Origin of the sequence: Acinetobacter sp. TUM15071 (genome assembly GCF_008980925.1) — a bacterium.
Lineage (GTDB): Bacteria > Pseudomonadota > Gammaproteobacteria > Pseudomonadales > Moraxellaceae > Acinetobacter > Acinetobacter dispersus.
Window position 1 is genome coordinate 114,273 of record NZ_BKGB01000003.1, and the last position, 163,689, is coordinate 277,961.

Sequence of the window (163,689 nt, forward strand, 5' to 3'; positions counted from 1 at the left end):
CTCGCCTATCATTATTGATGCTTTAGGACAACCATGCCCTATGCCACTATTGATGTTGAAACGTGCTTTAAAGAAAGCCAACGGCATACAACAATATCTATTGAAATCTTCTGATCCACATAGTGAAATTGATGTAACACGATATTGCCAAATCCAGCAACTTCAATGTTTAACTCAAAAAATTTCAGACACTGAATTTCACTATTTAATTGAATCTATGTGATTCTTTGCTAAACTCTAGCTAAAGATAAACTAGACAACTTTACATTTTTATACTCAAATTTCCTTAGTGATGAAGAACATTCGCATTAAGATGAAATTGTTGACTTAAATGCCATCCTATAAGGAGACTCCATGACTACTGACAGCAGCAATCAATTGATGCCCCTGTCATTGTCTGCGCCAGGCGTAAACCTTGGTGCATATATCAGTACTGTCAATCAAATTCCAATTTTAACGGCCGAGCAGGAAAAAGAACTTGCTGAACGTTATTATTATGATCAAGATCTCGATGCTGCCAAACTATTGGTAATGTCGCATCTGCGCTTTGTTGTCCATATTGCACGTAGTTATGCAGGTTACGGATTGCCACAAGGTGATCTCATTCAAGAAGGTAACCTTGGATTAATGAAAGCAGTTAAACGCTTCGATCCCAATATGGGTGTTCGTTTAGTTTCTTTTGCTGTGCATTGGATCAAAGCTGAAATTCATGAATACGTAATTCGTAACTGGCGTATTGTCAAAATTGCGACCACCAAAGCACAACGTAAATTATTCTTCAATTTGCGCAGCCTTAAAAAATCAAGCAAGCGACTCACTTTGGAAGAAGCAAAATCAATTGCCAATGATTTGAATGTAACACCAGAGCAAGTGTTAGAAATGGAAGGTCGCTTAACCGCTTATGATGCTGCTTTTGAAGCACAAGGTGACGATGATGATGACACGCCTCACACTGCACCTTCGCTTTATTTAGAAGATAATCGTTACGATCCCGCGCGTTTAGTTGAAGAAGAAGATTACGAACAGCAAAGTACCTCTGCTTTGCATGAGGCAATGGATCAGCTTGATGATCGCTCACGTAATATTTTACAACGTCGTTGGTTAGATGATGACAAATCAACGTTGCATGAACTTGCTGCAGAATATAACGTTTCAGCAGAACGTATTCGCCAGCTTGAAAAGAATGCGATGGAAAAAATAAAAACCGCAATGTCTGCGAGTTAAAATCAAACATAAACATAAGGGCTGCAATGCCCTTTTGTTTTATCTAGCTTTGTTTAAGCACCCGAATATGTTAACTTTGTTCATCAAATCTCTAGTTCCATTCTCATTATGTGGATAGCAATTTCTGCGCTTAATCTTGCGCTTGCAGTCATGTTAGGTGCTTTCGGCGCACATGGCCTCAAATCGTTTGCAACACCCGAGCAACTGGCTTGGTGGGGTACAGCAACTCAATACTTTTTCTACCATGCGCTTGGCTTACTGATTTTAGGTGTACTCCATAAAACCACACCAACTTTCCCAATAAAAATTCCTTTTATTTTGATGCAAATTGGTATCATCTTTTTCTGCGGTTCGTTGTACATTATGGCGCTTGGTTTACCTCGAATCTTAGGTGCAATCACGCCAATTGGTGGTGCATTTATGATTGCAGGTTGGGTGCTACTCGCATGGCAAGCAATTAAACATGCGAAATAAGGATTGATCATGCACATCTATTTAAACGGCAAGTCACTCGACACGCCTTGTGAAAACCTACAGCAATTGATTCAAAGCTTAGCGCTTGAAGGCAAACGCTTCGCTGTAGAGAAGAACCAACAGATTATTCCGAAAAGTAGACTTGAGCAAACTGCTATTGCTCCTGAAGATCGTATTGAAATTATTCAAGCTGTTGGTGGCGGCTAATCGGCTAAAAATGGAGTAAGCCCATGCAAGATTCCCCTTTAATTATTGGTTCACGTACATTCCAATCTCGCTTATTGGTCGGAACTGGTAAATATAAAGATCTCAATGAAACTGATTTAGCTATTCAAGCCAGTGGTGCCGAAATTGTTACCGTGGCAATTCGTCGCGTAAATATCGGACAGCATGCCGATCAGCCGAATTTGCTTTCAGTGATTCCACCTGAGAAATACACGATTCTGCCGAATACCGCAGGTTGCTTCGATGCAGATAGCGCGATTCGTACCTGTATGCTGGCACGTGAACTGCTTGATGGTCACAATCTGGTGAAATTGGAAGTGCTCGGTGATGAAAAAACTTTATACCCAAATGTCACCGCAACGCTTAAAGCAGCCCAAACCTTGATTGATGATGGTTTTGAAATCATGGTTTACACCTCAGATGACCCGATTGTTGCGCAAGAACTTGAAAGCATGGGCTGTGTTGCGATCATGCCTTTAGGTAGCTTGATTGGTTCTGGTCTTGGTATTTTGAATCCACATACCATTTCCATCATCAAAGAAAATGCCAAAGTCCCTGTTTTAGTGGATGCAGGTGTTGGTACAGCCAGTGATGCGGCGATTGCAATGGAACTCGGTTGTGACGGCGTGCTAATGAATACAGCAATTGCTGCTGCTCAAAATCCAATTTTGATGGCTTCTGCCATGAAAAAAGCGGTTGAAGCAGGTCGTGAAGCATTCTTAGCGGGTCGTATGCCGCGTAAGCGCATGGCCAACGCGAGTTCACCTGAGACTGGGTATTTCTTTAAGTAAGAAAACAAAGATTAGAGGGAGCTTTTTAGCTCCCTTTTTTAATACAATTACAATTTATCTTGATTCTAGATTAACAAGATGAACAACGTGTTCAGACGATCGTAAAGCAAGATCATGTAAAACATCTGGCTTTAGTTGTTTGATCTCATGCTTTGGCATCCATGAAATCACTTGAGCCTCAGTCACACCATGAAGATAACAAGTTTTCGTTTGAATACTACCTTTATAAATATAAAGAAATTCGTGAAAATGTCGCTCGATAATAGGATCATAGAAAAAATTCTCAACAATCGCAAAAAGTACAGGTGAATTAAAATACTCTCCCGTTTCTTCTAGCACTTCTCGTTGAATCCCCTCTAGGGTTGTTTCCGAAAACTTTAGTCGCCCTCCAACTAAAGAGATACTTCCATCTGGAAATGTAGAAACTAAAATTTGATCTTCGTGTTCTATCCAAGCGGCCACACGGATATTAAGCTTCCCCTCTGCAATGTCTAATGTTAAATCTTTCACTTATAACTCAACGAATGAATTTCAATCATTTATTCTATTATATTCTTTAAATTGCTTTTGGCAGGTTGCTCAAAATTCTGTTGAAAATATTCCGTTTGATATAACGGTTCAGTCAGATAAAAATGCGCTAGGACTTCTTTTCTTTTAATAGAATAGATATCTAGATCAACCCACGAATACTCTTTTTGAATCTGTTGTTCATATTCCGAAAACCGCGCTGGTGAAGCAGCTAGAATCGCCAAATCAATATCCAGTAAAAATTGCAAATCTAGCTCATCCGTTGCTTCATGCTTTTGCGTCGCAACAATCCATAGCTTTATCTTGTGAACAATATCAATTGATAAATCTTGAGCCAAATACTGTACGAACAGCTCCGCACTTTTCAGCTCATTATCTTTTGCTTGCGGATCATAGACCGCATCATGAAACCACAGTGCTAACTCAACTGCATTCGCATCATTTAAATCAGATCGAATCGATTCAAGCAAAACCAAACATTCATACAAATGTTGCAGCGTATGATAAGCCCGCTGCTTTTCACTGTAGGCAGCAATCAACTTATTAAAAACTTTCTGTGGCTCAGAAAAGTGATAATGCTGATGCAGCTCAAACCATGATTTTTCTAATAAGCTCAAATACTGCTGCATTACTCACCCTTATTGGATTTCTTTATTCAGCCATTTCGCTAAGGATTCTGCATCTTTCCGCTCTAAAAAAAGCTGGTACAAAGTACAGGAACCAAACTCATGTTTTAGTTCCTGTTGGCGCATAGGATGATTACCAAATCGAAATCGTCGAGTGCCATCTCTGTCTAAAGGCAATGCATAAACCCCATAACTACGAGGCTCAGTCAGATGCCCTTTAACACAAACTTGATCAGACGATATTGCGTGTTTTAATAAATATTCTTTGGTTAACATCCCACCCTGCCTAAGGCAAACTAAGCTGCGTGTTGCTCATCTCGCTTAAAGACCAATTCTTTATTCGATGAACTTTCAGCATCAAAGTAATACCCTTCACTATCAAATGCTTTTAATTGTTCTACTTGGCTTAATTTATTTTCAATCAAGTATCTCGCCATTAGACCACGCGCTTTTTTCGCATAGAAACTAATGACTTTATATTTTCCGTTCTTCTGATCCAAGAATACAGGCTTGATAATTTCTGCCTGAATTTTCTTTTCATTCACAGATTTATAATATTCGTCAGAGGCCAAATTTACCAACACTTTTGCATCAATTTCAGCTAAATCTTGGTTAATTTGATCTGTGATAATACTGCCCCAGAATTCATATAGATTATGGCCGCGGCTATTTTTTAGTTTAGTGCCCATTTCCAAACGGTACGGCATCATTAAATCTAATGGACGTAATAAACCATAAAGACCAGACAGCATACGTAAATGCTGTTGGGCAAAATCAATATCTTGGTCTTTTAGGTGATAAGCATCTAAACCTGTGTACACATCGCCTTTAAATGCAAATAAAGCCTGACGTGCATTGGAAAAATCAAAATCTGCATTCCAGTCACGGAAACGCTCTACATTTAAATTGGCAATTTTCTCGCTCACGGTCATCAACGATGCAATTTCTGTCGCAGAAAGCTTGCGACAAACATCAATCAATTGTTGTGATTGCGCCAACAAACGAGGTTGAGTATGTGTATCTGTAGGAAGTGCTGTGGTGTAATCGAGTGTTTTAGCAGGAGAAATTAAAGCAAGCATAATCAATCAAAATAAATTTATCTTGGTGAAACTATAACAGTTGATAATTTTTAATGCCAATTCGTGTTCTCGTTCAGTTTTATCGGTAAAATAGTGGATTCTTCCATTATTCATTGCATATCTTATGTCTGAGCAATTATTCATCCAAGGTCCTGTTGGTCAAATCGAAATGTTTGTTGATCAGCCCCAAGGTGAAATCACAGGTTTTGCTGTCGTCTGCCACCCACATCCTTTGCAAGGTGGTACACCGCATCATAAAGTCCCTGTACTACTGGCTCAGATTTTTAATGAAATGGGGTGTGTGGTGTACCGTCCTAGCTTCCGTGGTTTAGCTGGCAGTGAAGGTACTCACGACCAAGGGCATGGCGAAACTGATGATATTATGGCCGTGATTGAATATGCCCGTGCAAAACATGCAGGACTTACCTTCTATGCAGGCGGTTTCAGTTTTGGTTCTCATGTTCTCGCAAAATGCCAAGCACAACTCAGCGATGAATTACGTCCAAAGCAATTGGTATTATGTGGCTTACCTACAGGTTCGGTGGTTGATTTACGCCACTACACAACTCCTGCAATTGATGGCGATATCTTATTTGTACATGGTGAGCAGGATGATATTACCCTGCTCTCAGATATGATCGCGTGGGCAAAGCCACAAAAACATCCAATTACGATTTTGCCAGGCGCCAATCATTTCTTTACTGGCTATCTAAAACAGTTACGCCAAGTGATTGCTCGTTTTTTAAAACTGTAGACTTAACAACAAATTACTAAGAAAAATATACGTGTTTTGAATCCAATGTCTGTTATATCAATATAGATATACAGACATCGGGTTCTTTAATAATGAAATTAAATAAAAAACAGGGACTTTTTTTAAAGCAAACCATTGAACATTGGCAACAACACGGCACGATTACGCCTGATGTAGCCAATGAGCTAAATCAGAGCTTTTCGATACGCCCCTTCGATTGGGAGCGACTGGCAAAATATTCATTCTGGATTTCCATGATTTGTGCCGTGATTGCGGTTGCTGCAATTACTGCCGACAAATTCTTGATAGAGCTGATTGAAAAAATCTTTATTGATTCAAAAATTATTCCTTGTCTGATTTTTGCTGCAGTTGCAGCGGCCTTTTATGGCTTTGCCTATCGTCGACGCAAGACCAAACCCTTACATCAATTTAGCAATGAAGCGATTATTTTTGCAGGCGTGTTGTCTACAGCAGCGTCTGTCGCCTATTTCGGGCAAGCGATTGATACCGGCAGTGGGCATTTCTCTTTGTTATTCCTGCTCTCCACCATTATTTATGCCGCACTTGCCTTTTGGTTTCCTTCTAAACTGATTTGGGTATTTTCCTTGCTTTCGCTCGGTTCATGGTTTGGGACAGAAACAGGCTATATGTCAGGTTGAGGTGCCTATTACTTAGGGATGAATTTCCCTTTACGTTTTGTCTTGTTTGGTGGCGTATTGATTGGCTTAAGCCTACTCTTTAAACGCTATGCGCATTTTAGAGATTTTGCACACTCAACCTATGTCATGGGCCTGTTATATCTATTTATTGCCTTATGGATTCTTTCGATATTTGGCAATTATGGTGACTTAGGGAGTTGGTATAGCGTCAAGCAATATGAGCTGTTACATTGGGGCGTGCTATTCGCGTTTATTGCCATCATCGCGATTGTCTATGGTTTAAAACATGACGATGCCACCTCACGCGGTTTTGGTATCACCTTCTTATTTATTAACCTCTACACCAAGTATTTTGAGTTCTTTTGGAATGGCATGCACAAAGCCATTTTCTTTATCTTGCTCGCTGCATCTTTCTGGTGGATTGGCCGACATGCCGAAAAACTTTGGAACTTAGAGTTTCTACCCAGCCAATCCCAAATAAAGAAAAATCATCCAGCTGAATGATTACTGAAAGTCACTCCAACTCAAGCCAAACCGAGCCAAATACTTTTTGACTCGGTCGCTGTCATTGGTGGTGTTACGTTGCTGGCGTGAAGCAGCAAATAGTTGGCGTCCAGCATCCGCCATTGACTTGGCATTTTCGCAGACTTGAAGTACACCACGCAGTTGAATCTGATCAAACTCATCGATCTCACCCAACTGGGTTTGATCTAAATATTTGAGTAAAATATCTGCTTCTTTAAATTGGTCCTGTGTGGTTTGAATCGACCACAGTTGCTTTAAACGCTGAATCTCCTTTTCCACCGTTTCTGAACGGATCAACTCACCACTGGATAATGTCGCCAACCGCGTCACACTGGCGGTTAAATCACGAAAATTCCCTTGCCATGATGCTTCTTTCGACTTGGCAAATTTCAAATACACATCAAGTGCATCACGTTGAAAACGTAATTGTCGCTGGTGATTTGCCGAAAAGCGTTGCAATTCGAACTCAATATTCGGTGCAATATCTTCGATACGATCTTTAAGATTGGGCAAAAAGAAAGTCCATGTATTGAGTCGCGCCCATAGATCTTCACGAAAGCGCCCTGCTTGCACTTCGGTTCTTAAATCTTTATTTGTCCCCGCAATCAGCTGAAAATCCGCCTGAACCTCTTTATCACTTCCGACTGGAAAAAAGGATTTATCTTCAAGTGCTTTAAGCAACATCGCTTGCTCATCTAGCCCAAGCTCACCAATTTCATCTAGAAATAAAATGCCCTGATCAGCACTTTTTAATAAACCTGTTCGTGAAGCCGCAGCTCCTGTAAATGCCCCCTTGATATGACCAAACAAGCTCGACATGGCACTATCACCACGTAGCGTCGCACAGTTCACATCAATAAAACGCCCACTTAAATGAAACTTATCTTTCTTTAATTGAAAGATTTGTTTGGCTAGATGTGATTTACCTACACCTGTTGCGCCCATAATCAAAATCGGGGCACTTGAACGTGTCGCTACCAGTTCAACCTCGGTAATCAGTTGATTAAATTCATGGTTATGAGTTGAAATATTGGCTTTAAGTTGTTGCCAGTTTTGTTGTTGCTCGTCTTCAAAACGCTGCTTTAAAACATCATAGCGAGATAAATCCAAATCAATGATGCGATATTCACCTTCTGGCGTTTTCTGTTGATTTGGCGCACTTTGAATCAGCTTGGCAGGCAAATAATTAGCATCAACCAAGAGATACCAGCAGATTTGAGCAACGTGTGTGCCTGTGGTGATATGCAAAAGATAGTTGTTTTTTTCGGTATCAAAAGCATAACTTTTCACAAAGTCATATAGAGCACCATAGACCTCAGCAAAATCCCAAGGATCACGAATACTCACTCGCTGCCCCGACACGGTAGTCGATGGCGACACATCCTGCGCATCTTCAGCAATAAATTTGACTAAATTATGATGTTGCCGATCATGCAATAACACCAGTTCATCCACAATCAGATCTTCATGCATCAGAAGACTTAGCGTTGGACGCCAACGCTGCCAACGTTCAGGACGCTTCCCTTGATCTAAAGTAGAACCCACAAAGCCAATTACAACAGTTTTTTTTGCATTCGCCATAATTTCTATAATATTTTATATATATCTATCATATACAATACGCAATTCAATGAAAAATACCAACAATATGCTTCATTTTACTTTTTTAGGCACATCTTCTGGTGTACCCACACTCACACGCAACGTTTCAGCTTTAGCGATTCGTAATAGTAAGAATAAAGACTGGATATTGGTTGATGCAGGCGAAGGTACACAGCATCGCATTCAACAGGCCAAACTTTCATTACAAAGCTTAGTTGCCATCTGTATTACCCATGTACATGGTGATCATTGTTATGGATTGGTCGGCTTATTAGCCAGTGCAGGTATGAATGCCCGCACAACACCTTTAACCATTATTGCTCCCAAAGAAATTCAACAATGGATTGAAGCCACAGCTCAGTTAACCGATCTGCATTTACCCTACCCGCTTAATTTTATTGATGTGAATGAAGCCACTCAAATACTACAAATAACAGATGAACTTTCGATTCAAGCCCACCCACTCAGTCATCGGGTACCCAGTTTTGCATTTAGTATTATTGCGCAATACATCCAAAAGAAATTAGATACACAGGCCTTAATTCAACTCGGCGTAGCAAAAGGCAAAGTTTGGGGCGATTTACAGCAAGGCTTAGACGTCCAGTTTAATGAGCAAACCTTAAAAGCGGTTGATTTTATTCAAATCCAAACGCAACGTGCACATGTAATTGTCGGTGGAGATAATGATCGTCCTGAGTTATTGGCACAAGCTTGCCAAGATGCCCAGCTCTTGATTCATGAAAGCACCTACACCCAAGCCATTTTAGATAAAGTGGGGTCAGGCCCAATGCATAGTTCAGCAAAGATGGTTGCAGAATTTGCTCAACAACAAGATCTAAGCAATCTAGTCCTGACGCACTTTAGCCCACGCCATCAAGACAGCTCTGGACAACAAGCCATCACTGAAGAAGTCCGACAGTTCTATCAAGGCAGCTTTTACTTGGCTCATGATTTTGATCAATTTAGCTTAGATGAGACAGGTCAACTTATAAAAATCGTTTCACCATCATGAATTCCCCCATGTGATCTATTACTAAAACGAACACATAGATCACATATCTTTCTTAATACTTTTATATCTATTTAGATATATTTTACATATTAAAATCCACTAACTTTTTCTAATAAAAAATATCAATTATTTTATTTTAAATAATTATCAATATCTTATAAAAATTTAAAATAAAAACAAGAATATTGGCACACTCTCTGCAATAACACATCCAAGAGACAACAACTTGAATTTTATAGAGGATGAGTCATGGTAAACCAGACAATTTTTGCCTCTCAGGCAACTAAAAAACAATTGATCAGTAATGAAGCTGGCGGTCGTGCATTTCAATTAAATCACCGTCAAGCCTTAGCTCAGCTTGCTGCTACAGGCACGTTGAATCATACGTTTTATCAAACCGCACAAATGCAATTGGATCAGGTATTGGCACTAGCACAAGATATTGATGCAGAATTTATTGCTAAAACGGCAGTTTACACTCGCCAAAATAACCACATGAAAGACATGCCTGTTTTATTATTAGCAATTTTATCACAACGTGATCAAAGCTTATTTAAAACAGTATTTCCATTGGTGATTGATAATGGCAAACAGTTGCGTAATTTTGTACAAATCATGCGTTCAGGGGTAATACAACGCAAATCTTTGGGCAGCTTGCCAAAGAAAATGATCAATCAATGGTTGATCAATGCCAATGAAAATCAATTGTTGGCAGCCAATATTGGCAATCAGCCTTCTTTAGCAGATGTATTAAAAATGACTCATCCAAAACCTAAAGATGCAACTCAGGAGGCGTTCTTTGCTTATGTGCTCGATAAAAAATACGAGCTTGAGCAGTTGCCAGCCAAAGTTCAAGCCTTAGAAAAATTCCGTCAAGGTTTAAGCCATGATGTTCCCGACTTGCCAATGCAACTTCTCACCAATTTACAGCTTTCAGCACAGCAATGGGCTGAGATTGCTAAAAATGGAGGTTGGCAGATGTTAAGAATGAACTTGAATACTTTCGCTCGTCATGGTGTATTTCAAATCGAAGGCATGGATGAAATCATTGCAAATAAATTACAAGATCAGGATATGATTCGCAAAAGCCGAGTTTTGCCCTATCAATTAATGACAACTTGGTCTGCATTGGATGATGCTGTCCCTCAAGTTCTACGGCAATCTTTGGAACAAGTGATGCAAGCCGCTTTGCAAAATGTGCCTCGCCTCACTGGTCGCGTGGTTGTTGCGATTGATGTCTCAGGTTCAATGGCAAGCCCCGTGACAGGCTATCGTAAAGGCGCAACATCAACTTTACGTTGTGTCGATGTGGCATCGTTATTTGCTTGTGCGTTAAAGCAAGTAAATCCTGACATTCAAATTATGCCGTTTGATACACAACTTCATTCATTGAATATTGCGGAAAATGAATCTGATCAAACAAGCTTATTTGGTCGATTAAAACAGGTTTTTACAGGTGGTAAAACACGCTCTATTTTTGAAGTCGCCAAACAATTTGCTGCGCTTGGTGGCGGTGGAACGGATTGTAGCATTCCATTAAATCGACTCAATCGAGATCAGACACCTGTCGATTTGATGATTTATTTTTCAGACAATGAGTCTTGGGCTGACCAGTTACGCACACGCCATAAAACAGGCATGTTGTATGAATGGGATATTTTAAAACAACGCTGTCCAGAAGCAAAATTGGTCTGCGTAGATTTACAGCCATATACGCACACTCAAGTACCTGAACGTACTGATGTGATGAATATTGGTGGTTTTAGTGACCATGTATTTACGCTGATTGATTTATTTTCGCAGGGTAAAATGCACGCTGATCACTGGATCAATGAAATTGAACAAAGCAAATTACCGACTTGATTCGTCAGGTCTGTAAATAGGGTAAATGCTTTAGGAACTACATCTTTCCAATGTTTTTGTTTCTAAATTCAATTTGTTACCCTATAATAAAAATTGCACAAATGCAGATGGAACTACATCCTGTAGATAAAACGTTTCATTACACCTTGTTATTACAACCAACCAGTAAAATGCAAATAGGACTACATTTGTTGAGGGTTCAAGTCCCTTCAAATTGATGAAAATCAGTTTGTAGCTCAATTGGATAGAGCCATGTATAAAAGGTCTTATCATTTTTGTTTACTGGTCTATGCAAAATGCAGTCAGTACTACAATAAGGGGTTCACCGTTAGCAATAACTTGATGGTTCGAGTCCATCTTGATCGACCTCGATCAATGGCGGAAAGGGAAACGCAGTGGAAGAGTTGTCTTGGCGATTAATTGTTTGCATATTTTTTTGTGGTACGGCATAAAATGCTTTTAGGACTACATCCTACCCCATAAATGTGAGTAACCACTCTCACCTGCATCTACAGTGTATGCAGTCGTCTAAATTAAGGCATATGATTTAAGTCTTAGATAATTTTGTTTATGTCGCTTCATCACAAATGCCAATGGGACTACATGGTGAATGCGAAAGCATAGAGTTCAAATCTCTAATCCTTTTTAAGGAAAGTCTCATTATTTTTGTTGTGATGATCATCTTTAATCTCAATCAAATGCGATAAGCACTACATAGCAAAATCGTGCGTAGTTGTATATCTATTTTCATAGATAAGGCAGCTAAGGAAAAAGTGTTTATCCTCCTTGTTGATTGAGATTCACCCTCTTTATGGAATATCAGGCGAAAAGAAATCAAATATTCTTCGTAATAGGCGAAATGGTAAAGTAATAATTCGATACACCACTTCAATAGAAGTATCAATCAAATCGAACCAATCCCAAACATCATTTCGACGCTGATGCCCCTCTCGTTTCGGTTTCACCCAATAACCAAATAAAAAACAAACTAAACTTAGTGCGAGAAGCATAAGAGTAAAATCTTGCAACAAGAACTGCACAAGACAAAATACCCCTGCAACAAATAAAATAATCGTAAGTAGATAACGAAAAAGATCTATAAGATTTAGCAATTTATTTATGTTTTGTTATGTTTATAGCATGACCTTAAACAAACAAAGACATACTTACATGCAGATTAAACAACAGATTTTCATCTGAAAAATATCAAACAGCGCCCCATCTATTTGCTAGAGTAGCGATATGAAACACCCATGAGAAAAGACAAAGCTGGCTATCAAATAGAAATCAGGATTTCTTTCTTCGACCCTGCACTCAACAATACCTGATAATTAAAAATTGCAAGCGAGCTAAAATTTGCTTGGAAAAGCAAATATGTGAAAATTAAAAAAATATCTTTTAAGATATTTCTATATCTAATTAAATACAAATTCCATGCAGAAAGAAAACCAACACATCTCAACCCAATACAATTAAAATCTTATTTTTATTAATTATCAATATATTAACATTACATAGGTCGATTTTTAAAAAGTTGGCACACTCACTGCAATAGTATAAGCACACAATATCATTGGGATCTTGTGAATATCACCTGCCTGCAAACGCTTGGCAGGCAGGCTTTGAAAGGAAAATGAAAATGTCTGTCGTTGAACAAATCAACCAACAAGCTAAATTTGAACAAGAACAGCAACAACGTGCTTATCTAGTTCTAAAAGATGAAACGAGTATGCCAGTAAAAATGTGGACCAATGGTGTACTTGTTGACGACAACTCAAAGCAACAATTACTACAAACAGCACAAATGCCCTTTATTTATAAATGGATGGCAGTGATGCCAGATGTTCACTTTGGTTTAGGTGCAACCATCGGAAGCGTGATTCCAACCAGAGGTGCAATTATCCCTGCTGCGGTCGGTGTCGATATTGGGTGCGGAATGATGGCGACTCGTACCAGCTTAACCGCTTCTGATTTACCTGATAACCTATATGCTTTACGTACTGAACTGGAGCGCTTGATTCCACACGGAATGACCAAACGTGGACGAGATAAAGGTTCTTGGGAAACACCACCTGAAATGGTAGATCAAGCTTGGGCTGATTTAGTTGCAGATTTTGAGTTAATCTGTGCGAAGCACCCTCGCCTAAAAAACACCAATAACCGAAAACAGCTAGGTACACTAGGTACAGGAAATCACTTCGTAGAAGTTTGTTTGGATGAACATGATCATGTTTGGATCATGTTGCACTCAGGTTCTCGCGGTGTGGGTAATGCCATCGGTAATCATTTTATCGAACTGGCGCGTAAAGATATGCAGAAGCATTTTATTAATTTACCCAATAAAGATTTGGCTTATTTAGTCGAAGGAACAGAACATTTTGATGATTACTGGTTTGCTGTGGGTTGGGCACAACGTTTCGCGATGAAAAATCGTGAAATCATGATGCAATCTGCCATTAAAGCCTTAGCAACGATTATTCCCAAGCCGTTCCAAGCACGATTAGAAGCCGTAAATTGCCACCATAATTACGTAGAAAAGGAAGAACATTACGGCGAAGAAGTGATGGTGACCCGCAAAGGCGCTGTTCGTGCACGTTTGGGGGAATATGGAATTATCCCAGGGTCAATGGGTGCCAAGTCCTTTATTGTTCGCGGGCTTGGAAATCAGGAATCGTTCTGTTCATGTTCGCATGGTGCAGGACGCGTAATGAGCCGCGCTGAAGCAAAACGACGTTTTACCGTGGAAGATCAGATTGCGCAGACTGAAGGTGTGGAATGCCGTAAAGATGCTGCTGTGATTGATGAGATTCCATCAGCTTATAAACCGATTGAAGATGTGATGAAAGCACAACAGGATTTGGTTGAAGTGGTGTATACATTAAGACAAGTGGTTTGTGTTAAGGGTTAATATACGGAAATTTCTATGTGTCATGTTTTATTAATCAGCACGAATAGATGGATTGATCTAGGTTATTTCAAGTGTGAAGATATTTCCTTCACACAACAGTTACCTGACTATGTTCCTGAAATCAATGAAATGAAATTTAATAATCGTTGGTATATTGCTGGTTTTCCAAATGAAAAATCATGTAGCTGTCATTTTCGAATTTTACCACTTGCTCTAGGATTTATTTCACCTATCACGTGGCTTAATGAAAATAAACAAGCCATTAGGGCAACTCATATTGCTTATGAAATTTTCAATCAGCTTGTAAAGCAAAAAATTAGTTTTGAAATTATAGTTTCTTGGACTCAAGGCAGTATTAATGAAGATATCGATACCATTCATGATATCAACTTGAATTTCAAGGACATTACTCAAGATCAATTTGTATTTATAGAAAACTCAAGAATGGTATATACATATCAAGGATAAATATGAAACTCGCAGAAGCACTTTTACTTCGAAGCGATCAACAAAAAAAGCTCGCTTCATTAAAACAACGGATCAACGCCAATGTATTGGTGCAAGATGGTGATGAACCGAGTGAAGATCCAAATGAACTAATCAAACAGGTATTTGCTTTAACCCAAGAAAGTAATCAGTTGATTTGTCGTATTCATTTGACCAATGCGCAAGCCAAGTTGGAAGATGGAAAAATTCTGCTGTCCCTACTAAGCTTGCGTGATAGTTATGCTGAACAGCATAAGATTCTGGTTGATGCGATTGCCAATACCCATCGTGAGTCTGATCGTTATAGTTCACGAGAGATTAAATGGAAGAAGGTTATCCCTGTTTCTAGCTTGCAAAAACAAGCCGATGATATCAGCGCGAAACTACGTGATTTAAATATCAAGATTCAGGCTGCCAATTGGCAGATTGATTTAGTCGAATAGACAACAGATTTTGTGAATTTAATTCACAATCACAGTTTGGACATACTGGGCGAGTACAAGATCCTGCATCCGCTTGAGGGATTGAAAATAATTCAGGCGGCTACGGCAGCATGTGAGCCGTGCATGAATCTTCACAGATTAGGCTCAGCACCATGTACCTCGTAAACCTTTGTTAAAAGCAAAGTCACGTGTTACTTCGCATTACCATGTACTGACAGTATGTTCATTAAATTAGAAAACAAGGAAAATAGACGTGAATAAAGCTTTGGCAAATATGCCAGCAACCATCCAGATTGATGGCTCACAAGGTGAAGGTGGTGGACAAATTTTAAGAACTGCCCTTGCCCTTTCGATGATTACAGGTCAGGCATTTGAATTAATCAACATTCGTGCTGGGCGAAAAAAACCAGGCTTAATGCGTCAACATTTGGTCTGTGTACAAGCATCTCAACAGATTAGCCAAGCCTATGTGGAAGGTGCTGAGCTCCATAGCCAGCGTTTGTACTTCGCACCACAGCATGTACAAAGTGGAAAATACCAGTTCCAAATTGGTTCGGCAGGAAGCACAACACTGGTTTTACAAACCCTATTACCTGCTTTGTTATTGCAAGATGAAGCCAGTGAACTCACAATTTCTGGTGGTACCCATAACCCACTTGCCCCAACAGCAGATTTTATCGAGCATTGCTTTTTGCCCGCATTAGAAAAACTTGGAATAGAGGTCGAATTTAAGTTAAATAAAGCAGGCTTCTTTCCGATTGGTGCTGGTGAAATTCAAATCATGATTCAGCCATGGCAACATCGAAATAAGCTAAGCTTATTAGATCGTGGCACTTTGCAAAGCACTGAGGCTTATGCTGCAGTATTAAACCTTTCCGAAGAAGCACAAATTGCACAGAGGGAATTAGCGACTTTAAATAAAAGACTGAATTTAGATACTCAACAGCAATTCCATTTAAATGGGATTAGTCAGGGTAATACGATGTATGTCAAAGTTGCATACATGCATCACATTCAACTATTTACCGCTTTAGGTGAAATGCGAAAAAGCGCAGAACAAATTGCCAATCATTTGGCTGAACAAGTGAAGCAATATATAAAATCTAATGCTGCAATAGATGAATATTTAGCAGATCAGTTGTTATTGCCTTTAGCATTAGGTCAAGGCGGTGAGTTTACCGCACTATGTATTAGCGAACATACCCGTACTCAGGCAGCGATGATTGAAAAATTTATTGATTGTGAGATTGAATTTATCGAGTTGGATAAAACGCTATTTCAGGTCACTGTTAAAGTAAAAGAAGCCCATTCATGAGCTTCTTTTTATAAAAATTTACTTTATAGACTCTAGTGCTGTTACCAATAATTTCCAACATTTCTCTACAGTATCGACTTTAACCCGTTCACCCGGTGCATGTGCACCCTGAATATCAGGGCCAAACGATACCATCTGTAAATCAGGATAATGCTCCGCAATAATGCCGCATTCCAAGCCCGCATGAATCACTTTCAAGTTCGGTTCAATTTCAAATGCACTCTGATAAGCCTGTTGTAGGCATTTCAATGCAGCTGAATCTGGATTCGGTGTCCAACCTGATACCAACGGCGTTAATTCAGATTGAATCTGGAAATTGGCAAAGTGCTGTTGAATGTTATGTGCAAATGTCACTGCTTCTTGGTTCACCATCGAACGAACCATAATCAGAGTTTTGGCTTCATCTTTAGTCAATTTGACCACACCAATATTATTCGAAGTCTCAACCACATCAGCTAAAGCACGGCTCCACTGTGCAATGCCGTATGGACACGTTGCCAATGCTAGCAACCAAGCGTGTTGCTGCTGCAATGTCATAACTTCATTTATCTGATTAGCATTTTGCTGTACGGTTATTTGCAACTGATCATCAACGCCCTGTAGCTTTTGTTGCCATTCAACCTGTGTTGCTGCGACGGCTTTTTCTAGACCAGTCAATTGATCTATTTTAATTGCAATGGTTGCCACAGCTTCACGTGGGATGGCATTTCGTGCTGTTCCACCGACAAATTCAACCAATCGACCATTGGATTGTGTCAAATAATCATTGAGGAAATTGGCTAAAATTACATTGGCATTACCGCGACCTAAATGAATATCAACCCCTGAATGGCCGCCTTTTAAACCTGATACCAGCACATCTACATAAATCAAATTTGCAGGTGCTGTTTCATATTCAGGTGATTGTCGTACTTCCAGATCAATACTACCTGCACAGCCAAGATACAACTCGCCCCATTCTTCGGTATCGATATTAAAAAGCCACTGACCAGTTAACACACCCGACTCAAGCAAACGAGCACCACTCATTCCTGCTTCTTCATCAATGGTGAGAAGAACTTCAATCGGTCCGTGGGCGATATCGCTAGATTCTAATACAGCAAGCGCGAGTGCAACTCCAATGCCATTGTCTGCACCTAGTGTGGTATTTTCAGCAATCAGCCAGCCGTCTTTTAATAGAGGTTGAATTGGATCTTTAAAGAAATCATGTTGCGTGCCACGGTTTGCCTGAGTCACCATGTCTAAGTGTCCCTGCAAAATCACTCCTGCAACGTGTTCCTTACCTGCTGTAGCAGCTTTTCGAATAATTAAATTACCAATGTCATCAACATAGGTTTCTAGGTTGCGCTGTTCCGCCCAATCTTTTAAATGTTGTCTGAGTTGTTGTTCATGTTTGGATGGTCGAGGAATCGTACATAAGGTCTCAAAATGTTGCCAAACCACTTGGGGTGATAATTTAGAAAAATCGACCTGTATCATGCACCTATACTCTCAAATAAAGTGTTTAAACCAATATACACCATACACCCAAACGGCAATGATGTTAAATCACTTCAATTAAGATTTAATGCTCAAAATTGACTTAGCTTTTCCATACAAATTGGGAAAAACTATGTTCCGCTTTTAAGCTATTTTCGACAGCCTGAGCTAATTGGCGGATAATACTTTGTGTCTCAATACGTTCAAACCAAGCTTGTTCTTGCTGTGGGTTGGCTGAGATTTCACAGAGAATATGTCCTTCTGTATCTTGCTGCGAGCATAAGATTGAAAGTGGTAACTGGTGATTGTCGATACGCACTTCAATTTTTTCATGCTCATGACGAATATGCTGTGCATCAAAGCCATATTGTTCTAATTGTTTATATAGCAATGCAGCCACGTACTCTTGCGTGATATAGCATTCATTCGGTGGATGATCAACCACCCCATGTTTTGGGCAATCTGCTATAAATTGCAACGTTTTCATGCTATTCCCTCTATTTTTATGTTTTAACTCTGGATCACAGAGTAAATCCGACGCGAACGGTAAGAATTATTATATATACAATTGTCTTTAATAGATTAGCTGATTGTCTTAGTTCTATTGCTAAATTGATAAATTTAGACCCGATTAGATATGTACATCTACAAACTCAGCATTTTTATTATTTAAGCGTTTTCGCCTTATGTTTAGCCAATTGTTTTTATGAATATGCTTATAAAAAAAGCAGCATTTAACTTAATTAATCAAGCTAAACACTGCCTTTTCAGATCAGCTTATGGATTCACAACCTGTAAATCCAAACCTGCTGTATTTGCAAGTTCTGTGAAGGTTGGGAAACTGGTTGCCACAGTTTCTGTACCATGAATGGTGATGTTACCCGAAGTACGTAAACCAGCCATACTGAAACTCATGGCAATACGGTGGTCATGATGTGACTCAATTTCACCACCAGTGAAAATGGCTGACCAATCACCAGACTTGCCCTTACCTTCAATGATGATGCCATCGTCAGTTGGGGTACAATCAATACCCATGGTTTTTAAACCATCTGCCATTACTTGAATGCGGTCAGACTCTTTAACACGTAGCTCAGCCGCACCTGTTAGAACCGTTTGGCCTTCTGCACATGCAGCAGCAATGAACAATGCTGGGAATTCATCAATTGCTAATGGTACTTGGTCTTCTGGCATATGAATGCCTTTGAGTGTTCTAGAACCTTTGATATGAATATCTGCAATAGGTTCACCGCCTGCAATACGTTCATTTTCTACGGTTAAGTCAGCACCCATTTGCTTCAAGATTTCGATCACGCCTGTACGCGTTGGATTGATCCCAACCGCTTCAAGGACCACATCTGCACCTTCAGTAATCGCAGCACCGACCATAAAGAATGCAGCAGATGAAATATCAGATGGTACTTGGATATCCGTACCAACTAATTTACCACCACCCACAAGCGAAATTTTATTGCCTTCAGTTTTCACATCATAACCAAAAGCACGCAACATACGTTCAGTATGGTCGCGTGTTGGTTCTGGCTCAGTCACTGAAGTTTCACCCGCAGCCCATAAACCCGCCAATAAAATGCCTGATTTCACTTGAGCTGATGCCATTGGTAAATCGTATTGAATCCCTTTAAGGGCTTGGCTACCTGTAATGCTGACTGGAGGTGTGCCTTTCTCACCAGTGGTTTGGATTTGAGCACCCATTTCACGAAGTGGCTTGGCAATACGTTCCATTGGACGCTTAGACAATGACGCATCGCCAGTCATTACAGAGTCAAATTTTTGCGCAGACAACATGCCAGATAGCAAACGCATACTGGTGCCTGAGTTACCCATATACAACGCGCTTGCTGGCGCTTTTAAACCTTGCATGCCCACGCCATGAATAGTGACTTCACCATTCTTCGGTCCTTCGATGCTCACACCCATATCACGGAAAGCCTGTAAAGTTGCGAGTGCATCTTCACCTTCCAAGAAGCCTGTTACATGTGTTGTGCCTTCTGCAATCGCACCAAACATGATTGAGCGATGTGACACAGATTTGTCACCCGGTACGGTGAATTTACCTGTAAATGTTTTCTTTCCCGGTAAAATGGTAAATTGCTGTGTCACCTTGTTTTTCTCCATCAAAGGTTTTTTGGCCAACATATGGTTAAAGTGCTGACGTGCTGCTTGAGCATGCCCGAGCAGCCCCATCAACGCGTGTGAATCTTCCTGTTCAATCAATTTCTTTAAAACGGACAATTGCTGTTCAAAGCCATCAACAGCATTTAAAATTGCGGTTTTATTGGCAAAGAAAATATCATGCCACATCTGTGGGTCACTGGCGGCAATACGCGAGAAGTCACGAAAACCTCCTGCAGCATAGCGAAAAATATCTAAATTATCTTCACGATTTGCCAGTTGCTCGACCAGATTGAATGCCATCAAATGCGGTAAATGGCTGGTATGTGCCAATACTTCATCGTGTTTGGTGACATCCATACAAATCACTTCTGCTTTTGCAGCAGACCAAAGTTGAATCAGTTTTTCAACCGCCCAATCTGCACTGGTCGGAAGTGGTGTCAAAATCACTTTATGATTGACGAATAAATCAACTTTACCAGCATGCACCCCAGTATGCTCTGCACCTGCAATCGGATGGCCTGGTACAAAACCGAAAGGTAAATCTTCACCAAATACAGCTTTAGCGGCTTCAACCACATTACCTTTGGTACTACCTACATCGGTAATAATCACATTGTCTGCAAGATAAGGCTTGATCTGTTCCAGCACTTTTTGTGTCGCACGCACAGGTAATGCTAAAACAATTAAATCTGCATCCTGAACGGCTTCTTCTGGTGTTGCATAACCGTGTTGAATAAGACCGAGTGCCTTAGCATCTTCTAATGTTTTTTTTGAGCGTGTTGAAGCTACAATTTGAGCTGCAAGTTGTTCTGCCACAATCACACGAGCAAGACTCGACCCAATCAGTCCAAGCCCAATAAATGCAACTTTCTTAAATAATGGTTGAGACATAAAACATATTTGCCTAATGAGACGACATTGATATGGATAGATACCGAAGTCATCTATCCATTCGATAAAACGGGATTATAAAACAGCGATTGGATACGAACCGAGTACACGTAACTCTTTCACCATTGGACGGATTTCTTCCAATGCCGCTGCAACATTTTCCTGACCGATATGTCCTTCCAAATCGATAAAGAACACATAAGCCCATTTCTCAGGCAATGCTGGACGTGTTTCAATACTGGTCAAGCTGATTTGATGCTTGGCAAACGGCGCAAGAATTTCCAATAAAGCACCGGCACGATCATGTGCAGAGATCAATAAAGAGGTTTTATCATTACCGCTTTGAGGAATTTTCTCACGACCAATCACAAGGAAACGTGTGGTATTTTCAGGATTATCTTCAATATTGCTATGTAAAATCTCAAGGTTGTACATGCTTGCCGCAATATCAGATGCAATCGCAGCTGAATGCCATTCGTTACGGATACGGCGTGCCGCTTCCGCATTTGAGTTCAACGCTACACGCTCTACCCCAGGATAATGTGCATCTAACCACTTACGGCATTGTGCCAAAGTTTGCTGATGCGCATAAATCTGTTTAATACTATCTTTACGGGTATTTTCAGATACAAGGAATTGGTGATGAATACGTAACTCAACTTCACCAATTACATTAACAGTCGATGATTTAAAGCAATCCAGCGTATGGTTGACGATACCTTCAGATGAGTTCTCGACTGGAACAACACCGTAATGTGCACTGCTCGCTTCAACTTCACGGAATACTTCATCAATGGTTGGCAGTGGACGCACAACGGCGTCTTTACCAAAATGCTTTAATACAGCCGAATGGGTATAAGTTCCTTCTGGTCCGAGAAATGCAATGCTTTGTGGTGCTTCAAGTGCCAAACATGCTGACATGATTTCACGGAACAAACGTGCCATGGTTGCATCAGACAAAGGTCCCTGATTACGCTCCATGACTTTACGCAGCACTTGAGCTTCACGTTCTGGGCGATAAAACAGCGGATTCTCTTCGGATGCAAATTTCGCTTTGGCTACAGCTTCTGCAAGCGTCGCACGGCGGTTGAGTAACTCTTGGATTTGTTGATCAACACTATCAATATCGTTACGAATTTGTTCTAAATTAAGTGAATTCGATGTGTTTTGTCCATCGTTTACCATTGAATGCAGCCTCAGCAAAATCATCTATAAGAATGGATTACAATTCATCTGTGAATTGATTATCCGAGCTAGTATAACAACACTTTAAGCTATTAAACACGCTGAGTTTTAACTCTTTTTATTACCGAACTTTATTGATAATGATTTTCATTATATATTGCTAGCAAAATTTCAATGCTTGCGAATAAATTATGTTTAAACCACTTGGTATTTTGACTTTTTCTCTGCTGATGGCAACACCATTGGCTTTTGCTCAACCGACGACCTCGAGTTCAAATAAAGCGCCTCTTAAATCACAAACCAATATTCAACAAAGCTTTGTAATCGCATCCAAATATACAAAACATGATTATCTGATTCAGATCTCTGTTCCTGCTGGTGAAGTCCCAAGTGAAGGTTTTCCTGTGCTGTATATATTGGATGGCAATGCCGCATTTGATAGTGCTGCCAATATCGCTAAATCAGTGGGTGGTGGTGCCAATCGTTTGGGCTTGAGTCCAGTCGCTATTGTTGCAATCGGCTACCCACAGCAAAACAGTTTTGATGTAGAAAAGCGTGCTTTAGACTACACACCAAAAGCATCCGCTGAATTTCAAAAACAAGCCAAGCACACTTATGGTGGTGCAGACCAATTTATTCAATTTATAGAAAAAGAGCTAAAACCTGCGATTCAAACCAAAATTAAAGTTAATCCACAGCAACAGAGTTTATTTGGACATTCCTTTGGTGGACTATTTGTTTTACACACTTTCTTTAGCCAACCACAAATGTTCCAACGTTATATTGCTGCCAGCCCTTCACTCTGGTTTGATAATTATGCATTGCTCAATCGGCAGGCAGATTGGTTAAAGAATCAAAATAAAACTCAAGATATCATGCTGATGACCACAGTGGGTACACATGAACATGGTCGAAGTCCAACACCAGACGCTGAATCCTTGCAGAAGCAGAATAACTTCTATCAAAACTTTAATCAGCAACGTTCAAAGCATTTCTTGTTCTGGAATTATCGACATCCTGCTGAACAGCATTTGACTAATATGTATGTCAGCTTACCGAAAGCGATTATGTTGGCAGGTTGTCAGCCGCAAAGTTGCTCAAATCTATTTGATGAACCAACACCATAAAATCCTGAATAAACACAGCTGAATTTAAGCGGACGATTCGCTCCGCTTAAATTTGAACATTTCAATAGAATAGATTGGTTATACTGCGAGAAGATGTCATAACAACAGTAAAATACAATGAATAAAATTTTCGGCTTAGGTCTACTGAGCTTGATCAGTATGGGTTTAACCGCATGCAGCGGTTGTCCATTGATTGCAGGTTGCAATGGCACAGATCGCTCGCCTTATTTTATCACCCCGATGAGCAGTCAAGTTCGGGGAATAGCTGTACCGCCTCAAAGCAAACTCACTTATCAATCACAGCACTTTAAACAAGAATTTCAGCAAACTCATGCCTTAAAAGAACAAAACTTAACTGGCATCGCCCTTCCCGAAAACACCGCAATCCTGTGGGGAGGCATGCCAGTTGAGCGGTTTATTCAATTTTCTAATCCCAAAATGACAGGCTTTACCGTCTACCCTGCAACAGGATTTAAGTCAGAACAATCGAATGCTTTCTTAAATTTATGGAAAAGTTGTGAAAGTGATTTAGACATCAACTTAAAGAACCCTAATGACTGGTCATTTAATCCATCTAACATGCAAATACGAGGCTGTGGGGTTAATATTCAACAACGCAGTGAATATACCGATGATGAACTGCGTCAAAATCAAGCCGATGAGTTTCTACGCAAGATCAATCAAGCCTTACAGCAATTGCCTAAACAACAAAACTATCCTGTTCTTCAATCGAGCAAATAGTGAAAACAAAACAGCCTGCTCGAAAGCAGGCTGTTTGACTAGATAAATGCAGATTAAGCTTTACCAATAATGCCACGCGCCACGATTTCTTTCATGATTTCATTGGTACCACCGTAAATACGCTGAATACGTGCATCAACAAAGAAACGTGAAATTGGATATTCAGTCATATAACCGTAGCCACCGAATAATTGCAGTAAGTTATCAGCCACTTTCATTTGCATATCACTACTGAAGCTCTTCAATGCCGCAGCAGTCTCTACATCCAATTTGCCTTCATTATATAAAGCCACGTTTTGATTATAGAAAGCTGCTGTTGCCAACTCGTCAATCTTCGCTTGTGCCAATACAAAACGTGTATTTTGGAATTGCGAAATTGCCTGACCAAAGGCTTGGCGTTCTTTTACATATTGCGTGGTAATATCAATCGCACCACGAATTGCACCCAATGCAGTCGCAGCAATCGCAGTACGTTCACGCGGAAGCTCTTGCATCAAGTAAGCAAAACCTTGTCCTGCTTGACCCAACAATTGATCTTTCGGTACTTTGACATTATCAAAGAACAGCTCTGAAGTATCTTGTGAATGCAAACCGATTTTGTCGAGGTTAGTGCCCTTTTTAAAACCGTCTAAATGCGTATCCACTAACATTAGTGACACGCCTTTCGCACGTGCTTGTGGATCGGTCTTCACCGCAAGAACTACAAGATCCGCATGCTGACCATTTGAAATAAAGGTTTTTGAACCATTTAACACATAGTGGTCATCTTGCAGGATGGCACTGGTACGCATTGCCTGTAAATCTGAGCCAGCACCCGGTTCAGTCATACCAATGGCACCGACCACTTCACCTGATACCATTTTTGGCAACCAATACTGTTTTTGTTCTTCTGTTGCAATGTGTTGGATATACGGCGCTGCAATTTCAGAGTGACATGAAATCGCGGTTGATAATGCACAGTAACCTGCACGTGCAGACTCTTCAACCAACATCAATGAATAATGCGTTGGTACACCATAACCACCGTATTCTTCTGGGACATCGACACACAAGAATCCATTGTCGCCCAAAGCGTTCCATACAGAACGTGGCATGATCCCTTCACGTTCCCATTGCTCATAATGAGGTGCAATCTGCTCGCTCATAAAGCGTTTAAAGTTATCGCGGAAGAGTTCCAAATCTGAATCGTAAGCTAACATCATTATTTCCTTTCGCTTTCATTGTTTTTAAAAATTTGTTCGCAGCCATGCTAATAACTTTTAGATGGGATGTCATGTCCCGTTTACATCAAATCACTAGACTGATTCGGTCAATAATTTTGTTTGCATCGTCTATCTTTAGACAACAGTTGCTTATTGATTAAACAGCTTGTTGGTTTTTTTATGCTACACCGCCCAGTTTTATGTCATATTTGTTTTATTCTTTGTGACAACCTTCAATACGACCATGAACACAAAACGTAATATCTATAAAACTGTAGAACATCCATTTGCTCAATATGTTCGTATTTTAGGTAAGGGCAAAACTGGTTCCCGTTCGCTCACTTATGAAGAAGCCTATCAAGCCTTTAGCATGATCTTAAAAGATGAAGTCTTGGATGTGCAGTTGGGTGCATTCTTGATGCTCTTGCGTGTTAAAGAAGAATCTGTCGATGAACTGGCAGGTTTTGTCCAAGCCACGCGTGATCAACTTAACTTTCAACCGCTTGATGTGGATCTAGACTGGTCCTCTTATGCAGGCAAGCGTAAGCACTATCCGTGGTTCCTATTAGCAGCACTGACTTTAGCGCATCATGGTTACAAGATTGTGATGCATGGCGCATCTGGTCATACCATTAACCGTGTCTATACCGAGCAAGTTTTACAGTATTTAGGCTATTCAATTTGTCAAAATCAACAGGATGTCCGTGAGCAACTGGAACAGCACAATTTTGCCTATCTACCACTTGAAGTGATTTCACCAATTCTAAGTAAATTGATCTCGCTAAGAAATGTGATGGGGTTACGCTCTCCAATCCATACTTTGGCACGCCTGATTAATCCATTTAATGCCAAAGCGACCTTACAAGCGATCTTCCACCCTGCTTATCGAACCTCACATCAACAGACTGCGTTCCGTTTGGGTTATCAAAACAGTGCTGTGATTAAAGGTGAAGGTGGTGAGTTTGAACGTAATCCTGATGCCAAAACGTTAATTTGTGGCATTAAAAATGGTGAGTTGTACGAACACGAACTACCAAAGTTAACCCCTGACCGTAGTCCGATTGAAGAAGAGCTTGATTTAGCTGTGTTTAAAGCAGTTTGGTTGGGTGAACAGTCTCATGAATATGGCGAATTGGCAGTCATTGAAACAATGGGAATCGCGTTGTATACCATGGGTATGGTTAGCAATTACGAGGATGCGATGAAGAAAGCACAAGAATTATGGGATAGTCGTTTCTAATTATACGAATGACCAAGGTTATATTGGATAGCCTTGGTTTTAAGGTTCAATATAATAAAAATCTGGCCAAAACGGATATTTCTGACCTGAAGAATGAATATTTCTTAGCTTCAGGTGATCACCTATTTTGATTGTAATCTTGTTAGGATCGTGGGACCCCGAAAGATAGGCATCTCGTTGTTGACCTATAAGTGTCTTACAATATGTCTGATGGGCTTTGATCTTTTGGGAGTTTCGCATTGTTTGTGACTCCAGCACCTGAATCCCAATCAATAACATAGGATAACCATCGTTCTTTATACTTGTATATTCGGTTTGGGGGGAAGTGTATTTCTGATTGGCAACGACCTTCACCTTGAGTAAACATTCAATGGGTTGTTTAGCCAATACAGCGCCACTAAACAATATAAGAAATAATAGTGCGTAAACAGATTTTAAATGTTTCATAAGATTCTTTATTATATTTTGATAAACAAAAAAAAGCCCAGTAATCACTGAGCTTCTTAAATTAAACAAACCGAATCGGCTTAAATTCAGGCTCATGTTTGTGATGATCATCATCACATTCCTCACCCTCATCTTTAGTACCGCGATCAATATAACCGCTACGCTGCTCTTTTGGTAAATGTTCCATTTCCCATGCGTACACCGCTTGCATACAGATTTCACGCTGTTCTTTGGTTAATGCAATACCGTTTGGCCATTTACCAATTTCAACAGCAGTACGAAGACGCTCAACAATTTCAGGATTTAAAATAGCGAGCATTTGTTCAATATTCATGAGTCATCCTGTTGAAAAGATTCAAAATCTTGATTCCACCCCAATTTGGTACGACATGCCATATAGAAGTCATAACCGGGTGGATGTAATAAGCTTAGTTTAAACGGATGTTTGCGAATATGCACCGTGTCACCGACATTTAATGCAACACTATGTTGACCATCGGCACTGACCATCGGCAAAACACGGTTTTCACGAATGGTAATTTTAACTTCACTGTGACCACCCACCACGATCGGTCGTGACGACAACGTATGTGGATGCATCGGCACTAAGGCGATCGCATCCATACTCGGATGCAAGATTGGCCCACCACCTGACAATGAATATGCAGTTGAACCTGTTGGGGTTGAAACAATTAAACCATCACTGTGCTGACGATAGACATATTGCCCATCAATATTCAGCTCGAAATCGATCATATGAACCGATTTACCTGAGTGTAAAACCACATCATTCAATGCAATCGCATCGTAAATCGTTTCGCCATTGGTACGAACTTCCATTTCCAATAAGAAACGGCGATCAAGTTGAAATTGACCTTGTAGCACCTGATCAAGTTTAAAAATAGCTTCAGCAGGCTTAATGTCAGTTAAAAAACCCAATCGACCACGGTTAATACCGATCACTGGCGTGTTATGTCGTACTAAGGCACGTGCGGCATGCAGCAATGAACCATCACCACCAACCACAATCACTAAATCAACGACTTCACCCAATAAATTTCGGCTTACCGTCTGCCCATGACCATAAGGCACTAATTTCGCTGTTTCCTGATCAAAAACGGGGTTTAAACCTAAAGTGATCAAATGATCATGAATTAAACATAACGTTTCTACTACAGAATACTTGTCTGGTCGTCCAATTAGACCAATATTTCGAAAGGATTTATGTGAAATTTGCACGAATAATTCAGCTCCGTCGCGATTACTGACTATCATATCATTAACAACCAATGTTGCGTTGATGATTGATTAAAAAGTATAAAAATGTCTATTCGTTGTTTTTTTATACGTTTAATGTCAACACATTCTTAAAGTTTTTTTTGCATGTTGCTATTTATTCACAGTTTTATGATTGCAAAATGACAATAAGCTATCGCATCATTACCGACATTGTTTTGGTTTTAACGCAAATCTATGAAGTTTGAACGTGGTATTGGTTTTCTAGCACTCATTTTCTCAATGTTAGTGATAGGTGTCTTTGTTGCTTTTAGTATCTATCTGATCCGCTTGGATAATATTATTCGTGACAAATTTGAAGGTCAGCGTTGGGACATCCCTGCCAAGGTGTTTGCTCGCCCATTAGAAATCTATTCTAGTGCACCGATTACTCAAGAGAATTTTACCCAAGAGTTAAAATTACTGGGTTATAAAAACACAGCGAATTATGACAAGTCTGGTAGCTATGTAGTACAAGGCAACCAGATGTATGTCCATACCCGTGGTTTTGACTATGGCGATAGTAATGAACCTGAGCAGGTACTAGAACTTGCTTTTGCCGATGGTCAGGTGAGTGAAATCCGTTCAACCAAACCTTCGAATACAGGCGTTGCTCGTTTAGAACCTTTATTGATTGGTGGTATCTATCCACAACACAATGAAGACCGCGTTCTGATCAAATTAAATAAAGTACCAAAAACCCTGATTGAAGCATTAATTTCAACAGAAGATCGTAATTTCTATCATCATCATGGTATTTCAATCCGTGGTACAGCACGTGCCTTGGTCAGTAATGCCACTGGTGGCCGTCGTCAAGGTGGTTCGACTTTAACGCAGCAGTTGGTCAAGAATTTCTATCTATCACCAGAGAAAACGCTGAAACGTAAAGTTAATGAAGCGCTAATGGCCATATTAATTGAATTACATTACAGCAAAGATGAGATTCTGGAAGCCTATTTAAATGAAGTGAATTTAGGTCAAAATGGTAGCTATTCGATTAATGGTTATGGTCTAGCATCACAGTTTTATTTTGGTTTGCCTCTGCGTGAGTTGAATATCTCACAGCAAGCATTCCTTGTTGGTTTAGTTCAAGGGCCTTCTTTATATAACCCTTGGCGCAATCCAGAATCTGCAAAAAAACGTCGTGATGTTGTGTTAAACAACATGAAAGTGATGGGTTATTTAACTGAAGCGGAATACCAAGATGAAATTGCTCGTCCATTAAATGTGGTGAGTAAACCAACTTTAGGCCCTGCAAAATTCCCAGATTTCTTGGATATTGTACGTCGTCAGCTCCGTACAGAATATCAAGAAAGTGATATTACCAATCAAGGCTTAAGAATTTTCACCACACTTGATCCAATTGCGCAAACACAAGTGCAAAATGCATTTAAGAGCACCGTCGATCGTTTAGCCAAAGCCAACCCTGCCCGTTTGAAAAACCTGCAAGGTGCGGTTCTAGTTGCTCATCCTGAAAATGGTGAATTGGTTGCAGCTGTGGGTTCAACTCAAGATTTTACTGGCTTTAACCGTGCCTTAGATGCTAAGCGCCAAGTGGGTTCATTACTGAAACCAATTATTTATTTAAATGCAATCGAGTCTGGGCGTTATACTTGGGCAAGCCCAATTGAAGACAGTGCAGTCAATATCCCAATTGATGGCGACAAGAGCTGGACACCGAAAAACTACAGTGGTGGTGAACATGGTGTTGTGCCAATGCAACAGGCATTGGCGAATTCATACAACCTGTCTACTGTACGCTTAGCCAATGAATTTGGTTTATCTGCATTCAGTAATAAGCTCAAACAGTTCGGGGTAAGTTCTGATATCCCTGCCTACCCTTCGATTTACCTTGGTGCTGTAAATATGTCACCAATGGAAGTATTGAGCATTTACGGTAATTTTGCGACGGGCGGCTTTAAATATCCACCACGCTCGATTCGTACCGTTGTCGATGCCAAAGGACATTTACTTGAGCGTTATGGCCTGAATGTTCAACAAACGATTGACCCTGCTGCTGCATATATTATTAATTATGGTTTACAGCAAGTGATGCGTTCTGGTACGGGTCGTTCTGCATATAACAGCCTACCAGAATCACTGAATTTAGCAGGTAAATCAGGAACCACAAATGACACGAGAGATTCATGGTTTGCAGGTTATTCAGGTAACCATGTTGCAGTGGTTTGGTTGGGTCTGGATGATAACAAAGTCACTGGCTTAACAGGCTCTTCAGGCGCTTTGCCTGTGTGGACCAATGTGATGAAACAACTCCGTCAAGAACCTGTCAATCTGCGTCAAACTGATAATGTTCAATGGCAATGGATTGATAGTGCCAGTGGTGACTTATCTGCTCAAGGCTGTGATGGTGCGATGTATATTCCATTATTGCGTCAAACCGTACCACGTCGTGCAACCTTGTGTGGTCAATCTCACTATGAAGTTGAACCGACTTATATTCCACAGTCAGATGAAACACCTGCTGATGATCATAACGATGGTATCAGCAACTATATTCGCGAAAGTGAAAACCAAATGGATACAGATTTATCCAATCACACCCCAACCCGCGTTATCTCTAGTGGCAGCTATAACGGTGAGAATTAAGTTTAATAAGGATGATTGGACATGATGAAAAAAATCACGGTTATTGTTGGTGTATTGCTGATCGCAGGTTGTACTGCAGCACCTGAAAAAGTGGTCAATAAACCGACCAGCAATCCTCCGCCAAAAAAGAAGGTGACTCAGCCTTCTTCTGGCGTGAAAATCACGCCATATGAGCAAAAAGAAATTAAACGTCAAAGTGTTCCTGTTGTTGTTCCGCAACAAAAGGTTCAGCAAAAGTTTAATGATGGCAGCCAGTTACCTGCATTTAAAACTTTAATGCAGAAAACTCAAGTGGCTTATAAGCAGCAGCAACTTGCAGAAGCTGAGCGTTATGCCCTACAAGCACAACGTATTGCACCACAAGCCACAGAAACTTATTTGTATTTGGCGATGATTGCTGATCAGCGTAAAGAATATGCCAATGCCGAAGCATTGGCACGCCGTGGCTTAAGTTATGCGCAAAGCAACGCAATGAAAAAGCAACTCTGGACGATTATCCTTAAAGCGAGCGAAGCACGCGGTCACACCATTAAGGCCCAAGAAGCACGCAGAACGATTCAGACACTTTAAGTTTAATCAATTGAACTAAACTGACGAATCCCAGCAAGTCCATAAGCATAATGTTTTTGGGCTTGTTCTAAATCTGCAGGTGCAACCCCACCTAATGCGAATATAGGGATATCAATGTTCTGTGCCAATTCCTGAAAACGATCCCACCCCAATACTTTCGTTTCTGGATGCGTCTCAGTGGCATGTACAGGACTCAAAAGCACGGCATCACACCCAATCTGCTGAGCGTGTTTTAAAGACACGGCATCGTGACAGGCAGCGATAAAGCGCTTCCCTACAATCAAACCACCTTTGCTTAAACTCATCAGCTGCGATTGCTTTAAATGAATGGTCTGTATCTTGTTTTGCAGTTCAACATTCAATTTTTGCCACAGATCAACATTGATAATGAGTTTTTTCAATTGATCATCCTTCAAAGCGTCAAGCTGTTGCTCAATTTGCTGAATATCATCCGTTTGTATACGCCAATACAATAGCGCCTGTTGTTGAGGCAAAACATCGATCTGATCACTAATCTTAACCAGATGTGGCCAACTCAAACGTTGCAGAATTGCGGCATTTGCTTTCGGAAAATTTAGATCAATCAATTGATCACGACTATACCAAGCCCATGGTTGATGAATAAGATTGAGTAACTCATCCGGAACGAAAGCATGGAATAAGTGTAAATTGACAATGATGTCTTCATATTCATGTCGAATCACATCAAAGGCATGCCACTCTTTTAAACCAATCCCAACTTCCTCATAAATTTCTCGACGACAAGCTTGTTCAGGTGTTTCACCCGCCTCAACTTTGCCACCTGGGAATTCATGTTTGTTGCCCTGATGCTGGTTTGCCTGTCTCCAACCAACCAAAACTTTTGCTTTATGTAATAAAATTGCGATTGCAACATCAACTGTAGCTTTTGCCATAACAGTTTAAAATCCCTCATTTTTCTATAGCCATTTTAAGGAAAATGTCACCCTATTCCCATGTCAAAAAACAAAATTAATGAATGATTTTGTAAATTCTTAAAATTTCCGTTGACAGGTCTATTCGATAATGATTATCATTTAAAACATTAAAAAACACACCACGGAGCATAACAAATGAACGCACCATTCAGCCTATTCACTCGTAGTACAGATGCAGCTCAATCATTGCCAATGTTGCATTCAAACAACCTTTTTGCCTTAGGACGCGAGATCCGCATCATGCATGCTGGTGAGGAATATCGCTTACGTTTAACCCGTAATAATCGCCTGATTTTAACGAAGTAATATAATAATAATCGGACAACAATAAAAAACGTGGGAATAGCAGTATGTCAGCGCATACTGCTTTTTTAATGTGCTTGCAGAATAAAAAAATCAAATCAAATTTTGAAGCTTATCGTGACTTTAAGACCACCATACTCAGATTGCTCAAACGCCATTCTTCCATGATGCAGTTCAATAATTTTTTTACAAATCGAAAGCCCTAAACCAGAGCCTTGTGTTTTCGTCCCCAAAGCACGATAGAAACGTTCACCCAGCCGTTCTAAAATTTCAGTACTAATACCATTCCCATCATTTTCAATACACAGCTCTAGCCCATCAGAACGCTGATTTAACGCAATATAAACTGTTCCATTTTCTGGTGTATATCGAATCGCATTGTCTAAAATATTGCGTACACAGGTAAAGATCAGCTGTTGATTCGCTAAAACCATAGTGTCTTTTAGAATCGAAGTTTGCTGGAGTTGAATTACCTTCTCATGTGCAAATAAGCTTAATGCTTGGGTTGCCTCATCTATCACTAATTGCAATGCAAAATGAGTTTTGGGAAGATTGTCTGAATGCTCAGGGTCCAATCTTGCCAGTAACAACAGATTTTCTAAAGTTTGGATTCCACGGCTCACGTCTTGCTGCATTTGCGAAAAATCTGCTGCACGTTCTGGATATTTGCGCTGCAACAATTGTAAGCGCATCTGGATTGCGGACAATGGTGAACGTAACTCATGTGAAGCATCTGCCGTAAAGCGTTGCTCTGCCTGCAAAGCATAATCTAGTCGCTGTAACAGTCGGTTTAACTGACCCAATATCGGTTGTAATTCTTTTAGTTCAACTTCACCTGCTTGAATCGGTGACAAATCATCTGCACTCTTGGCAGAGATTTCCGTAGATAATTGATGGATAACTTTGAATTGGCGTTTAATCAAAAAATGCAACATGATCCATTGCATCAACCACACCAAGATTAAAATCAGTGCATAGCCCGCAAAACTATTTAGCAAGTCTTTAAAACGTTCGCCTAACGGCTGTAAAATCAACACCTGCATAGGTGCATGCTCACCTTCACCTGCATAGCTCCGCCATAGCTGACCTTTCTGCCAAATCAGCCCAAAGTCACCCTGTGTTGCATTAATCAAAGTGTAATACTGCGGATCAAGATGAAAATTTTCTGATTGAGTTAAGGTTTGCTGTGCATTGCTCAAGCGGTATTGAATATCAAATTGCTCACTCAACTCATCTATCTGCTGCCCTGAGGTTGTGGTCAAATCGGTAATTAGCAGCATATCTGAAATCTCGTCCATGATCTCATCTTGCACTTGCATGGTTTGATACACTGAAATGACAGCGAATAAAAGTAATGCCACGCAACCAGCCAGAATTGAACTAATCAAAGAGGTTTTTACTAACTTAGTTTGCAAAGACACCACTTTCATTGTGCTATTCCTGATGCATGCGGTAGCCTAAACCACGAATGGTTTTAATATATTGGCCACCAATTTTTTTACGAATTTGATAAATAAACACTTCAATTGCATTACTTTCGATTTCATCCCCCCAAGCATATAAAGACTCTTCCAGTTGCTCACGTGTCAGAATATGATTGGGCTTTTGCATCAACTTATGTAAAATTTGGAACTCTTTTGCAGTCAGGTTAATGGTCTGTCCTGCTTTGGTAAGTGTTTTCGCCTGCGGGTCCAGTTGTAAATCCAAGAAACTGAGATACTGCCCGGCTTGAGCTTGATGCTGACGTAACTGTGAACGAACCCGGGCTGATAATTCTTCCAGATTAAATGGCTTAACCAGATAATCATTGGCACCAAGATCCAAGCCTTCAACTCGGTCGTGAATATGGTCTTTGGCGGTAATAAAAATGACAGGCGTTTTCGAGTTTTGACGACGAATACATTTCAAAATGTCATCCCCAGAAGCTTGCGGCAAGCCACGATCGAGTAAAATGCAATCGTATTCATGCTGTTCGACCGCCAAAATTGCATGATCGCCTCGTTCGACCCAATCGACGCTATAACCATCCATTTCTAGCCAGTCTTTAATACTTTCTGCCTGCGAAGCATCATCCTCAGCCAATAAAATTCGCATAGAACCCTACATCCATCAAACGACTACGATTAATCATGCCTTTAAACAGCACAACAAGCAAAAAAACCACATGATCAATCATGTGGCTTTTTGCTATAAATTACGGCTTAGAACTTCACTTCATTGACATCAACTTCAACACGTTTGGCTGGTTTATAGTCGATGTCAATTTCACCAATAAGGGTCACAGGTGTTTTTGCTGAGATTGGTTTACCCATCCATAAGTCATCATCAATATCTACCGTAATGCTGCCTGTTTGATCGCTAAACTGATATTTCTCATCACCTGTTGCTTTCACCACATAGCCTTTTAATTGCACTGGCGTATCATCTTTCAATGTTAACGCTTGTTTAACTGTGGTGGTTTGTGTTGGTGCTAAAGCTTGTTGATTGACAGCACCTGTATTTGCCAGTGCAAATGTGGTTACACCAACCAAACCAGCAATCACTGCAACTTTAGAAAAAACGTTCATCTTCATACCCTCATTGTGGTTCATCATTTCGATGTAGTCATTAAAACAAATGAAGATGAGGTGAATCTGAAGATTAAATTTTTCTCATTAGCTGAGTGGCACCACACGCAAGACTTCCTCTAATGTGGTCACACCTTCAATCACTTTACGTGCACCAGCAATACGCAAAGGTTCAATCCCTTCCTTCTTGGCTTGCGCCCTTAAATCGTTGAGTGTGCCATGAGCACTGATCAGTGATTTTGCCTCTAAGCTGACAGGCATAAACTCATAAATTCCAACACGACCTTTATAGCCAGTATGGCGGCAAGCTTCACAACCGACAGCCTTATACATGCTGGTTGGCATATCCATCATATAATCAAAGGTCAAATGCTCCCATTCATGCTCATTCATTTGTGTTTCTTGTTTGCAATGTGGGCAAAGTCTACGCACTAAGCGTTGCGCCAAGACACCGAGAATGGTTGCAGCGGTCAAGAAAGGCTGTATTCCTAGGTCATGTAAGCGGGTTAGGCTTGATGGCGCATCATTGGTATGAAGCGTAGAAAGTACCAAATGCCCCGTTAATGCTGCTTGAATCGCCATATTTGCAGTATCGTGATCACGAATCTCACCGACCATAATAATATCGGGGTCTTGACGCATTAAAGCACGCACACCATCCGCAAAGCCTAATTCAATATTCGGATTGACCTGCATTTGGTTAAAGCTTGGCTCTAGCATTTCAATCGGATCTTCAATAGTACAGACATTGACCTGCTCGGTTGCCAATTGCTTTAAAGATGAATACAGCGTGGTGGTTTTACCTGAACCTGTTGGGCCTGTTACCAAAATGATGCCATGGCTATGCTGGGTCAGCTGCTGCCAGCTCTGTAATAAATGCCCTTCAAAACCGAGTTGCTGGAAACTACGCACCAACACTTCTGGGTCAAAGATACGCATCACTAACTTTTCGCCAAAGGCTGTCGGCAAAGTCGAAAGACGTAACTCAGTCTCCTGTCCTTTCGGTGTACGCGTTTTTAAGCGACCATCTTGCGGTTTACGCTTTTCTGCCACATTCATACGACCAAGAATCTTAATACGCGAAATCACGGCTGTAAGAGTATTAGCAGGCATGTTATAGATGGTATGTAACACACCATCTATACGGAAACGCACCTTCCCTTTGTCTTTGCGTGGCTCCAAGTGAATATCACTAGCGCCTTGTTCAAAAGCAAATTGCAGTACCCAATCTACCAGTTTCACAATATGCTGATCGTTGGCATCAGGATTTTGCGCATCGCCCAATTGCAATAATGCTTCAACACCCTTGTTTTCACGGTCATAGACACTTGCATTTTGCGATGAACTAACCGCACGGCTGACTTGATAATATTCAACAAGATAACGTTGCAATTGTTCTGGATTTAACAGAACTTTCTCGATCTTCTTCGGCGCTAAGCTACGCTCCAGATTATTGAGCCATTCCGTGGTAAAGGGTTGATCTGTACCAATCAAAATTCGATCAGGTTGAACATCTACCGCTAAAATGTGATTACGCACCGCAAATTCTTGTGACATGACACTCGTAAGAGCAGCCACATCCGCTTTGAGTGGGTCAATCACAAACAATGAAATCTCTGCTTTTTCTGCAAGCCACAGACACAACCGATTCAGCGTCAAGGTTGAGCCAGCATTGAGCTGATCTTTTAAATTAAAATTGGCAATCCACTGCAATGGGTGCCATTTCAACTGTTCTTTTTGACGATGCGTGGTTTGGACGAGTAATTTATCCCGTTCAGTGATACGACCATCTTTCAGTAGCTGTTCTAAACACCACGTCACATCAATGGTAAAAGAAAAATTTGCAAATTTTGCCTGCGCTTGCATTACCGTCAGTTCCCCAAATTTATAACTCAATTATATTTTTTAAAGTTTTTTAACTTTGCTCTACAGCAAGCACTGTGACATTCCTATCATCGACTGTAAAACGAATATTCAATTCTGAAAAACACATGCCATAAACCCGCTCAGCGTCATTTTGATACGCAGGTCTTGGATCTAAAGATAACACTTGTTCGAGTTCATCGAATATCTTTTTATCTAAAATCCTCTGCTTTAATAGCTGTTGCTGTTGTGACTGTGCAGTTTCCGTCCAAAGCACTGTTTTACGGATCGGCTCTTCTTGCGCATAACCACTCTGTGAATCTGCAATCGCATCCGAATATTGAATATACGGTTTGATGTCTAAAATCGGTGTGCCATGTAGCAAATCGCTGCCCATAACATAGAGTCGAACTGACTTAGCCTGCTTTTCAATACGTAAAAAACGTACCACAGACAAGCCTATGGGTGATGGACGATACATACTCCGCGTTGCAAAAACACCGATTTTTTGATTGCCGCCTAGTCGCGGCGGACGTACTTGTGGACGAAATTTAGACATTTGATTCAAAGAGTTATCTTGATTTTTGTTTTCATGAAACTGCCAAAGCAACCATAAATGACTAAAATCTTCAATACCGTCAAAAGCCAGAATATCGTTATAAGGCTCCGCCATCTCTATATAGGACTCGACTTGAACCAGATTTGGCTGTCTCGGAATACCAAACTTCTCACGATAAGGTGAATGCATATGGCCGATGATCGGCATGACTACTGAGTTGCTCATCACTTTTTCTTATAAACACAATTAAATATATTCAGTTTATCGAGAATGATTTTAGATTAGAATAGCCATCTGTTTCTTTTAACTGTGATCGAGACCTTTAATGGCTGCTTTTAACGTTGAACGCATTACTCATGTTCACCACTGGAATGACACGCTTTTCAGTTTTAAAACTACACGCGATACCAGCTTACGTTTTAAAAATGGTCAGTTTGTGATGATCGGCCTTGAAGTGAATGGTAAGCCTTTAATGCGTGCTTATTCGATCGCGAGTGCGAATTATGAAGAAGAACTCGAATTCTTCTCTATTAAAGTACAAGACGGTCCATTAACTTCTATTCTACAAAAAGTACAAGTGGGCGACGAAATCCTGATTTCTAAAAAGCCTACAGGCACATTGGTCCATGACGACTTATTACCTGGTAAAAACTTATACCTTTTATCTTCTGGTACAGGCCTTGCACCATTCCTTTCACTCCTTCGTGATCCAGAAACTTACGAAAAGTTTGAAAAAGTGATTATGGTTCATGGTACACGTTATGTATCAGAACTTGCTTATCAAGATTTGATCTTAAATGAGCTTCCAAGCCATGAATTCTTTGAAGAGCTAGGCATCAAAGATAAACTGGTTTACTACCCGACTGTGACACGCGAACCGTTCCACACTCAAGGTCGTGTAACAACTGCAATTGAAACTGGCGAACTGTTTGAAAAAATTGGTTTACCTCGTTTTAACCGTGAAACTGACCGTGCGATGCTATGTGGTAGCCCTGCATTCCTTAAAGATGTTGCAGCGCTTCTTGACCAACATGGTTTAGTAGAATCTCCACGTATGGGCGTGATGGGTGATTATGTCATCGAACGTGCATTCGTAGAAAAATAATGCTGATTAAATAAGCAGAAGAAACCGAGGTTTTATCCTCGGTTTTTTTATTTTAATAATTTTAAAATTAGGTTTAAGATTTTATTTATATTAATTTTAATAAAGCCATTATTTAACAAAACTAAATATATTATTTTAAGCTGCCTCCAAATGAATTAATCGCTCAATATAATACCAGCACTCTTCTATTTGGGCATGATCCTTATTTACTTTTGCATAAGCAGTCATACCATCCAGTATATTGATATACATGGCTGTAAGTACGTGCGGTTGAAATACCTTGGCTTTTTCGAATAATTCCTCAACCAACCCCATTAACCATTCTCGATATTCTACAATCGGTCTAATAATAGATGGATACTGTTGTAGGATTTCCAATGAAGCCTTTTGAAACATACACCCATGAAAATCATCTGAGTTGAACCAGCCTAAGTGCCAAAAATAGACGGCTTTAATTTTCCCCAAATAATCATCTTCCTGCTTCAGGTTAACTTCGTGTTCAATCGCCTCCTGAATACTTTTATTCCTTCGAGATAGACATTCTTCAATCAGGTTCTCTTTGGAAGGAAAGTACTTATAGAAAGTCATCTTCGCAACACCTGACTCACTAATAATTCGATCCACACCCACAGAGCTGTAGTTATGACGGTTAAAAAGGTCTAGAGCCGTTGCAATAATATCTTCTTTTTTTGACATTTTATTATCCTTTTAGAATTCTATCAAAAAACTTAATGCATTATTTAGACATAGTTTACATGCTGGAAAGTTCTGGCCACTATGTATGTTTATGTTATTTTAAGAGCATTATCGAAAAGTCGTATTTTCTTTATTGTCCCTCCTATAGGGTATGTAAAAATCTGTCTATACACAAGATCATTTGTAAAAAAATCTTTCTATTTTTAAAATAAAAAAATTTATCGTGAATCAATTCACCTTTTGTTTACAGTTAAGTTAATTGATAAACTTTCTTATTATTTTTTAGCCGACTTAATAAATTGATTTCACAAAAAAATCATTTTATATTTAAATCATCCAATAAAAAGATGTTTGGTTGAACCAATAGTTATATTCATAAGCAACCAAAAAAAATCTAACTAAATAATTGGAAAAGCAATAATATTATTAATCCATCGAGTATAAGACTATGCCAAAAAAATTTGAAAACTTTAACAACCCAAGACAGAAAGCTATTGAAGGAATGAAGAATAGTATTTCTGCAGAACAATGGAACAAGAACCTGAACTTTCTAAAACAATTACGTGAGGAAATTTCAAATCATCCTGTTTCACGTCACCCAGCCATTCAACTTTTAAATGACGGTGTAATTGATAAAGAAACCCTAAAACACATTCATTTAGAATATCGCCACGCTATCGTACAAGTATTTACTGATGCGTTATTGATGGCGCAATTCCAAACCAAACAACTTGAGCCACGCTTACTCTCTGGTTCAAAAATGTTCCCGCGTTTTTTACTTAATCTTAATATTCTAGATGAGTTTGGATTCCGCCCAGGCCTTGATGAAGAAGGATACTATTCTGGCAACCCAGAATATGCACACTACCCGCTGTTTGAAGAGGTGTTAAATGACTTTGAACTCAGTCAAGCGGAACGAAATGACTATCAACCCTCTCTCATTTCACAACGTGTTCGCAATTATCTAGAAAACTCATTCCACAGCTATCAAGCCGTTTCTGCCCTGTTAGCCGTGGCAGAAGAAGAAGTCATTCTGTTTAGCCCTGCATTACGTCAAGCAACCAAAGCTGTCGGTTTTGATGTTGATAGCGGTTATTACTATGTTCATGGTGTTTCACATGATGCATCAGCTGAAGCGGCTGATGATGATCATGAAGATGATTTATGGTTCGTATTGGCACAAGCGTGTGTCGAATCTGAATATGCATCGATTCGCCAAATTTGCCTTGAATATTGTGATTTGTGGGAACAATTCTGGGATGAACAAATTGCATATTATGGAACATTTAAAAAATTGGCTTAATTTCCCTACAACAAGGAGCCATCTTCAACATTTCTGTTGAATGATGGCTTTTTACAAATTCAGAAAAACAGAATATCGATGAGCTAAAAAGTTCAAATGCTAATTTAGCCAAAGTCAGCTGGCAATTTACGATATAATTCAACTTTCTTTCCCGCAAATATTTCGCGCATGTTTTCACAATTTGATGTCAACTTATTGGTGCTGCTTGTTTTATTAGGCTGCGGTATCTTTAGTCAAAACACAGCAGTAACGATAGCCGCAGCTTGCCTGATCTTCGTTAAGCTCACACCTTTAAATCAGTTTTTCCCTTATATTCAAAATCATGGTTTGAATATTGGCATTATCATCCTAACCATTGGTGTGCTGGCACCGATCGCAAGTGGCAAAATCAGCGGTGAAAGCATCCTGAAATCATTTATAAGTATTAAATCATTAGCTGCAATTGCGGTTGGCTTACTAGTCGCATGGTTAGGCGGACGCGGTGTGAAATTGATGAGTAGCCAACCTGATGTCGTTGCAGGTTTATTGATTGGCACAGTTGCTGGTGTGGCATTGCTAAGAGGTGTGCCAGTTGGACCACTGATTGCGGCAGGAATATTATCCCTTCTCATTGGCAAGTCTTAACTATTGGATGCTTGCAATGCATTATCTTATTGCTGAAAGGTAGAAGACTATTTCCCTCTACCTTTTATACATTGCAATCAAAACTCAATTATTGCTCGTAATAAACCGTTCGCATCTTAGAAAACTTTTCAAGTTGCTTAATAAAGCCCTCGAAATAGTTCTTTTCCTTATCTTCTGTTCGATAACCCGCATATAAGGTACGTCTCAATCCTTGTGGTGATACACAGGTTAAACGGCGGCTCACGACCCAGCCTTTTTGCTCATATTCGTTCACGACCCAATCAGGCAAAGCAGCTATACCGCGTCCGCTTGCCACCAATTGAATCAACATCTGAGTCAAATCAGTGGTACGAATATGCTTAGGTTGAATATTTTCAGGGATAAATAAATGCGCCATGATATCCAAGCGATGCTTATCAACTGGATAGGTAATCAAGGTTTCTTCAGCTAAATCTTGTACTGAAACCTGCTCGGCACGTACCAAAGGATGAGTATTGGATAGTACCAAACGTGATTCATATTCAAAAATCGGGAAGTATTCAATCCCTTTTAATGCAATTGGATCAGCCGTAATCAATAAATCAAACTCAGCATTTTGCAAGAGTTCATGCGGGTTGGATTCAAAGCCCGCTGCGAAATCTAGATCTACATCAGGATATTGCAGACGATATTGATTGAGTAATGGCATCAACCAATCAAAGCAGCTATGACATTCGGATGAGAAAATAATTCGTCCAGTTTGCCCATGCACAATACGGGTAATATCGGTTTGTGCAATTTGTACCTGTGGCAATACATCATCTGCCAGTTTCAGTAAGCGCTCGCCCACATTGGAAAAACTCACAGGACGACTACGGCGATTTACAACTTCTACCCCATACCAATGATCAAGTTCTTTTAATTGATGTGAAATTGCAGATGGCGTTAGACATAAATCTGTTGCAGCAGATACCAATGAACCGTGCTCTCTTAAAGCAATTAAAGTTTTTAAATGACGAAGTTCTAACATAGTAATGGCCTAGCAGTTAAATCCTCCAAATTTCTCTTTTTAAGGGAAACTTAGCACCACACATCATCAGATTTTGAATACTGGGTTATCCATCCATTTAAAATGGTCGGAAAGGATTTTATTGAATATAATTCATCTTAGCATTAAATTAATGAGCTTGTCTCAACATTGATTTTAATTCCTTATTTTTATATTAAATGCGATCTATCGATCTTAGTTGATGCCAACATTCCCGTATGGATAGAAAATTGGAACCCAAACAAGAAAAATGGTGTAAAGATTGAAGCAATCTTTATTAAAAAATTTTCAGCATGACCTGAGAACATTTCATTTAATTCAACCGCCACAGGCTTTTAAAACTTTTACAATATACAATTACCTGCTGCAGACCATGCCTACGATGACCCAACAAAGTCAAAAGACGCTTGAACGCCAAATACTCAGCCTACCTAAAGGACACGATAAGCTATTGCTACATTCATGCTGTGCACCGTGTTCAGGTGAAGTCATGGAAACATTGATTGAGTCAGGCATCGACTTTTCGATCTTTTTTTACAATCCTAATATTCATCCAGTCAAAGAATATCTAATTCGTAAAGAGGAAAATATTCGCTTTGCGGAAAAGCATAATATTCCTTTTATCGATTGTGACTATGACACGGATAACTGGTTTGCACGTGCCAAAGGCATGGAAAATGAGCCTGAAAAAGGCATTCGTTGCACCATGTGTTTTGATATGCGCTTTGAACGCACCGCGTTGTATGCCTATGAAAATGGCTTCAGCTTAATTAGTAGTTCACTGGGCATTTCACGTTGGAAGAATATGCAGCAAATCAATGACTGTGGTCTGCGTGCAGCGGCGCATTATCCAGATATCCAATATTGGGATTATAACTGGCGTAAACATGGCGGCGCAGTCCGTATGTTGGAGATCAGCAAACGTGAAGAGTTCTATCAACAGGAATACTGTGGCTGTGTTTATTCGCTCAGAGATAGTAATCGCTGGCGTATGAGCAATGGTCGAGATCGAATTAAATTGGGTGTTAAATTTTATAGTAATGCGATGGATGATGAGTCAAATCAATCAAACTAACTCTTCGATGTTAATATTATAAATGTATGATCATCTAAATGATTTATATACCATATAAAAGGCAGCTCATATATTTAGATACGCGGCAACGTCATTCGCAACTGTTTGAGACAGGATTACTTTTGCTAGATAATGTTTTTGCGATGTAAAGTGTTAAATGTTGGTAGCGAACGAGTTTTGCGAATGGCAATGGTTTTGCCTACTTTTCCCGAAAGAAAAGTAGGTCGAACCGAAGGTTAATCCTTATACTCGTCTTTTCATTTAAAGACTCTGAAATAGCATAATTTCTCTAGATTAACCTCAATTAAAAGGTCAGTTTACAGCAACACTGATAATGCTATAGAACTGACTACTTGGTTTTTGCTTCACATCCACAGCTTCACTGACTTCAATCAGATACTCGCCTGCTTTAGCAAAAACTAAATCAGCACTGCCATCTGCGGCTGTGTTTAAGCTAATGCCTTGCTTATCAGTTGCACCTTTAGCACGAATGACTACATTGGCATTAGCCAAAGCTTGATTGGCTTTCGATACTTTAATTTTCACCGTTTGATTGGCCTTTAGCTCACTTGGATGGGTTAAAAATTCAACTTGAATCGGTGCTGTGCTTGCTTGCACTGGCGTATTCTTCTCTTTAGACACATAAGTCAAAAATGTCCATTCACGGGTAATTTCAACAGGTGTAAATTTTTTCGCTTTTAAATCTGAAGGAATGACAAAATCACGCTCAGCTTTTGCAGGTGCTTTATCTGCTGGCATATCAAAGAACATTTTCCATTCTTTTTGATCTTGCACATATTTCAAAGGATAACTGGCACTGGTTTTGACCGTATAAGTCCCTGCTTCAGGCAGTTTCAAGTCAAATACAGTTGCAGAACTGAGCTTAGAATCTGGCTCAATTGTGGTTTTGGTATTATTCGGTGCGGTAATTTCAAACTTCGCATTTTTTAATGCATATTCACTTTGTAAAGCTTCTTCTGCATAGCCTGATATAACAGTCACTTGCGTTTGTTCCGTTGTATATGCAAGCGGTGCAACATAAGGTTCATGAGCAAAGCTATAACCTGACACCACAACCAATGAACTGATTAATAATTTTTTCACTTTCTTCCCACCCTTTATAAAAGCTCAGCTAAAAATGTCTGCTTTGCATTATACATAAATGAAAACAATTATCATTCAATTAATCAATTTTTATGCTGCATCTCCAAATCAATTGATATAAAAATCGTGTTCTATTTCACCTTTTCCAAAGCGAGTCGAATATAATACGGTGGTACTTTTATACCCGAGATATTATGTCCTCGCCAAGCTCTCCCTTGCACTCATCTCCCTCACACAACTATTCTTTATTTCTGGTTATTTTCTCCCTTGCGGTTGGTAGTTTTTGTATTGGTACTACTGAATTTGTGGCAATGGGATTGATTCAGGAAATCGCCACCGATTTAAACGTTAGTGTTCCACATGCAGGTTATTTCATCAGTGCCTATGCACTGGGTGTCATGGTAGGTGCACCGATTATTGCGATCTTAGGGGCAAAAGTACCACGGAAGACGCTATTGCTCAGCTTGATGCTTTTTTATGGCTTGGCCAATGCAGCAACCGCGTTTGCAACCACACCTGAAGCCATGCTGCTATCTCGCTTTATCGCTGGTTTTCCGCACGGTGCTTACTTTGGTGTAGCAGCATTGGTTGCGGCTGAACTGGCAGGCAATCAACGCCGTGCCACAGCGATTGCACAAGTGATGATGGGTTTAACAATTGCCAATGTCATTGGTGTGCCTATTGCCACATGGCTGGGTCAACAATTTGGCTGGAAAGCAGGCTTTGAGTTTTCTGCGGTAATTGCGTTTATTACCCTAATCGGTGTCAGCCTATTTGTTCCAAATATCCCATTGCAGAAAACCGCCAGTATCAAAGCGGAATTGGCAGGTTTAAAAAATATCAATATGTGGCTAACCCTTGCCGTTGGTGCAATTGGCTTTGGTGGTATGTTCTCGGTTTATAGCTATGTCTCACCAATTCTAACCGAATATACCCATGCCGATATTCGAGTGGTGCCTGCGGCCCTCGCAATTTGGGGGGTGGGTATGGTGATTGGTGGCTTGGTTGCTGGCTGGTTGGCAGATAAAAATCTATTTAAAACCATTATTGGCATTCTGATCAGTTCTGCACTCGCCTTTGTTGCAGCTAGTTTTATGATGTCCAATCTTTATACAGCAATTGCTGCCCTATTCTTGATTGGTTTTACCGTGATCGGTCTGGGCGGTGCTTTACAGACACATCTGATGGATATTGCAGGTGATGCGCAAACTTTGGCTGCATCATTAAATCACTCGGCTTTCAACTTGGCCAATGCGCTCGGTGCATTCTTAGGAGGCTGGGTCCTCAGTCATAATATGGGCTGGTTAGCACCGATTTGGGTGGGTTTCGTATTAAGTTTAGGCGGTCTAGCGATTCTATTAATTGCACTGGCTTATGCCAAATATTCACAAAAAAATGAATCTGCCGCGCCTTAACGGTAGATTCGTTGCTTTAAAAATTAAGCCATTAACTTTGCAATTTGTCGATCATGCCATCGAGAGAATAACAATAAGGCTATGATCGATCCAATCAGGGCAAAAAACATATCTGATTGGGTATCCCACTCATCCCCTTGTGTACCCAAAAACTCTTCTGCTCCTTGCCCCAAAGACAATGCTGCCGCCCATTCAATCAATTCATAGCTGGCACTAATTGCCAACACAATACAGATCACAATGAAACTGAGCATTTTGCCTTTGCTTAAAATATGATTACGAATCAGGATTTCACGCGCAGCTATGGCAGGTACAAAGCCCTGCATAAAATGTCCAATTTTGTCATAAGGATTACGTTCTAAACCAAACCATTGTGCCATCTCAAAACCCAACGGCACGCGTGCATAGCTATATGCCCCACCTACAATCAGCACAATGGCATGTAAGAAAATAAGTCCATATAACAGAGGGCTGAGCGGAAAAGCTTTATAAGTGGCAAATAATAATGGGACCACGATCAATACAGGTATTACTTCAAGCCACCACGTGGTCCAATCGAAAGGTTGAATCCCAGAAATTAGCAGCAAAATGGCTAAAATCGCCGTGCCCAAATACAATAAAGAAATACGCATGATGTTATAAAAGTAGTGATTTATTTCATTACATCATATAAAAAACCCAAAGGAACTCCTTCGGGTTTTTGTTATAAAATTAGCAGATTAAATTTTTATTTCACGGCATCTGCCACTTCTTTCAGCATTGCCTTCATGCCATCCAGACCATTGTTCATCAAATACCAGTTACTTGAATCTAGATAAACAATATTGCCATTTTGCGCTGCTTTGGTCTGATTGATAATCTTATTATTCAAGACCTGTTTTGCACCTTGCTGATTTTCAGTAATCGCTGCTCCGCGGTCGATCACAAACAGATAGTCTGGATTTTTCTGAGCGATAAATTCATGCGACACCGCCATGCCGTGCAAGCCCACTTTGATTGAAGGATCTGCAGGGGTAAAACCATATAAGTCATGAATATTACCGAAACGTGAGCCTGGGCCATACGCTGCAATTTTGCTGTTATTCACCAAGATCACTAATGCTGTTTTACCTTTGGTTTTGGCTTTTAATGCGTTAATGTCTTTTTCTAGGGTTTGCAACTGCTGCTCAGCATCCTGTTTTTTACCAACCATCTCGGCAATATTCAGGGTTTGCTGTTTAAAAGAATTAAACTGATCGTTATAGTCCACATCGACAAAATAAGTTGGCGCAATCTGTTTGATTGGATCAAGCAAATTTTCCATGCGTCCACTCATGAGAATCAGCTCAGGCTGACTAGCCGCAATTTTTTCCAGATTCGGCTCTTTAACTGTACCTACATCTAGATATTTACCCTCATTAAAATCTTGCAAAACTTTCGGTAATGGTGTGCCTTTTGGCAAAGCAACCACTTTATCACTCGCACCCAAAGCATGAATGGTATTCAGGGCATTGGTATCCAGTACTGCAATACGAGACAAGTTTGCAGGAACCGTGATCTGACCAGCCTTGCTGTTAAAGCTCAAACTATCCTGTGTCGTAGCAGCATTTGCATCCTGTTTTGCCGAAGGTGCTTCGGAATTACTACATGCAGCCAAGACCACACTCAGCATCATGACTGGCAATGTTTTTTTGAAAAGCATAACGAACTCCTAACTAATAAAATACAAACCTAATTTGTGCTGTTGAACCTGTTGAATCGGGATATGAAAATCAAAAATATCGTTGAGAATGCGTTCATCCATCATCTGCTGTGGATGACCTTGGTAGACCAATTGCCCTTCTTTCATGGCAATGATGTGATCGGCATAGACCGAGGCAAAATTGATGTCATGAATCACTACAATGATTGACTTACCGTGATTCTCAGCTAAGTCTTTTAACACCTTCATAATCTGCGAAGAATGTTTCATGTCCAGATTATTCAACGGCTCATCCAGCAAGATATAATCGGTGTCTTGTGCCAAAATCATGGCGATATAAGCACGTTGACGCTGGCCACCCGATAATTCACTAATTTGACGATGGCGTAATGCCTCTAAATCCATATAGGCAATCGAGCGATCAATCACATCATGGTCTTGCTGCGTTAGGCGACCTTGAGAATAAGGAAAACGACCAAATGCCACCAAATCTTCAATACTGAGCCGCAACTCGGTATGGTTAGACTGTTTTAAAATCGCCAGCTTTTTCGCAATATCAGCACTCTTCATTTGGCGTAAATCCTGCCCATCCAGCAAAACCTGCCCTTGATCTGCGTCAATTAAACGACTCATGATCGAAAGCACAGTACTTTTCCCCGCGCCATTCGGGCCAATAAAAGCCGTAAACTGACCTTTGGCAATGCTCAGTGAAAGCCCATGCACCACCTGTTGCTGCTGATAGCTTTTGCTTAAATTCTTTAGCTCTATTGCCATTTTTTATTTTCCTTCAGTAATATCCAGAAGAAATAAATTCCACCGACAAAATTAATGATCACACTCAATGTGGTTTTTAAATTCAATACATGCAGCACCACGAATTGCCCAACCATCAAACACAGGATACTGACCAGAATAATGCCGATTAATAAGATGTGATGTTGATGGGTCTTGAACAACTCAAGGGTAATGTTGAGAACCAACAGGCCAAGGAACATCATTGGACCCGCTAGGGCTGTAGCAGAAGCAAGTGCCAGCACCACAAGGATGAGAAGCAAACGACTGGTCTTGTCATAATTCAGACCTAAGTTCAAAGCATGATCTCGTCCCAAGGCCATCACATCGAGCTTGTGGTAGTGTTTAAGGCTGTATAGCAGAATCGGTACAATGGTCAGTAAAGATAGTCCCACCGTTTCCATTTTCACCACATTGAAACTGGCAAAACCTGCATAGGCTGCGATCTGGAATTCGTCAGGATCAAGTAAGACCTGAAAGAAGGTGGTCATGTTGTCGAATAAAGTCGAACAGATCAGCCCTACCAACAGCAGGAAGTAAATATTTTGCTGCGCAACTTTTTGGAAAATAAACCGATACAGTAGTAAGGCAAAAGTCACCATGAGCAGCAGACTGATCAGATAGTCTGTCACAAAGTTAAGTGACAATAAGGTCGTGGCACCAAAGAAGTAAATAATTGCCGTCTTAGACAATTCATATAATTTATCTAGCCCTAAAGCTTGTGGTGTCACGACTCGATTATTGACAATGGTATGAAACACCAAGGTCGACACACCTACAGCAACACCTGCGACGATGATCGCAGCAACAGTTTTCATGCGTAGACCGAGTGCATATTGCCAAGCTACACCCAAATTCCAACCCAAATACAAAGCAATGCTGAGGATGACTAAAAAGGCTAAAACAATGAGCTTGGTTTTATGTGGCATAACGATATCTCCTGAGTAATAACCACAGGAAAATTACACTTCCCACCACACCCATAATCAGACTCACCGACACCTCATAGGGGTAGATCACCACTCTGCCAAATACATCACAGAGCAATACCAGCAAAGCACCGAGGAGTGCAGTATGTGATAAGGTTCGACGGATATTGTCGCCTAGATATAAGCTGACCAAATTCGGTACGATCAGCCCAAGAAAAGGAATCGCGCCAACGGTCACAATCACCACACCTGTAATCACCGAGACCAATAACAAGCCAAGAAATAAGGTCTGTTTATAATTCAGTCCAAGATTGGTGGCAAAATCCTGTCCCAAGCCTGCCAAAACAAAACGATTGGCAAAGATATAGATCAGAATCAAGACAGGAACACTGAGATAGATCAGTTCATATTGGCCATTTAAAATGGTGGAAAAGTCACCTTGTAACCACCCTGCCAAGTTCTGCAATAGATCCATTTGCAAGGCAATGAAAGTGGTAAAGGCTGAGATAATACTGCCAAAAATCATTCCCACCAGTGGAACAAAGACGGTATCTCGATGTTTAAGGGTCGCCAAAATGCTCATAAAGGCCATTGCCCCGATCAGGGTCACAGTTATGGCAAAACCAGTTTTCACAAAAATTGAAGCACTCGGCAGCAAGATAATCGAAACCAGTACGCCTAAACGTGCACAGTCATACAAACCTGCTGTGGTTGGAGAAACAAAACGATTGCGGCTAAGTGATTGCATAATCAAGCCACAGACACTCAGGCCCGCACCTGCCACAATAATTGCCATGAGACGTGGTAAACGGCTGGTCCAGAACAATTGCCAGTCGTGTGGATTGCCTGCCCACAAACCATCAAGGCTCATGTCTCCTACACCGACAAATAAAGAAATAAATGCCAGTGGAAGCAATAATAAAATTAGATAACGCCGCTTAATCATGTCGGGAGAACTTCATCAGTTGCGTAAACTTAAAATAAGCTTAAAAATTACAAAACATTAAACAAGAAACTATCACAAATGATAAAGATTATTGTTAACTTTTTTAAATGAAAGACTGCTTATGTGAAGCACAACTTAATGAAGTGGACTTTTAATTTTCAATAGAAAAGCTCTAAGTCTCAGTGTTACCGAGCTTTAGAGCCAAATTGAGTGTCGTCTAATGAGGATAAATTACTAAGCAAGGCGAAATTATACTTAAGCCTTAGGCTACATTTTTATAATAAATTTCAAATTATTCTGAAAGCTTTTCACCGCAATGCGGACAAAAACGGTACTGCTTCTTTTCCTGCTCCTGATCTTCAAGCAGCTTTTCCCTGACCAGTTGCATAATAATTTCATGGGTCTGCTCTTTGGGCAAACCGACCTTTTTACGAATTCGTTCAATTTCCACTTGATCATGCAGTAGGTCCAAACCTTTGGCCTGTAATACTTCTCTAAATTCCTGTTCCAATCGCTGATTACGCATATTTAATTCATTGGCAAGGCCAGAAGCCAAAATACCCGCAGGTAAAGCGGCAATACCGACCCCAAGAATAGTAATAAATGCACCAAGTATCCGCCCCAAGTTAGTTACTGGTGTTACATCGCCATAACCAACCGTGGTTAAGGTGACCACTGCCCACCACATCGATTGTGGTATTGAACTAAACGCCTCAGGCTGAGCTTTATTCTCAACCACATAAATCGCTGATGCCGTCATTACAATCATAATGACCAAGATAAAAATAACCGCTTGGAATGAGCCCTTTTCGCGTTGAATAACGCGCAATAAAATTTGCAGGGAAACAAAATATCGGGTTAGCTTGAGTAGACGAACCAAACGTAAGACCCGTAAGAAACGCAAATCGATCGGAACAATGAAATTGAGATAAGCTGGCAAAATCGCCAATAAGTCGATAATTGCCCCGCCACTTTTCATCCAGCGAATCCGTTGTTTCCACGCAGCCTCTTGTGGCTCCTCCTCAACAATACTCCAGAGCCTAAGCAGATATTCACCACTAAAAATCATGATCGAGAGATTTTCAAAGATATCGAAATAAGGCTTGTACAGTTGATAAAATTCGTTGACGGACTCCAACAGAACCGCAGCAACGTTGCCAATAATCAAGGCAATCAATAGATAGTTTACGCAGGTGCTGACCGTACTTTTATAGTCATCATTGTGCAAGTTGTCATAAACAAAGCGTCTTAATTGCTGCCATGAAAATTGAGTCATACCATACTTATTGTTTGATCAAGCAAGCTGAAAATGTAGCATGATGCTTTCATATTTAATAAGGGATTTTAACCTTAAGCCTTATTTTCTCGTTTAAAAAAAATCATTCTTCACTTCATTGCGCTATATAACGCTGTTTCAACAAAACTTTCTTTGCAGTTTATTGCTCGCTTCAACGATAATAAAAGCTTAGTGGTTATTTTCTTTAACGATTCATTCATAAAGAACTATAAATTTTATTAAACCCGTACAACAAGGGGAAATTACATGGGATTTAAAGCTCTCCCGACGCTGATCTCTTTATTTATTGCATTAATTATCTGGTTCGTCATTCCTGTGCCTACAGGTGTTGATCCTGATGCATGGCATTTACTCGCAATGTTTGTCGGTGTGATTGCCGCCATTATTGGTAAAGCCATGCCGATTGGTGCGATTGCGATTATTGCCATTACATTGGTCGCCGTGACAGGTGTTACCAACGATAGCCCAAGTGGCGCCATTCAAGATGCGCTCAGCAGTTTTGCCAACCCGCTGATCTGGTTGATTGGTATTTCGATCATGATCTCTAAAGGTTTGCAAAAAACAGGATTGGGTGCGCGACTAGGCTATTTATTTATTGCGGTTTGGGGCAAGAAAACCATTGGTATCGGTTATAGCATGGTGCTGTCTGAACTGATTCTTGCACCTGTTACCCCAAGTAATACCGCACGTGGTGGTGGGATTATTCACCCGATTGTACGTGCAATTTCCACCAGTTATGACTCTGACCCTGCCAAAGGCACCGAAGGTCGTATGGGGAAATACTTAGCTTTGGTGAATTACCAAGCCAACCCGATTACTTCTGCCATGTTTATTACCGCAACCGCCCCTAACCCTTTGGTGGTTGATCTGGTGGCAAAGGCGACCAATAGTGAAATTTCATTGAGTTGGAGTACTTGGGCACTGGCGATGCTATTACCGGGTTTGATTGCCTTGATCATTATGCCATTGATTATGTACTGGATGTATCCGCCTGAAGTCAAAGAAACCCCAAATGCGGCTCAGTTTGCCAAAACCAAGTTAAAAGAAATGGGTCCTGTCAGCAAAAATGAAATCATTATGCTTAGCATATTTGGGATTTTACTGCTGTTATGGGCAGGCATCCCTGCCATGATCTTCGGTTCAGCTTGGGCGGTTGACCCCACCACAACGGCTTTTATTGGTTTGGGCTTACTGCTAATTACTGGCGTACTGACTTGGGAAGATATCCTGACGCAAAAAAGCGCATGGGATACCATCACTTGGTTTGCAGCCTTGGTAATGATGGCGACTTATTTAAATAAGCTCGGTTTAATCACATGGTTCTCAGGCGTGTTAGAAACAGGAATTGGTCATTTAGGTCTCAGTTGGATGCCTGCCTGTTTATTGTTAATGCTCGCCTATTTGTATGCACATTATATGTTTGCCAGTACCACCGCACATATTACTGCCATGTTCGCGGCCTTTTATACAGCGGGACTGGCGTTGGGTGCACCACCGATGTTATTTGCCTTAATGATGGCAGCAGCTTCAAGCATTATGATGACCCTAACCCATTATGCAACAGGTACATCGCCTGTGGTATTTGGTTCAGGTTACACCACACTGGGTGAATGGTGGAAAGCGGGCTTTGTCATGAGTGTCGTCAATATCATCATCTTTGTGGTGATTGGCGGACTTTGGTGGAAAGTGTTGGGTTATTGGTGATTTAATTTAAGTAGGCACTTCAATCCACTTGAAGTGCCTTTCTAACTAAAAAATATTTTTATTAGTATTTTATAATTCAGGAAGTAATGCCAATAACTTCTTCCTTGCAGAAAAGGCTGCTCTTTTTCCTCTAATTGTTGAAGGATGTTGGATTCTGTAACATAAGTATTTGCCATCATAAATAAATTTATAAAGTTGGTTTTTATCTATGCTTTCTTCACTGTAATCTTTGCCTTCTGAATAGAATTTTGGATCAAATAACTCTCTTCTATAAATAGTATTCTGACTACCATTCGCAAATATGATCACACTCGGTTCAAAGTAATCAATTTGTGCCTTTAACAGATCAAATGAAATATTTTTAATTTGATCAAAATATTTTGATTTTATTGGACTTTTCTCTTTCCACGCAAAACAAAATAAGTTGCAGTAAATTAATCCTTCTGAACCAGATTTATCGGCAACTGCCCGAGTAAAATCGTGAAAGGTAATTTTTTTCGTTCTGGCTTCAAGCATCATTTTTTGGAAAAAGTTCTTATTCTTTTCAATTGATTTAAAAATGTAATGCTCTAAATCATACATTTGGTCTAACTTGATGTTCCATCCCCTTGTTTCAGCCCCAACTATCATGATTCTATTTTTAGCTGTCCAATAATGATCAGGTTCACTTGCAAGGAATAAACCAGATAGTCCCTCTTTCTCTTTACTAGACTCATGCACTACATTAAAAAAAGACTCATCTACTTTAGAGAGTATTTTTAAATATTCTTGTTGTAACACATTAAAGTTTTTCATTTTAATTGCTCAAAAAATAAAGGCTGATTACTCAGCCCTTATTTTTAGATAAATCAAAATATTAAGTCAATAAAACAACTTATTAGATTTTCTAAACATTCAGTTTTTCTACTCGCTCAAATTTCCCGAACTACACGGAAACCCCACATAGTTGAACGTGCCTGAGACGAATAATAGGCATTGCGATAAGCAGTACGGACATTATGGACATTATAAATCCATGCGCCGCCACGCAATACGGGGAAGTTACACAGACCATTATTTTCAGCGCCCCACCGTACTGCTGTTGCAGGCGCACCTTGATAATTGGCATGCCAACAATCATCTACCCATTCACGGGCATTGGCGAGCACGTCATACAGTCCAAAGGCATTTGGTAAAAATGAGCCTACAGGTGCAGTATATGCATAACCATCGTTACAGTTAAATGCTCGCCATGTCGCTGTATTGGTTTCCGTGCTTGTCGTACTTACATCTAGAACATTGGCATATTTGCAGGCTTGATCACGCTCAGGGTCATTGCCCCAATAAAATGCAGTAGATGTCCCTGCACGTGCTGCATATTCCCATTCAGCCTCAGTCGGTAAACGGTAGGTTTTTCCTGTTTTTTCAGACAGCCATGCCGCAAAAGCCTGACCATCTTCACGGCGTACACAAACGACTGGATCTTGGGCAGTCTGTGCAAATCCTGGATTACTCGGGTTTAAGTCCTTGCGGTACCACATATTATATTCGCCGTCACGTACTTCCCAACTACGACAACCCTGCACTTCCCAGCCTGTTTCTTTCTGGAATTGCTGAAATTGACCAACAGTGGTTTCATACGATGCCATGGCAAATGGTTTCGTGACATTGACTTGATGCTGAGGCAATTCATAAGGTCTTGCCTGTGCAGGCACGCCTTCTCTTTCCTGCTCTTCCAATGTGCCACCCATTTGATAGCTTCCTGCGGGGATTACTGTCATCTCTGGGCAAAAGCCATCCGAACAGTCTTTAAATTTAAATGCCGCAACGCTGTTTGCATTAACCTCTACATTGGTTAAACGTGCAGGCTGAATTGATACATTCATTTGTGGCGGCTTATTGAGCTGTTTCGTTAATAAATCAATGGTTCCCTGCCATTCGTTCAGCATTTCACGTAGCATTGCTGGACGCTCCATACTCACACCCGTGCCATCATAATCAGGTGCATTGCAACGTTCACGGATAAAAGTGGCCTCTGAACCAAACTGAGTGAGTTTAGGTAACATGCGCTGATCAATAAAAGCGGCTAAATTGTTTTGTTGGGTAGTTAATGTTGCTCTCAAATCTTGCATAGCCGCTAATGCTTTATTATTTTGTTCTATCGCATCTCGGTATACCACATCACATTGATCATTTTTCCAAACAAGGCTCTGACTTAAGGCGGTTAAGGCCATTGTTGTGGTTTGCAATTTTATTTCAGAATTCATTTTCTTCTTATCATCGTCATTACAAGCTGCCAATAGGCATCCTGCAAGAACAAGAGTTGCTGCTTTAACATATGCTTTGGGTAAAGTCCCCATCTTCTAGCTCCTTTTTATATGATTGAATAAAACCCTTTATATTTAAGTTATAGAACAGCAGACACTGCCCTTGTGCATAAACACAAAAGTTTATTGTTCATGGAATAATTAAAATTTATGGATGTTTTAATTAGCATAAAAAAGAAGCAAACTTGAGATTACCCAAGAAAAAATACAGATTAAAGTTATTCTGAAAAGTAAATCTTCATTTTTAATACATTGATTTTGCCTAAATTGTTAAGTCACATCTGGCATAACAATCAGATACAGCATCAAAAAAATAAGGGCTGATTACTCAGCCCTTATTTTTAGCTCACTAACAGATTAGGTCAATTGAGCAGCTTGGATTTTCTTGGTATCAACTTGATCAGCTTCTTTTGTATATTCGCTCATCTTGTCGAAGTTCAAGTATTTGTAGATGTCAGCAGAAGCGCTGTCGATTTGCGACGCGTACTGTTGATATTCTTCTGGGCTTGGTAATTTACCAAGAACCGCAGCTACAGATGCAAGCTCAGCAGATGCCAAGTAAACGTTTGCACCTTGACCTAAACGGTTCGGGAAGTTACGTGTAGAAGTCGATACACATGTTGTATTCGGTGCTACACGTGCTTGGTTACCCATACACAATGAACAGCCTGGCATCTCTGTACGTGCACCAGCACGGCCATAGATGTTATACAAGCCCTCTTCCATCAATTGATGCTCGTCCATACGAGTTGGTGGAGCCAACCATAAACGAGTAGACAATGAACCACCAGGTACTTTGTCTAGTAACTGACCCGCTGCACGGAAGTGACCGATGTTGGTCATACAAGAACCGATGAATACTTCATCAATCTTGTCACCTTGAACGTCAGAAAGAAGTTTCGCGTCATCTGGATCGTTCGGGCAGCAAAGAATTGGTTCTTTGATGTCAGCAAGATCGATTTCGTAAACTTTTAAGTATTCAGCATCAGCATCAGCTTTTAACAGGCTTGGGTTGTCTAACCACTTCTGCATGTTTTCAGCACGACGCGCCATAGTACGCGCATCGCCATAACCTTCTGCGATCATCCACTTCAACATGGTGATGTTAGAACGTAAGTATTCAGCAACTTTCTCTTCAGAAAGTGTGATTGAACAGCCAGCAGCAGAACGCTCAGCAGATGCGTCAGAAAGTTCGAATGCTTGTTCAACAGTCAAGTCATTTTCCATTTCTGATAAATCGATCTCAAGGATACGACCAGAGAAGATGTTTTTCTTACCTTTCTTCTCTACAGTTAAGTCACCCGCTTGAATCGCGTAGTAAGGAATTGCATGTACAAGGTCACGTAAAGTGATACCAGGCTGCATTTTACCTTTGAACTTAACAAGTACAGATTCAGGCATATCCAGTGGCATAACGCCAGTCGCAGCTGCGAATGCAACAAGACCAGAACCCGCTGGGAATGAAATACCGATTGGGAAACGTGTATGTGAGTCACCACCAGTACCAACAGTATCTGGAAGTAACATACGGTTTAACCAAGAGTGGATAATACCGTCACCTGGACGCAAAGATACACCACCACGGTTCATGATGAAGTCAGGTAATGTATGGTGAGTTGTTACGTCAACTGGTTTTGGATACGCAGCAGTGTGACAGAAAGACTGCATCACTAAGTCAGCTGAGAAGCCCAAGCACGCCAAGTCTTTTAACTCATCACGCGTCATAGGACCTGTTGTATCTTGAGAACCAACAGTGGTCATCTTAGGTTCACAGTAAGTACCCGGACGGATACCTTGGCCTTCAGCTAAACCACATGCACGACCAACCATCTTCTGAGCTTGTGTGAAGCCTTTACCAGTGTCAGCAGGTTGTACAGGTGTACGGAACAATGTAGAAGGTGCAAGACCTAATTCTTCACGTGCTTTAGTTGTCAAACCACGACCGATGATCAAGTTAATACGACCACCAGCACGTACTTCGTCTAAAAGTACAGGTGTTTTAAGCTCAGCTTCTGCAATTTGTGCACCATCTTTGAATGCAGTTACTTTTGCAGCAGCGTGATCAATTTTCAATACAACTTCGTCGCCCATGTTCATGTTGGCAACGTCGATTTCTACAGGTAATGCACCTGCATCTTCCATTGTGTTGAAGAAAATTGGTGCAATCTTAGAACCTAAGCACACACCACCATCTTTTTTGTTTGGAATGTGTGGAAGTTCGTCACCGAAGAACCAAAGTACAGAGTTAGTTGCAGATTTACGAGAAGAACCCGTACCAACAACATCACCTACGTAAGCAACTTGGTTGCCTTTCGCGATCAATTCTTTGATTTGGTTTAATGGACCAACTTCACCTGGTTTTTCAGGGTTGATGCCATCACGCTCGTTTTTCAACATTGCGTTTGCGTGTAATGGGATGTCTGGACGGCTCCAAGCGTCTTGAGCTGGAGACAAATCATCCGTATTGGTCTCACCTGTTACTTTGAACACAGTGATTTTGATTTCTTCTGGAACGTCAGCACGGCTTGTGAACCATTCTGCATCAGCCCAAGATTGTAATACTGCTTTAGCAGCAGCATTGCCTGCTTTTGCTTTGTCAGCTACGTCATGGAACGCATCAAATACAAGCAGTGTTTTCTTTAACGCTTCAGCAGCTAATTCAGCAAGCTCAGCATTGTCTAGAAGTTCAACAAGTGGTGCTACGTTATAACCACCAAGCATTGTACCTAGTAAGTAAACTGCACGTTCTTTAGATACGAGTGGAGAGGTTGCTTCGCCTTTTGCAACGGCAGCTAAGAAAGCAGCTTTTACATATGCAGCTTGGTCAACACCTGCTGGAACACGATTTTCTAGTAAATCTACTAAATAAGCTTCTTCACCTGCTGGTGGATTTTTTAATAAGGCTACGAGTTCAGCAGTTTGAGCATCATCAAGCGGCTTCGGTGGGACTCCGAGTGCGGCACGTTCTTCAACGTGTTGGCGGTAAGCTTCTAGCACAGTGTTATTCCTCTTTTTTAAAAAATTACTTGTAAGTTCCAGCTTGCTACAAGCTTTACAAGTAATGTGGACAGCAAAATTTTACTAGACTTCGCGTTAAATGTTAATGCAACTACCGTATTTCTACGTGATGCCCATTATTTTATAGCGAAATGTTCATCCCTTGGAAATACCGCTTTGGTCTTAGGCTAAAGTCTAATAAAACAATAAATTACACTCATAAAAAAAGACAAACGGTGTTGTCTTTTTTATATACACATTAAAAAAGTTTATAGTTTGGCAGCTTATCATGTGGGGTAACCAAGCATTCTTCCATAAACTGTTTCTTTAAATTTTCACGTAATGCTTCTGGATCTTTTTTCAATTGATCCGCAGGAATTGCATAAACCGTATCCAAAATTTTAGAGATAAATTTACGTGTGGTTTCGTCTTCAATCTTTGCCGCATATTCCGTTGCTTGTTTTTGCTCAATTCCATTTTGACGATCTAATGTGATCGAACGTGCTGCATTACCCACACTAACGCAATAGCCATGCCATTGTTCTTCAGGGGTTAACGGCTTTTTCTCAGCACAACCAGCCAAAACTAAACCTATTGCAATAAACAAAACTTTTTTCATCATCATACTGCGGCTAATTTGATGCACACATCATACTGAAACTTGTTGATTTTGCAAAAGGAAGCCTTTAAAACAGTGCTTTCCGTAATAAAAACATACAAATCATTTGCTACAGCGTATGTTATTGCCTAACTTTTGACATTTTCCTCCATTGGTAGAGAGGTATGTCGTACCTGCGACTAGATTATAGGACTTGCCTTTCATATCCCAACATCTGACTCCATTACAGTTTTTCACAGCGATAAGCACGTCACTTGCTACAGTGAGGTTGCTTGTGGCTTTTGTGGGCGCAGTTACAGGCTTAACTGTTGTTTCGGTAGTCGTCGTGACCGTTGTGATTTTTGCTTCTTTCGGTGCAGTTACAGTTTGTACATTTGCCTGTTGGGCTACTGCGGTATTGCTATTCTTTTTGACAGGATCGAGCTGTGGTTCTTGTCTTTGTACAGGTTGGGGTGTTGCTGAATAAGTGGTAACGCCTTTGGCATCGACCCACTTATAATATTCCTTGGCATTGACTTGGAGTGTCAAACTGAGTAGCACGAAGCCAAGCACTGCCCAAAGCTGACCAAAAGTGACAGATTTCATTTATTTTCTCCAAAAAATGTCATAAAATCATTAATTCTCAATAACTTATATTAATTTTATCACAATTCTTATTTTCTAAAACCATCCATTATAAAATCTGTTTAAAATCACCTCAGTCCATTAACACATCCACTCTCATTAATTTTTATGTGAATGGTTTTTTTGGAGCTTCAGGCAGTGTTACATCCCTAAAAAAAGAGGAACTATTTCATCGAAATAATTCCTCTTTCTGATTCTAAACCCAATTTAAAACAGGGTTAGAAACGCCAGTTGTAGAATACGTCAATCGCACGTTCTAAAGACTGACTTGCTTCCAGATATAAACGACGGTTCATCTGATAACGCAAGGTCAATTTATTCACTGGGGTAAATACACCAATACCATAACGAATAAACAGATCTGGCGTGATATAGCCTGTCAGACTCACCTGCGTATCATCACCTGTACCCTGTGCATCCAATGCCAAACCACTCAAACCAAAAGTACGACCAATCTGATTGGTCAAGGCTCGTGTACCACCCAAGCCCATACTAATACCTGCAGCAGCAATGGTATTATTGACGTCAGATTTAAAGCCCTCTGTATTACTTAAACCCGTATTACCTTCATTGATACGTCCAGTAAGTAATGCGTTCAGTGCTTCTTGTTCAGACAAGCCTGCATCGTTATAAATTTGGATATTCGGCACGGTGGCTGTACCTGTGACACGGACCCCAACCATACTGCCTTGAACTGGTTTATTGGCATCAATATCAAGTGTCGGGTTCGCCAATGGTCCGTTGAAACGCGCAATCGCACGATTCAAATCAAGACTTTGACCATAAGCCTCGATCTTCACTTTTTGACTGACACCAATCGCACCATTGGCACGCATTGCTGTTTCTAAACCGCGTTGAGATAGATGTAAGCGGCCAACCAATGGAATGGTACTTTCGAAGCCTTGGAAGATCACTTGATTACCTAAGGTTACCGTCATATCTGCACGGATATCCCACGGTTTAGCTGCTTTTAATGTTGCAAGCAGGTCTTGTCCTTGTTGAACCACACGTACATCTGGTGACAGATTCACAACCGTAGCGGAGCTTTCCGGCATTGAAATACGCGCACGCGGAACATCAATCTTACCTTTTAAGCTTAGACGCTGATTAAATGGATAAACATCCAACGTCAGGTCAGGTTCCACAATTGCCGTGATCATTGGTGCTTGACGAACCAATAAGTTATCGCCTTTCAAAGTCAGATTTAAATGTGGATCATTCTGCCAGTCAAAATTACCTTTTAAGCGCCCTACACCTTGTCCACTATTGAAAGCACCATCAATACTTGCAGACTGTTGTCGTATAGATGAATACAGCTGAATATTACTGAGATTGACAGGCAAGGAGATCATTGAAATTGCACCGTTTTTCAAGCGCATCTCACCTGCAAATTGTGGTTGTGTCAACGTCCCATCCATTTTACCTGCCAAAGCCAAAGTCCCTGACATTGAGCGTACATCTTTAATAAATGGCTTAAAGACTTTTAGTTGTACATCATCAAACGCCACCTCACCGCGCATTGGCATATTGGCTTGGAATGGATTGATAATGACATTGGCATAACCTGTCCCAATATCTGGTGTTTTCACATCCACACGTAATAATAAACCTTCGTTGATGCTTTTCGCGATAAGGCTTAGCTCGTCATAGGTGACCGTCGTTGCTGGGTCTTGTGGATCATCTGCAGCCAATCCAATCTCACCTTTACGTGTCACCAAACGCGCATCTATTTTTGGATGACTGCCTTTTGCCCATGACGCTTTAGCATAACCATTCAGTTGACCTGTCACAGCCAAGCCTTCAGGCATAAATGCAGTAAAATCTTTTAAATCCAGATTTTTGGTAATAAAGGAGAAACTACCTTTTTCTTTGCTGATACGTGCAGGTTGATCCAAACATAATTGGCTATTTGCACTCTGCCAACAATGTTGGCCTACATATAGCTCAGTCTGTGCAGTTGAATAAATAATTGGCGCATTTTGATTTTGTACCAAATTAATATTACGAGACTTAAAATTGCCTTTTTGAACTTGTCCTAACCAATCATTTTTTGGGTTAAAACCACCCGCAAGTTGTACATAAAAGTTAGATTGACGGTTTTTACTTTCTACTTTTAACACATGTGCTTTACGTGTTCCCGCCAAATTCACAGTTGCATGTTCAATTTCACGATTGCCATTACGCAGTTGATCTAATGTTGCGGTAAGTTGTGTTGGTGTCGTTTCAGAGGTCGGTAATTCACCTTGTACCCGCAATGAACGGATACTGACGAGATCATTAAATGCGAAATTATCGACCATCATATTCGCCGTCGCTTTTAAGCGCGGTTTCGACTGTACATTTAGGCTTCCGTAAGCACGACCGCGTAAGCCTGGATAAAGTTCATATAGTGCAGGAGCATTCAATTTAATCTGTAAATTTTGCGCATTACCTGTTGCTTGCAACTGGTTTTGTGCATAAGCAAAGAATAGATTATTGGCTTCAAATTGTTGTGGTAAGAACCCTTCTTGATTTGAATCCAGCAACAAGCTTAAATTTCCACGGCCTCGAATTGGCTTATTATTGATAAAACCTGCTGCATTAAGCTCACGAATATCAATACGTTTCAGCTTATCTGACCATACACCTTGCGATTTAACTCGTCCTGAGACTTCACCTTTGACACTGGAAACAAAATACTGTGGCTTAAAACGCACCAAAGAAGCATCAATATCCCAACCAAGTTTATCTTTGAGATTGACCGCACCGGTTGCATAGATTTTTCCAGCAACACCATCATGATTTAACTCATTAATCTTAATGTAATCAGGTGTCCCCGCAACCTTGATTTTTAATACGCCATTACCTTGGTTGAGTGCATTTAAAGAACCATCATAATTGACTGCGAAACTCTTAAATCCACCACCTGCTTTTTCATCATTAAACATCAATGCAGCAGTACTTTTACCTTTTAGGGCAATCGTTTCAGTTTTATTTTCTTGTGGCAATTGCCCTGTTAAATCAATCTGCTCAAGCTGAATAATTTGTTGATTTGGTTTGGCAAAGCCTGTGGCCTTGATTTCCCCATTCAATAAATTTACAGGCGCTGCCGCAGCTACGGTTTGCGGATTGAAATCCTGTGCTTTAAGCTGTGCTTGCCACGAAAGTTGTTGCTTTTCGGTCGGTAGCTTAACTTTGGCCTGTCCAGACAAACTGCCTTTTCCCGCCTCATAACGGAAGCTTTCCACATCTAATAGATCGCCTTTTACATCTAAACGCGCATCATATTTTCCTGTTGGTAATAACGCTTGTTCATGAGGACGAATCGTTGTTGTGAGATAGATATCTTGCTGACCTTCTTTTAAGGTCAGATTGGTATGACCTTCTTCACTGCTGAGCCAACCAATATACGGCATGGCACGGTCAATCCCTTTCCAAGAGACATCTAATAGCATCGGTTGTGCTTTATTGTCTTTCTCTTCTGCTTGATTTAGCTTAACCGCCCAAGTTTCAAATTTATCAAACGCAAGTTGTGCATTCAGCACCAAGCCTTTTTCCATTGAACCTGTTGAGCTCAAGCTCGCATCCAAATTCGGTGGTAAGAAATCTTGTGCAATTTGCGGCACATTCTTATCTTTTGGATCAAGGCGATCTAAGCGACCTTTTACGTCCCAAGAAACATGGTCATGCCAATTGACAAAACCTAGTAGACTCACTGCACCACCCATCAATTGACCATTAAATTCGCGAATATTTAATTGATGGGTTAAATCGGTATCCATCTGTGCTGTGTATTGCCCCTCTGGAACTTGCTCGCCTTTTAGGTCTGTATCCAAAGTTAAAATCAGTTTTTGGATATCGCCATTAAATTTCGCAATACCGTCCTTAGCAAATAGCTTTTGATCTTTCAATAAAGGTAAGTGATAGTTTTTAAAGAACAGCTCACCATTCATCGGCACATGTTCACGTACAGGATGCACAATTGCCCAACCTGTCAGTAAGTCTGGGGTACGTGTTGCAACCCCTACTTTTAAGGTATCTAAAGAACCTCGGGCCGCAACTTTAATAACATCAATATCTAGGCTTTTGAGTGATGGAATGATCAGATCGGCAGTCGCATTGAGTGGATATTTACCACTAAAATCCATTTCTCCTGTTGCCTTGTTTACTGCCAAAAATTCCATCTTCATGCGTGAATCTTTGAACTTTAATTTGGTTTCTGACCATAAAGCATCTTTTAGATAAATATCGCTGAAATCAACTTTAGATGTGGTGGTTTGCAGTTGCAAATGGTCTAGACTGGCTTCATCGACTCGCAATACAAAAGGAAGTTTGATTGGATCAAACCCGAACGGCTTACCTGATGGCGGTTTCTTATCAAGAATTTTTAGATTACGTACATCAGCATGACTAAGATGCACTTCTTTTTTGAGAATTGCTCTCCAACCTAAAGACACGTCGGCGCGGTCTAAGGAAACATCAATTCCTTCCAATCGTACCAACACATTTTTTAAGATAATGCCTGAGATCAGATTACCACTTTCATATTCGTATTTAATGGTTTTCTGGCTTTGAAGTACACGGTCTAATAGAAAACGACTACCTTTGTCAGTTGACATCATCACAGCAAGAGAACTGACCAACAATAAAAGAATGATCAGTACAATCAGCAGAATATTTCGTAAAATACGCCGCTGCTGTCTTGGTTCAGTTGGAGGGGTAAGTTGCTGTTCTACTTCCGTCATAATCAACCCGAGATTGTTTTGCCCTTATAAAGTAAAGGGCTCAATAAAGTTTTAAAGCTGTGGACCAATAAAGAAATGCAAACGAATTGGATTGTTATCATTCGAAATACCAGATGCGATATCTAATCGAATTGGTCCAATTGGTGATCTCCAGCGGATACCTACACCCACGCTATATTCTGTTGGGTTGCTAAATTGTTTGTCATAGGCATTACCGAAGTCCGAAAACACTGCAGCACGCCAGCCATCTTTAAACTGATAATTATATTCTAATGAGCCAACCCCTAAGGCTTGACCACCTAATTTATAGCCATTTTCTTCAGGTGATAAACTCTTATAGTCGAAACCACGTAAAGACTGATCTCCACCGGTAAAGAAACGCAAGTTATAAGGGACTTTATTAAAGTCATCGGTAAAAATATAGCTTGCATCACCACGACCAACAAATTGATGATTGTCGTTTTCGCCCAATGAATAGATAAAGCGCCAACCTGCACTGACAATTGCCATATTGGCATCTGAGAGTAAAGATTCTGTACCCAATTCAACTTTATAAGTTTGTTTAAAACCTCGGGTTGGATTTAAGCGTGTATTGGCATTGGTTTTAGATGCTTCATAACCTAACAGCAATGATTCCTGCTCAGAGTCAATACCAGAGACTTTAAAGGCATCTGGAAGCTCATTGATATCCACATCACCTTTTTTGGTTAAACGATCTAGACGATAACGCAAGCCAAAGGTATGTTGCCAATCCCCCAATGGGTTTTTAATAACGCGTTCACCACCCAAAACCGCTGATTCAACCAATAGATTGATATCTGGACCAATATCATCACGGGTTTCCCGCTCATAACCACCCACAAGGTTAAAGTAGTCATTCAATGGGTGTTTATAAGGAATACTATAACGGCCATCAATCGATTGGCGAATTTCTGAAACCTCAACGTTGGCATCGAAAGAATGCCCATATTTATTCACAATGGCACGACGATACTGAGTACGAATACGTGCCCCTGTATCGGTTCCATAACCGATACCTGTTTCTAAACTATTAAGACGATCAGCATTGAGTGTCACCACCACAGGAATTTTTCTTTCGATCCGTGTTTGTTCTTCAAGCTTTTGACGTTCTTCGTCGTCATCGTCATGTACAGACGGCATCGGCATTGAACGAGCCAAAGCAGGTTGTGCAGCTTCAGCACCCGAGAACTGTGATTCATCAACCACATCCTGCGTCACCTCTTGTGCTGAAGTAATTTTGGCACGCGCAAGATCCGCTTTCTGTTGGCTACTCATCAATTGTGATTCTTGCACACGTTGCTGATCAACCAAGGCTTGTAAGTCGGGCGGTAAATCAAGGGGTGGCTGAATGGCATCCGGCTTGATCGTATCCACCAAGGTATAGTTAAAATAACGCGAGTTGGTTAAGTTATTCGCCAATGCATTGACACGCCAGAAGGCATAATCATCACCTTCTTTCCATGGTGCCAAACTATCTAAAACCTTCTGAGTAAGTGGCAACGGCTTGCTCGGATCACTCATCCGATATTCAACTTGCTTTAATTTATAACGCTCACCTGTTTCATAATTTAAATTAATCTCGGCCGTTTTTTCAGGCTGACTAATTTTGACATCATGCAAGCGCCAAAATGCATCAAAATAACCATTGTCTGAAGCCACCGTGGTGATTTTAGTTTTGGTTGCTTCATATGAACCATGATTAAAAATATCGCCTACATCTTGTTCTGGAATTAAGCGAATGACTTGGAACTGTGGTGTATTTGCACCTGCACCAGTGAATTCAATATTTTGTTCTTTAATTTTAACGGGTTCATTTGGAACCACAATCACCTTAACTTTGCTGTCGCTCTCTTTTACAAAAGTATAAGTTGCATTGTAATAACCGACCGCTTGTGCTGCCTGATTAGTGAGTGCACGAAGTTGTGGTAAAGCGACATTAAATTCCTCAAATGATTCTTGAGTAAAACTTGAGAGCTTTGCCTTAATATTGAGGGCAAGAATAGGCGGTGCACCGCTCACATCCGCTGTAATACGTGGAATTTTATCGGTATTTAATAAGTTTTCTGGTCGGAAGCGATTTACAATTCGCTTAAAGAATCCAACTTTTTCCTGTGGTTGATCAGACTTAGGCTGCAAATCAGCTAATGTTTTACCTGTTTCATTGGCCTCAACCACAATTTTACTGTCTGCTTGAATCTCACCCATCAATTGGTCAATATTCAGCGGCGCTTGCTTGATTTCAGTCAGTTCCGTCTGTGATGCATCAGTGATGATTGGTTCTGGGTTTCTTGCCGTATTTTCGCGATATGCTTGTGCTTCATTTTTCGCATCTTCAGCAACACGGAAGATTTCATTTGCCATACCTTGATCCACAGGAATTACAGGCAAATTTTCTAAATTGTCATCCAATTGAATCGGTTTCAATTCGTTAATTTGGTTAGTGGATTGTTCTTGTTCTTTTAATGCTGCCAAACTGTCCTGTCCAGGCAATACCCCTTGATCGGTAAGGTTGATTGCTGGAACCGTCGGTGCTGCCGCTGCAACTGGCAATTCGACCGGTTGTTCCGTCTGTTCAACTGCCTGATTTTCAGGCACAGTTGAATTTTGTTCTTGAGCATAAACAACTGATATACAAGAACTAATTAAAAAACCACTACAAATAAGTTTAGGAAAACCCTGCATTTTAAAAATTAAATGCATAGAATGAACCAGTGTCGACTGTTTAAACTTCGTTTTAGATGGCATGTAAAACTCTAAATTTGTTTTTTAATTTATCGTTTTTGATGGGTGAAATAACTTCAAATCTTTGATTTTTCATCCAATCAGACATAGGTATCATACATGCATTTCATCACATTTTTACAGTTCGTCACATTTTTTTATAAATCACAATGAAGTGAACACACGATGAAACAAGACGAGCACTTAATGACTTCGCGTCGGTTCGCCCCGATGTTTTTCACTCAGTTCTTTGGCGCACTTAATGATAATGTTTATAAGCAAGCGTTGCTGTTAGTTATTACCTATGGCTGGATTCAACAACAAAGCGCCCCTGTCAGTACCCTCAATAATTTAGCTGCCTTATTATTTATTTTGCCCTACTTTTTCTTTTCAGCGACTGCTGGTCAAATTGCCGATAAATACGAACGCTCGCAACTAATTCGCTTCATTAAAATATTAGAAATCGTGATCATGTTGATTGGTACTGCTGGCTTCCTGCTCGGGAATTTGTGGTTACTGCTGTTCGCCTTATTTTTAATGGGTACTCACTCAACCTGTTTTGGGCCAATCAAATATGCCATTTTACCTGAGATTTTAAAGCCGCAAGAGTTGATGTCAGGCAACGCCTTGTTTCAGTCAGGTACATCGATTGCGATTTTACTGGGGATGATTTTAGGTGGTGCCGTGATTGCCACTTCTGAAGGTAACTTACTTTGGATTAGTATTACAGTCGTGGCAATTGCTTGCTTAGGCTATTTGTGTAGCCGCTTTATCTTGCCGCAGAAAGTCGCAGCACCTGATTTAAAAATTGATTGGAACTTTATTCGTACTAGTTTTCAAACCATCAAATATGCCAAAAGTATCCCTGTCGTATTTGTAATTTTGCTAGGCAACTCATGGTATTGGTTCTATGGTGCAACCTACCTAACCCAGATTCCGCAACTGACTCAACAAAACCTACATGCTTCGGAAAATGTGGTGAGCCTATTACTCACCTTTTTCTCGGTCGGTATTGGTGTCGGCTCCTTACTCTGTCGAAGAATTGGCGGTTCGGATATTAATATCAAGATGGTGCCTTATGGTGCAATTGGCTTAACTATTTTTGCGCTATATCTGGCAGCAAGTCTAGCCTTTGTACCTGAGCGTACGGGTGACTTACTCAGCTTAAAAGATATGTTTACGCTCGGTGCAGTCTATTATCATGTGATGTTGGCAGTGACTTTACTGGGCATTAGTGGTGGATTTTATATTGTGCCACTCTATGCCATGATGCAGGCCTATTCACCACGCTCACATCGAGCACGAGTTGTCGCAGCAAATAATATTTTAAATGCTGTATTTATGGTCTCTTCCGCAGTTTTCTCAATTTTAATCTTAAGCATTTTAAAAATTGATATTAAAATCTTATTTACCATTACCGCTGTTTTAAGTGCAATTTTTTCATTTTGGTTATTAAAACGCCTAAAACCTTTATTGGAAAATGCTCCCAATACTTTAGAGGATTAATCTATGCGTCATTACACAGGTCTCGATAAAGTAATTCATTCTTTTGATCAAGCCTTACGTAGTTTGGTACCAGGCGCGACCAGTGCTCAACGGACGAATCCCGCCAGCGATGAACCATCACAACTTTGTGTCAGTGATGCCCGTCATGTTGCAGGCTTGATGCGAGTTAATCATAGTGGTGAAGTCTGTGCTCAAGCGCTTTATCATGGTCAAGCACTCACTGCAAAATTACCGCATGTCCGTGAAGAAATGCAGCAAGCCGCGATTGAAGAACAAGACCATTTAGCTTGGTGTGAAGATCGCTTAAAAGAATTAGATAGCCACACCAGTGTATTAAATCCAATTTGGTACGGTCTTTCTTATGGTATGGGGGCAATCGCAGGAATTGCAGGCGACAAATACAGTTTGGGCTTTGTGGCAGAAACTGAACGTCAAGTTAGCCAACACTTACAGGAACACATTCAACAACTTCCTGCACATGATGAACGTTCACGTAAAATTTTAGTCCAGATGAATGAAGATGAATTGCATCATCGCGATACCGCCTTAGAAGCAGGTGGTGTGGACTTACCAGCACCTGTACGGATTACCATGACTGCCATTTCAAAACTCATGACTAAAACCAGTTATTATCTTTAAATTATCCAAGGGAATTATTGCGAGGTAATTCCCTTTTCTTTTAACTGACATAATCAAAATTAACGAAATACAATTTTGCCTTTATCAGTCGAATAACGGTCATTCCAAAAGCTCTGTGACTGCTTGTCCAAATCGGTAAAAATCGTGTAGTCGATTTTACCTTGTCTAAAACTTAGCTGATCATTCTTCTTTACTGCAATAACACGTGTGTCATTCACCCAAACCCGCTGCTGTTGATCAATTTTAATCAGAGCCAATGTTGAACCATCCGATCTCTCAGCAACCCACTGTGGTTGCTGTGTTGTTGCTGATGCACTCGGGCTTGATACCTCTACCGTCTGCTCGACAAATCCCGCCTTGCTATTTTCCTCTTTGCTTTTCGTTATATCACAGCCCTGTACTTCACTGACTTGGGTACAACCCGATTGTTCTAATTGTTGTCGATATTTGGCATCAATTGCATAGGCTGAGTTCATGCTGCCACAGAGGATAATCCCTACAGCAATAAGTAACTTGGCTTGCATAAATAATTCCTTCATTATTCGCTTGTTATCTATTTAAACATCCCTGTATACATGCGTATGTAACTCAAGTGTGTTTCGTCACAAACAAAAATCCATGGACGCAGCCATGGATTTTTTAAATCATTACGTAAGCATCAATGCTTAATACAAACCATGTTCGGCCTTAAAGCGTTCTAGATTTCGAACAGCTTGATGGTAACGTGACTGTACCCAGCTGCTATTGATACGCAAATCATATAAACGTTTTTGATAATCATCCCGTACTTTGCTTGAAAGATCCTTACGTTCTAGCTCTTTCAAATAACGGTTCATATCATTTTGAGAACGATCAAACTCTGAATCTGCTTGATAGTATTCATTGGCAACTTGATAGTAGCTGCGTAAGGATTCACGTTTTTCGATTGGACAAACACGAATATCGCCACGACCTTCGAGTGCTTCACTAAAGATAATTTCTGGTCGGCAATAATAGCCTAGACCTTTTTGATAGCCTTGTTCATAAAGCTTTTGATTGGGCACAATATTGGCTTTTTGACAGGAAGAATAGTATTTATCTAACCGTGATTCATGCCCATCGGAGCCATCTCTTTCGCCCACATTAAACCAATTTGCTGTTTTACATTGTTCGACACTCATGGCCGCACAACCCGAAAGTAAAACCGTTAAAGTCGATAAAATCAAAATAAGTTTCATAAAAAAATTCCTATTATTATAGTGTTACTTCATCAAAGTATTACATTGTAATGACAGGATACTGCATGTTTTGAAGATGAGCTAAATCCGCATGCTGCCATAAATCATATAAAGGAATTTTTACATCCAAAGCCAATGGTAACTTTTTTGGATTAAATTGCATATGATCTAAGGTTTCACCCCATGCGATGACATCAATATCCAAACTAATATGATGTGACGGGCGAACTCGACCTGATTGTGCTTCTAATTGTTTAAGGATTTCTGTCACTTCATCAACACAAAGCCGACTTTTTAATAGGCAGGCAGAATTCCAATAATCAGCCCCGATCCCATCTCGACACGGAATTTCATAAATTGGAGAAAATTCCACTGTGCCCAAACTTGAGAGCTGTTCATAAGCAAAAGTGAAATTTTGTTGTTGCTGGACATTACTCGCCAGTGCGAGCGCAAAAATTGTTTCTGTTGCGTTCAAGGCGAATTCCTACTGCATTGGCTTGTGCAATGATGGCGGGTTTGCGAATGGTGATACTGATCGATTCGATCGTGGGGAAAGTCGTAAATAGACATTCAAGTACCAATTGTGCGGCGTGCTCAATCAGTTTGGGTTTCGCCTCTTGTATGACTTGGGCTGCAAGCTCACAAAGCTGCGCATAGTTAAGCGTATCTTCTAGCTCATCCGAATGGGCAGCGTGAGATAGATCATTATGAATGGTGAGATCTAGCATTAAAGGTTGAATAATCTGGCGTTCCCAATTGAAACAGCCAACCACAGTATCAACCTTCAACCCTTCAATTATAATGGCATCCATAATGACCTAATGAACCGATAAATAAATTAATGCTTTAAAAACGAAGCAGGTTCAATATTGTGAACCATTTTTAAACGTTGGTCAGCATAAATATCGGTATATGGTGCGAGAACACGCATGAAACGATCAAAATATAGCATTTGCTTGAATAACAAGGCGAAGTCACGCGGGAATTTGATACCGTGACGCTCACCCACAGCCACCATATCCATCATGATGTCATTCAAATCTGCTGGATTGGAACTGAGAATTTCTTGTGGATCTGCCAATAACACACCACTAAATAAACGCTCTAAATCATCAGCCAAGACTTGAGTATCGATTTTCTGATGAGTCATGCCCATTTTCAGCATGTTTTCAGCCATTGCGTTGTAATTGGTATGCTGTAAAGCATCCATAAACGCCATACATGCTGTCCATACTTCAGGGTTTAGCTGCCCAACAATACCGAAATCAATAAAACCAATACGCCCATCTTCAAGCAGCATCAGATTGCCTGCATGTAAATCCGCATGGAAACTCTTACATAGCATTAAGCTGCCAAACCAAGTATTCATCGCAGTAATCAATACTTGCGTCGGGTCTTTGGCGTACTGTTTGACTACATCAAAGTCAGTCAATGACACACCATATAAACGCTGCATCGTGAGCACACGGCGAGTCGAAAACTGGTGATAAACTTTTGGCGCAGTTGCTGCTTGGTTACCAGACACATTCAAGTACTGAATGAAGTCATCTAGATTCTGAGCCTCTTCAATAAAATCAACTTCACGTACCATACGTGTTTTGATCTCATCTACAATTTCAGAAAGCGATGCAAACTTGATTTTTGGTACAGCTTTTTCTAAAAGTTTTGTCGCCCAATGCACTACATTTAAGTCGGTATATAAAATGGTTTCGACACCAGGTTTTTGAACTTTTAATACCACATCTTCGCCAGTGACTAATCGAGCGGCATGGACTTGTGCAATTGAGGCGGAAGCCAAAGGTTTTTCATCAATAAAACTGAAAATCTCATTGAGATTACGACCTTCAAACTCTTCTGCTAATACTTTTTGAATATAGCTAAATGGTAAGGTCGGGGTTTGATCTAAACAGCCTTGGAATTCCTGAACATATTCGCGGGGGAATAAAGACGGAGTACTGGCAATAAATTGCCCCAGTTTGATATAAGTCGAACCAAGCGACTCAAAGGTCTCACGCATAAGTTTGGCGTTGCTTGGTTTTTCAGTTGCATATTTCACACCTGCTTGTGCTGCAACCACCACTGTTTCACCAATACGTGCAACAGATCGTAATCCATCGAATAAAATATTTCTTTTCATAATCTTTCTTGCCTCACAGATGGCATTAGTTTAGCAAATTTTGCTCAATTTACCGATCAAGTTGCCTGACAAACTGGACAATTTACATCTTTTTCAAATTTAAGAATGCGTTGCGATAGATTTAAGCCATTCCAAAGCAGCAATTTTTGCTTGAGTGGCGTCAGACCAAGCCCTAAAAACAACAAAGTGTGATGTGCTTGTAATGACGCTATCATTACAGGTGTAGTTGCCAATACGCCAGACTCTGCACAGCGTAGACCTTCATTGGCATGCTCTTCTTTTGGAAAGAGGCATTCATAACAGGCTGAATCTGCTTCCACCATAAACATCTGCCCTTCAAAACCAATCGCTGACGCACTGATCAGTGGGACTTGATGCTTTTTACACACCGCATTGACCAAATAACGGGTGGTAAAATTATCACAGCCATCTAAGACTACATCTTGATGCTGTACAAGTTCATCAGCATTCGTTTCATCGAATCGTATATTTTGATAACTGACCTGTATATGCGGATTAATTTCTTTTAGATGTTTGGCCAATATTTCAGCTTTGTATCGACCTAAATCATTTGCTGTAAATGCGATTTGTCGTTGTAGATTACTTATTTCAATGGTATCCGCATCGACAATGGTAATCTTGCCCACACCTGCACGTGCCAACAGCTCTGCACTGGTACATCCAATTCCGCCAGCTCCGATAATCAGTACATTGGCGAGTTTTAATTTTTCTTGTGCTTCGATATCCCAACCATCTAATAAAATCTGACGACTATAGAGATGCATTTCCTCATTACTTAGCTCAAATTCGTTTTCTAAATGGTCTGACACGTGACTAACTTCTTTATCATCAAGGGTAATGCCGATTTTAAGTCGATGTAGGATTTGAGGAAAGAGAAATTCAACTACAAATCCTTTTGTTTTAACAACAATCTACTATCAGCCCTTTAGCTTATCACATCGGTTCTTGATCATGATCCACCCTAAATCCTCTACGATAGATCTGAATTATCACATCACCCTATTGATTTACTTTCGATCATGCATCATTTCATAAGACTGAGCTCTTAATAAATCTTCTTTAGTTCCAAAGGATTGATTACGTAATTGATTAATCGACTGTTGTTTACTTGCATCACTTGCATCACTTTTTAAAATTTGGTCACGTTCAGCCAAATATCCATTTACCTGCGTTTGCCATCCAGCTTCTTCTTGATCAACCTTTTCCAAACGATCCGCTGCTTCAGGCCCTAATAAACTTTCACGCATATTACGAAGCTCTTGTGCAGAACCGCCCTTTTCCCGTACCTCTTGAGTCAGTTGCTGCAATTCAGCAAATTGCATCGAAACCCGAACACCATCAGCCAAAGTTGTTGGAAGTTGATCAATCAATTTCGCCAACTCAGCCGCCTTTTGCTGAGCGGTCAGGGTTTTATTGGCATGAATACGCATTTGATCGATATTAAACTGGTTCAAATTACGTTCATTGCCAAATAAGGCATTGATCTCAGCGGCATTAAAAAACTGCTGTTGTACTTTGTACATCTGCTCAATCACTTTTTGATAGGCATCAATATCACCCGTTTTAAAATTGCCCGTCGGTTTTATATTTTTTAAGGCGTGTGTATAAGCAACATATTGATCTAGCAGATAACTGGCATAACTTGAAGCTGTGTCAGGTAATGTCGCAGTGAGATACTGTCGAATATCAGCAATCAATTCCGTTTCAGTTTTTTCACCTAAACTGGAAAAGAAATAATCAAAACAGCTGCGAATACCGACCGTTAAAACTAATTTACCATTGGCATCGACCTGAATTGGACAATCAATTTCAGTGCCTCGCAATGAAGAGGCCAATTCAGGCATTTTACCTTTTTGATTATTTTGCGGACCTGCCTCTAAGCCATTTTCGGAGACCTGTGATTGAGCCTGCTGATTTGGTGCTTGCTGGGTATTTTGAGGATCTGGTTTAAATATCCAATAGATTAAAGCCAATAAGAGCAATAAACATGCGATTAAAACTATACTAATGGTTTTATTATTCAAAAATTTACCGTTCATCATCCCTTGCTCTATTTATCATTCTTTCTTTGTTTGAACCGTTAAAACCAAAGGAGCAACGGATTGCTCCTTTGGTAAAGGAATTATAAACCTTGATTTTTTAAACGATTTGCTTGAGTACGATAAGGTGTTACTGGGTTCTGTAAGAATCCAACTAAACCGAGGATCTGATTCACCTCATCCAAATGGTTAAATGCATAATTGTCACGAATCACGGTGCCCAAATGACTCGAACAACGTGGTACCAAGCCATCATTTTCACCAGAAATCAGTAAAGAAGTTGCTGTTAATGCATAATCCATTGGATCTAAAGCATTGGTAAATGGACTGGTTCCACTCCATGAATAATAACGTACACCGTTGACCAGTTCTGTTCCTGAACCACAAGCTGTGGTTGGTACACCTGCTGGAAAACGTTGGTTAAAGTTTGCTGAACCGCTGGTGGTTAATGAATTTAAGCCCGCCAGTGCATCTTGATCATAATAATGTCCTGAACCAATCCCCACCAAAGAGAAGAAGGCATTCACCCCTGCTGCGATCACGGGTGCCAATGCTGGACCCACAGGTGACTTAACCACTGAGTCAACCACATCTGCAACATCTGAACCTTTGGTTGGACCACCTACTGCTGTGACTGACGCAATTTTATTCGGCAACAAACTTGCGACATAACGAACCGATTGAGAGCCATGACTATGGCCAATTAAGTTAATTTTCTCCGCACCTGTAATTGCCAATACTTGCTTCGCCTGTAGCAATAATTGCTCACCACGTACTTCTGATGAATTAAAAGAAGCTTGCTGTGCAACAAAGACATTCGCTCCATTGCCCACCAAATCTTCGGTGATGCCATTCCAATATTGCAAAGGGCCAACAGCAGAAAACCCAGCCATCCCGTGCGCGAGTAGAATTGGATACTTGGTTTTTGCATAGCTTGATGTAACACTTGTGCTACCGCCGACTGAACAAGAGTTCACATTACAGTTTTGCCATGATGCCTTTGGTGCAAAAAAATCAAACAAACCTGCATGTACCACAGATCCACTACTCACCAACATGCCCGCCATTAGCGCCATGACATTTAAATATTTTTTCTTCACGTTTTGCTCCTAGCATTTTTCATTTTTATTACAACGATTTAGTCTTTTTCTTCGTATCTGGAATCATTCCGAGCATACAAACGACTGGCAAAAATTATACTCCTTCGAAATATTGTGTGATTTTCAGACTAAAACAAACTGTGCCAAAATCATAACAATTCGTGCCAAAATTACGCTGGATTGAAAAAATTCCGATGAATGCACATTTTCAAATCCATTACTCTGCTTTAATTTCGGAATGAATTGGATCAGCTTTAAAATGGAATTTACTTCGCACTATGAGTATTCCCCGTCTCCATAATCAGCATTTTATTAGCAGTTCTTATGCTCACCTACTGAGTGAAGTGGTTTCACAATGGAATATATCTGTTGAAACATTATTTTGGGGCACTGGCGTTGAGATCGATAAACTACATGATCTGAATTATAAAATCAGTCTAAACGCCTTTAAAAAAGTGATTGCCCGAACCATTGAGTTAACACAAGAACAAGGCATCGGTTTTTATGCAGGCACGCAGTTAAAAATCAGTTCACATGGCTTACTTGGTTTTACCGTTGCCATTTCAAAAAATGCTTTAGAAGCGATTGAAACCATTAATCAATTTGTTAGCTTGCAATGTTCATTTGTCGAATTAAATTTTAAAGTTGAAAATGAGCTCGCCTATTACAGCATTGCCTATGATCGTTCGCTACTGAATTTTAATGATGAATCTGATACGCAAGCCTACGAGTTTAGCTGTATTTTCTTTCTGACCGGTTTTGTGCATTTAGTCCGTTTCTTTATCCCAGACTTCAAACCTAGCATCGACCTACAATGTAAATACCCTGACTATTTTTCTCGTTTTGATGAGATATTGACATCGACTTTTGCAGAGATACGTTATGAACAGCCCTATACCCGCTTAATTGCTGCTGCAACTTTTCTAGACGCGCCACTTAGTATGGCTGATCCGCTCACAGCAGAAAAGTTTAAATTACTGTGCCAAAAAGAATTGGATGAACTACTTGCGACCCAAGATATTTTACAACGGGTCAAATATCTGATTGACGATAAAACAGAAGGCTTACTGAGTATTGATCAAGTTGCTCAAAAGCTAAACCTGACCAAAAGAACCTTACAACGGATGTTGCAAGAAAAAATGATCAGCTTTCAAACCTTATATGATGAAGTAAGAAAGGAAAAAGCAAAAAAACTGATGTTGAATCCTTTTATCACCAAAGATGAACTTGCTAAAAAATTGGGGTATTCCTCTCTCTCAAGTTTTAATCGTGCCTATAAACGTTGGGAAATTGAATAAAGTTTTGCTGAAGTTTATGTAACAATGGAGCGATGTCTCAACCTTGTGGATGTTTTATGAGTCAGCCAGAAATTACCGCTGTTGAACTTTCTAAAGCTTATCGCCTGCTCAATCATGGCCCGACAGTTTTGGTTTCTGCTCAGTATGGGCAAGAGCGCAATGTCATGGCAGCAGCTTGGGCTTGCGCACTGGAACTCACGCCTGCCAAAGTCACAGTGGTCTTGGATAAAAGTACCAAAACACGCCAATTGGTTGAGCAAAGTGGTTATTTTGCCTTACAAGTGCCCTGCTATGCGCAAATTGATATGGTGCATCAACTTGGGAGCATCAGTCAGTTTGATCATCCAAGCAAGCTAGAAGAATGCAAAACTGAATTGTTTTACCTAGATGATTTTCCTGTCCCACTGGTAGCAGGTAGTCTGGCTTGGCTGATCTGTAAAGTGATTCCAGAACCACACAATCAACAAGCGCATGATCTATTTATCGGCTCGGTGGTGGGTGCTTGGGCTGATTCACGGGTATTCCGCGATGGACATTGGCACTTTCAAGATGCCAGTAAAGCGTTGCGTAGTCTGCATTACATTGCAGGAGGTACATTTTATCTGATTGGTCATGAAGTTAAGGCCAAATAGTCTTTGATATGAGGCAAGGCCAAACCAGCTTTGCCTCTTTTATTGATCATTGATTTTCATCAACTCACGATATAAAAGATCCAAGAACTGCTGCTGTTCTTGGTCATTTTTAAAATAGCGTTGATAAAGAACGCTACAGCTTTGCACATCAGCAATATTGGCTTTATTGAATGACCAATCCCTTCGATCTTTGATACTGATGCCTAGATCATCATCACAACGCTGCCATAACTGAGAAAATCTAGTTCGCTTAGCTGTATCTAATTTTTTAAAGTCGGGATACACAGAATAGCCGCGCATAGCTGAATTAAAAAACTGCGAAATCATGGTGACCGGTACACCACCCCAATCAATGCTTTGACCAATGGGCAATCGAATATCAGTCAGTTTATTTTCTGACATAATCTGGTCTTGTTTGCCTTTTTTGAAGTACTGTTCCTTATAGACCAAGGTGGTTCCTGCTGGAACATGAATTTTTTTAACCAACATCGGTTGCTGTGTCACATAGTAGGGATAATTCGGTCTTGAGTTACCACCCGTCGGGTTCATACTCCCCACACAGCTTGCTAAAGACACAGTCAATGCAACAGATAAAAAAATCATTGCTTTCATCGTTGTTCTTATCATCCAAATTAATATTTTGATTCGACCTTAAAACGAAATCGATTCGGAAACAATATCAAATACTAAACACCATCTAATACCAAAGAAAAAACCGTTGTGATATCCACAACGGCTTAAAATTAAATCAGAGTTTAATCTCCGAATTAAAATAAAATTTACTTGGCTGCCATACGGATTGCACCATCCAAACGAATCACCTCACCATTCAAATAGGAATTTTCAGCAATATGCGCCACTAAACGCGCGAACTCTTCTGGGCGACCTAGACGTGATGGATAAGGCACCATTTGCCCTAAGGCATCTTGTACATTTTGAGGTAAACCTTTCAACATTGGGGTTTCCATAATCCCAGGAGCAATGGTCATGACCCGAATTCCATGCCGCGCTAACTCACGTGCAATCGGTAAAGTCATCGCCACCACAGCACCTTTTGATGCCGAATAAGCCGCTTGTCCAATCTGACCATCAAAGGCAGCCACTGACGCGGTATTCACGATCACACCACGATCTTCATCGCCTTCTGCTACGGTATTTTTACTCATCGCATCTGCTGCAAAACGCAACATATTGAATGTACCCGTCACGTTGATGTGCAAGGTTTTAGAGAACATGGCCAAATCATGTACGCCTTCTTTACCGACGACTTTTGCAGATGGGCCAATGCCGGCACAGTTGATCAGACCATAAACGCTGCCATGTTTCGCCAATACATCTTTAAAGAACTGTTCTGCTGCCGCTTCATCGGTCACATCCAGTTTTACAAATTCTGCTGCTGCACCCAATGTTTGTGCTTGTTGCTCCCCAGCTTCGATATTCATATCAACCAAAGTGACAGAAGCCCCCTTTTCAACTAAATATTCTGCTGTTGCTGCACCTAGACCTGAACCGCCACCTGTAATAACAAAATGTTTTCCCTGAATTTTCATTTACGTTTCCTATCAAATTAAAGATATAAATTTTTATAACTAAGCCTAAAGGCAAGTATTTTCCGATACAATTTCAAAAAGTAGCAAATTTGCTGCGGCTTTTGAGCATTCGATTTCATTCTTCTCCTGTATTCTATTGATATATGAACAAAAACCTCAACCTCGATCTTAATTCGGCTAAGGACACTATTTCAAATGCTTTAATCCGTGAAGCATTAAGTGTTGCTGCAAGTCGTGGGTTGAATATTGTCAATATCGCCAATCGCGCAGGTATTTCATCTGAACTATTGACCTCCTCCAAAGCACGAGTGCCTGTGACCCAATGTGCGCAGTTATGGGTCGAAGTTGCAGAAAGTATGAATGATGAATTTCTTGGTATGGATACTCATCCCATGCGCCGAGGCAGTTATAGCCTATTAGCAAAATTAGCTTTTAATGCCGAAACGCTGGAGCAAGCCATCCAAGAAATTTTAAAATTTTTAAGTTTGGTGCTGGATGATATTCAGGGTGAACTGATTCAAAAAGGCAGTAAAGCCTATCTGATCTTGCATGATCGTGAGCACCCAAAACGGATGTTTACCTATTCAACCTATTTAATGTTGGTGCATAGTTTGATGTGTTGGTTGAGTGATCAACGCATCGGATTCCAAAAAATGAGTTTCAGATGCCACCCACCTGTGGAAATACAAGATTATCGGGTACGGTTTTGCGAGAACATTCAATTTAATGCCGAGCAAAATCAAATCGAGTTTGACGCGCATTATCTCAAGCATAAAATCAAAAAAGATAAACAAGCGCTCAAAGATTTTCTTAAACACACACCTTATAACTTGATTGTACGCTTTAAAAATGAGAACTCGTTAAGCTTACAGATCCGCCGTCAACTACTGCTACAGCCACCATCACAATGGGATGAACTGAAAGAGATTGCACAGCAACTAAATATGTCAACCGCAACTATTCAACGTCGCCTTAAGCAAGAAGGTGTCAGCTATCAACAGCTTAAAAATGATATCCGCTGTGATATTGCCATTGAACGACTCAGTAAAACGAATGATTCAATCCAGAACATCAGTGATGATTTGCATTTCCATGACCCAAGTGCTTTCCACCGTGCCTTTAAAAAATGGACGGGGGTCAGTCCGGGCAGCTATAGAAAATCTTCACCCAATAAAAAGAAACGTTTGGGCCATTTAGAATAATCGAAGGAATAAGCAATGTATTTGCCTGAAATATTTGAAGAAACAGATCTTGAAAGATTATACCGACTGATTCAGGACTACCCTTTTGCCACACTGATAAGTCATAGTGCTGAAGGCTTAGAAGCCAATCATTTACCCTTTCATTTATTGCGTGATGAGCACAGCCAAACAGCGACACTGATTGCGCATATAGCCAAGAATAATCCGCTACACACTCAAATTGAAAATGGCGCAGCGGTTTTAATTATTTTTCAGGGTGAACACGGTTATATCTCACCGAATTGGTATCCGAGCAAGCAACAACACCATCGACATGTACCCACTTGGAATTATCAAGTGGTTCACGTCAAAGGAAGCATCAACTTTTTACATGACGAAAAAGCGCTACGAGGCATCTTGGCTAGACTGACACGTACCCATGAAGCCAAACAAGCAATGCCTTGGAAAATGTCGGATGCACCAGATGATTATATTGCTCAGGAACTGCAAGGCATTGTCGGTATCGAAATTCCAATCTCACAGATCACAGGAAAGTTCAAACTCAGCCAAAATCGGGAAAAGCCAGATGCTTTGGGCGTGGTGGATGGACTGCAACAACAAGGTGAAAGCCGTTTAGCCAATGCAGTACAGCAATATATCGAGGATTAAGCTGAGGATATCACGATATTTTCAATAGCAGCCCAACACAATAATCAACATTGTTCGTGAATAAAAACAGTATCTTGAGACCAATTTGATTTTTATCTATTATCATGATTTCTAAATCAAAATAACTCAGTTGGGATGCGCTGTGATCCATGTAAAGATCGCTGATATTTCATTATACGGCGCTGATTTAGCTCATGTCTTTCCTTTCTAAATTACCTCTCTCTAAGACTTTATTCGCTTTAGGCTTCTCTACGGTATTTATATCCTCCAGTTTTGCTGCCATTCCCACCACGCTTAAACTTGACTATGCCTACTATGCGCCAACCAGCTTGGTGGTAAAAGATCAGAAACTGTTAGAAAAAGCCCTTCCGAATACCGAAATTAAATGGGTATTTAGCCAAGGTAGTAACCGTTCTCTAGAATATCTAAATAGCAATAGTATTGATTTCGCTTCAACCGCGGGTTTGGCTGCAGTACTCAGTCGTGCTAATGGCAGCCCAATCAAGACGGTCTATATTCAAAGCCAACCTGAATGGACGGCATTGGTCGTTCCTGCAAATTCACCGATCAAAAGCTTAAAAGACCTTAAAGGCAAAAAAATCGCCGCGACCAAAGGCACAGATCCTTTCCTGTTTACGCTACAGGCATTGGATACAGTCGGGTTGAATAAACGTGATGTTCAATTGGTTCATTTACAACACCCAGATGGCAAAACAGCATTAGAACGCGGTCAAGTTGATGCATGGGCAGGGCTTGATCCCTTAATGGCTTCTGCTCAAATCCAATCTGGGGCTAAATTGCTTTATCGTAATGTTGCGTTTAATAGTTATAGCGTCTTGAGTGTCAAAGAAGAGTTTAGTAAACAAAGTCCAGAAGCGGTAGAAGCTGTGATTAAAGCTTATGAACAAGCACGCAAATGGGCCAAAGCCAATCCGGATAAAGTTGCAGCATTGTTAGCAAGTGAAGCGAAACTGCCTTTACCTGTTGCAAAATTGCAGTTAAGCCGAACCAATTTTGAACAAAACATTCCATCTGCTACACAAGCACAGGCACTGAAAAGGTCAGGGAAAATCTTGACGGAAGAAGACTTGGTCAGAAAAGGTACTGATGTCAATCAAGTGGTTGATCAGCTACTTGACCCACGTTTTGCTCAAAAAGTTGTGAAATAACCCATGCGCAACTCAAGTCACAAGGCTGAGCTAACAGATTTTTTAGCTCAGCAAAACACACAAGCCAATAAAAGGCATTTTAGCCCAAACTTTAATCGCTGGTTAAAAGCATTGCTACTTCCTACTCTGCTGTTAATACTCTGTGAATTTTTAGTCAGAAATGGCGATATCGAAGCATATCTGCTTCCTGCACCCAGTAGCTTGTGGCAATCTTTTTGGGATTTGGCTCAAACTGATTTACTGCAGCACATTTACATCAGTACTTGGCGGGTACTCATCGGTTTTGCAATCGGTAGTGGTTTAGCTTTAATTTTTGCAATTTGGGTCGGCTTAAGCAAAGAAGTGGAAGCTTATTTAGAACCCACTTTTTCCGCACTCAAATCCATTCCAAGCCTTGCATGGATTCCATTGTTATTACTTTGGCTAGGGATTGATGAATCTTCTAAAATTACGCTGATTGCGATTGGTGCATTTTTCCCGACCTATACCAATACGGTTGCAGCAATCCATAATGTAGATCGCAAACTGATTGAGGTAGGAAAAGTCTATCGCCTCAATGCATTTCAACGGGTTATCTCAATTGTGTTGCCTGCTGCTTCCTCTGGAATCCTGACCGGTTTACGCAATAGCTTGAGCTTATCATGGATGTTTATGATTGCCGCCGAAATGATTGCCGCAACTCAAGGAATTGGTTATCTACTCAGTGATGGACGAGAAACTTCACGCCCAGATATTGTAATTATTGCGATTATTTTATTGGCTTTGCTTGGAAAAATATCCGACAGTTTGATGAAACTACTGGAAAATAGATTATTAGGTTGGCGTGATAGCATCCACAAACAAGCTTAGATCCAACAGGCCAAGGTCACGCGGTCATTTTGTCCGTAGTCCTGAATTGTTTTAATCTGGCTAAAATGATGCTGCTCAAAAATATCACGTACTGCTTGGCCTTGGTCATAACCATGTTCAAGCACAATCCAGCCATTCGGTTTAAGCCAGTCTTTACCTTGGGTGATGATAATCTCAATATCTGCCATACCCTGCTTATCTGCAATCAATGCACGCTCAGGTTCAGACTTGAGCTTTTGCATATGTACATCGTCAGGATCAATATATGGCGGATTCGATACAATCAAATCAAACTGTTGCTGTTCTAAAGCCGCAAACCAAGCACCACAAGCAAACTTTACCTGCATGAGACCATGTCGAACGGCATTGTCCTGCGCCACCGCTAAAGTCGGTGCATAGATATCAGTTGCTGTCACTTGCCACTGTGGACGCTCACACGCGAGTGACAAAGCAATCGCACCTGTTCCTGTGCCTAGGTCAACAATATTGGCTTGTGAACTTAAAGGCAGTTTTAATACCGTTTCCACAAGGATTTCGGTATCGGGACGCGGCACCAAAGTGTCATGGGTGACTTTTAAATCGAGCGTCCAAAACGGTTGTGAACCTGTGACATAGGCCAACGGCTCACCTTGTTCGATACGAGCCAGCCCATCTAAATAAGCTTGCTCCTGCATTTCAGTCAGTTCTTGCTCAAGTCTTAATTTAAGTTCTAAGGTATTGATCCCCAAAATATGTTCGAGTAGCCACGCGGCCTCTTGACGTTCATAGCTATCAATTTCACCTTTGATCTCTAATGCTTGAGCAATATTCATTAGCCGCCATTTTCCTGTGCAAGCATCGCCAACTGATCTGCTTGATATTCACGATGTAAGCTATCCAGTAATTCAGTTAAATCACCTTCCATAATCGCATCCAACTTATATAAGGTCAGGTTGATACGGTGATCGGTCATACGACCTTGCGGGTAGTTATAGGTACGAATACGCTCTGAACGGTCACCTGAACCGACCAAGTCGCGGCGCATTTCTGAGGTTGCTGCATCCGCTGCTGCACGTTTCGCATTTTCTAAACGTGAGACTAACAAAGCCATCGCTTTGGCTTTGTTCTTATGCTGTGAACGCTCTTCCTGACATTCCACCACCACACCCGATGGAATATGGGTAATACGCACCGCTGAATCGGTTTTGTTAATGTGCTGACCACCCGCACCTGATGCACGGTAAGTATCAATACGCAAATCGGCAGGATTGATTTCGACGGTGGTATCTACATCGACTTCTGGCAGAATCGCAACCGTACAAGCTGAGGTATGTACACGGCCTTGTGATTCAGTCGCAGGAACACGTTGTACGCGGTGTGCACCACTTTCAAATTTCAAGCGACCATAGACGCCTTCACCATCAATACGGCAAATGATTTCTTTATAGCCACCATGCTCACCTTCATTTTCAGAAAGCACTTCGATACGCCAGCCTTGTGTTTCAGCGTATTTGCTATACATACGAAATAAATCACCTGAGAAGATCGCGGCTTCATCACCACCTGTACCCGCACGAACCTCAAGATAGGCTGCGTTGGCATCATTTGGATCTTTCGGAATCATCAACACGTTTAATTGCTCTTCAAGTGCAACCAAAAGTGCTTTATTTTCTTTGATTTCTTCCTCGGCCATGTCTTTGAAATCAGGATCTGATTTCATCATTTCAGCCGTTTCGATATCTTCTTCCGCTTGACGATATTTGCTCCAAACCTCGGTGATTTCAGTTAAATCATTGTGTTCACGGGACAGTTTACGAAAACGTTTATTGTCCGAAATTACTTCTACATCAGCGAGTAATGCAGTCAGCTCTTCGTGACGATCACAAAGTTGATCGAGTCTTAAACGGAGTGATGCTTTCATGGGCGGAATATCTCAAAATCTAAAGACTCAGTGCCAATGAAGCACGAGCAAAATCAAAAAATTGCGCATAGTTTACAGACTCTACTGCTTAAAAGACATAGAGAATCAGGGGAACTTACTATTCCTCACCCATTTCATCACAAATTGTTCAGTTTTAGTTTTCATTGCTTGTTCTCTGATCAAGGCTTATATATAAATAATGAAGGATAAATAGAAAGATAAAACAACAGGATAATCTATGAATAATTTTATAAACCGTCCCACCTCTGCCTTTATCGCTGCAAGCTGGGTGGCCTTACTCGCAGGTGGCGTTGGCTTTATGATTGGTCTATGGAATGCCAATATGCCCTTGCATGAAAAAGGCTATTATCTGGTGATCTTGCTTTATGGACTTTTTTCTGCTGCATCATTACAGAAAACCGTGCGTGACCAACTCGAAGACATTCCCGTTACGGCGATTTACTATGGGCTCTGTTGGGCTTCAATGGCGCTTTGTATCGGTCTTTTGTTGGTGAGTTTATGGAATGCAGATCTGACCATGAGTGAAAAAGGCTTTTACATCATGTCTTTCTTATTAAGCCTGTTTGGCGTGGTCGCAACACAAAAGAATATCCGTGACTTAAACTATCTACGTTTGCAAACTGAGCTGAATCCTCGCCAGCTCAAAATTGAAGAACAAAGCAGCAAAGATGCTCCATTAGATTAATTCAAAAATGAATGGAACCTAAAAATAAGGTTTCATTTTTTGTGCAGTGATTAACTATCTTATTGTTTAATCAAACTTAACCCTCATTCCTTACTATTCTCAGCAACAAAACACTACAATCCAGACACCAAAGAGTAATAATTCAGAAAAGCTTCTCCACACTTTCATACTCAAACTTTGTTACATTTGCAGCCATGAAAAAGAGGTCCGTCATGTTTCGGACACGGAGTCAAAAATGAAATTAAATGCTTGGTTATGTGCTGCTGTTTTTGCGAGCTCATCATTGGTTACTGCTGCTCATGCTGATAATGCAACCCGTGTTGCTGCAACGTCTGCGCTTGGCAGTGTAGTAGGTACTGCAATTGGTAAAGAAATGGGTGGAAACAGCGGCGCAATGATTGGCTCTGCACTCGGTGGTGCTGGTGGTGCAGCTGCTGCAAGTAGCAAACGTACCCGTACTGAAGCTGCCATTGGTGGTGGTTTAGGTGGCGTGGGTGGTTATACTGTAGGTAAAAACCTCGGTGGTACGACTGGCGGTTATATCGGTGCTGCTGCTGGTGCGGCAGGTGGTTCTGCTCTAGGCCGTAAAGTCGGTCAAGACCGTGACTATGACAATTACCAGTCTAAAAAATACAAGAAGAAAAGAAAGCACCGTCATCAATAATTCTAAAAAGCACCTTCGGGTGCTTTTTTATGGTCTAGATTTCCCCTAAACATCTATAAAATCCTGAGCAAAATGCTAGGTTGAATCCTTATGCTGAACTTTCTAAAATAATTCCTTATTTTTTATATGCCTTTTATTCTGCATCATGAATACTGAATTACTCTCTCCTGCTGGTTCACTTAAAAATATGCGTTATGCTTTTGCTTATGGTGCCGATGCGGTCTATGCAGGCCAGCCACGTTATAGCTTACGCGTACGCAACAATGAATTTGATCATGACAATTTAAAAATCGGGATTGATGAAGCCCACACCCTAGGCAAAAAATTTTATGTGGTGGTCAATATCCAGCCACATAACAGCAAGCTCAAAAACTTTATCCGAGACATTGAACCGATTATTGCCATGCAGCCAGACGCATTGATTATGTCTGATCCTGGTTTGATTATGTTAGTACGTGAATATTTCCCCGAGATGCAGATTCATCTGTCAGTACAAGCCAATGCCATTAACTGGGCCACAGTAAAATTCTGGAAAGACTATGGTCTAAGTCGCGTGATCTTGTCACGAGAACTTTCGCTCGAAGAAATAGAAGAAATCCAGAAACATGTCCCTGAAATTGAACTGGAAGTGTTTGTACATGGTGCACTATGTATGGCCTATTCAGGACGTTGCTTGTTATCGGGCTATATGAATAAACGTGATGCCAATCAAGGGGCCTGCACCAATGCATGTCGTTGGGACTATAAAATCCACTCAGCGCAAGAAGATGCCAATGGTGATGTCATTCCTGTTCAGCAAGTCGATACCCAACAGCAATGTTGCTCACAGACATCAAACAACAGCACAATTACGGCGCAAACTGTTTTGGTGCAGCGTAATGATGAAGACATGTTTGCCGCCGAAGAAGATGAGCATGGCACCTATTTCATGAACTCCAAAGACCTACGTGCAGTACAGCATGTGGATCGTCTGACTCAAATGGGTGTTGCTTCTTTAAAGATTGAAGGTCGTACCAAATCTTATTTTTATTGTGCCCGTACTGCGCAGATTTACCGCAAAGCTATTGATGATGCACTGGCAGGCAAAGTCTTTGACCCAAGCCTGCTGACTCAACTGGAAGGATTGGCCAATCGTGGTTATACCGAAGGCTTCTTGCGTCGTCATGTGCATAGCGATTATCAAAATTATGCAGACGGATCATCACATTTTGACTATCAACAATTTTGCGGCGAAGTGATGGGTCGCAATGGCGGCTATATTCGCATCGAGGTCAAAAACCGCTTTGTCATTGGTGACTCACTTGAATTGATGACACCCAAAGGCAATATCAACTTCAAATTAGAGCAGATGCGTGATCTTAAGGGCAATGCTATTGAAAATGCCAAAGGTTCAGGTCATATCGTAGAAATCCCACTCTCCGCTGAGATCGATATCGAATATGCCCTATTGATTCGTAATTTGCCGCACGCCACAACCGAATTGCAATCTGCAGCACTTGCCTATTCGGCAGATTGATATGGCACTCATCATTACCAATGCATGTATCAATTGTGATATGTGCTTGCCTGAATGCCCCAATCAAGCGATTAATGAAGGTGCAAAAGTCTATGAAATCGACCCAGAACGTTGCACTGAATGCGTCGGTTTCTACACAGCACCCACCTGCCTCGCTGTCTGTCCCATCAATTGTATTCAGCCTGACCCAGCGTGGGTAGAATCTCCTGATCAACTGCTTATAAAATTCAACAACCTGAATCTATTCAAGCATTAAGGACTCACTTACAGATAGGCACAAACACATTAAAAGCATTACAAAGTGCCTATCTCGCTTTTCATTGAATGCACTTCATCCTGATTTTGCGATTCAGCATCTGCAATGGCATCAAAATTGCTAATTAGTATTACGTTTTATTCAATTAGTATTACTACGGGTGTGCACCTATGCATCATTCAGTATTGTCAAAAAGGAAAAAGCTTTACTTGAGTTTGGGATCTTTTCTGATTCCCATCTTAATCTGGAGCTGCGTCAGTTACTTACCATTTATCTGGCATCCACAAGTTCAAATTACCGATGCAGGCTCAGCCACTTATCTACAGGCAGGCACCCGAATAGATAAGCAGGCTTATTATGCAGAGGCTCAAGATGCCGTCAATCAAGGCAAAACACCGCCTACAGGTATTCTGGTCAATCCAATTTATTTGCCTGCACCGCATCAAGTGGCGAAAGCACTTTTCACGTCGTTTACCACGCCCCCACAACAGGCCGATGCACCTTGGTTACATCAAAGCCTGTTGCACAGTATCAAGATTGTATTTACGGCGTTTTTTATCTCTTCATTGATCGGTGTTCCGCTCGGTATTCTGTGTGGCTTTTCCAATACTATTTCCAAGCTAACTGAACCCTTTGTCGAGTTCTTTCGCTACTTGCCTGCACCTGCCTTTGGGGCATTGGCGGTGGCGATTTTAGGCATTAATGATGCCCCGAAAATTGCCATTATCGTGATTGGTACCTTATTTCAGCAAATTTTGATCATTGCCAATACCACCCGAACAGTTGATCGTGGCTTGGTTGAAGCAGGTTATACCCTAGGTACCAATAAGCTTAAAAGCCTATTCCATGTGGTGATTCCTGCTGCACTGCCTGATATTTATCGTGATCAACGTGTCTTATTGGGTTGGGCGTGGACCTATTTGATTGTGTCAGAACTGATTGGTGCAACCTCGGGAATTACCTGGTTCATTACACAACAAGCGCGTTATCAAAATTTCGATAATGTTTATGCCGCCATCCTGATTATCGGGGTGATTGGACTGTTGTGTGATTTGATTTTAATGAAACTCGGCAGCTCCCTGTTTAAATGGAAAAAAGGAGTATAAATATGACGGATAATTTTGATGCCAAAGCCTATTTTGAGCATATTTATACGCGTCCCGTGATGTTGGAAACCAAGCAACTGACGCAAATTTTTCAACATGGTGATTCAGAACGCACCGTGCTCAACAAAATAGACCTTAGCATTCATAAACGTGAGTTAGTCTGTGTGATTGGTCCTTCAGGATGTGGAAAATCAACCTTAAGCCGTGTGGTAGCAGGTTTAGATGACTACCACAGTGGTGAGGTTCTGGTTGAAGGGCAAAAGATTAAAGGCCCGAGTTCAGAACGTGGCATGGTATTTCAAGGCTATACCTTATTTCCATGGAAAACCGTCAAAGAAAATGTCATGTTTGGTCCTTTGATGAAAGGCATTAGTCAAACCCGTGCCGAAGAAATGGCACGCGAATGGATCAATATTATTGGCTTAGAAAAATACGAAAATCAGTTTCCACATGAACTTTCTGGTGGGATGAAACAGCGTGTCGCTATTGCCCGCGCCTTGGTCAATGAACCTAAGATTTTACTCATGGATGAGCCTTTTGGCGCACTCGATCCCTACACCCGACAAAAAATGCAAAAGCATCTCATGGACTTATGGCAAAACATTGATATCACTATTTTATTTGTCACGCATGACATGGATGAAGCCATTTTATTGGCAGATCGTATTGTGGCTTTAAAAGCCAATCCAGGTGAAGTCAAAGAGATTATCGAAGTCGATTTACCACGTCCACGAAGCATGGAACTGATGCATTCACCTGAATTCAAACAGCTACGGCAGCGTGTTGATCTATTGGTGCATCACCAAGAGGAAGCCCTAGATCCCGCGTTGCAGGATTTACCTAAAATTCCACGTATGACCCAAATGAGTACACAGAAATAAAATAGCGTTTGGGACGACCCAATCTGCTTCATTTATTGCTGGACGACCAGCCAATGGTGAATCTCATGAACCATGATTATGTGTTGCCCTTAATTGATATTTCACTCCTCAACACCGCGAGTTTAGAAGATCGCAAACAAGTAGTGAAGCAACTTGATCAAGCCTGTAAAGACGTCGGCTTCTTATACATTCAGGGGGAGCAATTTCAACCTGAACTGTTCGATCAGTTAAAACAAACCGCGCAGCATTATTTTAGCCAAGACCAAGCCACTAAAATGCAACATTATATTGGTCTATCCGAAAATCATAGTGGTTATGTGCCAATCGGCGAAGAACAATTCAAAACCAATGTCTATGATCTAAAAGAGTCCTATGACATCAATTATGACTATCTCGGAGAGCAGCATCGTCGTCCTTTGCTTGGCCCAACACTATGGCCTGAAGATGCCCACTTTAAACACACTGTCTTAAATTATTATCAACATATCAAAGCCATCGGCAATCAGCTATTTAAAGCTTTTGCTTTGGCACTTGATTTGAATGAGGACTTTTTTGAACCACATTCAAAGCATGCACCGAGCCAATTGAGGCTGATTCACTACCCTTACAATCCCGAGGCTGAAGATCAATCGGGTATTGGCGCACATACCGACTATGAATGTTTTACCCTTTTATTTCCAACGGCTGAAGGTTTACAAGTCCTTAACAAACAGGGTGAATGGATCGATATTCCCTTAATCGAAAACACCATGGTGATGAATATTGGTGACATGATGGAAATCTTATCCAATGGTCGTTATCTAGCCACCAAGCATCGTGTTCGACGAGTGCAGCAAGAACGTTTCTCTTTTCCGCTGTTCTTCTCCTGTGATTATGACTATATGATTCAACCACTGATTCAAAATGAAGCGCCGTTATATCCGCCAATGAAAGGTGGTGAGCATCTATTTAATCAAACCGCTCAAACTTTTATGTACCTCAAGCAACGCATTCAGTCGGGTGAGCTGGTACTTGAAAATGCCCGTCCGCTGTACTCTTTTGGTTTAAATGAGCAGGGAGCAAGCGAATGAATCTAATCAACTTATTAGCGCAACTTGAGCCAACAGTAATTGATGATCACTTCCCCTTACCACGCTATTTACTGGGATGCTTTAGACGTAAAAGTATCAGCTTCTTTAGTGGCATGACCGATGAAAAAACCATTGTGTATTGGTTTCAGTCCAAATCTTTCACAATCGACCTCAGACTGATCAATGCCAATCAAACTGCAGTGCATGAGCGACAAGGATGGATTGGCGATACTTTATGGGATTCAGAGCGCGAATTACTCTCTTGGCAGGTTCATCAAAACTATCAGAATCATATCCAATGGCCTGAACCCGCCAAGCTTTACCCGATCGGCAATAGTATTTTAGAGTTCTCACCTTCCCATGCCTATGTAGAAGATTGGCGGCAACAAGCTCAGCATGGCCTATTACTCGGTTTACGCTTATTCCAAATGCAGCATGTGGCAACACAACAGATGATACCTATGGACGGTGGTTTGATTATCAGCGATCAACACATGGCTTATGCACAATCACGCCTTCCTCAACGACAAAATCAACTGAAAAATGGCCAGATTGATCATCCTGACAATGATCGAAAAGCCATTGAAAGCTATGAAGTCTCAGTTGCTTTAAATGGTTCTTCTATTGGTTTTAGTACAATCACCAGTCGTTTGCAGCAATCGATTTCACTGGATGATTTTCAAATAGAAGATGCCAATACCCTGACTCAATTGAAACAGATTGAAGGTGAACTGTATCAACTTTATTTTCATGTGGATATGTATCAACCTGATTTTGTATTTAATACCACAACAGCAACCACCACAGATACACAACACTGGTTGGATGCCGAGCAAAAGCATTTATTAAAAAATGCCACGCGAACTTACTAATCCTGTTTCTATCTGATTAACCTAGACAAGGGCTATTGTGATAAATATCTTTATCGTAATCGCCCTAATTATTTGAAAATCTATAAATATAAAAAATCACTCTTCAACTAAGTTAAATATTGCAAATCTAAATTCATCAACAAAATGATACTCGGAAATGTCGTCTGCAACCTGCCTGATATCTATAAAAGTATTGTCTTTGCAATATCTATATTTAAATGAAAGAAGAGAACAGGTTTTGCAGATGACAATGGTTTTGCCTACTTTTCCCGAAAGAAAAGTAGGTCGAACCTGAACGACGTTGAAATATATTTCAACTGAAGTGCAAGACGCAGTGGTTAATTTAATAATAAGACGAGATGTATATATGACTCCGCTATGATTTTTTATTTTGGATATATTGAAAATACATCTGATCAAACCGAGCACTATTTCAACTCATCCACCAACGCTGGATAAATCAAGCCATCTACATCCACTGCAGTTTTATAAATCCCATTACTGACATTAAATTGATTGACGTGATAGGTCGAACCATAAATCGAGTCAAAGCCTGTTCCCTTCTGGAACACTTTCTTATTCGCTGCAATATCCAGTAAATGCGTCCCCTCAATAAATTGCTCATATTGTTGAGGATCAACACCAACACGATTGGCCATGATTTTTACGGCATCCGCGTGTGTGGCAGGGTCTTGGATATATTTCACCGTTTTGTCCCACACCTGGATCAGCTTTTTCCAATCCTCTTTATGCGCAGATAAATGACTTGGATTTACCGCCAGGGTATCGTAAATCAAGCCTGGTTTATCTTTGGAACTATAAATAATCTTGGAACCTGCGACCGCTTTTAGAGCTTGATTGGCAACAGGTTGCCAAACTGCAATTGCAGCAACATCCTGACTGCCAAACACTTGAGGAAGTTCATTGGTCACCGAATTGACCAGTTTAATATCTGAGAAAGGAATCTTAGCGTCGGTTAAAGCCGTCGATAACAACAGGTGATCGACCAATCCTTTTTCTGTAGCAATGGATTTGCCTTTTAAATCCTGAATGCTGTTAATACCATTCTTGGCAATAATCACATCATTACCCGCAGAATAATCGGTCACCATAATGATCATACCCTTGCTTCCCCCGGAGGCATTGACCAAATTATCGCCATTGGTAATAAACACCGCATCCAGTTGATTGGCGGCAAAAGCAGAAATTGATGCTGAATAATCAAACCATTTAAAGTCAACATTTAAGCCTGCGTCTTTTAACCAGCCCTTTTCAATTGCTACTTGCCAAGCCACCCAACCCGGCCAATCACTATAGCCAATCATCATTGGAGTCATTGACGTGACATCTTTGGACTCAGTTGCTTTCTCTGTTGTTGGCACTTTAGCCGAATTATCACACGCTGTAAGACCCAGTCCCAACAGTACAGAAACGGATAAAGTTACTATTGTTTGCTTCATAATCACCCCATATCTTTTTTGAAAATTTTGCCCACATCTAAATCGCGTATTTAGCGACAATACTGACGCTTGCTAATCGTTTTGCTGTAAAGGTGGCATTACGGCATCCATGAGTTCCAGATGCCCTTTAATCACCCCTTTTAAGGCAGTAAATTGTTGGCTAATCTGTTTAAGGTCATTGCTACCACCTTGTAACAGCATGACTTCCAATATTTTTTGTTGATCCAGTTGAATATGTAATGAACTGATCACCTGTTCTAAAAACTTCTGCTGTAAGTCTAAGAGTTGCATACGCAGTGGCATACAACTGGCGTCATACAACAATGTTAGTGTGCCGACCATGACTGCATTTTGCTGTGCCTGTTCAGCAATGAGATGCTTGTTGATCATGTCGACAATAGCCTGAGAGCGACTTTCATAATGCTCTTCGACAATAGTTTGATCTAAGGCCTCAACCGTTTTTTCAGGGACGGTAATACTGATTCGAGTCAGTTTAGGACGAGCATTCATAATGATCAGACGACTATTTAGGAAGCTGGGTTTGCTTTACATACAGACCTGCACGGACGCTCAGTAAATTGGCAAAACAGCGCGCTGCAACTTTGAAATACTGAATTAGGATTGATTGCGTTTTCATAACCACCTCAGTCTTAGTAATACCAAATTTATAATTCGTAATATTTAATGCAGTATCTATGCCAGTTTTTTAGCCAAATAAAGGAGGAAAAACCGTGTGAATTGCTGAATAAATGCACATAAAAAAAGCCCGATGTTTCATCATAGGGCCTTTTCTGCATCATGAATTTAATCGCTATCCAGCAGGCGCAAGCGTGAATAATGCCTGTCCTGTTTTTACCGTTTGCGCTTTATCAATCAAGATACTGTCGACTTTCATTTTTGCAGGTGCAAGGATTGGGATTTCAATTTTCATTGCTTCAATCACTGCCAAAGTTTCACCTTCTTCAATAATATCTCCCACGGTACATTCAATTTTCCAGACTGAGCCTGGCATATGTGACTCCACGATCATGCCACCGCTCGGAACTGTGATCTCTGAATCATCCAGTACCGCATCTAGACTTTCAGAAACATATTCAGCCAAGCCCGCTTCGTGCCATCGACGGCGCTCGTCTTCAAAATTGCTTTGTTGAACCTGTTTAAAGGCCTGAATACTACTCTCATTATCTTTCAGAAAAGCATTATAGTCTTTGAGATTCAGTACCCCTTCTTCGATCCGCAGTTGCAAACGGCCTGCTTTAAAGTCTTCCCGCATGTCCAATAATTCAGTCTCAGATACTTCATAGAAACGGATCTGGTCAAAGAATCTAAGCAACCATGGCCTATGCAGTTCAAAATTCGGATTTTGACGATAACGACTCCACACCTGTGTGGTACGGCCTACAAACTGATAGCCACCCGGCCCTTCCATGCCATAAACACACATATAAGCACCGCCAATTCCAACCGCATTTTCGGGTGTCCATGTTCGTGCAGGGTTATATTTAGTAGTGACTAAGCGATGTCTCGGGTCTAGTGGTGTGGCAACAGGTGCCCCTAGATAAACATCGCCCAAACCCATCACCAAATAAGCCGTGTCATAGACCACATCTTTTACCGCTTGCTTCGATGCAAGACCATTAATACGGCGAATGAACTCGATATTATCTGGACACCACGGTGCATCTGGACGAACCAATTGGGTATATTTTTCGGTTGCAAGTTGCGTTTGTGAGTCCTCCCAAGCTAGGGGTAGATACACGGTTCTTGAAGGCACCTGCATATTTTCAATATCGGGTAATTCGCTTTCTGCCACCTGTAACAACCGTAGTAAATCTAGTTGCTCTAATACAGTCGAATCATAATGAATCTGCAATGAACGAATGCCTGGGGTCAAATCAATGATGCCCTGAATATTTTGTTGTTGTACCCATTGCATTAAGGCATGAATACGAAAACGTAAATTGAGATCCAAGACCAGTTCACCATATTCGACTAACAGATATTGGTTTCCAGCGGGGCGATAGCTCACTTTGGGTTTATCAGCACCCTGATCCAAAGTCGCCAACACCGCATTTTTTAAAGTAACAGGCTCAGCTTTGAACACAGGTGAAAAATTAACCTTCGATATCGTTTCATCCTGTAAAGCCGATTGATAGCGTTGTTCTAACTGTTGCGCCTGCGCATAGCTAACAGGAATAAATCTGACTTTATCGCCTGCTTTCAGTTGCCCCAACTTCCACAACTCTGAGTTAATCACCACCGCAGGACAAACGAAGCCGCCTAAACTCGGGCCATCAGGTCCTAAAATAATCGGCATATCCCCAGTGAAATCAATTGCACCGATGGCATAGGCATTGTCATGGATATTCGATGGGTGTAAACCAGCCTCGCCTCCATCAATCCGCGCCCACTCAGGTTTAGGACCAATCAAACGAATGCCGGTACGACTCGAGTTAAAATGAATCTCCCAGTCTTGATCAAAAAACATGGCAACGTCATTCGGCGTAAAGAAATCTGGTGCACCATGCGGGCCATACATCACCGCGATTTCCCATTCGGTTTTAAAACTTGGGATTTGTTCAGGCTTTAATGCAACTGTTTGCTCGATTTTCGCTTCAGTGATTGGCAACATATCACCAATCAGTAAGTTACGCCCTGCATGACCACCAAATTTCCCCAAGGTAAAGGTGGCTAAACTGCCTAAATACGCAGGCAGATTAAATCCATGTTTAATCCCAATATAACTGCGACAACCTGTACTGATACGACCACATTTTAACACCTGCCCTTTACGCACATTGATCGTTGACCACATCGCGACAGGTTGACCATCTAGGCTAGACTCCATCTCACCGCCAGTAATGGCAATTTGACTATCACAATGAAATTTTAAAGTTGGCCCGAGTAAAGTACATTCTAGCCCCGAACTATTAAACGTGTTGCCTAATAATTGATTGGCTACATTCAGGCTCAATGCATCCATCGCACCTGAAGGCGGAACACCAACATCCCAATAGCCCAAGCGACCTGTGACGTCTTGCACTGCAGTTTGAATCCCTGCCTGCAACACCTCTACTTTTTGAGTTTTCCATTCAAAATGATTCAAGAAACGCGTGGTCTGTGTGCCTTGCTGAAACACCTCACCCGCGATAATTTCCTGTAAATACTCGAGGTTGGTTTCAATCCCTGCAATTTCGGTATTGCTTAGGCTATTTTGCATGGCAGCAATGGCCTGTTCACGATCTGCTGCTGTGACAATAATTTTTGCAATCATCGGGTCATAGAATGAAGAAACATTTGAGCCTGTTTCCACCCAAGTTTCCACCCGTGACTGAGGGTCAAATTTGACACTGGTCAATAAGCCTGCGCTGGGTTGAAAGTTTTTGATCGGATCTTCGGCATATAAACGCACTTGAATCGAATGAGCTTTGGGTGGCGCAATCTGTTGCGGTGCTTGCCAATCCCCACTGGCCAAATTCACCATCCATTCAACCAGATCAACGTCATAAACCTGTTCCGTCACCCCATGTTCCACTTGCAAGCGTGTATTCACTTCTAAAAAGTAGAACTGTTGTGTATCGGTATCCATCACAAATTCCACCGTACCCGCGGAACGATATTGCACCGACTGCATCAATTGAATCGCAACTTTTTGAAGATAATTACGTTGCTCATCATTCAAATGCGGTGCAGGTGTTTCCTCAATCACCTTTTGATTACGGCGTTGCACTGAACAATCACGCTCACCAAGCGCAATGACATGGCCTTGACCATCACCGAAAATCTGTACCTCAATATGACGGGCATTTTCGACAAATTTTTCTAAATACAGTCCTGCATCTTTAAAATTGGCTTGTGCCAAATAGGAAACAGTTTGATAGGCTTCTTTTAATTCCTGCTCATTCCAAACCAAACGCATACCAATCCCACCACCACCCGCGGTGCTTTTCAGCATCACGGGATAGCCAATCTGATCAGCCTGAAGCAATGCATCATCCAAGTCGATAAGCAACTGACTACCCGGTAGCAAGGGTACATTGTTTTGAATTGCCAATTCACGTGCGGTATGTTTTAGACCAAAATCACGCATTTGCTGTGAGGTTGGGCCAATAAATGCGATACCTTGTTGCTCGCACAGATCACAAAATGCGGCATTTTCCGATAAAAAACCATAACCAGGATGAATCGCTTCAGCCCCTGTGTGCTGTGCTGCAGCAAGGATTTTTTCAATATTTAAATAGCTTTGCTGTGCAGCTGAATCACCGATAAAAATCGCTTCATCCGCTAAACTGACATGCAAGGAATCTCGGTCTGCTTCGGAATAGACCGCAACCGATTGAATCCCAAGTTTCTTTAAACTACGAATAACGCGACAGGCAATCGCCCCCCGATTGGCAATCAGTACTTTTTTAAACATTTTGCCACCTCATGCTTCACGTACAACAAGTTGGATTTTGGTCGGGTTATAGGCATTGCAAGGATTATTCAATTGCGGACAATTTGAAATCAGAACGATCAAATCCATTTCGGCTTTGATCTCGACATATTTACCCGGTGCAGACACCCCATCTTCAAACTTTAAATGACCTTCAGCTGTCACGGGTACATTCATAAAAAAGTTAATATTGGGTCCAATATGACGGACATTGAGCTGATGCTTTTTGGCAATCGGATGCTGTGCCAAGGCATACATGAAATTATTGCGGCAACTGTGCATCGGATATTTATCGTGTGCATAACGTACCGTATTGCTTTCACATGAACATGCGCCACCTAAGGTGTCATGTCTGCCGCAATTATCATCAACAATACGGGCAATTGGACGGGCAAAATTACTAAATAAGGTCGTGCCTTTTTCCAGATAAAGTTGCTGATTTTGCGCCAAGGTATCGGTTGCGCTATAACGCTCTTCGGCATTGTTGGCGCTGATAAATAAGGTATCAACGGCTTGGTTCCCTTCCAGATCAATAATGCGGAAGTACTGACCTTGCTTCACCTCACCCATCCACGCTTCGCCTGCAAGGCAAATCTCATCTAAAACAATCTGTTCAATTTTTGCAGATGCAGTCATTTTCTCGCTCCCTACCTTAATTCGACAATGCGTAATAGCGTGTGTTATTGGCAAAACCACGCTGATTTTGCGCGCATGAATCCCGACAAACATCTTGTTCAGTTAAGGTATTGGCTTTGAATAGGCGAAGTTGGATATCGGCGGGTTGATAAGGTGTAGATGAGTCGAGTGGATGTGGTGCTGCAGATAGAAAAACCAGACAATCCATTTCAAAGCGCAGTTCAATCTTTTGCTGTTGATTATCGTCTGTTACGTAGCTTAATCGGCCATGATCATCAGGCTGGACTTTTGAAAATAAATTTACCGTCGCACTCAAATCCGCTTGGCCTAGACCAAACTTGGTCAATTCCACCAACAAACTATCTAGACCATTTTGATGCATGTCATTACGCGCATCCTGAAAGTTTTTTTTGCCAAAATGTTGTGCAATTTGCTGTGCGGTACTCGGACCACAAAACACATCATTCCAGCCATGTTGATCTTGAACAATGGAAGCCATTACACGACCAAGATCAGAATACAAAACATGCCCTGTTGAGAGAAAAGCCGTATGTTGGGCTTTCAGACTATCGGGCATATTAAAACGCTCGAGCTTGTCATCTGCATTGACACAGAACAAAGATACATTTGCCTGCTGCCCCAGTGCTTCAAGCTGCAAAACTGCACCACGTTGAATGCGACCAGACCAGTGATGCCCACCGGGTAGTGTTTCTTGCCACAGTATTTTATTGTCGTGATAGAACGATTGATTCATAACAAACCCCTTGCGGATGCTTAACCTCGTTATGGCAATATGCCTGTCCTCCCGGGCTTTTATCCCTCCGTGTAGTTCTATCGAACCGTTATCTCTCGGACCAGTCATGTCTCCATACGGACACATCGGAACCCTAGACAACTTTATCTGTATTGTCATGAAGCAAAAGGCATGCCAGTTTAGTAATACGATTTTTCATATTCGTAATACCAGAATGATCATTTTTAGATTGTTCAGAGTACACTTTTAAAAAGAAAGCACCAATTTGATGCTGTGAAATTAGAATGATTGATATTTTTAGGTTTTCTTTATCCATAAAAAAAGCGCCTTGCGGCGCTTTTTTAGATATACAAATTAGTTTGCATAAACTGGGAATTTTGCACAAACAGCTTCTACTTTAGCTTTTACGTCAGCGATAACTTTCTCGTCACCTTTGCTGTCGATCACGTCAGCGATCCAACCTGCAAGTTCACGTACTTCAGCTTCACCGAAACCACGAGTCGTCACTGCTGGCGTACCAATACGGATACCAGAAGTTACGAACGGAGAACGTGGGTCATTTGGAACCGCGTTTTTGTTTACTGTAATGTGAGCTGCACCTAACCAAGCATCAACTTCTTTACCCGTTACGTCTTGTTTAATCAAAGACAATAAGAATAAATGGTTTTCTGTACCACCAGAAACAACATCATAACCACGTGAAATTAATACTTCAGCCATAGCTTGAGCATTTTTCACCACTTGTTGTTGGTAAGTTTTAAACTCATCAGACATTGCTTCTTTGAAACAGATTGCTTTAGCGGCAATCGCATGCATCAAAGGACCACCTTGGTTGCCTGGGAATACAGCAGATTGAAGTTTCTTCTCGATTTCTTCATTTGCTTTAGCAAGGATTAAACCAGAACGTGGACCACGAAGTGTTTTATGCGTCGTTGTTGTCGTTACGTCTGCAATTTGCACTGGGTTAGGATAAACACCCGCAGCAACTAAACCTGCAACATGCGCCATATCAACAAAAAGGTATGCACCTACTTTATCTGCGATGTCACGGAAACGCTGCCAATCAACGATTTGACTATATGCAGAAAAACCAGCAACGATCATGCGTGGCTTATGTTCCAACGCTAGACGTTCTACTTCTTCATAATCAATTTCGCCAGTTTCAGTATTTAAACCATACTGAACAGCGTTATACGTTTTACCAGAGAAGCTTACTTTAGCACCGTGAGTCAAGTGACCACCGTGAGCCAAACTCATACCAAGAACAGTATCACCTGGGTTAAGAAGCGCTAGATAAACCGCAGAGTTTGCTTGCGAACCCGCATGTGGTTGAACGTTTGCATAGTCAGCACCGAACAACTCTTTTGCACGATCAATTGCAAGTTGTTCAATCACATCCACATATTCACAACCGCCGTAGTAGCGTTTGCCAGGATAGCCTTCTGCATATTTATTCGTAAGTTTTGATCCCTGTGCTTCCATTACAGCTGGTGAGCAATAGTTTTCAGATGCGATTAACTCAATATGCGCTTCTTGGCGTACGCCTTCAGAAGCAATCGCTTGAGCTAATTCTGGATCAAATTCAGCAATAGAAATATTGGCAAACATTAGCGGAGGGTCCTATATATTAGGGCTTTTAAGCCGTGCTAAAGATTGGCACATATTGTAGCACGAAGTTTATGGTTTCAGAGATTGATATTTATTTAATTATTCGTGAATTTTATTCACTTATTTCTATAAATTTATCTTGCTAAAAACAAATTCCACTTTTTTATACAATTCGGCTTTTCTTCCGTCACAATGAGATGAAGCCCAATAACCTAAACAGGCAAAATGGGCTTCTATTTCAGCTTAATTATTTGCAGGCATAGTTGCTTTTACATCATTCACAATATTAACGATATTCGACTCGTAGGCAGTAGTGTGATCCCACTTTACAGGATTACTATCATCAGTAATATACTGAATAGAACTACCTTTTTGTTGTGCAGAACTCACCAAGGTATTGGTTGCCAGTCGAGGAACAGTAGCGTCATTAGTTCCCTGATAAATAATAATTGGTGTATTCACTTTGACCGTTAAAGGTTGACCATCTTTAGTCGTAAAGTTTTTAACAATAGGAAGGTTCAAAAAGCTGTCTTGGGTACGACCATAACCGTTTAAACTCCCATTCGCCATATTATATTGTGTCATTCTCGCAACAAAGGCATTCGCAAGACCACCCGAACATCCCGTTTCTGCATATTGCTGAGCAATTTCGGCCGTTGGATTTTTAAAAATTTGACTGTATTGTAGATCAGGATTTGAATTACGTAGTCCTGCTGTAATCAGAGCTGTAAATGTATCTAGACTTGCATAAACAGGGATTTGTACGGCTGAAGGTTTACCCGTAACAGATAGCTCGCCTAGTGTTAAAATTAAATCCAGATTAGAGGCAGGTGCAACAGCAACTGTTCCTTTATAATCAAGTTTGGCACGACTTTCATATTGTGCGGCACCCAATGCTGCCTGCCCACCTTGAGAATGCCCGACAGTCATCCATTGACGTGAAACCAATTTACCTTGCCCAGCTAAATAAGATCGTGCAGCAACTACTGCATCGGTAATCGAATAAGCTTCACTTTTTACATTTAAGAATGGATGTAGTTCACGACCGCCAGGTTCCCCTAAGCCCTCATAATCAGGTGCAACCACTACATAACCTGCCGCAAGAAATTGGCTAATCATATCTTTGATAGCAGAACTAGTCGCATTACGACTTGGTGCACATTGATCTGCAACACCAGTGGTACCGTGTGCCCATGCAACAATTTTCCAACCCCCTGCTGGTGTTGGCCCACCAGGTACAAACAATAGCGTGGTTGCCATAGTCTCTTGACCATTTTGCCCCAACATTTTATAAGTCATAACTGAACTTTCAGCAGCTACAGCACCAAAATCTGTCTTGGTATAGGCTGTAGGTATACCCACAACCGGATTTTTAATATTATTCTCTGGAATACTTGGCTTTGGAATAAATGAAACATTGTCATCACCATCACCACAAGCTGTTAGCAATAAGCTTGAACTCAACAACGCAACCGTTAGTAATTTCATATTCATGTAGTTTTTCCTTAACTATATTTCTTGTCATTTTAATGCTTAGCATTTCTTTTACTAAGGCAATTACTTACATAAGAATGCGCTTAATATCAAATTGTTCAAGTATTTTTTTACTTTGCTGCTTATTTATTCAAAGTCCGTTCCAAATTTCTAAAAAATAAAATTGATACGACCTCATTCAACACAGCTTGCGATAAATTTCTTGTAAGATATTCAAACTCTCAACCAAGCTAGGCCAACTTTATGCAAGCAATCATCTTAGACACTGAAACACATACGCTGAATGGTTTGCCAATTGAAATTGCTTATGCTCCGATTGAAATTGAAAATGGAAAACTCAGTCTCGATAAAAAACAAATTTTTGATCAGCTTTATCAGGTTGGCCAGCCTATTTCCTTCGCAGCAATGGCGGTACATCATATTTTAGAATCAGATCTTATTGATCAACCTTTTTATAATGAGTTTAAGCTTCCTGCTCAGACCACTTATATCATTGGGCATAATGTTGATTATGATGTTGCCGCAATTGCACGTTGTGGTGTTGACACCTCAAAATTGAAACCAATTTGTACCTTAGCTTTAGCACGTCATGTTTGGGAGGATGCCGAAGCACATAACATTTCAGCCTTAATTTACTTGATCTCAAAAGGCAGTGACAAAGCACGCGAAATGTTAAAAGGTGCACATCGTGCCGATGCTGACATTATCTTAACCGCCAACATCTTGATGCATATTATTCATCAACTTAATATTCAAAATATCGAGCAACTTTATCTTGCCTCAGAGGAAGCCCGTATTCCCAAAACGATTACCTTTGGCAAGCATAAAGGTACAGCCATTCAAGACCTCCCTGCTGACTATATTCAATGGCTGATGCGTCAAGAAGATCTTGACCCGTATTTACGCAAAGCATTAGAAGCAAAATTAGTTAAAAAAGGATAAAGTTCTCAGTTTGTAAGTTATTTGCCAGTTACTTTAAACAAGGCAATGATATTTAATAAATTGTTAACATTATTGTCATTTTTTAACCTTATCTTAATCTCCGTCTAGATCTTGATTGGGGGAGATTAAGAGATGTCACATTTTTTTAAAACAGAGCTTGGCCAAACTGCCCTACAAGAACGCAGTATTGCATTGACTGCACGCCAACGTCGTCTATTGCTTTTAATTGATCATGAAGATTTCAAAGAATTAGATCAAGACTATAAGGAAAGGATTGCACCAACCGAACTTGTTCAACAACTGATCGATATGGGGCTACTGGCTGAACAAGCAACACCTATTATCCAAAAAGAAAATTTAGCGTCAGAATTAAAAGCTAATGATCTAAAAATGACATCAGAGCCCGTTACAGCACTAGAAGTAATAGCAGTTGTACAACAGCCTATTGAAGCTGAAGCAAAACTAGAAATAGAACCTGAAATTATTGAATTAGAAAAATTGCCTTTTGTTGAAATCCAACAAGTCATGATTCAGACACTAACCACTTACTGTGGTCTTATGGCTAGACCTTTGGTACAAAAAATTCAATCGATTAACTCGCTACAACAACTTAAAGCCTGCCAAATGCAATGGATTACCTCACTGCAAGAATCACGGATTCCACCTGCTCAACTGAATCAAACTTTAAAATTGATCAATTATTCAGTGCAGCATTTATAGTTAGATATGTAGCTTCGCGATAAGTCGAGAATAAAATTGATGTTTTAATAAACAAGAAGTAGCTTTATTGAGAGGTATATATTTACCTGCCTGTATTTTTTGCCTATGATGTGGCACGCATGCGCTCATAGCTCAACTGGATAGAGTACAGGTCTCCGAAGCCTGTGGCGTGGGTTCGAGTCCCGCTGAGCGCACCACTTTCCTTCTTGCAACACCTCTTACTCTATAATCGTTCTGTTTTTAATACACCATAAACCTATTTTTCTACTTGGTTTATTTTTTCATATCGCTCAAAATACGCGTTCTATTTAACAACGTGAGACGTTTATGACTGATGCTTTGGTGTTGAGCGATTTGTCCAAAACCTATCGTAATGGTTTTCAAGCGTTAAAAGGGATTGATCTTACCGTTCCGGAAGGCGAATTTTATGCATTATTAGGACCTAATGGTGCAGGCAAATCAACCACAATCAGTATCATTAGCTCTTTAACCAAAAAAACATCTGGTTCAGTTGAAATTTTTGGGCATAACTTAGATACCCATCCTTCACATGCAAAACAATGTCTTGGCGTTGTTCCTCAAGAATTTAACTTTGGTCAATTCGAAAAAACTTTCGATATTTTAGTGACCCAAGCGGGTTATTACGGCATTCCGAAGAAATTGGCCGAACAACGTGCTGAACATTATTTAGAAAAGCTCGGTTTATGGGAAAAACGTAATATTCAATCCCGTATGCTTTCCGGTGGTATGAAACGCCGTTTAATGATTGCACGCGCAATGATGCATGAACCTAAACTACTGATCCTCGATGAACCGACAGCTGGCGTTGATATTGAGTTACGTCGTTCGATGTGGGACTTCCTCACCGAAATGAATGAAAATGGCACTTCAATTATTCTCACCACACACTATTTAGAAGAAGCAGAAATGTTGTGTCGTCGGATTGCGATTATCGACCGCGGTGTGATTAAAGAAGATACCTCAATGAAAGGTTTCCTCAATCAACTGAATGAAGAATCATTCATTTGTGACTTAGCTGAGCCAATCGAATCTTTTGACCTAAATATTATTGGTTTTAAATTTAACCTGATTGATTCAGTGACCTTAGAAGTGACAATGGATAAGGCACATAGCATGAATGACCTATTCTTGTTATTACAGTCGCAAAATATCCAAGTTAGCAGTATGCGTAACAAGTCGAATCGCTTGGAAGAACTGTTCGTGAAAATGGTTGAGAAAAATCTTGCAGGAGCAGATCAATGAACTTTAATCAATTAAAAACTGCGCTGTGGACTTTAGTTGTTAAAGAAATTCGTCGCTTTATGCGTATTTGGCCACAAACCTTACTTCCACCAGCAATTACCATGAGTTTGTACTTCGTAATTTTTGGCAACTTGGTGGGTTCACGTATTGGTGAAATGGGTGGCTTTAGCTACATGCAGTTCATTGTGCCAGGCTTAATTATGATGGCCGTGATCACTAACAGTTACGCCAACGTTTCTTCAAGTTTTTTTAGTGCCAAATTCCAGAAAAGTATTGAAGAACTGATTATGAGTCCTGTGCCATTACACTTAATCCTGTGGGGTTATGTGATTGGTGGTGTCAGTCGTGGGGTATTGGTCGGCTTGATCGTCACGATAATGAGCTTATTCTTTACTCATCTAGAAATTTATAATGTGTTTGTGACTATATATACAGTCATTATTACTTCATTATTATTTTCATTGGGCGGTTTTATCAATGCGGTTTATGCCAAGTCGTTCGATGATATTTCAATTATCCCGACTTTCGTATTGACGCCACTCACCTATTTAGGTGGTGTGTTCTATGCCATTAGTGCACTCAGTCCATTTTGGCAAAATGTCTCTTTAATCAATCCAATTGTATATATGGTCAATGCCTTCCGTTACGGTATCTTAGGCCATAGTGATGTCAATGTATCCTTCTCTTTAGGCATCGTGACGCTGTGTTGTGTTGTCCTCTATGCAATTGCATATCATTTATTAGCTCGTGGTTCAGGAATGCGTGAATGAGTGTTGAACATTCTTTATTGGGTAAAGACACCCAATACCCAACTCAATATCAGCCAGAGGTTTTATTTCCAATTGCCCGTGCTGAATCCCGTCAACAGTATTTACATATTGAAGGGATTACACAAGGTAAAGACTGGTGGCATGTTTTTGAAATCTCATGGTTGAATCAACTTGGCTTACCTCAAGTTGCGATTGGTCGTTTGACATTACCAGCCAGTTCGCCCAATTTAATTGAATCAAAGTCACTTAAACTTTATTTCAATGGTATGAATTTCACCCAATTTGAGTCTCAACAAGCTTTTGTTGAAACCGTTGAACGTGATTTATCCAATGCTGCTGGCTCAAAAGTTGAACTACAACTGTTCCAAGTCGATGATTTAGAGATTTCTAAACCTAAAGGGATTTGTATCGACGATCTAATTCCTGAGCGTTTATCAGAACATCCTGATTCGACGTTATTGCAGCTAGATACAATCTCAGAAGATGATGTTGAAATTGAGTTGTACTCGCATTTATTAAGAAGTAATTGCCCTGTGACGGGTCAACCAGACTGGGGTACTGTTTTTATTCGTTTGCAAGGTAAAAAACCTTGTTATCGCAGCGTTTTAGCTTATATTATCTCGTACCGTCAGCATAATGGTTTCCATGAACAATGTGTTGAGCAAATATTTGCAGATATTTGGCAACTTCTAAAACCAGAAAAACTGATGGTCTATGCAACTTATACTCGTCGTGGGGGCTTGGATATTAACCCGTGCCGAGTATCCGATTTGTCATGGATGCCCGAGCCAATTCGCTTGGCACGACAATAAAACGAATAAATTTGATATAGAGGACGTTCTTCAATGACCAGTTATTTCGGTATTCTTCCGTCAGCAAGTTTGAGTCAGGACATTCAACTTGCACAAGCCAATCGTGATAGTAAAGAGCCACAATACCCTTTACGTGACAAAATTTCTCTACAGCTTACCGATGAGTTAATTGACACCATGTTGGTTCACTTGGTTCAACAATTTCCACCAAGTGACAAACGAGATACTACCGAAGGACTTGCGATTAAAATTCGCGGCATTGTTGAAACCTTAATGAAACAGCTTCTTGGTAAGGCATCAAATGAACAAGTGCTTGAATCATTAGCATTCATGGAAAAGAGCTTGTTCATTGATAATGAAGGTAAACAACGTATCGGCACAGTATTACCAGATAGCCTTGTAACTGAAATGAAGAAAAGCTTTGCTGAAGTTGCAGCTGGAAATGGCAAAGAACAACGTGATGCTTTAACAAAACAGTTTAAAACTTTTGCTGATGCCCTAATCCATCACTTTATGACTGAATTCAACAAAACCCTTGGTCTAGGCATGGTAAAACGTGGTGTTGCCAGCGTTGCAACCAGTGGCGTTGAAACAGCAGTCCATATCGTGATTAAAAAGCTTATCCCTAGCTTGAGCCAAGTTGAACTCGAAGTATTTACCAAGCACTTCGATCAGTTATTGGTACAAAAATAAGTTCTAAATAATGAGAAAGCGACGATTGTAAAATCGTCGCTTTTTTTATGCCAAATTAATCCCTTATAAATGTCACAATTTCTAAATTTGCATTGTCTAAATCAGCGTTTATGTTAGCATTCGCGAAGCGTTGATTTACCTGATTTAGAATCGCATGTCTCCAAGCCCACAATACAAATTTTTACGTCAAGCACCTCGTGATGGCTTAAGCACAGCCAACCAGCCTTCTCGTTGGCAACAACTGCACCTTGATCCATGGCTTTGCTTATTTTTAGTGCTCAATGCAGCACTTGGTTTAACTGTTTTATATAGTGCTTCAGCACAAGATGTCGGACTTGTCACCAAACAGGCAATGAGTTTCGGGATCGGCTTTGCAGTTATGTTTGGTTTGGCCCAGATTCCACCAAAAGTCTATCAGGCATTCTCTCCTTACTTTTATGTATTTGGAGTATTGTGCCTGATTGCTGTGATGGTATTTGGTGAAGTCCGTATGGGAGCACAACGCTGGATTGATATTCCTGGTTTCGGGAGTGTGCAGCCGAGTGAGTTTATGAAAATCGGCATGCCGATGATGGTGGCTTGGTTCTTGTCACGCAAAGCACTGCCTCCTAGCTTCTCACAAGTAATTCTGTCTTTAATGCTGATTGTGGTGCCTTTCCTACTCATCGCAGAACAGCCCGACTTAGGTACCTCTTTATTGGTACTTGCCAGTGGTATTTTTGTGCTTTTCCTTAGTGGATTGTCTTGGAAGTTGATTGCGGGTGCTGCAGGTGTTGCAGGCATCATCATTCCAATTGCTTGGGAATTCTTGCTACATGATTATCAACGTCAACGTGTTTTAACTTTATTTAATCCTGAGGCCGATGCTCTAGGTACAGGTTGGAACATTATTCAGTCTAAAACTGCAATCGGTTCTGGTGGCTTTTCAGGTAAAGGCTTTTTAGAGGGAACTCAATCCCACTTACACTTTTTACCCGAAGGTCATACTGACTTTATTATTGCAGCCTATTCGGAAGAATTTGGCTTGATTGGCGTTACCCTGCTGATCTTGCTTTATTGTGCAATTATTTTCAGAACATTCCAGATTGGCCTACAAAGCTTCCATAACTATGGTCGTTTGGTTGCAGGGGCATTTGGTTTGTCATTTTTTGTTTATGTATTTGTAAATGCAGGCATGGTCAGTGGTATTTTACCTGTGGTAGGTGTGCCTTTGCCGTTCATGAGTTATGGTGGAACTGCAATTATTACTCTTATGTCAACTTTTGGACTGGTTATGTCTATTCATACACATCGATAATGAGGAATTTTATAAACTTATGTTTCTTCCTACTTTGAATAAAACTTTTAAATTTTTAACTTTAAGCGTTGGTTTATTCTTGAGCAGTAATTGGGCACAAGCCAATGAATTTTATAACCATCCTAATTACTTTGCGTTTAAACAAAAAGCAATGACGACCTATGGCTTAAGCAGCGAACAAATCGATGCTGCCATGAGTGATGCGCGCAATTTACCCAACATTTTAAACATCATGACCCGCCCTGGTGAAAGTAAACCTTGGTACCAATATCGCTCTATGTTTTTAGTCGAGGGTACCATTCAACGTGGTGCGCGTTTTAAAAGCCAATATGAAGACGTACTGAATCGTGCTGAACAGCAGTATGGTGTACCTAAATCAGTGATTCTCGGTATTTTAGGCGTAGAGACTGGCTACGGTGCCAATAAAGGCTCTTTCATCACCAGAGACGCCTTAGCAACGCTTGCCTTTGGTTATCCGCGCCGTGCCGACTACTTTAGTGATGAATTGGCTGCATTAATTTCATGGACATATAAAGAAGGCTATCCAACCAACAGTATCGTGGGTTCCTATGCAGGTGCGATTGGTTACCCGCAATTCATGCCAAGCAATATTCAAAAATTAGGTGTGGACTACGACGGCAATGGTCATATCGATTTAAGAAACTCTGCTGCGGATGCAATTGGGTCAATTGCTAACTATTTAGCTCAACATGGTTGGCAGCGAGACCGTCCAATTGGCTTCCCTGCTCGTTACTTAGGTAACAACCCTGATAGCGTGATTGCTAAAGATTTGACCCAGCCAGTTCCTTATGGTGAATTGAAAAAATTGGGAGTGGCGCCAATTGACCCATTGGTAAAAATTGATGATCTTGATTTAGTCAATGTTATTCAATTACAAGACCAATTTGGTCCAATTTACTATATCACTTATCCAAATTTCCAAGTCATTACGACTTACAACAAGAGCCGTATGTATGCGACAGCAGTATGGTTATTAGGTACAGAAGTAGCTAGCCGATAGGCTAGCTTTTTTACAACATTATGAAAAGTCAATAAATTTTTTATTTAAAAAGTACATATATTCGGCAAAATTCATAAAATGTTACAATATTGATTATTTATTAACCAGAAACTGTAAGTTTTTGCCCTTTTTGTAACTATTTATCGTTAAAGACTAGACACACTTCGTAAGCGATGAATATTATCGCCCCAAGTTAAAAGTAATTGCAAAAGTGAATAATTAGACATGTGCACTATATTTCAAGGTTTTTATTGAAATAGAAAAGCATGTTCTCTAGGAGTTTATACAATGCAGTTTTCGCTAAAATATATTCTAGCGCTGACGGCAGGCTTAAGTTTAAGCCCGTTACATGCTGAAATGGTACAGTCTTCATCATTAATCAATGATGTGGAAGGTTCTAATTTGGCTGCCCGCGTACTAAGCAAAGATTCTCAAAATTTTAATTCTCGTTTTTCAAACGTTAATAGTCTTTCAATCACTGAGAGTTCTGGTGACAAAGTACGTCGCCAAACGATCGCTGCTAAGATCGATATCCCAGCAGAAGAGCCTTCAGTGATTGAAAAACTGAATACTGTTGCTTCGAACACCGTTCGTAAATTCAGCCAAAATGGCGTTGCATCATGGTATGGTCGTCAATTCCATGGTCGCAAAACAGCAAGCGGTGAAACATTCGATATGAATGCAATGACTGCTGCACATCGTAGCCTTCCTTTGAACTGTTATATTCGTGTGACAAACAAAGACAACGGCAAAAGTGTTGTTGTAAAAGTTAACGATCGTGGTCCTTTCCATGGTAACCGTGTATTAGACTTATCTTATGGTGCTGCAAAGCAACTTGGTATGTCTAGCTCAGGTACAGGTAATGTGAGCATTGAACGTGTTGATGGTCCTAATTCTTAATCATTAAGACCATCACTAAAAAGCCGCTTATTGCGGCTTTTTTATTTTTATCTATTACATTTGTTGATGCTTTACGCCTTATCCTATTCTTCGGTATATTGAATAAATAAAAATGAATACTGCAAGGAGAGCAATGTGAAATCGATAGACGAATGGTTTGATGAATATAGTGACAGCCACCAAAACCAAACCAACAAGAAAATTCACTGGGTCTGTGTCCCTGCCATTCTATTTTCTATTATTGGTATTCTGGCGCACTTTAGTACGCTGCTCACCGCGCTATTGCTGGTTTTAACTTTAGTCTTCTATGCACGCTTGGATATTGTTTTAGCAGTGGCGATGGCTGCTTTATTAGCCGCCATGGCGTGGCTAATCGTGATCTTACCTGTGGGTGTTGGGTTCTATATCGGTGTTTTTGTGATTGCTTGGATCGGACAATTTTATGGGCATAAAGTTGAAGGTAAGAAGCCTTCATTCTTTAAAGACTTACAATTCCTTCTGATTGGCCCTGTATGGTGTATGGACGCTTATTTAGCTAAAGTCCTACCTAAATGGAAAATTCGTCAAAAATCAGCGATTACAAGCTAATTTAGCGCACATCTTGCAAGCGACCAACCAAGGGAAACTATTATTGATAGATTTTCCCTTGGTATTTTAGCCAACCGTCAATGTGTTTTCCACGCGGATCATGATGGGTCCAGTGAATCACTCCACCTTTTTGGCTGTATTCATATTCACCATAAAACTCCACCGTAGCGCCCTTTTTCAACCCTTCGATTCTTGGGGCTAAATCAATGTTGTGTGCGATCAATACGGTTAAACCATTCTCCAGTTTAAGAATCATTTTCTGATGTCTTGAACCTTCATTGTCATCTGGCAAAATCGCCTTTACAACACCTTGTGCTTGAACTTGCACATTACTTCGCTGCTGCTGATAGGCTTGCATGATCTTATGCTGATCATCCACTGACACATTGCTATTTGTAGTCGGTGATTGACTACTTGTATTTTGTTTTTGCTTTAAGTCAAAGCCGAAATAAGCTGCAATCAACACAATGATCGCAATAATGATCAGATTATTTTTTTGAGTTTTCATATTTACCTTTTAGCAGACACAAAATAGCAAAATGCCAATCGAATTGATTGGCATTTTGATCATACAACGTCTATCACATTTAGAATAGTCGGTTCATACCATTCAAAGCCGCAACACGATATGCTTCAGCCATGGTTGGATAGTTGAATGTCGTTTCCACGAAATACTTCAAGGTATTGTTTGGACTGTGCATCACCACTTGCCCAATGTGAATAATCTCTGCTGCATTGTTACCAAAACAGTGAATACCCAAGACTTCTAAAGTATCACGATTGAACAGAATCTTTAATTCACCGACGGTATCACCAGTAATCTGTGCACGTGCCAAATGACGGAAAGAAGCCTGACCAACTTCGTAAGGCACTTTCTCTTCAGTCAGTTCTTGCTCAGTTTTACCAATTGAAGAAATCTCTGGAATGGTATAAATACCTGTTGGTACATCACGGATTGGCTTCACATTCTTTTCGCCTACCATGTTTGCACCTGCGCAACGACCTTGGTCATACGCAGCGGAAGCGAGTGAAGGCCAACCAATCACATCACCTGCCGCATAAATATTTTCAGCTTCAGTTTGATATTGATCATTGACCATCAACTGACCACGACCATTCGGTACTAGCCCCACATTTTCCAAGCCTAGACCATCGGTATTACCTGAACGACCATTACACCATAAGATTGCATCTGCCTTGATCTTCTTACCGCTGAGTAAATGTAAGACCACATGATCATCAAAAGTTTCTAAACGATCAATTTGCTCATTGTGACGAATCAATACACCTTGTTCACGTAAGTGATATGACAATGCATCGGCAATTTCATCATCAAGGTAGCTTAAAAGCTTTTGCTGGGTGTTGATCAAATCAACTTTATGATCAAGTCCGATGAAAATAGAAGCATATTCACAACCAATCACGCCCGCACCATAAATGATGATTTTTTGGATTGAATAATCAAGATCAAGAATCTTGTCCGAATCAAATACGCGCGGATGATTGAAATCTAGACCTTTCGGTTGGTATGGACGGCTACCGGTTGCAATCACGATTTGCTTGCAAATAATGGTGTCTTTAATACCATCCTGACCAAAAATCAGTACGGTGTTTTTATCTTGGATATACGCGCGACCGTGGAAAACTTCGATTTTATTGCGATCATAAAAACGTGTATGCGTATCAACTTGTTGTTGAATGACTTTATGCGCATTACGTAGTACCTGCTTCATGGTGAATTGTTTCCACTCACCTACTTTTTGAAACATCGGGTCACGTTGATAACGAATAATACTTGAAACTGTTTGACGTAAAGCTTTACTTGGAATTGTACCTACGTGTGCGCAGTTACCACCGAGTTGATCGCGAACATCAACGATTGCAACACGTTTACCTGCTTTTGCAAGCTTCATTGCCGCGCCTTCGCCAGCTGGGCCAGAACCGAGAATTACTGCATCATATTTAACAATATTCCCACCAACGACCTCTTTCTTACGTGGCATTCAAAGCTCCTTTGTCTCTTAACCGTTTTGCTATATATATGATAACCAATATGCAGCCAGATGATGTATTTCACAACTATATATTTTTATATATTTACATTTTCAAAATGAATACCACTTTTCATGCTTTATTACGGTAAATTTGACTATAATAACGGGATATCTCAAGTCAAAGGCTGTAGAAATTATATGTCTGAACACCGTAAACCTGAACAGGGTATAAAACTTCGTGGCGCGGAAAAAGTCGCGAGAATTCCTGTAAAAGTTATCCCTACGGTTGAAGTACCTCGCAAACCTGACTGGATTCGAGTCAAGATGACCGCTCCAGAAGAAGTTCAGCGTATCAAAACAACCTTGCGCTCGCAAAAACTGCATACCGTATGTGAAGAAGCGGCTTGCCCCAACCTACCAGAATGTTTCGGTGGTGGTACAGCAACTTTCATGATCATGGGTGATATCTGTACCCGTCGCTGTCCATTCTGTGACGTTGCACATGGTCGTCCAAATGCTTTAGATCCAGATGAACCACGCCACATGGCAGAAACCATTTCCAATCTTGGCCTCAAATATGCCGTGATTACCTCGGTTGACCGTGACGACCTTTTGGATGGTGGTGCGCAACACTTCGTTGATTGTATCAAAGAAGCCCGTGCATTAAGCCCAAAAACCCTATTGGAAATTCTGGTGCCTGACTTCCGTGGTCGTATGGACATTGCCTTACGCATCATGACTGAATGTCCGCCAGATGTATTCAACCACAACATTGAAACTGTGCCACGTTTATATAAAGCGATGCGTCCAGGTTCTGATTATCAGCACTCTTTAACGCTGTTAAAAATGTTTAAAGAATACTGCCCTGATGTCCCAACCAAATGTGGTTTGATGGTCGGTATCGGTGAAACTGAAGAAGAAGTGATTGCCCTACTCGATGATCTTAGAGCACATGATGTTGACTACATTACCATTGGTCAATATCTACAGCCATCTAAGCAACATGCGCCGATTGACCGCTTTGTTACACCAGAAGAATTCGAGCGTTATGCTGAGCATGGCCGTAAACTTGGTTTTAGAAATATCTGGTCTGCACCAATGGTTCGCTCAAGCTACTTTGCTGATCGCCAATACCACGGTGAACCTGTACCAGCAGTACGTCGTAAAGTTGATCCTGCCAAGAAAATTGCAGTTCAAGCGATTGAAGCTTAATCTTTTTGTTATGGACGTACTTCGGTACGTCCATTTATAAATTATGGTTTGTTAAAAATTTCAGGTGTTGCCCACACACTAGAGCATAACCATTCTTTAGGAATTTCAATTATCGCCTCAACAGGAGCTTCAACATCCCAGTAATGCTCCCACCCCCCACCACAATAGTCATCAATAATGACTAAGTTTTTCCATTTTTCCAGCCAAGCTTCTACTCGATCAAAATCTTCGGATGAATCCACATCCATAACAAAAATAGTAATTTTCTTCATCTGCCCCATATCAAACCTTCCTTTTGAATACTAGGCTTTAATAACCTTATTACTAAATGAGTATCCACCAACCTTTTCGAGAAAAGCGTCGATACTTACCAGAAGAGTTAAAAGGATCTTTTTCGCACTCTACAAAAAATCACCTGTTTTCTCCCCCTAACTGTTTTATTCTATAAAACTTCAATAAGAAATCATTTGAACCGTAATTAGTCTGGTCAGAAAGCGAAAAAACAATCCAATGCTTCAATTTATATTGATTGCTTATACAAAAAAGGAGCAAATTCATGCTCCTTAATTTTGATTATGCTAAATGCTTAAGCAATATGCTTTTGTACTACAATCGAACCAACAGAATAACCAGCACCGAATGAAGAGATCACAGCATACTCACCGTCATTGACCTGCTCACCAGTACGGTGCATAGCAATAATCACACCTGCAGACGAGGTATTAGCAAACTCATCCAGAATGATCGGTGCACGCTCTAAATCAGCCTCTTTACCGACAACCAATTTCAAAATCAGTTCATTCATATTGGCATTGGCTTGGTGCAACCAGAAACGTTTGATTTGTTCAGCGCTTAATTCAAGCTTTTCCAATTGTGCAGTAATGATTTTTGCAACCAGTGGACAAACTTCTTTAAAGACTTTACGACCGTCTTGACGGAATAACTTGTCGTCAACAACTGCATCTTCACTACGGTTTAAGAAACCAAAATTGTTACGGATATTATTTGAGAACTGCGTAAACAAATGGATATCTAAGATTTCATAACCCGATTTAGTTTCAGTTTCTTCAATAATTGATGCCGTCGCAACATCACCAAAGATAAAGTGTGCATCACGTGTACGATAGTCTAAATGACCCGATGTAATTTCAACATTGAGCAATAACACACGACGTGCGCCACATTTCACTGCATCGTAGGCTTGTTTCAAACCAAAAGTTGCAGCAGAACATGCCACATTCATGTCATAGGCATAGCCTTGAATGCCCAATGCAGACTGGATTTCAATCGCAACTGCTGGATAGGCACGTTGCATATTTGAACATGCCAAAATTACAACATCGATATCTTCTGCGGTCACGCCTGCATTTTCCATCGCTTGCTTAGCAGCAATAACGCCCCACTCCGCTTGAAGTGAAAGTTCATCATTACTACGCTCTTGCAAACGTGGACGCAAACGTGTCGGATCAAGAATACCTGATTTTTCGACCACATAACGGCGTTGAATGCCCGATGCTTTCTCGATAAATTCAGGGCTTGAGCCACGAAGTGCTTCAATTTCGCCAGCTTCAATTTGCGCTGCATTATCTTGGTTATACTGTTCTACATAAGCATTTAAACTTTCAACCAACTCTTCATTGGAAATAGATTCGGTTGGGTGGAATAAACCTGTACCAGTTATACGGATGCCCATGTAAAACTCCTGTAAAGAATACTTGTAACTTTCATATTTCTCAGTTTAACCGATTGCTAATCGATCCCATAGTTTTTGTAATCTAGTTGGTGAAATAGGCAGCTTTGTTTTCATCGGCTGAGAAAACAAAGAAATTCTAAATTCCTCCAACATCAAATACAGTTCTTTGATTTTAGGATCATTTTTAAATTTAAATACTTTGTCCATCCATGGATCGACATCATCAATTGCAGCAAGATCTCGTTGTAGATTATTGGGCAAACGATCTAAACGCAATAGCAGTGCTTTTAAATAGCGCGGGTATTCCTGCCAAATTTCAGCAGGACGGCTATAAACAAAGTTTGCTAATGACATTAAATCAAGTTGATCTTCAATATCATCCACACTTCGACCAAAGATGCTTTGATCCAACACCAATAACTCACGGCGGATCTGCTGCCATTGGGTAAATATTTCAGTTAAATCATTTAATGTCTGTTGACCATTTGCTAAAAATTGCTTTTTAGTTTCAGTGAGTAACTGCTGAAACTCAGCCGCATTTTTTGGTAGATCTTGAATTGAAACCTGCAAGGTTGCATAGACCAGCATTTGTTCCAGTTTTGCTCGATCACCCAATGGTGAATAAGCGAGAGCCAAGGGCTTGGAAATCTGCTTTTTCAATTGACGGATTAAATCCCCCAACTGCATATGCACCAGACGAATCACCCCTTCTCGATGTTGCTTAATCGCTTCATCTTGATCATTAAAGGTTTGAATCACCACACCAGATTCATCTTTGGCTTCAAGCTCCGCAAATAGTTTAGTTGGAACCAAAGCCTGATATTGCTTGATCACAACACCTGTTACTTTTTGCGATGCTTCGAATACAAAATTTTCAGGGAAGGTCTGGAACTCACCTTGTTGCTGTTTGACTGGACGATGGGTTTCAACACGGCAACGTGCTTTCAACTCATCTAAATCACGACCTTGTGCGATCAACTTGCCTTTTTCATCTACCACCTTGATAAACGGAATCAGATACTGATCAATGCGCTCAAAAGAAAAATCTTTTTCCGTAATCTGCTCACCGCGCAAAGCAAACGCCAAGTAGCTAAATAAATGTTCACGCAGATGAACTGCATCAATCCCCTGCATGAGCTTTTTAGCTGTATCTGGAATCGGCACTAAATTGCGACGCTTGTCTTTTGGTAGTGCTTTTAATAAAGCTTCGATTAAATCCTGACGCCACCCCGGAATGCCCCATGACCACTGCTTTTCATCCACTTGCGGTAAAGCCTGCACAGGAATTTTAACTGTCGCACCATCTTCATCATGGCTAGGGTCAAAACGATAGCTGGCAGCAAGTCGCAGTTGTCCATTATGCAAATAATCTGGGAATTGTTGCGTCGTTGGACGATCATTCATCCATAACGCATCATCATCTACAAATAAATAACGCGGATGCTCTGACTCAATAGTTGCACGCCAATCTTCAAAACTGCTGCGACTGGCAATTTCTTCTGGCACTTTCGCTGCATAGAACTGGTAAATGGTCTCTTCATCCACCACCAAATCACGACGACGTAATTTATCTTCAACCCGTTCAACTTCTTCAAGTTTGAGTAAGTTATGTTTTAAAAATGGCGGTGTAATACCTAAATGACCTGTCGTTAAGGCATCACGTAAAAAGATTTCATGTGCCGCAGGTTGGTCTACTTTTTCAAAATTGATTAATCTTTTCGGCTCAATAATCAAACCAAACAGAGAAATCTGCGCATAGGCATTGACGATACCTGCTTTTTTCGACCAATGTGGTTCAAAATAGTGATATTTCAATAAATCACGCGCAGCCAATAGAATCCATTCAGGATCAATTTTTGCCAAAGTCCGTAAATACACCTGAGAGGTTTCCACCATCTCAAATGCCATGACCCAAGCGGTATTGGTCTTGTGTAAGGTACTCGCAGGAAAAACTTTAGCCTTCTGCTGGCGCACTGCCATAAAGGTATTACGTTCATCGGTTTTATTCGCAATAAATGAAAGTAAGCCCGTGAGTAAGGCACGATGTAGGTTTTCATAGTTGGCTGATTTTTCATTAAAACTAAGTTTTAAACCCTCTGCCAATTCAACCAATTGCTGATGGGTTTGCTTCCACTCACGAAGGCGTAACCAACTTAAAAAGTGCTGGCGTGCAAATTGACGACGCTTATTTTCGGTTTGTGTTTCGGGACTGGTTTGCAGCGTATTCCAAAGTTTTAAATAGAATAAAAAGTCTGAATCAGCTTCTTTAAACAGTGCATGTTTTTGATCAGCCTGCATTTGCTTGTCCGCAGGACGCTCACGTGGATCTTGAATGGCCAAGGCACTGACAATAATCAGAGTTTCTTTGAGCACACCAAAATGAGCCCCGCCAACCAACATACGTGCTAAACGTGGGTCAATTGGCATACGCGCCATCATTTGACCGACTTTGGTTAAATCATTCTTACGTTCGTTTAATGCACCTAACTCAACCAAGAGCTTACGTCCGTCATTCACCAAACGGAAATCAGGTGGTTCAATAAAATCAAAATCTTCCAGATTACCTAAACCTAAGCTTTGCATTTGCAAAATAACAGATGCCAAGTTGGTCCTTTTAATTTCAGGTTCAGTAAACTCAGGACGACTTAAAAAGTCTTCTTCACTATATAGACGAATACATACACCCGCAGCAATACGACCACAGCGGCCTTTACGCTGGTTGGCGGCAGCTTGTGAAATCGCTTCAATCGGTAAGCGCTGTACCCGTGAACGGTAGTTATAACGCGAGATACGAGCAAAACCACTGTCAATCACATAGCGAATATTCGGAACCGTCAATGCAGTTTCAGCCACGTTGGTCGCAATAATAATACGTCGACCTTTACCGCCTGGACTAAAAATCTTTTGCTGTTCTGCCAGTGCCAAACGTGCATATAAAGGCAATACCTCAGTATGACGAGGGCCATATTTTTGCAGCGTTTCCTGCAATTCACGGATTTCCTGCTCTGTACTGGCAAAAATTAAAATATCCGCATATTCAGGATGACCTTTTGCTTCAGCATCAGCAAAACACTCTTCTACTGCTTGTACTACAGCACGCGGTAAATTTTCTTCGAAATCATCAAACTCGTCGTCATCACTGCCGACAATACTCAGCTCAGAGATCGGACGATAACGCAGTTCGACAGGAAAGCTGCGGCCTTCCACTTCAAAAATAGGCGCATCATAAAAATATTGGCTAAAACGGTTTACATCTAGCGTAGCCGAGGTCACGATGACTTTTAAATCAGGACGCTTTGGCAAAAGCTGCTTGAGATAGCCCATGATGAAGTCAATATTGAGTGAACGTTCATGCGCTTCATCAATAATGATCGTATCGTATTTTGATAAAAAACGGTCATTGGTCAATTCAGCCAACAAAATACCATCTGTCATCAAACGGACGATTGAATCTTGTGAACCTTGCTCATTAAAACGAATCTTAAAGCCAATTGATTCACCAAGCTTCTCGCCCACTTCTTCTGCTATACGTTGCGAGACACTTCGAGCCGCCAATCGACGTGGCTGAGTATGACCAATCATCCCCGTGAGTCCACGACCTGCCAGCATCGCAATTTGTGGAAGCTGTGTGGTTTTACCAGAACCCGTTTCACCAGCAACAATAATGACCTGATGCTTTTGAATCGCCTCAATTAAACGGTCTGCGTACTGGGTAACAGGCAGGTCTTGATTCAGTTTGATCTTGGGAACACGTGCTAGGCGTTGTTTTACCTTATGATTCGATTGCTGAATCAGTTTTTCAATTTCCGCTGTTTCTGTTTTTTTATCTTTGCGCAGTCGATTTAAACGGTGAAGGTCACGAGCCATAACCAATTGATCTACATTTAAATGACTCTGCACTGAACAGCTTTCCTGAAAAATTAAATAATCGGCTATTTTACGCCTTAAGCCCTTGCTATGCAAAGAAACCTTTTCAAACTATTTGAGATAAAATCTAAAACTGCACTGATTCGCCCAATTATACTTTTTTATTCCCCGATCATTTTACATATTCATCTGATGTAGAATATTTAATCGTATATCTTGGTTTTTTATATATTTTTATCTTTTTTCAATTTTACCCTTGAATTTTGCTGGCGTAGACTTCATGTTGTTATGCACGTTAGTTTTCAGATGTTTTGTCATGTTTGCTTCATTTTTATGTCGTCAAATAGAGAAAATATCTTTGGGTGAAAGTCGTTTTGATTGAGTTATTCAATTTTCCGATTTTAGTGATGTAAAAATACTATTTCCCCAATAACTAAAAATTATTTATTCTTGACCTCGTAAACAAGTAAGGCGTTAGCCTCTCAATAAAACCTCAATCATGGAGACAATGATGAGCTTAATTAATACTGAAGTTAAACCATTTAAAGCAACTGCGTACCACAACGGTCAATTTGTTGACGTATCTGAAGCTGATCTTAAAGGCAAATGGTCTGTTGTATTCTTCTACCCAGCTGACTTCACTTTCGTATGTCCAACTGAGTTAGGCGACCTTGCTGACAACTATGCTGAATTCCAAAAATTAGGCGTTGAAATCTATGGCGTGTCTACTGACACTCACTTCACGCACAAAGCTTGGCACGACACTTCAGACGTTATTGGTAAAATCCAATACCCATTGATCGGTGACCCAACTTGGACACTTTCTAAAAACTTCGACGTATTAATCGAAGCTGCTGGTCTTGCTGACCGTGGTACTTTCGTAATCGATCCAGAAGGCAAAATCCAAATCGTTGAAATCAACGCTGGTGGTATCGGTCGTGATGCATCTGAACTTCTTCGTAAAGTTAAAGCTGCTCAATATGTTCACGCTCACCCAGGTGAAGTATGCCCAGCTAAATGGAAAGAAGGCGAAGCTACGCTTGCTCCATCTATCGACTTAGTTGGTAAAATCTAATTATTTAGATTTTACCGATAGGTTTGAAACCACCCTTTTTAGGGTGGTTTTTTTATTGATTATTTTTATCAATCCAAGTCCTATTTCACACCGAAAATTTATAGCTAATTTTTTACAATTCTTATACTTATAAATTTATAGCAAGCTTCATTTATGAATTGTCAGACGGTTTCAGTTGGAGTACTGTCAAAGAATAGAACACCAGAGTTGTTAACCATGTACTAAAAGATCAAATCAAAATGGGGACGAATATATGGAAAAACCAGTTGTTGTAACCTCTTGGAAATACGATGTTTCTTCACGCTATTTAAAAATTTTCTATAGCAATGGCTCAGGTGAGCTTTATCATCCCGTTCCAGAGTTTATCTACAATAATTTACTTCGCACCAATGATAAAACAGCCTTTGTGCATAAATATCTTGAGTTTGATCTGCATTTTAAACGACTCTGTATTTCAGCCTAGTCAAAAAAAATCAGCCCCTTAGGGCTGATCTGTTTTATACCTTTCGCTTATTTAAGCCGCGTCATTTTGCTCAATATATTTCTCAAGCATTTCTTCCTTCACCTCAGCATGCATATTAATTCTACTGAGGTCACCTTTATAATGCGCTACAACGCGATCATCCATGATTTTTGACCACCAAGATGGAATAAATGCTGGCAAAATCATGGCACCATAACCTGCGGGTAATTGCGGTGCATCTTGAAAGTGGCGTAAGGTTTGAAAGCTTCGGGTCGGATTGGCGTGATGATCTGAATGACGTTGTAATTGATACAAGAATAAATTCGTCACCACATTATTATTGTTCCAGCTATGTTCTGGCAAAGTACGCTCATATTGACCATTTTCTTTCTTTGCACGCTTTAAACCATAATGTTCAATATAATTTACTGATTCAAATAAAGTAATTGCATAAGCCGCTTGCGTGACTTGGAATGGTACTGAACGCATACCAAACTTGCTAAACATGGCAGCATGATATACAGCTGACATTGCCCAACCATGAATTAATTCATTTTCCTTACAGAAGAAAGGCAGTTTTTTACGTTCTAAACGGTTTTTCTCAATTTCGATCGCCGATTTGAAGCTACCAATCACAGTACCTGGTAAAAATTTCCAAAAGCTTTCGCCGAATTGTGACGATGCAGGATCTTCAGGTGTTGCAACGCGACGATGATGTCCATAAGGATGTTCAATTCGGAAATGGTTATAACCTGATGGCGCTAAAGCCAAATGCGAAAGATAATGCTCTAAACGTCCACTTTTATGGCTCAGTTCATGTGCAGTATTAATGGCAATTCCATTGACCATGCCCACCAAAGTTCCCAATAAGACTTGATCTGCTACTGGCGTATCTTTACGACTGGCTAAATAGGTTCCATAAATATTGGTTGCATATTGTAATGGAATAAAAAGTTTAACAATTCGAGCGTAATACGGATCGGCTTCTAAATCAGCGATTGCATCTAATGGTGGGTTTTCGGTGTCTTCACCAATCAATTTATCCAATGTCGGAATAACGCCATGAATAAATAATGGCCCAAATGAAGCAAAGAACTTTTTCGTTTTTTTAGGGCCAAACTGATAGCCCGCCAAACCACCCATCGCAATGGTCGGTACAGCCAAACCCAATAGCCATAAATGACGTTTTTTATCCTTAAATGTTGTTGTCGCTTGCTCGACATCCAGTTGAGTATGCATATTCATTAGAAACTCCTCAATCAAACACAAAATGTTTTGCTTGAGTTGATTGTGTCTCTTCACCGGCCCTCTATATTATCATTTTAAGACTTGCTATTATCATTTTAAGACTTTACTGAGTTTTTCTTGTGCAAAAGCAACAGATCCCTGTTATTCCATCACGTTATTATTTACGACTGATTGAAATTTTAATCGGTACGCATCAATACGATAATGATTTGTTGATGGCTGTGCAGCAAGAACTGGCAAAAACAGAATTATTATCGATTCAGCAAATTGAACAATTCATTGAGATTGGTTTAAGTCTGCCCAATACTCAAGATTTGGCCTTTGAACTAGGCAAAAATATCAAGCTCAGCTCACATAGTCTCGTCGGCTATGCACTCATGACCAGTCCTAATCTGGAACATGCACTTAGGTTAATTGCACAATATTTTAGACTGATTATGCCAAGTTTTAAGCTCAGCATTCAGTTTCCAACAGGCTCACAAAAAGTTGAACTATTATTTGAACCAATTTTGCAGATGAATAAGCAATGTTTGGCCTTTCATATTGAAGCGATTGCGGTGGCGTTTTACTACAGCCTGTTAGAATTAGCAGGTCAGCAATTACAACGCTACCAAGTATATTTGAGTGTTCCAGAGCCAAGCTATCAAGAACGTTATTTAGCCTTAGTAAAAGCCAATTTCCACTTTAACTATACTTGGCTTTCAGGTATCCGCGTGGTGATTGATCAGCAGCAATTAGCACTCCCCTTACCTTTGGCGGATGCACATAGTTTAAAAATAGTTGAACAACGCTGTCAGGAACAAATCCAGAAGATCTATCATCAAGGAGAAATTGTTGAATGGGTCAGCATGATGTTACGACAAGCTAATCAAGTCCCAACCCTCATGGAATGTGCCAAAGTTTTAAACATTTCGACCAAAACCTTGCAACGCTATTTACAGCAACAAGGTGTTGAATTTCAAACTTTAAAGCAGCAGATCAGTACTGAGCGAGCCATTGAGTTATTAGAAAATTCTAGCTTTACCATTACCCATATTGCCTATGAGCTGGGTTATTCTAATCCTGCCAATTTCACCCGTGCATTTAATAAAGTGATTGGCTGTAGCCCTCAAGCATATCGACTACACCATCAAAGTAAAATAAATTCACTTCAACACCACCATACATAAACCCGCACCAATCGGCAGAATGGTACTCATGTAATCTTCATCATCTTTAATCAGTTCGAGAAATTCCTTGACCTCTGCTGCATGAGAAATCACATTATCAACAATTAAGGTACTTCCCGAAGACTGCAATAAACGCTTTAAGTCTTTCCAGTAGCTCACATAACTACCACGCTCGGCATCCAATAGAATCAGATCATAAGGTTCAGTCGCTTGGGCCAAATAATCGGCAGCATCCCCCACCCAAAAATCAATAAAAGATTCCAAGCCAAATTCTTCCGCATATTTTTTTGCTTGCGCACTGCGAAATGCATTGATTTCTAGAGTATGTACCTTCGCTCCCACGACTTTCGCAGCTTCCGCCAGCCAAAGCGTCGAATAGCCTGTAGAGGTACCTATTTCTAAAATCCGTTTTGATTGTTGAGTACGAACCAACATCGCAAGTAGCTTTGCGGATTCCGCTTCAATATTTCGGTAGCGCCTTAAGCGATCAGACTGTCGAGCATCATGTTGTTTAAACTCATCATATAAATCAGAGATACGTTGTAAAAATACTGTGCTGGTCATGTCTGATCCCTCAAGTGCTTAAATTAAAAGCGCATTGATTTTAGGTCGTTTGTATCAGTTTAAAACGTGGCAAAATTTGACCATCGTCAAGTTGAACGGTTTCGATAAACATCGTCAATGGACGTACCCACATCGAATAATCACCGTATAAACATTGATAGACCACCAGCTCTTCTTCAGTTTCGCTATGTCTTGCAACATTAAACACTTGATATAGCTGACCTTTATAGTGCTGATAGATACCACGTTGTAATGTCATATTACTTACCCTTTATTTATGCCACGAAATGATTGCAGTTATATAACAACTTTGATTGTACTCAAATTTTTTATGAAAGATATGTTTATAAAACTACCAACACAATCAAAAATTCAAAAAACCGATCAAACTCATAAAAACATACTGTTTTACCTATTCAGTACTTTTGCGTACTATAGCCTCATTGAATGAATTTAGCCGATTTGAACGTCTTAGAATTTGGAGTAATACATGTTAGATCAAAATATTAAAACTCAATTAAAAGCTTACTTAGAACGTTTAGAAAGTCCAATCGAGTTGGTTGCTGCTTTAGATGACTCCGACAAAGCTGCAAAAATCAAAGAACTCGTGACTGAAATTGCAGAACTTTCTGACCAGGTTACGGCGCGTTTTGACGGTTCAAACGCTCGCCGTCCTAGTTTCGGTGTAGCCAAAGCAGGTGAACAACCACGTGTGTTCTTTGCTGGCTTGCCGATGGGACATGAGTTTACTTCTTTGATCTTGGCATTATTGCAAGTGTCGGGTTATGCCCCTAAAGTGTCTGATGAAGTACTCACTCAGATCAAAGGTTTAAACTTAAGCGCGAACTTTGATGTGTTTGTCTCGTTGAGCTGCCATAACTGTCCAGATGTGGTTCAAGCACTTAACTTGATTGCGATTAACAATCCAAATACCACGGCAACTATGATTGATGGTGCTTTCTTCCAAGACGAAGTCGAAGAACGCAAAATCTTGGCTGTACCAATGGTGTTCCAAGACAACCAGCACATTGGTCAAGGTCGTATGACTTTGGAAGAAATCGTTGCCAAGTTGGATAGCAATTCAGCTGAGAAAGATGCAGCAGCAATCAATGCCAAAGATGCATTTGATGTATTGGTGATTGGCGGTGGTCCTGCGGGTGGTACAGCAGCGATTTACGCAGCACGTAAGGGCATCAAAACGGGTATTGTGGCTGAACGCTTTGGTGGTCAGGTGATGGATACCATGGATATTGAGAACTTCACTACTGTTCAAAAAACCGTGGGTCCTCAGTTCGCTCAAGACATGGAAGCCCATGTCCGTGAATACGGTGTCGACATCATGAACTTGCAACGTGTCAGCAAGATTACAGGTGCAGATCAAACGGCCAATGGTCTGGTTGAAGTTGAACTGGAAAATGGTGCCAAACTTGAATCGAAAACGATCATCCTGTCTACAGGTGCACGTTGGAGAGAAATGAATGTACCAGGTGAAGCTGAATACCGTACCCGTGGTGTGGCTTACTGCCCACACTGTGATGGTCCATTATTCAAAGGCAAACGTGTTGCGGTGATTGGTGGTGGTAACTCAGGTGTCGAAGCAGCGATTGATCTTGCAGGGATTGTAGAGCATGTGACTTTGGTTGAGTTTGATACCAAACTGCGCGCTGACCAAGTGTTGCAAGACAAATTAAATAGCTTGCCAAATACCACGGTCATCTTGAATGCACTCAGTACAGAAGTGGTTGGTGATGGTGCTCAGGTAACGGCATTGAAATACAAAGATCGTGCTACTGATGTAGAGCATAGTGTTGAACTTGCAGGGATCTTCGTACAGATTGGTTTATTACCAAACACGGATTTCTTAAAGAACAGTGCGGTTGAATTGAGTAATCGTGGTGAGATCGTGATTAATGATCGCAACGAAACCAATGTCAAAGGTGTATTTGCTGCGGGTGACTGTACTACCGTGCCTTATAAGCAAATCATCATTGCCACAGGTGAAGGTGCCAAAGCATCACTGTCTGCCTTTGATTATATGATCCGTTCGGGCGTATAAGTCTACTCAGAACATGTGCACGCACTTACATTTTCCGATGTAAGTGCGTGTTTTTACAAGTTATCAACAAATTTTCAACTTTATTATTCATCAAGTTTATGTTTATATTTTCGGTATCCATATCCTATTGGATGCCACAAAGAAAAGGAAATAAACAATGAATAAATTACTTGTTGCATTAGGTCTTGCTGCCACTGTTGCGCTTGTAGGCTGTAATAAAGATAAAGCACCTGAAACAGGCGCAACCACGGGTGAACATTTAGAACATGCCGCTAGCCAAGCTGGTGCTGATGTTCAAAATGCTGCTGATACTGCTGCGAACAATGTTGCAACTGCGGTAGATACAGCGGGTGATCAAATTGATGCTGCTGCTGATCACACTGCGACTGCAACTGCTGAAGCTGCTGCTAAAACTGAAGCTGCTGCACGTGATGCAACGGCTAAAGTTGCTGGTGCTGTAGAATCAACTGCTGCTGATGTGAAAGAAAAAGCGCAACAATAATTGAGTTGAAATAAAAAAGCCTCTGTAAACAGAGGCTTTTTTATTTGTCTGGATTAACTTAATAAACCTTCATCACGCATCGCAATTTGCACAGATTGACGTTCCGCCACTTTATTGCGTAATGCAATCACATTGATATAAGGTGTTAAGTCATGTTCGATATGGTTTGACCAGTTGGTGAGCACGAATAAATACGCATCCGCAGGGCCAAAATTATCATCGACCAAATAATCACAATCCGATTCAGCTAAATAATTGTCGATATACTTAAGCAAACGATCAACTTCCGCATAGGCTTTGGTTTTCTCATCATCAGTGAGCTTCCCGCCAAAGAATACTGAATAAGCATCATGCAATTCTGAATTCAAGTAGCCTAACCACTCTAGGACTTTAGCACGCCCCATTCCTGATGGTGGAATCAAATCCTGTTTAGGATCATGCTGTGCCAAAAACGGTAAAATTGCCACATTCTCAGTTAAAATCAAACCTGGATTAATTTCCAAAGCAGGGACATAACCTTTTGGATTAATCTCGTAATAATCTGCACCTTTTGAAGTTTTATGTGTTTTTAGATCAACTCGTTCTAAATCAAAATCTACGTTTATTTCATTTAAAATAATATGGGCTGCCAATGAGCATGCACCAGGTGAATAATACAACTTCATAATTGATCCTTGTTATCTAACAACTTTTGCCCTAGAACGTTCCTACGAAACTCGAGAACAGAAATAACCAAAATTTATAATAGCTTTCATGCTAAGAACATCTACACCACTACTATTAATGAATTTTTTTCTGCCTTGCAAGTTATATTCCGTGACGATTGATTAATTTATGAAAAAACAAACCAAACAATGTCACGGAAATCAGATTACGCTCGACCAAAAAGCTTGCCTAACCATTCAAATAATGAGTTTAAAAATTCAACAATGATATTCTTCGGATTATGTGGTTCAAGTTGAGAATCCGAGCTTTTCATATCCAAATCTACAATCACAGGATCATGATCTGAAGAACGATAAGCATCTGCCGAGAAGAATAGGGCTTTTTGCTCATCGGTTTTATATTCTTCGTTATAGTCCAATACCGTTGGCTCATCGGCATTGATATGCCATGCAAAAGTTTTGATCACACGCTTATATAGGTTGGCATCGGCAATGGCATGATCAAGGTTACCTGCACCGCCATAACCATCTGCATCGCTGGCGACACCAAACACATAGCTATAAGCCTGATTGCCCTCACCCACTTTGCTATCATTCAGCAATACTTTGTAGTTAGCTTTCTCAAAGCTGAGGATTGGATCTTCTTTGGCATAACTATTCATATCGCCTAACAGCAAGATATTCGGATTCTTCACTTGGGTTGGATTCTTGGCAATCCATTGGGTAAGTTGCTCAACCGCCTTAACTCGGGTTGGGTTCCAACAGCCCTGCCCATCACGTTGATCTGCATCGAGAGAGTTTTCATCGACACCGCGACAGCTCTTCGATTTAAGATGATTTGGAATCACTGTAAAGATTTGTCCGCCCTGTACAGGCTTGAAGGATTGCGCAATAGTAGAACGGCTTTTATCCCCCAAATCCAACACCGCAGGTTTATTCACTGGCTGAACACGTTTGCTATTATAGATAATCGCAACTGCAATCACATCTGTACCGAGCTGATTCAGCCCTTCAGGAATCACATATTTCCAGTCTGGTCCTAAAGCCTTAGTCAAGTTAGCAACTGCACTATCACTGCCATAACCATTATTGGCAATCTCCATCAAACCATACACATCTGCATCGATTGATTTTAATGCATTGACGATTTTGGCATGTTGCTTATCAAATTCAGCCTGACTGTTGGCACCACGTTCGGTTGGGAAGCCATTCTTGCCATTGTCATAGTTCAGCACGTTAAATGCCGCAGCACGAATATGTTTGCTTTGTTTAGTCGTAATCGTTGTACGCGGATTGGTGGTGCTCACTACTTCTGGCAAGTTTGCACCTGCAATAGGTTGTACACGCCAAGCATTAAAACGATATTCCAAAATACCCTGTGCGTTCTTTAACTGATATCCCGAGCGCAACGTATTTAAAGCACTAAAGTTTTGTGGCAGCCACGGAGCACGGTTTTGATTGTTATAACCATCATCAAAGATAATCTTAGAAAGTAGATTTTGTTGCGCTAAAGCCTTGGCTTCATTTGAAAGTGCAGGATAAAGATTGGTTGGAATGAATAAGCGACCAAGGCTTAGAGAAAGTTCACCATAACGACCAAAATTATAGTTTTCGCTTACCGTCAACATTTGCGGTAATTTCACCAACATCCCTTGATAACGTTTTGGAGAGTTACCAGCTGTATCGGTCAAACTGCTAAATGGCAAGTTTAAATCTAGTGGTTGGATCAGCGATGCCATGTTCTGGTTACAGGTTTTAATATCCTGTTGTAACTGATCCAATTGAAGTTGGTTTTGATAACTGGTTAAACGACCACGCAGGATGACTTCATCACCAATTTGTCCACCTTTGACTGCACTGCTTGCAGGAATATAAACAAAAATCGCATTACTGACATTTGGCGTGGCTTTGCTATCAGGTGTTTGCACATAGAAACCTGAGAAACCATTGCTATAGCGATAATCCGCTGTGATTACACCACGAATGGTATAATTTTGATTCTGAGTCGACTCGGCTAAACTGGCAATCGGTGTATCACTACTGCTACAGCTGACGGCATCAACAGGCGGTGTGGTGGTTGAACCGCTTAAATTCGAAAAATCATTTCGATCTGTCCATGCCTGCCAAGATTGGTCGAGGTCAAATGGACTGGTTGGGTCAACACTCACTACAGGATTATCTGTTTGGATGCGTTTAAAGCTATTCGCAGTACTGAATACCGTTGTGCCCCAACCTGCCGTTGGACGTTCACCAATACGACCAAAACGATCTACTGGCGTACCACGATAAAGCAACACAATAGCATCGTCGCCATTAAAAGATAATCCCGCTACTTGATTAACTTTATCCCCCAATTGCGCCTGTAATTCAGAACGACCAATCAGGAATTTTTGTTTACTGGCCAAGCTACCTTGTAAAGGAAAAGCCGCGGTTTTAACTGTGCCACCATTATTAAACTGCTGGATTTCATAATCAGCTAAATTCACTGTTGTGGCGTCGGGGTTATAGATTTCCAGTCCCTTTTTATTGCTGCTGCCATCGACATATTGGCTAAACATCAATTGTGCATGTGCAGCAGAAAAGATTGAAGAGGCGCCTAATAAACCTAGGCAAATGGCAATCGAATGGTATTTAAAATTGTTCATGGTTTTTTACTTAGTGTTAAAATTGTAATTAGGCTATGCAATTTCTGTGACAGCTACATGAAGCTTTTTTGACAAATTTTAAGCAACTTCAAAAATGACTGACTAAATAAAATCACTTAAAGTTTGACTTGACCACCTGAACACTTAAAATACGGCATTTCTATATTTATATCTCCAGAATCATGTCAAACGATCAGTTAGAAACGCAAATTACGGAACTCGACAATTTGCCTGAGCACCGTGAAATTGTGACGTTTATGCGTCGTTCAGCTCCGCTCAATACTTCACAACGTACTGCTTTAGAAGATTATCGTGATTTAATTTTGGAATACCCTGTTGGTGATTTACGCCAGCACTTTGAACATCCTGAACGCCCATTAACGGTTGAAATCGGTTTTGGTATGGGGCGTTCTTTGGTATTAATGGCAAAAGCCAATCCTGAACGTAACTTTGTCGGTATCGAAGTGCACGTACCTGGTATTGCACAGTGTGTTTATGAAGCCGGTATGGCGGGCTTAAAGAACCTGTTTGTACTGGATGCTGATGCAATTCAAGTATTACGTGAAATGCCAGATAACAGCATTAACTGTGTACAGCTTTATTTCCCAGATCCGTGGCAGAAAAAACGTCACTTTAAACGTCGTTTTGTGATTCATGAGCGTATGCAACTGGTTGAACAAAAGCTTGAGTTGGGTGGTACTTTCCACTCAGCAACTGACTGGGAACCGTATGCAGAGTGGATGCTTGATATCCTAGATAACCGTCCAGATATGGAAAACTTGGCAGGTAAAGGCAATAGCTACCCTCGCCCAGAATGGCGTCCAGTGACTAAATTTGAGCGTCGTGGTCTGGAATCTGGTCATAAGATTAATGATTTTATCTTTAAGAAAATTAAATAAGCTGATTTAGTTATCAAAGGAAGCCACTCATTTTTAGTGGCTTTTTTATTAGATTCAAATTTAAATAATGCTTCTATTGCACTTCCTCTTTCAGAACACTATAAGGTAAATACATCTTTAAGCCTATATTGTATAAGGTAAAACTGGAGATAAAGAAAAAAATACCTGGCATGATATAGAATTCATAAGGAGCTGAAATTTTTAATATCTCTTTCAGAACAGCAATCCAGACCATTTGAATTAAAATAAATCCGAAAAATATCAACCACCCATTTATCTTACACTCATACCTAGTCAATAAAAATATAAAACCATATAAATCAACTTCCTCTTTTTTGTTAAGACCTTTATTAAACTCATTTAGATATTGCTTGCTAACTAGCATAGCACTCATTTCAAATCGAATAAGGATATTAAATAAGATATAAAGTACGATATAGCTCAAAAAATATATTTCACCAACATTCAGTGAAACTGAAAGCGTGACCAACAGAAAAGAGAAAGAGGTCAAATATCCCCCAAGCAAACAATGCTGCGCATATAAAAATGCATCAGGTTTAGCCTTAGCACGTCTATACAGAAAAATACAAAAAAAGAAATAAAGTAGACAAGAAGAAATAAATAAAAATTTTATAAAATACGTACTTAAATCAAAAATTGTAATAAAACTCAGAAAAGCAAGTACACCTAGAGCGAAGTTCAATACAAAATGGTTTTTCACAAAATACTGATAATCAAATTCTGATATTTTTATCGACATTAAAAGCACCTTTAAAAATCCTGCGCCAGCCTAATTTAAAATAATAATCCTTAAAACAAGATATTCACTTTAAGGTTTATTATAGTTATTATTCTTTGATTTTCAGATCAACAAGTGGCTGAATGTATAATTATAAACATCATAAACCACATAGACATCCTCTCTTTCTTGAAAAAAGACACCTGTAAATACGGAATAAAACTCAATATAGAAATGAATATAATAACCTGAAAATCCATTCACTCCAGCTCAAATCGCTGTTGCACTCATTCCTCCAGATTCAGCAAACATTAATACTAAAGCTGTTGCCGTTGCTTGTGATCTCAGCTGAGGTAGTTGTCCAACAATTGCATCAACACATTGGAGTTTTTGAACGTTACCGTAGATAACTTTCATCAGTTCATATATCAATAAGTTGTCATATTTATAAACAGTGTTAATAACTTCAGAATTAAAGTATTTCTATTAGCACACTTAACACCAAAAGAATAGAGCTGTTAACAGTCCTAAGTTTTCACCTTTAAATAATGACAACAAATCAATAAAACCTGCTCCAAGCACGATGGAAATTAAGAATAAAATTGTATAAACAACATATTCAAAGGGCTTGATCGGTTCACTTTGTAGCTTAGGTTTCGGATACTGTTCAAAGTCATAAGGGTCATTGGCTTCGATTTGACATTCTTGTTCTACCCAATCTGGAAATTTTGGAATCTTACTAGTTTTAATAGATAGCATACGCCCAACTAGAAAAATAAATGATATTGGAAAAAGTCCCCAAAATATCAATCGTTGTGTTCTATTTACAGGTTGATCACTACCTGTAGCTGCAATCATCACACGTTCTACAGTCTCTCTGAAGTACTCCTTACGATTATGGATAGAAAAAACTTCTTGGACTGCAGCATAGCTTGCTTTTGCTGAATCATCTTCCATATAACGACGCAAAAACTCCCAATGTGCTAATAAAAAAGAATCATATTGACTATGGCCTGTATAAGGTAAAGCAAAAGTTTCCGACACTTTTTCCTGTTCATCTAGTAAAGAAAACCTTACATCCCAACCTCTACGACTGTATTGTTGTAAACCTATGTGAAAATCCTCCCAATTTGCAACCAATAGTTTTTTTATCTGGCTGAATCACATAGACTTTTTTTAGTTTTCTGTTAAAGCGAATAGGATAATGGGTATAACTAAAACATTCACGTTTCAGCATGCGAAAAAGTATAAAAATCAAGCCCCAAAATACTGAAATAAAAAAGACATCTATTATATTTTGTCCCATACTCGTACTATACGATGGATTATAAAACCCATAATAAAATAGTCCACCTATACCAACAGCCATAATGGCTATAAAACATAAACTTGCTATAGAGATTAATCCTATCCAAAAATTCCAGCGATCAATTAACTCTAAATAGGTACTATTAATCTGAATCACTGTTCGATGTGGTTTTAGTTTTTCACTTTCAGATTGTCTTCTATTTAAAGTTTCAGTTTTATGCGATTTAAGCTTTTTACTCACCGTTTCATAGTTAATAAATAAACCGACCCAATCGCTCATATTTAATTTCCTAACTTTATGACGATGCTAGTGCTGCTAAAGCAATTCTGATCATCAGAGTAGGGAAACATTCCTGTGATGAATCATCAATAAGTCAAAATAAAATATAAAGGCTAAATGTGCCAAACAGGCACACTTACCACCAAAAGAATAGAGCTTTTAACAGTCCTGAGTTTTCACCTTTAGCCAATGACAATAGATCAATAAATCCAAGAAAGATGATGATAGAAATAAGTAGCAGTACTATATAAATCACATATTCAAATGGCTTGATCGGTTCACTTTGTAGCTTAGGTTTCGGATACTGTTCAAAATTATAAGGATCATTGGCTTCGATTTGGCATTCTTGCTCGACCCAGTCTGGAAACTTTGGAATTTTACTCGTTTTTATAGACAGAGTACGGCCAACAATTTCAATGAATCTAAATGGAAAAGTTGCCCAAAATATTAATCGTTGAGTTCTATTTATAGGTTGATCACCACCTGTTGTTGCAATCATCACACGCTCGAAACTTTTTTTTAAGGTTTCTTTGCGTTGATGTATTGGAAAAACTTCTGTAACCGCATCATAGCTAGCTTGAGCTGTATCATCTTCCATATAGCGACGAACGAACTCCCAGTGTTCTAATAACTCAGAACTATACTGACTAAAACCCGTATATGGTAAAGCAAAAGTTTGAGTCACCTTTTCTTGATCGTCTAGCAAAGAAAATCTTATATCCCAGCCACTACGGCTATACTGTTGCAAACCGATATGAAAATCCTCCCAATTGGCAACCAATATTTTTTTATCTGGCTGAATTACATAAACTTTTTTTAACTCTCTGTTAAAACGAATGGGATAGTGAGTGTAGCTAAAACATTCTCTACGAAAAAAATGCCAACTCCCCCAAAGAATTCCTAAAAAGAGAATAAGAAATATTATTCCCATTATTGTATTGCCTGCACTGGTATTCGGAGAAGAATCAAAAAAACCAAAATAAATAATTAGATATAAAAAGCCAAATGAAATTATCATGGTAACTATACTTAAAATAGTTATAAATCCTCGTTGATAATTCCAGCGATCAATTAGCTCCAAATAAGTACTATTAATTTGAACTACAGCACGATGTGGGGAGAGAGTTTTACTCTCAGATTGCCTTCTATTTAAGATTTCAGTTTTATGCAGTTTGAGCTGTTTCCCCACCGTTTCATAATTTCCAAATAAACCTACCCAATCACTCATCTTAAATTTCCTAACTTTATGACGATGCCAACGCTGTTAATGCTTCTTGCTGTTTTTGTAGTTCAGTACTTAAAGACCAATTTGCTTTTTTCTTGCCAAAATAACCTTGTCTAATCCAATCCTGTAACTCATTACTACTGAAGTAATTAATTGCAAATGCTACAGCAATCATCGCAATTACTAAGACAATACCCACACCTGTGGCAATTAAACCACCATAAATAAATAATCCTGTAGTAATTAATCCAAGACCCGCCGAAGAAACAGAGAGCCATCCTAAAGTACTATTACCTTTCTGAAATGCTTTATAAGCATTAACGCCATCCCATACGGCAAAGACAAGAGCAGCAGCAACGAGACCTCGAGTTTTCAGGAATCCACAAACCTTAACCCTCCAACCATTTTTTGCTTTTGTCGCCTGATCCAAAGCTGTCTTCATCACTGCTTCAAACCGTCTTTCCATAACATCCAACACACTTGCAATACCAGCCACGATACCTGCTACAAACTTAGTCGAGGTTTCCAATAATTGTGTTGGTGTTGCTTTCATCATGTCTTGATACATACTGAAAATTGCTAAACATTGTAATGATGAGGCAAAAAGTCCTGCACCAAATGACATTTTTTTGTTGGTACTTACCGCTTTACTATAGTCTTTAAAACGTAATTCACTAACATCCTGAGCACTACGAATACTTGAAGCCATCGCAGGTGCTCGTTGGCTGTTCGGGGTGTTATAATTAACGTTATTCAGTTCATTAATATCCACGACCAAAGCAAATGCACTGCGATTCCGGCTCTTTAAATCGACCACACCAGCAGCCTCGAGTTGCAAAAGTTGTAGTTTAACCGCACGTTTTAAATCATCTGAATTAACTTTCTTACCCGAAGCCTTTAAAATTTCCTGTGTAATAAACTTGGCATATTCTAATTTCGTTCCATTGACCTCTACACGAACTACAGGTCTTTGATAATGCGCTCCAAGCAACAAAGGTACTTTATAAGCTGCGCTTGCCCCATCTACAGCTTCTTTGATCACTTGCGAAACAGGAGCACTAATGGCCTTGACAAAACCTTCGAGTATTGTTGCTCGTCCCACTATAGCCAAGTCAATGGATTGTGTTACACCAAAAATAAGCCCCGACCAAGCATGTTTAGTTGAACCTGACATAAAATCAAAATCAGCCAATTTACTTTGAACGTGATTCAAAGCTGCTTGCTGATTAAAGAGAAGCCCACGACAAAGATAATTAGCTGCATGCTTAATATCGCCTTTTAACAATTGGCAATAATAAGTGAAATTTTCAGGGAGCATCTGAGTATTACCTACCAAAGCCATGACCGTCGTTGAATATTCCATGCCTGACTGGATCAAGCTACTATCAAAGTTCGCTCGCATATAGTAAAACAACGTATTACTCTTAAACCACGCGAGATGTGCTTTCGCTAAAGGCTCAATAAATCTTTTCTGATAATCAACTGCTTTTGCATCAAAATCCTTTTTCCAATTATCTGGTGCTGTTGGACTACTAAATTCTCGCTGATATCTTGCCCAAGCACTCTGCTGACTGGCACTTATTCTATTGCGTAATTGCTGTAGCTGTTGCGGGGTCAAAGGAGGTAAATCCTCTTTATTACGGTATCCTGTTACTGCAATCGTTGGCGTATCAATATAGCTTCCCAATGCAGGAACAAATATTTGCTCGGTTGTTTCCTCTGTAATTGCAGAACGTGCTTGGTCAAAATTTAAAGCAGCATTATTAGCAGCATCCATTTGTACAGCTGTTTTTAAACTTTCAATCTCCCCATAAACCGTCAAAGGATGCCGATGTGCCTGTTGCCAAATTCGACCAAGCTCATCTAGCAAAGCACTAATATCACTCATTAAAGCAACGGGATCATTGATCGCAATCACCAATCCTTTTCCCGGCGCTAACCGATTTGCTTCATTAATAATTTTTGGTGTACTGCCTTTTAATTCCAAAAAACCGCGAGTCGACCATGCAAAAGACTGCTGCCCCTGAGCATTGGTTAAACTATACTCATTAACACTGTTTTGTAGACGTTGTATAGGTAGACTACTCGCAGTATTTCCTCCAATCTTAACTTCAGTCATATGCCTACGCTTTTCAACTGCTGCAGCAGAAGCTCCCTTATGCGCATTCAGTACCGCCTGTGTCCACTTATATTCGGAATAGCTAATAAATATTGATCGCGCAACGGTTGGTCTTGGAACAGTAATTAAAGCAGCATTGGCAAATTTCTGTCCTTGTTGCATACATGCAGTGTGTTGTTCTTTAAATGCTTCAGTTGTCGCTTGTGCTTCACTTGCATTAATTAACGTTGCTAAGCCCCCAGAAGTTAAACTATAGGCTTTGATACTATTATCTAAACTATCGTAAATATATAAATAACCTGAACGTAAATTTCTAAGCGTGTAATAACAACTACTTGCGGGTAATTCAGGGTAACCTGCTGGTGTAGCGATAGGCGAACGAATTGCACTCCCTCTACCTACAGAAAAACGACTGATAAATAAAGGTAAACCTTCTTTCTGACAACGTTTACAATTAGAAACCGTCATTTATTTTTCTCCCAAAATATTTTTATATTCACGATGCAACAGTTCTTCAAATGGCAAAGTAGAACCTAATTCTCCCTCTACAACATCCATATTGGGTGTCATTAATACTCTTAATTTTTCAGTAATCTGCATCATGTCATCAAAACTAAATTTCTTAGGATATAACTGGTCAGAAAAGTGATTTGGAAAGCTCAAAGTAAAGTATTGTCCAGCTATAGATATCGTCCATTCATCTATATAGTCTTGCCATAATTGAAATTTTTCAATTTGGCTTGTTGCTTCGTTATTGTAAAAATTAAATAATAAATGAAAGTGAATCATCGCTCTGGAATCAAACATTCGGAATAAAAAATTCTTTTTTTGAATTGTTACTTTCATCATTTTGGCTAAAAAGTCTTTCATCTCATAAATATTTTTCTTAGAAAGAATATAGTTCTGAAACATACTCATTTGGTCAAATTGACTAAATGCATCGACATAAAAATATGAACCTATTTCCTCCCACAATCGTCTTCTCAACGTCTCATCAATCAAATTAAGATCAACCAAAGTAGGTGTCATACTTTCATTTTCAAATAAGTTAGACCCAATTAGCTCATATTTCACACCAAGTTGCTTAAGAATATAATGTGCATCCATCCACAGTAAAGGATCAAAAAATATATAATTTGCTTTAAAAATAATATCTTCAGAAGTCGATATTTTTTCTATTAAAAATTTTTTATTTTCCATAACTTAATCCATTGCTATTACAGGTGAGCCTTTTGCAGATGCCTCTGTTGCCCGCAGATCACATTCCAACTGTTTTAATGCAATAGGTTGCATATCGACCTTCGCTCCCCCCATAAACAAATGCTGCCCCGCTTTCACCTCAAACTTGCCACCTGTGGTTGGGAAAATCCCTGAACCATCCAGCTTGATCTGAGACCCGCCCGCAGTAATCACAATCTCTTTCGAACTGGTGATCTCAATACGATCTTCAGTCGAAATAATCTGAATGCCTTGCTTGGCAAGTAAATCCATTCCATCCGACTGGGCATGGGCTTCATACTTACCTTTGGCAGCAACTTGCTTGATTCCATTTTGAGAGGCAAACAGGCTGACTTTACCACTGACATGCGCCACCAGATTCTTTTGCGTACTTAGATTGATACTGTCGCCTGCAAACTGGTTAATTTGCCCATCAGCAGATAAATGAATATCTTCATTGGTGCTCAGACCAATGCCTGCTGGTGAACTTAATAGCAACATTGCCTTGTTAAACTTAGCAATATCAGCTTCAATTTCATCAGCAAAAGCTTTTAGCTGATCCAATGATTCAATTTCATCAGTCTGCTGATTCTTGGCCACTTCACTCAGTGCCTTGGCATTGTTTTGATTACCTTCGAGCTGTTGCTTGGCAGGTTGAGCATCCAGATGTTCACCTTGGGCCTGATCCTGTTTATGCGTAGATAGGAGTAACCCTTCACCTGCTCGCACAGCACCCCATTGATCAGTGCGTAGTTCAAAACCTTCACCACGGTCTTCGCTCTCTGCTTTGTCTTTCGGATGACTGAGTTTACCTAAGTTGAGTTGGCTGGCTGCATGACTGCTTTGCAGTTGGGCGCTGATCTGTCCCGTGGTGTCATCAAAGCGGAGTTGGTTATAGCCTTCACCCTGATATTCTTTCGATTTGATCCCTGCCAGTTTTTTAGTGTCTGGCAGCTTACCTGCATTGTCGAACTTGGTTGGGCTGCGATGGGCTTCATGGATACGTCCCACTACAAAAGGACGATCGATATTGCCATCAAAGAAGTCGATCACTACGATTTCATCAATACGTGGCAAGAAGCGTGCGCCATAGCCTTCACCTGCCCAAGGTGTCAGTACATCCACCCAAGCAGAATCAGTGTCATTGTCATTGGCCCCTGCACCACCATCATGGCTGTGATCATCATTACGGGTAAACAGGAAACGAACTTTAATCCGCCCCCATTCATCCACATGTATTTCTTCACCGCTTGGCCCAACCACTTTGGCACGTTGTGGTGAAGCGGCTGGACGGTGTTGTAATGGATTGTATTCGGGTACGGTTTTGATGCTACGACGTTGCAGCGTCAGTTGATTTGCTTGGCGTTCTTCATTATTAGATTGAGTCGGTTGCCAGTTGCTTTGGGCCAATAGTTGGTTGATCTGTTGATGTAGATCTTTAGGCAAATTATTTTGGTTATAGAAGTTTTTGCCTGTAATTAGAAACTCTTTGTCGGCACCATCATGTTGATCAATTTCAGGATGTTCGGCTAATTCAAACCAGTAACCGACATGGGTATCGCGCACGGTGGTATTGGCAACGAACTGCTTTGATTGTAAGTCATAGTATTGACCCAAGCTCTGATTCAATTTTTCGATCTGTGCATTGCCCGATTGGGTTGCTCCATCTTCACCATTTAAATCTTGCATCCATGCAGGTGAAAAGTGCCATGCCTGCTCTAGTCCTAGACTGGCATTGTCATGTTGATCACTGTGTGTATGTGTGCTTTGTACACTACCTGCACCATCTTCTTGTTCTAAGGCATCTGCTTGCCAGCGTTGTACATGGACCGCACTCGGTTGCAATGAGCGTTGTCCAACTAGGCTGGTCATGCTGTCGTATTGTTCAGTGGCACTGCTACGGTGATAGCGAATATGTCTGCGATCGAGCGCTTGGTACTGGCTATTATCATCAATCAAACGGAGCTTTTGTGGCTGAATCGCGGCACTGCTGAGAGGAACTGTGTGCTCAGCTTCGTCGATGAGCCAGTTAATCCCTTCGCTACGCATGAGACGGGTGAGAAAATCATAGTCACTTTCATTGGACTGCATAATGAATGGACGGACATCATAGTCTTGACTGAGTCCACTTAAATCTAAACTTAAGCTTGATGCAAAGAGTGGACTCTTTTGTTGCCATTCTTTAAAGACAACTTCCACCACATCGCGTACGCTCTTGTTCATAAACACGCGGCTGTTACGGCGTTGTTTCCACAGTGCGGTTGGATCTTCTAAAGTCAGCTTATATAAGGTTAAGCTACCGTCGGATTGTCCTTGTAAGGCTTGGGTGATAATGCCTGTAACACGGGTCAACTGGCCTTGATCAGTGACGCTATCAATTGCCACTTGGCTACCAATAAATTGTTTCAGTGGAATCGTCGCATTAGTCGATAGGCAAATCAATTCTGCCTTAAATCCATCATTGAGTTGATGCTGACCATCAATACGTTGCAGAAAAACCTGCGAATTTAAATTTTGATTAGAAAATTGAATATGAATCGCACGTTTTTGTGCTGTAAGACCGAGACTTTCTAAAGCTTGAAATATATTAGCCAGCATCTTTTTATAAAATATTAAATAAAATTTTAGGTATATTATACAAAATAGACTAATTTGTCTATTTTGTATCATTATTGTTAACCCTGTTTAATGATGTCGTTTTAAAATGGATTCACTCATTAAACGATATATATCCTGTAGGTCAGTTCGATTGGAATCTACTAATAATTGGCGATGCATATTTAATATATTTTGGTCACCTCGCATCGCAGGGCCTGTTTGCATTTCCTTGGGATTATTAGTCGTCGCTTTATTTGCAGTCTCTAGAATCAAAGGATATAACAAACTAAAATCAACCTGCTCAGCATCGACCACTTGCTTAGCCATGTCATAACAGTAATTACTAAAATTGCAAGCAAACACTGCAGCTAAATGTAAAGTTAAACGTTGTGTTGAACTATATTGATAAACATGTTGGCTTAAACTGTTTGCCAAATCAGTTAATAATGTTAAGTCTTGTGCTTGAACTGCTTCGACAAACAAAGGGGTTTCAGACCAGTTCACTGCTCTTTCAAAACTAAAGGTCTGCAGTGGATATAAAACCCCAGCTCGCGGATGTTTCTGTTCAAGTATCGCTAAGTCTGTACTACCTGAAGTATGAACGATGAGATTGTCTGGCAAATATTGAGTAATCGCTTGAATGACACTCGAAATTGCTTGATCACTCACCGCAATAATCACTAAATCGGTTTGCGGATCAAGCTGTTGAAGCTCAGTAATTGCTTGTGCATTAACCTGATCTGCAAGTGTTTCTGCGCGTTGTAAATCTCGGCTGAAGATCTGAACAATTTGATGCTGTAACTGCAACACCTTGGCTAAATGTGTCGCCACACGGCCTGCACCAATCAATGTAATACGCATAATTTCTATCTATTCATCATGACGGCTTAAGCATGCCAATAAAAAAAGGACGAATCAATTCGTCCTTTTCTTTACTGATCACTTAATTGACATTATTCAGATAGACAATGCGCTCAATAGTACGTTGCGTAAAGCATTTAGTGTACTGCATCTCTTGGTCTTGCTTACGCATTGCATCATTCCAATAGCTGGATTGTTTCTGGTAAGTCTCACGATCTTTTTCAGGGATGTCATATACATTTTTCTGTGACAACACCTTACAGTCAACATCACGCTTTTCAAACCAATCTGCTTGATCTTGTTGCAATTGTGCCTTTTGTTCTGGACTGAATTTATCCCAAGTTTGATTTAAACGCTCAACCTGTTTTGACTTCTCAGCATCTAGCTCTTTCTTGCGAATATCCATCGCTTTTTGCGCCAAGTCCATTTGAGCAGAAGACTCTGCATCATATTCTTTTTGTGCCTGTTCGCTGCTCTGTTCCATTAAACGATTTTGTTTCAAGTAAGCGACATATTGCACAGCTTTGGTCGCCATAAAGACCACGCCATCGATCACAGAATTTTGATCTGGAATATTGAAAACCAAGCCATCTTTATCAGTCTTGGTCAAATTATAAGAAAACTCACCACGTAACTGATCATTTTCGAGCGTTAATGGATAATCGCCATCTGAGAAATAATCACTTAAGGTATAGGTTCTTGGGTCTTCATCTTCACCATCGTGTTGATATTTTTGTTCCTCTAGGTAGGCATTCTCTGCACGCTTCTGTAAACCTTGAGGAAAAGAAACCACCAACTGACTTTCACAACTTAATAACGTCTTAGATGTCTGTTCAGTTTCACTGGCATCTAATGTACGCACATTTTTAATTTCGAACTTTAAACCTTTATTAATGGTATCTAAAATTGTATAGTCCGCCTGATATTCACTGTCACGCAAACTACGCTCGATTTGTTTCAAATATGCTTTCTTTAACGCAGCCTGAATATTATTAAGGTTGTCCTGATTGGTACAACTCCATTCCGCAACCACTGCTGCATCAGTTTCTTCAACTTTATCTTTCGGTTTGAACTTATCACAACCTGTTAATAAAACAGCGGCTGTTAAAGTAGTGAATATAAAAAGCTTATTCATATTAATACCCTATTATCTTGTTTTTTTCGGGCGTATTCTACTCAATTTAAATCTATACTTTCGAGTCTTTTCTTGGATTTTATTCACCCGAATGGATCTAGCCTCATATTTACCTCAATAAACAATTAAAATAAAAGGAGTTATTAAAAAAATAACTCCTTTTTAAATCATATCTGAATCATGAATTATGGTGTCACTGAAAACTCAATACGGCGGTTTTTAAAACGGCCTTCTTCGGTTGCATTATCTGCAACTGGGTTATCTGCACCATGCCCTACAGCAGTCAATTGAGCTGCATCAACGCCTTGACTCACAATATAATCTACCACGGCTTGCGCGCGTTTTTGTGATAAGGCTTTATTACTATCAGCATTACCTGTCGAGTCAGTATAACCAGCAACGGTTAGTTTTGCGTCTTTGACTGTTTTCAGTAAAGTCGCAGCTTTATCTAAAATTGCTTTATTTTCATCAGGAATCTGATTTGACCCTGTGGCGAAATTAATAATTTGTAAATTAAGTGCTTTAATCACCTCATTAATATCAACTTTATTGGTATCAATATTGGCCAATGCATCTTGAGCAGCATTTAAACTATTACTGACTGAATCGGCTGCGCTCACAGGTGCTTCTACAATCACCTCTGTGTTTGGCACAAGCCCTTTGATCTTGCCAAGTAACTCATTCAGTTTGGCAGTATCTGCCCCTTTCAAGGTGATTTTATCGCCAACCCAATCCAATGAAACATTGGGAACACCTTTTAGCAGACCCAAAACACCAGCCAGACCTGCTTGATCAGTAAATGTGGCCGCATGCGTTGATGCCGTATCTACACTACAGTCTTGATTGGAAGAGAAAATCTCTTTGACTTTGGACTGAATACTTGCCAAAAATCCTTGATCGCCAACACCCACCTGACATTGTGCAACCTTACCATTGGCATCAGTAGTTAAGGATAAGCTTGCAGGCGCCACATCAGCACTTACTTGTGATGCAGAAGAATCCTCATTATTGACTGGAACAGCCATTTGTTTATGTTGACATGACTTCCATAACCACGCGACCAACAACGCTAGAATAATCACAGCCACAATAGGTAACCATTTAGTCCCTGTCGTGGTGGCGGTATTTGCCAAATTAGAAACTGAGGCCGAGCTACTAGAGACCAGCCCCAAAGGTGCAAGTAAACCAACAGCCCAAGCTGGTAAAAGTGAGCGAATTGAATCGGCATGCTGTTTTAAATAATTCACAATACTTTGTGTGTCATTTCCAGCCTCATTGGTTAAAGCAACTAGGCTCTTTGGGATTGCTTGATTTAAAGTATGCTCTACCTCAGCAGGTGGAATCTGCCCCCCTGCTAGATTAGACAAGAGTGCATTTTTGACTTGATCATTGTGACCAAATAAATCGAGTAAAGAAGGTGAGATTGATTCTTTGAGTTTCTGAATAAGTTCAGGTTTTGCTGCTAATACGGAAAGAAAAATCGGATAGAACCTAGATAACAGCGCACTTTTTTCGTTCGCCAAACTGTCCTGACCACTGACAACAACAGAGGTCACTTGTTGCTTTAACAATTCCATTGGGTTTATTGACATTGTTATTCACTCCAACTCATTAAATTTATAATATTCAGATCGCTTAAGAAAAATGCGAACTACACGCAAACTAATGCTGTTTCATTCTAATCACTTGTGTGTTTTTTATTCGTTTTTATATAATTTAAATACAATACTTACATCACACTTTACAAAGTGGAGCACATGATAGAAGCTGCTTATCTACAATGATCCAATCTTTCACTTGCTGAGTTGATATAAACAAATCAATGAAAAACTTGCAAAAATCAGCGTTAGAAATGGAAAAAAACGATAGGGTTTCTTCGTAGGTGGCAGATCAAGTTCTATTGGCTCCTCCTGAATAGACTGTACTGGAACAACTACTTCATTTAAAAGCGAAAGTACTTCATCAGACCACGTTGGCAATAATGCATAGATTGATTGTTTATGTTCTCTCAGATAATAAATAATACTGATTGCATCATTTCCAACCTCATTCGAAAGCACAGCCAAACTTTTTGGGATTGCTCGATTTAACGTAAGTTCAACCTCTGCAACCGAAACTTTTCCTGCCGCCAACCTCAAAAGCAATGCATTTTTTACCCGTTCATTTCCTTCCAACAAGTCAAAGATAGATGGGGTAAGCTTTTCTTTTAATTGATCGACCAATTCAGGCTTTTCTAAAAAGCGATGCAAAAAAACAGGATAAAACCTTGATAGGACATCATTTTTTTCATTTACCAAACAAGTTTGGTCGTTCACAATCACAGATGAAACTTTTTGTTTAAGTAACTCCATTGGATTTATAGACATGTTATTAAGCTCCAATTATTTAAATAATTTATTTCTCGTTTTTATAATTTTATGTAAGGTATATCTCATTTATTTTATTACTTTAATCTAATTCTTTTATTTTTATCTACATTTGTAAAATTTAAATACAATATCTACATCACACTTTACAAAGCAGAATAAGACTTTTGTGTCTTATTCTGCTTATTTCACATTCGTTTATGCAAAAGTCGCCAATACTTTACCTGTCAACTGCTGACCAAGTAAGGGTGTATTTTTGCCTTGAGAAACAATGGTTTCTTTAGAAACAGTCCATTTGAGTTCTGGATCAACCAAGACCCAGCCCGCTTCTTGCTGCCAGCGTTCCGTCATATTGACAACTTGTGCTGGAATTGACGTGACTTTTTCAACCCATTCTAATGGCTCAAATACACCTTCTTGAATCAGCTGTACACCGAGACCGACATAAGTATCAAATGCAGTAATACCCGGTTGCGTTTCAGCGAAAGGAGCCATTTTAGCAGAGCTACTCAATGGTTCGTGATGAGTACAAATCGCATCAATCACACCGTCTTTAACACCTTGGCGCAATAAAGCTTTATCTTGTTCAGATCGCAACGGCGGGCGTACATGTGCAAGTGAATTAAAACCATCAGTCAATTGCTCTGTTAAATGCAGTTGATGCATCGCAACATCGGCAGTAACAGGCAAACCTTTGGCTTTTGCGATACGAATCAGTTCAACAGATGCACCACAAGATAGAAGACCAAAATGTGCTTTTACGCCTGTCACTTCAATCATCAACAAATATTTTGCGATTGCGACGGTTTCAGCAATCGCAGGAATCATTGGCAAGCCTTGACGAGACGCAATAAAACCTTCATGTGCGCAGCCATCTTTGGCAATTTGTGGTTCTTCTGCATAGAAGATCACCGTCAAACCTAAACCAGCAGCATATTCAAGTGTACGAATCACCACATCATCATTTTCAAAAGCAGCATTGGCATTTGAAACTGAAGTACAGCCACCCTTCTTTAATCCCGCCATGTTGGCAGGTTGTTTTCCATTCAAACCTTGGGTTTGTGCGCCAATAATCTGTAGATAAATTCCACCATCTAATTGTGCTTTTTCAATCAGACCATGAATTAAAGCACCATTGTCTTGAACAATCGGCTTAGAATCAGGTGGTGTAATCACATGCAAAATACCATTGGCACGTGCCGCTTTACCTTCTGATTTTAAAGTCCCATGTTGTTGCTGGCCAGGTTCACGCAATCGCGCGCACAAGTCCACCATAGTTGGCATTAACCACTTACCTTGCCCATCAATGCTTTCATCGACTTGATCTACTGCATCAATCAATTTACCGTTTTCGATATAAACCGTTTTGACTTGATCAGTTTTTTGAATTGGATCGAGCACACGGACATTTTCAATTTTTACAATACTCATGTGTTCTATCCCTTACAGTGCAATCGCTTCAATTAAACCTTGTTCTTGTAACTGGCCTTGCATCGCAAGTGCAAGTACTGCCATACGAACTGCAATACCATTGGTGACCTGTTTCAAAATCACTGATTGATCACCATCCGCAACACTTGAATCAATTTCAACACCTCGGTTCATCGGTCCTGGATGCATCACGATACAATCAGGTTTAGCCAATGCAAGGCGCTCTTTATTCAGGCCATACATTTTGTAAAACTCAGCCTGTGAAGATAAGGCTGGTGAATCAATACGCTCATTTTGAATACGCAATGCAATGATCACATCACAGTCTTTCACACCATCATCCATTTTGTTAAACAGACGCACGTGCTCGCCATATTCATTAAAGCCCACTGGCAAAAGTGTATTCGGTGCAATCACACGAATATCTTTACAACCCAATGTTTGTAATGCTGCAACATTTGAACGAGCCACGCGTGAATGTTTAATGTCACCGATAATCGCAACGGTTAATTCTTCAAAAGGCTTTTTAGTTTCACGACGAATGGTCAACATATCCAACATTGCTTGGGTTGGATGCGCATGACGACCATCACCCGCGTTAATAATCGCAACTTTCGGACACACATCTTTAGCAATAAAGTGTGCTGCACCAGATGATGAATGGCGAACCACAAAAATATCCGCGGCCATTGCTTCCAAGTTCCACAGTGTGTCACGCAGAGTTTCACCCTTAGAGGTACTTGAACGTGCAATATCTATATTCAAGACATTGGCAGACAAACGTTTTGCAGCTGCCTCAAAGGTGGTACGAGTACGAGTGGAGTTTTCAAAGAATAGATTCATGACCGTCAGCCCTTCAAGTAACGGACGGTTGATCAAATTATTATTTTCATCTAAAAAGCTTTGCGCTGTATCTAAAATCTTAGTTAAAGTTTCTTTGGAAAGACCTTCAATTGTTAAAAAGTGTTTTAGATTTCCTTGTTGATTGAGCTGGATCTGACTCAAAGTATGCAATGCCGCCAAGTGCATAAGAGATTCCTAACACGTTAAGTTAACGCATTATACAGACTTTAGATTTCATTCGTAGTTGAAGTTTTCAGCACTTAAGTAAAAAGGATGTAATTCCCCTCTTACATCCTTTATTTTCTATTCTTTAAAAGACTTAGCGCTTAGCGTAACGCGCCAATATAATGATGATGAACCTGCGCCTGATATATTTCCTCTTCAGTGACTTCTACTGAATAAGTTTCTAAAACCTCAGCTTTTACTTTTTTAGCTTCGGCTTTTACTTCTAGTGCGGCAAAACTTGGCTCGGCATATAGATCAATCAATGGACTTAAACGAGCTACAAATCGTGCCAATTCTTGATCCTCAGTTGCTAGGGCAACTTCAAGCACATGTTTAGCATAATCTTGATTATTGACTAAATACATTACATCAATCACACGACCACAAACTCGTCTTAAGCGGACATACATTTGAGTTGCAATCGTAAAAGCTTCAGCATTGACCGATACTTCGCTATTCATGCTTTCTTTCATAACATCCTCACAGCCATCAAATTAAAATTCTTAAATTTCATCAGTTTTAAGTAAAATCGTTCACTTATGTGCTGCAAATTTAAAAGCAAAAGATGTACCAACTATTTAATGAAATAGTTGATAAAAATGAAATACATCGCACTTGTAATACCGTGTTATCTAAGCCCAATAGATAAAAAAGTGTAATTATTAGGTGATAAACCTGACAATCAAACAAATATGCACCGACAGAACCAATAAAAATCAGTTAAAATAGCCGATTGCTAAAAATGTTTTGGAAATTTGAATGAACGCTAAACCACGTCTAACAGACTATTGGGTCACCTGTGCGGACGGGCTTGAAACCTTATTACAACAAGAGCTTGAAGATTTAGGCATTCAAAATATCCAGCGTTTTGCGGGGCGTTTAGTATTTAAAGGTACATTGGAAAATGCATACCGCATTTGTATGTGGTCTCGTTTAGCCTCTCGAGTGCTTTTACCGATTCATACACATGAATTGGAACATACGCACGATGCTCGTGATGTAGCCGAAGAACTCTATGAAGGTGCAATCAGCTTTGACTGGTCACTCATTTTTGCACCACAAAGTACCTTTGCGGTGCGCTTGCATATAGAACGTGATATTAAGGTAAATTCACAATTTGCGACCTTACGTGTAAAAGACGGTGTGGTTGATTCCTTTATGGAAGCAGTCGGTAAGCGTCCAAGTATTGATATTAAGCAACCAGAAATTACACTGTACGCATTGGCAGGTAAAACCGAACACACCTATTGCCTAGATCTCTCTGGTGATTCTTTACATAAACGTGGCTATCGTCGTTTTATGACTGAAGCACCAATCAAAGAAAATTTGGCGGCTGCGATTCTACAAAAAGCACAACTCGCACAATATCAGCCTGACATTATCCTCGACCCAATGTGTGGTTCAGGTACATTTATTATTGAATCTTTATTAATTTTGACTGATCGTGCACCCGGTTTAGTTCGCCGTTTTGGTTTTAATGGTTGGCATGGACACGACAATGAATTGTGGATGACGCTCAAAGCTGAAGCTGCTGAACGCCATGAGAAAGCATTACAGCAACCGCTTCCGCAGTTCTATGCTTATGATGCAGACTGGGAAGCAGTAAAAGCAACACGTCAAAATATTATTGCCGCTGGCTTTGAAAATTTACTGGATAAGATCCAAATTGAAGAACGCACTTTAGCAGACTGGGATGACTTCCATGCTGAAGGTAAAAAAGCCTTTATCGTGACCAATCCACCGTATGGTGAACGTTTAGGTGACAAAGCGTCTAACCGCTCGCTCTACTTAGGCTTATCTGCCTTATTACAAAAGAATTTCCCAAATCAACGCGCAGCGATTATTGCTGCCCAAGTTGAACAAGCTGATGTTCTTGCCTTTAACGATCCTCAAATTTTACGTTTGATGAATGGTAAATTACCAATTTACGTTCGTTTTGGTACAGTCAAGCCTGCAACAGTTACCCAACCATTTTTAGCTTCTTGGCAACCACAACAATTTGAAAAAATTGAAGGTGCTGAAGACTTTACCAATCGTTTGCAGAAAAATATGCAGGCATTGAAGAAATGGGCTGTGAAAGAGAACGTCTACTGTTTACGTCTTTATGATGCAGATTTGCCTGATTTCAATATTGCAGTCGATTTATATGGCGATCGTTTGCATGTGCAAGAATACGCACCACCGAAAACCATTGATCCAGAAAAAGCTAAAAAGCGTTTTAACCTTGGTCTTGCTGCAATCCGTGCTGTGACAGGCTTAAACCGTGATGCTATTTTCATCAAAACACGTGCAAGACAGGCAGGTACGACGCAATATACTAAGCAAAGTACAGCTTCTAAGCGCTTTATTGTTCAAGAAGGTGATGCACGAATTTTAGTGAACCTGACCGACTACTTAGATACGGGCTTATTCTTGGATCACCGTCAAATTCGTCTGAGAATTGCCAAAGAAGCACGTGGCAAGCATTTCTTAAATCTTTATAGCTACACCTCTACAGCAAGTTTACATGCTGCTTTAGGTGGCGCAGCAAGTACGACCAGTGTCGATTTATCCAATACTTACTTAAATTGGTCAAAAGAAAACTTTGTGCTGAATGGTTTAACTGTCGATCATGCCGATGAACAGCATATGTTCTTTGCAAGTGATTGCTTTGAATGGTTAAAAGAAGGCCATGAACAGTATGATTTAATCTTCATTGATCCACCAACCTTCTCGAACTCGAAAAAGTTTTATGGAACTTTTGATGTTCAGCGCGATCATATCTCCTTACTTAAACGAGCAATGAACCGTTTAACCAGTGATGGGACTTTGTACTTCTCCAATAACTATCGCGGTTTTGAGCTAGACGAAGAAATTGAGGCGATGTATCAAGTTGAAGAAATCACCTCTGAAACGATTGGTCTAGATTTCAAACGCAATCAAAAGATTCATCGTGCTTGGAAAATTCAACACCCAGCTATTTAATTACTAGTTCAGCTTTAGTCTCATCATTGTAAGTCACGTGAACGTTACCTGATTCAAATTCATAAATCATGTAACGGTCAGGTGGCTGTGCATGCGGCTTAATCGTAGCCTCTCTCTTATCCTTATCTCTTGTATCAACAGCCAATATTTTCTTTTGCTCTTCGTGAGAAGAAAGCGCCCCATCTAAAATCGTATTGACTCGAATATCACCTAAATATTTATCACTTAAGATACGCTGTGAACGCCAACGTTCTTCTTCAGGTTTTAACGCATCTTGTTGAGCTTTAATGATAATACTGGGGAGCGCATTATTCAGCACGCCAGTTTGTAAGGCGAGTGTTCCCTCATTCAATGGCTGTGCAGCATTCACCATTGAAGATAGAGCGGTTATCAACAAAATTACACAAGTATATGTGCAATGATGTCTGCTATTTTCCATTGCAATTCATCCTGAATTTTTTTCTTATTTGCTCAAGAAACTATCAAGTTTTTCATCAAGTCGCAATATCATTGGTAATATTCCTGAAAAAATCAGACCAGTTGCACCAATATAAAAAAAGATGGTGACTTTCATCACCATCTTTTTTGGTCAAACATAAAAATTTCTGCTTAACTCAGTTTCATTTTATCGAAAATCAGATGACCATTTTCACCTTTGATTAAAATGTTATCTCCAGCTTGGAATTCACCAGACAGGATTTTTTGAGCCAAACTATTTTCCACTTGTTGCTGAATTGCACGTTTCAAAGGACGAGCACCGTAGATCGGATCGAAACCAGCATCGATCAATAGATCGAAAGCAGTATCATCTACAGTTAAGCCCATATCTCGATCGCTCAAACGTGAACGTAAGCGATCTAACTGGATATCGGCAATACCACGAATCTGTGCTTTTTGCAGTGAATGGAAAATCACCAATTCGTCAATACGGTTAATAAACTCTGGACGGAAATGCTGTGTTACCGCATTCATAACCACAGTTCTTACCTCATCATCAGTCGCCCCTTCACCCAGCTCACGTACATCTTGTGAACCCAGATTAGAAGTCATTACGATCACCGTATTTTTAAAGTCGATCACACGACCTTGCGAATCAGTTAAACGACCATCATCCAAGACTTGCAATAAAATATTGAACACATCTGGATGCGCTTTTTCCACCTCATCAAACAACACTACACTATATGGCTTACGACGTACGGCTTCAGTTAAAACACCACCTTCTTCATAACCCACGTAGCCCGGAGGCGCACCGACCAAACGACTGACAGAGTGTTTTTCCATGAACTCACTCATATCGATACGAATCATGGCATCATCACTATCAAACAGGAAGTTTGCCAATGCTTTGGTTAACTCCGTTTTACCGACCCCTGTTGGACCAAGGAACAAGAATGATCCACTTGGACGATTTGGGTCAGATAAGCCGGCGCGTGAACGACGGACTGCATTAGACACTGCAACCACAGCTTCATCTTGTCCCACCACACGATTATGTAAAAACTCTTCCATTTTCAGAAGTTTTTCACGTTCACCTTGCAGCATTTTCGTCACAGGGATACCTGTAGCCGCACTCACGACTTCAGCAATCTCATTTTCAGTGACTTTGGTACGAATCAACTTCGGTTCTTCATTTTCCTCTGCAACTTCAGCTTGCTCTAAGCGCTTCTGCAACTCTGGAATAACTCCATATTGCAAACGTGCAGCTTCAGCCAGATCGCCTTCACGTTTGGCTTTTTCCAAGGCACTACGCGCTTGATCCAGTTCGACTTGTGCTTTTTTATCACCTTCAACCAGTGTTTTTTCAGCTTTCCAAATCTCTTCTAAATCATTGTACTCTTTTTGCTTTTCGGCAATTTGCTGTTCAAGATGATTGACTTCGGCTTTACTGCCGACATCTTCATCTTTTTTCACCGCTTCAAGCTGCATTTTTAATTGAATCAAACGGCGATCTAATTTATCTAAAGCTTCTGGCTTAGAGTCGATCTCCATCTTGATACGTGATGCAGCTTCATCAATCAAATCAATTGCCTTATCTGGTAACTGACGATCAGTGATATAGCGATGTGACATTTTCGCAGCAGCTATAATCGCTGAGTCTAAAATTTGTACCCCGTGATGGGTCGCATATTTCTCTTTTAGACCACGTAGGATCGCGATGGTATCTTCTACACTCGGCTCATCCACCAACACTTTCTGGAAACGACGCTCAAGCGCAGCATCTTTTTCGATGTATTGACGGTACTCATCTAAAGTGGTCGCGCCCACACAACGGAGCTCACCACGTGCCAAAGCAGGTTTTAGCATATTACCTGCATCCATCGCGCCATCACCTTTACCTGCGCCAACAAGCGTATGTAGCTCGTCGATAAACAGGATGATTTCACCTTCATGTTTTGCTAAGTCTTTAAGAACTGCTTTTAAACGTTCCTCAAATTCACCACGATATTTTGCACCTGCAAGTAATGAACCCAAGTCGAGTGACAGTACACGCTTATTCTTTAAGCTTTCTGGTACTTCACCATTGATAATACGCTGCGCTAACCCTTCAACAATCGCAGTTTTACCGACCCCTGGTTCACCAATCAGTACAGGGTTATTTTTAGTACGACGAGATAGCACCTGAATAGTACGACGGATCTCATCATCTCGACCAATCACAGGGTCTAACTTCCCTGCCAAGGCACGCTCAGTCAAATCGATGGTATATTTATTTAGTGAGTCACGTTGATCTTCGTGATTATTACTCATGACTTTGTCATTTCCTCGAATATTTTCAATTACCTTACGTAAACTTTCTGGTGACACACCAACACTATTTAAAATAGTTTTGGTTTCGCCCGTTTCTGCCAAGCTAAGTAAAACCCAATCCGTAGATAAAAACTCATCACCTGCTTTCTGTGCATAGCGGTCAGCTAAATTGAGTGCCTTAACCGCCTCAGGATTCAGATTGATATCACCTGTCGGATTTGCCAAAGTTGGTGCATTTTGCACCGCTTGTTCAAGTTTCTGCTTTAACTCAGGTAAACGTGCGCCCGCTTGTTGCAATAAACTCAGATTGGCTGGCTCTTCTAATAAAGATGTTAAGATATGAATCCCTGCTATTGCAGTGTGATCTTTACCCATAGCCAATGATTGTGCATCTGAGAGTGCTTGCTGTAAGCGGTTTGTAAATTTTTCAAATCGCATTCTTGTTATTCCTCACAACAAATTTTTAACTTATCACTTAGATGGGAACACTTTTTAAAATTTCAAATAAAATTTATATATTTTTCAATATTTTATATAAAATCAAAAATATAAGACTCGGCATTAATATGGGTACAAAAACAATCTATTTCAAGTATATTTTGTATAATTTTGCTACCTAATCTGTTTTGCACAGCAGCAAGCTTGTACATTTAAGCAGAACCTTTTAGCTTACAGCTTTCTTTATTCATCATGATGACCATGTATTTAAAAAAAATTTATCTTGTCGCTACTTGTCTTCTGCCGCTTCATGTTGCTTATGCGCAACTGCCACAAGATTCGAGACGGGCTGGTGGAATCGCGGTTATTCCTCTAGAAGCACATACCACTCAAGTTTTTTATGAACAAAATCCTGTACTCATTACACAGGAAGGTTCCCAACGTTATGCGGTGTTTGGTATCCCTTTATCCGCGCCTTTAGGGACACTCACCTTAAAAACCAATAATAGTCCAATTCAAATTGAGCTTAAGCCATATCCATATGCTGAGCAGCGTTTAACCGTCAAAAACCAAGACTATGTCAATCCAAAGCAAGAGCAACTGGATCGTTATGCACGTGAAGCAAAAGAGCAAAATGATATTTATAACTCTTTTAGTCAAAGCACATGGAACAGTTTCCCGAATTTTATCCGCCCTACAGCAGGTAAATTTAGCAACTCTTTTGGCCGTAAACGCTTTTTTAATGGTGAAGAGCGTGCTCCACACTCAGGTTTGGACATTCCAGCCCCAACTGGTCAAAAAGTAATTGCGCCTGCTGATGGTATCGTGGTGCAAACTGGAAACTATTTCTTTAATGGCAATACAGTCCTGATTGACCATGGGCAAGGTTTAATCAGTATGTTCTGTCATCTAAGTAAAATTAACGTAGAAAAAGGACAACGCATTCATCAGGGTGAAATGCTTGGCTTAGTAGGAAATACTGGACGAGTCACGGGGGCTCATTTACATTGGGGTATGAGTCTAAATAATGCTCGGGTAGACCCACAATTATTTCTAAAATAAAAAGAAAAGCTTATAGAAAAAGTGATCTATAAAAATAGATCACTTTTTAGAAAAACTTAATAATTTAAGCTTTATGCAGCTTCAACAATTTCAAAATCATGGGTAATTTCAACACCACCGTCCGCAAGCATTTTGCTCGCCGAACAATATTTCTCCGCCGAAAGTTCAACTGCTTTTTCAACTTGCTTGGTTTTTACCGCTTTACCTGTCACCACGAAATGTAAATGAATTTTAGTGAACACGGCTGGAATCGAATCTGCTCTTTCTGCTTTCAGCTGACATACGACACCCGTCACATCTTGGCGAGATTTCTTTAAAATGGTCACAATATCAAACGAAGCACACCCACCAAGTCCCATTAAAATCAATTCCATAGGACGTGGACCACGGTTTTCACCCCCATATTCAGCAGAACCATCCATCACCACAGTGTGGCCACTTTCTGATTTTGCCTCAAAAGCAACATTCTCTAACCAATGTACACTTGTTTGCATTGCAACTACCCGAAAAACGTTATAAATTTACTCTGTTCTTGTACACTAACATAAAATGAGTTGATAAGGAATTTCATCTCTTCTGTGTAGAAAAGGCTCTAGCAAGGGCCTGTGCGATCGGTTTTATCCAAATTCGGAAATTTTAAGCATGACTTCAAATTTTTCACAACTTAGCACTGATGCTTTGTCTCCAGGTCAACTACCTGAATCAGTTAAAGCATTGCTAAAACGTGCTCATATTAACAGATACCCTAAACGCACCGCGATTGTTGACGCTGGAACTGAATCAAAATCACTGTATTTAATATTAAAAGGTTCAGTGTCAATTATTTTACGTGAAGATGATGAACGTGAAATCGTCGTTGCCTACCTAAACCCAGGTGACTTCTTTGGTGAAATGGGGCTTTTTGAAAAGAACCCTCAGCGTACCGCAGAAGTACGTACTAGAGATGTATGTGAAATTGCAGAAATTTCTTATGACAATTTCCATGAGTTAAGTAAACAGTACCCAGATCTAAGTTACGCTGTGTTTGCTCAACTGGTACGTCGCCTTAAAAATACAACGCGTAAAGTAACAGATCTTGCATTCATCGATGTATCTGGTCGTATCGCTCGCTGTTTAATTGACTTATCTGCGCAACCTGAAGCAATGATTTTGCCGAATGGTCGTCAGATTCGTATTACACGTCAAGAAATTGGTCGTATCGTGGGTTGTTCTCGTGAAATGGTTGGACGCGTACTCAAAACGCTTGAAGATCAAGGCATGATTCAAACTGATGGTAAGGCAATCTTAATTTTTGATGCTTCTTTGGAAGAAAATACTTTTACTGAAGAAGAATATGATGAAGAGGATTAATTTGATCTAAGATTAAATTAATTCGAACTAAAGCCAGTGCCCGTCACTGGCTTTAGTTTTTCAATCAAGCAGATAACTGTTGCTGATTACATAATTACAATGATTATAGAGGTATTCAGAATGTTAACTGCTGTCAACATTTTTTATAATCCTCCCTAATTACGACTATATTCATAAGATACTGATTTGGAGAGAATAAGTATGAAGAAGTTAGCTTTGAGCCTTTGCGCTGTTACTGTAATGACAATTTCTGGCTGCGCATCTTTCGCAGATATGGCAGGTGCTGACAGTGCAACCTTGAATGCTCAATCCGCACAAGGCTTCGCTAAAATGACACAAGAAGCGCGTGCCAAGAACCAACTGGATAGCAGCTCAAGTACTTATCAACGAATTAATACTGTCTTCCAACGCTTAAAGCCTTATGCAGACCAAATGAACCAGACTGGTCAACGCTTTGACTGGCAGTTGGCTGTATTAAAATCAGATACCGTCAATGCTTATGTTGCGCCAGGCGGCAAAGTAGTTTTCTATACAGGTATTGTCAACAAGCTGAATTTGACCAATGACGAGATTGCGGCAATTATGGGTCATGAGATGACACATGCTTTAGAAGAACACGCAAAAAGTAAAATTGGTGCTCAGGCTTTAACAAATCTTGCGATTGGTATCGGTAAATCATACGCAGGTAGCAGCATAGGTGATCTAGGCAGCGCGGCAATCGATTTGGGCAGCCAAGTGGGTGTTGGTCTACCTTACTCTCGTAACTTGGAAAGCCGTGCTGATTACGGTGGCTTAATGTTGATGGCGAAAGCTGGCTATAACCCAAATGCGGCGATTAGTCTTTGGGAAAAAATGAATCGTTTAGATGGTGCTGGTGGTAGCTCGTTCTTATCAACACATCCATCAAATACGCAACGTATTAGCGATATGCGTAAAAACTTACCAGCTGCATTAGCGCTTTATAATAAACGTCGTTAAGCAAAAAGCCCTTTAATTCGCGGTATAGAATTAAAGGGCTTTTTATTCTGTTTGTACAGGATAAAAATTAAGTTTTGATCAATTGCAGATGCAACATATGTGTCGCAACCGTATGACGGATATGATCTGGCCGTCCCTGAAAATAACGTTCAGTTAATCCATCCCCTGATAGATCCTCAGTGACGATATACCCCATTTGTTCTACTGCCTGATGCAATGTCTTTGATCTAAACTGCCCTTTTAATGGTTCTTTTAAAAACCGAGTAAATTGCGACACAAACAAGGTACCTAAACGCTCTATGCCCTCCAACTCTCGATAGTCAACCGAGTAATCCAAGACCACTTCGCTTCCCTCTGCCGCTATTTGAGAAATACTTGCCAACGTATTTAAGGTTGTTGCTGGTTCTAGATAATGTGTCGTCCCTAACCATGAAAAAAAAGCAGATTGATCCTGCTTAAAGGTACTTCGTGCTAAAGCATCTGCAATTGATTCTTTTTCAAAATCAATCGCAACAAATTCAACATTCGCTGGAAGTGCGCCATATTGGCGTAGTTTGCGTTGTTTTGCTGCTTGGGTATCTGGATGGTCTACTTCAAATATTTTTAACCGTGGGTATTTCTGGGCCTGTCGTAAGGTAAAAGAATCTAGGCCTGCTCCTACGAGCACATACTGTTGAATCCCCTGCGCCATTGCTTGTTCAAGTAAATCTTCCGCATATCTTGAACGCCCAACCACCTGTCCAGTCAACAAACCAAAAGTACGGTTAAACACAGCGGAGTTCATTACTTTTACAGTTAGCGGAGTGGTTAACAGTTTCTTCCAGCCCTTACTGGTTAGCTCAAATGCAAAAGGGTCAGAAAAAACTGGATTTTCAGCATTTTGAAAATGATTGGCACGTAATGCTGCAGCTGCTTCAGCCGTACGACTCGATTGTCCTTCTTTCATTTTAATTCCCCATTTTTATTGCTATCTTGCAAAAAATAAGCAGCAAATTCCATCGCTAGACAAAATTTACTGCTTATTAATGACTAAATTAAAAATTATTTAGTTTTTTCAGTTTGATAGGTCACTTGATAATCATTTAAGTCCATACGTTTCAAACGTTGCTTTAACTTTTTCAATGACCACGGCCATGCAGCAAAGTTACGGCCATTGGCATCCAAGTAGTAACTCTTACATCCACCCGCGTTAAACACCGTAGTTTTAAGATGTTTTTGCACGAGCTCATTATGATGCTTGATCACTTCAGGCTTGATGTTCAGCTTGGCGATGCCTTTTTCTTTGATTTTCAGTAGGCCATCAACGATATAATCAAGTTGTGCTTCAGCCAAACCAATGAATGAGTCATACACCAAAACATTTGGTCCTAAAACCAAGAAAGCATTCGGGACATTCTCAATACTGGTACCTAAATACGCTTCTGGTGAACTGCTTTTCCAAAGATCATTCAGGCATTCGCCTTTTTCATTTGAGACACGTTTGCCAATCGGTGGATGAGACACCTCAAAGCCTGTTCCCCAAATAATCACGTCCACTTCATGACGTTCACCATTCGCAGACACCACAGTATTACCTTCTACTTTTACCAATCCATGTGGAATCAGTTTGGTATTCGGTTGTTGTAATGCTGGATAGTAATTGTTGGCGAACAATAGACGTTTACAGCCAATAGTAAAGTTCGGTGTTACGTTTTTACGTAATTCAGGATCTTCAATTTGGAAACGTAAAATCAATTTCGCCAATTCTCCAACAGGCTTAAGTACTGCTGGGTTACGTAAACCAAAATTGATCGCATTTAAAGACTGAGCAACTGTTTGACGCCATGTCTTTTGAATCAATGGAAATTTTTCAATCAGGGCTTTACTGACATCACCTAAATCAGTGTCGGGCTTTGGTACCACCCAAGGAGCTGTACGTTGATAGACATACAACTCTTTTGCCAAAGGCTGAATCTGAGGAACAAACTGAATCGCAGAAGCACCGGTTCCAATCACAGCAATACGCTTGCCAGTTAGATCGTAATCATGGTTCCATTTCGCAGAATGGAACATTTCACCTTTAAAGGTTTCCAAACCTTCAAGTTTTGGAATTTGCGCCTCGGTAATTGGACCCGTTGCAAAAACCACAGTTCTCGATAAGTTTTGACCTTTATTGGTATCAATCACCCATAGATTGCGCTCTTTATCCCATGCTGCATTCAATAGCTCTGTACCAAATTCAATTTTTGAGCTGACATTAAAGTTTTCGCTCACTTCTTCTAAATAGCTCAGAATCTCTGGCTGACGAGCGAACAAATGACTCCATTTTGCACTTGGTGCAAATGAATATGAATACAACGCCGATGGTACATCACAGCCACAACCTGGGTAGGTATTTTCGCGCCAAGTTCCCCCTACGCGTGTCGCTTTCTCAATGATCTTGTAGTTGCTATAACCTACTTGATCAAGACGAATTGCAGTTGCGATACCCGAAATCCCCGCGCCTACGATAAAACTATCATAGATGTGTTGTGGTAAAGCCTTTCCTTCAGCTGAGTTTAATTTTTTTGCTTGAGCTGTCATTTAAAAATATCCTTTATTCGTTCAACTGAAATAAGCCTGTCGCTAATCGAGGTTCATCTTATTTCAGTATTTAAAATCTTTTATCCGAGGCAATTACTTCATAAATCGGTACGATGTGCCTAAGAATTTTGCATATAAATTGGGTGCAGTACGTTTCATTAACCAAAACAACTTGGCATCGATTTGTGGAATGGTATAAAGCTCACCTTTATCCAAACGATCCAAAGTCAGTTTGGCCACCTTGTCACTGGTGGTAAAAGCCAAATTGGTAAGGGCATAATCTAAAAGCCCTTTATGCGGGACTTTGCCATTTTTAATGATATTGGTCGGGACTAAGGTTGGACAAAGCACATTGACCTTGATATTCGATTTTCGCAGTTCAGCCGAAAGTGTTTCTGACAAGGCACGAACACCTGCTTTAGATACGTTATAGACGGTCATTTCTGGTGCAGCAGTATAAGATGCAGCGGAAGCCACATTAATAATTGCACCATGTCCAAGTTGTTTAAACTTCGGTACAAAAGCACGGCAGCCGTGGATTACACCCCATAAATTAATATTCATGCACCAATGCCAATCTTCAGAAGACATTTCATCAAACTTGCCTCCTAGCCCGATTCCTGCATTATTAATCACCAATGTGACTGGATTCTGCATCAATTGTTGGGCCTGTTCTGCCAACTGATTGACTTGCTCTTCTTTGGCCACATCACATTGCACAGCAAAGGCTTTGGCTCCAAGTGCCTCAACTAAACTGACTGTTTCTTTTGCTGCATCAAGGTTAATGTCCGAACACACCACTGTGCCGCCACGTTTTGCCAGTTCAAGTGCAAAACTACGACCAATCCCGCTTCCTGCACCAGTCACCACAGCAAATGCTTTTTGGCTTGGCTTGGATTTTTTCCCGAATAATTTCATCTTTGTTTTCCAATCTTTTCGTATGGATATGGACCAAGTTATGCAGTTGCTGCACGTACAGGTGGTACAAACTCTTTAAGGAAATAAGGACTTAATAAACCTGTTTCAGGGTTTAATAAACGTTCTTTGTAATACGCCATATACGCCGTAGTGTCATGGTCATTGGGATGAAAACTTGGGCGTAAATATTCAAGAATGTGCATAAAGCTACTTCCAAATACCCCACGCTCGCTACCGAACAGTAAAGCTGTGCTTTCCACAATATCTTTCATATAACGAGGATTAATCAGGTTGCTCGGCTTACGTACAAACGGCATTAGATAACCACCCAATGACACACCACCTAGGATGGTTAAGCTTGCCAACAAGAAACCTGTAATTCTGAGCCAGTAATTACCGGATAACTCAAGAAAGACATCGTACGCAATATCTTTATGCTCAGACTCTTCCAACATATGCCACATCCACATGGCACGCTGTCTTTCGTCTTGAGAACCCAACAGGTATTCTTCGTGCTGCATCATGAATTCGGCAAGTACAGCGGTATAATGTTCAATGCCTGCCATCAATGAAAGCTGTAACGACTGTGGAAGTTTATAGATGCCATATTCGAAAACTTTCCCTGCAATTGCGCGAAGGAGCTCAACTGGATAACCATTTTCTTTCAAGACTTCATCATTAAACTGATTGTGGATTTTTGAATGAATTGCTTCTTGTCCAATCAAAGATGTGAGTCGTTGTTTTAAAATCGGATCTTCAATAAAGTCACGATGATGACGTGCAGTATCAATTACTACATCTTCACCAAAAGTGAGAAAGATGGATAAAGCATGAAAATAAGAGGTGGCAAGCTCTTTATTTAAAAAGAATCTTTCATCCAATTCTGCTGGATTGAATTTAAAATCAAAATGGCGAATTGGAATCGGTGACTTATTCGCAAGATTTTGAATAATGCCCTGATATTTGCTACTGAGTTTGTCTGAGAAGACATTTCGAAGAACTTGAGCGACCATATCTTGATCCCCTAAAACTGCATTACAACTTAAAAGGCTTAGCCAATTTGTATATCTCTACATACAGCGACTGGATAAGATTGCTTGGTTGCATAGTGCATGACGACAATATAGGCAACAAGAACCAAACTGCTCATCGCACGCTGAGCTTTTCTGCCAATTCAGCGCACAATGACATGCATACTGTGCATACTTAATTCAGCATTAAGCCGCTTGTACCTTTGGTGTAAACTCTTTCACAAAGAATGGATGCAATGCACCGCCCTCGGATAAAAGTTTCTTTTCGTAATATTCAAAATAAGCTGTCGCATCATGATCATTTGGATGAAAATCAGTACGTAAATAATCAAAAATACGACCCTGAGTACTTCCAAAAACACCATCCTTCGGACTAAAGATCAGCTTGACGCCACGTCTTGCATCTTTCCAGAATTTCGAAGTCAACATTTCTTGTGGCTTACGTAAGATAGGTACCATGGTTGCTGAAAACGGGATCAATCCAAGAATGGTGAAATAAGCCAAGAAGAAGCCTGAAACACGTAAGGCATAGTTACCATTCAATGTTTGATAAACATCATAGGCAACATCTTTATGCTCTGATTCTTCAAGCATATGCCACATCCATAATGCACGTGTTTTCGCATCATCAGAGAAATAGAAATTCTGCTCATGCGCCATCATGTACTCTGCCAGTACAGCAGTAAAATGCTCAATCCCAGCCATCAATGACAGCTTCAAAGGTTGCGGGAATTTCAAAAAAATGTGATCAAAAAATTGTTCACCCAAGAAACGATAGAGTCTTACTGGATAATCCAGTTCAACAATTGCATCATTAAACTCATTATGTAGTTTGGAATGGATTGCTTCCTGACCAATCAATGAAGTCACACGCTGTCTTAAGATTGGGTCTTTCAATTGATCACGGTGGTGACGTGCTGTTTCAATTACCAAGTCTTCGCCATAAGTCAAAAATACTGACAGTGTCGCGAAGAAAATCGTAGCGAATTGATTATTCATATAGAATGAGAGATCAACTTGTTTCCCTTCAAATCCGATGGCCAAGTGACGAATTGGAATACTTTTTTTACTCGCAAAATCGATTTGCTCAGTTATTGGGTTAGATTTAAATAAACTTAAACCTTTCTTTAATGTGCTGCTAATCATGGCTACACCTACCTACTTCACTTGAGCGTCTTTTGCCCTTTTACATTCTTTGAATATGGTTCATCTCTTTTCGTATTTCTAAAAAGCAAGCGCTAGGTTACGAAAAAATATTCGGGAGATCTATTTAAACCATTTCCTCTACTAAAATTAGAGTAAACCGATCTTATGTTCGGATTCAATTCGGGTAATTCTCGACGTTTTAGCAGATAGATTTTTCATAAAACTTGTTCGTTTTTCATTTTTTAAAATAGAAATAAGCAAAACTTAATTTTATTTTTTGTATTTATTATCAAATAGATAATTAAAATTAAAAACAAAAATTATTGATGTAAATCCGTATCTGTCT

150 protein-coding genes, 1 tRNA gene, 1 pseudogene and 1 riboswitch (1 of these 153 cut by a window edge) are annotated in these 163,689 nt (G+C 40.3%); of the genes and pseudogenes, 63 read left to right on the forward strand and 89 right to left on the reverse strand.

The window, feature by feature from the left end:
- The 5 genes from GBI66_RS04005 to GBI66_RS04025 all read left to right on the forward strand — a co-directional run.
- Positions 1–223 carry the 3' portion of a sulfurtransferase TusA family protein gene (locus tag GBI66_RS04005; protein WP_151715234.1) on the forward strand. Its footprint begins 17 nt before the window's first position, so 223 of the gene's 240 nt are visible here — the last part of the coding sequence; the start codon falls outside the window, past its left edge; its stop codon occupies positions 221–223.
- Positions 224–354: 131 nt separating this feature from the next.
- Positions 355–1,224, forward strand: a complete 870-nt coding sequence (rpoH, locus tag GBI66_RS04010) for an RNA polymerase sigma factor RpoH (RefSeq protein ID WP_005187919.1) — start codon at positions 355–357, stop codon at positions 1,222–1,224.
- A gap of 108 nt (positions 1,225–1,332) precedes the next feature.
- Complete coding sequence (locus GBI66_RS04015) at positions 1,333–1,698, forward strand: DUF423 domain-containing protein (RefSeq protein ID WP_151715235.1); 366 nt, start codon at positions 1,333–1,335, stop codon at positions 1,696–1,698.
- A 9-nt stretch (positions 1,699–1,707) separates the two neighbouring features.
- Positions 1,708–1,905, forward strand: a complete 198-nt coding sequence (thiS, locus tag GBI66_RS04020; protein WP_151715236.1) for a sulfur carrier protein ThiS — start codon at positions 1,708–1,710, stop codon at positions 1,903–1,905.
- Between the two features lie 23 nt (positions 1,906–1,928).
- Complete coding sequence (locus GBI66_RS04025) at positions 1,929–2,714, forward strand: thiazole synthase (RefSeq protein WP_004639328.1); 786 nt, start codon at positions 1,929–1,931, stop codon at positions 2,712–2,714.
- Between the two features lie 54 nt (positions 2,715–2,768).
- Here GBI66_RS04025 and GBI66_RS04030 read toward each other — a convergent pair whose 3' ends face one another.
- From GBI66_RS04030 to yaaA, 4 genes are read right to left on the reverse strand one after another with little or no spacing between them, the layout of a single operon-like run.
- Positions 2,769–3,224, reverse strand: a complete 456-nt coding sequence (locus GBI66_RS04030; RefSeq protein WP_151715237.1) for an NUDIX domain-containing protein — start codon at positions 3,222–3,224, stop codon at positions 2,769–2,771.
- Between the two features lie 29 nt (positions 3,225–3,253).
- On the reverse strand, positions 3,254–3,871 hold the full coding sequence (locus GBI66_RS04035; RefSeq protein ID WP_151715238.1) for a metal-dependent hydrolase: 618 nt from the start codon (positions 3,869–3,871) through the stop codon (positions 3,254–3,256).
- Between the two features lie 9 nt (positions 3,872–3,880).
- Entirely contained in the window at positions 3,881–4,144 is a 264-nt protein-coding gene (locus GBI66_RS04040) for a hypothetical protein (RefSeq protein WP_004639332.1), read from the reverse strand.
- A 20-nt stretch (positions 4,145–4,164) separates the two neighbouring features.
- Positions 4,165–4,947, reverse strand: coding sequence for a peroxide stress protein YaaA (gene yaaA / locus GBI66_RS04045; protein ID WP_005204244.1), 783 nt, complete (start codon positions 4,945–4,947; stop codon positions 4,165–4,167).
- Positions 4,948–5,071: 124 nt separating this feature from the next.
- Here yaaA and GBI66_RS04050 point away from each other — a divergent pair, with 124 nt between their 5' ends.
- Both GBI66_RS04050 and GBI66_RS04055 read left to right on the forward strand, forming a co-directional pair.
- On the forward strand, positions 5,072–5,701 hold the full coding sequence (locus GBI66_RS04050) for an alpha/beta hydrolase (RefSeq protein WP_151715239.1): 630 nt from the start codon (positions 5,072–5,074) through the stop codon (positions 5,699–5,701).
- A gap of 92 nt (positions 5,702–5,793) precedes the next feature.
- Positions 5,794–6,864 (forward strand): annotated as a pseudogene (locus GBI66_RS04055) (DUF2157 domain-containing protein).
- Here GBI66_RS04055 and rtcR read toward each other — a convergent pair.
- Positions 6,865–8,466: an RNA repair transcriptional activator RtcR gene (gene rtcR / locus GBI66_RS04060; RefSeq protein WP_151715240.1), complete on the reverse strand. Its 1,602-nt coding sequence runs from the start codon at positions 8,464–8,466 to the stop codon at positions 6,865–6,867.
- A 67-nt stretch (positions 8,467–8,533) separates the two neighbouring features.
- Here rtcR and GBI66_RS04065 point away from each other — a divergent pair, with 67 nt between their 5' ends.
- On the forward strand, positions 8,534–9,499 hold the full coding sequence (locus GBI66_RS04065; protein ID WP_151715336.1) for a ribonuclease Z: 966 nt from the start codon (positions 8,534–8,536) through the stop codon (positions 9,497–9,499).
- Between the two features lie 249 nt (positions 9,500–9,748).
- Complete coding sequence (locus GBI66_RS04070; protein WP_151715241.1) at positions 9,749–11,362, forward strand: TROVE domain-containing protein; 1,614 nt, start codon at positions 9,749–9,751, stop codon at positions 11,360–11,362.
- 809 nt (positions 11,363–12,171) lie between these two features.
- Here GBI66_RS04070 and GBI66_RS04075 read toward each other — a convergent pair.
- Positions 12,172–12,462 (reverse strand): hypothetical protein, encoded by a 291-nt coding sequence (locus tag GBI66_RS04075; protein WP_151715337.1) that lies wholly within the window; start codon positions 12,460–12,462, stop codon positions 12,172–12,174.
- A gap of 539 nt (positions 12,463–13,001) precedes the next feature.
- Between GBI66_RS04075 and GBI66_RS04080 the strand changes: the two genes are divergently transcribed.
- The 4 genes from GBI66_RS04080 (at position 13,002) to rtcA (ending at position 16,514) form a co-directional block, all read left to right on the forward strand.
- The gene (locus GBI66_RS04080; RefSeq protein ID WP_151715242.1) at positions 13,002–14,270 is read left to right on the forward strand and encodes an RtcB family protein; all 1,269 of its coding nucleotides are present in this window, start codon (positions 13,002–13,004) and stop codon (positions 14,268–14,270) included.
- Between the two features lie 15 nt (positions 14,271–14,285).
- Positions 14,286–14,738 (forward strand): hypothetical protein, encoded by a 453-nt coding sequence (locus tag GBI66_RS04085; protein WP_151715243.1) that lies wholly within the window; start codon positions 14,286–14,288, stop codon positions 14,736–14,738.
- Between the two features lie 2 nt (positions 14,739–14,740).
- Positions 14,741–15,199 (forward strand): DIP1984 family protein, encoded by a 459-nt coding sequence (locus GBI66_RS04090; protein WP_151715244.1) that lies wholly within the window; start codon positions 14,741–14,743, stop codon positions 15,197–15,199.
- A 253-nt stretch (positions 15,200–15,452) separates the two neighbouring features.
- Complete coding sequence (gene rtcA / locus GBI66_RS04095; RefSeq protein WP_151715245.1) at positions 15,453–16,514, forward strand: RNA 3'-terminal phosphate cyclase; 1,062 nt, start codon at positions 15,453–15,455, stop codon at positions 16,512–16,514.
- A gap of 18 nt (positions 16,515–16,532) precedes the next feature.
- Here the strand turns inward: rtcA and GBI66_RS04100 are convergent, their stop codons facing one another.
- The 4 genes from GBI66_RS04100 to pheA form a co-directional block, all read right to left on the reverse strand.
- Positions 16,533–17,993 carry an aminoacyl-histidine dipeptidase gene (locus tag GBI66_RS04100; protein WP_151715246.1) on the reverse strand — a complete coding sequence of 487 codons (1,461 nt, stop codon included), beginning with the start codon at positions 17,991–17,993 and terminating at the stop codon, positions 16,533–16,535.
- 103 nt (positions 17,994–18,096) lie between these two features.
- Positions 18,097–18,480 (reverse strand): hypothetical protein, encoded by a 384-nt coding sequence (locus GBI66_RS04105; RefSeq protein ID WP_004653914.1) that lies wholly within the window; start codon positions 18,478–18,480, stop codon positions 18,097–18,099.
- A gap of 290 nt (positions 18,481–18,770) precedes the next feature.
- Complete coding sequence (locus GBI66_RS04110; RefSeq protein ID WP_151715247.1) at positions 18,771–21,020, reverse strand: bifunctional prephenate dehydrogenase/3-phosphoshikimate 1-carboxyvinyltransferase; 2,250 nt, start codon at positions 21,018–21,020, stop codon at positions 18,771–18,773.
- A gap of 75 nt (positions 21,021–21,095) precedes the next feature.
- Positions 21,096–22,205, reverse strand: coding sequence for a prephenate dehydratase (gene pheA / locus GBI66_RS04115; RefSeq protein WP_004653917.1), 1,110 nt, complete (start codon positions 22,203–22,205; stop codon positions 21,096–21,098).
- 191 nt (positions 22,206–22,396) lie between these two features.
- On the opposite strand from pheA, the gene GBI66_RS04120 reads away from it, so the two are divergent.
- Both GBI66_RS04120 and GBI66_RS04125 read left to right on the forward strand, forming a co-directional pair.
- Positions 22,397–23,332 (forward strand): alpha/beta hydrolase, encoded by a 936-nt coding sequence (locus GBI66_RS04120; RefSeq protein ID WP_151715248.1) that lies wholly within the window; start codon positions 22,397–22,399, stop codon positions 23,330–23,332.
- A 117-nt stretch (positions 23,333–23,449) separates the two neighbouring features.
- Entirely contained in the window at positions 23,450–24,073 is a 624-nt protein-coding gene (locus tag GBI66_RS04125; protein WP_151715249.1) for a hypothetical protein, read from the forward strand.
- A gap of 53 nt (positions 24,074–24,126) precedes the next feature.
- Here GBI66_RS04125 and GBI66_RS04130 read toward each other — a convergent pair whose 3' ends face one another.
- Positions 24,127–25,272: an acyl-CoA dehydrogenase family protein gene (locus tag GBI66_RS04130; protein ID WP_151715338.1), complete on the reverse strand. Its 1,146-nt coding sequence runs from the start codon at positions 25,270–25,272 to the stop codon at positions 24,127–24,129.
- A 247-nt stretch (positions 25,273–25,519) separates the two neighbouring features.
- Between GBI66_RS04130 and GBI66_RS04135 the strand changes: the two genes are divergently transcribed.
- The gene (locus GBI66_RS04135) at positions 25,520–26,515 is read left to right on the forward strand and encodes a glycosyl transferase family protein (RefSeq protein ID WP_151715250.1); all 996 of its coding nucleotides are present in this window, start codon (positions 25,520–25,522) and stop codon (positions 26,513–26,515) included.
- 39 nt (positions 26,516–26,554) lie between these two features.
- On the opposite strand, the gene GBI66_RS04140 is transcribed toward GBI66_RS04135, so the two are convergent.
- From GBI66_RS04140 to GBI66_RS04150, 3 genes are all read right to left on the reverse strand, one after another.
- Positions 26,555–26,962, reverse strand: coding sequence for a hypothetical protein (locus tag GBI66_RS04140; protein WP_151715251.1), 408 nt, complete (start codon positions 26,960–26,962; stop codon positions 26,555–26,557).
- 61 nt (positions 26,963–27,023) lie between these two features.
- Positions 27,024–27,296: a YeaC family protein gene (locus GBI66_RS04145; protein ID WP_005187866.1), complete on the reverse strand. Its 273-nt coding sequence runs from the start codon at positions 27,294–27,296 to the stop codon at positions 27,024–27,026.
- A complete protein-coding gene (locus tag GBI66_RS04150; protein WP_032858065.1) occupies positions 27,293–28,201 on the reverse strand; it encodes an NAD(+) kinase in 909 nt (302 codons plus the stop codon). The genes GBI66_RS04145 and GBI66_RS04150 overlap by 4 nt, the downstream gene beginning before the upstream one ends.
- Before the next feature lie 234 nt (positions 28,202–28,435).
- Here GBI66_RS04150 and mrcB point away from each other — a divergent pair, with 234 nt between their 5' ends.
- Together mrcB and GBI66_RS04160 are read left to right on the forward strand one after the other, a co-directional pair.
- On the forward strand, positions 28,436–30,844 hold the full coding sequence (gene mrcB / locus GBI66_RS04155) for a penicillin-binding protein 1B (protein WP_005212754.1): 2,409 nt from the start codon (positions 28,436–28,438) through the stop codon (positions 30,842–30,844).
- 21 nt (positions 30,845–30,865) lie between these two features.
- Positions 30,866–31,414 carry a tetratricopeptide repeat protein gene (locus GBI66_RS04160; protein WP_151715252.1) on the forward strand — a complete coding sequence of 183 codons (549 nt, stop codon included), beginning with the start codon at positions 30,866–30,868 and terminating at the stop codon, positions 31,412–31,414.
- 2 nt (positions 31,415–31,416) lie between these two features.
- On the opposite strand, the gene GBI66_RS04165 is transcribed toward GBI66_RS04160, so the two are convergent.
- Positions 31,417–32,328 (reverse strand): NUDIX domain-containing protein, encoded by a 912-nt coding sequence (locus GBI66_RS04165; protein ID WP_151715253.1) that lies wholly within the window; start codon positions 32,326–32,328, stop codon positions 31,417–31,419.
- A gap of 177 nt (positions 32,329–32,505) precedes the next feature.
- Between GBI66_RS04165 and hemP the strand changes: the two genes are divergently transcribed.
- On the forward strand, positions 32,506–32,676 hold the full coding sequence (gene hemP, locus GBI66_RS04170) for a hemin uptake protein HemP (RefSeq protein WP_004653932.1): 171 nt from the start codon (positions 32,506–32,508) through the stop codon (positions 32,674–32,676).
- Between the two features lie 95 nt (positions 32,677–32,771).
- Here hemP and GBI66_RS04175 read toward each other — a convergent pair whose 3' ends face one another.
- The 5 genes from GBI66_RS04175 to tsaA form a co-directional block, all read right to left on the reverse strand.
- The gene (locus GBI66_RS04175) at positions 32,772–34,103 is read right to left on the reverse strand and encodes a HAMP domain-containing sensor histidine kinase (protein ID WP_151715254.1); all 1,332 of its coding nucleotides are present in this window, start codon (positions 34,101–34,103) and stop codon (positions 32,772–32,774) included.
- 4 nt (positions 34,104–34,107) lie between these two features.
- Positions 34,108–34,767 (reverse strand): response regulator transcription factor, encoded by a 660-nt coding sequence (locus tag GBI66_RS04180; RefSeq protein WP_151715255.1) that lies wholly within the window; start codon positions 34,765–34,767, stop codon positions 34,108–34,110.
- Between the two features lie 107 nt (positions 34,768–34,874).
- Positions 34,875–35,240 (reverse strand): NirD/YgiW/YdeI family stress tolerance protein, encoded by a 366-nt coding sequence (locus GBI66_RS04185; protein WP_151715256.1) that lies wholly within the window; start codon positions 35,238–35,240, stop codon positions 34,875–34,877.
- 87 nt (positions 35,241–35,327) lie between these two features.
- Entirely contained in the window at positions 35,328–37,106 is a 1,779-nt protein-coding gene (locus GBI66_RS04190) for a GspE/PulE family protein (protein WP_151715257.1), read from the reverse strand.
- A gap of 49 nt (positions 37,107–37,155) precedes the next feature.
- Positions 37,156–37,869 (reverse strand): tRNA (N6-threonylcarbamoyladenosine(37)-N6)-methyltransferase TrmO, encoded by a 714-nt coding sequence (gene tsaA / locus GBI66_RS04195; RefSeq protein WP_171494263.1) that lies wholly within the window; start codon positions 37,867–37,869, stop codon positions 37,156–37,158.
- 118 nt (positions 37,870–37,987) lie between these two features.
- Between tsaA and GBI66_RS04200 the strand changes: the two genes are divergently transcribed.
- Positions 37,988–38,767, forward strand: coding sequence for a ferredoxin--NADP reductase (locus GBI66_RS04200; RefSeq protein WP_005187838.1), 780 nt, complete (start codon positions 37,988–37,990; stop codon positions 38,765–38,767).
- 135 nt (positions 38,768–38,902) lie between these two features.
- Here the strand turns inward: GBI66_RS04200 and GBI66_RS04205 are convergent, their stop codons facing one another.
- Positions 38,903–39,463 carry a TetR/AcrR family transcriptional regulator gene (locus GBI66_RS04205; RefSeq protein WP_005187836.1) on the reverse strand — a complete coding sequence of 187 codons (561 nt, stop codon included), beginning with the start codon at positions 39,461–39,463 and terminating at the stop codon, positions 38,903–38,905.
- 448 nt (positions 39,464–39,911) lie between these two features.
- Between GBI66_RS04205 and GBI66_RS04210 the strand changes: the two genes are divergently transcribed.
- Together GBI66_RS04210 and GBI66_RS04215 are read left to right on the forward strand one after the other, a co-directional pair.
- A complete protein-coding gene (locus GBI66_RS04210; RefSeq protein ID WP_151715259.1) occupies positions 39,912–40,766 on the forward strand; it encodes a hypothetical protein in 855 nt (284 codons plus the stop codon).
- Positions 40,767–40,934: 168 nt separating this feature from the next.
- Positions 40,935–41,390 (forward strand): DUF441 domain-containing protein, encoded by a 456-nt coding sequence (locus GBI66_RS04215; RefSeq protein WP_005212765.1) that lies wholly within the window; start codon positions 40,935–40,937, stop codon positions 41,388–41,390.
- A gap of 88 nt (positions 41,391–41,478) precedes the next feature.
- On the opposite strand, the gene GBI66_RS04220 is transcribed toward GBI66_RS04215, so the two are convergent.
- On the reverse strand, positions 41,479–42,399 hold the full coding sequence (locus GBI66_RS04220) for a LysR family transcriptional regulator (protein ID WP_005187822.1): 921 nt from the start codon (positions 42,397–42,399) through the stop codon (positions 41,479–41,481).
- A gap of 391 nt (positions 42,400–42,790) precedes the next feature.
- Here GBI66_RS04220 and GBI66_RS04225 point away from each other — a divergent pair, with 391 nt between their 5' ends.
- Positions 42,791–43,492 carry an epoxyqueuosine reductase QueH gene (locus GBI66_RS04225; RefSeq protein WP_151715260.1) on the forward strand — a complete coding sequence of 234 codons (702 nt, stop codon included), beginning with the start codon at positions 42,791–42,793 and terminating at the stop codon, positions 43,490–43,492.
- A 312-nt stretch (positions 43,493–43,804) separates the two neighbouring features.
- On the opposite strand, the gene GBI66_RS04230 is transcribed toward GBI66_RS04225, so the two are convergent.
- The gene (locus tag GBI66_RS04230; protein ID WP_151715261.1) at positions 43,805–44,596 is read right to left on the reverse strand and encodes a DUF4198 domain-containing protein; all 792 of its coding nucleotides are present in this window, start codon (positions 44,594–44,596) and stop codon (positions 43,805–43,807) included.
- Between the two features lie 194 nt (positions 44,597–44,790).
- On the opposite strand from GBI66_RS04230, the gene GBI66_RS04235 reads away from it, so the two are divergent.
- Positions 44,791–46,011 carry an MFS transporter gene (locus tag GBI66_RS04235; protein WP_151715262.1) on the forward strand — a complete coding sequence of 407 codons (1,221 nt, stop codon included), beginning with the start codon at positions 44,791–44,793 and terminating at the stop codon, positions 46,009–46,011.
- A 23-nt stretch (positions 46,012–46,034) separates the two neighbouring features.
- On the opposite strand, the gene GBI66_RS04240 is transcribed toward GBI66_RS04235, so the two are convergent.
- From GBI66_RS04240 to GBI66_RS04265, 6 genes are all read right to left on the reverse strand, one after another.
- Entirely contained in the window at positions 46,035–46,643 is a 609-nt protein-coding gene (locus tag GBI66_RS04240) for a DUF2238 domain-containing protein (RefSeq protein WP_151715263.1), read from the reverse strand.
- Between the two features lie 95 nt (positions 46,644–46,738).
- Positions 46,739–47,692, reverse strand: coding sequence for a siderophore ABC transporter substrate-binding protein (locus tag GBI66_RS04245; protein ID WP_151715264.1), 954 nt, complete (start codon positions 47,690–47,692; stop codon positions 46,739–46,741).
- 9 nt (positions 47,693–47,701) lie between these two features.
- Complete coding sequence (locus GBI66_RS04250) at positions 47,702–48,466, reverse strand: ABC transporter ATP-binding protein (RefSeq protein ID WP_151715265.1); 765 nt, start codon at positions 48,464–48,466, stop codon at positions 47,702–47,704.
- Entirely contained in the window at positions 48,457–49,413 is a 957-nt protein-coding gene (locus tag GBI66_RS04255; RefSeq protein WP_151715266.1) for an iron chelate uptake ABC transporter family permease subunit, read from the reverse strand. The genes GBI66_RS04250 and GBI66_RS04255 overlap by 10 nt, the downstream gene beginning before the upstream one ends.
- Positions 49,403–50,359, reverse strand: a complete 957-nt coding sequence (locus GBI66_RS04260) for an ABC transporter permease (RefSeq protein ID WP_151715267.1) — start codon at positions 50,357–50,359, stop codon at positions 49,403–49,405. The genes GBI66_RS04255 and GBI66_RS04260 overlap by 11 nt, the downstream gene beginning before the upstream one ends.
- A gap of 292 nt (positions 50,360–50,651) precedes the next feature.
- Positions 50,652–51,635 carry an ion transporter gene (locus GBI66_RS04265; protein ID WP_101236449.1) on the reverse strand — a complete coding sequence of 328 codons (984 nt, stop codon included), beginning with the start codon at positions 51,633–51,635 and terminating at the stop codon, positions 50,652–50,654.
- A 267-nt stretch (positions 51,636–51,902) separates the two neighbouring features.
- On the opposite strand from GBI66_RS04265, the gene GBI66_RS04270 reads away from it, so the two are divergent.
- The gene (locus tag GBI66_RS04270) at positions 51,903–53,360 is read left to right on the forward strand and encodes a DASS family sodium-coupled anion symporter (protein ID WP_151715268.1); all 1,458 of its coding nucleotides are present in this window, start codon (positions 51,903–51,905) and stop codon (positions 53,358–53,360) included.
- Positions 53,361–53,429: 69 nt separating this feature from the next.
- Here GBI66_RS04270 and GBI66_RS04275 read toward each other — a convergent pair whose 3' ends face one another.
- From GBI66_RS04275 to GBI66_RS04305, 7 genes are all read right to left on the reverse strand, one after another.
- Positions 53,430–54,155: a hypothetical protein gene (locus GBI66_RS04275; protein WP_151715269.1), complete on the reverse strand. Its 726-nt coding sequence runs from the start codon at positions 54,153–54,155 to the stop codon at positions 53,430–53,432.
- Between the two features lie 116 nt (positions 54,156–54,271).
- Entirely contained in the window at positions 54,272–55,699 is a 1,428-nt protein-coding gene (locus tag GBI66_RS04280; RefSeq protein ID WP_151715270.1) for a formylglycine-generating enzyme family protein, read from the reverse strand.
- Between the two features lie 324 nt (positions 55,700–56,023).
- Positions 56,024–58,663 (reverse strand): bifunctional aconitate hydratase 2/2-methylisocitrate dehydratase, encoded by a 2,640-nt coding sequence (locus tag GBI66_RS04285; protein WP_005187778.1) that lies wholly within the window; start codon positions 58,661–58,663, stop codon positions 56,024–56,026.
- A 259-nt stretch (positions 58,664–58,922) separates the two neighbouring features.
- The gene (locus GBI66_RS04290; protein ID WP_151715339.1) at positions 58,923–59,282 is read right to left on the reverse strand and encodes a hypothetical protein; all 360 of its coding nucleotides are present in this window, start codon (positions 59,280–59,282) and stop codon (positions 58,923–58,925) included.
- A 102-nt stretch (positions 59,283–59,384) separates the two neighbouring features.
- Complete coding sequence (locus GBI66_RS04295) at positions 59,385–59,867, reverse strand: DUF4124 domain-containing protein (RefSeq protein WP_151715271.1); 483 nt, start codon at positions 59,865–59,867, stop codon at positions 59,385–59,387.
- Between the two features lie 257 nt (positions 59,868–60,124).
- Entirely contained in the window at positions 60,125–64,630 is a 4,506-nt protein-coding gene (locus tag GBI66_RS04300) for a translocation/assembly module TamB domain-containing protein (protein ID WP_151715272.1), read from the reverse strand.
- Between the two features lie 51 nt (positions 64,631–64,681).
- Positions 64,682–67,396: an autotransporter assembly complex family protein gene (locus GBI66_RS04305; protein ID WP_151715273.1), complete on the reverse strand. Its 2,715-nt coding sequence runs from the start codon at positions 67,394–67,396 to the stop codon at positions 64,682–64,684.
- Between the two features lie 162 nt (positions 67,397–67,558).
- Here GBI66_RS04305 and GBI66_RS04310 point away from each other — a divergent pair, with 162 nt between their 5' ends.
- Both GBI66_RS04310 and coq7 read left to right on the forward strand, forming a co-directional pair.
- Positions 67,559–68,878 carry an MFS transporter gene (locus tag GBI66_RS04310; protein WP_151715274.1) on the forward strand — a complete coding sequence of 440 codons (1,320 nt, stop codon included), beginning with the start codon at positions 67,559–67,561 and terminating at the stop codon, positions 68,876–68,878.
- A gap of 3 nt (positions 68,879–68,881) precedes the next feature.
- The gene (gene coq7 / locus GBI66_RS04315) at positions 68,882–69,517 is read left to right on the forward strand and encodes a 2-polyprenyl-3-methyl-6-methoxy-1,4-benzoquinone monooxygenase (protein WP_005313273.1); all 636 of its coding nucleotides are present in this window, start codon (positions 68,882–68,884) and stop codon (positions 69,515–69,517) included.
- A gap of 59 nt (positions 69,518–69,576) precedes the next feature.
- Here coq7 and GBI66_RS04320 read toward each other — a convergent pair whose 3' ends face one another.
- From GBI66_RS04320 to GBI66_RS04355, 8 genes are all read right to left on the reverse strand, one after another.
- A complete protein-coding gene (locus GBI66_RS04320; RefSeq protein WP_151715275.1) occupies positions 69,577–70,041 on the reverse strand; it encodes a hypothetical protein in 465 nt (154 codons plus the stop codon).
- 141 nt (positions 70,042–70,182) lie between these two features.
- Complete coding sequence (locus GBI66_RS04325) at positions 70,183–70,734, reverse strand: DUF2799 domain-containing protein (RefSeq protein WP_004806464.1); 552 nt, start codon at positions 70,732–70,734, stop codon at positions 70,183–70,185.
- Between the two features lie 40 nt (positions 70,735–70,774).
- The gene (locus GBI66_RS04330; protein WP_151715276.1) at positions 70,775–71,209 is read right to left on the reverse strand and encodes a 2-amino-4-hydroxy-6-hydroxymethyldihydropteridine diphosphokinase; all 435 of its coding nucleotides are present in this window, start codon (positions 71,207–71,209) and stop codon (positions 70,775–70,777) included.
- Positions 71,166–71,546, reverse strand: a complete 381-nt coding sequence (gene folB / locus GBI66_RS04335; protein ID WP_151715277.1) for a dihydroneopterin aldolase — start codon at positions 71,544–71,546, stop codon at positions 71,166–71,168. The genes GBI66_RS04330 and folB overlap by 44 nt, the downstream gene beginning before the upstream one ends.
- A gap of 26 nt (positions 71,547–71,572) precedes the next feature.
- The gene (locus GBI66_RS04340) at positions 71,573–72,871 is read right to left on the reverse strand and encodes an AarF/ABC1/UbiB kinase family protein (protein ID WP_004806458.1); all 1,299 of its coding nucleotides are present in this window, start codon (positions 72,869–72,871) and stop codon (positions 71,573–71,575) included.
- 56 nt (positions 72,872–72,927) lie between these two features.
- The gene (locus GBI66_RS04345) at positions 72,928–73,656 is read right to left on the reverse strand and encodes a ThiF family adenylyltransferase (protein WP_373885778.1); all 729 of its coding nucleotides are present in this window, start codon (positions 73,654–73,656) and stop codon (positions 72,928–72,930) included.
- Positions 73,657–73,899: 243 nt separating this feature from the next.
- Positions 73,900–74,931, reverse strand: coding sequence for a lipase secretion chaperone (locus tag GBI66_RS04350; RefSeq protein WP_151715340.1), 1,032 nt, complete (start codon positions 74,929–74,931; stop codon positions 73,900–73,902).
- Between the two features lie 83 nt (positions 74,932–75,014).
- Positions 75,015–76,031, reverse strand: a complete 1,017-nt coding sequence (locus tag GBI66_RS04355) for a triacylglycerol lipase (RefSeq protein WP_151715279.1) — start codon at positions 76,029–76,031, stop codon at positions 75,015–75,017.
- A 278-nt stretch (positions 76,032–76,309) separates the two neighbouring features.
- On the opposite strand from GBI66_RS04355, the gene GBI66_RS04360 reads away from it, so the two are divergent.
- Positions 76,310–77,329: an AraC family transcriptional regulator gene (locus GBI66_RS04360; protein ID WP_151715280.1), complete on the forward strand. Its 1,020-nt coding sequence runs from the start codon at positions 76,310–76,312 to the stop codon at positions 77,327–77,329.
- Positions 77,330–77,385: 56 nt separating this feature from the next.
- The gene (locus GBI66_RS04365) at positions 77,386–77,961 is read left to right on the forward strand and encodes a flavin reductase family protein (protein WP_151715281.1); all 576 of its coding nucleotides are present in this window, start codon (positions 77,386–77,388) and stop codon (positions 77,959–77,961) included.
- A 39-nt stretch (positions 77,962–78,000) separates the two neighbouring features.
- Here GBI66_RS04365 and GBI66_RS04370 read toward each other — a convergent pair whose 3' ends face one another.
- Together GBI66_RS04370 and GBI66_RS04375 are read right to left on the reverse strand one after the other, a co-directional pair.
- Positions 78,001–78,573 carry a hypothetical protein gene (locus tag GBI66_RS04370; RefSeq protein WP_151715282.1) on the reverse strand — a complete coding sequence of 191 codons (573 nt, stop codon included), beginning with the start codon at positions 78,571–78,573 and terminating at the stop codon, positions 78,001–78,003.
- Between the two features lie 167 nt (positions 78,574–78,740).
- Positions 78,741–79,511 (reverse strand): 3-hydroxyacyl-CoA dehydrogenase, encoded by a 771-nt coding sequence (locus tag GBI66_RS04375; RefSeq protein WP_004806439.1) that lies wholly within the window; start codon positions 79,509–79,511, stop codon positions 78,741–78,743.
- A gap of 143 nt (positions 79,512–79,654) precedes the next feature.
- Between GBI66_RS04375 and GBI66_RS04380 the strand changes: the two genes are divergently transcribed.
- The 4 genes from GBI66_RS04380 (at position 79,655) to GBI66_RS04395 (ending at position 83,379) form a co-directional block, all read left to right on the forward strand.
- Positions 79,655–80,713, forward strand: a complete 1,059-nt coding sequence (locus GBI66_RS04380) for an AraC family transcriptional regulator (RefSeq protein WP_151715283.1) — start codon at positions 79,655–79,657, stop codon at positions 80,711–80,713.
- A gap of 15 nt (positions 80,714–80,728) precedes the next feature.
- Entirely contained in the window at positions 80,729–81,361 is a 633-nt protein-coding gene (locus GBI66_RS04385; RefSeq protein WP_151715284.1) for an FMN-binding negative transcriptional regulator, read from the forward strand.
- A gap of 194 nt (positions 81,362–81,555) precedes the next feature.
- A complete protein-coding gene (locus GBI66_RS04390) occupies positions 81,556–82,530 on the forward strand; it encodes an aliphatic sulfonate ABC transporter substrate-binding protein (RefSeq protein WP_151715285.1) in 975 nt (324 codons plus the stop codon).
- Between the two features lie 3 nt (positions 82,531–82,533).
- Positions 82,534–83,379 (forward strand): ABC transporter permease, encoded by an 846-nt coding sequence (locus GBI66_RS04395; protein WP_151715286.1) that lies wholly within the window; start codon positions 82,534–82,536, stop codon positions 83,377–83,379.
- Here GBI66_RS04395 and prmC read toward each other — a convergent pair.
- Entirely contained in the window at positions 83,376–84,191 is an 816-nt protein-coding gene (gene prmC / locus GBI66_RS04400; RefSeq protein ID WP_151715287.1) for a peptide chain release factor N(5)-glutamine methyltransferase, read from the reverse strand. The genes GBI66_RS04395 and prmC overlap by 4 nt on opposite strands.
- The gene (gene prfA, locus GBI66_RS04405) at positions 84,191–85,279 is read right to left on the reverse strand and encodes a peptide chain release factor 1 (RefSeq protein ID WP_004653992.1); all 1,089 of its coding nucleotides are present in this window, start codon (positions 85,277–85,279) and stop codon (positions 84,191–84,193) included. The genes prmC and prfA overlap by 1 nt, the downstream gene beginning before the upstream one ends.
- A 238-nt stretch (positions 85,280–85,517) precedes the next feature.
- Between prfA and yiaA the strand changes: the two genes are divergently transcribed.
- The 8 genes from yiaA (at position 85,518) to GBI66_RS04445 (ending at position 92,350) form a co-directional block, all read left to right on the forward strand.
- A complete protein-coding gene (yiaA, locus tag GBI66_RS04410; RefSeq protein WP_005313236.1) occupies positions 85,518–85,985 on the forward strand; it encodes an inner membrane protein YiaA in 468 nt (155 codons plus the stop codon).
- Between the two features lie 235 nt (positions 85,986–86,220).
- Positions 86,221–86,649, forward strand: coding sequence for a hypothetical protein (locus GBI66_RS04415; protein WP_151715288.1), 429 nt, complete (start codon positions 86,221–86,223; stop codon positions 86,647–86,649).
- A 145-nt stretch (positions 86,650–86,794) separates the two neighbouring features.
- Positions 86,795–88,165, forward strand: coding sequence for a tRNA 5-hydroxyuridine modification protein YegQ (gene yegQ / locus GBI66_RS04420; RefSeq protein WP_151715289.1), 1,371 nt, complete (start codon positions 86,795–86,797; stop codon positions 88,163–88,165).
- Position 88,166: 1 nt separating this feature from the next.
- A complete protein-coding gene (locus GBI66_RS04425) occupies positions 88,167–88,421 on the forward strand; it encodes a YfhL family 4Fe-4S dicluster ferredoxin (protein WP_151715290.1) in 255 nt (84 codons plus the stop codon).
- A gap of 170 nt (positions 88,422–88,591) precedes the next feature.
- Positions 88,592–89,527 carry an ABC transporter permease gene (locus tag GBI66_RS04430; protein ID WP_151715291.1) on the forward strand — a complete coding sequence of 312 codons (936 nt, stop codon included), beginning with the start codon at positions 88,592–88,594 and terminating at the stop codon, positions 89,525–89,527.
- A gap of 2 nt (positions 89,528–89,529) precedes the next feature.
- Positions 89,530–90,408: an ABC transporter ATP-binding protein gene (locus GBI66_RS04435; protein WP_151715292.1), complete on the forward strand. Its 879-nt coding sequence runs from the start codon at positions 89,530–89,532 to the stop codon at positions 90,406–90,408.
- A gap of 53 nt (positions 90,409–90,461) precedes the next feature.
- A complete protein-coding gene (locus tag GBI66_RS04440; protein ID WP_151715293.1) occupies positions 90,462–91,478 on the forward strand; it encodes an isopenicillin N synthase family oxygenase in 1,017 nt (338 codons plus the stop codon).
- Positions 91,475–92,350 carry a hypothetical protein gene (locus tag GBI66_RS04445; protein ID WP_151715294.1) on the forward strand — a complete coding sequence of 292 codons (876 nt, stop codon included), beginning with the start codon at positions 91,475–91,477 and terminating at the stop codon, positions 92,348–92,350. The genes GBI66_RS04440 and GBI66_RS04445 overlap by 4 nt, the downstream gene beginning before the upstream one ends.
- Positions 92,351–92,778: 428 nt before the next feature.
- Here the strand turns inward: GBI66_RS04445 and GBI66_RS04450 are convergent, their stop codons facing one another.
- The 8 genes from GBI66_RS04450 to GBI66_RS04485 form a co-directional block, all read right to left on the reverse strand.
- Positions 92,779–93,810, reverse strand: coding sequence for an ABC transporter substrate-binding protein (locus tag GBI66_RS04450; RefSeq protein ID WP_151715295.1), 1,032 nt, complete (start codon positions 93,808–93,810; stop codon positions 92,779–92,781).
- A gap of 72 nt (positions 93,811–93,882) precedes the next feature.
- A complete protein-coding gene (locus tag GBI66_RS04455) occupies positions 93,883–94,320 on the reverse strand; it encodes a CopG family ribbon-helix-helix protein (protein WP_005187690.1) in 438 nt (145 codons plus the stop codon).
- Positions 94,321–94,621: 301 nt separating this feature from the next.
- Positions 94,622–98,227 carry an urea carboxylase gene (gene uca / locus GBI66_RS04460; RefSeq protein WP_151715296.1) on the reverse strand — a complete coding sequence of 1,202 codons (3,606 nt, stop codon included), beginning with the start codon at positions 98,225–98,227 and terminating at the stop codon, positions 94,622–94,624.
- A gap of 9 nt (positions 98,228–98,236) precedes the next feature.
- Complete coding sequence (locus GBI66_RS04465; protein ID WP_151715297.1) at positions 98,237–98,881, reverse strand: urea amidolyase associated protein UAAP2; 645 nt, start codon at positions 98,879–98,881, stop codon at positions 98,237–98,239.
- 16 nt (positions 98,882–98,897) lie between these two features.
- Positions 98,898–99,635 carry an urea amidolyase associated protein UAAP1 gene (locus GBI66_RS04470; protein ID WP_151715298.1) on the reverse strand — a complete coding sequence of 246 codons (738 nt, stop codon included), beginning with the start codon at positions 99,633–99,635 and terminating at the stop codon, positions 98,898–98,900.
- Between the two features lie 46 nt (positions 99,636–99,681).
- Positions 99,682–99,783: riboswitch (guanidine-I (ykkC/yxkD leader) on the reverse strand.
- Entirely contained in the window at positions 99,769–99,951 is a 183-nt protein-coding gene (locus GBI66_RS04475; RefSeq protein WP_151715299.1) for a hypothetical protein, read from the reverse strand. It overlaps the preceding riboswitch by 15 nt.
- Before the next feature lie 38 nt (positions 99,952–99,989).
- Positions 99,990–101,243 carry a serine hydroxymethyltransferase gene (gene glyA, locus GBI66_RS04480; protein ID WP_151715300.1) on the reverse strand — a complete coding sequence of 418 codons (1,254 nt, stop codon included), beginning with the start codon at positions 101,241–101,243 and terminating at the stop codon, positions 99,990–99,992.
- Between the two features lie 243 nt (positions 101,244–101,486).
- A complete protein-coding gene (locus GBI66_RS04485; RefSeq protein WP_005187671.1) occupies positions 101,487–102,737 on the reverse strand; it encodes an alpha/beta fold hydrolase in 1,251 nt (416 codons plus the stop codon).
- Between the two features lie 243 nt (positions 102,738–102,980).
- Here GBI66_RS04485 and GBI66_RS04490 point away from each other — a divergent pair, with 243 nt between their 5' ends.
- The 11 genes from GBI66_RS04490 to GBI66_RS04540 all read left to right on the forward strand — a co-directional run bounded on the left by GBI66_RS04490 (position 102,981) and on the right by GBI66_RS04540 (position 111,743).
- Positions 102,981–103,679 (forward strand): putative quorum-sensing-regulated virulence factor, encoded by a 699-nt coding sequence (locus GBI66_RS04490; protein WP_005187668.1) that lies wholly within the window; start codon positions 102,981–102,983, stop codon positions 103,677–103,679.
- Positions 103,680–103,811: 132 nt separating this feature from the next.
- Positions 103,812–104,399, forward strand: coding sequence for a hypothetical protein (locus GBI66_RS04495; protein WP_151715301.1), 588 nt, complete (start codon positions 103,812–103,814; stop codon positions 104,397–104,399).
- 121 nt (positions 104,400–104,520) lie between these two features.
- Positions 104,521–104,596: transfer RNA gene (locus GBI66_RS04500), tRNA-Arg, on the forward strand.
- A 130-nt stretch (positions 104,597–104,726) separates the two neighbouring features.
- The gene (locus GBI66_RS04505) at positions 104,727–105,662 is read left to right on the forward strand and encodes an ABC transporter ATP-binding protein (RefSeq protein ID WP_005187661.1); all 936 of its coding nucleotides are present in this window, start codon (positions 104,727–104,729) and stop codon (positions 105,660–105,662) included.
- Positions 105,659–106,432: an ABC transporter permease gene (locus GBI66_RS04510; RefSeq protein WP_151715302.1), complete on the forward strand. Its 774-nt coding sequence runs from the start codon at positions 105,659–105,661 to the stop codon at positions 106,430–106,432. Before GBI66_RS04505 ends, GBI66_RS04510 begins: the two co-directional genes overlap by 4 nt.
- Positions 106,429–107,244: an NADPH-dependent 7-cyano-7-deazaguanine reductase QueF gene (gene queF, locus GBI66_RS04515; RefSeq protein WP_151715303.1), complete on the forward strand. Its 816-nt coding sequence runs from the start codon at positions 106,429–106,431 to the stop codon at positions 107,242–107,244. The genes GBI66_RS04510 and queF overlap by 4 nt, the downstream gene beginning before the upstream one ends.
- Before the next feature lie 33 nt (positions 107,245–107,277).
- Entirely contained in the window at positions 107,278–107,937 is a 660-nt protein-coding gene (locus GBI66_RS04520; RefSeq protein ID WP_005187652.1) for a hypothetical protein, read from the forward strand.
- A 154-nt stretch (positions 107,938–108,091) separates the two neighbouring features.
- The gene (rodA, locus tag GBI66_RS04525; RefSeq protein WP_005187651.1) at positions 108,092–109,234 is read left to right on the forward strand and encodes a rod shape-determining protein RodA; all 1,143 of its coding nucleotides are present in this window, start codon (positions 108,092–108,094) and stop codon (positions 109,232–109,234) included.
- Positions 109,235–109,253: 19 nt separating this feature from the next.
- The gene (gene mltB / locus GBI66_RS04530) at positions 109,254–110,255 is read left to right on the forward strand and encodes a lytic murein transglycosylase B (RefSeq protein ID WP_151715304.1); all 1,002 of its coding nucleotides are present in this window, start codon (positions 109,254–109,256) and stop codon (positions 110,253–110,255) included.
- A gap of 288 nt (positions 110,256–110,543) precedes the next feature.
- Positions 110,544–111,155, forward strand: a complete 612-nt coding sequence (locus GBI66_RS04535) for a septal ring lytic transglycosylase RlpA family protein (RefSeq protein WP_151715305.1) — start codon at positions 110,544–110,546, stop codon at positions 111,153–111,155.
- Positions 111,156–111,290: 135 nt separating this feature from the next.
- The gene (locus GBI66_RS04540) at positions 111,291–111,743 is read left to right on the forward strand and encodes a DUF962 domain-containing protein (RefSeq protein ID WP_151715306.1); all 453 of its coding nucleotides are present in this window, start codon (positions 111,291–111,293) and stop codon (positions 111,741–111,743) included.
- Positions 111,744–111,783: 40 nt separating this feature from the next.
- Here the strand turns inward: GBI66_RS04540 and GBI66_RS04545 are convergent, their stop codons facing one another.
- Together GBI66_RS04545 and sthA are read right to left on the reverse strand one after the other, a co-directional pair.
- Positions 111,784–112,251: a DUF3465 domain-containing protein gene (locus tag GBI66_RS04545; RefSeq protein WP_005313170.1), complete on the reverse strand. Its 468-nt coding sequence runs from the start codon at positions 112,249–112,251 to the stop codon at positions 111,784–111,786.
- A 79-nt stretch (positions 112,252–112,330) separates the two neighbouring features.
- Positions 112,331–113,746, reverse strand: a complete 1,416-nt coding sequence (sthA, locus tag GBI66_RS04550; RefSeq protein WP_004806376.1) for a Si-specific NAD(P)(+) transhydrogenase — start codon at positions 113,744–113,746, stop codon at positions 112,331–112,333.
- Positions 113,747–113,935: 189 nt separating this feature from the next.
- Here sthA and lipA point away from each other — a divergent pair, with 189 nt between their 5' ends.
- Positions 113,936–114,949: a lipoyl synthase gene (gene lipA, locus GBI66_RS04555; RefSeq protein WP_016539771.1), complete on the forward strand. Its 1,014-nt coding sequence runs from the start codon at positions 113,936–113,938 to the stop codon at positions 114,947–114,949.
- Between the two features lie 41 nt (positions 114,950–114,990).
- On the opposite strand, the gene GBI66_RS04560 is transcribed toward lipA, so the two are convergent.
- The 3 genes from GBI66_RS04560 to hrpA all read right to left on the reverse strand — a co-directional run bounded on the left by GBI66_RS04560 (position 114,991) and on the right by hrpA (position 120,542).
- Positions 114,991–115,230, reverse strand: coding sequence for a hypothetical protein (locus GBI66_RS04560; protein WP_151715307.1), 240 nt, complete (start codon positions 115,228–115,230; stop codon positions 114,991–114,993).
- A gap of 305 nt (positions 115,231–115,535) precedes the next feature.
- A complete protein-coding gene (locus GBI66_RS04565) occupies positions 115,536–116,642 on the reverse strand; it encodes a beta-ketoacyl-ACP synthase III (protein ID WP_004806370.1) in 1,107 nt (368 codons plus the stop codon).
- A gap of 45 nt (positions 116,643–116,687) precedes the next feature.
- Positions 116,688–120,542: an ATP-dependent RNA helicase HrpA gene (gene hrpA, locus GBI66_RS04570; RefSeq protein WP_151715308.1), complete on the reverse strand. Its 3,855-nt coding sequence runs from the start codon at positions 120,540–120,542 to the stop codon at positions 116,688–116,690.
- Between the two features lie 478 nt (positions 120,543–121,020).
- On the opposite strand from hrpA, the gene ahpC reads away from it, so the two are divergent.
- Together ahpC and GBI66_RS04580 are read left to right on the forward strand one after the other, a co-directional pair.
- Complete coding sequence (ahpC, locus tag GBI66_RS04575; RefSeq protein ID WP_004772679.1) at positions 121,021–121,584, forward strand: alkyl hydroperoxide reductase subunit C; 564 nt, start codon at positions 121,021–121,023, stop codon at positions 121,582–121,584.
- Between the two features lie 253 nt (positions 121,585–121,837).
- Complete coding sequence (locus GBI66_RS04580) at positions 121,838–122,047, forward strand: KTSC domain-containing protein (protein WP_005204416.1); 210 nt, start codon at positions 121,838–121,840, stop codon at positions 122,045–122,047.
- Between the two features lie 51 nt (positions 122,048–122,098).
- On the opposite strand, the gene GBI66_RS04585 is transcribed toward GBI66_RS04580, so the two are convergent.
- Positions 122,099–123,292, reverse strand: a complete 1,194-nt coding sequence (locus GBI66_RS04585) for an alkane 1-monooxygenase (protein WP_151715309.1) — start codon at positions 123,290–123,292, stop codon at positions 122,099–122,101.
- A gap of 122 nt (positions 123,293–123,414) precedes the next feature.
- Between GBI66_RS04585 and GBI66_RS04590 the strand changes: the two genes are divergently transcribed.
- Positions 123,415–124,464, forward strand: a complete 1,050-nt coding sequence (locus tag GBI66_RS04590) for an AraC family transcriptional regulator (protein WP_151715310.1) — start codon at positions 123,415–123,417, stop codon at positions 124,462–124,464.
- Here GBI66_RS04590 and GBI66_RS04595 read toward each other — a convergent pair.
- Both GBI66_RS04595 and GBI66_RS04600 read right to left on the reverse strand, forming a co-directional pair.
- Positions 124,441–125,028 (reverse strand): O-methyltransferase, encoded by a 588-nt coding sequence (locus GBI66_RS04595; RefSeq protein WP_151715311.1) that lies wholly within the window; start codon positions 125,026–125,028, stop codon positions 124,441–124,443. The genes GBI66_RS04590 and GBI66_RS04595 overlap by 24 nt on opposite strands.
- Before the next feature lie 40 nt (positions 125,029–125,068).
- Entirely contained in the window at positions 125,069–125,287 is a 219-nt protein-coding gene (locus tag GBI66_RS04600) for a DUF1653 domain-containing protein (protein ID WP_005187629.1), read from the reverse strand.
- Between the two features lie 231 nt (positions 125,288–125,518).
- On the opposite strand from GBI66_RS04600, the gene ahpF reads away from it, so the two are divergent.
- Both ahpF and GBI66_RS04610 read left to right on the forward strand, forming a co-directional pair.
- A complete protein-coding gene (gene ahpF, locus GBI66_RS04605) occupies positions 125,519–127,084 on the forward strand; it encodes an alkyl hydroperoxide reductase subunit F (protein WP_005294957.1) in 1,566 nt (521 codons plus the stop codon).
- 157 nt (positions 127,085–127,241) lie between these two features.
- Positions 127,242–127,586, forward strand: a complete 345-nt coding sequence (locus GBI66_RS04610; protein ID WP_005187627.1) for a hypothetical protein — start codon at positions 127,242–127,244, stop codon at positions 127,584–127,586.
- A 53-nt stretch (positions 127,587–127,639) separates the two neighbouring features.
- Here the strand turns inward: GBI66_RS04610 and GBI66_RS04615 are convergent, their stop codons facing one another.
- Both GBI66_RS04615 and GBI66_RS04620 read right to left on the reverse strand, forming a co-directional pair.
- Entirely contained in the window at positions 127,640–128,251 is a 612-nt protein-coding gene (locus tag GBI66_RS04615) for a glutathione binding-like protein (RefSeq protein WP_005153867.1), read from the reverse strand.
- Between the two features lie 206 nt (positions 128,252–128,457).
- The gene (locus tag GBI66_RS04620; protein WP_151715312.1) at positions 128,458–130,896 is read right to left on the reverse strand and encodes an ExeM/NucH family extracellular endonuclease; all 2,439 of its coding nucleotides are present in this window, start codon (positions 130,894–130,896) and stop codon (positions 128,458–128,460) included.
- 182 nt (positions 130,897–131,078) lie between these two features.
- Between GBI66_RS04620 and trmB the strand changes: the two genes are divergently transcribed.
- Entirely contained in the window at positions 131,079–131,795 is a 717-nt protein-coding gene (gene trmB / locus GBI66_RS04625) for a tRNA (guanosine(46)-N7)-methyltransferase TrmB (protein WP_004654068.1), read from the forward strand.
- 73 nt (positions 131,796–131,868) lie between these two features.
- Here trmB and GBI66_RS04630 read toward each other — a convergent pair whose 3' ends face one another.
- From GBI66_RS04630 to GBI66_RS04700, 15 genes are all read right to left on the reverse strand, one after another.
- Complete coding sequence (locus tag GBI66_RS04630; RefSeq protein ID WP_151715313.1) at positions 131,869–132,555, reverse strand: hypothetical protein; 687 nt, start codon at positions 132,553–132,555, stop codon at positions 131,869–131,871.
- 249 nt (positions 132,556–132,804) lie between these two features.
- On the reverse strand, positions 132,805–132,951 hold the full coding sequence (locus tag GBI66_RS19715) for a hypothetical protein (RefSeq protein WP_228267283.1): 147 nt from the start codon (positions 132,949–132,951) through the stop codon (positions 132,805–132,807).
- Between the two features lie 78 nt (positions 132,952–133,029).
- Positions 133,030–133,674, reverse strand: coding sequence for a DUF6708 domain-containing protein (locus GBI66_RS04640; RefSeq protein ID WP_373885777.1), 645 nt, complete (start codon positions 133,672–133,674; stop codon positions 133,030–133,032).
- A complete protein-coding gene (locus GBI66_RS04645; RefSeq protein ID WP_151715315.1) occupies positions 133,622–134,122 on the reverse strand; it encodes a DUF6708 domain-containing protein in 501 nt (166 codons plus the stop codon). The genes GBI66_RS04640 and GBI66_RS04645 overlap by 53 nt, the downstream gene beginning before the upstream one ends.
- A 136-nt stretch (positions 134,123–134,258) precedes the next feature.
- A complete protein-coding gene (locus GBI66_RS04650) occupies positions 134,259–135,350 on the reverse strand; it encodes a DUF6708 domain-containing protein (protein ID WP_151715316.1) in 1,092 nt (363 codons plus the stop codon).
- A 16-nt stretch (positions 135,351–135,366) separates the two neighbouring features.
- A complete protein-coding gene (locus GBI66_RS04655; RefSeq protein ID WP_151715317.1) occupies positions 135,367–137,934 on the reverse strand; it encodes a T6SS effector BTH_I2691 family protein in 2,568 nt (855 codons plus the stop codon).
- Positions 137,935–138,666, reverse strand: coding sequence for a hypothetical protein (locus tag GBI66_RS04660; protein ID WP_151715318.1), 732 nt, complete (start codon positions 138,664–138,666; stop codon positions 137,935–137,937).
- A 3-nt stretch (positions 138,667–138,669) separates the two neighbouring features.
- The gene (locus tag GBI66_RS04665) at positions 138,670–141,282 is read right to left on the reverse strand and encodes a type VI secretion system Vgr family protein (protein ID WP_151715319.1); all 2,613 of its coding nucleotides are present in this window, start codon (positions 141,280–141,282) and stop codon (positions 138,670–138,672) included.
- A gap of 87 nt (positions 141,283–141,369) precedes the next feature.
- On the reverse strand, positions 141,370–142,143 hold the full coding sequence (locus GBI66_RS04670) for a Rossmann-like and DUF2520 domain-containing protein (protein ID WP_151715320.1): 774 nt from the start codon (positions 142,141–142,143) through the stop codon (positions 141,370–141,372).
- Between the two features lie 82 nt (positions 142,144–142,225).
- Positions 142,226–143,278 carry a DUF1311 domain-containing protein gene (locus GBI66_RS04675; protein ID WP_151715321.1) on the reverse strand — a complete coding sequence of 351 codons (1,053 nt, stop codon included), beginning with the start codon at positions 143,276–143,278 and terminating at the stop codon, positions 142,226–142,228.
- A 185-nt stretch (positions 143,279–143,463) separates the two neighbouring features.
- Positions 143,464–144,870, reverse strand: a complete 1,407-nt coding sequence (locus GBI66_RS04680; protein WP_151715322.1) for an OmpA family protein — start codon at positions 144,868–144,870, stop codon at positions 143,464–143,466.
- Between the two features lie 201 nt (positions 144,871–145,071).
- A complete protein-coding gene (locus GBI66_RS04685) occupies positions 145,072–145,644 on the reverse strand; it encodes a hypothetical protein (protein ID WP_151715323.1) in 573 nt (190 codons plus the stop codon).
- Positions 145,645–145,842: 198 nt separating this feature from the next.
- Positions 145,843–147,075 carry a dihydroorotase gene (locus tag GBI66_RS04690; RefSeq protein ID WP_151715324.1) on the reverse strand — a complete coding sequence of 411 codons (1,233 nt, stop codon included), beginning with the start codon at positions 147,073–147,075 and terminating at the stop codon, positions 145,843–145,845.
- A 12-nt stretch (positions 147,076–147,087) separates the two neighbouring features.
- Positions 147,088–148,104, reverse strand: coding sequence for an aspartate carbamoyltransferase catalytic subunit (locus tag GBI66_RS04695; RefSeq protein WP_005187574.1), 1,017 nt, complete (start codon positions 148,102–148,104; stop codon positions 147,088–147,090).
- Positions 148,105–148,244: 140 nt separating this feature from the next.
- The gene (locus GBI66_RS04700; protein ID WP_151715325.1) at positions 148,245–148,616 is read right to left on the reverse strand and encodes a hypothetical protein; all 372 of its coding nucleotides are present in this window, start codon (positions 148,614–148,616) and stop codon (positions 148,245–148,247) included.
- Positions 148,617–148,902: 286 nt separating this feature from the next.
- Between GBI66_RS04700 and rlmKL the strand changes: the two genes are divergently transcribed.
- Positions 148,903–151,107 (forward strand): bifunctional 23S rRNA (guanine(2069)-N(7))-methyltransferase RlmK/23S rRNA (guanine(2445)-N(2))-methyltransferase RlmL, encoded by a 2,205-nt coding sequence (rlmKL, locus tag GBI66_RS04705; protein ID WP_151715326.1) that lies wholly within the window; start codon positions 148,903–148,905, stop codon positions 151,105–151,107.
- On the opposite strand, the gene GBI66_RS04710 is transcribed toward rlmKL, so the two are convergent.
- Together GBI66_RS04710 and clpB are read right to left on the reverse strand one after the other, a co-directional pair.
- Entirely contained in the window at positions 151,100–151,546 is a 447-nt protein-coding gene (locus tag GBI66_RS04710; protein WP_151715327.1) for a hypothetical protein, read from the reverse strand. The genes rlmKL and GBI66_RS04710 overlap by 8 nt on opposite strands.
- Positions 151,547–151,716: 170 nt before the next feature.
- Positions 151,717–154,296 (reverse strand): ATP-dependent chaperone ClpB, encoded by a 2,580-nt coding sequence (clpB, locus tag GBI66_RS04715; protein WP_005212922.1) that lies wholly within the window; start codon positions 154,294–154,296, stop codon positions 151,717–151,719.
- Between the two features lie 261 nt (positions 154,297–154,557).
- On the opposite strand from clpB, the gene GBI66_RS04720 reads away from it, so the two are divergent.
- Positions 154,558–155,358 carry a M23 family metallopeptidase gene (locus tag GBI66_RS04720; RefSeq protein WP_151715328.1) on the forward strand — a complete coding sequence of 267 codons (801 nt, stop codon included), beginning with the start codon at positions 154,558–154,560 and terminating at the stop codon, positions 155,356–155,358.
- A 71-nt stretch (positions 155,359–155,429) separates the two neighbouring features.
- Here GBI66_RS04720 and GBI66_RS04725 read toward each other — a convergent pair whose 3' ends face one another.
- Complete coding sequence (locus GBI66_RS04725; protein WP_005295012.1) at positions 155,430–155,852, reverse strand: OsmC family protein; 423 nt, start codon at positions 155,850–155,852, stop codon at positions 155,430–155,432.
- Between the two features lie 148 nt (positions 155,853–156,000).
- Between GBI66_RS04725 and crp the strand changes: the two genes are divergently transcribed.
- Together crp and GBI66_RS04735 are read left to right on the forward strand one after the other, a co-directional pair.
- On the forward strand, positions 156,001–156,708 hold the full coding sequence (gene crp / locus GBI66_RS04730) for a cAMP-activated global transcriptional regulator CRP (protein WP_005187555.1): 708 nt from the start codon (positions 156,001–156,003) through the stop codon (positions 156,706–156,708).
- Between the two features lie 201 nt (positions 156,709–156,909).
- Positions 156,910–157,686: a M48 family metallopeptidase gene (locus GBI66_RS04735; RefSeq protein WP_005187552.1), complete on the forward strand. Its 777-nt coding sequence runs from the start codon at positions 156,910–156,912 to the stop codon at positions 157,684–157,686.
- A 67-nt stretch (positions 157,687–157,753) separates the two neighbouring features.
- On the opposite strand, the gene GBI66_RS04740 is transcribed toward GBI66_RS04735, so the two are convergent.
- The 5 genes from GBI66_RS04740 to GBI66_RS04760 form a co-directional block, all read right to left on the reverse strand.
- A complete protein-coding gene (locus tag GBI66_RS04740) occupies positions 157,754–158,632 on the reverse strand; it encodes a class I SAM-dependent methyltransferase (RefSeq protein ID WP_151715329.1) in 879 nt (292 codons plus the stop codon).
- Positions 158,633–158,727: 95 nt separating this feature from the next.
- A complete protein-coding gene (locus GBI66_RS04745) occupies positions 158,728–160,248 on the reverse strand; it encodes an NAD(P)/FAD-dependent oxidoreductase (RefSeq protein ID WP_151715330.1) in 1,521 nt (506 codons plus the stop codon).
- 93 nt (positions 160,249–160,341) lie between these two features.
- A complete protein-coding gene (locus tag GBI66_RS04750; RefSeq protein WP_005212933.1) occupies positions 160,342–161,166 on the reverse strand; it encodes an SDR family oxidoreductase in 825 nt (274 codons plus the stop codon).
- A gap of 38 nt (positions 161,167–161,204) precedes the next feature.
- Positions 161,205–162,179, reverse strand: coding sequence for a metal-dependent hydrolase (locus GBI66_RS04755; RefSeq protein ID WP_005187543.1), 975 nt, complete (start codon positions 162,177–162,179; stop codon positions 161,205–161,207).
- 204 nt (positions 162,180–162,383) lie between these two features.
- On the reverse strand, positions 162,384–163,343 hold the full coding sequence (locus GBI66_RS04760; RefSeq protein WP_151715331.1) for a metal-dependent hydrolase: 960 nt from the start codon (positions 163,341–163,343) through the stop codon (positions 162,384–162,386).
- Between the last annotated feature and the right edge of the window lie 346 nt (positions 163,344–163,689).

Coding starts and splice junctions, on each gene's coding strand:
- GBI66_RS04445 (WP_151715294.1), top strand. CDS start 91,475: ATGAATCTAATCAACTTATTAGCGCAACTTGAGCCAACAGTAATTGAT.
- GBI66_RS04645 (WP_151715315.1), bottom strand. CDS start 134,122: ATGAGCGATTGGGTCGGTTTATTTATTAACTATGAAACGGTGAGTAAA.
- GBI66_RS04125 (WP_151715249.1), top strand. CDS start 23,450: ATGAATAAAATTTTCGGCTTAGGTCTACTGAGCTTGATCAGTATGGGT.
- GBI66_RS04360 (WP_151715280.1), top strand. CDS start 76,310: ATGAGTATTCCCCGTCTCCATAATCAGCATTTTATTAGCAGTTCTTAT.
- GBI66_RS04220 (WP_005187822.1), bottom strand. CDS start 42,399: ATGTTAGAACTTCGTCATTTAAAAACTTTAATTGCTTTAAGAGAGCAC.
- GBI66_RS04735 (WP_005187552.1), top strand. CDS start 156,910: ATGAAGAAGTTAGCTTTGAGCCTTTGCGCTGTTACTGTAATGACAATT.
- GBI66_RS04580 (WP_005204416.1), top strand. CDS start 121,838: ATGGAAAAACCAGTTGTTGTAACCTCTTGGAAATACGATGTTTCTTCA.
- yaaA (WP_005204244.1), bottom strand. CDS start 4,947: ATGCTTGCTTTAATTTCTCCTGCTAAAACACTCGATTACACCACAGCA.
- GBI66_RS04270 (WP_151715268.1), top strand. CDS start 51,903: ATGGGATTTAAAGCTCTCCCGACGCTGATCTCTTTATTTATTGCATTA.
- GBI66_RS04385 (WP_151715284.1), top strand. CDS start 80,729: ATGTATTTGCCTGAAATATTTGAAGAAACAGATCTTGAAAGATTATAC.
- GBI66_RS04490 (WP_005187668.1), top strand. CDS start 102,981: ATGCAAGCAATCATCTTAGACACTGAAACACATACGCTGAATGGTTTG.
- uca (WP_151715296.1), bottom strand. CDS start 98,227: ATGTTTAAAAAAGTACTGATTGCCAATCGGGGGGCGATTGCCTGTCGC.
- GBI66_RS19715 (WP_228267283.1), bottom strand. CDS start 132,951: ATGAAAGTTATCTACGGTAACGTTCAAAAACTCCAATGTGTTGATGCA.
- GBI66_RS04615 (WP_005153867.1), bottom strand. CDS start 128,251: ATGAAGTTGTATTATTCACCTGGTGCATGCTCATTGGCAGCCCATATT.
- GBI66_RS04320 (WP_151715275.1), bottom strand. CDS start 70,041: ATGCAAGCCAAGTTACTTATTGCTGTAGGGATTATCCTCTGTGGCAGC.
- GBI66_RS04690 (WP_151715324.1), bottom strand. CDS start 147,075: ATGAGTATTGTAAAAATTGAAAATGTCCGTGTGCTCGATCCAATTCAA.
- GBI66_RS04435 (WP_151715292.1), top strand. CDS start 89,530: ATGACGGATAATTTTGATGCCAAAGCCTATTTTGAGCATATTTATACG.
- GBI66_RS04015 (WP_151715235.1), top strand. CDS start 1,333: ATGTGGATAGCAATTTCTGCGCTTAATCTTGCGCTTGCAGTCATGTTA.
- GBI66_RS04415 (WP_151715288.1), top strand. CDS start 86,221: ATGAAATTAAATGCTTGGTTATGTGCTGCTGTTTTTGCGAGCTCATCA.
- GBI66_RS04300 (WP_151715272.1), bottom strand. CDS start 64,630: ATGACGGAAGTAGAACAGCAACTTACCCCTCCAACTGAACCAAGACAG.
- GBI66_RS04175 (WP_151715254.1), bottom strand. CDS start 34,103: ATGAAAGTGGTGTCTTTGCAAACTAAGTTAGTAAAAACCTCTTTGATT.
- GBI66_RS04650 (WP_151715316.1), bottom strand. CDS start 135,350: ATGAGTGATTGGGTAGGTTTATTTGGAAATTATGAAACGGTGGGGAAA.
- GBI66_RS04485 (WP_005187671.1), bottom strand. CDS start 102,737: ATGAATATGAAATTACTAACGGTTGCGTTGTTGAGTTCAAGCTTATTG.
- glyA (WP_151715300.1), bottom strand. CDS start 101,243: ATGTTTGCCAATATTTCTATTGCTGAATTTGATCCAGAATTAGCTCAA.
- GBI66_RS04660 (WP_151715318.1), bottom strand. CDS start 138,666: ATGGAAAATAAAAAATTTTTAATAGAAAAAATATCGACTTCTGAAGAT.
- GBI66_RS04245 (WP_151715264.1), bottom strand. CDS start 47,692: ATGCTTTTCAAAAAAACATTGCCAGTCATGATGCTGAGTGTGGTCTTG.
- GBI66_RS04205 (WP_005187836.1), bottom strand. CDS start 39,463: ATGTCAAAAAAAGAAGATATTATTGCAACGGCTCTAGACCTTTTTAAC.
- GBI66_RS04565 (WP_004806370.1), bottom strand. CDS start 116,642: ATGGGCATCCGTATAACTGGTACAGGTTTATTCCACCCAACCGAATCT.
- GBI66_RS04665 (WP_151715319.1), bottom strand. CDS start 141,282: ATGCTGGCTAATATATTTCAAGCTTTAGAAAGTCTCGGTCTTACAGCA.
- GBI66_RS04035 (WP_151715238.1), bottom strand. CDS start 3,871: ATGCAGCAGTATTTGAGCTTATTAGAAAAATCATGGTTTGAGCTGCAT.
- clpB (WP_005212922.1), bottom strand. CDS start 154,296: ATGCGATTTGAAAAATTTACAAACCGCTTACAGCAAGCACTCTCAGAT.
- GBI66_RS04740 (WP_151715329.1), bottom strand. CDS start 158,632: ATGAAAGAAGGACAATCGAGTCGTACGGCTGAAGCAGCTGCAGCATTA.
- rtcR (WP_151715240.1), bottom strand. CDS start 8,466: ATGGCGAATGCAAAAAAAACTGTTGTAATTGGCTTTGTGGGTTCTACT.
- GBI66_RS04370 (WP_151715282.1), bottom strand. CDS start 78,573: ATGAAAGCAATGATTTTTTTATCTGTTGCATTGACTGTGTCTTTAGCA.
- rpoH (WP_005187919.1), top strand. CDS start 355: ATGACTACTGACAGCAGCAATCAATTGATGCCCCTGTCATTGTCTGCG.
- tsaA (WP_171494263.1), bottom strand. CDS start 37,869: ATGCCGATCATCGGCCATATGCATTCACCTTATCGTGAGAAGTTTGGT.
- GBI66_RS04610 (WP_005187627.1), top strand. CDS start 127,242: ATGAATAAATTACTTGTTGCATTAGGTCTTGCTGCCACTGTTGCGCTT.
- mrcB (WP_005212754.1), top strand. CDS start 28,436: ATGAAGTTTGAACGTGGTATTGGTTTTCTAGCACTCATTTTCTCAATG.
- GBI66_RS04105 (WP_004653914.1), bottom strand. CDS start 18,480: ATGAAAACGTTGCAATTTATAGCAGATTGCCCAAAACATGGGGTGGTT.
- GBI66_RS04295 (WP_151715271.1), bottom strand. CDS start 59,867: ATGAAATCTGTCACTTTTGGTCAGCTTTGGGCAGTGCTTGGCTTCGTG.
- ahpF (WP_005294957.1), top strand. CDS start 125,519: ATGTTAGATCAAAATATTAAAACTCAATTAAAAGCTTACTTAGAACGT.
- GBI66_RS04305 (WP_151715273.1), bottom strand. CDS start 67,396: ATGCCATCTAAAACGAAGTTTAAACAGTCGACACTGGTTCATTCTATG.
- GBI66_RS04090 (WP_151715244.1), top strand. CDS start 14,741: ATGAAACTCGCAGAAGCACTTTTACTTCGAAGCGATCAACAAAAAAAG.
- GBI66_RS04375 (WP_004806439.1), bottom strand. CDS start 79,511: ATGAAAATTCAGGGAAAACATTTTGTTATTACAGGTGGCGGTTCAGGT.
- GBI66_RS04725 (WP_005295012.1), bottom strand. CDS start 155,852: ATGCAAACAAGTGTACATTGGTTAGAGAATGTTGCTTTTGAGGCAAAA.
- GBI66_RS04440 (WP_151715293.1), top strand. CDS start 90,462: ATGGTGAATCTCATGAACCATGATTATGTGTTGCCCTTAATTGATATT.
- sthA (WP_004806376.1), bottom strand. CDS start 113,746: ATGCCACGTAAGAAAGAGGTCGTTGGTGGGAATATTGTTAAATATGAT.
- GBI66_RS04240 (WP_151715263.1), bottom strand. CDS start 46,643: ATGCGTATTTCTTTATTGTATTTGGGCACGGCGATTTTAGCCATTTTG.
- GBI66_RS04520 (WP_005187652.1), top strand. CDS start 107,278: ATGACCAGTTATTTCGGTATTCTTCCGTCAGCAAGTTTGAGTCAGGAC.
- GBI66_RS04350 (WP_151715340.1), bottom strand. CDS start 74,931: ATGAACGGTAAATTTTTGAATAATAAAACCATTAGTATAGTTTTAATC.
- GBI66_RS04165 (WP_151715253.1), bottom strand. CDS start 32,328: ATGGCAAAAGCTACAGTTGATGTTGCAATCGCAATTTTATTACATAAA.
- rodA (WP_005187651.1), top strand. CDS start 108,092: ATGTCTCCAAGCCCACAATACAAATTTTTACGTCAAGCACCTCGTGAT.
- folB (WP_151715277.1), bottom strand. CDS start 71,546: ATGGATGCCATTATAATTGAAGGGTTGAAGGTTGATACTGTGGTTGGC.
- GBI66_RS04040 (WP_004639332.1), bottom strand. CDS start 4,144: ATGTTAACCAAAGAATATTTATTAAAACACGCAATATCGTCTGATCAA.
- GBI66_RS04750 (WP_005212933.1), bottom strand. CDS start 161,166: ATGAAATTATTCGGGAAAAAATCCAAGCCAAGCCAAAAAGCATTTGCT.
- GBI66_RS04145 (WP_005187866.1), bottom strand. CDS start 27,296: ATGAATATTGAACAAATGCTCGCTATTTTAAATCCTGAAATTGTTGAG.
- GBI66_RS04475 (WP_151715299.1), bottom strand. CDS start 99,951: ATGGATAAAGAAAACCTAAAAATATCAATCATTCTAATTTCACAGCAT.
- GBI66_RS04380 (WP_151715283.1), top strand. CDS start 79,655: ATGAACAAAAACCTCAACCTCGATCTTAATTCGGCTAAGGACACTATT.
- GBI66_RS04470 (WP_151715298.1), bottom strand. CDS start 99,635: ATGAATCAATCGTTCTATCACGACAATAAAATACTGTGGCAAGAAACA.
- GBI66_RS04495 (WP_151715301.1), top strand. CDS start 103,812: ATGTCACATTTTTTTAAAACAGAGCTTGGCCAAACTGCCCTACAAGAA.
- lipA (WP_016539771.1), top strand. CDS start 113,936: ATGTCTGAACACCGTAAACCTGAACAGGGTATAAAACTTCGTGGCGCG.
- GBI66_RS04100 (WP_151715246.1), bottom strand. CDS start 17,993: ATGATACAGGTCGATTTTTCTAAATTATCACCCCAAGTGGTTTGGCAA.
- prmC (WP_151715287.1), bottom strand. CDS start 84,191: ATGAATATTGCTCAAGCATTAGAGATCAAAGGTGAAATTGATAGCTAT.
- mltB (WP_151715304.1), top strand. CDS start 109,254: ATGTTTCTTCCTACTTTGAATAAAACTTTTAAATTTTTAACTTTAAGC.
- GBI66_RS04180 (WP_151715255.1), bottom strand. CDS start 34,767: ATGCGAATTTTATTGGCTGAGGATGATGCTTCGCAGGCAGAAAGTATT.
- GBI66_RS04130 (WP_151715338.1), bottom strand. CDS start 25,272: ATGTTAGCTTACGATTCAGATTTGGAACTCTTCCGCGATAACTTTAAA.
- GBI66_RS04425 (WP_151715290.1), top strand. CDS start 88,167: ATGGCACTCATCATTACCAATGCATGTATCAATTGTGATATGTGCTTG.
- trmB (WP_004654068.1), top strand. CDS start 131,079: ATGTCAAACGATCAGTTAGAAACGCAAATTACGGAACTCGACAATTTG.
- rlmKL (WP_151715326.1), top strand. CDS start 148,903: ATGAACGCTAAACCACGTCTAACAGACTATTGGGTCACCTGTGCGGAC.
- GBI66_RS04755 (WP_005187543.1), bottom strand. CDS start 162,179: ATGGTCGCTCAAGTTCTTCGAAATGTCTTCTCAGACAAACTCAGTAGC.
- GBI66_RS04080 (WP_151715242.1), top strand. CDS start 13,002: ATGTCTGTCGTTGAACAAATCAACCAACAAGCTAAATTTGAACAAGAA.
- GBI66_RS04720 (WP_151715328.1), top strand. CDS start 154,558: ATGTATTTAAAAAAAATTTATCTTGTCGCTACTTGTCTTCTGCCGCTT.
- GBI66_RS04065 (WP_151715336.1), top strand. CDS start 8,534: ATGCTTCATTTTACTTTTTTAGGCACATCTTCTGGTGTACCCACACTC.
- ahpC (WP_004772679.1), top strand. CDS start 121,021: ATGAGCTTAATTAATACTGAAGTTAAACCATTTAAAGCAACTGCGTAC.
- GBI66_RS04450 (WP_151715295.1), bottom strand. CDS start 93,810: ATGAAGCAAACAATAGTAACTTTATCCGTTTCTGTACTGTTGGGACTG.
- GBI66_RS04695 (WP_005187574.1), bottom strand. CDS start 148,104: ATGCACTTGGCGGCATTGCATACTTTGAGTCAGATCCAGCTCAATCAA.
- GBI66_RS04390 (WP_151715285.1), top strand. CDS start 81,556: ATGTCTTTCCTTTCTAAATTACCTCTCTCTAAGACTTTATTCGCTTTA.
- GBI66_RS04185 (WP_151715256.1), bottom strand. CDS start 35,240: ATGAACGTTTTTTCTAAAGTTGCAGTGATTGCTGGTTTGGTTGGTGTA.
- GBI66_RS04510 (WP_151715302.1), top strand. CDS start 105,659: ATGAACTTTAATCAATTAAAAACTGCGCTGTGGACTTTAGTTGTTAAA.
- GBI66_RS04345 (WP_373885778.1), bottom strand. CDS start 73,656: ATGCATCTCTATAGTCGTCAGATTTTATTAGATGGTTGGGATATCGAA.
- GBI66_RS04680 (WP_151715322.1), bottom strand. CDS start 144,870: ATGTCAATAAACCCAATGGAATTGTTAAAGCAACAAGTGACCTCTGTT.
- prfA (WP_004653992.1), bottom strand. CDS start 85,279: ATGAAAGCATCACTCCGTTTAAGACTCGATCAACTTTGTGATCGTCAC.
- GBI66_RS04585 (WP_151715309.1), bottom strand. CDS start 123,292: ATGAATATGCATACTCAACTGGATGTCGAGCAAGCGACAACAACATTT.
- GBI66_RS04200 (WP_005187838.1), top strand. CDS start 37,988: ATGGCTGCTTTTAACGTTGAACGCATTACTCATGTTCACCACTGGAAT.
- GBI66_RS04760 (WP_151715331.1), bottom strand. CDS start 163,343: ATGATTAGCAGCACATTAAAGAAAGGTTTAAGTTTATTTAAATCTAAC.
- GBI66_RS04505 (WP_005187661.1), top strand. CDS start 104,727: ATGACTGATGCTTTGGTGTTGAGCGATTTGTCCAAAACCTATCGTAAT.
- GBI66_RS04700 (WP_151715325.1), bottom strand. CDS start 148,616: ATGAAAGAAAGCATGAATAGCGAAGTATCGGTCAATGCTGAAGCTTTT.
- GBI66_RS04215 (WP_005212765.1), top strand. CDS start 40,935: ATGTTTTCACAATTTGATGTCAACTTATTGGTGCTGCTTGTTTTATTA.
- coq7 (WP_005313273.1), top strand. CDS start 68,882: ATGCGTCATTACACAGGTCTCGATAAAGTAATTCATTCTTTTGATCAA.
- GBI66_RS04670 (WP_151715320.1), bottom strand. CDS start 142,143: ATGCGTATTACATTGATTGGTGCAGGCCGTGTGGCGACACATTTAGCC.
- GBI66_RS04050 (WP_151715239.1), top strand. CDS start 5,072: ATGTCTGAGCAATTATTCATCCAAGGTCCTGTTGGTCAAATCGAAATG.
- GBI66_RS04120 (WP_151715248.1), top strand. CDS start 22,397: ATGTTTAAACCACTTGGTATTTTGACTTTTTCTCTGCTGATGGCAACA.
- GBI66_RS04620 (WP_151715312.1), bottom strand. CDS start 130,896: ATGAACAATTTTAAATACCATTCGATTGCCATTTGCCTAGGTTTATTA.
- GBI66_RS04025 (WP_004639328.1), top strand. CDS start 1,929: ATGCAAGATTCCCCTTTAATTATTGGTTCACGTACATTCCAATCTCGC.
- yegQ (WP_151715289.1), top strand. CDS start 86,795: ATGAATACTGAATTACTCTCTCCTGCTGGTTCACTTAAAAATATGCGT.
- GBI66_RS04070 (WP_151715241.1), top strand. CDS start 9,749: ATGGTAAACCAGACAATTTTTGCCTCTCAGGCAACTAAAAAACAATTG.
- GBI66_RS04535 (WP_151715305.1), top strand. CDS start 110,544: ATGCAGTTTTCGCTAAAATATATTCTAGCGCTGACGGCAGGCTTAAGT.
- GBI66_RS04600 (WP_005187629.1), bottom strand. CDS start 125,287: ATGACATTACAACGTGGTATCTATCAGCACTATAAAGGTCAGCTATAT.
- hemP (WP_004653932.1), top strand. CDS start 32,506: ATGAACGCACCATTCAGCCTATTCACTCGTAGTACAGATGCAGCTCAA.
- GBI66_RS04250 (WP_151715265.1), bottom strand. CDS start 48,466: ATGGCAATAGAGCTAAAGAATTTAAGCAAAAGCTATCAGCAGCAACAG.
- GBI66_RS04685 (WP_151715323.1), bottom strand. CDS start 145,644: ATGTCTATAAATCCAATGGAGTTACTTAAACAAAAAGTTTCATCTGTG.
- GBI66_RS04190 (WP_151715257.1), bottom strand. CDS start 37,106: ATGCAAGCGCAGGCAAAATTTGCAAATTTTTCTTTTACCATTGATGTG.
- GBI66_RS04290 (WP_151715339.1), bottom strand. CDS start 59,282: ATGAAAAAAGTTTTGTTTATTGCAATAGGTTTAGTTTTGGCTGGTTGT.
- GBI66_RS04225 (WP_151715260.1), top strand. CDS start 42,791: ATGCCTACGATGACCCAACAAAGTCAAAAGACGCTTGAACGCCAAATA.
- GBI66_RS04630 (WP_151715313.1), bottom strand. CDS start 132,555: ATGTCGATAAAAATATCAGAATTTGATTATCAGTATTTTGTGAAAAAC.
- GBI66_RS04675 (WP_151715321.1), bottom strand. CDS start 143,278: ATGAATAAGCTTTTTATATTCACTACTTTAACAGCCGCTGTTTTATTA.
- GBI66_RS04655 (WP_151715317.1), bottom strand. CDS start 137,934: ATGACGGTTTCTAATTGTAAACGTTGTCAGAAAGAAGGTTTACCTTTA.
- GBI66_RS04560 (WP_151715307.1), bottom strand. CDS start 115,230: ATGGGGCAGATGAAGAAAATTACTATTTTTGTTATGGATGTGGATTCA.
- GBI66_RS04340 (WP_004806458.1), bottom strand. CDS start 72,871: ATGAAAAGAAATATTTTATTCGATGGATTACGATCTGTTGCACGTATT.
- GBI66_RS04465 (WP_151715297.1), bottom strand. CDS start 98,881: ATGACTGCATCTGCAAAAATTGAACAGATTGTTTTAGATGAGATTTGC.
- GBI66_RS04455 (WP_005187690.1), bottom strand. CDS start 94,320: ATGAATGCTCGTCCTAAACTGACTCGAATCAGTATTACCGTCCCTGAA.
- GBI66_RS04275 (WP_151715269.1), bottom strand. CDS start 54,155: ATGAAAAACTTTAATGTGTTACAACAAGAATATTTAAAAATACTCTCT.
- GBI66_RS04085 (WP_151715243.1), top strand. CDS start 14,286: ATGTGTCATGTTTTATTAATCAGCACGAATAGATGGATTGATCTAGGT.
- GBI66_RS04430 (WP_151715291.1), top strand. CDS start 88,592: ATGCATCATTCAGTATTGTCAAAAAGGAAAAAGCTTTACTTGAGTTTG.
- crp (WP_005187555.1), top strand. CDS start 156,001: ATGACTTCAAATTTTTCACAACTTAGCACTGATGCTTTGTCTCCAGGT.
- GBI66_RS04710 (WP_151715327.1), bottom strand. CDS start 151,546: ATGGAAAATAGCAGACATCATTGCACATATACTTGTGTAATTTTGTTG.
- GBI66_RS04110 (WP_151715247.1), bottom strand. CDS start 21,020: ATGTCTCAACCATTATTTAAGAAAGTTGCATTTATTGGGCTTGGACTG.
- pheA (WP_004653917.1), bottom strand. CDS start 22,205: ATGGTAAACGATGGACAAAACACATCGAATTCACTTAATTTAGAACAA.
- GBI66_RS04545 (WP_005313170.1), bottom strand. CDS start 112,251: ATGAAAACTCAAAAAAATAATCTGATCATTATTGCGATCATTGTGTTG.
- queF (WP_151715303.1), top strand. CDS start 106,429: ATGAGTGTTGAACATTCTTTATTGGGTAAAGACACCCAATACCCAACT.
- yiaA (WP_005313236.1), top strand. CDS start 85,518: ATGAATAATTTTATAAACCGTCCCACCTCTGCCTTTATCGCTGCAAGC.
- GBI66_RS04135 (WP_151715250.1), top strand. CDS start 25,520: ATGAACACAAAACGTAATATCTATAAAACTGTAGAACATCCATTTGCT.
- GBI66_RS04395 (WP_151715286.1), top strand. CDS start 82,534: ATGCGCAACTCAAGTCACAAGGCTGAGCTAACAGATTTTTTAGCTCAG.
- GBI66_RS04595 (WP_151715311.1), bottom strand. CDS start 125,028: ATGACCAGCACAGTATTTTTACAACGTATCTCTGATTTATATGATGAG.
- GBI66_RS04265 (WP_101236449.1), bottom strand. CDS start 51,635: ATGACTCAATTTTCATGGCAGCAATTAAGACGCTTTGTTTATGACAAC.
- GBI66_RS04255 (WP_151715266.1), bottom strand. CDS start 49,413: ATGCCACATAAAACCAAGCTCATTGTTTTAGCCTTTTTAGTCATCCTC.
- GBI66_RS04325 (WP_004806464.1), bottom strand. CDS start 70,734: ATGAAACTTATTTTGATTTTATCGACTTTAACGGTTTTACTTTCGGGT.
- GBI66_RS04260 (WP_151715267.1), bottom strand. CDS start 50,359: ATGATTAAGCGGCGTTATCTAATTTTATTATTGCTTCCACTGGCATTT.
- GBI66_RS04280 (WP_151715270.1), bottom strand. CDS start 55,699: ATGGGGACTTTACCCAAAGCATATGTTAAAGCAGCAACTCTTGTTCTT.
- GBI66_RS04210 (WP_151715259.1), top strand. CDS start 39,912: ATGCCAAAAAAATTTGAAAACTTTAACAACCCAAGACAGAAAGCTATT.
- GBI66_RS04140 (WP_151715251.1), bottom strand. CDS start 26,962: ATGAAACATTTAAAATCTGTTTACGCACTATTATTTCTTATATTGTTT.
- GBI66_RS04365 (WP_151715281.1), top strand. CDS start 77,386: ATGAGTCAGCCAGAAATTACCGCTGTTGAACTTTCTAAAGCTTATCGC.
- GBI66_RS04745 (WP_151715330.1), bottom strand. CDS start 160,248: ATGACAGCTCAAGCAAAAAAATTAAACTCAGCTGAAGGAAAGGCTTTA.
- GBI66_RS04235 (WP_151715262.1), top strand. CDS start 44,791: ATGTCCTCGCCAAGCTCTCCCTTGCACTCATCTCCCTCACACAACTAT.
- GBI66_RS04160 (WP_151715252.1), top strand. CDS start 30,866: ATGATGAAAAAAATCACGGTTATTGTTGGTGTATTGCTGATCGCAGGT.
- thiS (WP_151715236.1), top strand. CDS start 1,708: ATGCACATCTATTTAAACGGCAAGTCACTCGACACGCCTTGTGAAAAC.
- GBI66_RS04310 (WP_151715274.1), top strand. CDS start 67,559: ATGAAACAAGACGAGCACTTAATGACTTCGCGTCGGTTCGCCCCGATG.